This is a genomic window from Halorientalis pallida (assembly GCF_004118325.1).
In the GTDB taxonomy this organism is placed as follows: domain Archaea; phylum Halobacteriota; class Halobacteria; order Halobacteriales; family Haloarculaceae; genus Halorientalis; species Halorientalis pallida.
In genome coordinates, this window is record NZ_RDFA01000005.1 from 57,672 (window position 1) to 288,357 (window position 230,686).

General features: G+C 59.1%; 202 protein-coding genes and 9 pseudogenes (2 of these 211 only partly in view). 94 read left to right on the forward strand and 117 right to left on the reverse strand.

Translation table 11 applies throughout. The features are described from left to right. From EAF64_RS13890 to EAF64_RS13905, 5 genes are all read right to left on the reverse strand, one after another. Positions 1-36: the start of a hypothetical protein gene (locus EAF64_RS13890; RefSeq protein WP_129069596.1), read on the reverse strand. 312 nt of this gene lie to the left of the window's left edge; 36 of the gene's 348 nt are visible here — the first part of the coding sequence; the start codon lies at positions 34-36; its stop codon lies off the left edge, out of view. An 80-nt stretch (positions 37-116) separates the two neighbouring features. After that, complete coding sequence (locus EAF64_RS21755; RefSeq protein ID WP_394345754.1) at positions 117-494, reverse strand: hypothetical protein; 378 nt, start codon at positions 492-494, stop codon at positions 117-119. After that, a complete protein-coding gene (locus EAF64_RS13900; protein ID WP_129069597.1) occupies positions 448-810 on the reverse strand; it encodes a winged helix-turn-helix domain-containing protein in 363 nt (120 codons plus the stop codon). Before EAF64_RS13900 ends, EAF64_RS21755 begins: the two co-directional genes overlap by 47 nt. A gap of 38 nt (positions 811-848) precedes the next feature. Further along, positions 849-1,007 carry a hypothetical protein gene (locus tag EAF64_RS21055; protein ID WP_193767688.1) on the reverse strand — a complete coding sequence of 53 codons (159 nt, stop codon included), beginning with the start codon at positions 1,005-1,007 and terminating at the stop codon, positions 849-851. A gap of 248 nt (positions 1,008-1,255) precedes the next feature. Further along, positions 1,256-3,073: a transposase gene (locus EAF64_RS13905; protein WP_129069906.1), complete on the reverse strand. Its 1,818-nt coding sequence runs from the start codon at positions 3,071-3,073 to the stop codon at positions 1,256-1,258. Between the two features lie 432 nt (positions 3,074-3,505). On the opposite strand from EAF64_RS13905, the gene EAF64_RS13910 reads away from it, so the two are divergent. The 6 genes from EAF64_RS13910 to EAF64_RS13940 all read left to right on the forward strand — a co-directional run bounded on the left by EAF64_RS13910 (position 3,506) and on the right by EAF64_RS13940 (position 8,947). Then, positions 3,506-5,200: a sensor histidine kinase gene (locus EAF64_RS13910; protein ID WP_193767689.1), complete on the forward strand. Its 1,695-nt coding sequence runs from the start codon at positions 3,506-3,508 to the stop codon at positions 5,198-5,200. 425 nt (positions 5,201-5,625) lie between these two features. Continuing rightward, positions 5,626-6,270, forward strand: coding sequence for a helix-turn-helix domain-containing protein (locus EAF64_RS13920; protein ID WP_129069599.1), 645 nt, complete (start codon positions 5,626-5,628; stop codon positions 6,268-6,270). An 84-nt stretch (positions 6,271-6,354) separates the two neighbouring features. Further along, positions 6,355-6,708, forward strand: coding sequence for a DUF7344 domain-containing protein (locus EAF64_RS13925; protein WP_129069600.1), 354 nt, complete (start codon positions 6,355-6,357; stop codon positions 6,706-6,708). A 76-nt stretch (positions 6,709-6,784) separates the two neighbouring features. Continuing rightward, positions 6,785-8,134: a helix-turn-helix domain-containing protein gene (locus EAF64_RS13930; protein ID WP_129069601.1), complete on the forward strand. Its 1,350-nt coding sequence runs from the start codon at positions 6,785-6,787 to the stop codon at positions 8,132-8,134. Positions 8,135-8,181: 47 nt separating this feature from the next. Continuing rightward, positions 8,182-8,493: a HalOD1 output domain-containing protein gene (locus EAF64_RS13935; RefSeq protein ID WP_129069602.1), complete on the forward strand. Its 312-nt coding sequence runs from the start codon at positions 8,182-8,184 to the stop codon at positions 8,491-8,493. A 154-nt stretch (positions 8,494-8,647) separates the two neighbouring features. After that, positions 8,648-8,947 carry a DUF7344 domain-containing protein gene (locus EAF64_RS13940; protein WP_227738976.1) on the forward strand — a complete coding sequence of 100 codons (300 nt, stop codon included), beginning with the start codon at positions 8,648-8,650 and terminating at the stop codon, positions 8,945-8,947. A 511-nt stretch (positions 8,948-9,458) separates the two neighbouring features. Here the strand turns inward: EAF64_RS13940 and EAF64_RS13945 are convergent. From EAF64_RS13945 to EAF64_RS13985, 9 genes are all read right to left on the reverse strand, one after another. Beyond that, positions 9,459-9,713, reverse strand: coding sequence for a type II toxin-antitoxin system HicA family toxin (locus EAF64_RS13945; RefSeq protein WP_129069603.1), 255 nt, complete (start codon positions 9,711-9,713; stop codon positions 9,459-9,461). A 15-nt stretch (positions 9,714-9,728) separates the two neighbouring features. Next, positions 9,729-9,983: a type II toxin-antitoxin system HicB family antitoxin gene (locus EAF64_RS13950; protein WP_129069604.1), complete on the reverse strand. Its 255-nt coding sequence runs from the start codon at positions 9,981-9,983 to the stop codon at positions 9,729-9,731. 176 nt (positions 9,984-10,159) lie between these two features. Then, a complete protein-coding gene (locus EAF64_RS13955) occupies positions 10,160-10,639 on the reverse strand; it encodes a hypothetical protein (protein WP_129069605.1) in 480 nt (159 codons plus the stop codon). 63 nt (positions 10,640-10,702) lie between these two features. Beyond that, complete coding sequence (locus EAF64_RS13960; RefSeq protein ID WP_129069606.1) at positions 10,703-11,101, reverse strand: hypothetical protein; 399 nt, start codon at positions 11,099-11,101, stop codon at positions 10,703-10,705. 137 nt (positions 11,102-11,238) lie between these two features. Further along, positions 11,239-11,475, reverse strand: a complete 237-nt coding sequence (locus EAF64_RS13965) for a HalOD1 output domain-containing protein (RefSeq protein ID WP_129069607.1) — start codon at positions 11,473-11,475, stop codon at positions 11,239-11,241. 298 nt (positions 11,476-11,773) lie between these two features. Beyond that, positions 11,774-12,622, reverse strand: coding sequence for a hypothetical protein (locus tag EAF64_RS13970; RefSeq protein WP_129069608.1), 849 nt, complete (start codon positions 12,620-12,622; stop codon positions 11,774-11,776). Between the two features lie 412 nt (positions 12,623-13,034). After that, entirely contained in the window at positions 13,035-14,051 is a 1,017-nt protein-coding gene (locus tag EAF64_RS13975; protein ID WP_129069609.1) for a hypothetical protein, read from the reverse strand. Between the two features lie 1,542 nt (positions 14,052-15,593). Beyond that, positions 15,594-16,136 (reverse strand): hypothetical protein, encoded by a 543-nt coding sequence (locus tag EAF64_RS13980; RefSeq protein ID WP_129069610.1) that lies wholly within the window; start codon positions 16,134-16,136, stop codon positions 15,594-15,596. Positions 16,137-16,746: 610 nt separating this feature from the next. After that, on the reverse strand, positions 16,747-19,509 hold the full coding sequence (locus tag EAF64_RS13985; RefSeq protein WP_129069611.1) for an ATP-binding protein: 2,763 nt from the start codon (positions 19,507-19,509) through the stop codon (positions 16,747-16,749). A gap of 12 nt (positions 19,510-19,521) precedes the next feature. Here EAF64_RS13985 and EAF64_RS13990 point away from each other — a divergent pair, with 12 nt between their 5' ends. Then, a complete protein-coding gene (locus tag EAF64_RS13990) occupies positions 19,522-20,307 on the forward strand; it encodes a hypothetical protein (protein ID WP_129069612.1) in 786 nt (261 codons plus the stop codon). 349 nt (positions 20,308-20,656) lie between these two features. On the opposite strand, the gene EAF64_RS13995 is transcribed toward EAF64_RS13990, so the two are convergent. The 13 genes from EAF64_RS13995 to EAF64_RS14055 all read right to left on the reverse strand — a co-directional run bounded on the left by EAF64_RS13995 (position 20,657) and on the right by EAF64_RS14055 (position 37,813). Beyond that, the gene (locus EAF64_RS13995; protein ID WP_129069613.1) at positions 20,657-21,817 is read right to left on the reverse strand and encodes a Fic family protein; all 1,161 of its coding nucleotides are present in this window, start codon (positions 21,815-21,817) and stop codon (positions 20,657-20,659) included. Between the two features lie 147 nt (positions 21,818-21,964). Further along, entirely contained in the window at positions 21,965-24,205 is a 2,241-nt protein-coding gene (locus EAF64_RS14000; RefSeq protein ID WP_129069614.1) for a hypothetical protein, read from the reverse strand. 68 nt (positions 24,206-24,273) lie between these two features. Next, positions 24,274-24,501 carry a hypothetical protein gene (locus tag EAF64_RS14005; RefSeq protein ID WP_129069615.1) on the reverse strand — a complete coding sequence of 76 codons (228 nt, stop codon included), beginning with the start codon at positions 24,499-24,501 and terminating at the stop codon, positions 24,274-24,276. A gap of 106 nt (positions 24,502-24,607) precedes the next feature. Beyond that, the gene (locus EAF64_RS14010) at positions 24,608-24,976 is read right to left on the reverse strand and encodes a hypothetical protein (protein ID WP_129069616.1); all 369 of its coding nucleotides are present in this window, start codon (positions 24,974-24,976) and stop codon (positions 24,608-24,610) included. Between the two features lie 77 nt (positions 24,977-25,053). After that, positions 25,054-26,553, reverse strand: a complete 1,500-nt coding sequence (locus tag EAF64_RS14015) for a phage NrS-1 polymerase family protein (RefSeq protein WP_129069617.1) — start codon at positions 26,551-26,553, stop codon at positions 25,054-25,056. A gap of 247 nt (positions 26,554-26,800) precedes the next feature. Next, complete coding sequence (locus tag EAF64_RS14020; RefSeq protein WP_193767691.1) at positions 26,801-28,102, reverse strand: ATP-binding protein; 1,302 nt, start codon at positions 28,100-28,102, stop codon at positions 26,801-26,803. Positions 28,103-28,397: 295 nt separating this feature from the next. Beyond that, on the reverse strand, positions 28,398-30,311 hold the full coding sequence (locus EAF64_RS14025) for a hypothetical protein (RefSeq protein ID WP_129069619.1): 1,914 nt from the start codon (positions 30,309-30,311) through the stop codon (positions 28,398-28,400). Further along, positions 30,304-33,000 carry a VirB4 family type IV secretion system protein gene (locus EAF64_RS14030; protein ID WP_129069620.1) on the reverse strand — a complete coding sequence of 899 codons (2,697 nt, stop codon included), beginning with the start codon at positions 32,998-33,000 and terminating at the stop codon, positions 30,304-30,306. The genes EAF64_RS14025 and EAF64_RS14030 overlap by 8 nt, the downstream gene beginning before the upstream one ends. Positions 33,001-33,005: 5 nt before the next feature. Then, complete coding sequence (locus tag EAF64_RS14035; RefSeq protein ID WP_129069621.1) at positions 33,006-34,127, reverse strand: hypothetical protein; 1,122 nt, start codon at positions 34,125-34,127, stop codon at positions 33,006-33,008. A 230-nt stretch (positions 34,128-34,357) separates the two neighbouring features. After that, positions 34,358-34,894, reverse strand: coding sequence for a hypothetical protein (locus EAF64_RS14040; RefSeq protein ID WP_129069622.1), 537 nt, complete (start codon positions 34,892-34,894; stop codon positions 34,358-34,360). A 194-nt stretch (positions 34,895-35,088) separates the two neighbouring features. Beyond that, positions 35,089-35,499 (reverse strand): hypothetical protein, encoded by a 411-nt coding sequence (locus tag EAF64_RS14045; protein WP_129069623.1) that lies wholly within the window; start codon positions 35,497-35,499, stop codon positions 35,089-35,091. A gap of 116 nt (positions 35,500-35,615) precedes the next feature. After that, positions 35,616-36,908 carry a tyrosine-type recombinase/integrase gene (locus EAF64_RS14050; protein ID WP_129069624.1) on the reverse strand — a complete coding sequence of 431 codons (1,293 nt, stop codon included), beginning with the start codon at positions 36,906-36,908 and terminating at the stop codon, positions 35,616-35,618. Between the two features lie 314 nt (positions 36,909-37,222). Continuing rightward, positions 37,223-37,813 (reverse strand): hypothetical protein, encoded by a 591-nt coding sequence (locus EAF64_RS14055; RefSeq protein ID WP_129069625.1) that lies wholly within the window; start codon positions 37,811-37,813, stop codon positions 37,223-37,225. A 549-nt stretch (positions 37,814-38,362) separates the two neighbouring features. On the opposite strand from EAF64_RS14055, the gene EAF64_RS14060 reads away from it, so the two are divergent. Further along, a complete protein-coding gene (locus EAF64_RS14060; protein ID WP_129069626.1) occupies positions 38,363-39,355 on the forward strand; it encodes a ParA family protein in 993 nt (330 codons plus the stop codon). Then, positions 39,352-39,807, forward strand: coding sequence for an acyl-CoA dehydrogenase (locus EAF64_RS14065; protein ID WP_129069627.1), 456 nt, complete (start codon positions 39,352-39,354; stop codon positions 39,805-39,807). The genes EAF64_RS14060 and EAF64_RS14065 overlap by 4 nt, the downstream gene beginning before the upstream one ends. Positions 39,808-40,235: 428 nt before the next feature. On the opposite strand, the gene EAF64_RS14070 is transcribed toward EAF64_RS14065, so the two are convergent. Together EAF64_RS14070 and EAF64_RS14075 are read right to left on the reverse strand one after the other, a co-directional pair. Further along, entirely contained in the window at positions 40,236-43,148 is a 2,913-nt protein-coding gene (locus EAF64_RS14070; protein WP_129069628.1) for a UvrD-helicase domain-containing protein, read from the reverse strand. Continuing rightward, positions 43,145-45,724, reverse strand: a complete 2,580-nt coding sequence (locus tag EAF64_RS14075; protein WP_129069629.1) for a PD-(D/E)XK nuclease family protein — start codon at positions 45,722-45,724, stop codon at positions 43,145-43,147. Before EAF64_RS14075 ends, EAF64_RS14070 begins: the two co-directional genes overlap by 4 nt. A gap of 356 nt (positions 45,725-46,080) precedes the next feature. Between EAF64_RS14075 and EAF64_RS14080 the strand changes: the two genes are divergently transcribed. The 3 genes from EAF64_RS14080 to EAF64_RS14090 all read left to right on the forward strand — a co-directional run bounded on the left by EAF64_RS14080 (position 46,081) and on the right by EAF64_RS14090 (position 51,900). Beyond that, complete coding sequence (locus EAF64_RS14080) at positions 46,081-47,328, forward strand: AAA family ATPase (RefSeq protein WP_129069630.1); 1,248 nt, start codon at positions 46,081-46,083, stop codon at positions 47,326-47,328. Next, positions 47,325-49,100 (forward strand): McrC family protein, encoded by a 1,776-nt coding sequence (locus tag EAF64_RS14085; RefSeq protein WP_129069631.1) that lies wholly within the window; start codon positions 47,325-47,327, stop codon positions 49,098-49,100. Before EAF64_RS14080 ends, EAF64_RS14085 begins: the two co-directional genes overlap by 4 nt. Positions 49,101-49,257: 157 nt before the next feature. Next, positions 49,258-51,900, forward strand: a complete 2,643-nt coding sequence (locus EAF64_RS14090; RefSeq protein ID WP_129069632.1) for a DUF1156 domain-containing protein — start codon at positions 49,258-49,260, stop codon at positions 51,898-51,900. A gap of 75 nt (positions 51,901-51,975) precedes the next feature. Here EAF64_RS14090 and EAF64_RS14095 read toward each other — a convergent pair whose 3' ends face one another. The 4 genes from EAF64_RS14095 to EAF64_RS14110 all read right to left on the reverse strand — a co-directional run bounded on the left by EAF64_RS14095 (position 51,976) and on the right by EAF64_RS14110 (position 57,085). Then, a complete protein-coding gene (locus EAF64_RS14095; protein ID WP_129069633.1) occupies positions 51,976-52,362 on the reverse strand; it encodes a hypothetical protein in 387 nt (128 codons plus the stop codon). 2 nt (positions 52,363-52,364) lie between these two features. Continuing rightward, a complete protein-coding gene (locus tag EAF64_RS14100) occupies positions 52,365-55,625 on the reverse strand; it encodes a DUF499 domain-containing protein (protein ID WP_129069634.1) in 3,261 nt (1,086 codons plus the stop codon). 92 nt (positions 55,626-55,717) lie between these two features. Beyond that, positions 55,718-56,407, reverse strand: coding sequence for a hypothetical protein (locus EAF64_RS14105; RefSeq protein ID WP_129069635.1), 690 nt, complete (start codon positions 56,405-56,407; stop codon positions 55,718-55,720). A 12-nt stretch (positions 56,408-56,419) separates the two neighbouring features. Continuing rightward, complete coding sequence (locus EAF64_RS14110) at positions 56,420-57,085, reverse strand: helix-turn-helix domain-containing protein (protein WP_129069908.1); 666 nt, start codon at positions 57,083-57,085, stop codon at positions 56,420-56,422. Between the two features lie 202 nt (positions 57,086-57,287). Between EAF64_RS14110 and EAF64_RS14115 the strand changes: the two genes are divergently transcribed. Both EAF64_RS14115 and EAF64_RS14120 read left to right on the forward strand, forming a co-directional pair. Further along, positions 57,288-58,217, forward strand: a complete 930-nt coding sequence (locus tag EAF64_RS14115; RefSeq protein WP_129069636.1) for a hypothetical protein — start codon at positions 57,288-57,290, stop codon at positions 58,215-58,217. Continuing rightward, a complete protein-coding gene (locus EAF64_RS14120) occupies positions 58,218-58,880 on the forward strand; it encodes a hypothetical protein (RefSeq protein ID WP_129069637.1) in 663 nt (220 codons plus the stop codon). It begins immediately after the preceding gene. Positions 58,881-58,947: 67 nt separating this feature from the next. Here the strand turns inward: EAF64_RS14120 and EAF64_RS14125 are convergent, their stop codons facing one another. Next, the gene (locus EAF64_RS14125) at positions 58,948-60,261 is read right to left on the reverse strand and encodes a hypothetical protein (RefSeq protein WP_129069638.1); all 1,314 of its coding nucleotides are present in this window, start codon (positions 60,259-60,261) and stop codon (positions 58,948-58,950) included. A gap of 84 nt (positions 60,262-60,345) precedes the next feature. On the opposite strand from EAF64_RS14125, the gene EAF64_RS14130 reads away from it, so the two are divergent. Both EAF64_RS14130 and EAF64_RS14135 read left to right on the forward strand, forming a co-directional pair. Continuing rightward, on the forward strand, positions 60,346-62,970 hold the full coding sequence (locus tag EAF64_RS14130) for a DUF1156 domain-containing protein (protein WP_129069639.1): 2,625 nt from the start codon (positions 60,346-60,348) through the stop codon (positions 62,968-62,970). Positions 62,971-62,987: 17 nt separating this feature from the next. Beyond that, a complete protein-coding gene (locus tag EAF64_RS14135; protein ID WP_129069640.1) occupies positions 62,988-64,685 on the forward strand; it encodes an ATP-dependent nuclease in 1,698 nt (565 codons plus the stop codon). 3 nt (positions 64,686-64,688) lie between these two features. Here EAF64_RS14135 and EAF64_RS14140 read toward each other — a convergent pair whose 3' ends face one another. Genes EAF64_RS14140 through EAF64_RS14150 form a run of 4 tightly spaced genes read right to left on the reverse strand, consistent with a single transcriptional unit; the run spans position 64,689 to position 66,291 of the window. Further along, entirely contained in the window at positions 64,689-65,351 is a 663-nt protein-coding gene (locus tag EAF64_RS14140; protein ID WP_129069641.1) for a hypothetical protein, read from the reverse strand. Between the two features lie 4 nt (positions 65,352-65,355). Beyond that, positions 65,356-65,727 (reverse strand): hypothetical protein, encoded by a 372-nt coding sequence (locus EAF64_RS14145; RefSeq protein WP_129069642.1) that lies wholly within the window; start codon positions 65,725-65,727, stop codon positions 65,356-65,358. A 7-nt stretch (positions 65,728-65,734) separates the two neighbouring features. After that, on the reverse strand, positions 65,735-65,848 hold the full coding sequence (locus EAF64_RS21435; protein ID WP_227738978.1) for a zf-TFIIB domain-containing protein: 114 nt from the start codon (positions 65,846-65,848) through the stop codon (positions 65,735-65,737). A 17-nt stretch (positions 65,849-65,865) separates the two neighbouring features. Further along, positions 65,866-66,291, reverse strand: a complete 426-nt coding sequence (locus EAF64_RS14150) for a hypothetical protein (RefSeq protein WP_129069643.1) — start codon at positions 66,289-66,291, stop codon at positions 65,866-65,868. A gap of 134 nt (positions 66,292-66,425) precedes the next feature. On the opposite strand from EAF64_RS14150, the gene EAF64_RS14155 reads away from it, so the two are divergent. Both EAF64_RS14155 and EAF64_RS14160 read left to right on the forward strand, forming a co-directional pair. After that, the gene (locus tag EAF64_RS14155; protein WP_129069644.1) at positions 66,426-68,183 is read left to right on the forward strand and encodes a DEAD/DEAH box helicase; all 1,758 of its coding nucleotides are present in this window, start codon (positions 66,426-66,428) and stop codon (positions 68,181-68,183) included. Beyond that, positions 68,176-69,336: a hypothetical protein gene (locus EAF64_RS14160; protein WP_129069645.1), complete on the forward strand. Its 1,161-nt coding sequence runs from the start codon at positions 68,176-68,178 to the stop codon at positions 69,334-69,336. The genes EAF64_RS14155 and EAF64_RS14160 overlap by 8 nt, the downstream gene beginning before the upstream one ends. Before the next feature lie 4 nt (positions 69,337-69,340). Here EAF64_RS14160 and EAF64_RS14165 read toward each other — a convergent pair whose 3' ends face one another. Both EAF64_RS14165 and EAF64_RS14170 read right to left on the reverse strand, forming a co-directional pair. Next, the gene (locus EAF64_RS14165) at positions 69,341-70,045 is read right to left on the reverse strand and encodes a hypothetical protein (protein ID WP_129069646.1); all 705 of its coding nucleotides are present in this window, start codon (positions 70,043-70,045) and stop codon (positions 69,341-69,343) included. A gap of 179 nt (positions 70,046-70,224) precedes the next feature. Next, entirely contained in the window at positions 70,225-71,097 is an 873-nt protein-coding gene (locus EAF64_RS14170) for a rhomboid family intramembrane serine protease (RefSeq protein WP_129069647.1), read from the reverse strand. Between the two features lie 250 nt (positions 71,098-71,347). On the opposite strand from EAF64_RS14170, the gene EAF64_RS14175 reads away from it, so the two are divergent. Continuing rightward, positions 71,348-71,962, forward strand: coding sequence for a hypothetical protein (locus EAF64_RS14175; protein WP_129069648.1), 615 nt, complete (start codon positions 71,348-71,350; stop codon positions 71,960-71,962). Between the two features lie 912 nt (positions 71,963-72,874). Continuing rightward, a complete protein-coding gene (locus EAF64_RS14185; protein WP_129069650.1) occupies positions 72,875-73,363 on the forward strand; it encodes a winged helix-turn-helix domain-containing protein in 489 nt (162 codons plus the stop codon). Between the two features lie 183 nt (positions 73,364-73,546). Here the strand turns inward: EAF64_RS14185 and EAF64_RS14190 are convergent, their stop codons facing one another. Then, the gene (locus tag EAF64_RS14190; RefSeq protein ID WP_193767692.1) at positions 73,547-74,938 is read right to left on the reverse strand and encodes a methyl-accepting chemotaxis protein; all 1,392 of its coding nucleotides are present in this window, start codon (positions 74,936-74,938) and stop codon (positions 73,547-73,549) included. Positions 74,939-75,179: 241 nt separating this feature from the next. Between EAF64_RS14190 and EAF64_RS14195 the strand changes: the two genes are divergently transcribed. The 3 genes from EAF64_RS14195 to EAF64_RS14205 all read left to right on the forward strand — a co-directional run bounded on the left by EAF64_RS14195 (position 75,180) and on the right by EAF64_RS14205 (position 77,609). After that, complete coding sequence (locus EAF64_RS14195) at positions 75,180-75,659, forward strand: hypothetical protein (RefSeq protein WP_129069652.1); 480 nt, start codon at positions 75,180-75,182, stop codon at positions 75,657-75,659. Between the two features lie 465 nt (positions 75,660-76,124). Continuing rightward, positions 76,125-77,303, forward strand: a complete 1,179-nt coding sequence (locus EAF64_RS14200) for an FIST signal transduction protein (protein ID WP_129069653.1) — start codon at positions 76,125-76,127, stop codon at positions 77,301-77,303. A 78-nt stretch (positions 77,304-77,381) separates the two neighbouring features. Then, positions 77,382-77,609, forward strand: a complete 228-nt coding sequence (locus tag EAF64_RS14205) for a hypothetical protein (RefSeq protein ID WP_129069654.1) — start codon at positions 77,382-77,384, stop codon at positions 77,607-77,609. A gap of 237 nt (positions 77,610-77,846) precedes the next feature. On the opposite strand, the gene EAF64_RS14210 is transcribed toward EAF64_RS14205, so the two are convergent. After that, positions 77,847-78,419 carry a hypothetical protein gene (locus EAF64_RS14210; RefSeq protein ID WP_227738979.1) on the reverse strand — a complete coding sequence of 191 codons (573 nt, stop codon included), beginning with the start codon at positions 78,417-78,419 and terminating at the stop codon, positions 77,847-77,849. Positions 78,420-78,676: 257 nt separating this feature from the next. On the opposite strand from EAF64_RS14210, the gene EAF64_RS14215 reads away from it, so the two are divergent. From EAF64_RS14215 to EAF64_RS14225, 4 genes are all read left to right on the forward strand, one after another. Continuing rightward, positions 78,677-82,348 (forward strand): transglutaminase TgpA family protein, encoded by a 3,672-nt coding sequence (locus EAF64_RS14215; RefSeq protein WP_227739013.1) that lies wholly within the window; start codon positions 78,677-78,679, stop codon positions 82,346-82,348. Positions 82,349-82,553: 205 nt separating this feature from the next. Beyond that, complete coding sequence (locus tag EAF64_RS21805) at positions 82,554-83,240, forward strand: DUF7269 family protein (protein WP_449272289.1); 687 nt, start codon at positions 82,554-82,556, stop codon at positions 83,238-83,240. After that, the gene (locus tag EAF64_RS14220; protein ID WP_129069656.1) at positions 83,237-84,583 is read left to right on the forward strand and encodes a DUF58 domain-containing protein; all 1,347 of its coding nucleotides are present in this window, start codon (positions 83,237-83,239) and stop codon (positions 84,581-84,583) included. The genes EAF64_RS21805 and EAF64_RS14220 overlap by 4 nt, the downstream gene beginning before the upstream one ends. Next, positions 84,580-86,643 (forward strand): DUF7519 family protein, encoded by a 2,064-nt coding sequence (locus EAF64_RS14225; protein ID WP_129069657.1) that lies wholly within the window; start codon positions 84,580-84,582, stop codon positions 86,641-86,643. Before EAF64_RS14220 ends, EAF64_RS14225 begins: the two co-directional genes overlap by 4 nt. Here the strand turns inward: EAF64_RS14225 and EAF64_RS14230 are convergent. From EAF64_RS14230 to EAF64_RS14240, 3 genes are all read right to left on the reverse strand, one after another. Next, positions 86,627-87,604 (reverse strand): AAA family ATPase, encoded by a 978-nt coding sequence (locus tag EAF64_RS14230; RefSeq protein WP_129069658.1) that lies wholly within the window; start codon positions 87,602-87,604, stop codon positions 86,627-86,629. The genes EAF64_RS14225 and EAF64_RS14230 overlap by 17 nt on opposite strands. Before the next feature lie 126 nt (positions 87,605-87,730). Beyond that, positions 87,731-88,660: a hypothetical protein gene (locus EAF64_RS21440; RefSeq protein WP_227738980.1), complete on the reverse strand. Its 930-nt coding sequence runs from the start codon at positions 88,658-88,660 to the stop codon at positions 87,731-87,733. Between the two features lie 3 nt (positions 88,661-88,663). Further along, positions 88,664-88,897 (reverse strand): hypothetical protein, encoded by a 234-nt coding sequence (locus EAF64_RS14240; RefSeq protein WP_129069659.1) that lies wholly within the window; start codon positions 88,895-88,897, stop codon positions 88,664-88,666. Between the two features lie 503 nt (positions 88,898-89,400). On the opposite strand from EAF64_RS14240, the gene EAF64_RS14245 reads away from it, so the two are divergent. After that, on the forward strand, positions 89,401-90,120 hold the full coding sequence (locus EAF64_RS14245) for an SOUL family heme-binding protein (protein WP_129069660.1): 720 nt from the start codon (positions 89,401-89,403) through the stop codon (positions 90,118-90,120). A 478-nt stretch (positions 90,121-90,598) separates the two neighbouring features. Beyond that, the gene (locus EAF64_RS14250) at positions 90,599-91,618 is read left to right on the forward strand and encodes a DUF4367 domain-containing protein (RefSeq protein ID WP_193767694.1); all 1,020 of its coding nucleotides are present in this window, start codon (positions 90,599-90,601) and stop codon (positions 91,616-91,618) included. A 945-nt stretch (positions 91,619-92,563) separates the two neighbouring features. On the opposite strand, the gene EAF64_RS14255 is transcribed toward EAF64_RS14250, so the two are convergent. Further along, on the reverse strand, positions 92,564-93,415 hold the full coding sequence (locus tag EAF64_RS14255; RefSeq protein ID WP_129069662.1) for a hypothetical protein: 852 nt from the start codon (positions 93,413-93,415) through the stop codon (positions 92,564-92,566). 486 nt (positions 93,416-93,901) lie between these two features. On the opposite strand from EAF64_RS14255, the gene EAF64_RS14260 reads away from it, so the two are divergent. After that, positions 93,902-94,600, forward strand: coding sequence for a TIGR00266 family protein (locus EAF64_RS14260; protein WP_129069663.1), 699 nt, complete (start codon positions 93,902-93,904; stop codon positions 94,598-94,600). A gap of 862 nt (positions 94,601-95,462) precedes the next feature. Here EAF64_RS14260 and EAF64_RS14265 read toward each other — a convergent pair. Next, positions 95,463-95,600: pseudogene (locus tag EAF64_RS14265) on the reverse strand (site-specific integrase); the annotation flags it as partial. A gap of 270 nt (positions 95,601-95,870) precedes the next feature. After that, a complete protein-coding gene (locus EAF64_RS14270) occupies positions 95,871-96,539 on the reverse strand; it encodes an HAD family hydrolase (protein ID WP_129069664.1) in 669 nt (222 codons plus the stop codon). Positions 96,540-96,671: 132 nt separating this feature from the next. On the opposite strand from EAF64_RS14270, the gene EAF64_RS14275 reads away from it, so the two are divergent. The 5 genes from EAF64_RS14275 to EAF64_RS14295 all read left to right on the forward strand — a co-directional run bounded on the left by EAF64_RS14275 (position 96,672) and on the right by EAF64_RS14295 (position 106,252). Further along, entirely contained in the window at positions 96,672-97,529 is an 858-nt protein-coding gene (locus EAF64_RS14275) for an endonuclease/exonuclease/phosphatase family protein (protein WP_129069665.1), read from the forward strand. A 128-nt stretch (positions 97,530-97,657) separates the two neighbouring features. After that, positions 97,658-99,079: an MFS transporter gene (locus EAF64_RS14280; protein WP_129069666.1), complete on the forward strand. Its 1,422-nt coding sequence runs from the start codon at positions 97,658-97,660 to the stop codon at positions 99,077-99,079. 222 nt (positions 99,080-99,301) lie between these two features. Next, the gene (locus tag EAF64_RS14285; RefSeq protein ID WP_129069667.1) at positions 99,302-100,210 is read left to right on the forward strand and encodes a CHAD domain-containing protein; all 909 of its coding nucleotides are present in this window, start codon (positions 99,302-99,304) and stop codon (positions 100,208-100,210) included. 630 nt (positions 100,211-100,840) lie between these two features. Beyond that, complete coding sequence (locus EAF64_RS14290; protein WP_193767695.1) at positions 100,841-104,713, forward strand: PAS domain S-box protein; 3,873 nt, start codon at positions 100,841-100,843, stop codon at positions 104,711-104,713. Positions 104,714-104,977: 264 nt separating this feature from the next. Further along, positions 104,978-106,252 carry an RNA-guided endonuclease InsQ/TnpB family protein gene (locus EAF64_RS14295; protein WP_129069669.1) on the forward strand — a complete coding sequence of 425 codons (1,275 nt, stop codon included), beginning with the start codon at positions 104,978-104,980 and terminating at the stop codon, positions 106,250-106,252. 225 nt (positions 106,253-106,477) lie between these two features. Here the strand turns inward: EAF64_RS14295 and EAF64_RS14300 are convergent, their stop codons facing one another. From EAF64_RS14300 to EAF64_RS14315, 4 genes are all read right to left on the reverse strand, one after another. Continuing rightward, entirely contained in the window at positions 106,478-106,984 is a 507-nt protein-coding gene (locus EAF64_RS14300) for a twitching motility protein PilT (protein ID WP_129069670.1), read from the reverse strand. Then, positions 106,981-107,349, reverse strand: coding sequence for a UPF0175 family protein (locus EAF64_RS14305; RefSeq protein WP_129069671.1), 369 nt, complete (start codon positions 107,347-107,349; stop codon positions 106,981-106,983). The genes EAF64_RS14300 and EAF64_RS14305 overlap by 4 nt, the downstream gene beginning before the upstream one ends. Before the next feature lie 79 nt (positions 107,350-107,428). Next, on the reverse strand, positions 107,429-107,674 hold the full coding sequence (locus EAF64_RS14310; RefSeq protein WP_129069672.1) for a hypothetical protein: 246 nt from the start codon (positions 107,672-107,674) through the stop codon (positions 107,429-107,431). 109 nt (positions 107,675-107,783) lie between these two features. Then, a complete protein-coding gene (locus EAF64_RS14315) occupies positions 107,784-108,620 on the reverse strand; it encodes a phosphoadenosine phosphosulfate reductase domain-containing protein (protein WP_129069673.1) in 837 nt (278 codons plus the stop codon). Between the two features lie 1,102 nt (positions 108,621-109,722). Here EAF64_RS14315 and EAF64_RS14320 point away from each other — a divergent pair. Then, a complete protein-coding gene (locus tag EAF64_RS14320) occupies positions 109,723-110,961 on the forward strand; it encodes a Cdc6/Cdc18 family protein (protein ID WP_129069674.1) in 1,239 nt (412 codons plus the stop codon). A gap of 53 nt (positions 110,962-111,014) precedes the next feature. Here the strand turns inward: EAF64_RS14320 and EAF64_RS14325 are convergent, their stop codons facing one another. From EAF64_RS14325 to EAF64_RS14355, 7 genes are all read right to left on the reverse strand, one after another. Beyond that, positions 111,015-111,662, reverse strand: a complete 648-nt coding sequence (locus EAF64_RS14325) for a DUF7474 family protein (protein WP_449272290.1) — start codon at positions 111,660-111,662, stop codon at positions 111,015-111,017. A 69-nt stretch (positions 111,663-111,731) separates the two neighbouring features. After that, a complete protein-coding gene (locus EAF64_RS14330; protein WP_129069676.1) occupies positions 111,732-112,061 on the reverse strand; it encodes a helix-turn-helix transcriptional regulator in 330 nt (109 codons plus the stop codon). Between the two features lie 100 nt (positions 112,062-112,161). Continuing rightward, a complete protein-coding gene (locus EAF64_RS14335) occupies positions 112,162-112,674 on the reverse strand; it encodes a hypothetical protein (RefSeq protein WP_129069677.1) in 513 nt (170 codons plus the stop codon). Then, positions 112,641-113,276, reverse strand: a complete 636-nt coding sequence (locus EAF64_RS14340) for a hypothetical protein (protein WP_129069678.1) — start codon at positions 113,274-113,276, stop codon at positions 112,641-112,643. Before EAF64_RS14340 ends, EAF64_RS14335 begins: the two co-directional genes overlap by 34 nt. Before the next feature lie 134 nt (positions 113,277-113,410). Then, on the reverse strand, positions 113,411-113,737 hold the full coding sequence (locus tag EAF64_RS14345; protein ID WP_129069679.1) for an FUN14 domain-containing protein: 327 nt from the start codon (positions 113,735-113,737) through the stop codon (positions 113,411-113,413). A gap of 8 nt (positions 113,738-113,745) precedes the next feature. Continuing rightward, positions 113,746-114,024: a hypothetical protein gene (locus EAF64_RS14350; RefSeq protein ID WP_129069680.1), complete on the reverse strand. Its 279-nt coding sequence runs from the start codon at positions 114,022-114,024 to the stop codon at positions 113,746-113,748. Between the two features lie 72 nt (positions 114,025-114,096). Then, positions 114,097-114,477 carry a hypothetical protein gene (locus EAF64_RS14355; RefSeq protein WP_129069681.1) on the reverse strand — a complete coding sequence of 127 codons (381 nt, stop codon included), beginning with the start codon at positions 114,475-114,477 and terminating at the stop codon, positions 114,097-114,099. A 104-nt stretch (positions 114,478-114,581) separates the two neighbouring features. Between EAF64_RS14355 and EAF64_RS14360 the strand changes: the two genes are divergently transcribed. Next, positions 114,582-116,204 carry a methyl-accepting chemotaxis protein gene (locus EAF64_RS14360; RefSeq protein ID WP_129069682.1) on the forward strand — a complete coding sequence of 541 codons (1,623 nt, stop codon included), beginning with the start codon at positions 114,582-114,584 and terminating at the stop codon, positions 116,202-116,204. 10 nt (positions 116,205-116,214) lie between these two features. Here the strand turns inward: EAF64_RS14360 and EAF64_RS14365 are convergent, their stop codons facing one another. From EAF64_RS14365 to EAF64_RS14385, 5 genes are all read right to left on the reverse strand, one after another. Then, positions 116,215-117,447: a tyrosine-type recombinase/integrase gene (locus EAF64_RS14365; RefSeq protein WP_129069683.1), complete on the reverse strand. Its 1,233-nt coding sequence runs from the start codon at positions 117,445-117,447 to the stop codon at positions 116,215-116,217. 447 nt (positions 117,448-117,894) lie between these two features. Beyond that, on the reverse strand, positions 117,895-119,571 hold the full coding sequence (locus EAF64_RS14370; protein ID WP_129069684.1) for a transposase: 1,677 nt from the start codon (positions 119,569-119,571) through the stop codon (positions 117,895-117,897). 61 nt (positions 119,572-119,632) lie between these two features. Continuing rightward, complete coding sequence (locus tag EAF64_RS14375) at positions 119,633-120,946, reverse strand: hypothetical protein (RefSeq protein WP_129069685.1); 1,314 nt, start codon at positions 120,944-120,946, stop codon at positions 119,633-119,635. 356 nt (positions 120,947-121,302) lie between these two features. Beyond that, a complete protein-coding gene (locus tag EAF64_RS14380; protein ID WP_129069686.1) occupies positions 121,303-122,904 on the reverse strand; it encodes a transposase in 1,602 nt (533 codons plus the stop codon). Positions 122,905-123,228: 324 nt separating this feature from the next. Next, on the reverse strand, positions 123,229-124,245 hold the full coding sequence (locus EAF64_RS14385; protein ID WP_129069687.1) for a phosphate uptake regulator PhoU: 1,017 nt from the start codon (positions 124,243-124,245) through the stop codon (positions 123,229-123,231). 176 nt (positions 124,246-124,421) lie between these two features. On the opposite strand from EAF64_RS14385, the gene EAF64_RS14390 reads away from it, so the two are divergent. Then, positions 124,422-125,321, forward strand: coding sequence for a PhoU family transcriptional regulator (locus EAF64_RS14390; protein WP_129069688.1), 900 nt, complete (start codon positions 124,422-124,424; stop codon positions 125,319-125,321). A 155-nt stretch (positions 125,322-125,476) separates the two neighbouring features. On the opposite strand, the gene EAF64_RS14395 is transcribed toward EAF64_RS14390, so the two are convergent. From EAF64_RS14395 to EAF64_RS14420, 6 genes are all read right to left on the reverse strand, one after another. Beyond that, positions 125,477-126,331: an oxidoreductase gene (locus EAF64_RS14395; protein ID WP_227738981.1), complete on the reverse strand. Its 855-nt coding sequence runs from the start codon at positions 126,329-126,331 to the stop codon at positions 125,477-125,479. 23 nt (positions 126,332-126,354) lie between these two features. Then, complete coding sequence (locus tag EAF64_RS14400) at positions 126,355-127,032, reverse strand: helix-turn-helix domain-containing protein (RefSeq protein ID WP_129069690.1); 678 nt, start codon at positions 127,030-127,032, stop codon at positions 126,355-126,357. Positions 127,033-127,326: 294 nt separating this feature from the next. Then, the gene (locus EAF64_RS14405; protein ID WP_129069691.1) at positions 127,327-127,986 is read right to left on the reverse strand and encodes a DapH/DapD/GlmU-related protein; all 660 of its coding nucleotides are present in this window, start codon (positions 127,984-127,986) and stop codon (positions 127,327-127,329) included. A gap of 3 nt (positions 127,987-127,989) precedes the next feature. After that, positions 127,990-128,988, reverse strand: a complete 999-nt coding sequence (gene phnE / locus EAF64_RS14410) for a phosphonate ABC transporter, permease protein PhnE (RefSeq protein ID WP_129069692.1) — start codon at positions 128,986-128,988, stop codon at positions 127,990-127,992. After that, the gene (locus EAF64_RS14415; protein WP_129069693.1) at positions 128,985-129,770 is read right to left on the reverse strand and encodes a phosphonate ABC transporter ATP-binding protein; all 786 of its coding nucleotides are present in this window, start codon (positions 129,768-129,770) and stop codon (positions 128,985-128,987) included. Before EAF64_RS14415 ends, phnE begins: the two co-directional genes overlap by 4 nt. A gap of 26 nt (positions 129,771-129,796) precedes the next feature. After that, positions 129,797-130,816 carry a PhnD/SsuA/transferrin family substrate-binding protein gene (locus tag EAF64_RS14420; protein ID WP_129069694.1) on the reverse strand — a complete coding sequence of 340 codons (1,020 nt, stop codon included), beginning with the start codon at positions 130,814-130,816 and terminating at the stop codon, positions 129,797-129,799. 224 nt (positions 130,817-131,040) lie between these two features. Between EAF64_RS14420 and phnG the strand changes: the two genes are divergently transcribed. The 9 genes from phnG to EAF64_RS14465 are packed head-to-tail and all read left to right on the forward strand — an operon-like array spanning position 131,041 to position 138,316. Further along, positions 131,041-131,484 carry a phosphonate C-P lyase system protein PhnG gene (gene phnG / locus EAF64_RS14425; protein ID WP_129069695.1) on the forward strand — a complete coding sequence of 148 codons (444 nt, stop codon included), beginning with the start codon at positions 131,041-131,043 and terminating at the stop codon, positions 131,482-131,484. Further along, positions 131,481-132,041, forward strand: coding sequence for a phosphonate C-P lyase system protein PhnH (phnH, locus tag EAF64_RS14430; RefSeq protein ID WP_129069696.1), 561 nt, complete (start codon positions 131,481-131,483; stop codon positions 132,039-132,041). Before phnG ends, phnH begins: the two co-directional genes overlap by 4 nt. Beyond that, entirely contained in the window at positions 132,042-133,157 is a 1,116-nt protein-coding gene (locus EAF64_RS14435) for a carbon-phosphorus lyase complex subunit PhnI (protein ID WP_129069697.1), read from the forward strand. It abuts the gene before it with no gap. Beyond that, positions 133,150-134,166 carry an alpha-D-ribose 1-methylphosphonate 5-phosphate C-P-lyase PhnJ gene (locus EAF64_RS14440; RefSeq protein ID WP_129069698.1) on the forward strand — a complete coding sequence of 339 codons (1,017 nt, stop codon included), beginning with the start codon at positions 133,150-133,152 and terminating at the stop codon, positions 134,164-134,166. Before EAF64_RS14435 ends, EAF64_RS14440 begins: the two co-directional genes overlap by 8 nt. Beyond that, positions 134,163-134,984, forward strand: a complete 822-nt coding sequence (locus EAF64_RS14445; RefSeq protein WP_129069699.1) for an ATP-binding cassette domain-containing protein — start codon at positions 134,163-134,165, stop codon at positions 134,982-134,984. The genes EAF64_RS14440 and EAF64_RS14445 overlap by 4 nt, the downstream gene beginning before the upstream one ends. Continuing rightward, positions 134,981-135,712, forward strand: a complete 732-nt coding sequence (locus tag EAF64_RS14450) for a phosphonate C-P lyase system protein PhnL (protein ID WP_129069700.1) — start codon at positions 134,981-134,983, stop codon at positions 135,710-135,712. The genes EAF64_RS14445 and EAF64_RS14450 overlap by 4 nt, the downstream gene beginning before the upstream one ends. Next, a complete protein-coding gene (locus EAF64_RS14455) occupies positions 135,709-136,875 on the forward strand; it encodes an alpha-D-ribose 1-methylphosphonate 5-triphosphate diphosphatase (protein WP_129069701.1) in 1,167 nt (388 codons plus the stop codon). The genes EAF64_RS14450 and EAF64_RS14455 overlap by 4 nt, the downstream gene beginning before the upstream one ends. Next, positions 136,872-137,663, forward strand: coding sequence for a sugar phosphate isomerase/epimerase family protein (locus tag EAF64_RS14460; RefSeq protein ID WP_129069702.1), 792 nt, complete (start codon positions 136,872-136,874; stop codon positions 137,661-137,663). The genes EAF64_RS14455 and EAF64_RS14460 overlap by 4 nt, the downstream gene beginning before the upstream one ends. Beyond that, entirely contained in the window at positions 137,660-138,316 is a 657-nt protein-coding gene (locus tag EAF64_RS14465; protein ID WP_129069703.1) for an HAD family hydrolase, read from the forward strand. Before EAF64_RS14460 ends, EAF64_RS14465 begins: the two co-directional genes overlap by 4 nt. Here the strand turns inward: EAF64_RS14465 and EAF64_RS14470 are convergent. The 3 genes from EAF64_RS14470 to EAF64_RS14480 are packed head-to-tail and all read right to left on the reverse strand — an operon-like array spanning position 138,313 to position 140,791. Beyond that, the gene (locus EAF64_RS14470; RefSeq protein WP_227738982.1) at positions 138,313-139,563 is read right to left on the reverse strand and encodes an MFS transporter; all 1,251 of its coding nucleotides are present in this window, start codon (positions 139,561-139,563) and stop codon (positions 138,313-138,315) included. The genes EAF64_RS14465 and EAF64_RS14470 overlap by 4 nt on opposite strands. A gap of 18 nt (positions 139,564-139,581) precedes the next feature. Further along, positions 139,582-140,418, reverse strand: coding sequence for an arsenite methyltransferase (gene arsM / locus EAF64_RS14475; RefSeq protein ID WP_129069704.1), 837 nt, complete (start codon positions 140,416-140,418; stop codon positions 139,582-139,584). Next, a complete protein-coding gene (locus tag EAF64_RS14480; protein ID WP_129069705.1) occupies positions 140,411-140,791 on the reverse strand; it encodes an ArsR/SmtB family transcription factor in 381 nt (126 codons plus the stop codon). The genes arsM and EAF64_RS14480 overlap by 8 nt, the downstream gene beginning before the upstream one ends. Before the next feature lie 142 nt (positions 140,792-140,933). Between EAF64_RS14480 and EAF64_RS14485 the strand changes: the two genes are divergently transcribed. Then, a complete protein-coding gene (locus EAF64_RS14485) occupies positions 140,934-141,602 on the forward strand; it encodes an HAD family hydrolase (protein WP_193767697.1) in 669 nt (222 codons plus the stop codon). Between the two features lie 208 nt (positions 141,603-141,810). Here the strand turns inward: EAF64_RS14485 and hcsS are convergent, their stop codons facing one another. From hcsS to arsD, 4 genes are read right to left on the reverse strand one after another with little or no spacing between them, the layout of a single operon-like run. Then, entirely contained in the window at positions 141,811-142,014 is a 204-nt protein-coding gene (gene hcsS, locus EAF64_RS14490; RefSeq protein ID WP_129069707.1) for a halo-CC-star protein HcsS, read from the reverse strand. Then, complete coding sequence (locus EAF64_RS14495; protein WP_129069708.1) at positions 142,011-142,379, reverse strand: YlbF family regulator; 369 nt, start codon at positions 142,377-142,379, stop codon at positions 142,011-142,013. The genes hcsS and EAF64_RS14495 overlap by 4 nt, the downstream gene beginning before the upstream one ends. After that, positions 142,376-144,292 carry an arsenical pump-driving ATPase gene (gene arsA, locus EAF64_RS14500; protein WP_129069709.1) on the reverse strand — a complete coding sequence of 639 codons (1,917 nt, stop codon included), beginning with the start codon at positions 144,290-144,292 and terminating at the stop codon, positions 142,376-142,378. Before arsA ends, EAF64_RS14495 begins: the two co-directional genes overlap by 4 nt. A gap of 5 nt (positions 144,293-144,297) precedes the next feature. After that, positions 144,298-144,624, reverse strand: a complete 327-nt coding sequence (gene arsD / locus EAF64_RS14505) for an arsenite efflux transporter metallochaperone ArsD (RefSeq protein ID WP_129069710.1) — start codon at positions 144,622-144,624, stop codon at positions 144,298-144,300. Positions 144,625-144,890: 266 nt separating this feature from the next. Here arsD and EAF64_RS14510 point away from each other — a divergent pair, with 266 nt between their 5' ends. Both EAF64_RS14510 and EAF64_RS14515 read left to right on the forward strand, forming a co-directional pair. Next, on the forward strand, positions 144,891-145,286 hold the full coding sequence (locus tag EAF64_RS14510; RefSeq protein WP_129069711.1) for an ArsR/SmtB family transcription factor: 396 nt from the start codon (positions 144,891-144,893) through the stop codon (positions 145,284-145,286). 88 nt (positions 145,287-145,374) lie between these two features. Next, complete coding sequence (locus EAF64_RS14515; RefSeq protein WP_129069712.1) at positions 145,375-145,809, forward strand: low molecular weight phosphatase family protein; 435 nt, start codon at positions 145,375-145,377, stop codon at positions 145,807-145,809. Positions 145,810-146,126: 317 nt separating this feature from the next. Here the strand turns inward: EAF64_RS14515 and EAF64_RS14520 are convergent. Next, positions 146,127-147,802 (reverse strand): annotated as a pseudogene (locus tag EAF64_RS14520) (transposase). A 36-nt stretch (positions 147,803-147,838) separates the two neighbouring features. After that, complete coding sequence (locus tag EAF64_RS14525) at positions 147,839-148,471, reverse strand: hypothetical protein (protein ID WP_129069713.1); 633 nt, start codon at positions 148,469-148,471, stop codon at positions 147,839-147,841. 234 nt (positions 148,472-148,705) lie between these two features. Between EAF64_RS14525 and EAF64_RS14530 the strand changes: the two genes are divergently transcribed. Both EAF64_RS14530 and EAF64_RS14535 read left to right on the forward strand, forming a co-directional pair. Next, positions 148,706-149,329 (forward strand): transcriptional regulator, encoded by a 624-nt coding sequence (locus EAF64_RS14530; protein WP_227738983.1) that lies wholly within the window; start codon positions 148,706-148,708, stop codon positions 149,327-149,329. 11 nt (positions 149,330-149,340) lie between these two features. Beyond that, positions 149,341-149,898, forward strand: coding sequence for a hypothetical protein (locus EAF64_RS14535; protein WP_129069714.1), 558 nt, complete (start codon positions 149,341-149,343; stop codon positions 149,896-149,898). A gap of 411 nt (positions 149,899-150,309) precedes the next feature. Here EAF64_RS14535 and EAF64_RS14540 read toward each other — a convergent pair. Beyond that, a pseudogene (locus tag EAF64_RS14540) lies at positions 150,310-151,986 on the reverse strand (transposase). Between the two features lie 517 nt (positions 151,987-152,503). Between EAF64_RS14540 and EAF64_RS14545 the strand changes: the two are divergent. The 3 genes from EAF64_RS14545 (at position 152,504) to EAF64_RS21060 (ending at position 154,560) form a co-directional block, all read left to right on the forward strand. Continuing rightward, positions 152,504-152,875 carry a DsrE family protein gene (locus tag EAF64_RS14545; protein WP_129069715.1) on the forward strand — a complete coding sequence of 124 codons (372 nt, stop codon included), beginning with the start codon at positions 152,504-152,506 and terminating at the stop codon, positions 152,873-152,875. A gap of 391 nt (positions 152,876-153,266) precedes the next feature. Next, entirely contained in the window at positions 153,267-153,497 is a 231-nt protein-coding gene (locus EAF64_RS14550; RefSeq protein WP_129069716.1) for a hypothetical protein, read from the forward strand. A 901-nt stretch (positions 153,498-154,398) separates the two neighbouring features. Then, entirely contained in the window at positions 154,399-154,560 is a 162-nt protein-coding gene (locus EAF64_RS21060) for a hypothetical protein (RefSeq protein ID WP_193767698.1), read from the forward strand. A gap of 176 nt (positions 154,561-154,736) precedes the next feature. Here the strand turns inward: EAF64_RS21060 and EAF64_RS14560 are convergent, their stop codons facing one another. Continuing rightward, positions 154,737-154,994 (reverse strand): hypothetical protein, encoded by a 258-nt coding sequence (locus EAF64_RS14560; protein WP_227738985.1) that lies wholly within the window; start codon positions 154,992-154,994, stop codon positions 154,737-154,739. Positions 154,995-155,306: 312 nt separating this feature from the next. Between EAF64_RS14560 and EAF64_RS21760 the strand changes: the two are divergent. Then, positions 155,307-155,411 (forward strand): annotated as a pseudogene (locus tag EAF64_RS21760) (HD domain-containing protein); the annotation flags it as partial. 316 nt (positions 155,412-155,727) lie between these two features. Further along, entirely contained in the window at positions 155,728-156,003 is a 276-nt protein-coding gene (locus tag EAF64_RS14570) for a helix-turn-helix transcriptional regulator (protein ID WP_129069717.1), read from the forward strand. Positions 156,004-157,390: 1,387 nt separating this feature from the next. Here EAF64_RS14570 and EAF64_RS14575 read toward each other — a convergent pair. Both EAF64_RS14575 and EAF64_RS14580 read right to left on the reverse strand, forming a co-directional pair. Beyond that, a complete protein-coding gene (locus tag EAF64_RS14575; RefSeq protein ID WP_129069718.1) occupies positions 157,391-157,588 on the reverse strand; it encodes a helix-turn-helix transcriptional regulator in 198 nt (65 codons plus the stop codon). A gap of 5 nt (positions 157,589-157,593) precedes the next feature. Next, the gene (locus tag EAF64_RS14580; RefSeq protein ID WP_129069719.1) at positions 157,594-157,980 is read right to left on the reverse strand and encodes a hypothetical protein; all 387 of its coding nucleotides are present in this window, start codon (positions 157,978-157,980) and stop codon (positions 157,594-157,596) included. 573 nt (positions 157,981-158,553) lie between these two features. Between EAF64_RS14580 and EAF64_RS21065 the strand changes: the two genes are divergently transcribed. Then, positions 158,554-158,709: a DUF7837 family putative zinc-binding protein gene (locus EAF64_RS21065; RefSeq protein ID WP_193767699.1), complete on the forward strand. Its 156-nt coding sequence runs from the start codon at positions 158,554-158,556 to the stop codon at positions 158,707-158,709. A gap of 8 nt (positions 158,710-158,717) precedes the next feature. Here EAF64_RS21065 and EAF64_RS21070 read toward each other — a convergent pair whose 3' ends face one another. Then, on the reverse strand, positions 158,718-158,879 hold the full coding sequence (locus EAF64_RS21070) for a hypothetical protein (RefSeq protein ID WP_193767700.1): 162 nt from the start codon (positions 158,877-158,879) through the stop codon (positions 158,718-158,720). A 118-nt stretch (positions 158,880-158,997) separates the two neighbouring features. On the opposite strand from EAF64_RS21070, the gene EAF64_RS14585 reads away from it, so the two are divergent. Both EAF64_RS14585 and EAF64_RS14590 read left to right on the forward strand, forming a co-directional pair. Continuing rightward, positions 158,998-159,411, forward strand: coding sequence for a TRAM domain-containing protein (locus tag EAF64_RS14585; protein ID WP_129069720.1), 414 nt, complete (start codon positions 158,998-159,000; stop codon positions 159,409-159,411). A gap of 1,366 nt (positions 159,412-160,777) precedes the next feature. After that, entirely contained in the window at positions 160,778-161,665 is an 888-nt protein-coding gene (locus tag EAF64_RS14590; protein WP_193767701.1) for a CPBP family intramembrane glutamic endopeptidase, read from the forward strand. A gap of 204 nt (positions 161,666-161,869) precedes the next feature. On the opposite strand, the gene EAF64_RS14595 is transcribed toward EAF64_RS14590, so the two are convergent. The 3 genes from EAF64_RS14595 to EAF64_RS14605 all read right to left on the reverse strand — a co-directional run bounded on the left by EAF64_RS14595 (position 161,870) and on the right by EAF64_RS14605 (position 162,891). Continuing rightward, positions 161,870-162,187, reverse strand: a complete 318-nt coding sequence (locus tag EAF64_RS14595; RefSeq protein WP_129069722.1) for a DUF7521 family protein — start codon at positions 162,185-162,187, stop codon at positions 161,870-161,872. A 1-nt stretch (position 162,188) separates the two neighbouring features. After that, a complete protein-coding gene (locus tag EAF64_RS14600; protein WP_227738986.1) occupies positions 162,189-162,530 on the reverse strand; it encodes an ArsR/SmtB family transcription factor in 342 nt (113 codons plus the stop codon). Positions 162,531-162,627: 97 nt separating this feature from the next. Then, positions 162,628-162,891, reverse strand: a complete 264-nt coding sequence (locus tag EAF64_RS14605; protein ID WP_129069724.1) for a hypothetical protein — start codon at positions 162,889-162,891, stop codon at positions 162,628-162,630. 277 nt (positions 162,892-163,168) lie between these two features. Between EAF64_RS14605 and EAF64_RS14610 the strand changes: the two genes are divergently transcribed. Together EAF64_RS14610 and EAF64_RS14615 are read left to right on the forward strand one after the other, a co-directional pair. Then, on the forward strand, positions 163,169-163,924 hold the full coding sequence (locus EAF64_RS14610) for a DsbA family protein (protein WP_193767702.1): 756 nt from the start codon (positions 163,169-163,171) through the stop codon (positions 163,922-163,924). Continuing rightward, positions 163,921-164,427, forward strand: a complete 507-nt coding sequence (locus tag EAF64_RS14615) for a hypothetical protein (RefSeq protein WP_227738987.1) — start codon at positions 163,921-163,923, stop codon at positions 164,425-164,427. The genes EAF64_RS14610 and EAF64_RS14615 overlap by 4 nt, the downstream gene beginning before the upstream one ends. Before the next feature lie 49 nt (positions 164,428-164,476). Here EAF64_RS14615 and EAF64_RS14620 read toward each other — a convergent pair whose 3' ends face one another. After that, on the reverse strand, positions 164,477-164,761 hold the full coding sequence (locus tag EAF64_RS14620) for a hypothetical protein (RefSeq protein WP_227738988.1): 285 nt from the start codon (positions 164,759-164,761) through the stop codon (positions 164,477-164,479). Between the two features lie 4 nt (positions 164,762-164,765). Further along, the gene (locus EAF64_RS14625) at positions 164,766-165,209 is read right to left on the reverse strand and encodes a hypothetical protein (RefSeq protein WP_129069725.1); all 444 of its coding nucleotides are present in this window, start codon (positions 165,207-165,209) and stop codon (positions 164,766-164,768) included. Positions 165,210-165,317: 108 nt separating this feature from the next. Here EAF64_RS14625 and EAF64_RS14630 point away from each other — a divergent pair, with 108 nt between their 5' ends. Together EAF64_RS14630 and EAF64_RS14635 are read left to right on the forward strand one after the other, a co-directional pair. Continuing rightward, complete coding sequence (locus tag EAF64_RS14630; RefSeq protein WP_129069726.1) at positions 165,318-165,677, forward strand: ArsR/SmtB family transcription factor; 360 nt, start codon at positions 165,318-165,320, stop codon at positions 165,675-165,677. Next, a complete protein-coding gene (locus tag EAF64_RS14635; protein ID WP_129069727.1) occupies positions 165,674-165,949 on the forward strand; it encodes a DUF7521 family protein in 276 nt (91 codons plus the stop codon). Before EAF64_RS14630 ends, EAF64_RS14635 begins: the two co-directional genes overlap by 4 nt. On the opposite strand, the pseudogene EAF64_RS21640 reads toward EAF64_RS14635, so the two are convergent. The 5 genes and pseudogenes from EAF64_RS21640 to EAF64_RS14660 form a co-directional block, all read right to left on the reverse strand. Beyond that, a pseudogene (locus tag EAF64_RS21640) lies at positions 165,881-166,096 on the reverse strand (hypothetical protein); the annotation flags it as partial. The gene EAF64_RS14635 and the pseudogene EAF64_RS21640 overlap by 69 nt on opposite strands. A 52-nt stretch (positions 166,097-166,148) precedes the next feature. Next, positions 166,149-166,358: a hypothetical protein gene (locus EAF64_RS14645; RefSeq protein ID WP_129069729.1), complete on the reverse strand. Its 210-nt coding sequence runs from the start codon at positions 166,356-166,358 to the stop codon at positions 166,149-166,151. Beyond that, a pseudogene (locus EAF64_RS14650) lies at positions 166,355-167,630 on the reverse strand (FAD-dependent oxidoreductase); the annotation flags it as partial. The pseudogene EAF64_RS14650 and the gene EAF64_RS14645, both read right to left, overlap by 4 nt. A gap of 34 nt (positions 167,631-167,664) precedes the next feature. Further along, positions 167,665-169,725: a GAF domain-containing protein gene (locus tag EAF64_RS14655; RefSeq protein WP_193767703.1), complete on the reverse strand. Its 2,061-nt coding sequence runs from the start codon at positions 169,723-169,725 to the stop codon at positions 167,665-167,667. Positions 169,726-170,189: 464 nt separating this feature from the next. Next, positions 170,190-171,293, reverse strand: a complete 1,104-nt coding sequence (locus tag EAF64_RS14660) for an FIST signal transduction protein (protein ID WP_193767704.1) — start codon at positions 171,291-171,293, stop codon at positions 170,190-170,192. Positions 171,294-171,339: 46 nt separating this feature from the next. On the opposite strand from EAF64_RS14660, the pseudogene EAF64_RS14665 reads away from it, so the two are divergent. From EAF64_RS14665 to EAF64_RS14685, 5 genes and pseudogenes are all read left to right on the forward strand, one after another. Then, positions 171,340-171,801, forward strand: a pseudogene (locus EAF64_RS14665) (zinc ribbon domain-containing protein); the annotation flags it as partial. Positions 171,802-171,971: 170 nt separating this feature from the next. Then, positions 171,972-173,003 carry a histidine kinase N-terminal 7TM domain-containing protein gene (locus tag EAF64_RS14670; protein WP_129069732.1) on the forward strand — a complete coding sequence of 344 codons (1,032 nt, stop codon included), beginning with the start codon at positions 171,972-171,974 and terminating at the stop codon, positions 173,001-173,003. Then, complete coding sequence (locus EAF64_RS14675; protein ID WP_129069733.1) at positions 172,963-173,640, forward strand: sensor histidine kinase; 678 nt, start codon at positions 172,963-172,965, stop codon at positions 173,638-173,640. Before EAF64_RS14670 ends, EAF64_RS14675 begins: the two co-directional genes overlap by 41 nt. Before the next feature lie 196 nt (positions 173,641-173,836). Continuing rightward, positions 173,837-174,655, forward strand: coding sequence for a hypothetical protein (locus EAF64_RS14680; protein ID WP_129069734.1), 819 nt, complete (start codon positions 173,837-173,839; stop codon positions 174,653-174,655). Positions 174,656-174,792: 137 nt separating this feature from the next. Beyond that, positions 174,793-175,107, forward strand: coding sequence for a hypothetical protein (locus EAF64_RS14685; protein ID WP_129069735.1), 315 nt, complete (start codon positions 174,793-174,795; stop codon positions 175,105-175,107). A 199-nt stretch (positions 175,108-175,306) separates the two neighbouring features. On the opposite strand, the gene EAF64_RS14690 is transcribed toward EAF64_RS14685, so the two are convergent. Continuing rightward, positions 175,307-175,708: a hypothetical protein gene (locus EAF64_RS14690; protein WP_129069736.1), complete on the reverse strand. Its 402-nt coding sequence runs from the start codon at positions 175,706-175,708 to the stop codon at positions 175,307-175,309. A 167-nt stretch (positions 175,709-175,875) separates the two neighbouring features. Here EAF64_RS14690 and EAF64_RS14695 point away from each other — a divergent pair, with 167 nt between their 5' ends. Beyond that, on the forward strand, positions 175,876-176,286 hold the full coding sequence (locus EAF64_RS14695; RefSeq protein ID WP_129069737.1) for a hypothetical protein: 411 nt from the start codon (positions 175,876-175,878) through the stop codon (positions 176,284-176,286). A 165-nt stretch (positions 176,287-176,451) separates the two neighbouring features. Further along, positions 176,452-177,207, forward strand: a complete 756-nt coding sequence (locus EAF64_RS14700) for a hypothetical protein (protein WP_129069738.1) — start codon at positions 176,452-176,454, stop codon at positions 177,205-177,207. A gap of 360 nt (positions 177,208-177,567) precedes the next feature. On the opposite strand, the pseudogene EAF64_RS21765 reads toward EAF64_RS14700, so the two are convergent. Then, positions 177,568-177,919, reverse strand: a pseudogene (locus EAF64_RS21765) (type II toxin-antitoxin system PemK/MazF family toxin). Next, positions 177,916-178,287, reverse strand: a pseudogene (locus EAF64_RS14710) (MarR family transcriptional regulator). Before EAF64_RS14710 ends, EAF64_RS21765 begins: the two co-directional pseudogenes overlap by 4 nt. Positions 178,288-178,784: 497 nt before the next feature. On the opposite strand from EAF64_RS14710, the gene EAF64_RS14715 reads away from it, so the two are divergent. Further along, the gene (locus EAF64_RS14715) at positions 178,785-180,719 is read left to right on the forward strand and encodes a methyl-accepting chemotaxis protein (protein WP_129069739.1); all 1,935 of its coding nucleotides are present in this window, start codon (positions 178,785-178,787) and stop codon (positions 180,717-180,719) included. 93 nt (positions 180,720-180,812) lie between these two features. Here the strand turns inward: EAF64_RS14715 and EAF64_RS14720 are convergent, their stop codons facing one another. The 5 genes from EAF64_RS14720 to EAF64_RS14740 all read right to left on the reverse strand — a co-directional run bounded on the left by EAF64_RS14720 (position 180,813) and on the right by EAF64_RS14740 (position 186,169). After that, complete coding sequence (locus EAF64_RS14720; protein WP_129069740.1) at positions 180,813-181,226, reverse strand: TRAM domain-containing protein; 414 nt, start codon at positions 181,224-181,226, stop codon at positions 180,813-180,815. Between the two features lie 51 nt (positions 181,227-181,277). Continuing rightward, a complete protein-coding gene (locus tag EAF64_RS21450) occupies positions 181,278-181,430 on the reverse strand; it encodes a phage terminase large subunit family protein (protein ID WP_227738992.1) in 153 nt (50 codons plus the stop codon). Between the two features lie 932 nt (positions 181,431-182,362). Further along, positions 182,363-183,362 (reverse strand): IS630 family transposase gene (locus EAF64_RS14730; protein ID WP_129069742.1). Its coding sequence is split into 2 segments (ribosomal slippage): positions 182,363-182,870 and positions 182,869-183,362, totalling 1,002 coding nucleotides; the frame shifts between segments, so codons are not numbered across the junction. A gap of 606 nt (positions 183,363-183,968) precedes the next feature. After that, positions 183,969-184,682, reverse strand: coding sequence for a cyclase family protein (locus EAF64_RS14735; RefSeq protein WP_129069743.1), 714 nt, complete (start codon positions 184,680-184,682; stop codon positions 183,969-183,971). 380 nt (positions 184,683-185,062) lie between these two features. After that, on the reverse strand, positions 185,063-186,169 hold the full coding sequence (locus tag EAF64_RS14740; protein ID WP_129069744.1) for an oxidoreductase: 1,107 nt from the start codon (positions 186,167-186,169) through the stop codon (positions 185,063-185,065). A 254-nt stretch (positions 186,170-186,423) separates the two neighbouring features. Here EAF64_RS14740 and EAF64_RS14745 point away from each other — a divergent pair, with 254 nt between their 5' ends. From EAF64_RS14745 to EAF64_RS14755, 3 genes are all read left to right on the forward strand, one after another. Further along, positions 186,424-187,356: an AAA family ATPase gene (locus EAF64_RS14745; RefSeq protein WP_129069745.1), complete on the forward strand. Its 933-nt coding sequence runs from the start codon at positions 186,424-186,426 to the stop codon at positions 187,354-187,356. Then, positions 187,353-188,690, forward strand: a complete 1,338-nt coding sequence (locus tag EAF64_RS14750; protein ID WP_129069746.1) for a VWA domain-containing protein — start codon at positions 187,353-187,355, stop codon at positions 188,688-188,690. Before EAF64_RS14745 ends, EAF64_RS14750 begins: the two co-directional genes overlap by 4 nt. A gap of 61 nt (positions 188,691-188,751) precedes the next feature. Then, positions 188,752-189,897: an XdhC family protein gene (locus EAF64_RS14755; protein ID WP_129069747.1), complete on the forward strand. Its 1,146-nt coding sequence runs from the start codon at positions 188,752-188,754 to the stop codon at positions 189,895-189,897. Positions 189,898-190,009: 112 nt separating this feature from the next. Here the strand turns inward: EAF64_RS14755 and EAF64_RS14760 are convergent, their stop codons facing one another. The 3 genes from EAF64_RS14760 to EAF64_RS14770 are packed head-to-tail and all read right to left on the reverse strand — an operon-like array spanning position 190,010 to position 193,724. Then, positions 190,010-190,876: an FAD binding domain-containing protein gene (locus EAF64_RS14760; protein WP_129069748.1), complete on the reverse strand. Its 867-nt coding sequence runs from the start codon at positions 190,874-190,876 to the stop codon at positions 190,010-190,012. After that, on the reverse strand, positions 190,876-193,248 hold the full coding sequence (locus EAF64_RS14765) for a xanthine dehydrogenase family protein molybdopterin-binding subunit (RefSeq protein ID WP_129069749.1): 2,373 nt from the start codon (positions 193,246-193,248) through the stop codon (positions 190,876-190,878). Before EAF64_RS14765 ends, EAF64_RS14760 begins: the two co-directional genes overlap by 1 nt. After that, positions 193,245-193,724 (reverse strand): (2Fe-2S)-binding protein, encoded by a 480-nt coding sequence (locus EAF64_RS14770; RefSeq protein ID WP_129069750.1) that lies wholly within the window; start codon positions 193,722-193,724, stop codon positions 193,245-193,247. Before EAF64_RS14770 ends, EAF64_RS14765 begins: the two co-directional genes overlap by 4 nt. Positions 193,725-193,922: 198 nt before the next feature. Here EAF64_RS14770 and EAF64_RS14775 point away from each other — a divergent pair, with 198 nt between their 5' ends. Continuing rightward, complete coding sequence (locus tag EAF64_RS14775; RefSeq protein WP_129069751.1) at positions 193,923-194,594, forward strand: nucleotidyltransferase family protein; 672 nt, start codon at positions 193,923-193,925, stop codon at positions 194,592-194,594. A gap of 112 nt (positions 194,595-194,706) precedes the next feature. Next, entirely contained in the window at positions 194,707-195,687 is a 981-nt protein-coding gene (locus EAF64_RS14780) for a quinone oxidoreductase family protein (protein ID WP_129069752.1), read from the forward strand. A gap of 41 nt (positions 195,688-195,728) precedes the next feature. Here the strand turns inward: EAF64_RS14780 and EAF64_RS14785 are convergent, their stop codons facing one another. Then, entirely contained in the window at positions 195,729-196,175 is a 447-nt protein-coding gene (locus EAF64_RS14785; RefSeq protein ID WP_129069753.1) for a deaminase, read from the reverse strand. Between the two features lie 432 nt (positions 196,176-196,607). On the opposite strand from EAF64_RS14785, the gene EAF64_RS14790 reads away from it, so the two are divergent. The 5 genes from EAF64_RS14790 to EAF64_RS14810 all read left to right on the forward strand — a co-directional run bounded on the left by EAF64_RS14790 (position 196,608) and on the right by EAF64_RS14810 (position 203,160). Then, positions 196,608-197,264 carry a trimeric intracellular cation channel family protein gene (locus tag EAF64_RS14790; RefSeq protein WP_129069754.1) on the forward strand — a complete coding sequence of 219 codons (657 nt, stop codon included), beginning with the start codon at positions 196,608-196,610 and terminating at the stop codon, positions 197,262-197,264. Between the two features lie 895 nt (positions 197,265-198,159). Continuing rightward, positions 198,160-199,500: an MmgE/PrpD family protein gene (locus tag EAF64_RS14795; RefSeq protein WP_129069755.1), complete on the forward strand. Its 1,341-nt coding sequence runs from the start codon at positions 198,160-198,162 to the stop codon at positions 199,498-199,500. A gap of 135 nt (positions 199,501-199,635) precedes the next feature. After that, positions 199,636-200,835 (forward strand): acyl-CoA dehydrogenase family protein, encoded by a 1,200-nt coding sequence (locus tag EAF64_RS14800; RefSeq protein ID WP_129069756.1) that lies wholly within the window; start codon positions 199,636-199,638, stop codon positions 200,833-200,835. A 310-nt stretch (positions 200,836-201,145) separates the two neighbouring features. Further along, positions 201,146-201,721 (forward strand): MaoC family dehydratase, encoded by a 576-nt coding sequence (locus tag EAF64_RS14805; protein WP_129069757.1) that lies wholly within the window; start codon positions 201,146-201,148, stop codon positions 201,719-201,721. Further along, positions 201,718-203,160 carry an acetyl-CoA hydrolase/transferase C-terminal domain-containing protein gene (locus tag EAF64_RS14810; protein ID WP_227738993.1) on the forward strand — a complete coding sequence of 481 codons (1,443 nt, stop codon included), beginning with the start codon at positions 201,718-201,720 and terminating at the stop codon, positions 203,158-203,160. Before EAF64_RS14805 ends, EAF64_RS14810 begins: the two co-directional genes overlap by 4 nt. 318 nt (positions 203,161-203,478) lie before the next feature. On the opposite strand, the gene EAF64_RS14815 is transcribed toward EAF64_RS14810, so the two are convergent. The 3 genes from EAF64_RS14815 to EAF64_RS14825 form a co-directional block, all read right to left on the reverse strand. Beyond that, on the reverse strand, positions 203,479-204,111 hold the full coding sequence (locus EAF64_RS14815) for an isochorismatase family protein (RefSeq protein ID WP_129069758.1): 633 nt from the start codon (positions 204,109-204,111) through the stop codon (positions 203,479-203,481). Positions 204,112-204,123: 12 nt separating this feature from the next. Next, positions 204,124-205,506 carry a dihydroorotase gene (locus EAF64_RS14820; protein WP_129069759.1) on the reverse strand — a complete coding sequence of 461 codons (1,383 nt, stop codon included), beginning with the start codon at positions 205,504-205,506 and terminating at the stop codon, positions 204,124-204,126. A 67-nt stretch (positions 205,507-205,573) separates the two neighbouring features. Further along, positions 205,574-207,058: an amidase gene (locus EAF64_RS14825; protein WP_193767705.1), complete on the reverse strand. Its 1,485-nt coding sequence runs from the start codon at positions 207,056-207,058 to the stop codon at positions 205,574-205,576. A 406-nt stretch (positions 207,059-207,464) separates the two neighbouring features. Between EAF64_RS14825 and EAF64_RS14830 the strand changes: the two genes are divergently transcribed. Next, a complete protein-coding gene (locus EAF64_RS14830; RefSeq protein WP_129069761.1) occupies positions 207,465-209,318 on the forward strand; it encodes a methyl-accepting chemotaxis protein in 1,854 nt (617 codons plus the stop codon). Positions 209,319-209,324: 6 nt separating this feature from the next. After that, the gene (locus EAF64_RS14835) at positions 209,325-209,744 is read left to right on the forward strand and encodes a DUF3830 family protein (protein ID WP_129069762.1); all 420 of its coding nucleotides are present in this window, start codon (positions 209,325-209,327) and stop codon (positions 209,742-209,744) included. A 120-nt stretch (positions 209,745-209,864) separates the two neighbouring features. On the opposite strand, the gene EAF64_RS14840 is transcribed toward EAF64_RS14835, so the two are convergent. After that, positions 209,865-211,679: a hydantoinase B/oxoprolinase family protein gene (locus EAF64_RS14840; protein ID WP_129069763.1), complete on the reverse strand. Its 1,815-nt coding sequence runs from the start codon at positions 211,677-211,679 to the stop codon at positions 209,865-209,867. 5 nt (positions 211,680-211,684) lie between these two features. After that, on the reverse strand, positions 211,685-213,775 hold the full coding sequence (locus EAF64_RS14845; protein ID WP_129069764.1) for a hydantoinase/oxoprolinase family protein: 2,091 nt from the start codon (positions 213,773-213,775) through the stop codon (positions 211,685-211,687). 124 nt (positions 213,776-213,899) lie between these two features. Here EAF64_RS14845 and EAF64_RS14850 point away from each other — a divergent pair, with 124 nt between their 5' ends. Next, positions 213,900-214,655, forward strand: coding sequence for an aspartate/glutamate racemase family protein (locus EAF64_RS14850; protein WP_193767706.1), 756 nt, complete (start codon positions 213,900-213,902; stop codon positions 214,653-214,655). Between the two features lie 13 nt (positions 214,656-214,668). Here EAF64_RS14850 and EAF64_RS14855 read toward each other — a convergent pair whose 3' ends face one another. Next, positions 214,669-215,463 carry a hypothetical protein gene (locus EAF64_RS14855; RefSeq protein ID WP_129069765.1) on the reverse strand — a complete coding sequence of 265 codons (795 nt, stop codon included), beginning with the start codon at positions 215,461-215,463 and terminating at the stop codon, positions 214,669-214,671. Between the two features lie 90 nt (positions 215,464-215,553). Between EAF64_RS14855 and EAF64_RS14860 the strand changes: the two genes are divergently transcribed. Then, entirely contained in the window at positions 215,554-216,789 is a 1,236-nt protein-coding gene (locus EAF64_RS14860; protein WP_129069766.1) for a Zn-dependent hydrolase, read from the forward strand. A 95-nt stretch (positions 216,790-216,884) separates the two neighbouring features. Next, entirely contained in the window at positions 216,885-217,646 is a 762-nt protein-coding gene (locus EAF64_RS14865) for a LamB/YcsF family protein (protein ID WP_129069767.1), read from the forward strand. Between the two features lie 257 nt (positions 217,647-217,903). Here EAF64_RS14865 and EAF64_RS14870 read toward each other — a convergent pair whose 3' ends face one another. Next, positions 217,904-219,229, reverse strand: coding sequence for an aspartate aminotransferase family protein (locus EAF64_RS14870; RefSeq protein WP_129069768.1), 1,326 nt, complete (start codon positions 219,227-219,229; stop codon positions 217,904-217,906). Between the two features lie 135 nt (positions 219,230-219,364). Between EAF64_RS14870 and EAF64_RS14875 the strand changes: the two genes are divergently transcribed. The 4 genes from EAF64_RS14875 to EAF64_RS14890 all read left to right on the forward strand — a co-directional run bounded on the left by EAF64_RS14875 (position 219,365) and on the right by EAF64_RS14890 (position 223,162). Next, the gene (locus EAF64_RS14875) at positions 219,365-220,267 is read left to right on the forward strand and encodes a 5-oxoprolinase subunit B family protein (RefSeq protein WP_129069769.1); all 903 of its coding nucleotides are present in this window, start codon (positions 219,365-219,367) and stop codon (positions 220,265-220,267) included. Next, on the forward strand, positions 220,267-221,241 hold the full coding sequence (locus EAF64_RS14880) for a 5-oxoprolinase subunit C family protein (RefSeq protein WP_129069770.1): 975 nt from the start codon (positions 220,267-220,269) through the stop codon (positions 221,239-221,241). The genes EAF64_RS14875 and EAF64_RS14880 overlap by 1 nt, the downstream gene beginning before the upstream one ends. A 280-nt stretch (positions 221,242-221,521) precedes the next feature. Beyond that, entirely contained in the window at positions 221,522-221,770 is a 249-nt protein-coding gene (locus EAF64_RS14885; RefSeq protein ID WP_129069771.1) for an acetyl-CoA carboxylase, read from the forward strand. A gap of 48 nt (positions 221,771-221,818) precedes the next feature. Beyond that, complete coding sequence (locus EAF64_RS14890; RefSeq protein WP_129069772.1) at positions 221,819-223,162, forward strand: acetyl-CoA carboxylase biotin carboxylase subunit; 1,344 nt, start codon at positions 221,819-221,821, stop codon at positions 223,160-223,162. Positions 223,163-223,245: 83 nt separating this feature from the next. Here the strand turns inward: EAF64_RS14890 and EAF64_RS14895 are convergent, their stop codons facing one another. Further along, positions 223,246-224,001 (reverse strand): SDR family NAD(P)-dependent oxidoreductase, encoded by a 756-nt coding sequence (locus EAF64_RS14895; RefSeq protein WP_129069773.1) that lies wholly within the window; start codon positions 223,999-224,001, stop codon positions 223,246-223,248. A 55-nt stretch (positions 224,002-224,056) separates the two neighbouring features. Further along, positions 224,057-224,899 carry an ABC transporter permease gene (locus EAF64_RS14900; protein ID WP_129069774.1) on the reverse strand — a complete coding sequence of 281 codons (843 nt, stop codon included), beginning with the start codon at positions 224,897-224,899 and terminating at the stop codon, positions 224,057-224,059. 87 nt (positions 224,900-224,986) lie between these two features. On the opposite strand from EAF64_RS14900, the gene EAF64_RS14905 reads away from it, so the two are divergent. After that, on the forward strand, positions 224,987-226,735 hold the full coding sequence (locus tag EAF64_RS14905) for a TCP-1/cpn60 chaperonin family protein (RefSeq protein WP_129069775.1): 1,749 nt from the start codon (positions 224,987-224,989) through the stop codon (positions 226,733-226,735). Between the two features lie 7 nt (positions 226,736-226,742). Here EAF64_RS14905 and EAF64_RS14910 read toward each other — a convergent pair whose 3' ends face one another. Both EAF64_RS14910 and EAF64_RS14915 read right to left on the reverse strand, forming a co-directional pair. Beyond that, positions 226,743-227,630, reverse strand: a complete 888-nt coding sequence (locus EAF64_RS14910) for an ABC transporter permease (RefSeq protein ID WP_129069776.1) — start codon at positions 227,628-227,630, stop codon at positions 226,743-226,745. Between the two features lies 1 nt (position 227,631). Next, entirely contained in the window at positions 227,632-228,963 is a 1,332-nt protein-coding gene (locus EAF64_RS14915) for an extracellular solute-binding protein (RefSeq protein ID WP_227738994.1), read from the reverse strand. 248 nt (positions 228,964-229,211) lie between these two features. Here EAF64_RS14915 and EAF64_RS14920 point away from each other — a divergent pair, with 248 nt between their 5' ends. Together EAF64_RS14920 and EAF64_RS14925 are read left to right on the forward strand one after the other, a co-directional pair. Further along, positions 229,212-230,180: an asparaginase gene (locus EAF64_RS14920; RefSeq protein ID WP_129069778.1), complete on the forward strand. Its 969-nt coding sequence runs from the start codon at positions 229,212-229,214 to the stop codon at positions 230,178-230,180. Between the two features lie 50 nt (positions 230,181-230,230). After that, positions 230,231-230,686 carry the 5' portion of an SDR family NAD(P)-dependent oxidoreductase gene (locus EAF64_RS14925; protein ID WP_129069779.1) on the forward strand. The gene runs 312 nt beyond the window's last position, so only the first 456 of its 768 coding nucleotides appear in the window; the start codon lies at positions 230,231-230,233; its stop codon lies off the right edge, out of view.

The following is a 230,686-nucleotide window of genomic DNA, read 5'->3' on the forward strand; positions in this document are numbered from 1 at the left end:
AGGCAGTACGTCCGTCTGCTGGTTGTCGCTGAACATGGTTGGACTCCTCCACCTTGCTCGGGGGACACAAACGAACGCTTGCGTTTCGCTGGGATGCGACCATTCGTCGACGGTGATTACGGTTCGAGATAGGCCGTACACTCGGATATCATTCGATCAGTGAATGTCGTCGTAATTTCACCCTGCGGATTGACGACCGCTCGATCTTTGATCGTCGCCACTACCCACGGGGAACAATACGAAGTCTTCTGTGGGTTGCGGCCAGTAATCCAATCGTTGCCGACTTCGTAATTAGAGGACAGATCGCTCGTCGTCAACGCAGCACAGATGTATTCCTGGCCTGGATACGGGAGTGAGTCTGCAGCCAGCACGAGCCACAATCGTGGGTTCGATCCTTGTCTGAACGGGTCCGGTGCCCAGAAAACGTCCCCCTTCTGGAAGGCGCTACTACTCACGATCTTGTCGTGGATCGACCGCGTGGGCCTGCCACTCATCATAGTCGAACGACTCCTCTTCGTAACTAGCTGCGACGGCACCCGCGTGATCAGCTGCATCATCAAGGCTCTGGGTGTGATCGCTTATTCGCCAGTATTTGCCCCGGTGGTCAACCCGTCCCGACTTCCGCAGTCGGACGAGTGTCGGGCCGACAGAGCCCCGGGTCACATCTGTCTCTTCAGCGATCTCGCTCTGTGTGAATGCCTGATCAGGATTTGCTTCCAGAAACGAGAGAATCTTGTGCGGATTTGTCCCGGGGGTAGGCTCGTCGGCCTCCTCATCAATATTCTCGAAGCGATCTGTGCTGATGGGCATATGTATCAGTATGTATTGGATGTACTAAGCCGTTGTGTTCAGAGTTCGAGTTCCTCTTCAACTGTCACCCACGTTTCGCCGGTAAGCATACAGTCGGCACACTTGCTGTGGCGCTGGTACTCTTCAAGAGTGTCGAACAGGTCTCGACATCCGAAACATCGGATCTTGCTCGTCGACGCCGCCTTGCTTGCACTCATAGTTTCCTCGCCAGACTGGGGAAGGACAAACGTCGGAAGGCGATACCCTGCCAGCCAAACTGATGTTGCGAAGATAGTTCTATAATGCATAGGTTTCGAGCCTATATGCACTGAAAGAATTATCTGGGGCTCGATGAAACTGGGCTTCTGTGAAACCTCTCGGAATCCATTCACAAATCGGCGAAGAATTCTGTGTTCAGGATAGCGCAGCCGCTCACGATCGAGTAAGCCCAGAGGAAACGAGGGGGTTAGTCGGGTGGGTCGAGGCCGTAGTTCTTCTTGGCGAACGTCAAGAATGAGTTCGCCGAGATGGCTGGCCCGTCTCCGACTTCGCCCTCCAGTTCCAGCTGGACGAGGATGTCTACGAGCCGCCAGCAGTTGTATAGCACGCAGGCGAACGCGAAATTGAAGTACCGGAACCGATGGTCCGGAGACTGCGTCTCTGCGAGGAACGTCTTCAGCTTCTTGAACCCGTTCTCGATGCCCCAGCGACGCTTGTATCGAGACATCAGCCGTCCGATCTGGTGCTTCATCTCACGCTCATCGTCGGGATCGACGTCCACCCACGGGAGATTCGTCTCGAAGGGGACCGTCGGCGCTTCGACCCGCGCCGGTCCGTCGATCTTCTCCTCTTCGGCAACGTCGTCGAGGAGGTTGCTCAGGTGAGAGTCGCTGTTGCGGTCCTCCGATAGCGGAGTCGTATCACCGACATCTTCGAAGTCCTCGATGAGTTCCTGGCGAATCGTCATGTCCGTCCCATCGTCGTCGTCCTCGTCTTCGCGTTCCCACTCGCGCTTCGGGAGGTAGATCGCCTTCCTCGTCGGCCCGCCATCCAGACGTTCCTGCTCAACGACGTCGAAGTCCTTGTCTTCCCTGGCGAGCCTGGCGATCTGGTGTTCGTGGTCGCTGCTGGACCGGACGACACCGGGGTTGAGGTAGTAGATATCGTGCTTCTCGCAGGCGTCCTTCACGCCCCCGTTGGCGAACTCCCGGTCCATCATCACGAGGTCGAGGCCGGGCACGACGTCAGTCGCACCGTCGAGGAGGTCGTCCACAAGGTCCGCCCGCTTTCGGCCTCGGTCGACCGGAACGGCGTCGAGGATCAGGGGCACGTCGTGGCCGACAATCTTGATGACTGCCCACTGGAAGAACGGCCCGTCCTCGCCTTTGTAGCCGAGCAGCCATGGTTCCTTATTTTTCCCGTTGCTGTCGCAGGTGACCTCGCCGCCCCACGGGTTGCCTTTCGTGATGTCAATGGCCGCCATCTGCTTGCGGCCCATCTTGTCCTCCGATTTCGCCCGTGCAACCAGCGTCCGCGCGGTCTCCCGGAGCATCGTCCGGAGTCGTTCGATACCCAGCGTCCGCGTCTGTAATCGGTGGGAGTCGCCCGACGGCGTCCTCCGGCGGGTGGTGTCCTCGGCGAACGACTGCGCCCCGTCGTTCGGGTGCATGTCGGTCCGCATCCCGAGGTAGGCCTGCTGTTCCCAGAACGACCCCTCCGGGATCGAGGCATTGCCGGCGCGGTCCAAGTGGAAGCAGTCCTCAACGATAGGCTTCGCGCCCTTCCACACCTCACGCGCTTTCTCGCGTGCGAGGGTGTCCTTGCTCTTCGAAGTCGTGATCGTGTCGGTCGGTTGGTTCGGGAGGAACTCGGCTTCGGGTGCGGGGATGTCGTGGTATCGAGCGATGTCCACAACGACCTCGGCAGCATCCCGGACCGCGTCGTGGACGCCTTCGAGGCGGTATTCCCACGCTCGCCAGAGTGTAGACTGGTCGGGGATGTCCTCAAAGCCGAGCTGCGTGCAGAGGAACGGGTTCTCCTTGAGGTAGCGCCAGAGTGCGGTCGCGTTCTTCCATCCCTTGACGCAACGCAGGACATGGGCGCGGAAGACGGCTTCCCACGGTTTCGGGTCGCCCTGTTCGTGGTCATACGTGTCGTAAAAGCGGAGGTAGCACGCCGGTACTTCGGCGACGAGGTCTTCCAGAGAGACGTTGCGGTCGTATCGGACCTGTTGTTTGTGGGGGTGGGTCTTGAGTACGCCATCGACCATCTCGCGGAACGTCATATCGAACGACCGCGCTTCCACGAGGTCGCCGGTGTTCGTGCCGAAGAGCCCTTCTACTTCGTAGTCTTTCGGCGTCGATTCGTAGCCCGCGCTGTCGAGACGCCTCGGTGGCCCGAGGCGCTCCCACCGCGACCCGGTCGGGGCCTGTCCCGCGCGTGCTGTCACTATTCAGGAATTACGCGGCTTCGTATATAAACCTCCAGAAAAGCAAGGTCTACCGGACCGATCTATTCGGCGTCTGCGAGTTAGTCTTTTTATGACGAGATATGGGGATTAGCGGCCTTGTTGAAATCCCCAGCCACAGATGATTTCGATGACACTACTGAATAGACTTTCCTACACGGAGAGTCTGTGATGTCTTCATGTGTTTACCAACACACTCGGCATCTGGGCGACATACTTATTCTACTCCCCTTTTTTGTTTTTCCTACTGTGAGTATCGCCCCATTTGATCTGATGATATTCGGGATCCCAGCCCTCATAGCAGTGGGTGTTGCGTTGTCTGCGTGGCAATATCGATCAAATCCTGGGGGCACGCCGCTCATTATTCACGGGCTTGGGTCAGCCGTCTGGGTACTCAGCTATGGAGCGGGCACTCGACTCAACAGCCAACTGATTGCTCCGGGTATGCTGGGTCTTTCGTGGCTCGCTGCGGTTGCAGTGGCCTTCTCGGGTATGTATGTCGCCGTCGAGTACACCGAACGGGCGTGGCTCAAACACCCAGCGATACTGGGCAGCATTGGTGGCTACCTTTGTTTGGAGGCACTGATGATTGGCCTCAATCCCGCCGATCTATTCTATTCCCGTGCGCCGACAGTTGTTCAAAACGGGACGCCAGTGTATGAGTTCGGCGCCTGGTGGACAGTCCATCTTATTGTGGCGTTTGCCGCAGCTGCTGCTATGCTGGGGATGTTTCTTGAAGCATATTTGAGCCACAGTGGCAGGTATCGCCGACAGGCCCGTGCAATAGTCGCTGGTATCGCAATCAGCTACACTGCACTTATTATCGAAGTGGCCGGACTTGAACCGTATCCCGACCTGCTGTATAATACAACGATGGTTGGGGATACAATCCTGTCCGTAGCTTTTCTCTGGGCCCTGTTCTACGCTGATTTTTTGCACCTGACTCCCGTTGCACGCGAGACGTTACTGGAGGAGGTAGAGGACGCCACGGTTGTAACCGATAGACAGGGCCGCCTTAGTTATCTCAACCGAACTGCTCAGGATTTGTTTGGTATTGATCCAGAGTACGTAGGTATGCCAGCAGACGACGTTTTCATTCAGGGAACGAATAAGCGCTTGGATCAGTTCACCGATACGGACAATAGTAAGACGGAAATTGTGGTGACACCTGAGGACGAGAGACGATATTTTTCAGTATCGGCATCATCGCTCAACGGTGATAGAGGCCGCGCATTCGTGTTTCATGAAATCACGGCAGAAAGAAAGTTCAGACAGCGTATCGAAGAGCAGCGAGACAATCTTGAAACGCTCAATCAGGTCCTGCGACACGACATACGCAACGACCTCCAACTGGTCATAGCGTACGCTGATCTCCTTGATGATGAGTGTGAAACAGAAGACGAAAAACAGTATATAGATACGATCAATGAGAGCGCTGACCACGCGGTTGAACTCACTCAAACGGCGCGGGATTTATCAGAAGTTATGCTCACAGATGAATTTGAAGAACAGCGACTTAATTTCCAAACGATGCTTGCAGACGAAGTGGCCGAAGTACAAGCCTCATACCCCGGTGCGACTCTTGAGTTTGGAACAGAAATACCGTCAGTCACCCTCGCGGCAAGCGATATGATCTCCTCTGTCTTTCGGAACCTATTGAAGAACGCCATTCAGCACAATAACAAGGAGGTGGCTGAGGTGATTGTCTCGGCAACCGATCACGGGGATACACTAACAGTCACAATTGCTGATAATGGTCCTGGCGTCCCTGATGATCAAAAAGAAGCAGTCTTTGGGAAAGGAGAGCGTGGACTAGACAGTACTGGCACCGGCATAGGGTTACACCTTGTTGACACGCTCGTCAACGTTCATGATGGTGAGGTGTGGATTGAAGACAACGAACCTGAAGGAGCGATATTTACCGTTGAACTACCCACTGTGTAAGCAACCTCGGGCGCGGTGGTGACGCAAATCTCCGATTTGCGAAAGCCGAAAACAGGTTTTCGGAAGCCCGAGGCTTTTGTAGTTCCCCCAGCTCCAGGCGAGCACTCCCTGTTCCGCAAGGGAACGGAACAAGATGGGCGGCTTACGCGCCCTGACCCGGACAGACGCACCAACCTGACTTGCGGCTGGGTTTTGTGAGTCCGGTAATCCGACTTGTCACGGTCAAGTTTTGCTTTTCCGCGCCATGCGATGTTCACCGATGCATTCCGGTCAGCATGGTCTTGCACCACGTCACACTCGTTGTTCGTACAGCGGAATCGCCGCCCCTGCCGGCTCCCACGCTCACCACAGCGCGTATCTCGTAACGCTTCACCGGTAGAATCGCATAGGGAGTATTCATATCACATGACACCGATACTGTGGGTATGAGCATCGTTGCCGAGTTCACTATCGATGGTGTTGAGTTTCTCCTCGGTGAAGTACTAGCCCAGGACCCAGTCGCTCACATCGAGATGGAGCGCGTTATCCCGGCGTCTCGACGGATAATGCCGTACGTCTGGGTACATGGAGACGAGCTTGATCAGTTTGAGGCTTCGCTCCGCACCAGTAAGCACGTCTTAGACCTCACGCAGTTGGATCAAATAAACGGGAGTGCTCTGTACCGCATCGATTGGGAGGACAAGGCGGAAGATCTTATTGACAGAATTGCCGAAACCAACGCGACTATTCTTGAAGCCCGTGGAAAAGAGGAGTGGTTCTTTCGAATACGATTCGACTCCCATGATAAATTTGTTGGATTTAGTGAGTTTTGCCAACAGCATAATATCTCGATTAAATTGAACCAATTGACCACATTGACAGACAGAGAAGTCCTCCCAAGATTGGAATTGACGGACTCGCAACAAGAGACGCTTTTTCAAGCGGTCAGAGATGGATATTTCGAAGTTCCTCGTCGAACAACACTCGATGAGGTAGGGAACAAACTCGGCATTTCTCAACAGAGCGCCTCAGAAAACCTACGACGAGGGACCAACAAAGTTTTAAAAAATATGTTATTGAATCCGTCCTGAAGGCGTTCTGATAAAGCAGAGGTATTTATACAGACTTACATAACAGGCAAAGTGTTAGTAGAGACTGCATCGATTTTCTATCTAATGGTAACCGTTGACCGCGCGGAATGGGATGAGATCTATGCCGCACTGGCCCGTGACGAAAGGCGTGAATTGCTCCGTTACCTCAAAGACGTGCAAGTGGCGCAATTCGAGGAGGTGGCACAACACCTTCTCAAGCGGGAGAATGGCTCTGCTGAGGAGAAATTCGACGCGATGAGAATTAGACTTCACCACGTGCATCTCCCGAAGCTGGTGGAAACAGGAGTTCTCACGTGGGACTCACATCAGAATCTGGTTAGGCTGACCACACTGGGCTCACAGTTGCCAGATGAGCTGACAGATCCAAGTATGATACCGTCACCATCTGCAGGCGACAAAAAACAAGCATTAGACTGAAACTCCGGTCTAGCATGCCGACCTACGATAGTGCCATCGACGGAACCGTTATAGCGTGCCTTGTTCTAGGGCGTGTATGTCATCATCGGGTTCTTCGGGGGATGTCTATGCCGAAACGTTGGCCGTCTTCGACCGGCGCGACGACCCCTCTGAGCCACTCACAACTCCAGAGGTGGCAAACTCGCTCGACGCGGTTCGACGTACCGTCTACAAACGCCTAGAGAAGTTGGCGAGCAGTGGTGAGTTGAAAACCAAAAAGGTAGGTGCCAACGCCCGGGTCTGGTGGCGATCCCATCCAGATGAAGGATCGTCAGTAAGCACGACCAATGCCCACGCGACGCCGACGCTGAGCAACGCCGAGCGCACGGTCATCGAGAAAATCCTTGAAGCCAGTCCGATTAGCATCGTGGTGGTCGAGCCGTCCGGGGAGATTGCCTTCGCGAATCAACGGGCTGAAGAAACGCTTGAACTGGAGCGTGACGAGATCACCTCTCGAACTTACCACCAGCCGGAGTGGAAGATCTATCACGACGACGGCACGCCTGTCAGCGAGGACGAACACCCCGTGACACGCGTTCTGGAGACGAAAGAACCCGATTACGGCTTCGAACACTGGATCGACCTCCCGAGCGGAACCGAACGCTGGTTGTCGAGCAATTCGGCACCTGTATTGAGTGAGGACGGAGATGTTGAATATATTGTCGTGGGATTCGAGGATACAACCCAGCTGAAAGAGCGCGAGGACAAGCTGACGAGCGATAAACGCCGGGTGCTCGGACTCTCTTCCAAGCAGTTATTCAGGCCGCTGCTCGACGTCGCTGACGGTGACATGCGCATCGACGTTGACAAAGTCGTTCGACTCCAAGACGGGTCGGTCCTCAAGTACATCACCGGGAGGGGCATTTCGGCAAAGGAGTTGATAGACGTGTTCGATCAACTGTACGGTGTTAAAAACACAAGACTGCTTCAGTCGTGCGCCGGTGAGTGCCGGGTTGAGGTCCACGTCGAGGCGCCGACCATGTCGCTAGTCTTTGCAGAGTTGGGGGGACAGGTGAAATCCCTGTTCCAGACTAACGGTGCTGCAGGCCCGCTCCTCACGGCTGAAGTGCCAGGAGATGTGGAACCGAGGACGGCCGTACAGGCCGCCCAGAAGGTGTATCCGGATATCCGATTAGAGTCACAGGAACTCCAGTACTCGCCGCGACTCCTCTACGACATCGTCGAAGACGTGCTTACCGAACGGCAGTTCACGTCACTGCGGACGGCATATTATGCCGGGTATTTCGAGAAGCCTCGGAAGAGCACCGGTGACGAACTCGCCGAGAGGCTGGGGATCACCCGTCAAACCTTCAATCAACACCTCCGGTTGGCTGAGGAGACCGTCTTAGAGCAACTGTTCGATGCGTCGGGGAAGGCCGCACGCTGACCAGTCAGTCTGACTCCTTACGACTTTGGGGTACCTCCTTCGAAGTAATGAGTTCCAGTACCATACTGAGCACCATTGAATTCGATACGGAGAGCGAATACTTCCGAGCTACGTACGACAGTACGCGCGATTCGGCAAGTTTAGCGGTCGTTACTGTGGTTTCAACGGCTCTTGATCGAGATCCACTGAACCTGACACCACTCCAGTCTGTTATTGATACAGAATCACTTGACGAACTGGCTACGGAGACATTTACCGGCCACGGTACCGTTGATAGCATTTCATTCTGCTACGAAGGGGTCGAGGTCACAGTGTTCGGTGACGGCAGTATCGAGGCTGACCCCACCGAGAACGCATAGGCGGCACCAATGCTTCCGTATCGCATTGTATGTGCTGACTGTGGAACGTTTCGAATCGGCCGGAAACGGATGTCCGGTGCGGATGTTATCCCGTATCAGGAAACGTGCTCGGAGTGCGGGCCCGAGTACTTTAAGATTGGAGGGACAACTGGAGATGAGTGAGCAGGCCACTTTGGATCATGAGGACTTCCGGACTGTGCTGCGGAAGCAACAGCAACGAGTGGTGGCTGCCGTAGCAGCAGAGGAGGCGATAGATGCGACGCCGATTCTTCAGGATGGGGAAGCGCTCCCCTGCGAAGAGTACGTCACGCTTGTGTATGAACTCCACCACGTCCATCTGCCCGAGTTACAGGCTGCCGGAGTGATTGAGTTTGACCGACGCGAAGAGACAGTGAGGCGAGGGCCATTTTTTGATGAGGGTCAGTCGCTGTTCAAACACGGTCACGACCGGTGAAAGCTGCCAGACTATAACCCACCGCTACGATGGCCTGGTCTCTTTCGCACTACTGTGAGAAAGACAGAAATCAGAATAGGACGTGACTCTTGCTGACTCACCCTCTGTATCGGTCACGGTATCCTCAGACAGTCAGTAATCGCACACATCGGAACATACGAGAGCCCACACTAATCTGTCTAGTATCTTCGTTACGATTCGAGCTTGACACTTCACGTCGTCGAGCGCGTCGTGCTCCTCGCCGTTCATATAGACTTCTGCGGCACAGGGGAGCGACCGAAATGTCCGCACATCGCGTTCGTCGCAGAACGCTCAGGGTTCGTCATCCCGACAGCGTCGAACGCGACGTTGAGGTGCTCGCAGTCGAGCGACAACGAATAGATTCCTCTCGTCGTTCTGAAAAAAGTCGGTAATTCACTTGTGAGTAGGAAGGGGATCAACCAGTCAGGTAGGTGAGTCAACCCTACTGGACCTGTGCATTATGCCCTACCTTCGGAACACCACAGCCAAATCAGCAGTGCCGGTCGATCCAGGCGCAGAACGCCTCGAAGTTGTTTGCGCCTGCTTGGTCTGCGATCTGTCGGAGCGTGCCGATGTTCACCCGATCGTGAGCGGGCACGACCACCGTTCGTGGTTCTGTGTCGTGGTTGTCTGGTGGTTCCCACCGAAGGATAAGGTGGTCACCGTTGGTCCGAACGTGGGTAAAATTCCCCTCGTTGACCAGAACGCTGTAGATGTCTCTCCCGGAGAAGTCGCGTGTTACCATCGAACTCACCAAATCTTACTGCAGAACCGAGGGAAGGTCACCGCTCGATTCGTTCTCTTCCGGATCGACACCGAGGGCTCGAAGTTCGTCATCGGACGGTTCCTCGCCGGCGCCGTGGTAACCGGCAACGGCTTCGTCCAAGTTCTCGAGGGCTTTCTCACGGGTGCGACCCTGGCTGGCGACGCCAGTCGCGACGTCGACAGCCGTCCAGCCGTCCTGACCTTCGGGTCGGGTCAGCCTGATCTCTTCGCTATCGTCGCCGGAACTCATGTGAATAGACATTCGTTGGTCCTCCCTAAGTGTTTGTTGCAGGTCCCAGAAGGGGGACTCGCACCCCCTGGAGAGAACAAACGCTCCCCGAGAGTCGGTTCGCGGAAGCCGTTAACCAACACTGCGACCTAATACGGCCGAAAATGCGGTTCTGCGTGCCAAATGTTGGTTAAACGCTACTGATTTGGATCAACTGGGTCGATCAGCTGCAGGTCCGGATCTGCATCACCGATCCCACGGAGGGCGATCTGATCGTCGCCGAGGACTGCGCGAGCCTTCGCGAGGGTGTCGCGCGTTCCGGGAGACGTTTCGTTCCAGAACGCGAGGACTGCGTCTGCACGCCGGACGATCTTCGTGTTCCGCCGGGGGCCAGCAGCCTCGCCGTAGGTGTCCCAGTCCGGTTCGAGGACAGTCAGGGGAATGTTCCCGACGTCGGCCAGCGCTGCGGCGGCGGTGTCGACACCATCGGCGCCACCGGAGACGACTTCAGCGACTGGCCAGCCGGTGTCCAGAAGTGCTTGGCCGACGGCTTCGACACAGCGGACGGGTGCTTGCTCGAACGGGAACGACCGCGAACCGACGATGGCGACCGACAGGCCGTCTTGTTCGGTGATCTGGACGCCGTGCCACGACCGAGAAGGTGCTGTTGTAGACATACCTTGTTGCTCCGAGCGGGATTGAAACCCCTCACTCCCTCAGGGAATACAAACCCACGGCGGTCAGGACTCGATGGATTTGATCTCAACGAGTGGCTGCATCGACAGCGAGAGTGCTTCGACGACGGCGGTCTGGATCTCGTCGGTGAAGCACTTCAGCGGCGGATCAGTCCGAACGGTCCAGGTGGGTGTTTCGTACTCGACGGGCACGACGTCGAGCGTCAAGAGCTCCTGCGTCCCTTCGGAGACGACCACGGTGACGGTAGTGTCTTCACAGAAGGCCTCGTCGAGCGGCCAGCCGTACTTGGCTTCTGCCTCGATCGGCGGCGTCGCGTCCGGACCGGTATCGGTCAGGCACTCGTCGCGAACGGGAACATCGTCGAGGTCGTCGATATCCTGGGGCCAAGCCGGGTCGAACTGGTTGGCGGGCGATACGCGCGTTTTGTCGGGAGCTTCCGTCATCGAGAACTCCTCCAGCCAGCTGGGAGAGACAAACACACCTTATGACCACTATCAGGCTGTCAGAGAACAGTTCCCACGGTAATTGATTTCAAGAGCACGGAGGGCGAATCTCCTGCTCAGTGTAGGGGCTACACCGTTCAGGTGAAAGTACCCCGTTGTTCACCATCAACAATGATTGCGTTGTTCCCCATTACTTGAACGACGTGGTTTTGCGTCTCGAATTGAAGTCGCCACGAATCGCTGTCATGAGTGGCTAATTCACGTATCGCGTCTGTCGAAACGTAGCGTTCTAAGGCTATATCGAGGTGTTCGGGTTCCGTCCCCTCAACCTCAGCTATCGCTTCGATGATCTGCGTGGTAACAAACTCACCCATAGTATATCATTGTTATTTCAACGGAAACAATTTGGGCACTACGCACTCTCTACTGAGCGAATCGGGGGTGCGGAGAAAAGCTATGTGAACCGTTGTAAGACGCCCTCAAGTACTACACTTGGTAGTCGGGAAAGGTTCTTATGCGGGAACCTCCTCAGTTAGAACAGAATCAACTGGAGGCGCCTACGATGACATTTCAAGAACAACTCCGCTCGATAGAAGAGCGGTACGACGTAAGTGAGAGCGAACATGCCCGGGAGCTTGGGCGCATTGTCGCGGACCTTCAGGATTAGCGCGGTTATTCTGCCTCTTCTAAGAATGAGACGAACTCACCTTTCCCGATACCGTCGGTACTGACCAGTTCGTCGTGTCCGGCGCGTGTGACGGATTCAGTGAGGAAGTCCGTACAGAGTTCGGTGTGTGCATCCCCATAGTGCGCCAACGCTTCTGAACGAGTGACATCGAGGTCATACTCTGCAAGACTGATCTCGATGCCATTCTTCCGTACAACGGTGTCACATCCCCACTCAGAGAGTAACGAGAACGCCGTCGTATTCCGGCGAACCGTGAGAAGCCGCTTCGATTCGGAAATATACTCGTTGACCCACATCTTCCAGTCGTACGCTTCGGTCGCAAAGTCAGGAAATGAGAACCCGGTTTCGATGCTTTCCAGGTACCACTGTGCCATACTGATTGAAGTCCGGTGGTTCGCATTAGGTAGGGCGTGTTTCAGAATCAGCGTGGACATCAGTTGCCCTGCGACATCGACAGCAGTGCCGGTCCAGTCGACGCGAGCGATAGCATCGGGGATCCGGTCTAGTTCAATCTGCTTGTAGATCTCGAGCTTCGCTTCCTCTTCCAACTCTTTTTCCTCGACAATCTCTTCGAATATCTGGAGCAACCGTACTGTAATCGTCCGATCCTGCAGTGACATCTCATCGAGTACGTCTTCAAACTCCCCCTCAAAATCCTCGACAGTACCGCTCGCCCCACGATTTGTATACAGCACAAAGAATTCCTCCTCGAAATCGTACTGCTCGATAACCGCGTCTTTCCCTGATGTCGTTATCTCCTCCCTGTCTTGCGTGACATACGCGAGGGAATAGTGAGAATCATCGGGATGATGGTAATAGACACAGGCGGTCATTCCATCAGTGTAGGCAACAGACCGAATTAAAACACACTACATCCAGTGATGGACGAGAACGTTCGGACAGTACTACTGATACGCGAATTACCTATACGACCGACTAGGGCGAAGGATAGGTATAAGAACCATTGGATGACGTTCTGGACCGCTTGTGGAAGGAACGCTGAGACGTTCCCGGCATCTCCTCTTGTGCTGTTGGGGACCGCGCGCAGCGACGCGAGCACGGTGGACCGCTGCGAGGCGCGCGATGCGCCGAGCGCAGCGCCCCGTCGTCCCCGCGAGCGACGGCAGGAGCGAGCAGGGGCTCGACAGACGCCTGCGTCTGTCGGTGGCGCCGCGCGCTGTACGAGACGCCTGTTCTAGACCAGCCACCGGCCACGCGTGACGGCAAAAAAAGGGCGGCGGGTCGTCAGCCGTCGAACTGCTCGAGCGCTCGGTCGATGTCCACCGTTTCGACCCACGCGTGGGTGTCTGACTCGACATCCCAGGGAGCCTTCGAGGGATCGTCGCTTGCCTGCCCCGTCCGGTGCATCGGCCCATCACCGCGTTCCTCGATGGTGATGTCGGTGTGTTTCCCGGTAATGGCCAGGCAGGCTTGCCCGTTCCACTCGTTGACCATCACGCTTTCGAGGCGGACCTGATCACCCTCCCGGAGCGTCTCCATCCCGTTGGACTGGTGGGACTTCGACCAGTAGACGAACTTCCGCCGTTCGCCCTCGTTGTCTTGCAGGTATCCCGCCTGGTACTGCCCAACCGCCGGCGTCTCGAAGAGGTGATCAACCTCGGCTTCGACCGTCGTCTTCCAAGTGGTGAAGACATCGATTTCGTCGAACGTTTCTGCCACATCGGGCAGCCGCTGGAGCGATCGTTTGACCCCGAGTGCTCCGTCGAAGGCGTCAGCCCCATCGAGGACTCGTTGTGCAATGAGTTTCGCGAGGCCAGCCCGCCCCAGCTGGATGTCGTCGCCCATCTCGTCCGCCAGTGAGGACGCCACCTGATTGACCGCCGCGAGTTCGTCCTGTTGCAGCCACCCACGGGGATCGGCCTGCTCCTGGGGATCCACGTCGGGACGCTCATCGGCCGTCGTCTGCTGGTAGATCGTGTCAACCCCACACTGCGCGCGGGAGGATGCCGCCCGCTCGAGGCCGGCCGCATCTGCATTACGAGCGACCTCGCGATGGCGCTCCATTTCTGCTTCCCGGCTGACCCGCCGTTCCTGCTGGGCGAGCGTTTCACCGTGTCGGCGATCCGGACCAACCGCCGGATCACGCGTCCAGTCGTAGTCGTTCTGACGCTCGTAGTAGTTTCCACGCGAGTCGATGCCCTTGTTCGACCGGAAGTCAAGCTCGTCGCCAGCCTGCGTTTCGGCGACGTCTTCCAGGATGTGTTCCGGCCCACTGACCTTGTCGGCCAGTGAGATCGTCATGTCTTCCTCGCGCGGATCGCGTTTCTGCTCCGCCAGCCCGCCTTTTTCAGTCGTCGATACCTTTTTCTGCGAAGGATCGTTAGCAACCATTGTAGTTCACCTTGAGGCGCTCACCGCGCCTCGCCTTCCACGCCGGCGAGCCGCGGCTGTCGCCCCACGCCCCGTCCAGCGGCCGACTGCACGTCGCGACCGACCAACCGCCGGGCTGCCACTGCCCCCGGACGGGCCACTTTTCTTTATGCTCTGGTTCGCCAGAACCAAGGAGAAGCAGCGTCGCGCAGCGTCGGCGCTGACGCGGTCGATTGCCGACGCGAACGCAACGACGTCCGTGAGCGAGGGCAATCGTGAGCCGCCGTCAGCGGCGTAAGCAACGCGAGGCAGGTTCGACGCAGTTCGCACTTGGGTGTTCCGTCCGGGAGGGACCCGCGCTGTGCGCGGGAGGGACCCGGAGCGCCCAGCACGACGAACTCCCATGGGATGAAATCCACGCGCCGGGAGGAGCTCGCACGCGGTCGATTTCCGACGCGAGCCCTGCGAGCGAGCGAAATCGAGAAAGCCGCGTGCGAGCCCGCAGCAACGCGTTGGATGCAATCCCATGGGCGGAAGTCGCGCTCGGCAGCCCGGCGCGGGCGCTTGCGCCCGACGCCCGGCAGTCCCCCGCGCAGCCTCGCCATCGGCGAGCGGGGGACGCGTATCCGAGCACGCCACGCGAGCGCAGTGAACCGGGGCACTCAAGTGCGAACAGAGTACTCCTGGCGACGCGAGTCGCGCGGGCGGCCCGTACCGCGCGACCGAGCACCGGGAGGGGCCCGCGCCGACGTTCCGACGAGGCGCGGGAGGGACCCGGCGCGCACGTCCAAGCGCCTGAGCCAGCTGCTCCGTGCACGCGAGGAACGCGTGCGCGAGGGCTGACTCCTGTCCGAAGGCGCGCCGGATCGCGAGGTGACTGAGAGACCCACGCTATCGAACAGGGTCTCTCGAGTGCTTTGGTCTTCGACATGGACCAGATGGCCGCCGTGCTGGGCCTGGTGGACTGTGAGGGCGAGCCCGGGGTCGCGCTTGTATAGTCGTCTGCGCGGCCCCTCTCCGCAATCGCTCTGAAGTCCGCGCGCGCGACTGCCGCGCGTGCGGAAGGGTTGCGGAGATGCCGCGCAGCGACCGCGAGCCGGGCGAGGGCTCACGGAGTGTTCGACGACAGCGGCGTTCACATCGGGATTGGAGTCCTCCCAGTGGGACTCCTTCCAGTGCCGTCTCCGGTCGGGGCAGCAGCTGTCGGTCACCAGTCCTCACGAGGGAGGGAGAGACCAGCTGGGGAACTACCAACAGAACCGGACTACTGACAGACCATCCCCAGGATGTTCCCGTCACACCCTCGTCTGCTGTCCCCGATCGCGCGGAGCTCTGCAGAGCGAGCACGATGGACCGCATACGCTTACTAGTGAGCGTAGCGGTCGGCTCGAAAAAGAGGGCGAGCAGGGGACTCCTTCCAGAGCGGTCGCCCCCGTCCGGGCCTTCTTGGAGGACTACTCTCCTGGTGTCCGGTTACTCAAGCTCATCCGGATCCGGCAGATCGACGTCGACTCCCTCTCCTGGGTGTTCGAACTCGTCGGGGTCGATAGCATCCCAGTCGGTCTGTTCGGCTGGGGTCTGCTCTTGCTCCGTCGACGCTGTCCCTTCCTGCTGGTCGCCATCGAGTCGGTCTTCGATTCGATCCAGCTGGGCACTGATCTCGGTGACAGTCTGCATCCGTCGCTCGAGTGCGGTCAGCTGATCGGCGACGGTTGCCAGGTCGTTTTCGATTGTCTGGATTTCCTCCATGGAGGAGTCTGCGTTGAGAAGATGCGCAGCAGCCAAGCTAATCAGAATCCGGAGTGTCGTCGCTTTGTTCGTCGAGAAGGTGTCCCCCACGGCGTCGACAAATGTTTGTTCCGTTGGGGAGAGACGGGTTGCATAGGTTGTCCCCTCTCCAGTCTCGTCCCCAGCCGATGACGATGGGGACTCGTACTGTTCTAGTATGTCCTCGGCAGCGGCGATGATCGCTTCGACATTCCCATCGCCGTCGCTGGTGTATTGATCCATCGACATTCTTACCATCTCTTTCCATCTTCAAATAAATTTCTCTCCACCTACACGAACCGTCAGCTCAACCTCCCTTGTTCCCTCCTTCCCCCCCACGCTATGACGGGAACCTTGTTCTCTTTCAGCCGTCTGATATGCCAGATCGCTGGCTGCTCTCTGAACCCCCTGTTTCGTCTGGTTCCCCTCTAGTTCTACCGCCTATATCACTCTATACCATCGAACAGTCGAGGCAGTCCAGCAGAGAAGGAGGAATCTGCAGAGGGTCGCTAATCGATGTTACATCCGTAACCGGCAGTCCAAGCTATATTTACAGAACCGGGATATATGCCCGAATACGTAGAGCCGTATTGCGGTTTTTGCTGTAAACAGCATTTTCGAGCGAAAATAGAGGCTGTTTTCGAAATGAGGGTGATAGAGCGAAAACCACACTAACGGACGGGGGTAGAATTGTTTACAGTGGTGTAAACAGCCTCCCGTTCAGAAGGGTGTTGAAATCACCGTTGTCTTGCGGTTCTATCGTGTTTACGTCAGGGGTTTATATCATAATACTGTGGGAAATGTGGAGTCAGGCGGAGCGAAAAGAGAACAACCGCGGATTGAAATTGATTTGGCTAGGCTACTGGTCGGACGTTGGATCGGGATTGTTGAACCGGCTATTCCCGACCGTCCTATCAAGGATGATACCAAATCCAGTAACCGAATCTAATCCTGAACCGGTCACGGATTGCTCGGTGATGCCCTCGTAACTCTGGACATCCCGTGCCGGGCGGTCGTCGACATGACCTTCTTCTTCAAGAATATCCAAGAGATGGTGAGCCGCTTTTTGACTCTCGAGGACCCAGATTGCTTTTGCGTCGTTTGTCCCACAGAACTCCGCGAGTTTCTCGTAGTCATCAATGACATCGCCACGCCGAAGTGGCGTTTCCGGCCGATCCGGAATTGATGTTTCAACCTCCATCACACGGTGCTCCTTCTGAGGATGAGTCGCGATGAGATCGAAGGTACCAGCTGTGTCGTCGCCACCAATGTAGGTCTTCACGGAGAAGCCGCGATTCGAGTAGATTCGCTCAAGAAGTGAGACGATCACCTTGTGGCGAGGACTTTCACGCGGATCACCCTGTTCTGTCCCCCAGACGATCTCGTAGTCGTCGAACACCGCTAGGGCTTTGTTCGTCGGCCAGTAGTACGTGTAGCGGTTCGCCAGTTGCACCTCTCGCAGATACTCGTCGTCGACGAGGTCATCAGCGATCCCCCGTCGATCAAACTCACGGGTTGCCATCGGCTCTCCACGCTGGTAGAATGACAGATCATCGTTCCAGTAGTCGACCACATCCTGCAAGAATGTCAGCTCCTGGTTGGTTAATGCGTCTGGGGACCGCTCTTCTGGATTTTCTCCGTTACTATCGTTCTTATTAGCCGTCGACGATCCATTGTCGGTCACATCCGCAGACGACCCATTGCCGAGGTTGTTCAGCTGCGTGAGCCGATTCGCAGTCTGCTCGGGGGAGATACAGTACTTCTGCCGAGTCTTAGCCCGGGTTGCGTCAGCCATCGGGCGAATCGCCGAGTCCGTTTCAGCATGCCCCGGCGGCAGCGGCAACGGTTCCAGTGTCATGATCTCGGGCTGTTGCTCTTGGAAGCCAGTCGGTGGCAACTGACCGATGAACTGTCCCTCGGGAAGCCCCTGGATGTAGTCACGGATCTCATCTCTGTCCAGCCCACCGTGGAACAGACTGTCCGGCAGGTCATCGTCGGTCGAGACGTTGCCGATGATCTTGGTGTTGATGTTGTTCAGGACCTCCGTGTACACCGACCGGTTCTTGTGCGGATCGTCGCCGAGGACCTGGGCGGGATACTGCATGACCAGCCCCAGACTCAGATCGAACTCACGGCCTTCCGGGAGCAACTTGTTGTGGACGATGTTGCTCCGGGCCAACGGCGCGCTCTCTTCGATGAGACAGTTGACGACGTAGTCGTCCCGATTCGGTGTCTGGAGGCTCTTGATCGCAGTCCACAGATGGCTCAGGAACAGCACGTTGAACATCTGGGAGGCATCGTCACGAAGCTCCCCAGTGTCGATCACCACCACCTTGTTGCTGTGGAGAATCTCTCGCAGATCGAGAACGTTCTCGTCCTCGGCGTACCAACCGCGATTGTGGTCCCACTCGGGCTTGTAATCGAGCATCCGCCAGATGAAGTCCCGGTCGTTCAGCTTCGAGATCCGGTTCGTGACGGCGCCGGCTGTCTTCTTGAACTGGCGATCGTTCTTCTCGGTGTGGCGTTGCAGTGATGCCGCCACCGTAGGCGATGAGGTCTCTGGAACACTCTTGTGCATCTCGTACTCCAGAGCCATGTCGTAGAGATCCGAGATAGGGAACGCATCACCGCCCACACGGGTTTCCTCGAGGCGAGCCTGATCCGGGTCGGGATACTCGGCCCGCTCCTCCTCGAACAGCGTTCGGATGAACGCTTTCAGCACGTCGTTCCCGACCCACGCCTGCTCGACTTTCTCCTCACCGACGGCGAACCTGAGGACTTCGTAGAAGTGGTCGATCGTATCCTGGATTGCAGATTCACGGGAGCGGCCAGCCTGATAGATCAGCGGCCGGAGGTCGAAGAACGGTAGGCCCGGGACCTCCTGGTCATCTTCGGGGATCTTGATGTACTCGACGTCGTCGAGGTCGTCGAAGATGTACCGATGACTTCGCAGGTAGTTGTCGCACATATCTCCGCCCTTGGAATCGAGCAGGAACGTCGGACCAGAGAGCTCATCGTGGGCGGTCAGCAGATCGTTGATACCGGCGACGGTTTTCCCGCTCCCCGTGGAGCCGGCCCGGAGGTAGTGTCGGGTGAGCGTATCGGCGTCAAGATGGATCGCCTCACGCTGGGTGACTTCACTCCGCCATTCAGCCACGGATTCGAGCGCTTCCTGGCCTGTGGACTCGTTGGGACTGTCGACGACAGTGGCGGCTTTCCCGATACACATCCCCTTGTCGAAGGCCTGGAAGACCTCCTCGTCGGGCGTCGTCAGCGGGGAGTGAGCAGCCGGCCCACCGCCCGAAGCACCTCGGGAGGCTTTGGGGAGTGAGTCGATCGTCGGGACCGTCACGAAGTTCGCGAGTTCGTTCGCGTTCGCGACGAGCATGGGTTTGCTCTTCCAGAACGACTCAGTGGGTGTCGGCCGGGTCAACTCGTGGTTGAGCAGGCGCTGGTACTCACTATCGTGTTGCCCCAGGTACTCACCTTCAACTTGGTAGAATGACCCAGACAGCTGGCTGAAGGAAGACTCCGCATCCCGGATCACCTTCTCATCGCTCGAGGCACACCGGATCGAGACGTTGAAACTCGTCTGCGGGTCCTTGTTGTTGAGCTGGGCCATCCGCGTCGCTTTGTGCCGAGATTGGTCCTCTGGCCCCTGTTCAGCAGAGCCGACTTCTTCGGCAGGTGTATCGTTGCGGTGGCGGCTCCGCTGTTCGTGTTCAGAGACGCCGACCAGTCGGTCGAGGAAGGTCTGGACAAAAAAGCCGAATCCGGAGGTGACGCCCATCTTGAGGTTCCGCTTTTGGCTTTCAGCCTTTCGTGTCCAGTCGACACGGGGCTCGAACACCGCCTGGAACAACCACTCTTCCTCGGTCGTGATCGCCGTTTCGAGCAGATCCGACAGTGGGGACCGGTCGGTGCTGTCGTCGTCGAACTCGGACAGCAGCATCATCCAGTCGTGGCGTTTCTGCTCTTTGCCGACCCACCGGCACAGATGGGGCGTCTCTTCGAAGCACTCCGAGAGAGCAACGTCGTCCGTGTCGAAGCGGTAGTTCGATGGGTACTGGCTGGTCGTCTTACTGTGGAGTTGATCGAGGTCGTCCTCTTGATCGATCCCGAGATAGAATTGGAATCGCTGGTGGCCGGCGGGCTTGTGAATCAGGAACTCGAAAGAGTTGACCGGCTCGACGAAGTCGAGATGGTTTTCGAGGCCGAGCGGGAGTTCGCGACCGTCACCCATCGCGTGCAGTCCGCGGAGCTGGCTGGTGATGGTCTGCGGGGAGAGTTCACTCCGGACGGGTGTGATCTCGATATACTCACGGGCCTGGGTTTCTGCGGTGGCTTCAATCGCGTCACTCCCAGTCTGTGTGTCGACGCTTGGGTCCTGGGTCTGTGCGTCGTCGGAGCTGGTGTCTGAGGACTCACTGTCGTCTTCGTCCTCGGATTGGGACTCACCCGTCGGCTCGATTGGGGGTAACTCCGAACTGGACGGTGAGCGGTCCTGAAGCGGTGAGGAATTGAGCGAACTGCCAGGTCGAGAGAGACGAGAGGCTGCTAACTCGGTCCGATCCGTGTCATCGACCGGATCTGGACGCTGATCAGTGTTCTGAGAATCGCGAGACGGCTTACTGTCTGGAGAGTCGTCGCTATCGGACATCTGCAGCTATCAGTTGCAGCGCCAACAGGTTATTCTTTTTGACTGGTGGGTGGCGGGGTGAAATATACTCTTAAACGATAGGCTCAATGGACCCAATCGGGCGCAACTCTCACGGATTATATGGTTCAACAATTTCGAGGACAGCAGAAGCTTCGTATCGGCGGTTGCGCTGCTGACCAGTTGTTTCTCGTAGCACGTTATCATCCCAGAGGTGTCGAATTGCCTGATTGACTGCTGGTTGCGAGCGATCTAGTTCATCAACGGCCTGTGGTTCCGTGAAGTATGGGTGCTCAATGATGAAATCGATGAGTTCACGAATGACAACACCTTGGCTCTGATACTGCTCCCGATAGCTATCACGCAACGCTAACAGGTCGCGAGCGACCGTGTATGCCTCGCGACCCTGTTCGGCGATGGCCTGCAAGAAAAACGAGACCCACTCGGTCCACGCACCGTCACGACTGACGGCCAATAGCTTAGCGAGATAGGTGTCACGGTTCGCGTTAAAGTATGATGAAGGGTATAGATAAGGGCCGGGCAATAGATCCCATTTGTAGAGGGCCAACATCACAAGGAGGCGACCAAGTCGCCCATTCCCGTCCTGAAAGGGATGTATCGTCTCGAATTGATAGTGAATCAAGGCCAAGTCAACCAATGGCGCGTACGTCGGTCCTGAACGGATGTACTGGAGCAGGCTCCGGAGGGCATACGGAATACTCGCTGGCGGTGCCGGTACGAACCGAGCCTCGCTGAGTGGCGTCCCCGGCTCGTCAATGCCCACGAGGTCCTCACGAAACTCGCCCGGATTCTTTTTCTCACCACGGGCCCCTTGCAGCAAAATCTCGTGTAATTGGCAGAGCAAGTCCCTATCCAACGCGGCACCATCTTTGAGTGCTTCAATACCTATTGTGATCGCTTCAACATAATTTTGCGCTTCTGCGATATCAGCTCGCTCTATCTCGGTTTGACCAGGCTCCTCACCAGCCTCCCGTCGGTAGATATCAGAGAGCGTGAGCCGTGTCGTTGTCTCGATATTTGAGGAATCGACGGCCTCTCGGTGGATAAGGGGGCTCAAAATGACTTCCGGAGAGTCGAGCCATGTGTCTAAATCCGAAAGCTGGCCCACGGCGTACATTGCGTCCCCGTTCTCTTTCAGCAGGTCATGAGTCGCCTCAAGGTCCGGTGGGAGTGGATCTGGGCTGAAGGCGAATATCCCATCCACCATCTCCACCTCGCCAGGAGGGTTCTCAACAAAGTCTTCAGGGCGCATTGTTATGCAACACATGATTCTATGCACATATAGATAACGAATATGGCCTGGACCTATCTATAGCAGTTTTTGGGCCCAATAAGATAATCCTAAGTTGAATAGCTATCGTTCGATGCAATGGAGGGCAGCGAAGATAATTCGCATAGATCAAGCCTGTCCCGATTTCCGGTTCGGCTTGAACATGAGCTTGTACCACATCAGGAACAGCAGTAGTGCGGCCCACTCGACGACCAGCAAGACTTGATGGATCATCCCAGAGATCCACCGATACAGATCCCCCGACCGCTCCAACATGAAGATCCGGACGTAGTGGCTGGTGTAGGCCTTTTCGTAGAACGTACTGGCACCAGACATCGGGTCAGTGCCCTCGAACCCGACGGTTACGAGCGCCGTCGTCGCTTGCACAGTCGCCCATCCACTCGCGTTCGTCCTGACAGTACTCGATTTCGCCCCGTCGACGGCGAGTTCCACCCCACCAATCCCAGCCGACGTATCGGGATCGAACAGCCGGACGTGGACGGTTTTCCCGTCGTTTTGCATCTTGATCTTGGACTCCTGGTAGGTGATATGCTTGACCGTCGTCTGGATACTGTTCCCGAAGATATCCTCAGCGTTGGCCTGTAGGTTCTGCAATTGGGCATCCGTCATGTACGTCTTGCCAGCGTAGCGGGTATAGAGCGGCGTCTCCCCCTCCCGGTTCACAATCCCTGGTGGGAGCGAGCGATCTGAGATGTTCGTCGACGACGTGCGCTTGTCGATCTGGTATCGGAGCTGGCCACGTTTCGACCAGTTCCCCAGTGCCGCGTAGTCCCGGTACAGATGCGCTGCCTCTTTCTTTCCCACTGGATGATCGAAGGTCGTCGGAACTGTCTTCTTGCGATCTCCGACAAACTTCGTAATCGAGTCGTACAACGACACGGGGTAGAATCGCCAGGGACCATATATCGTCTCGGATTTCTTCGATCCACTCGGCGACATTCGAAGCCGGCCGAGTGGCTGTCCGGACAAATCCTGCGTCCCATTGATCGTGATGTAGAGTTCATTCGTCGGTTCTCGATCAATCGCATGGACAGTCACCGACAATTCATCGGGCTGTGCGACCGAGACCCCAGTGCTATCGGCAACAATCGATTTGGTGCCAATCGTCTCGCTATGGCTCTCTGAGACACAGTCCGGATGCTCTCCGTCTTTCCCCCAGCGCCGTTGGAGCGTCACCTCGACCCGGTGGGAGACCTGCAGCGTACCGCTCTGTGGATTGCCAAAGTTGAACGTCGCTCTCCTGCCCCGCCGTTCATCGCCACCCAGTGAGACACGCTTGGTTACCTTCGTGTCGACAATGGACAACTGCTCCCATTTGCGGACATCGTAATACTCGGTCCTCGTCGTAGTGTTGTTTGTTCCTGGGAGGCGAACACGTTCCGTGACTTTACATTCGTCCTCGAGTGTCGTTTCCCAATTTGATGGTTTGATCAGTCGGAAATCCGACGGCGCCAAAACCGTAACATCGTCTGGGCTGACGATGAATTGTCCGTCCAGAAATGCCCCTGGCGACGTTCGGGCGATGCCGGCCCATTGGTTTTTTTGGACGGTAACATTCCGCTCTGAGAAGTTACTGTGGATCTTGATCTTTCCACCGCCGTTGAACCAATTCCTCCCAATCGAACTGCCAGCTGGGCGTTTCGAGACCCAGGGCCTCGTGTCGAACTCGGAAACCGCCTTACTATTGCGACTTTCGTACGAGACTGTTTTCCCCTTGTTCACCTCGACCGCCCACGGGTTCACGATCCGCGGATCGTTGCCACCTGCAATCAGGGCATTCCGAGTGGGGAGCCACCCGTTCCGTGGCTCGGCTTTCCCCAGCGCGTAATAGCCGTTCACTACCTCATGACTCACACCGGCTGTCCTGACCGTCTTGTTCGTCATGTTCCTCGCCGAGACGATGGCCGTCTCGTCTGGCTTGACCCACTTATCTTCGTAGGGGATATGGATATCCGTCGAGAGCTGTTTCCGAAAGCCGTCTGTCCGGGGCGCAAGCGCGTTGATCTTCCCGCTCGGCAACCCCGTCGTTTCGAACGCGAACGGTGGGATTCCAGCAGAGACATTGTAGGTGTTGGCTCCATTCGGGCCGTAGTCGGTGAACGGGATCATCGTCTCATTCCGCGCTGGATCGCTGTCAGCCGACGCGAGGATTTTGAACGGCCCCGAAGAACTGGCCGAAGCAGCGGCGTTAGTTGTACTATTTGAGGAGTCCGTGTTGATCGCGGGCTGTGGGGACGTCGTCAGCGCTGTTGCCGGCACGGTCGCGACGAACGTCTGGAGGACGAGGCACGATACGACTGCAACGATGATGAGGGAACGAGCGACGGATCGACGGGCATCATGTGTCATTGGGAGAGTGTTCTCGGAAGCGGCTGGCTACGTGCGGACGGTCATTCTCTGTACTCCGGACTGTTGCATCAGGGGATCATGTAGTAGATTATCGACAGCAGGGTTCCTGGGGCCAGACCAATGATCGCCATGATCGACCCGGTGAACGCGAGCCACTTGCCCCACCCGCGTTTCTGACTGCCATGGTGGCTGGTGAAATACGCGATCACACCCAGAATCACACAGGTGAATCCGAACAGTTTGAAGATAGTTGCCAGCTGGGCGGGGAATCGGACGGCCTCTTCGATCGCCTTCACTCCGGACGCGAGTATCAAAGTGAGTGCCAAAGGGAGCATCGTACTGAAAGAGAGAGTGAAAGAGTCTGTTTTCGTGGAGAGAGAAATTGGATGGTGAGTTTGCCTCTCAGGGACCACCGACGTTGGTGATGAACTTCAGGACGGAGATGAAGATCCCGAACCCGAAGTAGAAGACGATCATGCCAGCACCACCGCCGAAGAGCCACATTCCGTACTGGGCGCGAGAGGAACTCTTCCGAGCACTCCACCAGAGAACGGCCCCCGCAACGATCGCGATAAATCCGACGTACTTCAGCACCATCATGGCGAGCGAATGGACGTTCGAGAGCATCGATGAGAGACCGTCCTTGCCCGCATCACAGTTGTTCGTGTTACTGGGGTCGCAGTTAGACTGTGCTGCAACTGGCTGAACGAAGATTGTACTCAGTAGTGCCACGGCTAGCACTACAAGCAGGGCTTTCTTACCGAATGACATCGGCAGATTAGACAACCATTCGAAGGGTCTTAATTATTGTCTTTTGCAAGCCGAATGCAACCGAACTCGGTAGTCTGTTACAACCCGAGGAAGCCAAACCGTCCGGAGTCGTCATCGTCATCAGCTGGTTGCTCGGACTCACTGAACGGTTGCTCGTGAGCAGTGTCCTCGACATCGAGGGCAGCCTCCAGCCGGTCGATCCGTTGCTGCAGGCGCGTAATCTCCTCTTCTTGCTGTTCGGCTTTCTTTTTCCAGTGTTTCATGAGCTGTTCGTTGCGATCAACCTCACCCTCGAGTTCCTGGATCCGGCCGGCGATCTGCTCGACCCATGGCGGGACACTCCCCTGGAAGTCGAGGATCTGGGTATACCAGTCCTCGAAGTACTGGGTTGTGGTCGTACGAGAAGCGCCAGTGTCGTTACGCCGGTGGGACTCCGATGTCGATTGGTCCGTGTCGGTGGAGTCCCGACCTGGGTTGTGATCGCGTGACTCTGCTTGCGACCCCCGGACCTCGGGATCGCGACGGTTGCTCTCAGTAGGTGGCGTTTGGTCTGGTTCTGTCTGGTTAGATTGTGTCGTCGACGAGGCCCGGTCTTCCGCAGGGCTGTCCTGGTGTCCACCTGCCGACCGAACGGGCGAACTGCCGTCGACAGACTGCGATTCCGACCGGTGGCTCTGTGACTGTGCGTTCTGCTCCTGTTCGTCGTCCAGATCGAGATTCGAGTGGTCGAAGGTATCGGTCACGTGGCCGAGGGCTTTGCTGATCGTCTTCTGGCCGTAGGTCTCGGTCCCACGGTCTGCATCCCATTTGTCACGCATCAATCCGGACTGGCGGAAGATCGTATCCATCCGGTGGGGATCTTTGTCTGTCCAGAACGCGAGCATCGAGCAAAATGCCATATCAGCCTCGGACTGACTCTCGTACCGGCCTTTCCAGTTCCCCTCCCAGAGTCGTTGGAACTTCTCACCGTTGGCTGCGTTCAGGGCATGCTGGACGAGAGCCGCGTTCGTCCCGGAAAGCCCTGGTACCGATGCTGATTCGTTGCTGGTGTCCGCTGTTGATGCCGGTTCACCGTTTTGTGCAGACGCTTTCCCGTTCCCACTGGGTCCCGTTGGGGTGTCACCGTTGGACGAGAAGACTGCGCCACCGGCCTTCGCCTTGGGGCCGTTCCCCTTACCGTTGGTACTGGCCTCGTCCTCGAGCCAGCTTGTGTCCATCGTGGTTTTCTCACCGATGTACTCGTCATAGACCGATTCGAGCGCTCGTTGACGCTCCTCGATGTCGCCGGCCCGATCTGGAAATGGAGCGCCGGAGACGGTGAAGTATCGGCCTGTCTCGTAGATCTCGATGTCGTCCTTTCGATTGCGGTCACCCGGTATGTCCGCTTTGATCAAGACGTGCGCCCCGGTCCCCGACGGGCTAACCTCGGTATAGCTGTCGAGTGTCTGGATCACGTCCGTCGCCCACGCGTCCGTCTCTCCTGATTCGGGTTCCCGGCAGTCATCGAGGTCAACGCCAACGTACGGATCCTCGTCTGTAAACACGAAGCCGATACCGTCGACGGCGTCACCCTGCATCGAGAACTGCAGAGCTTCTCGAAAACTAGTCCAGGTCGTGGGGTCGTCCGTCGATGCATGGCCCCCGGTTCCTGGTTCGACTGGGATTTTCGTCGCTTTGCCGTCCCGCGTTTTCGTCCGCCAGCAGATCCACTGATCGGTCTGGCGGAGTTCTGCGGGGACGTTCTCAGGGTTCCCCATCATACACTGTCAGAGGTGTTGAATAAACAGAGAGTCCCCGAGCACAAAGAGGTATGGGAACCGCGTCTCAGGTCTCGGTAATAACACTCAGATCGAAGTGCTCGCATTTGAGCGCGTCGGCATTCTCCTTGGCCGCACTCCGCCGTGCATCGGCCACTAACTGCTCGAGGTCTGCGCCAGACACAGCCTCAAGCTCCTCGACCATCTCCCGCAATTCTGAGTCACGAAGGGCAGTGGGGACGTCTTCCAGCTGGGTTCGGAGAATCTGGAAACGCGCCTCGGCATCGGGCAGTGGAATCTCGACGTGCTTGTCGATCCGGCCGGGCCGCAGGACTGCCTCGTCCATCTGCTCTTTCCGGTTGGTCGTGAGCACGACGAAGAACTGCTGGTCGTCCTGGGAGAGCTTGTTCAGGAACGTGTTGGTCGTCTTCGCATCCTCACGATTCGTGGAGAGGCCATCGTCGCGACTCCCCAAGAGCGACTCGGCCTCGTCGATGAACACGACGCCTTCGAGTTGCTGGGCTTCCTCGAACAGTCGGTTGACGAGGTCGGGGCCCTCGTTGATCCACTTGCTCGTCAGCTGGGACTGGCTCAGTTCGACGTAGGGCCGCTGGAGAGCGTTCGCGAGCGCCCGGGCGAACAGTGTTTTCCCCGTCCCTGGCGGACCGTGGAACAGGACGCCCTGATCGGGCGTGACACCAAAGCGGTCGTAGCCCGCGCTGTCGTTGACGTATGGGGAAACCACGTCCTCTCGAAGTTCTTCTTTGACGGACTCGTAACCGCCGACGTCGTCGAAGGTGGTTTCGGGTGGCTCCTGCCAATCGAATTCAAGGTTTTCAGGGATCATCTGGGTCTTCTGTTCGTGGGTAGCGGTCGATTCGTCCGGGTGCGGATTCTCAAATCCACCGTCGTGCATCTGTGGTGACTGCGTAGCCTGTGTGGACTCGGTAGTTCGGGTCGATGAGGATTCTGTTCGGTTCGAGGACGTTTCAACGCCGGATGAAGCCGGAACTCGCTCTTTGTCTTGGACGGTCTCAGCGGTCTGTGATCGCTGTAAGAACCCCGGCGGATAAGCAGCGATCAGCCACATCACTCCACCAGGGTAGTAACTCAGCTGGAGGATTTTTTCATGGGAAAGCTGACCGATCACCGGGAGACTATCGATACCAGCGTAGACGCCACCAATGAGTGTGATAAGAGCGAGCAACGACGTAAGCACACTCACGTGGAACGGGTTCCAAACTTCGCTCGCTTCGTTAAGATTGAAAGCCAAGATTGCAAAAAGGGCAGACAGTATCACCATAGTCTCGATAATCACACTGCCTTCCATCCAAATGCTCTCAGCCCCCGAGATCAGGAGTCCTGCCATCGGGTACGAAATTGCATAGACGCCGACAAATTTTGTGAGTTTTACCAATCTGTCCGAGAAGTCTTTAGCAGTGGAAGGAATACTGAGAGACAAACACTGGTCTAATCTCCAACTGTCTTTGCCTCCCTGGGCCCATATAAATGTCAGAACACAGAAACAGATTATGAACCAGACGAGTCCCAGGAGTTCGTCCAACGTGACCGGAATGGCAGAAATCATAGGGATAAAAGAAATTGATATCAAGATCGGTGAGTACTATTCCTATTTCAATTCCCTTTCGGGGAACAATTAAATATTAGGCTCCATCGCCCCCACCGGCGTCCCCTGCGCCAGTGCCGTTCGTCGTGCCTTGGACCCCACTGTTTTGAGGCGAACTGGTACCGGCTCCACCTTGCTGGGTTTGTTCACGGGTGTTCTTGGAGGTCGCCGCCTTCTTGACGTCATCCCGGGAAGCGGCCTGTTCATCGTCACTGTGCTTTTGCTTCGCCCGATCGTGGGCCATGACGGGTGCATAGCCACCCATTCCGTAGGCGCCTGCTCGGAGCGTGGCGGCTCCGGTTTTGGCGGTTGCCTTTCCGCCTTTCTTTCCGGCTTTCATGGACACCGCTGTCGCCGCTGCTGCCTTTTCAGCACTATGACTGCCCGTAGCTGCAATCTTGGAATTGGTCATCATCGTCTGATACCTATCGTCAAGATCGACGGTTTGCCATTCCCCACTACTGGTCATATACCGAACGTTCTTCGACTCAGGGATGTCGACCTCCCCATCGAATACTGGTTCGTCTCCAAGTATTCCACGCTCATGGGCCTCACTAAGATCCAAAGAGCCACTGTCGGCTTGATCTTCCAGCCACTCCGCGTTTTCCCTGTAGGACTGTGCAAGGTTACTCGGACGGCGGTTTTCGATACCCCTACGTGCTTTGCCGGCCTTATTTTTGATCGATTGAACTCTACTATTACCTGCTACTGCTGATTTCGCGCTTTCCTTCATGCCAGTGGCCTTCACTGCCGCGCCGTCGAAGTAACTCGGCGGCCGATCTTTCCCGGCACTCTGGACGTCACCATCCATCTGATCGCCGAGATTACCGTTGTCGATAGCTGCACGGGGTGTCCCGCCACTCGAGGAGCCGCCGTTACTCGATCCGGATTTCCGCCGTGATCCACTCCCGCCGTCGCCACCACCGCCAGAAGCGCTCACAGCGCCGGCAGCAGAGCCACCAGCGTCCGCACCGGCAACCGCACCCTTTCCAGCGGCTGCGCCGGCAGCCGCCCCACCGGCAGCCATGGCGGCTGTCGTCGCCATGCCGACAGCCTTCCCAATGCCCATCGGCTGGCCAGCCCAGCTGATCGCTTTGAACACGATCGCGACGAGGACGAACGGGACCAGAACGACTAGCACCAGCTGTGTCCAGTATCGCGTCGCACCACCACCAGCGCCAGCCTGGACAACGCCACCGGCCATGATGACCTTCATCGCCCGGAGCGCCACGGCAAGAAGCGGGCCTGCCAACAATGCGTATACTCCCATCCGGCCGACCTTGGCAGAGAATTTGTGGATATGGACGCCAAAGCCCCAGTCGGGGTACCACATGACGGCCCAAATCGGCGCGCCGAGGAACACGATATAGACGATGTACGTTCGCAAGGCGAGCGCGAAAATCGACAGCGGCGTCGCGATCATCATCAGGACCGCCGCCTGGAAGTAGGCCGCGATCAGCGCCATCGACCCGAACGTCGATTCGATGTTGAACTGGTTACTCCCCGGATTGAAATTCAGTTTAAACTGCTCCGGCGCGATCTGCATCGTCACTGCGTTCATCGCGTCAACGCCGAGACCGATCAGCGGTTTCGAGAGCGCGATGATCAATACGACCGAGGCGATCCGAAACCCCTGGCGCCAGAGGTGTGCTTTCTGTCGGTCTGCCCACGGCATGGACAGCAGGCCTACGACAATCATCAACGGGAACAGCGCCACGGCCAGTTTGAACGATGCTTGCCATGCGGCCACTGCCTTTGTGGAGGTGGCTGGGTTCACGATCTTCAGCAGCGGTGTGAGAGCAACCCCTGTCAGCTGGAAGAATCCCTCGAGGATCGATCTGATGAATCCCTGGAACGCCCCGAAGATCGCATCAGCGATATCGCCAGGCCCGGGAATCCCGACTAAGATGACGTAGTTGGCGGCGGTCACCAGCGGATTGGTCTCAATCATCGCTCTCGCCCCCTTGGGTCTGCGATTCCAGATTTGCAGGCATCACATCAGCCTCGTCAGGTGACTCCGGCTCTGGATCAATCCCGTCCAACAGTGCATCGTCGTCGACGGCCGACTGTGGCTGTACCGAGCCGGGATATCCGTTGTTCTCCATCCACCGCCGATCGCGTTCGCTGAGCATCCCCTCGTTCTGGAGGTACGTCCACGGGTCGCGGTCGTCGTCGAGGATGTGGTGTTCGAACTCGCCGGAGTAGACGTCCAGCCACCGACGCCCGTGCTGGGATGTACTCAGCAGACATTCCGAGTAGTCGGCGTCCTCGCCACGAGTAGCGCGCTGAATATCACGCACCTCGTCTTCGGAGAGCTCGAAGTAGTCGACGACCTCCGGGCCGACGTTCTCCTGATAGAACAGCTGCTTCACGTCGCAGTTGTCATAGATCTCCCTCGTGGCGTCGTTTTTCAGGAACTCCTCGGCGGTTTGGCTGATGAGCGTCAGGCCGGCGGCAAAGTGACGGCTATGCCGGATGAACAGGTTGATCAGATCCCGCGCACCGTCCCGGCGGAGCAGATAGTGCGCTTCCTCGAAGGTCACGTCAGTCTTCTTCTCCGACCGGCGAGCCTCGTCGTAGGCCCAGTTGAGCATCGCGTGCATGATGATCGGCATCTCGCCCGTGTCTGCGAACGAACTCATGTCGAACACGACGAGGTCGTCCTCAAGGTCGATGTTGCTCGGGCCGTTGAGGTTGCTGTTGATGTTCCACTGCTTGAGCGATTCGAGTTTCGGCTCCAGTTGCCGAGCGATGGTCTGATAGCGCTCCGGCGGCGTCTGGAGGTTCGTCACTGCATCCAGCACCTCGCTCTCGACATCGTCGGCGTCGGTGTCGACCGTCAGCCCATCATCGTCGTACGTGACACCGAGTCTGTCCGGGATAGTCTCACTGAGTTCTTCGTCGGAAAGGCCACCGTTTGCGATGATCCCAACGCCTTCGATCACGTCGTCGATGATCGGGCTCTCCCGGTCGAACGTCTCGGGATCCGGCGTGATGCCTTTCTTGAGGTAGGCGTAGTAGATTGCATTCGAGATGACCCCCTCGTCGCCAGATGTCATCCCGTCGGTGTCTTTCTCGTCCAGATACGTGCCGAACAGTCTGACGACGTTCCGGAGTTTCAGCTTGAACACACTCTCCTGTGTGGTTGCATCGTGAGCGGCCGCGTCGATATCGAGCGGGTTGATCCGGTAGTCGCCACCGAACTTGATCACCGTGCCACCCAGCTGTTCCACGAAGTCGACGAAGTCATCGCCGAGCGGGTCGAAGATGATCGTCTTGAGGTCGTCGTCGACGAGAACTCGCCGCCAGAGCGCCATCTTTGTCGCGTAAGTCTTCCCCGATCCGACCTTGCCGCTGATAGCTTTCGAATGGCCCGATAGCCCGTACCGATTGATGATCACTGGGCGGTTCGTGTTGTCGAAGCCCAGCAGGATCCCGTTCTCGTCGTCGACGGCCGGCTCGACGAAATTGAAACACTGCGTCAGTGCCTCCAGTTGGACTGTGTTGTGGTTCTCGATCTTTGGGCTGGCCAGCGGTGCGACCGACGCCTGGGCGGCGTCCTGTTCGGCCTGAATCGGGGTCAAATCAAGCCCTTGCTGGCGGGCGCGGCGCTGGATCCGCTTGCTCGCTTCCTGCATCTCTTCGAGGGTCTGCCCACGGATTTCCACAAAGACCGAGACGTCGAAGAGCTTGGTCGTCCCCTGAACGAGTTCTCCGAGGAGACGGTCGAGTTCCTCGGCCTCGTGCTCTTGTTCGTGCGTGTCCGTGCGGTTGCGACGTTTCTTCCGCTGGATCGCGCTTTTCATCTGAGTCAGCCGCTTCTGGAGCCGCGATTTCACGTCCTCCGTCTCCCGTGGGTTGATCTGCATCGACAGGCGCACGTCCTCTGACGCGAGTGTCAGCGGCAAGAGCCACCCCGATGAGAGGAACCGTGGGAGCGACGACGCGGTGAGGATCTGGTAGAAGTCTCCATCTCGGGAGTGCCAGTTCGCCTCCTCGTCGATGACCTCTGGCGCGAGAACTGACCGATCGATCCGGCCTTTCTCTTCGGCGGTAGTGAACGGCGTGGCCAGCGTCGTCTCGTCCGTCGACGCCAGTTGATAGGCGGCTTTCTCGATGGCGTCCTTGTCAGGCTCCTGGCCGACGGCCTCGAGATACTCGATGGCCTCCTGCATCTCCTCGCCGGAGAGGTCGTCGATAGGGATACGACCCTCCTCGTCGTCCAGATCCTCCTCACCGCCGGGAGTCGGGAGTCGGTCGGTGAGCGACGATGTCTCCTGATCTAGGTCGGGCTCTGCTGAGTTCTCATTCGGGCTCCGCCAAGGGAGAACGACCTCGACGAACAGCGGTGTTCGCCAGACCAGTGCAGCGACGATACACGCCGAGACGACCGCAGCGATCGCACCGGCGAACAGTCCAGCGCGATACGCAGGCCAGGAGGCGGTAATCATACGGGCGCCTGCATAGCGCTGGATGACGATGCCGCTGATGCCGACTACCATCCCGGCAACGCCAGCGCGGACTTTCGAGTGGCGGTACTGCCAGCTGGTCACGGCGACCATCAGCGCTGCGATGAGCGCATTGGCAGCGACACCGAGGGCAATCAGTTCCGGTCGTGAGAGGGAATATGGACCAATCATCGTGATCACTCGCTGGGCTGGTGGGTGTTGACCTGATTCGGTCGCTGCGCCCCGTCTTTCTCGACGTCCTCTGGCGGGGCGTGTTCAGTGAGCCAGCCATGATCTAGATTCTCCGGTGGCTCGTCACCCTTGTAGTAGTAATAGAGAATTTGCTTGATCTCGTTGGGGTCGTCTCGAATCTCCGGATCGACACCCGTTGGCGGGAGTGACGACGCCATGTTCTCTGCGCGCGAGCGGACCTCGCGAGCCAGCATATCGTGGTCAATTTCCTCTTCATCCCCGGCCGGTCGTAAGCGACTCAGGAACCCACCGTCATCTTCGTCGGTGTCCTCAGCCATCGATTTCTTGACGGTGACGACGATGAAGTGCTGGCGGTCGCGAATATCCGCCATGGAGACGACGTTGTCGATCCAGTGGCGATGCTGTGCCCGTCCATGACTCATCAGCGGGTGTTCGTCGGGGTCGCGCGTCCGGTTGGCTTCTTCAAGGCGGTGGGTGTACTCGGAAGCGTCGTACGGCGTCGGCAGCGTGAGAATCTGGAAGGTTGACTGGGTGCCCATCAAGATGTCACTCCACGCTTCCAGGACTGCTTCTTTCTGGTCGTTGTCGAGAATGAGCCATGGGCGGGGGCCGATCTCGATAATCATTGAGACACTGTCCTCGGTGACGATCACACCGTCGTCGCGGATGTACTCGAAGTCGAGATGGTCAGCAGTGTCGTCACTGCCGAGAAGGCGTTCGACCTGGGTTTCCTCCTCTGGCGTGTCGTCGCCTTCGGTGCGGGTTTTCTCCTCGTCGGTCGAGTGGAAGTAGCTTTCGTAGGTCACAGTATTCGCTTCAGGGTGGGTCGGTTGCCAGTGATACGTTGCATCGGTATAGCGGATTTTGCACATGCCGAGGAGCCATCGGTGCGGACGCTGGCAGGCAGGGGTTTTCACGAACACCAGGCCGCCGATGACGAACCCGGCGATGCCGAGCGGGCCATAGAACTGGACCGGGAGATTCAGCAGTAGGGTTGCGGTTGCTGGCGCAATCGGAATCGCGAAGGATTGGAATAGTCGCTTGACGCTGAAGCCGCGAAATTTGCTCGTGAGGAGACTATCTGCAACTGGAACGCGTTCAGGCATTGTCGCTGGTCATAGATTGAGTTGTGAACTGGTTTCGCGCGATCGGTAGACCTGCTCACGGCGTGGACAGCAGTCGTCGGGCGGCGAGTTGTGGCGCTGTCGCTCCGTTCGCAGTCGTGCGGTGTACGGAGTTGACTGCCGAATGTGGTATCTCCACTACAGGTTTCAGACCCACCCTACTTTTATTTTTCTCTCTGAATGGACGTGTATCCAACTGTTAGCTGTATGGATCACAGCAGCGAGGGAAAGACAGCAGGCAGAAAGGCGAGTATGATCCCGCTCATCGAGCCGAGGATGAGTCCCACACCGGTCTTGAGACTGGTACGCGCACTTTGGCTGACTCTGCCCGTCGACGGTGAGATACCGTAGAGTGCAGCACCCCAGGCGATGAGTGCTTGCCCAGCGATGGCGGCGACCTTCGAGAGAACATCCGCCGCCTGGTAGAGCGACTGATCGGCCCCTTGGCTAGCAACCTGCGTCCCGCGGATGCCAGGAGCGAACATCGCCTGTGATGTCGACGGGATCGGCCCCGAACCGGCGACGATGAAGCCAAGGACCGCGTAAACCGTCCCCAGCGCAAAGTACACGACAAGCGCGCCAGCACCGCCACAGAGTATTCCTAACCCTCGACGGCGCCGTCGGGTGTTTGTTCCTGTTCCCCAGTAGATCGCACCGGCAATGAGTGTGATAACGGCGAGGTATCGGCTCGAAACAAGGACAAGGGAAGCGAATCGGCTGATCGACTCGACCATGGCGCTGCCGACCATCGATATGGATAGTTCAAATGGGTGGGTTACAAGACTTCCGTCTACTACTCCAACAAATCTTGAAGCCAGGAGGCATATTCTGTTTCAACAGATGAAATTGGTCTAGCCTATTTTTTGGCCAGCCTAGACACCATACTGAAGGTTTTCTCGTAGCTTCATATATGATTTTCTAATTTGATTACAAGGAATCACTTTCAGCTATTCTTGCTGGGACTCACTGGGGAGATGTATTGACTTCGGACTGTATCCCCCTCGCGCCACTGCAAATAGTAGTAGTCGTTGCCGTTGATCGTTTTGGTGGTGATCGTCCCTTTCGTAGAGGCGATTCCAGCTTTGTCGATAGCTTCCTCCTTGACCTCTTCCCAGTCATCTTCGTCCCATTCGTCGGGTACGTCATCTGGCTCCTGCTCAGCTTGTTCGGATACCTCTTGATCAGCCTGTCGCTCTTTCCAACCGGCGAGGGAGAGTGCGTAATTCGACACGAGGCGAAGCCGGTCAGGATCCTGCCGTTCGATCGCATCGATTAGATAGGCTGGCAGTTCGTCGGGTGCTGCTGGCGGTGTGTCGAGATTGCCAGTGAGATCGTCGGAATTGTCGTCGGACATGGGTCGTGGATCGTGTCTTAACCAACGCTCGAATTCGTATTAGATGTGTTGGTTAGGTTTGACTCTCATCAGACTTCTCGACAGTAGCCTGGAGTTCGTTGATCTCTCTTGGTCAGTCAGTATGTGCTGAATACTGTCGCCAGCTGCTCACGCATCGAATCACGCCGTATTTCTCGCAGTGTATCGGCTTCGAGGTAGTTCTGTTTCAGCACGTCGACGGACGCTGATCCCTGCGCGGCGGCAACCTCGTCGAGCCACTCGTCGGCGTCGTTCATCACGGCTGTGTACGCATTATACCAGTAGCGCCGGCAGTACTTCGGTGTAATCGTGCTACCGTCGATTTCGACGTCTGCCCGCTTGGCCACCGTCTGGAATCGATTGTAGACCGTTGTCCCAGAGATGTGGCCGCTCTCGGACCGCGTCGAGGGGAACAGATAGCCGGACGTGTGGTCGGTCCATTCCTCGGTCACGGCCGCCAAGCGTTCCCGAACTACGTCGTCTCCATAGAGGAGTGCCACCGTCCCCGGCCCATTCTTTCGCTGCCCGAACTCAATGTACGGTCCCGGTGCATCAGCAGGATCGAGCGTGAACTGTCGGCGATGGAGTGCGGCCACCTCGCCCCTTCGAAGTCCCCATGCGCCAAGGGCGACTAGTAACAGCCGTTCCTCGAGGGTTTCGGTCGCACGTGCGAGCTCGCGCATCTGTTCATCTGACGGCGCCGTGGTTTCCTTGCTGTCGGCACTGGTCCAGCCATACCGGTTCGCGAACCCGTCAACCGGGTTGAACGCTGCCCGGCCGGTATTCACAAGATAATCGTACCATGACGAGATAGTTCGGTGGTACTTGTGGCGGGTCTGTGTCGTTTCAAGCCGGTCCTGTAGCTGGTCATAGACCGTTTCCACCATGTCGTTGGCGTCGCGACGTTGATTCTCGTCCTGGACCGCAGCCAGTAAATCGTCACCCCACTCGTCGACATAGATCTCGACGTAGGTTTTGAGCCGCGAGTACAGCGTCCGCACGGTGTTCTCGGATTCGATGGATTCACTCCGGTCGCGTTTCTCGGCGAGCCAGGCGTTCAGTCGCTCACGGGTCGCGTCGTTCTCAGTCGGCCACTCTGCCCTGTCGTCCGCCGCGTCAGGGTCAACGCCGACGTGTTCGGTGCAAAACCGGCGGAGCGTCGTGTCGTGATACTCGCGCAGGGCATACTCGAGATTCCGGTGGCCCTGGTCGACGAGCCATTGGCGAGTTGGGACGGTTGTTTCGGGGTCATACCCCTCAGCGGCCAACCGCGGCCAGATGACGGCTCGGTATCCGACCAGTAGTTCCTCGAAAGAGAGATTCGACCATTTCTCCCGGCCCTCACGGAGCCGCACAGCCAGTTCTTCGGGATCCCCCTCTGCTGGGTGCATCTTGCCTGTGGAGTGGGTTAGATCGTTAGAGTCTCCGGGGTTCGCGTCGGAATCTCGAGGGAAAACAGTGGCTGTCTCCGATTCTGAATCTGAGTCGTCCATATTCGGCCTATTGAGTCCAACGGTTTCTTATCTGGTAGTTCTTGCGGCTGTTGCGTCCGTGGTGAGACACGGCAAATGTCGAATATACACCCTGAATATTACCTGTGAGAATAAAGCATATGTCGCTATATTCTTTTAGCGCCGGCCGATACGGTTGGATGTTGTATTTCGGACGTGTTTGCCAGCGGCTGGGCATTCAGTAATACCGACACTCACAGGTCTTCGTTAGGATGGTCAACATCGACCTCGTCGGCAGGGCCGGCAACCCACTCGACGGGAATGAGTTTCGTGTCCCGGCCAGTTTTAATTTCGACCTTTCCATGGACTGGGTCCCTGTTCTGCTTTCTAATCGGCGGAACATCCTCGACGACTCCTTCTGTCGTGTGCCCGTAGACCGCGCTGTCAGGCCCATCGACGTAGTATGCAATCAGATCACCGGGGGCGACTGAGACATCTGATTCGGGGACGACCGTCTCCGTCGAGGGAGGGGCTCGCGTCACCTGCTCTTCGACAGGTGAGCTCTCGCTGTCCGCAGCTGTACCTCTTCGCGCGGGGTCGATCTTCTGGATCTCAAAGCCCTGGATCGCTGCGACATCATCGCGACCGTCGACCCAGTCGGTCAGCGTCTGCTCAATCCACTCGACGGTCAGGTCGCCCCGACTCTCAATGTCAAGTTCCCACCGCTCGTGTTGTTGCCGACCAGCGGGGTCCTGAAAAGTCGCGAACATATTGAACCGCGCTTCCGCATCTGCGGCGACCACCTCCACCGAGAGAGTGTCCCCATCTACCGTAATTTTCGCCATGAACTGAGGCATTAGCCCAATCGATAAAAAAACCGGCCCGTCCCCACAGACATGACTACTTAGTTTGTACGGCCGACACCCCCTGAGAGGGTATGCTTCGGCTCGCAACGTTTAGGATCCCCTGCACCGCTACAAATCCTGATCAAGCACAGTTATTTCACTCACTCAGTCTCACTGGACTACCGATCCGATACCGGACTGCGGACAACAATAGATGTAGGCGGGGAGAGATTTAGTGGTCCGTTACGACTCGCTGCCCCTCACTCCTGTAACAGATGCATGTCTGTAACGTCCATCTGTTACCACTACTTGTATCAATTTGGCGGCCTGGAATGGCATCCCCCGGATACATGAAACTCATAAAATCTGAATACCTGTAACAGATATCCGTAACAGACATCCATGACAGATACAAATTACAATCGTCTGTAACGTATGTCTTGTGCGCCCCTCGTCTTTCGATATCGTATCTGCCCCATACATCTGTAACAGTAGTCTGTAACGAGCGTCTGACATAGATTTATGTCACGTGCGACTGCATACGCATATATGATCACCCCAGTGGTCTACTCAGAATCCGGTGGGACGTACAAGACCACGATGACCGCTAACCTCGCGGTTGCGTTGAATCGGATGGGATTAGACGTCCTCGTGCTGGATCTCGACCCCCAAGAAGGGAATTTGACCACGCTCTTCGACGTGGGCGAGCACCGAAGCGATCCCGATGCCGACAATCTGGTCAAGCACATTCTCGAGCAACCGGACGGGGAGTTTGCCGACCTGATCGAGACGTCGGAGGAGGGTATCGACATCGTCCCAAGCCACGACATGCTGGGGGATTTCACCTCCAACCTGGAGCAGAAGATTTCCTACGAGACGTCGATGCAAAACATCAGTCGCGACGAGTACCCCCGATTTAAACTCCTGCACCGCCTCCTGTGGGAGGAAGAAGCCCTTCAGGAGGAGTACGACGCTGTCTTGATTGACCCCAACGCCCGGGCTGAAGACCTCCTTTACAACGCCATCTTCGCGCTCCGCACGCTGGTGGCACCAGTTAAACCGGCAGGGAAAGGGAATCTCAGCCTCGATGGGTTGGAAGAGTTAGTCGGCAACATGGAGCAGCAACTCGAGATCCAGATCGGACTCTCGTGTGTTGTGCCGTCTGGTGTCGGACAGACAAACGCCCACCGCCAGTACAAAAAACAGTTTGAGGATACAGATGCGTTCGCCACGCCAGTCGCGATTGCGGATCGCGAGAGCCTGATGGATGCGATGTGGGAAGCCAGAGGGTCGGCCTTCAAAGTTGTCGAAGAACGCTGGAAAACGTTCGAACAGGACGGTGAGATGGTGAGTGAGCCAGGTCAGCGGCGGATTCGTGATCGGGAAATCGACACGCTCACCAAACTCTATCAGCTGGCTCATTTCGTCGCGACTGAGACGTTCGATGCCGACGTGGATCCGGTGTTAGAGCTCGATATTGAGGGGCATGAGACACGGACGATCGACCTGCGGGAAACGGAGCAGACGGAGGTGAAAGCATGAGCAACTTCAAATCTGGTTCTGGAAACCTCGACTTTGGCAGTGATGACGAGGAAACCGCGGAGTCGGAATCAAACACGAGCGAGTCCGAAGGGACACCCGGATCTGAGGCAGAATCGGGATCCGAAGAACCCACGGCAGAGGTAGATAGTGCGCCTGACCGGAACACGGATAACGAAGGCACTGAGTCGCAGACAAGTTCGGACGACGCTCCAGAGTATCCGTATTTTGTGCGTCGGAACAACGTCGGCGACGAACGAGACACGAGACTCGAGATCCACGTTCGGGATAACGTGGTAGCCCAGGAGTCCGAATTCCGGAACAAGCTCGCCGAACACCTCGACGCAAATGATATCGCGAAAACGGACGCCAGAGAATTCGCGCTGCTAGCAGCGTTTGAAAATCCGCAGGTGGTAGCTGAACTGATGGAAGAGGAAGGATTCGGAGCGATCTAACAATAGTCTCAGTCGCTATCATACCGTACACCAACCCCTCAAAATATCTGTATAGCGGAATGCAGTTCATCACCAGCAACCCATTTCTAGCTGTCACCGATCAAGGCTATTTGGAGACCCCTGAAGGACCTAGAACAAGCCCGATCAAATCAATCTCGTCTGTACTACGGTTCACCACAAACGCCAGAACCAGCAAATCGTTACAGACACCCATTACAGACAGACGTAGCAGGAGGGTGTGAGAGGAAACTGGTACAGATACTTCTCTTGGAACATGGGCTAGAATGTATTCGCTCTGCCGACAGCACTGATAATCACCAATTCGTGAGGAGGAGAGTTGTGCCCCCGGACACGGATATGATGCTGTCTGTAACAGCTATCTGTTACAACCATCTGTAACAAGCAACACTGAGAGGAAAACTAACTGCTCAGGAAGGCATCTGAGAACGCACTACGGCCCGCAGGTCCGCTAGTGATAGTGGCTCGATTGGCTCCCGGTTTCCATTACTAGTGTAAAAAATCGCGGCGTTCACTCGACAGCCGTCAAACCACTCGGAGAGGACATGATAGTAGACACTCAGCTGTTTCCGATACTCTGGCTGTGCGTGGCGGGTACGATCCGTCTTGTAGTCGATGATCTCTACGGTATCGGCCGTTACGTGGACGAGATCGGCGATCCCCGAGATCGTCACCCGCTCACCGTCGACGTCGAGGGGCAAGACGACTGGCTCCTCGACGTGGAGCTCGCCACTGAGGCCGTCGAGCAGGTCGACAATCCGTCGCTCGTGCTCGTTCGAGGGAGAGACATCCTCACCGAGAGCGTACGCCTCTGCAAAGTCATGCACACGTGAGCCAAAATCGATCCCACGGGCCTCCCCGTCGGGGTCCGCGCTCACTTCGCGTGACTCTCCAGCATCATCGAACACTGAATCGTCCATCAACGAGTGTGGCGTGTGGCCGATCGGGCCGTCAGGTGTCCGGACGGCAAACGGCAGTTCAGCTTGGGCCGTGGCTTCCCGATCGACGGCCTCGACTACGGGATCGATTTGGTCGAGCGCAACCGGGAGTTCCTCAAGGAAGGTGTTAGGGTCATCGCCACCGACAAAGAACGCGTGGTTCTCAGCGCGTGTGATCGCCACGTAGAGGAGGCGCCGCTCTTCGTCGTACTCCCGTGGCAGACACTTCCGAAGCACGTCGTAGCGCCAGTTGTGATAGACGTGTGGATGGGCGTGGTCGTCGATCTCGGCGTAGAGTTTCCGCTGGCGAAGGCCGACGGGATCCTGATAGCTGATGGTGGGACTGTTTCCGGATGACGGTGGGAACCGGCCGTCATTCATGTTCGCTAGGATCACGATGGGGTACTCCAGGCCCTTCGCAGCGTGGATGGTCTGCACAGTGACGGAATCCTCGCCAGCGCTGGTATGGATCTCGTGGGTGGCACCCGCCTCGATTCCACGCTCGATGAACTGGATGAGCTCGCCGCGTGTGAGTGTTGTCGAATCGTGAATCGCCTGGATTGTATGGAGAATCACGTCAGCGTAGTCCCCATCGCAACCATAGCGGTCGAAGACACGACGGGCAATGGCACCGACGGCTGCCATCGAATCGAGGCCGTCCCGGAACGTTCGCATAGTCTCTGGATAGTCGCCCGTCTCGAGGATGTGGTCGACTTCGTCCAGCGTATAGCCTGCCTGTTCGAGGACGACCGCCCAGCCACGGTCAGCGTCCGAATCGAGAATCCGAAGCCAGGCCAGCAGGAGTTTCGCCGGGTCCGTTCGGAATAGTTCCACCCCGCCATCGTAGGCGATCGGGAAGTCATACACCGCAGCGATGTCCATGAGTTCCCGGCCGAAATCCCGCGTCCGTGTGAACACGGCGATATCCTCGTACCGTGGCGGACGTCGGCTCCCGTCGTCGCCGCGGACGGCGTAGTCATCGTTGCCGACGATGTCCTGGACGAGCGAAAGGACTGCCTCGTGGTCGTCCTCGTGCTGGTAGCCGGCCAGTGTCGTGTTATCGAACGGTGCGTTCGAATTCAGGTTGACAACATCGTCGAGGATGCTTGTATCAACCTCCTCCGAACTCGTCGCCGGCGTCACGAGCGCCTCCTCTGAAATGTCGATCAGTGTCTGAGTCGACCGGTAGTTCTCCTCCAGGGGAATCCGCTCGATCGCATCCATATCGAAGTCGACGCGGTCGGCGTCACTGTTGAGGTCAGCCGCGAAGCTAGCCAGTCGATCTCGGAACTCGATGATGTTGTCCACATCGGCGTACTGGAACGAGTAGATGCTCTGCTTCCAGTCACCGACCACACAGAGATTGTCGGTGCCCGCGAGCAAGAGCGCGAGTTTGAACTGGATCTCGCTGGTGTCCTGGAACTCATCGACCATCACATACTCGAAGCGGGCCTTTTCACGTAGCTGGGGATTCTCACAGAGACAGACGAAGGCAAACAACTGGAGGAACCCGAAGTTGAGGTAGTTTCGCTGGAGGGCGAACGCCAGATACTCGAAGTAAAGGTCGTGGACGAATGCCTTGAGATCGGTTCGGTCTTCCTCGAACACGTCACGGGCGACCGCATCGTCGAGTTGTTTCGTCCCGCGACTCCCCCGGAGGTCAGACTTCGAGGGAGCATCCGGCAGGTAGGTCTTGTTTCGGCCAAAGCGACTGAGGCCGTCACGGAGCTGCGATTGCTTACTGCCGCCGTTCCGGGGCTGGTTCACCGCGTCGAACCGCTCCTTGAACGCGGCGAAGTCCCCGTCGAGGATGGCCTCACCATCGCGATACCAGCCCTCAGCTGTGGGAAAGACACCTTTCGCGGCGAGTTCGCCGACTAGTTCCAACAGTTCTGTAGGTGTCGAGAGCGCCCGATAGAAGTCGGCATATTCGGGATGGTCGTCACGGAACTGATCGAAGAACTCTCTGAAGAGTTTGGTCTCGACCAGTTCGTCCTCGATGACCTGCGTCGAGCCAGTGATCCGCCCATCGAGGCCGAGATGGGACGGGGCGGCGTGGCCGTGTTCACGCAGGATATCGTGACAATGGGAATGGAAGGTCTGGATCGGCGCATCGGCCAACTGGCGCATACTGTAGTCGGCATGGTCGACAATGCGCTCTTTCATCTCGGTGGCCGCGCTTCGCGTGAACGTGACCAGAAGGACATCTTCGGGGTCGACAGCCGGTTGGTCGATGATGTTCGCATAGCGACGCGTGACGGCGAAGGTCTTCCCAGTCCCGGGGCCGGCATCGACGAGATAGATGCCCTCCGTGCTGTCGATGAGCTGGCGCTGGCGGTCATTCGGCGTCAGCTCTTCGGCTTCCTCACTGGGCTGCTGACTCATCGGTCCCCCTCCAGCAGCAGATCCCGATTATCGACGCGTCGGTAGTTTGGCTCGCCACCTGGACCATCGATTGGGAACCGTTCGTCGCCAGCGCATCGCTGGTTCAATTCTGTCAGGCGGTCCTCGACGAAGGCCTCGAAGGCATCCAGATCCTCGCGGAAGAAGGTTCGCTGGCGGATGCCGTTGAGCTTCCGGATCGCCTGATCACAGCCTTTCTCGTGGTCGATCCCTTCGGCAACGATAGCGCCGACGGCAGTCGAAAACTCCGTGGCAAAGGTCGAGGCCCGGAGCTCGTCTTTCTCTGTTGTCTCCGGGAAGGAGAGCTGGGCCATGATATCGCTGTAGGCTGAATAGTCCACATCCTCGAACGTGGCCGTACAATCGTTGTAGTGATCGACGAGTTCGTCGTAGGCCGCTCGCGAGCCGACGTATTCGTCGAAGGTGAACGGATAATACGAGAGGGTCGTCAGCGTGTCGTCGATCTCGGCGTCGCCGGTGATGATGTCGTCGAGCGTCTCCAGGAAATGGAAGAAAGTGAACTCAAGGGGCTCGTCGGGCTGGCGCGTCCGGTAGTGGCTCAGGTAGAGCGCTGCCTGGAAGTTCGGTGTGTCTCCCGGCGGGTCGATGGCGGCATTCTTGACGACCGAGTAGGCGGACTTTTGTCGGCCGCTCTTGTAATCGAGCAGTTGGTCGGGAGCCTGCACGAGGTCGATCTTGCCCTTGATGCCCAGCGCACTATTCTCGAACCAGCGTTCGGTGAGCGGTGAATCGACTGGCTCGTCGAAATACTCGGCGAAGAAATTCGTCCCCCACCCAGAGGCTGGCGTGAGAAAGTCATCGCTTGTCGGGCTGTGCTCGTCGAGATACTCGATGATCGTCTCGAGGCCGATGCGGTATTTACGGCGGGTGAGGGGTTCGTCGGTGCCAGCCATGAAAGGCTCCGCTTCGTCGAGCATCGCATCGACGAGGGTGGAGAGGTCTGTGTCTTCGATGATCGCTGGGTGGGTGACGTAGAACTCGGCAAAGTCGTGGAACAGGTTGCCCTCAACGAATCGTTCCTGGTCGGGCATATCGAGCAGGCGGCTGAAGAAGTAATCCCGTGGGCTATTGACGTAGGTGTTGAGACTCGACTGGCTGATCGTCTCAACGGATTCGGTCTCGACATCGTAGTCGGTTTTCTCGAAGCCGGGGCTCGTGGTGGTAGTTGGGCGTGTATGTGTGACTGCATCGAGATCGCTGAACCGGTCGAAGTCCTCGTCTAGGAGGTCCCCGAAGTACAGACAGGGCGTGACAGGCTGGCCACCGCTGATATCCTGGACAAGATAGTACTGCTCAGCGCCGCTCTGCAGGAGGAGCTGGAACTGGCGGAGGTAGCGGTCGAACTGGGCATCGGTGTCGACCCATGGGCGCTGTGGGGCCGAATGCGTCCAGTCCTGATCGAGGCCGAGATAGAACACGACCGGCCGGTCGACATAGCCCGAGGACTTGGCGTCGGCTAGTAGTACTCCCTCGTTCTCCCGGTCGACCGGGACCTCGTAGGTCTGCAGGTAGTAGGCCAGATCGTCGACGGCATCGCTCGTGACCGGGTGATCCGCGAGGCCGATGGCCTGTAACTCGTCGTCGAAGCGGGTGAGTTCGATCCCGGTCTGGTGTTCGTAGTCCGTGAGTGCCTCGGCGAACGTCTGGGTGTGGACACTGGCGGTGAATGACTTCATCCACGCGACGGTTGGGTGGTCGACTGCGGCGAGTCGTTTTTGCGTGTGGTCGATGGGGATGTCTTGGCCCATCTGGCTGAGGACAGGGCGAACGTCACCGACAGTCGTTGCCGAGCCACGGAACGCCGTCCGGAGCAACTGGACGAACGCACGGTGATGGGGATCGTCGATGAAGCCCTGGCCACCATAGAAGGGGATGTCAGCCGCCTCGAAGGCAGATTCGACAAGGGAAGAGTAGTGGCTCCCGCCATCGAGGACGACAGCGACATTATCAGCGTTCTCGGCGGTGATGGTATCCAGCAGCGCGTCGACGATCTCGGTCGGAGAGTCGAAGATGTGGAACTCCGGCGGGTCGAAGGCTTCGTCGGTGAAGAGGTCGATCCGGTCGTACTCGGCGGGGAGGATGCTTCGTTCGAGCGTGGTCAGTTGATCGTACCCGACGACGGCGACCTCATCGGCTTGGATCGTGTACTCGGTGAGTTGTTGGGAGGTCGTCTGGAGGGTCGACATGATCTCGACCACTTCCTGGGTAGCCTCGTCGACGTAGGCCTCGTAGTCGAGCAGGGCATCGATGGTGCCCTGATGCTCCCAGCACTGGAGGACGTTCCCGATGGCGTAGGCAATGGCCTGCCAGTTGTACTGGGTCTGGTCGACGACTTCGAGGAAGGCCAGGCGGTCTTCGGCCTGTTCTCGGCGGCCGGCAGCGAGACGGCGTGGGGGGATGGCGAAGGTGCCGAAGTGGGGGTGGTCGATGCGGCGGTTGATCGCACTCGCAAGCGGGGCGTCCGGGACGATGACGCGGTCGTAGGCTGCGACGTCAGCATAGAGTTGCTCGGGCGGCTTCGCACGCTGAATAGGCACGCTCTGATGCCCTGCTGGCACTCTGATAAAGATTGGTATCAAAACTACAAATGAGCGTTTCTATTCAGGCCACGGGGAGAATCAGCCGATCTCGATGTCCTCGTCTCCTCAATGTGCTATGCAAGACAGTTTCTTGCGGAGCAGTTTCTGAATAGAGGACACCCCCTTTCTGCGCTCCCGCAGAAAGCAATACCCTTTCGCTCTTATTTCGAGAAGCATTCTACTGGAGAGTGACACAAATTGAGCTACACTCTGATGTCTACTGATACAACTGCGTAGTATTATTGACATATCCTTAACCGGTAGAAAACTGAGGGCACGTTTTTGTTCTCGGAGTTTGAAAAGTCATTCAATAAATGAGCGCTTCATCCGACGATAGCTATTCACTTGAGAAAGCAAAGGATAATCTGGACGTTCTTCGGGCTGTAGAGGGCAAAGTTGTTGAAGCAATCGAGCAGGCAGCAAGCACAGACGTTTTGGAATATCTCATCCGCGAGCAGCAGCTCGACATTCATCATGAGGGTGATCAGGGTGTCGGTCAAATTCGCCGAGCGGTTCTCGAATCCTCGAAGGCCTCACAGAATCTGAAACGCGCCGTCATCACCCGTGGTGATGATACACCAGCGAGTATTCTGGTCCCGAACGCGGTAGAACGGAACGCCAAAACCGCGCTAAAAACCGGGAAGCCGGTTGTTCTCTATGGACCGACTGGTACAGGGAAGACTACGTTCGCTAAACAACTCGCACTCAACCACTGCGTCGGCTACTCGCTTCACACTGCAACACCGTCATGGACAGCAAAGGACATCATCGGAGGCATCGGGCCAAATCTCACCGGCTCTTCGGGCTATCAGTCGCTAAACTACGAGACAGAGCTCGGGGCTGTATCAGAAGGGGTTAAGCGGGCTCGCGATTTCGACATCCCCTACGCAGTCATCCTTGACGAAATCACCCGGGCAGATATCTCCCAGATCTTCGGGCCGCTGTACACAGCCATCGAAAATCGCAACCAGACTCTAATCGAGACTGACAACGGCGAGACCATCGAGCTGGATGAGGATGTGAGCATCATTTGCACGATGAACATGTCCGACCGGACGGTCAACGAGCTGGACAACGCCATCACCCGGCGGTTCGCGATGGTCGAACTCGACGAATACGAGGACGACGACCGACGGGCACTATTCGAGGGCTGGCTTGAGGACAACCTCGGAGACATCCCTCTTCTCGGTAACGACGATCTACTCGACCTTTTCGAGGCCGACTACGACGGTATCAACAACGGCTCCGAACAGGCTTCGCGTGGCCCGATTATGCGGTTCGGGCCGATGCATTACCGCGACGTGACGATCTTCCTGCGTGAGGCACTCCAAGACGAGGCCCTGTATATGGATGCGCCGGAGCAGGCGGTCGGGCAGGCGTTCCGCACCTTCATCGTACCGCGCCTGCTGAACTCGGCGGCCTTCCCGCAGATCGAGCAGATCGAGGAGCACTATCGGGCACTCGACAACGACTTCGAGATGTTCGACCTCGCGCCGGCAGCCGACCTCGCCAGCCGAGAACTTGAGGCCGAGCGTCGCCGGATGGGTTCCTACGAGCAATGAGCGTCTCCGATCCGGACGCATCGTACACCTACCAACCCGGGACGTTCAGCGTGCCCGAGCGCGGTGAAATCCGCATCGAGGGGTGTCCACCCTCGATCGACGACCAACTCCGTCGCGCCTCTTTCGAGCAGGAGAGCGACAACGTCTTTGTGAAGACCCAGGAGTCGCTCGACGACCGCGACAAGGAGTACCGGGTCGTCAAAGTCCGAGTCGATGGCCCGGTACTGCACGTGACGGCGCGGGACAACGTGGGCATCATCAGCCTCACGCCCCGGTCGAAGCTCCGCATCGAGCCGAAGATCGACTGGGATTACATCTTCGATATGCTGCTGGCGGTACACGGTCGCAAGCGGTCGGTCGAGTACCACGGCATCCCACTTGACGAGTTCCGCACCGAGGATGTCGATCTGGAGGACGTGTTCCTGATTCTGGCGATCAACTACCTCAACGGGTTGGAGACCATCCATCGCAACGGGTTCGTACGGCGACTGGAGACGCGACGTGCTGACCTCGAACAACCTCGGGGTGTCATCGATATAGAGCAGTCGCTGGTCAATCAGGCCGAGGGTCGCGCCCAGCAGCACTGTCTGCTAAAAGAGGTCAACTACGATAACGCGGCCAACTCGCTTCTCCACTACGCAGGCACGCACCTTCTTCGGCTCTTCCGACAGTACGAGGACGAGTACGACCATCAGGCGTACTATCACATCTTCTCGCAGGTGCATCAGGAGGTGCGTCACTTGGAGGAGCTGGACGTGACGAGCGGGCGTCGACGCATTCCCGAGTACCGACGCTTCTCCCTACACGACCTCCCCAAGCAGCGCCACTACTATCGGCAGGCCATCGAGGTTGCGAAGGCGGTAGTGGCTTCCTCGCTTGGAACGCCGGCGATGGAGGGCGACCGAGAGTTGGTCGTGGATTACGTGTTGAATATGGAGTCGCTGTTCGAGCAGTACTCGCAGGCCGCCATCGAGGATGAATTGGATGCCATCAAGACCTATGACCGGCTCGACCAAACCGCGAACGTCTCGGCCGTCCGGTCGCCGACGCTCCAGCCCTTCGAGAAGGAGGGGCAAGTGTTCCACCAGCCGGATCACGCCGTCGAGGAGGGTGACGAGACGCTGGCCGTCCTCGACTCGAAGTACTACGCCGAAGGTAAGGATCCGGTGAAGAGTGGCGGCTCGCGGTCGCGGCTGTTCAGTTACGCGTACCTGCTGAATACACCGCGGATGGGCTTTCTGACACCGCTCGGTGAGCCGCGGACGCGGACGGTCGCCCAGACCGGGGCGGAACTACAGGTGATCTCGCCCGACAGCGACCACTTCTCGCTCGATGGGTACCACGCCTGCGTCCGTGACTACCTGCACGAGGCGCTCGCTGACGTGTATCCCGCCCTCGACGTCTACCGTGCCGTTGAGGAGCACGCTCTCTGTCTCGATCAGCACGACGCGTCCGCACTGGATCGCCTGACCGACCCGGATGGGCCGTTCGACTTCAGCAACGTCCACGAGTTCTCGCTTCGTGTGGTCAACGCGGCCGCAGATACGCTATCGACGCAGTACCGTTCTCGCTCCGACCTCGAACAGGAGGGGAAGTGGACGAGACAGCAGATAGAGACATATTGTCAGCAACAGCCGACTGACATTACAACGTGTGTGCCAGTGTTTCGGCATCGTAATGGAACGGAAAGAATCGACCTCTACTTTATCACAAGAGATGATGGGAACAATCCTATCAAAGTCACATCTGAAATGGGTTTTCGACTTCTTTAAACAATAATGCCAACGATATTTAGAGAATTAGAGAGAATGCCAAAGTGTAGGGTCAGTGTGTTACTGAGTTCACCATTATAAGATTGACTACCCCCAGTCACAGAGTGGTTACGAGTGAGTTTATTTGTCTTCCCCATAACCTACAGAATGTCCAGACATGGCACAGGAACCACCCCGTCTCTCTGATGAAGAAAAAGAACTCCCTATAGAGAAGTCCTTTCCCTTAGAAGAGGTAAACGAGATTGCTGAAAAGGAAACAACTGGAGGTGCTCTCGAATACTACCGACCGGTCTATGCAATGCACAAGTGGTGGGCGCGGCGACCGGGTTCAGTATTTCGTTCCATTTGCCTTTACTCCCTTCTTGATGATCCTGATAAGGTAGAAGTACACGAACCGGGCGACGATCAGACTCTCGACTCTTTCACGTCCAACAACGGCGAGTTAGAACGGATGTTGAATAGTGTCGATTTGGATGATCCGGGAACACTCTGGCCGCTCTATAAGAAGGATGTCCGGGTTTCAGATAAGAAAGTTCTTGATCCCTTCGCTGGTGGGGGGACATCGCTTGGCGAAGCGTCACGCTTCGGAGCCGACGTAGACGGATATGACCTGAATCCGGTGGCTTGGTTCATCTCGAAGAAGGAGATGGAAGCCCACCAAACTGATCCGGCTGATCTTGAGGAAGCCTATCAGACTATCAAAGAGAATGTCGCTTCTGAAATACAGCAATATTACAAAACGACCTGTCCGAACGACAGTTCCCACAAAGCAGAGGTGATGTACTACCTTTGGGTGAAAGAGATAGACTGCGTCTCTTGTGGTGAAACGACCTCGCTATTCAAGGACTACAGGGTCGGGAAAGGACGATACGATAACAAGGGCGGATATAACGTCTACTGCCCGGAGTGCGATTCAATAACCTTCTCCGAAGATTGGCGGAGTGAAACGGAGTGTGGACATTGTGGGCATGAATATGTTCCACAACAGGGGAACGTCACCCGTGGCGGGAACTACACTTGTACGGAGTGTGGGCAGAAGTACGGGATAACTGACGCTATACAGGAACAAGATGGGTTCGACCTGCGAATGTACGCACTCGAATACTACTGCCCCACTTGTGACGAGAACGGCCTCGGAAAGAACGCGATCAAGGATTATAAGACCACATCTGAAGAAGATATTGAGCGGTTCCGTAAGGCCAAAGAAAGATTTGAAGAGTCGGATACACTACAACAATATATTCCTCATGAAGAGATACCTCATGGCCATATGACGGCGGTTAGGAACCCTATCTTCGATCACGGATATAAGGATTGGAAGGATATGTTTAATCCTCGTCAATTGTTCTGTATGGCTCGTCTTCTTCAGGAAATTGATAATATTGACGATCAAAATGTCAAAGAATATATTCTACTTGCATTCTCTCAATCGCTCAATTATAACAGCATGATGGGTGGCTATCATCATGGCCACAATAGTATCACGAATATCTTCAAGTCAAACTCGTTCGACCCCCCGCAAGAACCAGCAGAAAACAACCTATGGGGATTGAAACATGGGACTGGTTCCTTCACCCGTTCGTTTGAGAAAATGAAGCGTGGTGTAGAATACGCCCACGCACCAACCGACAGGTACATTGAAGATGGTGAGACGAAAGAAACAGCAGAGTTTGGCTACCCACTTGGGGCCAATGCTGACGTAAAATGCGGTGACGCAAGAGAGATTGACGCCAAGGATGAATACGATCTGGTTTTGACCGACCCGCCATACTACGATAATATAATATATTCCGAACTCTCGGACTACTTTTACGTCTGGCAGAAGCGGCTATTAGAAGACGAGTACGAAGCGTTCAAACCCGACCACACACCCCGAACAGAAATCGTCGCCAATCCCGAACAAGACAAAGGTGCTGAAGAGTTCGAGGAAGAACTGCGTGATGCGTTCACCGTCGCTAATGAAGCCCTCAAAAACGACGGTCGGTTGGTATTCACATACCACCACAGCGATTCCGAATCATGGGGTGAACTATTGGAAGCAGTTTGTGACGCCGGGTTCGTAGTGACTGCTACGTATCCTGTCACCGCTGACGTGGACAAGTTGACCAAGGGAGAGTCTGTTTCGTTTGACATAATCGTCGTTGCCAAACCTGCTGAAAGTCGCCAACCAGTCAGTTGGAACTCTCTGCGACGGAATATTGTTCGCACTGCCAAGCAGACCCATAATCGTCTCACAGAAAATAGAGAACTCTCTGAAGGTGACATAGGCGTGATTGAGATGGGGCAAGCATTCTATGAATACTCGAAACACCACGGCGAAGTGCAACGTAGTGGCGAGGTTATGTCCGCAAAAGAGGTTGTGGACGAAATTTACGGCATAATCCAACAGGGAAGTAGTATCGGGTCAGTGGATGTCTTCCTCGACCTGCTTGAGATGGATGATCCCACCTACAACGACCTCAATATGCTCACCCGAGGAACGAACGCAAGCTCGGATGAAATGAAGGATTCGCGCTTGTACCGACAAGAAGAGGGAGATTTCGTCCTTGGAACGTGGGAAGACGAGAAACGCCTCGCCTATGTCCAAGAGCGCGTCAACGGCGACAACGAGCTGACCCCGCTTGATAAGGCTCAATTCCTACGTCACCGCTACGAACATGGCAAATCCATTCAGAACTACCTCGAAAAGTGGACTGTCTCGGACGACCTACGCGAACTCTGCCAAGAGTTAGCCGACGCCAGCGGTGACGATGTTTATCGGCGCATTCTCGGCGGCGACCGTGCCATAGGAGACTACTGAGTCCACCGTATCAGTAGTTTCCCTGTAATACTGCGACAGACACTCATTCCGGCCACCCCTCCAAATGTTTAGAAGCTAAAATGGTGCCGTGAGCCAGCCACTACTCCGACGCTCGATCTGCGGCCCAAACACGCGGCTGAGCCGGTAGAGATCTCCGCCAGTCTGCAATTCATAGTCACGCTGGCGGCGCTGAAACGACCCCTCGACGGCGAACTGGATGGTCGGCAGTGGACTGCGATTTTCAAGGGTGTTTGCGCTGCGATCCATCAGCGTCGACAGCTCGCTCGCCGCATCGTCGTCGCCAAACAGGTCGTCGAGGCCGACGACGCACACCTCGTCGGGCACATCGTTCTCGCGGAGCATCTCCTCGAACTCCTCGACCGGCACTCGGTGATCGAAGAGATCGTACTCGTCCTCGACGACGACATTATACTCGCCGGGAAGTTTGCCGTGCTCGACCATCGTTACTCGAAGTTTATCTCGACAGAGATGTTTGATGCTTCATCGGGCATACGCTCGAAGAGGTCGCGCACCTTCGTGAAGTCCTCGCCGGACTCAAGGGTGAGCTTTGTCATCGTCTCCTCCACTCTTGCAGTCCCTTGAAGCGGCCCGGGAATCCCCATTCGATTGGTCAGCTGGAACCTGACCTCGCCGTAGGTGACTTCTCCGGAATCTTCCTCCTCTCGCCATTTCCGACGTAGCGCGGCTGCGTCGTCGCCGTTGAACACGAACCGCCAGCCACCGCTCGGTATGCGGAACTGGTAGCCCGGCGACCACCGTGTCGGATCGCCAGAGCCGTCAGATGCCATGACGTACTCGGGCTCCGCCTCACGTCCGAGGTTTCGAAGCAGGAACGTCTGGACAGCGTCTTCCGAGACCGACGCGTCGAACCGGTCAGCCACACTCCCAACCGTGAACTCGTCGCCTCCATCGAGTCCCTCGATGTAGTCGAGGATCTGCTCGGCGATGTCGTCCGAAACGACGGGGACAAGCGTAACGTCGGTCGGGTCGCGGTCGCCCAATCCGTCAGCGTACTCGCGGTTAATGTCGACAAGATAGTCATCGACGAGGAAGTCCGTCACAGCCTCGCGGAACGCCCGCTCGGTCTCGCCATCAGGGAGATAGACGGTTTCGTCGCGGCGAATGTCTTCGAGGATACGGTGGGTGTTCGCTCGACCGCTGTCCTCTAAGGCTTCGTCGATGCGCTCGCGAACTTCGGACGCACCGATACGTTCAGCCTCAGAGATATCGCGGATCGTCGCGTCTGACTGGGCCTTCGTGACGATCTCGGTGCCGCTGTAGATGACGTATTGGCCGTCCTGTGCGAGTCGGCCAGCAGCGGTCATCACGGTGTCGTGGCCGTCACCTTCCAGCCATATCTCGGTGTCTTCGAGAAGTTCAAGCTCGAAATTCCCGATGTCGACTGACTTGGTACCGCTCCCGAATCGCTGGCGGAGTTCCTGCTCGACATCATCGGCCATCCACCGCTGGACGTCGCGTTCGTGGAGGAGCGTCGTGTCGAGAGAACTCCCCTCAAGCGACTCCGAGAAGCCGTTCGAACCGTGGGTGATCACTGGCCTGTCTTCGAGGGCATCGACGACCGCGTCAACTACGTCGCCCGGACTACCCGGGATTGGGTAGGTGGGCTGTCGGAGGAACTGCTCGTGGACATCTTCGATGCTGGCCTCGCCTCGCCGGTCGAGGAGGTCATCAACGATCCCCCAGATGTGCTGTTGGAGGTCAATCCCCTCAGCGGCAACGCTGTCGGCGATGTCGCCAGCGTTGAGCGGCTCACCATCGGAGACGAACACGTCGAGATCCATCTCGGCGGCCAGATCGAACTCGTTCAGGAGGTCGTCGCCGTCGAGAATCTCGCCGTAGGCGAGTTCGACGCGATCGCGGAGTTCGCGCTGCTCGTCCTCACGCTGGCGCCTGACAGACGAGCGAATCTCGTCGTCGAGTGAATTGTCTTCGAGGACGCGCTCGGCACCCTCGATGTAGCGAGCCTTCTCGATGAAGCCCGTACCCGACTCGATCGCCTTGTCGCCGGCCGGCTGGACGAACACAAGCGTGTTGCGCCACTCGCGCCCGGGACTGTCGTCCGCGTTCTTGATGACGGTCTCGACCTCCTCTTGCGTCCAGTCGTCGACCTTGACGACGACCTTGACCTCCCGGTTGTCAGGCACCTGTTTGAGATCGCCGTCAGTGAACCCAACGGGGTACGCGTCGGAGCCAAAGACCTGTTCGACTGTGTCTGCGATCTGGCCAAGAGCGACCTTCTCGTCGACGTCCTCGGCCTTGTTCTGGATGAGCGCATTGGGGTTCTGCCGGTCGCGGATAGCGTACTTGCCGTTGAGCTTGTGGAGGTACCACGCAACGCCGTAGAGCTGTTCTAGGTTGAGGACAATATCCGAGACGAGATCGCCTGTCTGGTAGGTGCCCATCACGATTTCGGCCTTGCCAGCACCCTCGCCCTCGTCTGGCTTGAGACTGTAGAGGAGGATCGTGTTCAGGATGCGCCGGCCGTAGGGGATCGAATCGGGATCGACACGGTTGCGGATGTCGTCGATGCAGACGCCGGGACGATCGATATTGATCCGGGTCAGTTCGTCGTCGAACAGAACGGCGTCGATGTCGTCATGCGTGACGAGGTCGGTCTCCTCGATGAGTCGGGAGGCGTCCTCATCGTCTGGATCGGCCTCGGGATCCGCGGCAGTGGTGAGAACTTTCGAGAAGAGATAGATCATCCCCCGTGTGTTCTGGTTGCCCTCGTCGGCGTAGTAGCGGGTCTCGAGGGCGTTGAGGAGAACGGGGTGGAACGGGTACGTATCCCGCATCTTCTGTGCGAGGTCGCTCGGGATGTCGGAATCCGGGACGTGGTCGTTGTCGGCGTACGCGTCCACGTAGCCCGAGACAATCTCACCGACCGCACCCTCGTCGATGTCGTCGATGAGCCGGTGGCGGATGACCTCCTGCTTGCTCACCTTGCTACTCATATTGACCTCGGAGGCGTTTTCGCGGTCGAGGATGTTGTGAACCTCCGAGCCCTTGCGGAGGACGGACACGATGGCGAAGATGTCGCTATCGTCGAGGTCGGCGGTTTCGAGGAGAGCCTGCAGGAAGCCACGATTCCGCTTCTTTCGGTCGCCGCTGAGCGGCTCGAACCAGTCCTCGAGTTCGTCCATCAGGTAGGCGACCGTTCGCCCGTCGACCGCCTCCTGAATCGTCTCCATGTCGGGGTAGGGATCGAGGTCGCTGTCGGAAGGCTCGTAGTCGAGGATGTCGAAGAAGGGCTCCCAGAGGTAGTCCGGTTGGCGCTTCTGGAGAGAGACAGTGACAGCTTCCGACTTCTCGGCCTCGGGCAACGCATCGCTGAAACCGTCGACGTGGCGGTCGCCGAATCTGCCAGCGGCCTCGGGGTCGGCGAAGCAGTGGTACATCGCCACCATCTGGTGGGACTTCCCACTCCCGTACGGCCCGTAGAGGATGTGCGTGCCGTAGTTCGCATCACCACGGAGCGTGTCTCGGAGGTCGACGAGTCCTTCTCGTAGCCCCTGCGTCATCAGCGTCCGGTCGAAGAACGTGGACGCGTCGGCCTCGAATTCGTCGTCCTCGTCTACGTTGTAGAGCTTGACTTGGCCGTCGATTTCGCCCTCTTCTCGGAGTTCTTGGCTTATTGTGACCGTGTCCGCAATTGATTGTGAGAGAGATTCCGTACTGGCCATTTGATGTCATAGACACCGTATGTTATTCGCTTAAGTACTGTGGTCAGTAATCGTCGAATATTCAGTTGTTTCGCGAGACGGCGCCAGGAATCTTACCGAAGTTGGTCTCGCTGCTCGGACAAGAACAAGACAAGGTCGTCGACCGCATCCACTGGCAGCTCTTCCTGGCGGAAGACTCCCTTGAACGAGTCTTCGAAGCCGTCCTGCTGGAGTCGATCCAGCACCATCTCGATCTGACCATCGAGCTTCTTCGGGTCACCCCGATGGACGTGCCGTTCGATACGATCGAACTTCGCACGCGTGCTGATGACGACGAGGTCGCGGGTGTCGGCTTTCCGGCCGCTGTGGAGTTTCATCGCGAAGAGGAGGGCTGGCTCCGGGATTCGACCATCGAGGTCTTCGGCGACGTCAAGCGATTCGACGGTGCTGTGTTCGTGGAGATAGCGATACGACCACTCGGCGTCCGTCTGTCGGCAACCCATCGCGTCGACGAGTGCCTCGAACTTGACTTCGTTATCCCCGACCTGCTTCGTGTACTGGATCATCCGGCCTTCGTACTCGTTCGAGACGTCCTTCTCGAACTGCTTCTCGTACCCGAGGTCGCGAAGGAGCGAGTCGTACTCATCAAGTGCCGTGTCCGGAATCACGGTGTCGATGTCCGTCGTGAACCGCGTCTGGAACGCCGAAACTGCCCACCCACCGACGAGAACGTACGGCAGTTCGGCCTCCTGTACTGCGCGATGCGTGTCGACGAGTTCGGATTGACGCTCGGGGAGACTCATTCCATCGCCCCGTTAGTCCGCGCTCATCGCACTGTGGTGCGACGCGTCGATGTCTCTGTCGTACTCGTCGGCGATGATTTCCAAGGCGGGCTCGTATGCCGGGCGGTTCTCCATCATCTGGTCGACGGCGTCGTCCAACGGAATCACGGGGTTGCCGTCGACCCACTCGGCGTCGATGCCGTCGGTCTTCGGAAACAACACGTAGTGGACGTTCCCGTCGACATCGCTGGCGTCCGGTCGCTCGTTGATCGTCGTGTCGACGCCGAACTGCTGGAAGAACGCAATCCAGCGTTCGACATCACGGTCGTGGACTTCGATGAACACCGGGTAGTCGTCGTGACCCCGTGCGATCTGGTAGCCGCCGTGCGTCCAGACGTACGCAGCGTCGATTTCCGTGTACGCGAACTCCATTCCGGCGAAGTGCGGGATGACGTACGCGTCCTCCTGAGAGATGGTGTCGCGGCTGTACAACGCAGCTATCATTTCGGCGTACTGCTGGCGCATCTCGTGGTCGACGATCTGGATTCCACTATCGGTAGCGGCGATAATTTTGGTGTCTTCTAACCGCTCTATCCAGTCGTACACCCACGAGTACGAGACACCAATTTTGCTCGCAACGCGATTGATAGAATCGCCACGTTGAATTGCCAAGACGATCTTTGCAGCCGTGGCGTCCATTAATTCGGTCATTGTTGAAATTTCCTCCTAGTCTGCGCCGGCGGTTTAGCTTCTAGTTATCGCTAGAGAGATAGCGCTACATAGAACTTCCGCCTAGATCGGCTAGATATGGGAGATGCATAGAATCTCAGAAAAGTGGCACCCAGCGGACGCGGTAAGAGGGAAAAGTTAACAACGTATCAGTCGGACATTCAGAGAAGCAATGCCCCAAGAGGACTCGGAATTCGGCGAGCCAGAGTTCTTGGGGTGGCTCCTGCTGAAGCGATTGAAGGAGCAGAGCGACAACCAGATCTCCCGGTCGAAGTTCCTGAAGCTCTGTTGTATCACAGACCGGCATCTCGCCGAATCTCATGAGTACGAGGTCGGGCTCCCCCGGTACTGGTATATGTACGGGGAATTGGCGAACGAACACGAGTTCTCGGGACGGTTCTACAACGCGCCGCTGGCAATCGGCTGGGACGGGCAGCAGTACATTCCCAAAGAATTGCCAGTCGAAGCGTTCGAGGTTTCCGAAGCCGGTCTCGAAGTGATTCCCGATGCAGTCGACTGGACGGTACGCGAGTTCGGTCGAAAGAACGTCGAGGAGATCAAACAGCATCAGTACGAGGAGTACGCCGAGAACGAGTTCATCCGCCAGTACAGCGAACTCCGGTGGCTCCTGAGTACGATCGATCTGGGCAAGCAGGAGCGACTGCAGAACTACGGAAGCGGTGGGGAGTCGAACGAAGAGTACCTCAAACGGCAGCTCGACGAGATGATGGCGGCATATCCGGGAAACGAGGAGCGGTACGACGAGATGAAATCGCTCTACTTCCGGTGGGACGACACCGTCCGGCTCATGGTCGACCAGTCAACAGAGTACAGCCGTATCGCCGAGTTCCTCGACGACTTCATCCTGGTACTCAGCAAGGAAGTGCTTCGGTTCGTCTACAACCAGAACATCTCAGAGGAGCGGTTGCTGGACTGGGAAGAAGACGCCGCCGAAGAGCGGGAAGAGTTCACGGCGACCCTCAGAGACGTACGCTCCGAACTCCTCCAGGAGCGCTCCCGAAGCACGGAACTAGACCGCGTCTCCGATGCGTACTCCCAGACCATCGACGAGCAAATCGATCAGCTCCTCGGCCAGGAATAGATGTCGGACGCGTCGTTCCTCGACACGGGCGTCGTACTCGGGTTCTGTTTTCGTGACGACTCCCACCACCACCGTTGTCGACAGTACCTCGACGGACACGACTTCGAGCTGTTCGTCTCCGAGACCGTGGTCTCGGAGTGCCTGAATCGAGAACCGAGTCTCGCGGAGGAAATCGCAGACGGAATCTTCGACCACATCGGCCGGCTTCAAGATTCGAAGTTCGAGGGACAACTGGACCCGATGGACACGTCTCGAATCCGCCAAGACTTGATTTCGGGTCACAACGAAGCCGGGACGACGCTGCACGCGTTCTACAGTGACGAGGTGCCGAACTTCATCCAGTTCGACGAGTTGACAGAACGGCTCCGTGATCTTGCGCGGGACATCGAACAGATGGCGATCGAGAATCGCCAATCGTTCATGGAACGGGTAGAGGTCTGGGAGCGAGAGAACGAGTATGCCGACATCGACGACGGGCTTTCGGACATCCCGTGGGACGACCGCCGCATCTGTCTCGACGCACACGATGTCGCCGAGTCAACTGCGTACGTGACCGAGCTAGCGACAACAAACCCGACCGACCTGGTTGACAATGGGTATTGGACGCTGATTCTGGAACAAACATCGCTCGAAAATGTGGTGTCGCTCGCGAATCGGTCGTAAGTCTGGCTGGTTCGTTTGGTATTCCATTTGGAGAACATGTCCACCGTTCGGAAGTACGTAGATACTACTAATCCTCTTTAGCCATGTCCTCAAACCAGTCAATTAGTCGCAACTCACGGGTTCGGTCTTTGCGTAGGTTCTCAATCTGGTCCTCATCCACTTCGAACTGTTCTAGCGCGAATTTCATCTCCTCGTAACCCCAATCCCCTCGTTTATCCACATAGAGGCAAATGAGAGATTCGTGGAGACTCTTGACAAGATTCCGATCAGCGACGGTCAACCGCAAGCCTGCGCCTTCATGGACGTACGAATTCCGCTTGTTCTGTGCCCGGTTTCGTCTAATCCGGCCAAGTTCCGAGTCTTCCCATCCTAACATAGCCGCCGCCCTGTCAACTACCTCGGACATCTTTTCGCCTTCTTCAACGAGTGTGAGGATCTCGATTCCTCTCCAGAACTCGAAGAAAGACTCACGTTCCGAGGGTTCTGTCATTGCTGCTTGAAATGCTCGTAGGGAATTCAATAGTCCGCCATCCAGTGATTGTTCCTCTTCGAAGGTAGGCATCCCCTCGAATAGTGATTCAAACATATCTTCGTGCATACTAAATGGACTATCTGCCTCCCGCAGAGTGGCGTCTTCACTCCAATAATGCCTCACGAACTCGTCCTCTTTATGCAACACATAAATGAATGGTTCTCGCAGTTCGCCCCATCGGTCAGGCCACGGCCCCGGATCCTGCGAGAACCTCTGTATTCGATTGAACGTTGCAGAGTAGTTCATCATCCCCAAAAGAATCTCTAACTGCTCAACCACATGATCAACTGCGTACTTCTCACCTCTTGCCCTGTATGACGTAAACCAGTAGGTGAACCACGGATGATCCAGCTTGTTCGGACTCCTATCCACGAAGTTCATCAGCTTTCTCTGCCGATGGTAGTTGTCATGGTTTTCATCGTAGTCGGGAACAAACCGTTCTTCCCAGTCGCTACGCGGGAGGCGTTCGAAAACGACATCACCGACCTGTGGCGACTCCGGTAACAATTCAGACGAGCGACGGTCGAAATTGAGCGGGAATGCCACCACGTATTCGCTCAAATCCCAGCCATACAGTCGCTCCTTGAACTCTGGTAGCTTCTCTTCTACCTGATGGGCAGGGTTATCCGACCCCTTGACTTCCAACAAGAGGTTATTCAGCTCACTTTCCAGCACTTCATACGAAATCCGTAGCGAGTCGGGGTCAAGACTTAGGTTCTCAACGACAATCGGGGAGAGACGGTCGTGCTTTCTCGTCGCCTCTGATCCAGAGTATCTCCAGCCACCGTCGTCGTTCTGCTCTACTGCGTCTACGAGTACCTCGATACAGTATGCAATATCGTCATCCATAGTGGCTTCTTGTAACCGAGATAAATAGACCTCATCCGAGCGGAAAGCTATACAACCCTGCCGAGTACAGGATAGGTTATCCATATGTCTCAGGAGCTCGGTGATTCTACGGAAGACGAACGCACGACGCTACCTATCGAGAAGGGATTCCCAATAGAGAGAGTCACGGAACTTTCCGAGAAAGAAGCGCGTGCCCGCCGCCATTACCGGCCGATCTATACGATGCATAAATGGTGGGCCCGACGACTCGGATGCGTCTTTCGAACGATCTGTCTGTACGCACTTCTTGACGACCCGTCAAAAATATCGGTAAAAGAACAAGGTGGAAATGAGACTCTCTCAAATTATACTGATAGCCCGAGCGACGTTGACCGACTGTTGTCGTCTGTAGATATGGATGATCCAATGAGTCTCTGGGAACTCTATCCCAAGGATGTCACTGTCGAGGACAAGCGTATTCTCGATCCATTTATGGGAGGGGGAACATCTCTGGTTGAGGCATCTCGCTTCGGAGCTGAGGTCGTCGGGAACGACTTGAACCCCGTTGCATGGTTCGTTACGAAGAAGGAACTCGATGCGGGGGCGACTGATATTGAAGCTCTGGAATCTGCATTCGAGGAAGTTCGAGAAAAAGTCGCAGACGATATTCAAGACTACTACAAAACTCCCTGCCCCAACGTCGATGGTAACCACGATGCGGACGTGATGTACAATTTTTGGGTCAAAAAAGTTGACTGCACTTCGTGTTGTGATGAAGTACATCTCTTCAAAGATTACCGGGTGGGGAAAGGGAGATACGATGACGAAGGATACAACGTGGTCTGTCCAGATTGTGGGGATATTGTTCTTGTAGAGGACTGGAAGAGCGAGTCAGCCTGCGATGGATGTGGCCACGAGTTCATCCCGCAGGAGGGTACCGTAAGCGGATCCAGCTATGTTTGTCGCTCGTGTGGGCAAAAATACGGAATTACCGATGCGATACAAGAACAAGATGGGTTCCAGACGGAACTATTCGCAGTAGAGTATTATTGTTCCCACTGTGACGAAGCGGGGGGCGGAAGAAGTGAAACGAAGGGGTACAAGAAGCCAGATACTGAGGACTTCGAACTCGCAGAGAACGCTGAAAAGGCATGGAATGAACGCGGAGATGAGTACGTTCCGAACCACGAAATTCGCGAAGGACATATGACCTCAACGCGGAATCCTGTATTCGATCACGGATACCAGTACTGGGAAGATTTCTTCACCTCGCGGCAGTTGCTAAGTCACTCAAAATTGTTGGAAGCAATCGACAGTGTAGAGAACGACAACGCCAGAGAGTATCTATTAACCACCTTTACAAACGCCCTGAGTACGAATTCTGCAATAGTTCCATATCAGGCAGTTGCAAACAAGATTGATCATCTGTTCCGAAGTAATTCGTTTGATCCGCCTATGACCTTCGCAGAGAGCAATCTGTGGGGGACAAAATACGGCCGGGGAACTTTCACCTCACTTTGGGATATGCTTCTTGATGGCGTGGAGTACGCAAAAGCGCCCACAGAAAGATATGTCGAAGAGGGGGATACAAAAGAAACAACACCATTTGAAACCCCCATAGGTGAGAACTCAACTATTCATTGCGGAGACATTCGCGACCTCAAAACCGATGAGAAATTTGACGCTATCATCACTGACCCACCCTATTACGATAACATAATATATTCTGAAATATCCGACTACTATTACGTCTGGCAACGGCTCTTGCTCAAGGATGAGTACGAACAGTTTCGGCCAGATCACACTCCTCGGGCAGAAAGCATCGTTGCTAATCCTGCCGAAGACAAGGATGTAGATGATTTCGAAGAAGAACTCCGTGCTGCATTCGACATAATTCGAGATTCGCTCAAGGATGACGGTGTTCTGGCATTCACTTATCACCACAGTGACTCTGAATCGTGGGGTGAGTTACTCACAGCTCTTTGTGATGTCGGATTCGAGATTACAGCTACCTATCCAATTACAGCTGACGTGATTAGCCTTAGTGATGGTGAAAATGTAGAGTTTGACATTATTATCGTCGCCCGCCCCGCCCAAGATAGGCAGCCCATCTCGTGGAACAGCCTCCGCCGCAACATCTACAGAACTGCCCAGAAGACCCGCCAACGACTTGAAGAGAACCGTGATCTCTCCCGCGGCGATATTGGCGTCGTCGAAATGGGACGCTGTTTCCACGAATACTCGAAACATCACGGGAAGGTCGAACGCGCTGGCGAAACGATGACCGCCAAAGAGGTAGTCGACGAGATCTATGGCGTCATCCAGCACGGTAGTGACATCGGAGAAATCGATGTCTTCCTTGACCTGCTAGAGACACCAAACGCGTCTTACGACGACCTCAACAAACTTTCCAGAGGGACAGACGCTACGCCCGAACGCATGGAGGATATGCGCCTCTACCGGATGGACGACGGCTTCACACTCGGTACGTGGGACGATGAGAAACGCATCGCCTACATCCAGTCACGCGTCGACAGCGACGAGGAACTCACTGACCTTGACAAAGCACAGTTCCTCCGCTATCGGTGGGAACACGGCAAGTCCGTCTCCGAGTACCTCGGCAAGTGGGAGATCACCGACGACCTCCGCGAACTGTGCGAAGGGCTGGCCGACGCAACCGGCGACGACACCTACCGGAACATTCTGGAATCCCGTCTGAGTGACTACTGACTCCACTACTCTCTCCAATGCAGTTAACAGAATTTCACGCCGAGGCGTTCAAGCCGATAGAAGAGGATGGCTTCGAATCGATCGAAGAACTCTCAGTACTGATTGGAAAGAACGACGCAGGTAAGTCGTCGTTTCTGGAAGCGATTAGAATCTTCCTCGAGGAGAAGGGGAAGCCCGAACCTAGCCACTTCCACATGCGAGAAGCGGAAGAGATCGTCTTCTCTGGCCGTTTCGACGGAGTGCCAGATGAACTCTCAGAGCAGCTCACGGACTCCGTCGACACGTCGGACGGGACTCTGAAGATCGTCCGAAAGTACAGCGAGAACGGGGAGCGGGCACCATCCCGAACGACACTATTGGGAGAAGACGAGCAGGAAACGCTAGGTTCCGGGACAATCGTAGACGATGGCGAAGAACTCAACAAGGTACCTTCACGCGAGCGAATCTGGTCGTACCTCCCCGAACCCATCTACATCCCCGCGGAACGGAATATCTCCGAACAGACGAAGTTCAAGTCTGACACCTGGATCGACCGTCTGCTAAGTCCGCTCCTCAACGATAGCGAGTCGCTCAGCGCAAAGCGCGAATCACTCGAGGAGGAGCTTCAAGACGAGATGGGGGATCTCTCAGACCTCATTGAAGGCCGGCTGGTGAGCCGCATGGACTCGATTAGTGAAGTGGATGTCGACCCCGGAGCAATCGACTTAGGGAAGGCGTTCACCCCCTCGATTACTGTCAAAGATAATTCCACGGAAACGTCAGTTCCGGTCGGGGAACGGGGCTCAGGAGTGGGGAGCATGTTCGTCCTTTCACTTGTCGAGGCCTATCGAGAACGGCACGTCGACGAGGGATACTTGCTCCTCTTCGAAGAGCCCGGCGTTTGGCTCCATCCCGAAGCGAAACGAGAGATGCTGGGTTCGCTCAAACAGATTGCCCGGTCTGGGGGACAAATAATGCTCTCCACACACTCGCCCATCTTCATCGATCGTCGGGGTCGTGGCGACGTCCATCTCGTGCAACGAGAAGACGGGAGAACGTCGGTTCGGATGATCGACGAAGACTATCTCTCCGCAGTAGAAGAACTTGGGGCTCGAAACAGCGACATCCTCCAAAGCGACTTCGTCATCTACACTGAAGGCCCTAGTGACGCAAGCATTCTCAGAACCGTCGCACGGGAGTACGTAGAAGACTGGGAGCGCAAGAACATCACAATTCAGCACCTCGGCGGAACAGGCAACATCCGGAGCTGCAACCCAGAGGACTTGGAGGAAATCAACCACAACTTCTGCTTCTTGCTGGACAGCGACCGCCGGCACGAGGATGATTCGCCTTCAGATGCCGTACAACAGATTCGAGACGACTGTAGAGGACTTCGAGCGTTCGTACATATTCTGGAAAAGCGGGAGATAGAGAACTACTTTTCCTCGGCTGGAATCAACCAAACGCTCGGTCTCGAAGTGGGGCCAGACTTTATCGGAGGGTACGACGACATCCCCGAGAAGCTCCATTCAGAGATTGCAGAGACACATATTGGGGAGGAGGGGGCATCCGTAGAGGAACGACAGTGTGACGCGTGCGGTAGTATTGCTGCTCCTGACGCTGGCAGGCAATACGATAAGAAACGGGGCGCAGAAATCGTCGAAGCGATGTACGAAGAAGGCGAAGAAATCACAGAACTTCACGGATTCTTGGATCGCGTTACTGATCGATTGTAACAGTCACTCTCCGACTGCTTCTGTTAACGCTTTAGCGGCCTTTCCCTCGACTGATTCTCGTTTGAGTAACTCAACCATCTCCATCTCTTGTCGCGTACGGTGACTCGGGTATGACTCCCGTTCTTCGTGTCGGCTGGGGAGTTTCCGAACGACGTCGTGGAAGTTCACGTCCACGACTTCCAGGAGTTCAGAAGACTTCTCGGGTCTTGCTTCGATATTCCATCGCACTCCATCCGTAGTAATCCCGACCGTGGCTTCCCCCAAGTCGCTCTTCAGGTAGTCCTCCATCTGCTCTTTGCCGTATTCGAATTTGTTCGGAGTCTTCACCTCGCCGATGACGGCACAGTCCAGGCCACAGTCGAAGTTCTTGATCGCGAAGTCCGGACGCGTCTTGTCCCACTTCGGGTAGCCATACGGCTGTGCCCAGAATTCGTAGTCGAGGAGTTCCAGCGTCGGCCAGATGAGATACTGCTCGACGAACCGCTCTGGATGCTGTCCGAGCTTCTTTCCCTTCAGGTATTTCCCTTCTCTAGCGACGTTAGAGAGATGAACCGGGACGTCGCGGCGAGAGAACTCGTCGGCGAAGTTCTCGTAGACACGAAGGAGTTGCTCCGCAAGCCCGGAGTGATCGGTGATGCTGGTCGAGGTGGTCTTTTCAGAGGTCATCGGTTCAGAAGTCGTCCCTGTGCTTCTCGTGGAACTCTTCGATCGAACTGCAGTCGTGGTCGTCGCGACGCGTAATCCATCCGCCGAATCGGTATCGTCGCCAGCACTTCTCGCCATCGATGAAGACGGGATTATCGCCAACGTCGGGGTCGAGTCGTATCGCGTTCGTCTCGTCTTCTTTCTCGACGATGGAATCCCGGTCGAGATACTCGTTCCCATGCTTGGGCCGAGCAGCCTCCTCCGTCACCGCACGTTCGTCGCACGCGTCGCAGACGAGGTTCGCATAGTTCGATGCGAAGTCAGGGTCGTAGCCCTCGAACGGGTCGCCGCAGATGGCGCATACTTCCTGTGGTTCTCCCGGTGGATATTCGACCATACTCGAATCAGTAGATGCTGTAGCCGCAGTTCGGGCAGTCGTACCCCGTCGCTTGATCGTGCGTACTCATCTTCAGTTGCTTGCCGCACTCGGGACACCGAGTTTCGATGTTCTCGACCATGTAGCCTTGTAAGCACCTCAGAGGCCGAGCCGCTGTTTGACCCAGTTCTTCCACTCGAACTTGGTATCGTATATTTGGATCATCGTCAGCCGTTCCTCTTGTGGACTACCGTTCGGTGGATGATACTCCACGCGCGGCTTCCCTGCAGGATTGGAGTCGATCAGGTACTCCCCTCCTCGGCGTCCCTCGATCTCCAGAATCGGACGTCCACCACGACCGAACCCGATTGTCGTCACCTCGTAGGCAGCCTCGTAATCCATCGTCTCGCCAGCCCACTCGACCAGGTACCGTTCCGGTTCGCTCCGGTCGAGCTTCTCGATGGCATTTGAGACACCGTTGGACGTCGGCGCCGGCGACCCATACAACTCGAAGTCGTCCATCTCGACCGATCCATCGAGATCGTCCTCGTCAGCTCTGTCCTCAGGAGTGCTGTCCCCAGTCATGAAGTCAAACAACTGACCCACTGGTAATATAATTTGGCAGTAACGAGAACGAGTCTACTCGTTCAACCCGCTGCAATGGACGGGCTTCGGCCAGGGGAAACACAAAAACACCTCCGATGAAATGATGGAAGCAGATGTCGAGAGAAAATCTCGTGGAGGTCGAGTTCCGCCACGAGGACGAGGATACGTTACTGGCTGACGCTGGAGAGTCCTCTTACCTTGTTGAACATCTCCTTTCCGTCCAGGCGAATCGACTCCAAGCTGGCCAGCCAGACTCCGAACTCCGTTCGCTCTCGCACCTCGACGAGGAGAACGTCAAGCTTCTCGAACACCAGGTTGACGCCGCCCACCGCGCTCTCTTCGAGATGGACGGCAAGGCACTCCTCGCCGACGAGGTCGGCCTCGGCAAGACCATCGAGGTTGGAATGTTACTGAAGGAGATGCACTACCGCGGTACCGACGACGCGGTGTTAATCCTCACGCCGGCACAGCTCGCACAGCAGTGGCAGGCCGAGATGCTGGAGAAGTTCGGCCTCAACTTCACCTGTAACTACGACGATGACTTCGCCGGATTCGATGCCCACGACCACATCATCGCCAGCATCGACACCGCCAAGAGCGATCGTCACCGCTCGACCGTCCTCGGCCGCGACTGGGACGTCCTCGTGCTGGACGAGGCCCACTACGTGAAGAACGAGGATACCGACCGCTACGCTCTCCTTGAAAAGCTCTCCTATGACTACGCGTTCTTCCTCACGGCGACCCCCATCCAGAACAATGTCACCGACCTCTACAATATCATCTCGCTGCTCCGTCCGGGCCTATTCGGGACGCGCGAGGCGTTCCACAACTACTTCGTCAACTCCTCGCAGGAGACGCTGGTCAACCGCAACGAACTCCAGAACCGGCTCCGAGAGGTGATGATCCGCAACCGCCGCGAAGAGACGGACATCGACTTCACACCGCGCAACGTCACCACGCATACTTTCGATCCGTCGCCGGAGGAACGCGACCTCTACGAGGCAGTCACCGACTACGTTCGGACGGCGTACCGCGAGAGTCAGGGCCAGAAGCTCGTCCTGATGACTCTCCAGAAGGAAGTTGTCAGCAGCCCCGCCGCACTCAAACAGACCGTCGAGCGCCAGCCCGAAGGCGACGACGTAGAACCCGAACATGTCGCCCCGCTCAAGCAGATTCTGGAGCGGATCGACTCCATTGAGACGCCAACCAAGCTCGAACGCGTCCAGCGCATCACTCGCGAGGCTCGAGACCGCGTCGACAAAGGACGAGTGATCGTCTTCACGCAGTTCCGGGCGACCCAACAGGAGTTGCTGGAGACACTCGACGACAAGGGCTACACCACGCATCCGTTCCACGGTGGCCACTCCAGCGACGAGAAGGAGGAAATCGTCGAGCGGTTCGAGGAGGAGGGCGGTGTCCTCGTCTCGACGGATGCGATGAACGAGGGGCGCAACCTCCAGTTCTGCAACGTGATGGTCAACTACGACCTGCCGTGGAACCCGATGAAGGTGGAACAGCGCATCGGGCGCATCCACCGCATCGGACAGGATCGCGAGGTCTACGTGTTCAACACCGCGCTGAAAGATACCATCGAGGAATACGTGCTGGAACGGCTCTACCACAAGATCGACCTGTTCCAGCAGTCTGTCGGTGAACTGAGCGAGATCCTGACCCGGCTGGAGGAGACCGGCCGTAACTTCGAGGACGAGGTGTTCGAGCGGCTGGTCGAAGCGGACTCCGAGATCGAGCTGGAAAACGACTTCGACGCGATGGCCGTCGACCTACAGGAGCAGCGCGACCTCGCCGACAAGGTCGAGGACTTCAACAGCGGCGTCTTCGAGGGGTTCGACTTGGGGGCCAGCGATGACTGACGCCGCCCTCGCGGTCACAGAGCGGGCTGTCGAGCGGTTCGCTGAGAGCTATCTCACGTCTCTCGGAGCCGAGATTACGAAGGAGGGACGGCGGTGGACGGTCACCCTTCCCGAGGGCGCCCCCACTGATCTTGAACTGGATGGGGCGGTGCTGGAGATCACCGACGATCCGAACGATGTGGACGAGGAGGCCTTTGCCATCGCTCCAGAGAGTCCATTCGTAGAGCGGATGCTCGACGAAGCGGCCGACCGAACCCCCACTGGTTCACTGGCGCTAACTGGCGAGCGGGTAGATATTCAACTCCCGCCGTGGCTGACTGATGGCCCGGTCGACGTTGTGGATCAGACGTTCACGCCGTACTACGACCGGCGGGCGGTCTGTGCGCTCTTTCACGTTGGAATCGAGACCGTCAGCGAATATCAGCGGGAAGAGCTTCACGCCGTCGCGATCGATCTCAACGATCACGAGGAGCGTCCCCGACTCGCAGACACGTATCTTGAGTTGACCGACGACGAACAACCTGAACTCGACGAGGGGCGGGCCATCGACGAGCAGGAGCTGACGGACGCACTCGATGTTGCATATGCCACCCTCGAAAACGAGCTATCGTCGACGGTACGAGAGACTCGCGAGCGGGCGACACGTGCCGCCGAGGTCGAACTTGACGAGTATCGCCAGTTCGTACGCCAGCGACGTGACGAACTATCGGACGAGATCGATAGCCTGACGACGCGAATAGAGGACGTGACCGAAACGATCGATACTGCCTCCCAACAGGAGGAACGCGTCGAGGCGCTCCGGAAGCGGAAGGAACTCCGAGCAGAACGGGATGATCTCCGTTCCGAATTAGACGACTTGACGACCAAGATTGAAGCTGGATTCCCCGACAAGCGCCAAGAGATACGGGAGCGCCACGCCCTCACTGTCCGTCTGCGACCGGTGGCTGCGACAGCAGTTTCGTACGAACGTGGCGATCTCGATCTCACGCTAGGAGCTGACGAGACTACAATCTCGAAATCGTACGGATACGCCCTCGGTGTCGGCGTCGTAGAAGAAGTCGCCTGCGACAGGTGTGGACAACAACTGACGGCCGAGAACCCACTGGATATAGATGGGAAGCAAACGGTGGGAGCAGCCTGTTGTGACGATTGATCGGTTAGTCACCCACCCGATAGAGGAGAACATCTGAAGGGTGAGCGAGAACGCTCCCCACCAGAGCATCGGTGGTTGACCCGGCGGTCGAAACGCCGAACGCACAGACGGAAGCCGGATCTTGATACCCAACGTCGATCAGGGTCTCCCGTAGCTCGGGTGCCAACTCTGCCTTCCCCACATCGACTGTTGGCACTCCCGCATCGCGGAACGCCTCGAAAGCCGCCGATGTCCTCGACAACACGAGTTCGCCGGAGTGCAGGAAAGAAAACTCTTCGTCAAGGATTGCCAGTAACCGCTCTTGCCGATCAGGATCGTCAACGACGTTTGCCCATTCGAGGTCAGTCGACCCTGTCTCACTGGAGTAGGTCTCAACGTCATTCTCATCGAGAAGGTCGACAACATCGTCTGGGAATGCCGCTTCGGCCTGTCCCCGGTAGAAGTCCCATATGTCCGTCTTCTGTACGGTTGACTGTTCCTCGCTCGATAGGAGTTCGTGAAAGGTTTCGGGCACGTACAAGTCTCCAAGACGAGGTTCCGTAGGTGTTCGACCGAGTGTAGCCTGCGTCTGTGATGCAAAGACTGTGGAGTCGGTCAACCGTTCGAGGGAGCGGTTGGCAACAAGGAGTGACGGGTCGAGCAGTACGTCGATCGGTGGTTGGAATTTGCGGTCGAGTTCGGTTCTGAGTTGATCGTTGCCAGCGCTCATTGTCACTTTATGCAGTACAACCCCTGATAAATCATGGTAGCACTACGTTGTAGATGGATACAACAGACTGCCAACTTTGGGTCTACGTGCGAACCAAACCACACAGGTTTGTCTATCAGCACTGGCGTCAGCCGACTTTACAATTTAGTCGGAAAGATGACGTTAATGAACGCCTCCAACTAAGAATTACTAGTAGACCCATCACGCATTAGAAACCAGCCGACAAGCGCGAATCCGATACCGTACAGGAATCCGACGCCGTGAGCAACGATGTTGATCGTCGAGTCATCAGTCACCACCTGCGCTGGGAACATAACAAGCATGAACAGCACTAACATCATCACCACGAGTGCGACAAATCCAGCGTGCATTCCCCAATCAATCCACGCCTCACGAGAGGGTGGCCACTCTGTGACCCGGGCCAAATCCCAGCCAATCAGGAAACCACCGAGGATTGCAAGTCCGAGCATTTTGAAGCTCTGTCCCCCGCTGTAGATGAGGCCGACGGTAGCCTCCAAGATGATGAAGGCACCAAAGCCGAGTCGCCAGGCACTCTGGAGGGAGTACCAGCGTGCGACCAGTCCGAAGAGTGCGGCGAAGGCGACACCGATGACACCGGATGCCACGCCCGAAAAGCCTCGCTCTGTAGGTGCCGCTTCCGGGGCGACGATACTGACCACGACGAAACTCGTGGCCAAGACCATCACTGGGAGCACGACGAGCAGTGGTCCCAAAAGCAAGTGGAACAACCGGCGCTGCCCGGCCATCCGATAGAGCCCCGACGCGAGCGAGCCGGCGATGAGGAATGTAGTAACGTTCCCGAAAAGATGCTGTGCATCATGGTGGACATACGCGGCCGTCAGAAAGCCCCAAAGATTGACTGCTTGATGGTCGAATGCCAGCAAAGCGTGAATTGACGGTCGCAACAGATAGTGAATCGCAACGACGAGGGTTGCGACGGACCCGAGCAGCAGGCTATCGATGATCGCCGCGCGTGATGGAAGCCACGCTCGGACCGGTACACCAGCAATCTCAGTGGACATTGGTTTCATCAAGCCTCCCTGGTCTATTCGGAATAACACTCGAGGGTCGATACACCAGCAGCGACCAGCGTGTCCTATCAGGACTTCCTGGTCCGTCGGGATGACCGAACATGGTCAGCAGAATAAAGCGCAGGGACAACTATATAAATGCGAGACGTTTCAATTGATTTATGGCTTGCAGATATGTCTGCAGAACCTGCAGCAGTGATGAGTGGTTCTGCAGAGGTGTCTGCAGGGGCCGTCTTGGCGGTGAAACCGGATGACTGACCGACTGCTTCGACTCCGAGAGGAGTACGACCAGACGAATCAGGAAACGAAGCGTGCAATAGGGAAATACATTCACGACCGACCAGGGCGCTGGATTCCGAAACAGCAACTCGTCACGGAGTTCGACCTTGACGAAAGCGTCGTTGGACGTCACCTCGATGATTTCCACGAAGATAGCTTCGTCCAGAGTCGACACGACGAACAGGGGCGGCGGACGGTTAGGTGGGACGGCCCCGGTGCTGGCGGGCTCGAATACCGACTTCGACAGTTGCTTCCTGAGCGGGTATGGCGCGCTGGTCAGGAGGTTCGCCCGCTGTTCACACTCGATGTCCTCGGCGGTGCGTACCCGATCACGCTGTTCGCAGGCCTGCTGTGGGTGAGCGGCATCGTGACCGGGCTCTTCTTCCTCTTCGTGTTGTACTCGCCGTGGGACTCTATACTGGGGGTCACCGTGACCGATGCGTTGGTGCTGACCGGTACTGTGACAGTGTTCGCGTCGCTGTTGTTCGTGTTCATCCCACTTGCGTATATTCTGGACCGAGTACTCACTCGTGGCCTAAACTGGGTTACTGGACACGTCCGCGATGACCAACGCGACAAAAAGTAGCGGTTAACTCGTTGCCTCGAAGGAGCTCCCGCAGAGGTTTATTATCGAGTGCCGACAGCGGGGGGTCGATGGCCGGCCGCGGGCATACTAGTAGTCGTTCGATTTGGAACGCCTACATGGCATCCATTACCCCTCGCTTGTAGTCAGGGACAACACAGTGATTATTTGAGGTCGTGATTATCGCGCTAATCTCGACTTTCAGGGGAGGAGTGCCGCAGGACGGAACTGAGTTGGACCCGACTCAGCAGATCGCATGGCACTCCAGATAAATCGTTGGCATAGCGGGTCTTAACGACCCGTCAGATGTCTGTCTGACCTCTATCTGTCCGATCTCATTGAGTAGTGCTTCACACACCGTGTTTCTAGTGAAAACACGCACGCAGTCTGTCGTTTTTTCAGCGGAAACGTAGGGGTTAGCGGTAGGAGGAACGGCGTAGGTCAGGTCCGCTCGACCTCGCTGTGAGAAATTGGAAGACACTGGAAGGTCACCTCCTGTAGCTGTGGGCAGTCACACTCGACTTGGATGATGAGTTTATCTCGGTGGGAGGTGTCAAGCAGGGCAGTCAGATCGTCGGTGTAGATAGCACCGTCAGTTTTGAGTGAGAGTGTGACCTGCTCGCCGCAGCGTCCGCAGACACGTCCTAGCTCGATTGGCACACCCATACAGATGTGGTGAAGTGGACGGATCTAGAGTGTATTCCAACCGGGGTGAAACTGAAACTGGTGAGTTGAGGCTATCTGATATCAGATACGTGTCTGACTGTGTATTCCGCAGCGATCATAATGCGGCCGACCCGGAAGGTTTCACCTGCACATAAGATGTCTTTTTGCCCAAATCTATATTTTATCCACGCTAAGAAATGGAGGCACTACAGATCGATGAAATCTGAGCCACTCGAGGAGTACAACGATATGAACGAGGCAGCAGTGGCCGAGTGGAAGAGCGAGACGACAACGCGAGAACGAATCAAGGCCATCATCACGCGAACGACCGAGCCCACGCCAGCCTCCGAAATCGCCGAGAAAGCACGTGCGAGTAAGCCGGTGGTCCGTGACGAACTCAACGAGCTCACGGAACTCGGACTCGTCGAGAAAATCGACGGCGGTCAGGGTGCATTGTACAAGCGCAACGACCAGATGTATATCTACCAGCAGGTGCTGAAGCTTCACGACGAATACTCCGAGGACGAATTGATTGGGACATTGCAGGAATTGAAGCAGACGGTCCAGGACATCAGGACGAAATATAACGTCGAATCACCTGCAGAACTCGCACAGGAACTCGACCCAGACGATCAGGACGGCTGGGACGACCATACAACGTGGCAAACCGCCCAGAAGAATCTCTACCTCGCGAAAGCGGCGATCAGCTTCTATGACGCGCAAAAAGTGGTTGCCTGAGAATATCGTATCTAACTGATCATTCGAAGTCGGCAAGTGACGTTTGCTCCAACTTCTCCTGAACGTCATCTACAATGTCTATGTCCCCGTTCACGTCGGTCTGGAACTCACCGATCTAGCAATAGTCATCCGAGCACCTGAACGTCGCCTGTCGTGGTCGATAGCCATGAGAAGGTCGCAGAGCTAGTCGTCGTCAGCCGCCGAAACGGACACCGCGGGACTCTCGTCAGTACGTCCTGCACGAGCTTGGAATTCGTCGAGTTCCCCACGAAGAGTGAGAACGCGCCGACTGAAATCCGCTATCTCACTGGCCATCTCGTCCAGCATTGACTCCTGCTGTGATGCGGTCGTCGCGAGTTCGTCGGTATTGGACGCTGTTTCAGAGACCGACTCCGAAAGTTCGTCCACGATCGCGACGACTTCTTGTGTCGATTCGGCCTGCTCGTCAGTAGCCTGGTCGACCTCTTGAATTGCCGTATTCACTTCGGCGACATCACCGACGATATTCTCCAATTGTGTGATCGTCCGTCCGACTGTCTCACTCCCATCCGACACCTGCTGCTGGACTCCCGTGATTTCCTCCCGAGTCGTCTCCATCTCGGCCTGGATCTCCTCGATGAGGCTCTCCACCTCCGATGTCGCCTCACTTGTCTCCTCCGCCAGTTGCTTCACCTCACTGGCGACGACGGCGAAACCCTCACCCGCATCGCCGGCTCGTGCCGCCTCGATGGACGCGTTCAGCGCCAAGATATTGGTCTCTTCCGCGATCCCGTCGATCAACTCGACGATCTCGGCCACTTCGTCTGTGATTTGGCTCAGACTCTCGACTGCTGAGACAGCCTGCCGAGTCTGGTGGTTGATCTTGTCCAGAGCGCTCTGTGCGGCCGACGAATTGTCCTGTGCTTCGCGCCCGATCTCAGTGACAGTCTCAGTCTGGTCGGCGATCTGGGTGACTGAAGACGATAGCTCTTCGACGGTCGCAGACACCGTCGACAACTCCTGAGCGGCGTCACTCAGTTGTTCTTGCTGAGTCGCGCTCCGGTCGGCGATCGTATCAGCAGTGGCCGACACCAGTGCAGACTGGTCGGCCACCTCGTCACCAGACGCCTCGACGTTCTCGCTTTTGTCGTCGACCGTTCGTGCGACCGACTGGGTCTGAGCGATCAGTCCTTCGAGCGTCTCCAGCGTCTCGTTCAGTTGTTCCCCGACCTCGGCCATCGAATCGCTCAGACTCTCCGGATCGACACGTTCGGTCAGGTTGCCGTTCGCGACTGCCGACAGTGTCTCGGTGTACTCCGATGCCTTCAGTTCGAGATGCGAAGCAAGTGCGTCGGCTTCGTTGCGCTTCTGTTCGGCCTCGTCGCGAGCGGCTTCGGCCCCTTCCTTCGCTTCTTCTGCCTCCTCACGAGCCTGTTGGGCATCGCTCAGAGCAGTCTCGATCGAGCCAGCGGTGCGGTCGAGCGCATCGAATATCTGACCGATCTCGTCCAGCCGAGCCGTGTTGACTCTGTCTTCGTAGTCCCCCTCGTCGATCCGGTTCACCTGAGCATTGATCTGCTTGAGTGCCCTGTACATCTCCGCATATCCGAGGAGGCCTGTCGTCGCTACGACGGCCGCGATAAATATAGCCGCGAGTAGCACGCTGTCGAACAGCACGACAGCGAGAGCAGGGCCGAGCGTGACCGACAGAATCGGTCCGAGGATGAACAGTCGCAATCCTAGCCCACGACGCAGTACCACCGGAAGGTACGGTTCGATTTCCATTGGCAGCCGCCCGATCGCTGACAGGATTCGACCAGTCGCACTCATCTATGTCATGAAATACGTCGGGCCACTCGTTGATAACCTCTCGAAGCAACTCACGAGTCAATATTCGGGCGGGGCTCAAGTAGGGGCGACACACAGTAGAGGTCCTACGCCAGCAAACCTGCCCGATGGTCTAAACTACGAAGAACGCGTCGGCATCGGCATCTGGAAGTTCGACTCCCTCGCAGAGGCGCTCGAATCGGGCGCCCTCGCCGAAGGCGAAGCCCACTTCCGAGAACACGCAGGAGAACCCGAGATGGACGCGTGCGTCGTCCAGATCGGTGATGCAGAAACTGGCGGGTCGGAAGCACTCGAACACGTCGCTGAAGAGTCGACCGAACTCGGGGAGGCCACCGGCATCAGCAGGATCGCGTACGTCACCGACGGACTCGCCCGGATGGCAATTGCCCAGAAAAACGATGCAGCGGATCACACTGCAAACGGATTCACCGACCTCGAAGACGGTCTCGAGTGGGCCATAGAAGCCTGATTCCGAGGGGCTTCGCTTCTGCCGAACTGAGTGGGGACGGACCGGCGCCAGGCCCACGAGCGAGTTCTTCCGCGTACTGGAACTGCGCGGCAAAACGAGACGACCACGAGCGGATTTGGCCGACGGATGTTCTTCGAGGGAGCGCGAAATATCCCTACGAGACAACCAACTCGTCTCTGTGCGAAATAGCCCTGAAGTACCTCGGGGTCAAGCCCCGAGGCACTCTACGCGTCGGCGCTGTAGACCTGCACGGTTTTGATATCGCACAGGAGATCCATGAGAGCCCAGACATCTTCTCGGGGCTGGACAGCGTGGACTCGAACGCCTGGGATTCGCCGCCGAACTACGAGGCCGACACGAGCGCGCACGAGGGCCTCGTGTCCGATCCCTGTCCTGTGGCGTTTTCGTCTCTGAGAACTGGGCAGATGGATTGATGAAGTCACGGGCCCTTCTCCTGTATGCTTGATGACAGAGTTTGCATCAGTCGCAAGCGGGGCGGCAGACACGAGCGAGGCTGTCACCGAGTGTCTGGATACCGTCGAACAGGAACTCGGCACCACCAATGTCGATTTCGTGTATGTCGGCATCTCGTCAGAACACGAGTATCAGACTGTTGTCGACCAGATCCGGACGGCTACCGAACAGGCTACCCTCATCGGGGCCTCCTCGGCTGGCGAGTTTACCGAAGGTGGCTCGCTCTCCGGCGGGGTCAGCGTCGCAGCGGTCACCTCGGATTCGATGGCCTTCTCCGCTGGCCTGGGCACCGGCTATTCCGACGATGTCGCCGCCAGTGTTAGCCAGGCGGCCGCAGCGGTCGATACCGACGTCGTCGACGACTACCCGTACGCGGCCGGGCTCAACCTCCACGATGGCCTGGCGGGGCACGGCGACGAGGTCACAATCCGAGCGTATCAAGAACTGGGTGTCCCACTCACGGGTGCGTCCGCTGGCGACGACCGCCGCGTCGAAGAAACAGCCGTATTCGTCAACGATGAAGTTTCGACCGACGGTGTCGCGCTGGCAGTGCTCGGCGCCGACCAGCCGTTCGGACAGGCGGTCGGAAACGGCCACCAGCAACACTCGCAGGGAATGACGGTGACCACCAGCGAGGGCGCCGTCGTCACCGAACTAGACGGTGAGCCCGCCTTCGAGCGGTGGGCCGAGGCCATCAGAGAGACAGTTGGCACCGAGTACGATTTCAGCCTGAGTGACGTCGAACCCGACGACCCGGAATGGGTCGAACTACTAACTCGTTACGAGTTCGGTATCAAGACCGGCGACGAAGAGTTCAAGATTCGGTGGCCGGGCCTGACACCGGATAGAGAGGGGCCGCTGCACTTCGCGACAGAGATCCCGGAAGGTACGGAACTGTTCGTGATGGACGCGGAACCAGCTGATGAGAGGGACGCACAAGAGCAGGTGACGGACGACCTCGGGACTGGGTACAGTGGCGTGCTCTCGTTCGCGTGTATCTGCCAAGCCAATATCCTCGACGATGAATTCGACGCTGCAATCCAGTCGGTCGGCGAGCACGTCGACTCACCGATGGCTGGAATGGAGGTATACGGTGAGGTCAGCATCAGCGAAGACGATATGCGCGGCTATCACAACGCCTCTCTCTCACTACTGGGTATCCCAGAATAGGCCCCACCAGTACGAGTGCGACACCAGAACCCCACACGATTCGCCGTTCTTCAAACAAGTCCACAGACCCCAAAACGCATGACGTACGAGCGCTCAGAACTGATTCTCGCGTTCGCGGATAGCATCGGACAAGCAAAGGCCGAGGACGCCGTCGACCGGGCAGCCCACGCGGTCGGCGTTGGGTCCAGGGAGTCGTTCAGTGAGGACGAAGCGGGTGAACTACTTGACTACCTGGCCGAGGACGACGAAGCTGACACTCTAACGTCGGTATCGGCTAACACAGTCAAGACGCAGCTGCTCCACTAGCGGGACCATCCCGATAGGTTCTCTGTGGCGCCTCGAAATCGTCTCATCCCAGCGACAGCCCTTCCTGCGAACGCAACCACGGCGGCCAGGGCTCTCTACAGGCGGGCCAGGCCGAGAGCCGTGAAGCCATCCGGAACTCACCGATTTTCGGACGACGACAGCAGGTATCGGGGGCCGCGCACGGCCCGACTGCGAGCCACGACATCGCTCGAAGGCATCAGACGAACTCACTGAAAGTCACGAGGTCGACCGAGACAGCTTCGCCGTCCTTCGAATCGCTCGACCCCAAGGCGGGTCGCCACCTTCCCCTTCGAGACGGTGGAGTAACTGCGTGACGTAGGCACCATCCTCCCAACCACGGTGTGGGCTGATCGTCTTGAGCAGTGTTTTCGTCTCCACCTCGTTCAGATGGCCGTTCCGGGCGTAGTCGCAGATGAGCCGCGGTGTCGGGACGATCCGCGGCCCCTGAAGCACGGCGTGAATGAGCGGGAAGTTCGTCCCGCCGAACTCGTCGGTGAGGGAGCCGTCGACATCGACTGCGTTCGCGAGAACGATCACGTCGGTTTCCCCATCGTTGAGGCCGAACGTCGGCCGAGAGTCCGGGGTGTCGGCACGCCCGTAGGGATCCTCGACTGTGTAGTAGGTACGGGCCGCGAGGACGTTACCCGCAGCCCCGCCGTGTATGTCCCGACACTGCGTGATGTCGCGACGTTCCCCAACGACTTCCGGAGAGACCAACACGTCACACGAGCTAGCAAAAACCGGAACGGGCGGGCAGCTGGGACAAACCAGGTTCGACCGGGGAGACATCTGAACCGACTCACCACCATTCCAACTCACCACTCAAGTCGAATGATTTACCATTCCGAAATACAACAGATCACACAATGTCGCGGGACCTCTCGGGGGCGGGGTTATCAGCGCTCTGTATTGGAACTATTGTCCTGGCGTCGTCACTTTTTGGGGTTCCGCTTACCGACGGAGGTGTCAACAGTGGGCTCGGTGACAGTGGGACGCCCGAGTCACAGAGTGGCGGTGGTACAGGTGGTGTTGGAACTGCAGATGGAATGCGAACACCCGGGTCGGGGTCAGGCGGCAGTGGCGGTGGCCAATCTGGACCCGGAGAGCCAACGCGGAACTCACCCGGTTCCGGTGCAGGCTCAGGATCTGGGCCAGGGCCGGGTTCAGAACCGGGACCGGGGAGTGGCGGTAATCCATGTCCCTATGCTGTCCAAACCCCCGGTCAAGACCAGCAACAGGACACGCCGGTGCAGCCCACGCCCGTCCGGGACCGGGATATAGGAGCGCCGACGACAGAACCTCCTGAATCGGACCGGTGTCGAAACGCACCCAACCCCAACAGCAGGACACCCTCGCCCTCGGAGAGTGAAAATAACGGTACAGCCGGAACCTCGACTGGGAGCGGGAGTGCTGGCAGGAGTGAGCCCTCCAATTCAACGCAAGGCTCCGGGGGGGCAGGTAGTAATCCATCCGACCACGGGCAGAGCGGGCAATCTGACGGCGGTGGCACACGAAGCTCGGAATCTGCATCGGGCGGGAGTGGACAGCAGTCCGGACAATCCACCTCTCGATCTCAGCAATCGGTCATCGGCCCGTCACGAGGGAACCGTACTTCGCTCGGAGGGCCAGTGTCTCGTTCTAATCCACAGATCCAGTTTGTCGTGGACGCCGACACTGCCGCATACTGGCGGACGATGGCATATGACCAGTACACTGGAACCGGGTGGCAGCGAACGGTTGACGATCGGCCGTCGGTACCGGAGCCATCCATGGCCGGAGACCGCTTCATCCACGAGATCACCGCCAAACAACCACTGCCCGCGCAGACACTGCCAACTGCGTGGCGGCCACAGCGATTGATCGACGGTGAGGAGTACGGCCGGGTCACAGACGATGGGCGGCTCGTTTCGACTCAAACAGTGGGTGCCAATGAGAGCTATACAGTCTCCAGTCAGCTCCCACCGTCCTCTGCAGCAACGCTTCAGCAGGCAGACGGAACCGCGCCACCTGCGCTGGCCCAACACTACACCGAACTGCCGAGCAACGTGCCCGACAGAGTCGGTCTGTTGACAGGCAGTCTCACGAGCGATGCTGACACCCGTTACGAGACGGCTGCCCAGATCGAGCGCTGGCTCGAAGCGAACAAAAATTACTCGCTGAATGCCCGCGATGCGCCGTCGAATTTCGTCGATACGTTCCTTTTCGACATGGACCGTGGATACTGTCAGTACTTCGCCGCAGCGATGGTCGTAATGTTGCGAACGCAGGACGTCCCCGCACGCTACGTCACCGGCTACTCACCGGGACAGAAAACCGACGACGGGACAGTCGTCGTCCGCAAGATGAATGCGCATGCGTGGGTCGAGGTGTACGTCCCTGGTGAGGGATGGGTCCAGTTCGATCCCACACCCCCGAGTCCTCGAACAAACTTGGAGGGACAGGCGCTCAACGGCGCTCGCGCACAGGGGGTGGCAGGTGTCGATACGCCAGCGTCCCAGGGCGAATCATATGCACCTCCCAGCCAGGGGAGTCCCGCAAAGTCCGGCAGTCCGGGTTCACAATCCGGCAGCGGCGGTCCGGGACAGACGGATAAGCAGGGCAGCGGAGGCGGGCAACAAAGACAACAGAGTGAGGGCAGTGGCCAGCAGGGTCAGAGCGGGAGTCGTGGACAACGGAGACAAACCGGGAGTGGACAGCAAAACCAGCAGGGCGGGCAGAGCCAGCAAGGACAGAGTGGGAGTTCCGGCGGAGAAGACAGCGGGTCAGAAGGCCAAGAGGGAACGCAAGGGTCGTCGAGCGAGGAGGGCAGCGACCAATCTCAGCAACGAGAGGAATCAGAAGATACTGACTCCACGGAGGACACCTCGACACCGGCATACAACATCTCGGTGGATGGCGAGGCAATTTCTGGCCGGAATATTACGGTGACCGTGACCCGCAGTGGCTCACCCCAGAACGGTGTCACAGTCTTGTTCAACAACGAGTCTGTCGGGGAGACAGATACCAACGGCCAGCTCAGTGCACGGGTCCCGTTCCAGGAGGAGCTCCTGATCGAGGTTCAACCACCGGCGGACGACTCTTCGTCGGTCAGGAGTCCGGCTCAGCGAGGGGCGGCAGGCTTTGCAGGGTCGAGCACACTCTCGATTGGGTTCGCCAGCGGTACAGCGGTCATACCCGATGGCCCCTTCGTCTCCAAACGCCCGCAGCAAAGCGACGATGGATCGAATCGGACTGTTCGGCTCGACGTCGATACTGGTCTGAGAGTCGTCGCACCCGAGACACCCACACCGGGACAGTCGGTGCCTGTCCGAACGATGATCGAGCAGTTCCCGGTTACTGAGGCTGCAGTGTCTGTAAACGGCCAGTTCGTGGGTCTGACCAACGAGAGTGGATATGTAATCGTCGACATCCCGTATGCGGAGCAGCTGAACATAACCGCAGAACGTGGCGAAGCCCGGGCAACAACAACGGTCACGCCCGAGGTACTCGCCATTTCTGTGACTGGCGAGCGAACCCCAGGGAAATCACTCCGAGTCAAGCCAACAGTCGGGAACGCGACGGTCCCGAACGCGACTGTCCGACTCGACGGCAAACGGGTCGGGGAGACGAATGCGAGTGGGAATGCAACCTTCACGGTCCCCTTCCGCCCAGACATCGTCGTGGGTGTGAGCCGTGGCGAGCTGGCAGTAAACCGAACGATCGATCTCCCTGACGAGCTGACGGTCACGACCAGCGGGTTAGCAGTGCCTGGCCTGTCCGTCACGACTACAGTCACGATCAACGGTGAGCCAGTCCCCAATGCGACTGTCCGTGGCAATGGGGGTGTGCTCGGAACGACTGCCAGCAGCGGTGTCCTCGATGTCTCATTGCCGTTTCAGAACTCCTACAAACTGACCGTTAGCCGGGGCGAGCTTCGGGGCTCGACGACCGTGTCGTGGATTCTTCTTCTGCCCGTCTTGGGTGTCCTGGGACTACTGGCGCTCGCTGGCGTCACTCTCAGCGATCGATATCTCGATGTAGGGCCGTCGCCGATTGGTCTCATGGCCCGGGTTCACCAGGTTACAGCGAGTGCACTCCAGCGACTCGTATCATCGGTGGTCGGTGCAATCGCGTACGTCGTGGGCCTTCTCGAACGCCTGGAGGCATACTGCAGGCGTCTCCTTTCGGATACGCTGGCGACACTCCGCGCAACTCCTGGTCGTATTGCGTCGTGGTTTGACCGACAGCACCACCGGATCCAAGCCTGGTTCCAAACGCAATGGGCATCGCTTCGATCAGCCCTGACCCGCTACTACGTCTCTGTTCGGGAGACAGACCCACGTGCGTTGGTAGGCATACTAGCCGCAGCGATCTGGAGGCGGGTCAAGTCAGTGCAGCGTGTTGCAACCAGCAGAGATACAGAGGCAACACAGGGGACAGCTGTCACGACTTCCGAGGATGATGGGCGGATCGATATTCAGCAGGCATGGCGCGAGTTGACCGCCCGGGTGCAAGTCTCGAATCCGCAGGCAACGACACCTGTCCAGTACGGAGAACGGGCGATCGACCGAGGGTTCCCGGCCGACGCCGTCGAGACACTCACCGAACTGTACCGAAAAGCCGAGTACAGTTACTGGGATCCAACGACGGCTGACGAACGACAGGCTCGCGATGCGCTGCAACGGATCCGCCGTGAACTCGACCACGACCGAAGTCAGGGAGGCACGGCCGATGACTAGGGATTCCCGGCTCGGAAGCGCTGTGCTTGCGGGCTACCTGGTGGTCCGTCAGATCCGCTGGCGGCTCCTCCAGCAGGTCAAAACACGGTCCGATACTGGCGACAGCAGCGAGATACGAGGAACCCCTCGCTTCACGGGCCTCCGTCTCACCGGATGGCGGTCATCGCGAGACGATTGCGCTACAGGCAGTACAGATCCACGACTGATGACTGATGGTGGGACGGCAAGCCGCTGGAGTGTCAGCGGTGTGACTCGGCTATTGCTAGCGGGAATCGGTCTGGTACTGGTCTGTCTCACCATGGTCGTCCTCTTCCGACCGGCCTTGTTACCGCTCGATCGGGTCCCAGTCTCGCGGCTGAGTGACTCGATTCGGAACAATTTGTTGCAGGCACTCGGCGTCACAGCCCTCGCTGGTGGGATCCTGATTTATCTGGGCCGTCACGTCCTGGGAATTGGTCGTTCATCGACATCGGATCGAGATAGAAATCCGCTCCCTTACCCGCCGGAGTCAATTCAGACATCTCCTGCAGAACAGGTTGGAACGGCGTTCGACGAGCACCTCGCAGCCATCGAGTCGACGAGTCGAGATAATGGCATCGACCGCATCGAAAGAAACCTGCGTGAGCGAGCGATCGAACTGCAAACCGTATACGAGGGATGCGATGAACAGACCGCCTCGGAACGCGTCGACACTGGCCAGTGGACTGACGATCCACGGGCTGCGGTCTTTCTGGGCGGGCCGTCCGTCGCCGGACCGGGGTGGCGAACGGAACTATGGGATTGGCTTCGGCCGATGCCACGGGAGGAGCGGCGAATCCGCCACACTGTCGATGCACTCGGGGCGTATGCAACTGCGCATACCCAAACTACGACCTCGGAGGGCGGTGAATGAGCGAGACCCGATCAACGAATCGACTGACGGCACTCGTCGTCGTCGCGATTCTCATCAGTGCGATCGGCGTCTTTACCGGAAATCGAGCGGTCCTCGTTGCTGCGATCGCACCGGTCAGCTACCTCTTATATGGCCAACTCACCGCACTCCCCGAACTCGATCTTGCGGTGAGTCGAACACTCGACGAGTCAAACCCAGCCCCTGGTTCGGAAGTTACCGTTACACTCACTGTGACGAACGAAGGCTCGAGCACGGTCCCCAAACTCCAGGTCGTCGACGGAGTACCAGCAGAACTCGGTGTCGCGAGTGGGTCTCCGCGACGGGCGACTGCTTTGCGACCAGGGGAATCGACCACGGTTACCTATAGCGTTATCGCAAAGCGTGGTATCCACGCGTTCGGAGACACGTATCTGAATGGCCAAGGCTTCAGCAGTACCGACCAGCGTGAGCAGGGCCAGTCAGCGACCGGCAACACAGAGCTAACCTGCGATGCGGCCGTTCACGAACCGCTCGAACGAGAACTAACGCACAAGCACACCGGACAGGTCCCAACGGACGATGGCGGGACTGGGACAGAGTTCTATGCCATCAGGGAACACCAGCACAGCGATCCCGTCAACCGAATCGATTGGAACCGCTATGCCAGAGAAGGTGAGTTGACCACCGTCGAATTCCGTGAACGGAAAGGTGCACCCGTCGTCGTCCTCGTCGATCTCCGCTCGGACGTCGACGTTGCACGACGGCAAATCGATCCCCCCGCAACTGAACTGAGTGTATATGCGGCCCGTCGCTTACTCGACCCATTGTTCACGTATGGGACGGAAGCCGGTGTCGCGTTTTACACTGGTTCGCGGATTGAGTTGCTACCGCCCGCTCGCGGCCCCGATCACAAAGCGCGAACGACGCTTGCGTTCCGTGAGGCGGTCGCTGGCGATTGGTCGAACAACACGACTACGCTAACCCGTCGATCAAGCTCTACTTCGATGGCAGGCAGTTCGACAACTCGAAGTCAACGCACTGTCGCGGATGGAGACGGGGGCGTCCAGCGTTCCCTGGAATCACTCGATGGGCGTCTCAAAGGCCGCACAAATATAATCCTCGTCTCGCCGTTTATCGATTCGTTCCCCGGAGACGTAGCGACCTACCTCCAGTCGTTCGGACATGCGGTGACCGTACTGAGCCCAGATGTGACGACACGAGAGACAGCCGGTGGACAGCTCGAGTCCATCGACCGGGACGTCCGGATCACGAAGCTTCGCCGAACAGGGGTTGGTGTGATTTCTTGGGACCCTGATCAACCCCTCGCTGCGGCCATCACCCGAACACTGGAGGGGCAACTATGACCGAGCCCTCCAGTGACGAACAACACGATCCAGACCGCCCCGTTCTGGAACTGAGTGACATCGAGACAATCGAAGAACGAAGAGCGAATGCCATCGCTCGCGAGGGCTACCGGACGGTGTGGGAGGTCTATCAGGCAAGCGAAACGGAGCTGTCGAACGACGTTGACGAACTGAATATCGCCCAAGTGGGCTATCTGAAATCCGGGATCGGCGACCTCGACCCTGAGAGTTATCTCTATCGTCCTCACTTTGCCCCCGACGAGGACCGGCCAAACCCGGTGCCCTTGTTCGATCCTGTGACGGAGGGGTGGAAGGGGCTGTCGGAGTCGCACCACCCAGATCCAGCGGATTCCGCACCGACCGAGCACGCCCCGACAGAGACCGAAGGCGTTGAACCCGATACGTCCAAAGCTAATACTGAAGTGACGGCCGAGGACGAGACAGCCGAGTCGTCCGACTCTGCAGCACGTCTCAATTGGGAAACAGACAGCAGTGCGACTGTGCTAGATTCAGACCCGCTGGTCCGACTGCCCACGCGTCTGAGCTCAATGGCGGCGATTCTCGTGGCAGTGGTCGTTAGTGCCCTGATCGCGGTTCCAGTTGGGTTGGCGGGTGCGTTTGCTGCCGGCCTCGGGTCGGCTGCACTCTTCACACTGACGTTCTTGGCACTCACGAGTGAGAAACCTCAGTACGTCGTTGCCGGTAGTCTCCTGCTCGTCGTGAGTTCGATCGCGTTCCTCGGGTCGATCGGTCTAGCTGTACGACTCAGTTCCGGCACCCTTCCAACCCTCGCGAGCGTGGCTCTTATCTTGGGTCTCAGCACCGTGACGCTCGATCTCACTGTCGGCCTCCGGTCGGCTGTCCGAAAGCGCGTGAAATCGTCCCTCTTAACGATCAGCCTGGCGCTCCCGCTGGCTGGCATCGTAACCCTCTCACTGGACAGCCCGCTCGTCTACGAGCTACTGACAGCTGGTGTCGCTGCCGTCGAGCGGTTCCTCCAGAGTTCGTCGACAGGAGTCGCTCCGTTTGGAGTCTTGCTCGGGGAACTCGCATTCGTGATCGTGGGGTTCGGACTGCTTCGAGCCCGTGTTCCTGCAGCTGTCGTCCCGCCCGTATTCCAGATTCTGTTTACCGACGGGCGGTCCCGTTTCGTCGAGGCTATCGGGAGCCGACTCTGGTATGTCCTGATATTTGGCTTGTATCCGCTTGCCGTGTTGATATCCAGTGTAGGGCTCACTGTCGAAACACCCACCGGGGTGACAGGGTATGGACCAACCGTCGCCACACTCTCCGAAGCTGTGTTCCAGATGGCTTGGGGTATCGGCCGCACAGTGCTATATCACTGGCTGCTGCTGGGGATCCTCAGCGTTCTCTGTTTGGTTCCCATCCTCGCTGCCATCCGGAAGTACATACTGTTGGACTCGAATCGGCGACCTGTATTTGTCAGTATTCTGGGCTACGTCAGTGTGCTCTTCGTGATCAGTGTGGGCGCACCGGTCGTCGTGTCACAGCTCGAAACGACGCTCGCACAACTGGCGGAGCAACAGGCCTTCGCACGAACAGTGTACGGTCTCTATCGTCTCCTTGGGCCGGTAACCTTGCTCCTCGCCGGTTCCTACCTCGGGGTTGTTGTGATCGCACTCCTCCTGTACGCGGTCTATCTGCTGGAGTTGTTCAACGTCGTCCCCAACGACACCAGTGGGCTGGCCCTTGGCTGTGGGTTCGTCTTGCTCGCGGCCATCGCTCTAGGTTTGATCGACGCTGCAGCCTCACCTCTGATCATGTTCGTCGCGATAGCTGGGGTGTTTTATATCTGGGATCTTGGGCAGTACGCTGCGGCGCTTGGCTCCCGCCTTGGTCGTCACACCGAAACGAAGGAAGTAGAACTCGTCCACTCCGTCGGTGGATTCGTTGCTGCTGGGCTGGCCGCTGGTTTGGCCTACGGAGGGTATCGAGTTACAACCGGCGTGCAGTTCTCGGGTAGCACACCGCAGCTCCTGCTCGGGCTGGTGTTCTCGATCGGTGGAATGATCACGCTCCTGTTTAGTTTGCGGGACTAGCTCCCCCACTGCTTTCGGCACCGGGGACCGATACTCGTTGCAGAACGTTGTCGACGATGTCCCGTTTCGAGACGTCGTTCACCTTCGCCTCGGTCTCGAGAACGAGCCGGTGCGCCAAGACCGGTTGAGCAAGCTGCTGGACATCCTCTGGTGTGACGTAATCCCGACCCAGCATAACGGCTCGCGCCCGGCTCGCCTCGTAGAGTCGCTGGAGACCACGCGGCGAGACGCCGATATTCGTTCGGTTGTCGTCTCGCGTCGCCTGCGTCAGCTGAATCATGTATCGTTTGAGATCCTCGGTGACTGTGATCTGCTCTGGGACTTGCTGGAGGGCCTGGACCTCGTCGGGCGTCAACTGCGTGTCCGCGGTTGGAATCTTCATATTCCGTTTTTCCCGTCGATTCAGGAGCTCGAGTTCACCCTCAGGTCCAGGATAGCCCATCTCGGTCTTGATGATGAATCGGTCGAGTTGAGCTTCAGGTAACGGGAACGTCCCCTCCTGCTCGACCGGGTTCTGTGTCGCGATGACGAAGAACGGTTCCGGGAGGTCGAATCGATCTCCGTCGACCGTCACCTGCCCTTCACCCATGGCTTCGAGTAACGCCGCTTGGGTCTTTGGCGGTGCGCGATTGATTTCGTCCGCGAGTACCATGTTCGCGAACACTGGGCCCTCGTTGAATTCGAAGGTATTCTCCTGTTCGTCGAAAATGTGCGTTCCCGTCACATCAGTTGGTAAGAGATCTGGAGTGAACTGAATCCGTGAAAAACTGAGCCCCAGGGTCTCCGCGAGTGTTCGTGCTGTGAGGGTCTTCCCGGTTCCAGGGACGTCCTCGATGAGGACATGCCCCCGGGAAAGTACACCCGTCAGAACTGTGGAGAGGAAGTCATTTTCTGCAATGACTGCATCACTCACCCGATCGAGGGTCGCCTGACATCTCTCCCCCGCCGTTGTTGGTTCCATGACACGAGTATCGTACTGCAATCAAATAGTAATTGCTACAGATCGGCTTCTCACGCTGCACGTGAGTGGTGAACGGGACGAGAAAACAGAGTGCCACGGAGGCACGGTGAGGGTTCGAGACCTGGCTCAGGTAGCCGAGACAGTCTGTCCGGAGTCAGAGACACGGAGAGTCGTGCTGGCACGCTCGGCCTCCGCAGGAACGAAAACCTCGGTTTCGACGGCTTTCGTGGCGCCCGGAGTGAGCAGACCCACGGCACAGGTTCGACTGGCGATAACTGAGTCATCCTTGTCCAACAACTCGACGACGGCCTCTATCTCGGCTTCCTCACCCTCGTTCGTGATGACGAGTTCGACGCGCCCAGCACGTTCTTCGAGTTCCTCGACGGGGGTCTTCGTATCAGTCTCGTCGTAGAATGTGACACGGTCTATCGTCAGGTGCGTGTGCTGTGGGCTGATGTACTGAAAGAGCCGTTCGGACATCTCTTCGTAGATTCGGTCGCCCGCAGTGCCCGCCTCGAAGGTGGCGCCGATCGGATTGAGATCGGCACACAGGTCGCTGGCGATAGTGGCGCGGTTTTCGGTGTTGGTTTGCAGACGGCGGTAGTCTTCGATGAACGGGCCGAACGCTGCCGGGAGCGCGCCGTCGTACATATCGGTGTAGACCTCGAGCTCGGCGTCGAAGTCGATCACTGGTGGCAGGGGTGCGGACGGCTGTTTGCTGGGGACCCAGGGCTTGCCAGTGGTCCGGCGGTCGCTTGACTCGGCAGTGGCCACAGGAGACTGTTCGAAGTAGCCGAGGCGGTCGAGCAGTGCCGCGAAGACAGCGCTCAACACAGTGACGATGAGCACACCAGCGGTAAGCAGGTGGGAAATCGGGTCCGGGAGTGTGAACTGGAACAGCGCGATGAAGACACAGGTCACGATCCCGACGACGAGGAGGAACGACCCGAGGTTAGGGTCCCGCCCCGTCAGGAACTCGATCCCGGCGAGGAACGTCGAATCGGTCTCCCTCTCTGTCGTGGCATTCGAGTGGTCGACGAGACGATCCTGAGTCATCGGTCAGTCACCCACCGTGATGTCGGTCTGGTTCGTCCGTGCAGCACGTCCGAGCACTTGGACGAGGTGAGCAATCCAGATGCCGGCAGTGAACCCGAAGAGGGTCCCGACGACCGTGATGCGGATCGATTCGTCCAACGGTGCAAACGCCGTGAGGATACAGAGTACCCCGAACGTGAACATGAGGCCGTACTGGATGCGAGTCTGTCGATTTATTCTTCGGAGCTGCTCTAGCATATTACTCACTCTACGCGACGAAAGAAGATAGTAATAGTTGTTGACATTACGTGCTGGATGGACACCACAAACGTGTCTCCTGCCGGAATTTGGTCACTCGACGAGTGACCCACGAACAGTGATCCCGTGGAGATCTCGTTGGCACCGATGGGTGAAAGTCCCACCCTGTGAAGCAAACGACGGGAGAACGTACCGAAGTGGCTCATGCACGAACGGCTCGGTCGCTTTGGGGTCGAAGCGACAGTCTCTCGCACCGACTCGCCGCGGGTCGTGGTGCTGGGCGTGTCGTCGTCCCAGCAGCCGACCTGGTAGAGGGTGACGGTGTCCGTCCCAAACCCGTGGACGTCGGCGTCGAGTCCACGATCCACGGGCGTATCGGGAGAGCCCGATCGCGTTGTGGTGTGGTTAGCGTGGCATTCCGTGTGAGCCACAGTTTCGAACGGGAGATGGTTTTTGCAGCGGCGCGGTGAAATTGGGGTACGGCCTGGGAAACGAAAGCGAAGGTGGGAGCTAGTCTCGCTGGCATCGGGTTGGCCGCCGCGACGATCTGGACGGCCGCGGACCTGGTCAAAAACCGTGTGACAGAACGTGTCCCGTACAGGACGGTCGAGCGGATCGACGGCGTCGAACTCCGACGCTATCCGGAGACGGTTCGGGTCAGAACCGCCGCCACAGACCAGCACGAAGCGTTCTTCCGTCTCTTCGAGTACATCGATAGCCCGAACCACGGCGGCATGTCCCTCTCGACGACCGCACCCGTCGAAACCGATACAGATGCTGAGGATCCTGGAGACCCGGAAGATGCCGGCGCGAGTGAGACGAACGAGTCGATCTCGATGACTACACCCGTCGAGACCACCCAGGAGGGAGGCGTGACGATGTCGTCTTTCCCCGCAGAGTGTACGCCGGAGACAGCACCGAAGCCGACGAACGACGCGGTGGACCTCGTCGACGATCCACCGCGGACGCTCGCAGCCCTCGGCTTCTCGTGGTGGACGCCGAGCGTCCGAGTCACGCTGAAAGAACAGACCACCCGGGAGACGCTGGCAGCAGACAACATCGAAACCACTGGCGAGACCCGTCTCCATCGCTACGACTCGCCATTTAGGTCGCCCTGGCTCCGCACGAACGAAGGCGTGGTCGAGGTGGACTCAGTGAGCGGTCGGCGGGCACTCGGATACGGCGAAAAAGCCCCCGCCCGGTCGGCACGCGCTACGCAGTAGCCCCAGGATGCCAACTTCGAAGGCAACGATCGTGTCGGCCGTGGGCATCACTTCCCCAGTGACTCGGAAGGGCCGCCAGCCACGTCCGCAGTATCACGGACACCTGTTTAACCAACACAGCCGACCCTTCGAGGCCTCTCGTTCGTCAATGACGGTCTCTGCGATGTCGCGTCTCAAGTCCCGAAACGCCGCTTGCCGGTCTTCAGGACTTGCAGTCGTCGAACTCGGCGGGCTCACGCGAGAGCGTGACCGATCCGCTGCCCGCCGCCTCGGCGACGAGCTGCTTCCCGTCGCGCAGCACGACCGCTATTTAAATTTTTGGGTGCGGTTCCGGGTTTGAAATCCAGTTTCCCGTCTTATTGGGGAAGGGGCGAAAGATCGGAGTGCAATGTCCGCTGACGACTTTCGGCCCTCCAGATTGGTCGCGACGTTCGGAGCCCTCCTCCTGGTCTCCAGTGCCGTGACCGGTGCTGCCGCAGTGGCAGCGCCGATAGGCAGTACACCGACCGACGACGGACCGTCCGACGTGTCCGGCGAGGAGATCGTCGACACGTTCGAACAGCGAGTCGAGTCGATAGACACGCTGGTAGCCACGCAGACGACGAAGATCACGATGGACGGGAACGACACCTCGACGACCAAGACGAAACTCTGGGCCGACTTCGAGACTGATCGGCTCCGACGCGAAGTCGTCGAGTCCAGTGCTGGTTCTGAGACGATCACCGTCCGGAACGAAACCGGGACGATCACGTACACGCCCGACGAAAATCGGTACAATACGTACGACATGACCTCGAACGTCTCGACGATGGTCACGCGCATGGTCGGGTCCGCCGAGTTCGAGTACGAGGCCACTGCGACTGTCGACGGCGACGAGGTCTATCGACTCCGTGTGATTCCGAACACCACCACCGAACGAAACGCTGACGTGACGGCGACGGTATGGGTCGACACCGAGACGTACTTCCCGACGACGGTGACCGTCGACACCGACACCGAGCGTGTCAACTACACCATGACGATGCAGTTCTCGAACGTCAGCCTGAACGAGGACCTGTCGGACTCGCGATTCACCATCGACATCCCGGCAAACGCAAGCGAACCCGAGCCGCGTCATCACGAACGACACACGTTCGACTCACTCTCGGATGTCCGCTCGGAAGCCGAAATGTCTGTGCCCTCACCCGAGGTTCCCGACGAATACGAGTTCGAGTCGGCCTACCTCTCCGAGGGCGACGACTACTCGGTGGTGCGCCTTCGCTACACGAACGGCTCAGACGGCGACGTGAGCCTCTCGAAGCGAGACGAAACCGGCTACAACTACAGCGACAACGACGTGTTCGAGGCCGTCGACATCGGTACCCAGACTGGCTGGTACAACGAGTTCGACGGCTCCTCGATCCTGGTCTGGAAGTCCAGTAACCACACCTACACCGTCTATGGCGACCTCTCGAAATCGGAGACGATCGAGATAGCCGAGCCAATCGAGGGCGAATAAAGCGCGTGTTTCAGACCCTGCAATACTGCGACCCGGTCGATACGCCTACGTCTCCTCCCCCGACGTACCCGCCCCGGGTCAGAGGCGGGATACCCAGTATCTGACCACGGCTCAGAGCCGTCCCCGCTGGCCACCGACCACTTCCACACTCCCCACCTTTTTCGGTCGTTGTCTCGGAACGGTCCAGTTTCGGCTCGGGAGACCTCGTCGGTCTTCGACCGTCTCGAAGTCGGATATGCCGAATCCCTTTCGCTCTCCGACGGTGACAGCCGTCGGTCTGTGTGGATACCGGTTCCAGCACTGTTTCAGGCCCCGAAACACGTCGGCGGGAGTCTTTACGACACGGGAAGTAGTGCACGACGCTGACAGCTGCTGACGGTTGGTCCCTGGTACACGCTCCGATCGCCGACCGACAGTCCGCTGTCAGCTGGTCCCCCATGGAACGCACTGATACCGACCCTCGTGACATCGCCGATCGGATCCGGGCACAGCGGACCCGGCAGCACAACGGTTGCGACGACCCAGAGGGATAGGCTACCCGACCCTCCCCACCTACAGGACCCTCCACGATTTTTTCGACTCCCTACCACTACGTCGAGGACACTGGTCCAGTCGCTGACAGACAGAACTGGAATCGGACTAGTCTCACGCCCCGTGGCACGACGAAGTGGCAGAAGACCCTCTCAGAGACACTCACGAGATCGTTCACGGGCTCGACGAGTGACATTTCGTGTTGTCGACTTCCGACGAGACACTCGACGGCAGCCTCGTGGTCGGTATCGGGCGCGACCGAGACGCGATAGACGGCACGCGTGATACGCAGATCGACACGCGCGGACGACTCCGCTGCTTTCGGCTACTCTCCGTCGAATTGTCTGCTCGGTAGCTGTGCCTACCGAGCGGGAACACACTCAGGTTCGGTGGCCCGATAGCGAGGGCTGTGCGTCACTCGGGGCCCTGCCAGCGCGTAACCTCGCCTGTCGCACCGTCGACGCTCGCGAAGATCCGTACTTCCTCGCCGGCGGGGTCGGCGGCGACTTCGAGCGTGGTCCCGGCCGCGATCGTTTCGTCGTCAGCGAAGTTGCCGACCCGGTCGGTGAACAGTCCCGGCGCTTCCTGTGGCTGTGCAACGAGCGTATCCGCGTCGGTGTCCGACGTCACTTCGATGGTGAGGGTTCCGAGGTCACCCCCCTCGGGCGGTTCGTAGCTGAACGACAGCACCTCGGGTGGGACAGCCTGTCTCGCTTCCGCGGCCGTGAGCTCGTCGGTCGGAACCTGAACCGTGGCCACGGGGCCACTCGTACCGTCGTCGGTGACGGCGAACACTGTCACTTCGTCTCCGTCGGTGTCGACCTGAACGGGGACACCGAGGTAGCCCTCGACCGTCCCGTCCTGCGGGGCAACCTCGTTGTAGCCGCCCGATTCCGCCTCTGCCCGGACGGCCGCCGCGTCCGTCTCCCCGACCACTGCGGCCCACAACTCCCCGAACGAACTGCCCAGTGGCGGTTCGTATCGAAAGGCCAGCGACTCCGGGGGAAGCAACTCTCTGGCTTCGGCGCGCGAGAGGCTCTGTTCGCCTCCGCCTCCCCCATCGTCGGTGGGTTCTGGAGTCGTCGGTGTATCGATCGGTTCCGTGGGTTCCCTGTCGTCGGTTTCGTCCACGGTACCGTCGCCGGAGCCACTGTCGTCGAGACATCCGGCCAGCGCTGCCGTGGCAACGGCACCGAGCATGAACTTCCGACGACTTCGACGAGCGATCCGTCTGCCGTAGTCACTGTCCGTGGGTGGAGATGGCATCTGTGTGAACGTCCGTGCATACACGTTCGGACCGACAGTGAATAGATACGTGTGCCTCGTTTCTGGACGAGCAAGGATCCCCTAATCTTTATCTGTACACCCGACGCGACCCGGCTTCTGTCGTATCGTCGGTGAACGTTGGGATCCGGCGATTCGAGAAGCTCAGTTTGGCCGGTTCACCTGTACGAGATGTGTGCGATGGATTCAGCGAGGATGCTGGAACCGATCACCGATTGAGGGGTCAACGCGACCGAAAGAACGAGACGGTGTATGGCCGGACGGTTCTCACCAGCTGTTGCCCGGTCGTGGGTCAGAATCGTCGTCGAGTGCTGGCAGTGTGGGACCAGTGTCCTCCGACACTGTCGAGTGTCACGGTTACGACGCGGGTGAGCCCCGCCGTTACGAAACTCCATAGGAGTCGCTATGGCGACACTTCTAACAGAGTGGGTGAACAAGAGCTACTCGGATACTCAGTCCTGACCCACTATGGAAACCGAGATCACCCACCGCCCTTCGTACGCTCACCTCGTCGTGTCGCTCGAGGTCGAGGAAACGATCCTCGCCGAACCCGGCGCGATGGTTAGCCACACGCCGTCGGTCAGCATCGAAACGTCGTCGTCGCGAGACGGACTGTTGAGTTCTGCCAAATCGATGCTAGGCGGCGAGTCGCTGTTTACCAACGAGTTCACTGCCGAGCGCGAACCCGGGACCATCACGCTCGCTCCGCCCAAGCCCGGAGACATCCGGGAGTACACTCTCGACGACGGAACGCTCTACGCCGTCGATGGTGCGTTCCTGGCAGCGGAACCACCGATAGACATCGATTCGGAGTTCGGCGGTCTGAAGTCGATGTTGGCCGGCGCGAGCATTACGCCACTCGCATTGACGGGATCGGGGCGCGTCTTCCTCGAGGCCTTCGGCGGCATCGAGACGGTGTCGCTCGATCACGGGGAGTCGTATATCATCGACAACGAGAACGTCGTAGCCTGGGAGGGCAGTGTCGACTTCGACGCCAGGCGCGTTGGCGACCTCAAGTCGACCCTGCTCAGCGGCGAGGGGCTCGTGATGGAGTTCACCGGACCCGGCAACGTCTGGTATCAGACCCGCGGCCTGGACTCGTTCGTCGATACGATCGCCAGTGCGCTCCCGACCAGCGACGACAACGACGCCACAATCGAGTTCTGACACGTCGATGGCACTCCCGTAGTAGCGCCGAGTCGATGTCGAGTGATTCGGTTACTCGCCCAGTATATCGGCTTGTCGAACGGACATTCAGTTAGGTCGATGACTCGGTAGCGGGAGGGTCTATCTCGATTGGGGCCTCTGCCACTTCGTGACCCCGTCGGCCGCGCCGCCGACACTCGCGAAAACGCGCACGCCGCCACCACCGCAGTCGTGGCATGCCAACGACAGTCGGGCAACTCAGGGCAACTGCGACTGTCTGAGAGGGGTGTTAGCTGTCCTGGGGCGAACGCCCTACTAGCTCCGTGCAAGAGTGGGTTTCGCACTGTTTCAGAGACAGAAACCGGTCTGGACAACTGATGACCTTCTGTGGGAATACTAGAATATGCCGACAGACAGATCCAGTTCTGGACGGAAAGATCAAGTCAAGCAACTCGCTTTCTGGACCGCTGTCGCAATCGCTGGAGGATTCACTGTACTATTCGTTCTTCCACGATTCGTCTGACTGAACCTCCCCTCACCTAACCGCTCCGTGGCGTCCGAAACTGACAGTCTTCGTCTTTTTCGCAAACGTTGTTCGAGTTGGTTAATACGTTGCTGCTGTTCGAGGCACGTCGAGCGTAGTGCGGCGTGCATCGGCTCGGATGGATTTGTCGTACCGCCGCCGTCGGCGTGCCTCTGGGCTTGGGTCCAGAGCTCGTCGTACGTCGATCGACGTCGAAGCATCCGGCGGAGGCTTTCCCAGTTTTCCTGTAACGCCGTCAGCTGGCTACGGAACGGTGGTATTGACCGACCCACACCACCGAGGCCGGAGGGTACATACGGCTGATGGGGTCGTTTCCGGTTTTCCGGACCGGTTCTCACGTTACCGGTCCACTTCGTCAAGCGCCTCGGTCGCGACGTCGCCGAGTTCACCGGCTTCGATGTGTGAATACCGTTCCCGGACCATCTCTTCTGAGTTATCGAGGTATCGGGCTGCGACGGTGTACCCGAAGGCTCGCACATGCTTCCCGAACCGCTGGTCGCGACTCCAAGGGCCGACGACGACGACCGCCGCGACGTCCCGACGCACACACAGACGCTGGCATTTCCCGGCGTCGAGACCTGGACCGGCCTGGTACGTGACGACCATCCGCAGAGCGAACCGTCAGGTCCCTCTCTCCGACGAATTGGCGACTCCACCGGAAGGAGGGTAACAACTGGAGCGGGACCGACGCGTACGGCGGTGAGGGACCGGCGCCAGTACGTGGGTGTCCCCAGCGTGTGGCGGCTGTCACTCTGCGGTAATGGCACGGAGTTTGGCCTGTAGCGTGGCGGGATCAGTGACGACGGTGTCGGCCGCTGTGAGGTCGGCCTCGGCGTTGCCGTCCCCGCGCAGTGCGATGCAGTACATGCCGGCAGCCGTCGCGGCGGTGACCCCGTGCGGGGAGTCTTCGACAGCGATAGCCCGGCCAGGAGTGACGCCCAGTTGATCGGCGGCGTGTTCGTAGATCCCGGGGTCCGGTTTCGAGGGGCCGCCGATATCGTCGGCACCGACGACCACCTCGAAAGCGTCCTGGAGTTCGAACCGGTCGAGCACAATTTCGACCCAGGCACGCTTGGAGGCGGAGACGAGTCCGAGCGCGAGGCCGTCGGCCGCGAGAGTCTTAAGCAGGTCCTGATACCCTGGCATGAGCGTCGCCCGCTCACGATACACCTCTTCGACCCGTTCCTCGTAGAGGGTTGCGAACGTCTCGCGGTCGACGGCGAGCGAAACGCCGTCGAGCGAGCGGAGTCGGTCGTACGCGTCATCGACGCCAAGTGCACGGATGGCGTCCGGTGGTGGGGTCCCCGTCGCGACCGCACTCGGGAGAACGTGATTTCGTTCGATCTCGTACCAGGCGGCGGCCGTCTCAACAGTGACCCCGTCCATGTCGAAACAGACCGCGTCGAAGGCTGCCATCGCCTGCTCGTACGGCCCCCTTACTTGAAGCTCCGCTGATTCCGGACAGTCACGAGGTCTCCGGATGGACCATCTCGTCCAGAAGCTGCCGCCATCGGTGTTATTAATCCCACGGCACGACAGTCGGAACACATGCAGGACGGTGGCCACTGGGCCGACGAGATCCGATTCCTGAGCTACAACGTGTACTACGCAGGCATCGAGAGCACGCCCGAGTGGTCGTGGGACAGTCGGCGCGAGTCTGTCGCGAGCACGCTCCGGTTCCACCGACCGGACGTGATCGCACTGCAGGAGGTCTGGGGGGACCAGCTCCCCGACCTCCGAGGGCGAGTCGACGGCTACGAGTGGTACGGCGAGCGCGCTGCCGGCGGTGAACATACGCCGGTGGGCTATCGCCGTGACCGATTCGAGCGTGAAGGCGCGGGTGTGTTCGCGCTCTCGGAGACGCCCGAGGAGTTGGGCTCGGTCGACTGGGGTGCCACGTACCCACGTTTCGCCACGCACGTCCGGTTGACTGACAGGGTTACCGGGACGACGCTGCTCGTCGTCAGCACTCACCTCGATCACCAGTCCGAACACGCACGCGTGGAGGCTGCCCGACTACTCGTCGACTGGCTGACCGGCACCGACGACACCGTCGAGGACGGTTCGACGGCTCCGATAGAAGCGATCGACGCAGTCGCGCTGGCCGGTGATTTCAACTGCACACCAGGTTCGGACCCGTACGACTATCTCACGTCGGCGACGCCGCTGGCTGACGCGCGGACGGTCGCTGCCAGCCCGCATCACGGGCCAAGCGTCACCTACGCCGGGACAGCACCCGACGACCCCGACCAGGTGTCAAAGCGCATCGACCACGTGTTCGTGACTCCCACTGTAGACGTGGTCCGGACCGGCGTCTGTGCCTATACCGACGCTGACGGGCAGTACCCCTCCGACCACCTCCCCGTCGTCGCCGACCTCAACCCCGGTACGGGCGACGAATCGTGACCCGACTGTAGCTCTCTATATCGCTCGCCACATCAACACTCTAAAACATATATTTTTTCCGATGATTAATGTCGGCACAGTCGCTTGAACGGTGTAATGCGGGACACACGCGCTGCGGGCACAGGGTCATGCAAGAGACTGGCGGGCAACTGGGTGAGGTGGTCGTGAGCGGGGGACGACTCGCCAAGCTCGGGACGCGACTCGGGCTGGACAGCCGGGAGCGTCTCAGCTGGGCACTGTACGACTGGGCCAACTCCGCGTTCGCGACGACCATCATGGCAGCCGTGTTGCCGGTGTACTATGCCTCCGTCGCTGGCGCGGGGTTGTCAGGCAACACCGCCTCGGTCTACTGGGGGTACACGACCGCGGCTGGACTGTTGGTGATCGCACTCGTCGCCCCGGTTCTCGGTTCGGTCGCCGACTACGTCGGGGCAAAAAAGCGGTTCCTGGCCGGGTTTCTCACGCTCGGCGTCGTGTTCACTGCAGCCCTGTTTTTCACCCGGGAGGGTGACTGGTTGTTGACGTCGTCACTGTTCGTCGTCGCCAACGTCGGCTTCGCGGGTGCGAACATCTTCTACGATTCGCTCCTGCCCCACGTCACCGATGAAGAGGGAACTGATCGGTTGTCGGCCGCCGGCTACGCGCTGGGATATCTCGGTGGTGGCGTCCTGCTCGTACTCAACCTCGCTTGGATTCTCAGCCCGTCCACGTTCGGCATCAGCAACAATGCGAGTGCATCGCGATGGGCGATGCTGTCGGTCGCGGTCTGGTGGACCGTGTTCTCGATTCCGATCTTCCGGTATGTCGACGAGCCCGCGCCCCGAAACCGGACTGCCGAGGAGCTCGAATCCAACCCCTCGCCGATCCGTGCGGGGTTCGGGCAACTCCGGCGGACGTTCTCGGAGGTGCGCCAGTACCGCCAGCTGTTCGTATTCCTGCTGGCGTTCTGGCTCTACGCCGACGGCATCGGGACGATCATCAAGATGGCAACCGTGTACGGCGCGACCATCGGCATCGGGCAGCAGGACCTCATCGGCGCGCTCGTCCTGGTGCAGTTCCTCGGCATTCCCTTCGCTTTCGCGTTCGGGTCGCTCGGTGACCGCATCGGTGCCAAGCGGGGCATCTTCATCGGCCTGGTCGTCTACGCGGGCGTCTCCGTCGGCGGATACTTCATCTCCGAAGCCTGGCACTTCTGGGTGCTCGCGGCCGTCGTCGCGACTGTCCAGGGTGGCACCCAGGCGCTGAGTCGCTCGCTGTACAGCACCCTCGTCCCGGCGTCGAAGTCCTCGGAGTTCTTCAGTTTCTTCAGCATCAGCTCGAAGTTCGCGGGTATCTTCGGCCCGCTTCTGTTCTCAGTCATCGGGAGCGTGACCGGGTCGAGTCGCCTGGGTATCGTTTCCCTGCTCGTGTTCTTCGTCGGCGGAATGGTCATCCTGTGGTTTGTAGACGTCGAGGAGGGTCGGCAGGCCGCACGAGACGCACAGGCCGCCGTCGACGGCGACGGAGCCGTCTCGCGTACGGCCGCCGCCGACGGTGGATCAGGAACCTGATAGAGAGGGCCACAGGCTGTCCTTGTTGCTCGGTACGGGGCCATCTCCCATCAGACCCGTGGGGTATGCGATACCGTGTGTCGACTGGCCGTCGCGGACTCAGCTCACCTGATGCCAAGCATAGATTCCAGCCACGAACAATAGCTACACGCATATCTTCACAAATGGATAGGTATACCGGCAGAAAAGAACTATAGCTGGCGCGAGTTTAAGCGATTCCTCATGGAATACACGCTCCAGCCAGACGAGAGTGTCTCGGCGGGGATCAAGCGGATCGTCGCCGGCAAAGTAGAGCGCGGTATCGACCACATCGATGATGAGATGGGGGACCACGAGTCGGTTCACGAGGTGCGAAAGCGGTGCAAGGAGGTGCGGGCCGCGTGTCGACTCGTCCGCCCGGTCCTGCCAACCTACAGCGAAGAGAACGCTCACTATCGCGACGCGGCGAGGCGTATCTCTGATATCCGTGACGCGCACGCGGCTATCGAGACCTTCGACGACCACGTCCGGCCAGCGGTCGAGGATGCCGACGCGCTCGATGCGGATACCCTCGATGGTATGCGAGAGACACTGGTCGCGCGTCGTGACGAACTCGCGGCCGAACAAGACCTCGACGCGCGGCTGGCCACCGTCAGGGACGACCTCGTCGAGGGTCGCCAGCGTGTCGACGACCTGCCGATCGCGACGAACGGCTACGACGCGGTCGCCGGCGGACTCCAGAAATCGTACAAGCGGGCGCGAAACCGGATGGTGGAGGCCTACGAAGATCCGGGGTTCGGGCGGTTCCACGAGTGGCGCAAACGAATCAAGTACCACCGGTACCACTCGCGGTTGCTTAGACGGGTCTGGGTCGGCCCAATGAAAACACGCCGAGGCGAGCTCAAGGAACTCTCGGACGTCATCGGTGACGAGAACGACCTCGCCGAATTCGGTATCATGATGCACGACGAGGACCTGTTCGCACCAGCCACTCGGGAGACTCTCGATCGGATCATCAGGGGCCGGCGCTCGGAGCTCCATCGTCGCGGTCGCCCCTTAGGCGAGCGATTGTTCGCCGAACAACCGGACCAGCTCGTCGATCGACTCGGTGTCTACTGGACGGCGACCCACGAGTACGCCCCTGACCCTTGAGCACTGCCGCTGTCCGGTCATGCCGATCCCGTCGATCATGTCGTCCGCGCAGCGGGATACGGACCCAGGGATGTCGGTGTGAATACCACGGTTCTTCGAGGGTTGTTTCACAGACCGCCGATTCGAACACTCACAAAACCGAAAACAGCTGGCTCACGGTCCCGCAAACTGTGGATGTTACCTGCTAGGATTCATGACAGTTTATTATTATTTCAAACCTCATGTAATCGGCGCTACCAACGCGTTTCTTTTTAGGTCTTGATGACGTTCTGGCTGGTCCAGCGTTCGTCCAGTGTACGGAGGCGAGTCGCTGTCGTCGTGTTTTCAGTGCAACCGGCACAGCGCGTGTCTCCTACCACCGACATTAGGTTAGTATGACAGAATCGCCTGGTACAGCGGTGTGCAACAATTCACTATCGTTCTGAGTCTCCTGCGACGGACCAACTGCTACGGACGATGGTGTCGGTGTTGCCCCATTGTCACTTGTTGTCGAGTGGGGAGGGAAAGACAAAATCGTCAATCCTGTAGCTGACATGGTAAAAAACCCCACTGGGGACATTGCTCCATTTAATCCGGACTGACACACTCTTCGAACATTTATCCGAACGTCACGCGAACATGAATTCGACGATGGACGACGTCCCTTACGAATCAATCGTTGAACAGAGCAACGACGGTATCCTCGTTGCTCAAAACGGCGAAATCGTCTACGCGAACGAGCGATTGCAGGAACTGACAGGATACGCCGAGGCAACACTCGTGGGCGCACCGAAGACAATGCTGGTCACAGACGACGATGCAGCATTGGTTGAGCAGTACCACGGTGCCCGGACGAACGACGAAGACGCTCCGGCTCAGTACGAGGTCACCTTCGAAACTAGGTCCGGTGACCGGATTCCGGTTGGGCTCTCCGTGAATAAGATATCTCGTGGCGGGGAACCAGCAATCGTCGCATTCTGTCGTGAGATCACCAATCAAAAGGAACGAGAAGCGACTCTGGACGACCTCAGACGGGAGTACGAATCAGTCTTTGATCACGTACAGGACCCACTCTTTTTGCTCGATGTCGACGAAAACGGTACTGTTCGCTTCCAGCGGTTCAACGACCGCGAGGAAGCATTTACCGGCAGATCCACTGAGGAAGTCCGCGGGAAGACGCCGACCGAGGTATTCGGCGACGAAACCGGGTTGGAACTGGCGGCCAACTACAGGGAGTGCATCGAACGCCAGGAGACACTTGTCTACGAGGAGGAACTCGACCTCACCGACGAGACGACTATCTGGCAGATCAAGTTGACGCCGATCGTCGTTGACGGGACAGTCGAGCGCATCGTCGGGTCCGGACGTGAGATTACCGAACTCAAAAACCGAGAACGAGAACTCGAACAGGCCAAAACACGGCTCCAAGCGTTGCTCGACGAGGCTCCGGACGCCATTGCTATTCACGACGCGGACGGAGATATTCTGGATATCAACGATCAAAACGTCGAGAATCTCGGATACACCCGCGACGAACTGCTCGAAATGAACGTCACGGACTTCGAGGTCGAACTCGACCAGGAAACGGCACAGGAGACGTGGGCAGGAATGGACATCGGAGAGACACTCAAAGTTGAAAGAACACACCAGCGCAGGGACGGTTCGACATTTCCGACCGAGCTCTGGGTGTCGAAAATCGAAGTCCTGGGCGAGCCACAATATCTCGCGCTCGGGCGAGACGTTACAGAGCGCAAGGAACGGGAAAGAGAGCTCTCCCGGTTCCGGGCCTTTGTCGAGAACACCTCTGACGTGATTACAACGATCAGTGGTGATGGGACAGTCGAATATGTAAGCCCAGCGTCCAGTCGCGTCTCGGGGCATGAACCCGAGGAGCTGATCGGAGCGAAGGTACTCGAACACGTGCATCCAGCTGATCGAGAGGCGATATCCGAGCAGTTGGCAGAGTTGACGGCTACGCCAGACTCCCGTGCGACGGCCGAGTACCGGTTTCGGCACGACGACGGGTCGTGGATGTGGGTTGAATCGACGGGAGTTAACCGACTTGGGGATCCCAAAATCGAAGGGCTCGTTCTAGTCAGTCGAGACATCACCGAGCGCAAACAGTACGAGGAGCGCCTCGACCGGCTGCACGACGCGACGCGTGCTCTCGTGCAGGCCGACACACATGCGTCCATCGCGGAGATCGCAGTCGAGACTGCCCGTGACACCCTCGACCTGCCGATCACCGGGCTCTGGCTGCACGACGAGACCGAGAACATCCTCAGGCCGACGGCTGTAACTGATGCGGGGCGCGACCTCCTGGGCGAGCCGCCGGTCTTCGACCCCGGTACCAATCTCTCCTGGGAGGCATTCCAGGCACAGGAGGTCAAAATGTTCGACGATGTCGCGTCACAGCCGGGGCGGCACAATCCCGAGACGCCGCTCCGGAGTGAGATTATCTTGCCGCTGGGCGAACACGGTGTTATGAATATCGGAGCGACCGAGCGTGCGACATTCGACGAGACGGATCGCTCACTAGCGCACATACTGGCGGCAAATGTGGAGGCGGCACTGACACGCGCGGACCAGCGACAGGAGCTAGCGCGGCAAACCGAGCGGTTAGATCTGGCACTGGAGGGTGGCCAAATGGGTGTCTGGGACTGGAACGTCCAGACGGACGAGGTTACGTTCGACGAGCGCTGGGCAGAGATGCTGGGCCATTCGCTAAACGAGATCGAACCCCATCTGAATGCGTGGGAAAAGCGCGCTCATCCCGAGGACTTACCTGACGCAGAAGCCGCGCTCGAAGCGCACTTTGCAGGTGAAACAGATTACTACAAATGCGACCATCGAATGCAGACAAAGTCCGGTGACTGGATCTGGGTGAGAGACACCGGGGAGGTCGTCGAGCGTGGCGACGATGGTGACCCCGTTCGTGCCGTCGGTACCCACCTTGACATCACCGAGCGCAAGCGGCGAGAGCAAGAACTCAAAGAGAGCAAAGGACAGATTGCAGAACAGAATAACGCCCTAGAATCGTTCACCGACATAGTAACTGATGCCGAGCGAACAGTCGACCAGCAGATAACTGACCTGCTCGATCTGGGAGCGTCGTATCTCGATCTCGATATCGGAATCCTCTCGGAGATCGACGGCGTCGAGTACATGGTCCGGAACGTCGTCGACCCCGCTGAAGCTATCGAACCCGGGGATACGTTCGATCTCACAGACACGTACTGTTCGCTGGTCTATGATGCGGACGGGCCAGTCTCGTTTCACAGTGCAGTTGATGCTGGTGTCAAAGACCATCCAGCGTACCGGGAGCAGGGAATCGAGTCCTACATCGGGGTTCCCGTTTTCGTCGATGACCACCGGTATGGAACCCTGAATTTCTCGCGTCCCGAGTCTCGTAAAGCACCAATCACGGACGCTGAAGAGTCGTTCGTGCGGATTATGGCGCAGTGGGTCGGGACAGAGCTTACACGCCAACAACGCCAGGAGGAACTCGAGCGGACCAGCCAGTTCCTGCAGGACTCACAGGAAGTCGCAAAGGTTGGTGGATGGGAGGTTAGCCTGCAGTCCGAGCGGGTGCGATGGTCCGACGAATTGTATCGCATTCACGGACTGCCGCTGGATGCGAACCCGACACCAGAAGAAGCGATCGAGTTCTATCATCCGGACGATAGAGGGACTATCAGGGAAGCCTTCGACCGTCTCACTACTGAGGGCGAACCGTACGATTTAGAATTGCGGCTCGTCACGGCAGACAATGAGGTTTGCTGGGTCCGGACGCGCGGAGAGCCACGCTACGAGGATGACGAAATCGTCGCTGTTCACGGGACGTTCCAGGACATTACCGAGCGCAAGGAACGAGAGCAGGAGCTCCAGCGACAGAATGGCCGACTCAACGAGTTTGCAGGCGTTATCTCTCACGACCTCCGAAATCCACTCAACGTCGCTCAGGCGCGGGCGACGATTCTGCAACAGCGGGCCGACGACGAGTTGCAGGAACACCTCACTCCGCTCGTGAGGTCGCTGGACAGAATGGAGAGTATTATCGAAGACACCCTGACGCTCGCTCGACAGGGCGAAACTGTTGGTGAGATGAATTCGATACCGGTCGTTGATCTGATCGGGAAATGCTGGGCAGGGGTAGAAGCAGGTGAAGCGACACTCGAAATCGAGGACGAGTTCACGCTACGTGGAGACCACGACCGGCTCCGACACGTGTTCGAGAACCTGTTCCGCAATGCAGTGGAACACGCTGGTGAAGACGTAACCGTTCGAGTGGGACGCTGTGGTGAGAACTGTCTCTATGTCGAAGATGATGGGCCTGGAATTCCACCGGGTGACCGCGACGCAGTGTTTGAACCGGGTCACACGTCTGCAGCTGGCGGAACGGGCTTCGGTCTCACGATTGTCAAGCGCATCGCAGAGGCCCACGGCTGGGAGGTAGCGATTACCGACGGACGAGATGGCGGTGCTCGATTCGAGTTCGATACTCCTGGACTGCCCGTTGAGTGAGTGGTATTGGCCGACTGATTCGTCAGTTCTGATCCGAACACGGGGTCGCTGTGCTGTATCCGCTCTGCATGGATTCTGCGTAGGCCGTTCTGACTGGATTGCTCGTGCTGATTATCGAAGACTCAAGGCTAAAACCCCGCCCTTTAGAGCGGGGATACAGCCGACAACTCTGACACAATCCACTGTCGATAGCAAGGCCGGATATTCCACGCCAACCGAGACTATTAACAAAACAGCGTTCATAACCAGTTATGAAGCCAAAAAATGGGACGAACCATCCGAACCTTCGAGGCCACGATTACGAACCAGCAACAGGTCCGTGACGACCTCGACCAACTCGGATGGGCCGCCTCAAAACTCTGGAACGTCGGTCGCTACTACGCACAAGAGCAGTGGGACGAAACGGGCGAGATCCCCGATGACGGGGAACTCAAAGCCGAACTCAAAGGCCACGAACGCTACACGGACTTACACTCTCAGTCCAGTCAGCGCGTTCTCGAAGAACTCGCTGAAGCGTTCAACGGCTGGTTCGGCAAGCGTCGGAACGGTGATAGCCGTGCCCGACCGCCCGGCTACCGCAAACACGGTGACTCCCACCCGCGTTCAACCGTGTCGTTCAAAACGGCTGGCTTCAAGCACGACGCACAGTTCATCCGTGTCCGCCTCTCGAAAGGCCGCAATCTCAAAGAACACCGGTCGGACTTCATCCTCTGTGAGTACCAGACTAGCCCGGATGTTGACCTGACCGAGTGGGATATTCAACAGGTTCGCGCCGTCTACAAGCGCGATGAGTGGCGACTACAATTCGTCTGTCGCACCACTATCGACCCGGAACCGCCGGGTGACGAGGTGGCTGGTGTTGACCTCGGGATTTGCAACGTCGCCGCTGTCTCCTTCGGCGGGGAATCAGTGTTGTATCCGGGTGGCGCACTCAAAGAAGACGAATACTACTTCACGAAGCAGAAAGCTAAGTGCGACGATTCTTGCTCCCGTGAAGCCACTCGACTTGACCGGAAGCGAACGGGCCGCCGGACGCACTTCTTACACGCACTCTCGAAAGCAATCGTGGAGGAGTGTGTCGAACGAGGTGTCGGGACGCTTGTCGTGGGCGACCTCGGCGGTATCCGAGAAGACGACGAAAACGGAGCGTCTCGGAATCGGGGTGACCACGGGAATCTCGACTTGCACGGGTGGGCGTTCGACCGCTTCACGACGCTACTCGACTACAAGGCAGAAGTCGAAGGTATAGACGTGGAATTGGTGTCCGAACGCGATACGTCGAAATCCTGTTCGGCGTGCGGCCACACAGATAAAAATCAGCGGGTTGAACGTGGCCTGTACGTGTGTGAGAAGTGCGAGACGGTTGCGAACGCGGACGTGAATGGTGCGGAGAACATTCGGCAAAAGGTACTCCCGAGTCTCGCCACGGATGGCGGTGATAGGGATAACGGCTGGTTGGCACAGCCAGCGGTTCGCCTGTTCGACCGTAGTGAGGGTGGTTTCGCCCCACGAGAACAGGTTGCTAACCGCGAACCGTAATATCCCACCGCGGTCGGGAATCCTCGCCCTTCAGGGCGGGGAGGATGTCAAAATCTCTGCACTCCGTAAAGAATAATGCAAACTGGCAGAACCGACAGTAGGTGGTTGGCACATACACTGAACGCGGAATCCTTTCTGAGAAGGTCAAAGCAACTGCTGGAAATGGTCCGATCACACGTCGAATTCCAATCGTGCTCGGATGACAGATTCACTGAACCTGAAAGGTCACCGATAGTCCGTAATGTTTCGATAGGGAACGTAGTATCCGATTTCATCAATCCACGTTGAGAGCCATTCATTCGCGGTTTCCTCGCTAATCCGCCTAGCATCAATGGCGGCCAAGAGGACGCCGACCGAACCGGCAACGGTCACGCCCTGTTCTTTCGCGAATGCTCTTGCGTCGCCGTCGTCCGTCAGTAACCGACCATCGTGTGCGTCAGCAAGCGCAAACGCCTGTGCTTCTCCGGGATCAAGATGGTCGCTGACAACCGCTTCTCTATTTGCAACAGTGTCCGAGACCGTCGCGACCGGCATCTCATCATCTAGTATGTCCAGCGCTGACTGGAGGTAGGGATGATCGTCGACACCATTGTGGAGTTCTTCACGAACGACCGGTACCGTACAGATTCCAGAGAGTCTAGCCACCACCCACAACTGGTCGATGTAGGCGAAGTTCGAGAGAACAGTTGTATTGAGAACGCTTGGGTCCGCTGGAATATCGGTAGTCGTCATTGCGAGTCCGATGTCTCGTTATCAGCAGGCTCATCATCGAATTCGAGTTCCGTCGCCGCCTCCGCTTCGTAGGCTGCATCCTCCTTGTCCGCGAGCCCGAGCCGGAGTTCAACGCCGTGCTCACGGAGAAAATCCCGCATCGTCCAGCGGTCGACATCAGCGAGTCTCGCAGCATCACCGAGCGTGATTCGCTCGCGTTCATAGAGAGCGACCGCAGCTGCTATCCGCTCGTTTTCGTGGTCCTCGAAGTACTCACGTACGAACTCTCGCAACGCATCGCTCTTTCCCCCGAACACACCAGCCTCGACAGCACCCTCGATGAGTAAGTCGAGATCGTCTGGATAGGAGCCGGTGATTCGTGCCATCGTTCTATCCCAAACTACGTCTTCATACTATTTATGAACTGCGCCAGACGGCCATATGCATTGAGACGACCGGTCTCAACTACAGATCTCCCAGATGGAATGCCCCACAGTGCTCGCACAGTTCGACGCTGGCGACATCGACGGCGCCTGCATCCCAGTCGTGGCCTTTTCCAACGGAGCAAAACTCCGTCTCTTTCGGGTCGCCTTCGGTGATCCACGCACCGCGGAACTGAGACTCAAGCATATCGAGTTGGCGGTAGTCGCGACGAGTGCCTCTGGCGGTCATCGGACACTCCTCGCGATGTCCGACCGGATCGTCGATCATCGAGTGGCAGTGCGTGCAGAATTGCGGTGGGGAACAGCCCTCGTTTTGGTCCTGCTTCAGATTCGCTTCCGCGTCGGTGAGGCTCGTGCCTTCCAGATCGTAGGACTGCTCACACGACTGCTCGCAGTTGGCACAAAGGTTGGATTCCAGTCTGCTCGTCGTCGAGCGGGGCTTCGTAGCCCGCGGTACCGGCATTCCCGTGTCCCCACAGGGCGTACTCTTTTGTGAATCGGCCACGACGAGCGGCCTCGACGGTGTGGGATTCGAGCCACTCGAAGTAGCGGAAGACCTCGGGGAAGAACAGCTTGATCTCTCGAAGTTCCTCGCGAGAGCGGGCAAAGGCGCCACAGAGGCAGTCGACAGAGACGTGGAGTTTTTCGTTGACCGGATTCGTCGGAATCTCGTGTTCGTCCTGGTACTCGGCGACCTCGGCGTCGGTGAACGAGACGATCGGAGACACCCAGATTCCAAGGTCGTCTTCCTGGATTCCCTTCCCGTCGATGTTCTCCATCCGCCGCTGGCTTTCGTGCTCGCGAACGCCTGAGATCAGGAGAGGTTCGCCGTCGACGACGTCCGACAGGAACCGCTGGAGGGGCTTCTGTTTGAGGTTCCGGAACATCTGGTTGTGAACAGCTGGACCCGGCATTCCGAAATTGTAGACCAGGTTGTGGTACTCTTCCTTTTCGAGGCGGTATTGGCTCCCCACGATGTGACAGGTCAGTCTCATCTTGTCCGCCCACTCTCGAACCCACTGCCGACTCTGGGGAATGCCGATCCCCGTGTCCAAGTAGACGATCCCGTCGACGTCGATCTGTTCGGAGGCACGGGCGATATGGGCTGCTGTCGTCGAATCTGAACCGCCGGAAACGAGCGCGAACACCCGCTCGAATGATCGATCCGTCGCGGCACCGAAAACGGACTGAGGCGAATGGTACTGAGATTGCATTTCTGCTCCGTCCGCACTCCCCCAACTGAATACAGGATATTGTATACCACTCTACCACCTCAACCAGAACGACATGAGCTACCCACCCCTTTGCGGATTACGCTGAGATGCTGACTGAGACTCGGTAGTAGTGGACCTGTTTGCAGGAACACACACACCCAGTTTGGAGTTATAGCTGCTCCGAACGAGTGTGACCAGTACCGCCGTAAGCACGGTGTGAGCGTCTGACTACTGGACATCTTTCTCCTTCTTCTTTCTTCTTCTTTCTTCTTCTTTCTAGAAAGACTAGACTAGAAGGAACACACCCAGTTTGGAGTTAACAACCCTGCAGTTTGGCTGTTTTGAGACCCTTCCCTCCCTTTCAGAACTCTATAACTCCAAACTGGGTGTCTGTCTGGGTGTCGTATCCCCCTCGTTCCTGATGTATTCTACTCCACGATCTCCCTTGGGGACTACCTGATCCATCTTTTCGGTACCCCTGTTGAACGCCAATCTCGTTATAACTCCAAACCGGGTGTCTGTGCCGATTTTCTCACTCCATAAGTACAACCTCGGTGTGCTGCCCACTCGTTTCTCCAGCTGATCGAGCCTTCATCAGTTGCTGTGCGGATGGGAAGTCGGTGCAGTCTTTCCGGTGACCCCTCCCGTGTCCGTAATCGAAGTAGAAACGTCCTCTACTACTGCTACTCTTTCACGAGCGAAGGGAAATGCAGCAGACTGGTTGACTTGTTCTCTGATCGTTGCTCTTGATGACCGATTTTCCTTTGACGACTCTGTAGTATAACTCCAAACTCGGTGTCTGGTACGTGAAGAACAAGTCGGATTATAACTCCAAACTGGGTGTTGCTTCAGTAAACGATCGAGCCTTTCTATAACTCCAAACAGGGTGTCTCTTGGTTAGCGGACACGTCTATCTATAACTCCAAACTGGGTGTCCCCGATTTCCAGCCGTTAGGGTGGTTTAACTCCAAATTACGTGTCTCCGGGCAGGGTTGGAGTTATCGCTAGCTACGGGATTTCCCGGGAATCACAGCATTTGCCGCATGTTATAACTCCAAACTCGGTGTGTACTTTTACGTGTCTGGCGTTTGGAGGGGGGAGTATGACTTCCGACTCGGGCGAGGATTATGACCCCGAGACCCTCTTCGATACATCTCGGAACAATCGCCAGCAGATATACAACAATCGGGAGCTGGTGGATACGAATCACGTGCCCGCAGCTGACAAGATCGTCGGTAGGAAGGAGGAAATTCAGCGCCTAGCCAACGTAGTTAGTCCACTTATCGATGGGCAGCCCACGAATTCCGTCCTCATATACGGAAAGACCGGGACCGGGAAATCGCTCGTCGCTAAACATATCATGCAGCGGTTGGAGGTTGAGGCTGAACAGCGGCCGACTGATATCGGGACTGCTTATGTCAACTGTGGCTCTGCTAACGGTACCACACGCGCGGTGCGGAATATCGGTGCATCGCTGGCCCCGGAGATGAGTTCGGTGTCGTTCCCGACCCGTGGTCTTTCGACTGACGAATACTTCGAGCGGATTTGGGAGGTCGTCAACACCCACTACGACAGCGTCATCATCACCGTTGACGAGGTCGATATGCTACGCGACGATAGCCCCTTGATGGTGCTTTCTCGAGCCGGCGAGACAGGTGTCGTTGACGTGCCTATCTCAATCATCGGTATCTCGAACAAGATCAACTACCGGGATCAGATGGACGAACGGACAAAGAGTTCCTTCGGTCACCGAGAGTTTGTGTTCGACCCCTATGATGCCGCCCAGCTACGGGAGATTCTTGAACACCGCCGAGAGGCCTTCCAGGAAAATGTTCTCGGAGATGCAGTAATTCCGCGAATTGCCGCGTTGGCAGCGAAAGAACACGGAGATGCCCGAAAAGGCGTGAATCTCCTGTTCTATCTCGGGGAACATGCTGTCGAAGAGGGATACGACGAGATCACGGAGGCTATGATCGACGATGTCCGCGAACTCGCAGATGCCGAACGTCTCAACAGCCTCATCAGTGGGCTTCCGAGTCACGCTCGATTGATCATTGTCGCTCTGGCGGCGCTGACCAAAGGCGATGAGGGCACTGACCAGTGGTTCCGCACCTCAGATATATTCGACACGTACGAAATCTATTGTGAGCGTGAAGGGGCAGACCCGCTCTCGGGCGAACGACGTCGACAGATCCTCGACGAACTATCCTTCCTCGAAATCACTGAGGCGAAGACTAATCACGGTGGCAAGAACGTCGGCACCTACAAGGAACACCGTCTTATGTACGATCCCGACGTCGTCGAACACGTGTACGATGCTACCGACCCGGCGATGTTGTGACGGCCACTCGCCGTAGTACATCATGCCCTCCAGCGTTGGTGCCTTCGCGATGCTTAGTTGGACCTTGCCGTCCGCTTCGTGCCACTCTCGGGTCTCGAATTAGTTCCGGTATGTCGATCGATCACTCGCTTGGCCTCCTTCGCTTTGTTCTTCCAGCCGTAGCCGTCACCGTTACCGGGGCCTTCGTACACGTGCTTTTTCTTCGCGAGGACCTCTCTAGGCGAATCCTCTTCGAATCCGCCTCGCTCCCACGCTCCTGTTTCGTGCAACCAGTCTATGACGCGCTCTTTCGTTTCGTGCCACGAGAGGCCGCGGGCTTCGTACCAGGCGACGAGCGCGAAGATCGCGTTGTCGTGGGCTCCTGGAACGGAGCCGTGCTTGAAGATCGTCGCGAGGGGATCGTACTGAGGATCGACCGGGTCGTGAGCCTCGTCTAGCGGGACCAGCTCGAAGACGCCGTCGCCATCCATCTCGACGAGTCCTGCAGAAAGCAACTCGGCGAAGGCGTCGTCATGGAGGTCGGACCACTCACCGTCGGCTGTGTCTCGGAGTTCGTCGCCCGGCGCTGGGCTGACCATCAGTCGGGAGATAATATCGATGTAGGCCTTCTCGACGTCGGCTCGCGATGCTCTCCCGTGTGAACACTGCGGCTCGTGTCCGTTTGGTTCGCCGCAATCTGGGCAGGGATATCGATCGTACATAGACAGAATCGGCTATTTAGGTCGCACGCTCACAACTCAAAACGATAGCTGTGAACGGATCTGGACGATCTAGAGTGTCGTTGAGACGGTCTCGTCCACGTAGTCGCGGTAGGCTCGCAGGAGTCCTTTCCCTTCTTCGCTGAGAGTGTACGTGTTCGTTCGTTTGTCCAGTGCTTCTTTTTCGAGAAGTCCGAGGTCGACGAGATCGTCGAGATTGGGGTAGAGGCGGCCGTGGTTGACCTCTTCGCCGAGGCGCTCTTGCAGTTGGCGCTTGATGCCGAGGCCGTACGGTTCTTCGTCGCTGTCCTCTAGCCGAGTGATGGCGAGTAGGGCCTCTTTCTGGAACGCGGTCAAGTCTGTTGCCGATACGTCTGCGGATTTCGTGTCGTGCTTACTCATAGGTGGGGTGGGGTTTGTGTGCCGGAGCTACTCCTGTCCGGCTGGGGAATTCGCACAGCCACAATCCGTAGCTGGTTGACCTGTTTCAGTCTTCTGAAGTTCAAATCTCGGTGGATTCGAGGTCTGTCACCGAGTCATCGCGAACGAACTCGTTCTGGATTCCGCCCTTGAACCGCAGGTGGTGAACGCGGACGCAGGCCTGATCCTTCTTCGGTCCGGTTACTGTTGACCGCCAGTCGAACTCGTAGCCGACCACGATTCGACCGTACTTGTCCACTGTCCCGATTTCTTCATCTTCGTCTGGGCCGTCCCAGCTGCAGTGGTACTGTCCGTCTCCAACTGGGGCATCGACGACACCGCCGCCGTACACTGGCACGTCGGTTGGGTTCCGGTGGCACTGGCCGAGCGTCGCGAGCGCGTCGGCGTTGATCGCGATGCTTTCAATTGTCTCTCCGTCGGCGGTGAAACTCTCGACTGCGAACCGGTGCTGGCTGGTTCCCGATCGTGGCGGGGAGACGTGGTCGCTGATCGTGATGTCGAAGTCCTGCTCGAGGATGCTCGCGAAGCGTTCGATCCCGGTTAGGATGGTGGGCTTGCCTTCTTCGACGACCATCTCACCGGCTGGAGTTTCGACCGGCTGTGCGGCGTGCTGGCCGTCCAGATCGGGCTTGTGGATTGGATTGGATGTTCTCGAATGAGGACTGTTCCGGCTGGCCCCAGTAGTACGGCAGGAGCGTCGTCACAGACGATGAGGTTGTAGTTCTCCACCGAGTACCGCCCTTTGCCGGCGAGCGCTCGGAGTGCGATCTCGATGGCTTTGGGGCCGATCCCGTAGCCGTATCGGGTCAGCGTTCCACTGGCCCGGTGGAGCCACCGGTTGAACTCTTCGCGAAAGTTCGCATACGCGGATGGGAGCTCCCAGACCGCTTCGCCATGCTCGTCGATGTAGGACTCGACGTCGCCGTCACTTACCCATCGAGCGTGGGCGAGATACCGCCGTTCGTTGTGGAACAACTGGCTGGATTTGTCTTTGCGTTGGAATCGACGGAGTGTGAGTCCGTAGTCGGTACCCTGGCCGTCCTTCAGCTGGTAGAACCCGTCGGTGACGAGCCGGTCGGCCATCACGGGCTGTCGGTAGGAGGCGGCGATTCCGCTCTGTCCCGATCCCGGACCGTCCGCATCCCAGTATTCGGTGAGTCGTTTGTTCTGCGACATTGGTCAATTGGACCGCAGTGCCCCAATTCTGCCTCGTAGCAATTTGCCACGAGCCAATTGGTACGAAGCAACCCGGGTTAGCACAACGCGCTAACATAATCTGACACCCCTCGTTGAAATTGTAACCCGACAGTTCAGCCTTTCTTGAGACCGAGATACAGCCCGCCTGCGAACCCAGTCCCGACGGGGAGTGTCCCAAGGAGACCAAGGAGCGGCGACGATCCGGACAACGAGGCTCCGTCGACGACCAGGCCAAGCGTTCCACTGCCGAGTGTCGACGCAAATGCTGACCAGTCCACGGTGATGATCCCGATCTGTTCGAGGTACGCAAGAAATCCGAGTTCGAGACCGGCGAGAACGGCGACGACCTTGGCGAGTTTCTTCACCGCATATCCGATGACGCCCCCAATCGCACCAGCACCGAGAAACCCCGTCGCGACGGCTTCTGTTCCGGTGACCATCGTTAGCGCTATGCGCTAACCTGGTCCGGGGCCTGCTCGACGGCTTTGTTCAGCTCGTAGCGGAGGACAGCCTCGGCAGCCAGTGTCAGATCGTCCCCGCCGACGGTTCCGTCCTCGATTTTGTGTTCGAGGCGACGGAGGGCACGCGCTTTCGCAGCGTAGAGGGAGTCTGTTCCGTTGTCGGACATCTGTTGATCGCGAACAGCGGTGTCGACGACGGCTTCTCTGACGTACTCGCGACGGGTGGCGAGCAACGATCGGACCGCATCGTGGATGTTGCTGTGCATCGCACTCTCCTCGCTGTTTCTCAACACCATGTAGGCTAAAAATTGGGGCCGGAAGATCGCAATTAGTCAGGGTCAGGCTTCCTTCACCCACGCAAGTCCTTCTTCGAGGTCTGTGAATCCTTTCGCAGTATGGTTTGCCGCATCATTTTTTTGAGCAATGGCCATTCTCGCAAGCCCTTCTGTAACGTAGGCGGTCCTATCGATGTCCGTTTCATTCGCCAGCGCGGTCCACTCTTCAGCAACGTGTCCGAGTGTGTCCGACCCGCCAGTTTCTGCGTCACCGATCTGAATGATACAGGCATTCATGTCGGGCTGGCCAGCGTGCTCTCGGAAGTGTTCTTCGCCCTCTTCGAGTGCCCCGGATTCGAGGGTTTCTGCCAGCGAGTCAATCTTCCAGATGCCGATACCGTCGCGTTCCTCGTAGTCCAAGCCGGTGGGGAGATCTGCTGCCATCCGAGTTCAATTGCGACACGTCCGGACTTTACTCTGCTTCTGATATCGATTCGTGAATTGCTTCGAGAACTTTTCAACCTACAGTCCTGTATGCCAGGTAGTAGATGAGCGTCACTGGGCGAATCCTATCAGCGATCGGGCGGCTTCCCATGGGAATCGAACCGTACCTCCCGGCAGTACTTCGGCGTGGCTTGGGTTTGCGATTATTCATCCTCGGCCCTATCCTGTCGGTCACGCTTGGCCCTGCTATGGCTGTCGTTTTGTTCGATAGCGTCTTGCTCGCGGCCATATTCATTGCGGCCGTCGTAGCGACAACAGGCTTTCTTGGCTACGCGGAGATGTACCGGGCGCTCCAGCAAATCAACGCTCGAGTGAATCAGATCGACGATGGAAACTACGAGATGCGAATCAATACGGGTCGGGTTGATGAGATTGGCGAGATATTCGATACACTTGACCGGACCGCCGGATCGATTGAAAACGCGCTCAGTGACGCCCAGCAGGCCCGTAAGGGCGCGGAGGAAGCGAAGGAGGAGGCCGAGGCCGCTCGCGACGAGGCCGAGAAGAACCGGAATGAAGCCGATGCACTTGCCTCGCATCTCGAACTGAAGGCCACTGAGTATAATGAGACGCTGTTGGCAGTCGCGGAAGGTGACCTCACGGCACGTGTTGATCCGGAAAGTCTGAGCGATGCCATGTCTGAAGTGGGGGAACAGCTGAACGAAACGTTGGAGACACTTGAAGGATTGATCGCTCAGACGCAGTCAGTCGCCCAGACGGTCGACGACAAAAGTGAGATCGTCGAAGCATCCGGCAGCGAGGTAGCTGACCAGTCTGCACTGGTTTCGGCCACTGCCGATACGATCGCTGACCGGAGTGCGACTCAACAGGAACAGCTGAGCGACGCGGCCCAGGAACTATCAACAGTGTCCGCGACCGTTGAGGAACTCTCGTCGTCAGTCACCCAGATCGCCAACCAGACTGAGACTGTTACTGAAATCGGCCGTGAAGCACAGCGCAATTCGTCAGATGCACAGAGTGCCTTGGACGAGATCAATCACCAGACTCAACAGGCTGTATCGGCGGTCGAGAGCCTGGAACAGATCACGGACGAAGTGGCCGACATTGTGGAGCTGATCGACGGGATCGCCGAAGAGACGAACATCCTCGCGCTGAACGCGTCTATCGAAGCGGCACGAGCGGGCAATGCAGGCGAGGGGTTCAGCGTCGTCGCAAGCGAGGTGAAACAACTGGCGGAGGAAACCCGCGCGGCAACGGCAGACGTGGAAGGCCTGATCGACGACATCCAAACCGAGGTTGAAACGACTCGACAGGAAATCACGGGCGTCCAACAACGGGTGTCCGAAGGGAGCGAGACAGTCGGCAAGACGATAACGCAACTGGAGAACATCGTTGGCGATGTTGTCGAGGTGAATACAGCCATTCAAGAGGTCGATCAGGCCGCCGATGAGCAGGCTGAATCGACACAGGAAGTTGTCGCGATCGTGGACGAACTCTCGGAGTCGGTCTCGGAAACGGCGTCTAACACTGACGAACTGGCGGCGACTGCATCACAACAGGAGTCGATGCTGGACGAGATGACCACTGAAACACACCAATTCAGCGAGCAAATTGGGACGCTCCGGGAAGACCTCGGAAAGTTCCAAGCCGACACCGCCGCCGAAAATGTTGAGCCCGCTTCGCCGGCCGCTGCGACCGACGACTAGTACTGTCAAATCAAATTCCATCTACGTCATTGAGGGCTTCCGTCGCGACGTCACCGAGCTCGCCGGCTTCGATGTGCGAGTAGCGTTCTCGAACCATCTCTTCTGAGTTATCCAGATAGCGGGCTGCGACGGTGTAGCCGAACGAGCGGACCAGGACTTCACCCATACCTCGGCGTCCCCCGTGGGGTGCGAGATACTCGTGTCGTGGATGGTCGACGTCGACGCCAGCGCCGTCGGTGAGTCGCCGGAGTATCGATCGTGCCCCATCGGTCGTGATCGACTCCGGCCGAATATTCTCTTCAAGTGCGAGCAAGAGGTCGCGGACGAAGTCGTCGCGACGATCCTCGACACCTGCTGGCTTGTGGCCACGGTCTGTGAGTTCTTCCTGGACGAGTTTTCCGAGCGACCGTTGATCGAACGTCGGAAAGACTGGCCACCGGTCGGTCGGTGGTTTCAGAACCTTGCGGTACTGTTGAAGCGGGTGGATGACTGGATCTGGTAGGCTGGCGGCGTCCCACCGCTGTTTCTTCCGGTAGACGTCCATGCTCCCGTCTTCAAGATTGAGGTCTTCCCACCGGACCCCGCGTCGACGCGGGTCGTCTGGGTCCCGCAGTAGCTCCCCGACTCGGACGGCTGTGTAGGCGATGAGGTAGACGAGCGCTCGGTCACGTGTCGCTTTCAGTGCCCTGTAGCGCGCTCGCTGCTTGTCTACCGCCGCTGTGTCCACGGACGGTGTTTTCTCGTAGGACTCGATAGCCTCACGCGCTTGCTGATCGACGTGGCGGGTGAGTTCGTGGCGTTGTTCGGGTGTCCAGGCCTGCTGGTCGCCGGGCTTCCGACCGTCGTCTTCGGGGAGTGGGGCGGTTGCACTCGCTCGCTGGGCGTAGTGTGCCTCCAGATACCCTTCGTTGACGCACCAGCCACACCACGCCGAGAGATACGCATAGTAGGTCCGGACGGTATTCTGCTTGAGTCCCCGGTCTCCGGCGAGGTGCCGTGCGTACTCGCGGAACGCACCTTCGTCGAGATCCTCGAACGCGGGCTCGTCGTGACCTTCGTCAGGGGTGATCCCAGTCCAGTCGTCGTCGCCGCGGTTGCCGGTGGCCCATTCTACGAATCGCTGCAGCTCCCGCTCCGCGTTGCGTCGGTAGTTGCCGCCGTCTCCCCCGCGCCCTTTGCCTTTGTCTTGGAGGTAGCGATCGAAGGAACTGGTGAGCGGGGTTGGATCGTCCTGCTCAGACATCGCGCAACTCACCTCTGCGCCCCCCGTGTTTTGCTCGATTTCTCGGGGGAGAGGGAATCTGCTGTGCGGATTGTCGCATTCGTGCTTACCGGAGGGCGGCGTGGTACTTCAAAGTGGTCGTGATTATTGGCGTAATCACGACCAGCTCGGATTTGGCCGCGAAAACCAAAAAACCGGCTTCAGGGGCTGCAATGGCTGGTTCGACGCAATTACTGAATCTTTAAACCACATACCGCTATACAAAATCTCGCAATTGGCATGTTGAGACTACAGTGGGTATAGCGGGCCTGTAATGCGTGGTATCACCCGAATCGATAAGCAGAATCTGCGTCAGATCGCTTTCTGAACGGCCATTCCTATTCCCCAGACAACCAATACAGGAGATTTCCGAGACTCCGGATAGTGTCGCCACTCAGGTGCCGGGCTCCCACGGAGAGAGTCCCGTTACTATCCGATTCCGGTTTCCTTCTTCACCAGCGTCAGCGTGTTGTCGGCTGTCACAATGGGCGAATGCTCGTACTCACCGGTCAACTGCACCTGCACGAGCAAATCAACTGCCCGCCAAATCGAGTACAACAGACAGGCGAACGCGAAATAGAAGAATCGCAATCCGAAATCCTTCGAGGTTGTCGCGCCCATGAATCGTTTGATCGACTTATAGCCGCTCTCGATCTCCCACCGATACCCGTACTCAGTGAGATGCCCGGTTCCCGTATTCGTCATGAACACAGAGTACTGCCGGTGATCGGTGTGTTCGGAGTTCTCTTTCCGTCGGTAGATCAGCGTCGTCGAGTGCCACTCGTTGTCGCCCAAGTGCAGTTTTCGATCAGTTTCGTAGCGGTCCTTTCCTCGCTTGAGAAGTCGTTTCGCCTGCGCTTTTTCGCTGGTCTGCATCCGCTTGGGCACGACGTAGGAGAGGCCGCGCTGGCTGAGCATCTCCAGGATGTGCTGGCTGTCGAACTCCCGATCCATCAGCACGTTATCGACGTGAACAGCCGCCTCTGCCGAGTCCAAGAGGTCCGCGACGATCTCCTTGCGCGTGTCCCCTTTGCGTACTGGCCGTGCGTCTAGCACGATCGGAACAGCATTTCCAACCAGTTGGACCGTCGCCCACTGGTAGGCGTATTCATCGGTTTTCTCCTTTGTCCCGATAATCTCGTCTTCGTGGCCGGCTCGATCGCCGGTGAATGGGTCGGACTCGGTGATGTCGATGGCAACGATACCAGCTCGGAAGAACTCCTCCGTCTCTGCGACTCGATCTAAGAGGCGACTCACGGCGTGGCGGTACATCTCCCGAATCTGCTTGATCGAGAGATCGCGTACATGCTCGCGATGGGCGTGGCCGAGCGGTGTCCGCTCCCGATTAGATTCGTGAATGAAACTCCGAGCACCCTCATTGACAGCGAGGTTCCCTCGAAGCCCGAGATAGGTCTGGAGATCCCAGTAGGCGTTCTCGTGGATCTCACAGCCCTCGCCTCGATCCAATGAGAACGCTGGGAACACAACGTCGCTGACACGATCAGTGACGGTCTTGGCCTGCTCTAATACGGTCTGATCATCGGGGTCCGATTCTTCATTCTCGTCATGATGTCTGCGACTCTGTCGTTCTGGTTCGCGCGGGACCGTGACACCTGCGTTCTGTGCTTTGATGAGGATCGTTCGCGCTGCTGTCTCAACGGTATCTTGGAGATCAGCAGTGAACCGATGGTGCCAGCTCCGCCACAGTGTCGACTGGTCTGGAACTGCCTTCAGGTCGAGTTGCTCGCAGAGGTAGGAATGCTGAGAAAGGTATTCGACAAGGGCAGTCTCGTTGTCCCAACCATAGAGCTCCTTCAGCAGAAACAGCCGAAATAACGTCTCCATCTCGTAGCTCGTCGACCCTGCATACCGGTCGTGGGCATCGAACTGGACGTATGTGAGGGGCACTGCGTGGACGAATGGTTCGACGGCTTCGTGATCGTCATGCTGGAACCATGTTTCCGCAACGAGCCGAACATCCGACTCCAGCGCTGGGAGGGATGAGCGATCGAACAGTCCGCTCGACTCGTACATGGGCCAGTCAGCGTAGGATCGCTGGGCGATCTGCCGGAAGACAGTGCGGCGAGACTCACGTGTTGGGGCCACGGGAAGAGAGTGGCCACGAGAGGGTCAAGAGTCCGTCCGATAGATCAGTAGCGTCGGAAAGTCAGTCTACCGCTGTCGTCTCTGTGTTGTTATTAGAGTCCATCTCTGGTGTGGAGAGGTTGGACTCACGCGTAATTTCGACTTCGCCGTCCAGAACGTATTCGATTCGATCGTCGTAGACGTGTATTTCTGCGCCCTCAAGTTCCGGGACTGCGCCATCGTGTTCAACATAATCCGACACGTAACGCCCACCCTCAGTGCGTGCCTGATCCTCGATGTACGATGCGAGGCACATCGCATCCAGGTACTTCATGCCTTTTTGGCTACTCGGGTCTCTGATGAAATCCTCGAATTTACCGTCTAAGTGACTCTCTATAGTCACATTTCCAGTTCCTTCGTCATTATCTATCTCCTCTCTTCTAGTAAGTCCGATTGTTATTGTTGGTGCATCTGGTTCCGGTGTCTCGAAGGCGATCCTTTGATCATCTCGGTTGGGGTAGCCGTGTGTTTCGTCTACCGGCCAGATGAGGTCGTCTTCTCCGGGGTCGGTTTCGACGCCCCATGCTTCCTGCTGGTTTAGGTTGGTGTCGTCGTATGTTGGGTCTGTGATGGCGAATCCAAGCCCGTGTGTACTATCCATTGTTTTGTCGTCGAAGGTGACTGTTGTCCTGTTGGCAGCGTGGTATTCGGTCGCTGCAAGCATCGCTGCTTTGATCCAGTCATTGGTCGAGCTGATTCCATCATCTGCTACTTGCATCACCAACCCCCAGATATTCTGCCATTTAGAATCGGTGAATCTCTCATCCAGATCACCTTCTCCTGTGTACTCTTCTGGGGTGAACGGAATCTCAAATTGTTCCAGATATTCTTGATCTACTGCATCGCGGTTATCGGCAATCCGCTGGTATATATTCTCCATCAACCAGTCTTTGTCGGTTAAGTTATGGGGGAAGTCTTTGAGTAGTTCTCGTTGCCAGCCAGTGTAGTTGTTCTCGGCAATTTCCTGAATTTTGTTGAAGTGCTCTTTCTCACGGAGTTCTTGTGTGGTGAGGAACTCTTCCTCGCCGTTTTCCTGGACGACTCTGGTCTCGAGTGTGATGTGACCCTGGTCGAAGAATCCGTCGGGGCCGATGCTGCCGTCTCGCGTTTTGAAGCTAAGGGTGCCCGTCCGTGGTAAGGTGAATGTTTCTGGTTCGGTGTCCTCAGTTGTTTGGTCTCCGTCTTGCGTGTTGGGCTGATCGCTCTCCGTCGTTTGCTGGGGTTCTGGGTCAGTATTAGCTTCTGTCGGACGCTCTTGGGATGTCGTGCTGCATCCTGTAATGCCGGCGACAACGCTGGTGAGTACGGCCGTGAGAACCCCCCGACGTGTTCTCATGTTGGATATTACTCATCGACAGATCGGATATATCTACTGGGTTAGCTATCGATCAGTTGCAGAGAGAGAGCGAAGTTGTTGGTGGTGATCGCCACTGAACAGAAAGTCCCTCTCAAGTCGTATGCATTGAGCCGACCGCCCTCAACTACTGTTGCGCCGTTGGAAGTTCCACAGTTTCGGAGGATGGACAAAAACTGAGCCAAATACCGTTATTTCATGCCAATCAGAGCCGAGGAAATGGCTGTACAAGCGTATTTCGGGAATGTAGTTCAGATAAATTTTAAAATTTAATCAGGTTTCACCCTCGAACGAGAGTGTTGCCACTCAGGAAGTGCGGACCTGGCGGACGTTTCCATCTAATCAGGCGGTATGAGGTCTCCACAGACCAATTCGACACATTCCCCAGCCGTCAGAATCGGTGCATAGCCCATTTCGCCCTCGACGCTCGCTTTCAGCAGGAAGTCGGTGAGTCGCCAGATATTGTACAGCAACACTGCGAACACGAAGTAGAACAGCCTGACGCGATAGTCTTTCGAGGATGTCTTCGCGAGAAAGTCGTGCTTGATCGATTTATACTCGTTCTCAATCTGCCAGCGGCGGCTATACCGGCGGCAGAACGTCTCGGCTTCATCTGGACCAACTCTGAGATTCGTCGCAAAGACAGCTGTGCCGTCACTCTTCGACGATGGCACGTACAGGAACCGCATCGGGTGCGACCCCAATTCAACGTCCACGACCGCCGATTCAACGGCCACCTCGTGATTATCATCGGCCATCGACTCAATAGCTCCCCGTTCCGTGCTGGTAATCCGCTTCGGGATCAGGTAGTTCACGCCCAGATTCGAGAGCGTCTGGTACACCCGCATCGAGTCGAACTCCCTGTCACACAGCACAGTCTCAATCGGGACGTGCTCTTTCGCTCGGCTCACTAATCGCCTGACTGTCCGATGGACCTGATTCGACGGATTGTCGTCCCACGCAGAACTCTCGCGGACTGGCTCGACAGCCAGTATGAGTGGTATATTCTGACCGACGATCGATAACGTCGCAAACTTGAACGCCCGATCGTCGGGGGTCAGCCCGCTGACCATCGGCATTTCTTCCACATCGCCGTAGTACGGGACGGTCGTGATGTCGATTGCCGTAGTCACTGGTCGTCGGAATGACGCTTCTGACGCGATTGCCGAGAGCAGGCGGTCGCAGGCCTGATCAAACGCCTCGATCAGCTCTGCTGGCGCGAACTGTTTCAGCGTTCGCAGGTGGGTATCGCCGTGCGGGCCGTACTCCTTGCCCCGGCGTACCTGAAACCGCGCCGCGCCCTGAGCAGTGCCACAGCCGACCATCCCCATGAACGTCTGTAACTCGAAAAACCGCGTGTCCTCGTACGTGGCGTTCGCAGCTCGTCCCGAGTCGAATCCACCGAAGCCATGCTCTCTGGCAAGTCGTGTCGTTCGATGAATTGCTCTGTCAGAGAATCCGGTGCCGGACTCTGTCGGTTCCTCGGTAGTGGCTGGAATGCGATCTTTCTCTGGCGTGAGAACCTCTTCTTTCGGCCGAGCGCCTGGGACTGACAAGTCTCCATCGTGAATCTCTTTCACGACGTAGTGTGCGGCCGTAGTGATGAACTCCCGCACGCCGTCGTCAAAGCGGTGCCGCCAGGCGCGTGAGAGCACTGACTCACCCGGAATCCGTTTCAGACCGAACACGTCCGCCAGTTCTGGGTACTGGCCAAGCGTGCGGTAGCTCTTACCCGTAATCTCTCGGTAGAGAAACAGGCGAACCATGCCCTGGAACGAATAGGGGGCTGGATGCCAGCCGGGATACCGATCATCGAGCGTCTCGAATGGTCCATCGATCGACTGAATTGCCGCACAGAGCGATGTCCCCTCTCGAAGGTCGTTCCGCAACGCAATCCCGACAATATAAGCTTGCATAATCCACCGATCGCGACACTCCATTAGGTCCTCGATAGTGATGCCAAAGCAAACCGTTGTTCAGTCGTGCTGGAACAGACTCTCGCTCAACTTTGCGCAGAGCACGACTCGGAGATTCATGTGTTGAGCGTCGTGGGTCTACAGGCTGCAGGAGGTGTATTTGACGCGGGCGGGTTCGAACAGGATTTCGTCGAATGCCTCGAAGCGAGAGGGCAGGGATCAGTCGAAAGGGTGGCAAACGAGATCGAGCAAGCGTCCGCCTGTGTCGCGGTACAAACTGCTGTCGAACGAAAGCGTTAGAAGGTGCTGCTGTCTCGGGAACTGACTCAACAGATAGCGGTCAGCCATTCAGGACCGATCGATTTGCTTCCGAAGCGCCTGTTGAATGCCAATTTCCGCGACATTCGCGCCGTAGGTCGATATCCGCTTGATGCTGTCCAGCAGGAGTCCGGTCGTGTAGGCGGCCTGGGGTTCGCCGTGGTCGTACAGTTCGCGGTCGACGGCCTCAACCTCGTCAAACAGCGAGTCACGCCTGGCCAGCACGTCGTGGGCCATCTCGATGTCGGCGTCCGTTAGAACAACGTCTGCGGCGTCGTCGAGGATTCCGCGAGCGGTCCCGCCAAACTGTTCGAGTGACGCGACGAGTGGGTCGGGAATCGTGGGCTCTTCGCGGCAGACGAACGTTGCTAGCTTCTCTGCGTGGTCTGCAACGCGTTCGAACTGTCGGCAGGCGTAATAGTACTCGAACAGGTCGTCGCGTGAATGGTTCAGTTTCTCGACCTCGTGGAGGTCTGATAGCGACCGACGGAAGTGACGAGTCACCATTGCGAACAGTTTATCGGCTTCGCTGTCGCGCCTGACGACATCACGAGCGAGTTCCTGATCCCGTTTCGAGATTGCCGTGAGCGCGTCGTCGAGCATCGAGAGTGCAACCAGTCGCAGCCGAAGTGCAGTCTTCCGAACGTCGACGTTCTCGGCGTCGACGAGGTTCTTGACCTGAATCCGCGTCTCAGTTGCTTCGAGTAACTCGAAGCCCGAGAGGCCGCTGATGGCTTTCTCGACAGCGCGCCGTTGATCGTCGCTGAACTCGTTCCGATTCCGCAGCGTTATCGAGTCGAAGCCGATCACGTAGAGGGCGGTGATCTGTTGTTTCAGTGCGTGTGTGTCGGTTGTGGAGACATCAACGACAGCCGTTCGCTCGGATCGGTTTCCCTCGTCGACGACGTTGACCAGCAGCGACGCGTCGCCGTTCGGGTGCAGGGCCACGAGCGAATCCGAGTCGATTCCGTGTTCCTTGGCCCACTGTTTCGGTAGTGAAATCGTGTAGGTGGTGCCTCCAGAGAGTTGGACCTTACGTGTCTCCATTTATCCCAGTATGACTGAGGGTCGAATATTATGGCTTATATGAGAGTTACTGAACACTCCGGAACGACCCAAGAGGAACAGAGCAATATTGTGGCCTACGGGATGACAATACGGATGCAGAGCCGTCTGGACTCTCGGGTCCGTACGTCTATTTTGGTGTCTTTGGAAGCGCCGGTATGTCCCGAATGCTGCGGCATAATCTGCAGGACTCCGCTCGGCACGGCCGCGAGGCGACCATCGCACAGGTTATCGAAACGATCGATCGTATCGCCCCCGAAACCAAGGCAGAACTCGCTGCCGAAGTCGGTATCTCCGAGCAGTACCTCTCGGAGCTCCTGCAGGAGCTGAAACGTGACAGTGTCGTCAAGAAAGGGTACGTCGTCGACGAGACAGCACTGTACGAGAGCGTCGAGAGCGTCTCACAGCTTGCAGACAGCCCTGACCAGGAGGCGAACGAGCTTCGGTCGCGGCGACGACAGAACCTCCTCGACCTGCTGGAGCGGCTCGACGACGTGAGCCGCGCACAGTACGAGAGTGCCCGGCTCGCGTTCGAGGACGGGAGTCCGGAAGACAAGGCAACACAACTCGAACCGCTGACGAACGAGCGTCACGCCGCCATCTTCGACGAACTCAAGTCGTACATGCTGGCGACGGAGTGGCCGGGAAACCGGATGGCATCGGATCTGGCCACGATGGCGACGAATCTGGAGATCGTCGGTGATCGGGCCTGCTTCATCGCCGACATCGTCGACGGACGAGAGACGAGCGCGACAGGAATCGTCGCCGAGCGTGTCATCGACATCTTCGAGGCGGGCGAGCGGATCAACGACCAGATGCACCAGATCATCTTCGAGGCAGATGCCGAACGCTACGACGACCTCCGGACCGAAGAAGCACAGGTACATCGTGATATCGACGAACTCTTCGAGCTCGTGACGGCCTACGATCCCGATATCTATGGCTACCTCGTCAGCGTCACGCGTGCGCTCGAACGCGCTATCTTCTACTGGGTCCACACCGCCGAACTGGCTGTCAGACTCCACACCGCCCAGAACCCCGAACATATCGCGATTTGATGGAGTAGACTGCCGGACAACCGTATGTGAAGGCTGCTCACTGTGCCTGTGGACTGATCAACTAGGACATCTACCAATTCTGGTATCTTTTCCGAGAGCCGTGCAAGATGTAACGCGCGTATCGGTCATACAGCGCTCACGGTGTCCCCTTTCCCTCAAACCATGTAATCGACGACACGGTCGTAGACGCGGTCACCGCCAAATCTACGGAGGGCGATCATGGGTTTGGCGTATCTTCCTGCAACATATCGGTTCTTGGGATCGTCGGCACGGACGGCGTTGCTGATTGCAGTGGCTATTACCTCGGGATCTGACCCGTCCGAGCTGTTCTCACGGGACGCGTCAGCAACGTCCTGGGCCATCTCCGCGTAGGGACCGTCTCCGCTGCGTTCGAGTAACCCGTCTACCATGATATCTCCCCATTCGGTGTTGATCGCACCCGGTTCGACGACGACTACGTCGATGCCATGCGGTGCGAGTTCGTAACGCAGACAGTCGCTCCAGCCCTCAAGCGCGTGTTTCGTGGCGTGATACCACGCGCCCATTGGCGTCCAGACCTTGCCGCCCATGCTGCTGATGTTGACGATCGTGCCGCTGTGCTGTTCGCGCATGACGGGGATAACGAGCTGGGTGAGGCGGGCGAGCCCAAACATGTTGACGTCGAACTGGTAGCGAGCCTCGTCGATCGACGTCTCTTCGACGCTGCCGAAGAGACCGAACCCAGCGGCGTTGACGAGTACGTCGATCCGCCCGAACTCGTCTTTGACCGTCTCGACGAGCGAGACGAGGTCGTCGTCGTTGGTCACATCCGCTGGAACGACGAGGGCATCTCCGCCATTCGATTCGATACGGTCTGCGAGTGCGTCGAGTTTTTTGGCGCGACGGGCACTGAGAACGACAATCAGTCCGTCTTCGGCGAGGGCTTCGGCCGTTGCTTTCCCGATTCCAGACGATGCACCAGTGATGATGGCAACGCGGTTCGTAGTGTGCGTCATCACCGTAACAGACACCCAGCAGCGTGGAGAGAGTAATGCTAAGCAGTAAGTGTGTTTAAATATTGCTCCGGTCCGAGCGTCTGACTGATGAGTTGCCGTTCGGCGCGTCGGAGGAGGTCTGAGGCCGCTGGGGCAGTGATCTCCAGTTCGGCCGCAAGTTCCTCGGTCGACATTTCCCGCGGAGAGTCGTAATACCCTCCGTCAAGTGCGATCGAGAGTGCCCGGTACTGCTTGTCAGTGAGTCCGAACTGGTCGCGCTCGCCGGGATTCTCCGGGTCCGACGCGATGTTCAACAACTCGAACGGAATCCCGTGGACCTCACATCTGTCTCGAAGCGTGCTGAACGCCTCGTAGTCCGAGAACACCTTCAGTTCCCGCAGGCCCTCGCCGGTCACTGCGGTCTCCATCAGCGTCCCTTCGACTTCCGCCGGGTCGTGAGAGTCGAACAGCTCGGACGCCCCCTCGATAGTCACCTGGTAGACCCACCCGTCTGTTGTCTTTCCGATCGGTTCGACGTTGGTAATCTCGGATTGTGCGTCCAGTTCTCGCTCGAAGACGTCTTTCGACTCATCGTCGACACTGACGGTAACGAGATGCCGACCGTCTTCGAGTCGAACCGCGTTGGCGACCGAGATCTCACGACTCGGAAGCGCTCGCGCGAGGCCAACCAGGGGCAACGTGGAGTCGGCGAGTAGAATTTCTGCGACAATTGCCATACCGGATGAATGGTGCCGAACGACATAATCGACAGTGGTTCGAGATTCATACCCGTGGTCGATCCAGATGGTGATCCCATCTCGCAATGACGGGTAACGACGGTCTCTCGACTATCCGTGGTCAAACTGGCTCACAAGGATGTTCGTATTCGGATTGCTGACTAAACCCTCTAAGTCTTGCACGGGAACTCTGACATCTTCCCGATGAGTAGCACACCTCACCGGTCACTGTATCTTCTCTACTGACCGGTTCAAAAATTCGTGGGAGGGCTTCAATGACACGCTGAGACAGTCTCAGTCCCCAGCGGGCGCGTTTGCCGGCGCGTATGCGTCGAGGAACGCGTCGAGGTCGCGGAACGCCGCCAGTCGCTCGCCGAGTGTCTCGTGGTCCCAGTGCCACCATTCGGTTGCTTCGAGGCGTGCGGCAACCTCGGGCGAGAACCGCCGCTTGACTGGTTCTGCGGGAACACCCGCCACGACGGTGTAGGGCTCGACATCGTGGGTGACGACGGCACCGGCCGCGACGACCGCACCGTTGCCGACCGACACACCCGGCAGGACGGTCGCGTTGTGGCCGATCCACACGTCGTGGCCCACCTCGACTGGCTGGTCGGCGCGCCACTCGAACACCGACTCGTCGTCCTCCTCGGCCAGCCCGTACATTACGGGCCGGTAGGTGAAGTGATGCGCCGTCGGTCGATGAATCGGATGATTGGTCGGCCCAAGCCGGGCGTGTGAGGCGATGTTCCCAAACTTGCCCACGTCGGCATAATCGAGCTGGACGCGTTCCATCAGGTAGCTGTAATCACCCAGCGTTGACTCGTTGATACGACAGCCCTCGCGGACCTCCGTCCAGCTGCCGAGTTCGCTCTCGGAGATAGTGACTGGCTCGTGGAACGTCGGCTCCGGGCTGAGGTCACACGTTCGGTCCGGGCCGTGTGATTCGTAGTACATGGGTTATCGCTTCCCCATGCTTGACTGGACGATCTTCTTCGGTGCGGTGACGAACGCTTCGAGGATGCCGGTCTGTTCGACGTCGTCGTCCTCACGGAGGTACGAACGCAGCCGTTGACTCAGCAGTTCGACCGACCCGGCGAGCAGGACCACGAGGATGATACAGGCCATCATCTCCGTGTAGTGGAACGTCCGGCGCTGGATGTTGAGTTCCAGACCCAGTCCACCCGCACCGATGATACCGAGGCTGATGGCGACGCGAACGTTGTGTTCGAGGTCGAAGGCAATCCAGGCGATGAACTGCCGGAAGACCTGACTCAGCATCCCGAAGGAGACGATCTGTGGCTTGTTCGCACCGGTACTGCGAATCCCTTCGATTGGCCCGTCGGCGATCTCTTCGAGTTCGTCGGTGAACAGACGGCCGAGGTAGCCCGTCGTGTCGATCATGATCGCCAGCGTCGCGGTGAAGGGGCCGACGCCACCGAGCGGGATGAGGATCAACACCCAGACGAGCGCCGGTATCGCGCGGATGATGCTCATCGTCATCCGGAAGCCGAAATTGAACGGGTACGGAACGACGCGCTCGCTGGCCATCACACCGAAAAAGAGCGCGGCGGGCAACCCCAGAGCCGTCCCGGCAATGGCGATGGCGACGGTCACCTGGGAGGCGGCGAACAGTTCTGCTTCGACCATGAACTCCCAGTACTGCATCACGTCGATGAAAGGGAGAAAGCCGAAGTACGTCGTTGGCGGGAAGTACTCGGTGAGCGCCTCGGCGAACTCGGGGAGCTGGACGTACAGTTCGGTGAGCGAAAACCCGACCGTGTCGAGACTCCAGCTGAAAAGCAGCGCGAAGCCGACGATGCCGAGGCCCGTCCAGAGCCGGCGGAGCGTCTTGCGGCGCTTCAGGTCACGGAGCTTGTTGTCGACCGGCGACTCCCGTTGCTCGTCGAACCCGAAGTACGCACGGAGTCCATCAGGTTGTGAGGAATCTGAACTCACACCGACGCCTCCGGTTCGGTTTCGGTCGGCGTCGTCGAACTCGTCTCCTCGGTTGCGAGTCCAACTGTCTCGACGTTGCCGTACAGGTCGTCGACGAGGCCTGGCGTGAGTCCGTCGGGGCCGACATCGAACTCAACGGTCCCGTCACGGAGGCCGATGAATCGGTCGCCGAAGTGAGCAGCGATGTTCACCTGATGGAGGCTCACCAGCGCCGTCACGTCGTGGGCTCTGGCCGCTTTCTTCAGGTAGCTCATCACGGTCTCGGCGCTGGAGGGGTCGAGACTCGCGACCGGTTCGTCAGCCAGCAGGCAGGTTGGGTCCTGGACGAGTGCGCGGGCGATGCCGACGCGCTGTTGTTGCCCACCGCTCATCTGGGAGACGCGCTGGTGTGCCTCGTCCAGCAGTCCGACGGTCTCCAGCGCTTCGAGCGCTCGCTGTTTGTCCTCGCGGGGCTGCCACTGGAACAGGCTCCGGAGCATCGAGGTGCGATTGAGTGAGCCGGTCAGCGAGTTCATGTACGCCGAGACGCCCTCGACGAGGTTGTGCTGCTGGAATATCATCCCGACCTCCGGCTGAGACTCGCCGATTGGCTCGCCGTTGAGCAGTATCTCGCCGCTGGTCGGTTCGGTCAACCCGTTGATACAGCGAAGCAGCGTCGACTTCCCCGCGCCAGACTCGCCCAGCAACACGACGAACTCGTCTTCGAGCTCGAAACTCACGTCCTCGAGTGCGGTGACCGACCCGTACTCTTTGGTCAGGTTCTGGATCGTTAGTGTACTCATGATGGAATGAACTGTTGTCGGGGCCGCTATCCGAGTTCGATACCGAGGTCGTTGAGCCGCTTGATGACTGGCTGGTAGTTGTCCATCGACGTGTCCTTCAGCGTCGAGAACGGCAGGATGTCCTCGTCGTAGTCGTCCGGGAAGTACTGTTTCATCAGTTTCTCGTCGGACTCGACCAGCGTCTTTTTGATCTTGCCCTTCATGTCCGAATCCCAGGTTTTCCGGCCGTAGACCGGCTGTTTCGGGATCGGGAACGACCACCAGAACGCTCGGAGGCGGCCGTCGGCCTTGCCGCGGGTTCCGGTGAAGGAGTCCTTGTTCATGACTCGCTCGGGGAGTTCGGCGTCCGAGGCGAGGTGGGCCATCCCGTTCCCACTCCAGGTACAGGCAGCGTCGGCGTCGTCGTTGAGCACCTTCGCCACGGCGTCTTCGTGGTTCGACCAGGTCCCATCGAAGTCGACGGGGTCGCCGTCAGGGGCCTCGCCGATGTCCAGGCCAGCCTGCTTCAGCGTGTACAGCGCGAAGATGGAGCCACTCGTCGAGAGTCGGTCGGCAAAGGCGACCGATTTCCCGCTCAGGTCGGTTCGTTCGTCGATAGACGAGTTCGGTTTGGTGACCATCATCGAGAAGTAGAAGGCCGTGCCGCCGGTCTTGGCCGTCCCGAACAGGTTCATCAGGTCCGGTTGCGAGATGAGTGTCACGTCGTCCATCCCGATCTCGGCCTGTTTACTCTTCAGCGCGGGTCGGATGGCCGAGTAGTCCTGCGGGACCTTCATCTCGAGGTCGAGGCCGTCGATCTCGCCTTCGAGCATGTTGTGGACCGGCTTGTACTGCGGGCGGACGTCCGACGGTGTATCGGGCGTTAGCAACATCGTGACCTTCTCTCCCGTGCCGCTGGCACTCCCACCGAGACAGCCCGCCGTCAGCGCGAGTGCGCTGGCGCTACTCCCCGCGATGAACCGCCGCCGACTCACGCACCCGGCGATTCGTCCATTGTTCGTCCCTGAAACACCCGCCGCATCAGTGACCGTATCGTCTGAGGTCATCACCTGAGCGAAGAAATTGGGGTCGATTAACAGTTGGCCGGGTAGAGTCTGGACCCGCTGCGCACCCACAATAGACGAACGCGCCGCTCGATACCGAGACAAACTCTATATATCAGTTCAGTCGTCTCGAACCGATCACCTACATCGGCCTGTACCAGTCGATCGGACTGTAGAGTACCCAACGAAGGCTTATCCAGTGTGTACCAGTGGACTCAGCCGAGTACATGACAGACCCATACGACCGGTCGGATCGCTTCGAGTTACTCGCGGCCTGCGACGCGGAGACGCTCGTCGCCCACGCCGACGCCGTCGTCGAGGGCGGCACGGAGGTTCGGGTGCTCCAGGCACCGACGCCGCAACTCGTCATGCAGCAGGTCGTCGAACCAGTCGCCCGCCAGCCGTTCAACCTCGGTGAGGTGCTCGTCACCGCAGCCGAAGTGGAACTCGACGGCGAGAAGGGATTCGCCATGCGTCCGGGGAAAGCCGAGAAACCAGCGCTCTCGGGGGCAGTCGTCGACGCCGCCGTCGAGGGCGACCACCCGCTCGCCGAGGAGATGGTCGGGTCGCTGTCGTCCGCGGCAGCCGAGCGCGACCGTGAACAGCGCGAACGCTGGGGCGAGACACGCCAGACCACCGTCGAGTTCGAGGAAATGGAGGACCACACGTGAGAGCCGTCGGCATGGACCCGGTTCACGACACACGCGCGTGTTTCCGGGCGCTCGTCGACGCGATGAGCCAACCCGGCACTGTCGCGACCTCGCCGACGGAACCGGCCGACCACGCGGTTCTGGCCACGCTGGTCGACCACGAGGTGACGTGTTCCACCCCTGACGAAACGATCCGAACTGCACTCGAAAACGAGGGCCGACTCGCAGAGGCCGACCCAGCGCAGGCGAGTATCGTCCACGCGCCCGACCCCGCCACCTGCCCCGTCGGCGATCTCACGACGGGGTCGCTCAAGGAGCCAAGCGACGGCGCGACCGTCGTCTACCGCGTCGAGGACCTGACACAAGAGCCCGAGACGGGGCAGACGGAGACGACGCTCGTCTTGTCCGGGCCGGGCGTTCCGGGACAGCGACGACTCGGAATCGACGGGTTCGCGCCAGCAGACGCGCAGGCGTTGGCGGGCGCACAGTCGTCCTATCCGCAGGGTGTCGATGCCGTGCTGACGACCGAGCAGGCAATCGCAGCGATTCCCCGGTCGGTCGAACTGGAGGTGGCGTAGATGGGATACGTCGCCGTCGAGGCCGGGGAGGACGTCATCCAGCGCGCCGAGGAACTGTTCGAGAAACAGCGCGTCGACGGGGAGAGCGACCAGCTGTCGGTCGAGCAGGTTGACGACCAGTTCTCGCGGCTCACCGCCCAGGCGATGAGCGAGGGTGGCCTGTACGCGCCGCGACTGGCCGCAATTGCAGTCAAGCAGGCTCAGGGCGACACCGCAGAAGCCGCGTTCCTGTTGCGAGCATACCGGTCCACGCTGGAGCGATGGGGGTCGAGTCGACCCGTCGAGACAGCGGAGTTGTTCACGACCCGGCGCGTCTCACCCGCCTACAAGGACGTGCCGGGCGGGCAGGTGCTCGGCGCGACGAAAGACTACACGCAGCGACTGCTCGATTTCGAGTTGACCGACGACGACGGGACCGACCCGACCGAGGAGTGGGACGCAGAGCCAGAAGACCCGCCACAGCTCCGGAACGTGATGGAGGTACTCCGCGACCAGGGGCTCGTCCACAATCCTGAAACGGGGTCGGACGAGGACCAGCCGGGGACGCCGTTCGACGCGACGCGGGAACCAATCACGTACCCGGCGCCGCGGGCGGCCGTCCTCCAGGAACTCGCTCGGGGTGAAACCGGGGCGGTGACCGCGCTCGGCTACAGCGAACTCCGCGGCTACGGCCAGGTCCACCCGACGCTGGGCGAAGTCCGTACCGGCGACCTCCCGGTGCGAATCGAGCATCCCTACACCGGCGACGAGGTGGAGGTGACGAGGGCGTCGGTGACCGAGACCGAGTGCGTCGTCCCGATCTACGAGAAGGCCGACGACCCGCAGTTCTCCTTCGGGTACGGCCTGGTGTTCGGCCGCAACGAGCGCAAGGCCATCGGGATGAGCATCCTCGATGCAGCGATCCAGCTGGACGGCGACGCGCCAGCTCAGGATGCCGAGTTCGTCCTCGATATCGTGGACGGCATCGATTCGTTCGGGTTCATCGAACATCTCAAACTCCCCCACTACGTGACGTTCCAGAGCATTCTCGACCGCATCCGGTCGATCCGGGAGCGAACTGCCGCCGCGTCGAGCGGTGATGATGCGCCAGTCCAGGAGGTGAGCGCCGATGACTGACGGGCGCAGCGTCGTGCCCGACGCCGAGTCGGTCGACGACCTGCTCGACGGCGTCGCCGACGATGGCCTCGCCGGGTACAACTACGCGTACCTGGACGAACACACCAAACGCGAGGTGCGACGGGCGACGCTGAAAGCCATCGCACTGCCCGGGCATCAGGTCCCGTTCGCCTCCCGGGAGATGCCGCTGGCCCGCGGCTGGGGAACCGGTGGCATCCAGACCTCGCTGTCGCTGCTCGGTCCCGAGGACGCGTTCAAGGTCATCGACCAGGGAAGCGACGAGAGCGTCAACGCGGCGAACATCCGGCGGCTGGCGAGTCGCACCGCGGACGTGGAGACGACGACCGACGCGACCGACGCCTCGGTCATCCAGACCCGTCATCGTATCCCCGAGGAAGTTCTGGACGACGACCAGATTCTCGTCCTGCAGGTGCCGATTACCGACCCGCTCCGGCGGGTCGACGGCAGCGACGACGCGAACCGGCGGCGACACGCTCACAAGAACTACTCGAAGATGTGGGTCGCCCTCTACGAGAACGTCGTCGAGTACGGCGAAATCAAACTCTCCTCGCGGTATCCGGTGCTGGTCGACGACCGCTATCTGATGGACCCATCGCCCATCCCGCGCTGGGACGTGCCGAAACTCGACGACGCGGACAACCTCTGCCTGTTCGCGGCCGGTCGGGAAGCACGCATCTACGCGGTCCCGCCACACACCGAGGTCGAACCGCTGGCGTTCAAGGACCGCCAGTTCCAAGTCGAGCGGTTCCCCGACCAAGCCTGCGCGAATTGCGGCAGCGAGGACACGTTCCTCACGGAGGTCGAAACCGACGATGGCGACCGCCGCTACGCTTGCAACGATACATCCTTCTGTGAGAAGCGAAGGGCGAACCCGGACTTGTCGAAAGCCCACCACCGTGACGGGAACGACCACGCCTGGGGACCGGCGACCGACCCCAGCGTGCCAGATGGACCGACCGAGAACTCCGAAGGAGGTGAGCGCGAATGACGGTCCTCGACGTTGCGAACCTCACCAAAATCTATGGCGACGCCTGTGGCGAGTGTGTTGACAACACCGGACCGTCGGTCGGCGACAACCAGTGCCCGGTCTGTGGGAGTGTCGTAGCCTGTGCTGACGTCGATTTCCAGTTGCACGACGGCGAAGTGCTGGGCATCGTCGGCGAGTCCGGCAGCGGCAAGTCGAGCCTCGCGGAGATGCTGGCGCTCGATCTGGACGCCACAGCTGGCGACGCCCGGTACCATGCCTACGACGGCAACATGCTGTCGGCGGACTATCAGGCCCGACACGAACTCCAGAACCAGCACGTCGGGATGGTCCACCAGCACGTGCAGGACGGACTCGAACTCTCCTTCTCCGGCGGTGGCAACGTCGCTGAGAAGTTGCTGGCGGCGGGCTGGCGACACTACGGCGACATCCGTGACCGCGTCGAATCTCTCTTCCGCGAGACGGAGGTGCCGGTCTCGCGGATGGACGACGCGACCGAGACCTACAGCGGTGGGATGCAACGGCGTATCCAGATCGCGAAGGCCATCGCCAACGACCCCGGCCTGGTTGTTCTCGACGAGCCAACGACGGGACTGGACGTGAGCGTCCAGGCGCGCGTCCTCGACATGTTCCGGGGGCTCCAGCGCGAACAGGACGTGGCGACCATCGTCGTGTCCCACGACCTCGACGTGATTCGGCTCCTCGCCGACCGGACGCTGGTGATGCGACACGGCCGGGTCATCGAGACCGGGCTGACCGACCGCATCATGGAGGACCCACACCACGAGTACACGCAGACACTCATCAATTCAGTTATATGATTCTCGACATCGACACCGTCTCGAAGACATTCGAGATGCACATCATCGACGGCAAGACCGTGCCCGGGCTGGCAGACGTGAGTTTCACGGTCGACGACGGGGAGTTCGTCGCCGTCGTCGGCGAATCCGGCAGCGGCAAATCCTCGCTGTTGAAGTGCATCTATCGCACCTACGAACCGTCGGCCGGCGCGATTCGCTTCCAGACCGAGGGAGGCGAGGTCGACCTGGCGAACTGTTCGGACCGCGAGGTGCTCGCGGTGCGGGGCAGCGAGTTGGGGTACGCTTCGCAGTTCCTCAACGAGATTCCGCGCGTGCCCGCGGTCGACGTGGTGGCTCGGCCCATGTGGGAACAGGGGATGGACCGCGAGGCCGCCCGTGAGCGAGCGCGAGAGCTGTTGACTGCGCTGGACCTGCCCGCAGAACTGTTCGACGCGTATCCGGCGACGTTCAGCGGTGGCGAGCGCCAGCGCGTCAACTTCGCGCGGGCGATCGCGCCCCAGCCACGACTGCTCTTGCTCGACGAACCGACGAGCGCGCTCGACCCGGAGACGCGAGCCAGCGCACTCGAACTGCTCGACGACTACCTGCCAGCATCGACCACGGTGGTCGGTGTGTTCCACAACTACGACGTGGTCCAGCAGGTCGCCGACCGCGTGGTCGTCCTCGACGACGCGCGGCTCCAGCAGGTCGTCGATATCGCGGACTACGACCCGGAGGTACTCGCATGACCATGCCGAACCAGCAGATAGCACAGTCGTACTGCCTGACGAACGCCCGCGTGGTCACACCCGACAGCGTGCTAGAGGGGGGTGTCCGCATCGAGGGGGACCGCATCGCTGCAATCGGTTCGGAGGTCACTCCCGAGCGCGGTGACGACGTGGTCGACGCCGACGGGCAGTACCTGTTGCCTGGCCTCATCGACCTCCACGGCGATGACATCGAGGGTCACCTCCAGCCACGGAACGGGGCGCGGATGGACACCGCGCTGGCGCTGGGTGCTGCGGACCGCTCGAACGTCGCCGCCGGCATCACGACGAAGTACCACGCTATCGCCTTCGAGAACGACCCGGACGAGGGTCGGACGACTGAACTCGCCGCGGAGTTGACCGAGGCCATCGAGAGCGCCGACTCGTGGATGGCCGACCACCGCATCCACGTCCGGTGTGAGGTCACCCAGGACGAGGCCGTCGAAGCGGCAATCCGCGACATGCAGCGCGACGCCGTCGACCTCGTCTCGGTCATGTCCCACGTGCCAGGGAAGGGCCAGTTCGCCGATGTCGAGGCGTTCAAGGCGTACTACGAGACCTCGGACCGTCACACGGTCGAGGAGGCAGAGCGGTTCATCGAGGAGCGAACGAGCATGTCGAACGACGAGATCCGCGACCGTGTGGACCGGGTCATCGAGCAGGCACACGAAGACGGCGTCGTCACGGCCTCACACGACGACGAGGACCCCCAGGAGGTCGAACGCCTCCACGACAGCGGGGTCGACATCGCCGAGTACCCCATCACACTCGACACGGCCAAGCGCGCCAACGAACTCGGCATGACGACCGTGATGGGCGCACCAAACCTCGTCCGTGGCGAGAGCCAGTGGGGCAACCTGACGTCGATGGCGACCATCGAGGCGGGCGTCCTCGACGTGCTCTGTGTGGATTACCATCCAATGTCACTGTTGGCCGCACCCTTCGTCGAGACCGGCGAACCGCTTCCCGACCGCGTGGCCCGGGTGACGAAGAACCCGGCCGACGCCGTCGGCCTGTCAGATCGGGGTCGTATCGAAGAGGGCGCACGAGCCGATATCGTGCTCGTCGACACCGCGGAGACGCCGACGGTCACCCGTGCGTTTGTCGACGGCCAAGCGGTCTATCTGGCCGAGGGTGACCGATGAGTCTCGGCGCGGCGATGGACGTGCGATTCGGGGCGACCGTCGAGGAGTTCGTCCAGTACCTCGTCGACCTGGGCCTCGACCACGTCGAACTCACGACCGAGTACCTGCAGGGCCACCCGGACGCACCGTCCCCCGAGCGGGTCGGTGAGATCGCAACGGAGTACGGTGTCAGCGTCACGTACCACGCACCCTTCCGAGACTGGAACCTCGGGAGTTTCAACGACGACTCGGCACAGGCTGCCGTCGATCAGGTCACACGAGCGCTCGATGCTGCGTCGACGGCCGGTGCCGGTGCCGTGGTCGTCCACGGCGGCTCGGTCCCGCGACGCTACCCCGACTGGGTCCGGGAGACAGGTCGGCAGAACGCCATTGAGTCGCTTCGAGCGTGTGCCGAACACGCCGCGGATGTGGGCGTCCCGCTCTGTCTGGAGAACCAGCCGTTCGACGACCGGGACGAACGCCACACCGTCGGGCCGGACGCGCTCGCGGAGACACTCGACGCCATCGACGTCGGCCCAGACGCACTGGGAATTACGCTCGACGTGGGCCACGCGTCGGTCAACGGGACCGACTGGCGCGAGTACGTCGAGCGGTTCGGCGACCGTATCACCGTCTGTCACCTCCACGACAACAATGGCGAGAGCGACGCCCACAACCCGCTCACTGAGTACGAGCCAGTCGTCGACGCCGTCGACGCGCCCTACAACGTCTTCGAGACGAAGACCGTGGACGACGTGGCGGTGTGTCTGGGTGCCGACAGCGACCGCGTGCCCACTGCCCAGCCATGACGTACGACGCAGTCGTCTTCGACAAGGACGGCGTCATTGTCGAGCCGACGGACCGCGCCGTCATCCGGGAGGCAATCGAAGATACTTTCGCGGCCTTTGGCGTCCCGTCGCCCCCGTTGGCACTCGTCGAGCGGTTCCTCGACCAGGGGACGGCACGGGACGTCCTCGAAGATCGGTACGATATCGACCCCAAGGCGTTCTGGAACCGCCGGGAGCACACCGCCTCACGGGCCCAGGTCGACGCCGTCCGACGCGGCGAGAAGACGCCCTACGACGACCTCTCGGCGCTGTCGGCGTTGTCGTCACGACTCGGCCTGGTGAGTAACAACCAGCGGATGACCGTCGAGTTCGTCCTCGATCACTTCGACATCGACTACTTCGAGACGGCGTACGGTCGAGAGCCGACGCTGACCGGAGCCGCTCGCAAGAAGCCCAGCCCTCACTATCTTGAACGCGCGCTGGAAGACCTCGAGGCCGACACCGCGCTGTACGTCGGCGACTCGAACGTCGACATCGAAGCCGCACACCGGGCCGGTATCGACTCGGCGTTCATCCGCCGACCACACCGTGAGGACTACGACCTGGAGCGGGAGCCGACCTACGAGCTGTCGACGCTGACCGACCTGACCGACCTGGTCGAGTTGGCGGGCTAGTCGGCACCAGCAGTCGATTTTGCGGACAGTGAGCCGTCAGCGGTGGTCGTCCAGAACAGATAGACACCGCCGACGCCGAGCAGTGCACCGACGCCGAGCGTTGGCATGGCGAGCGCGTAGCCACCGATGTCCAGCGCCGCGCCGAACAGCACGGGGGAGACCATACCGGGGAGCATTCCGAGGAACGCCTGGAGCGAGAGCGCCGTCCCGAGTTGCTCGTCGTCGACGGCGACCGTGATCGCAGTCGACGTCGGTGCACTGTCCATCGTGAGCACGATCCCGTAACCGATGACGACCGCAGCGAGCACCGACAGCGACTGCCAGGCGAGACTCCCGAGCAGGAACGTTCCCGCGCCGCTGAGCGCCAGTCCGACGGCGATTACTCGGAGGCGGCCGACACTGTCGCTCAACCAGCCGCCCGCGATGTTACCGACGCCACCGGCAGCCGTAACCAACCCCGCCAGGAGTCCCGCCGTGGCGACCGGTGTCGCCGCCGCGCCGACGGCAGCCGTCGACACGAGAAACGCCGGGAGCCAGTTTCGAATGCCGAACAGCTCCCAGTTGTGCGCGCTGTACACACTGACACCGGCGAGAAACGAGCGGTCTCTCAATAGCGAGAGGTCGAACCCGCTCCCGCCAAATTCCCGGTCTGGGTTGTCACGACCGAGCAGGAACATGAGTGGCCCCGCACAGAGTGCGAGCCCGCTCGTCAGGAGGATACCGGACCGCCAGCCGAAGCCAGCGGCGACCGACGAGGTGAGCACGAAGGAGAGTCCGCTGCTCAGCGAGAAGGCACCGACGTACACGCCCATGGCCGTCCCGCGACCGCTCGGCCCGAACCACTCGCTGACGAAGCGCATCCCTGGCACGTAGACGGCCGCCATCCCGAGGCCGCTGACGAACCGAAGGATAGAACCCCCGAGAAAGCCGTTGGCAACGGCACCGAACGCGATTCCGCCGAGTGCCGCCACCGTCGCACCGGCCGCGATGACCGATCGTGCAGCGTACCGGTCAGCGAGCACCCCGAACGGGATGACGCCGAGAAGATACCCAGCCTGAAACGCCCCGTAGACGACGCCAGCGTGGACGCCGCTCAGTCCCCATCGCTCGACGACTGTCGGCAGGACTGCCGAATAGTTGAACCAGAGCAGCCCCGACAGCAACAGGGTCGTGCTCGCGACCGCCAGCATCTGGGTGTTCGTTCGTCCGCTCCATCCGTCGCTCGACCGGTCGGCGGTTGACGACATTGGTGAGGTCGGTCAGGGTCATTCCGTTGTCGGTCTCCGCGCCTCGATGGTCGCGGCGACGACGTACTCGCTCAGGTCTCGCTGATCGTCCCACTCGCTGATGAACGCGGCGCTGTCGTCTTTCGGCGCAATCTCAATGTCGACGAATCCAGCGTCGGCGAGCAGCTGCTCGATGGTCTCGACGGTCGAGGCACCGGCGATGCAGGCCGTGAGCGAGTCGGGGTCTCGCCGGACCGAATCGGGAAGCGAGGCAGTCAGCACCACGTCCGAGACCGCGAGTCGGCCGCCGGGGACCAGCGCGCGGAACGCCTCCGCGAAGACCTGGCCTTTGGCCGGCGAGAGGTTGATGACGCAGTTAGAGATGACAACATCGACACACTCGTCGGCGACGGGCAGGTGTTCGATCTCGCCGAGGCGGAACTCAACGTTCGGCGCGTCGTTTTTCGCGACGTTGTCGCGCGCCTTCTCGACCATCTCGGGCGTCATGTCGACGCCGATGACCCGACCCTCGGCACCGACCTCCTCGGCGGCGAGGAAACAGTCGAAGCCGGCACCGGAGCCCAGGTCGAGTACAGTCTCGCCCGCTTCGAGGTCGGCGATGGCCTTCGGGTTCCCACAGCCGAGTCCGAGGTCAGCGCCGTCCGCGACCGACTCGGTGTCGTCACTGCTGTAGCCGAGTTGCTCGCTGTCCGTGCCGATCGAGTCGTCACAGCAGCCGTCGTCGCTCTCGTCGGTCCCATCACAGCAGCCACTCCGACTGTCGTCGGTGGCAATATCGGCGTAACGCTCGCGCACGAGCCGGCGCTGTGCATCGTCGTCACGGGTCGCCGCTCCCTCGTCTGGTGCCTCACTCATCGTTGGTCCGAATGGTGTCGAGCGTCTCCAGCAACTGTTCGGCATCGGCAGTCAGTTCGTAGTACCGCCAGGAGCCGTCTTTCCGCCGCGACACCAGCCCCGCCGAGTACAGCCGCGAGAGTGCCTGACTGACGGCACTCTGGCTGAGGCCGACCGCGGCTTCGAGGTCACAGACACAGACGTCACCCTCGGCCGCACCGATGCGACGAACCAGTTCGTAGCGAGTGTCGTTGCCCAGCGCCGAGAGCAACTGCACGTCGGCCACCAGTAGCTTCTCGTCAACCGCCGGCAACGCTTCACAGCACCCAGCGCCTGACGCCGATCCGGTCTGTTCGCTCGACTGTGCCCCGTCTTCCGCAGTCTCTCCAGACATATTAATAATTGCTAATATCAGTAGCTGCTAATATAGCTCTTGCGGGTGACTCACCGACACTGACGACGGACACCGTCACTCGGCCCAGCCACAACGTGCGAAACCAGCGGAGCTTCAAATCAGGGACCCCTGTGGGCAGATGATGGCAACCTTCGACGCAGTCTGTTTCGACATGGACGGAGTCACCGTCGAGACGGCCGCTGCCTGGTACGAGATCGAACGGAACCACGTTCTCCCGAGTGCAATCGCGACGGGCAACCCGCCACCGGACGCCATCCGCGCACTCGGCGTCGATGACGCGTACGACCGGCTCCGCTCACTCGACGGCATCACGCTCGCCGTCGACCGTGAGACCTTCAGGGCCCTCTACGAGGAACGGGTCGACGAGGTGTACCGTGAGCGAGCGACGCTCATGCCGGGGTATCTTGACCTCCTCGAGACGCTCGCTTTCGACGGCCTCGCGCTCGGACTCGTCTCCGCCTCCCAGCGTGCCTGGGTCGAAATCGTGCTCGACCGGTTCGACCTCCACGACGCCTACGACAGGGTCGTCGGTGCCGACGATATCGAGGGCCCCTCGAAACCAGACCCAGGTATCTACGAGCACGCCGCCGAACGACTGGGCGTCGCACCCAAACAAACTGTCGCTGTCGAGGACTCACCCCACGGAATCGCCGCTGCGACGGCTGCCGGAATGTACTGCATCGCACTTCGAGGCGACGGCAACGCCGAGGCTGATCTTTCAGCGGCCGACACCGTCGTCACCGAGCCAGTTGCACTCCGGTCCGAACTCCGCGCCCTCACAACAAAATAACGGACGTGACCGACGAGCAAGCCGAGTCCATCGTAGCGGTTCACACGCTCGTTGCGAGAGCCGACGCAATTGCGTCCGTTCACTTCGTCTGGGCGTCCACCGATGTTCTGATTGCGACGGTCCTCCGCGGGGTGACCCCCATGGCCTACAGCTCGCGCCGATTTCTCGCCGCGGATCCGTTCAGGTAGTGACAACCACTCATAATTCGCTAACAACAATCACTGCCCGCGTCACAGACAGTGCCGTAGTCGACTCCTAGCTCCGCGTCAATCGTGTCGTTGCACCGTTCGAGGAGTGCCGTGAACGTCTCGGGACCCGACTGCTCCTCAGTAGCAGCGAGCGCTTTCCCTAGACGGTCCGCCTGAGTGAGGCTGTCCGGTCTGTCGTCCGATGTCGCGTCTGTGTCGGTCAACAGCACCCACCTCCGTTTGGCTGCGCAAATTGCTGTTCGAGATGGTCACTGACAATCTCGTCAGTTTCCCGGAGCAATTCGTTTAGCTCCTCTCTGGCAGTCCGGAACTCCGCGATGGTCTCGTTGTCAGCCATCTGGTCCTGCAGGTCACCGAGTTCCGCCATGAGGTCCTGGTCGAACTCGTTTTCCTGAAACTCAGTCTGTGTGCGCTCGAACTGTGTCATGAGCGCCGACGCGTCGTCGTCCGCCTGGAGTTGCTCACGTGCAGCGTCGAACCGCTGGTACTCGGGTGAGGCTTTGACTGCCTCGATGAACCGCGTGAGTTCCTCCTCAACAGCTGCCTGTGGCGACTGTTTCTCGCTCATGATGGGTCCGCCTCCAGCCGTTCAGCGTGACCAATCTCGTCAGGGAGCCCGGCGATGTCCCGTCCGAAGTCCGCGAGTTCGTCCGGGCCAGTCGGCTCGTCCCGCCGAAGCGGGGCAAGCATCGCTGGTACGTCGAAGCGGTCGTCGATCTGGTCGAGATAGGTCCCCTGCTGGCTCCGTCGCTGCTCGAAGAAGGCGTTGTCACCGTACTCGTCGGGAAGCAGGTAGTTCACCGCGACGAGTGAGGTTTCGATGTCGACCTGGTCCCGGAGGTCTTTCGCAGCGCGATGGGCTTCGACCATCGGCGTGTACTCCGGATACATGACGAACACGAACGAACTCTGGGCGGGGTCGCGCATCGTCTCGATAACGCGGTCGTACTTGTCGCCGGAGCCGTCCGCTGCGTCCTTGGTCAGCGACCCGAGGTCCATGAACCCCTTCCAGTCGGACGGGAGTTCGAGTAGTCGCAGTGTGTGCCCAGTCGGTGCCGTGTCGAAAACGACGACATCGTACTCGTCGCTGTCTAGGTAGCCGACGAACTTCTCGAGGGCCGCCATCTCCTCGGCACACGGGGAGTCGAGTTCCTCTTTGACCTGCGCTTTGGCGGTCTCGGCGTCCACGTCGGCGTCGTCCGCGAACGATTCCTCGACCTGATCGAGCATCTGCTGTTTGTACTCCTCGAGTGCCCTATCCTGATCGATGCGTGCAGCATGGAGTCCACTGGACCCAACTGGTGTCGGGTCGTGGCCGACAGTCGTCCCAAAGACGTCCTGGAGATGGGAGGCAGGGTCAGTCGTCACGATCAGCGTGTCGTAGCCCTCATCGGCGAGGACCGTCGCAGTCGTCGCTGCCATCGTACTCTTCCCGACTCCGCCTTTGCCGGTGAAGAAGAGATAGCGAGTCTCGTCTTGTGGGCGGAGCTGTTCCATGACCGCGTCGCGGTCCACGGTGCGATCCAACGACGCCGACTCGCTCGCGCTCGCGGTCGATTCGATATCGACCGTCGGGTCTGCCTCCTCGTAGAGGACTGCCGCGACATCGGCGAGCAGGTCAGTACCGGTAATCTCGCCGGGCTGGAGCGGATAGGTGATAACTGGCTTATCCTCGAAGGACGCTTCGACGCGGTCGATAACCGCCTGTTCGTCGGCCCACTTGTCCTCGAAGAACGGGTCCTCACAGACTTCCTCGGGGAGATAGCCGTTGACGACCATGAGATCGGTCGAGATGCCGAGATCTGCCAGGTCTGCCGAACTTCGCTCAACCTCGTTGATAGCGGCATCCTCGGGCCGGCCGACGAATACAAACGAGGTCCGGTCCTCGTCGCCAAGCGTGTCGATGGCGGCCTCGTAGCGCTCTTTGGCGTCCTGCATCGACGCAGCAGGACCGATACAGGTCGCGCCGCCGTCTTCGAGTTCCTCGTTCCAGCCACTCGGGAGTTCCATCAGCCGGATGGTGTGTCCGGTCGGCGCCGTATCGAAGACGACCACGTCGTGCTCCGGCTCGTCCATGAACTCGACGAACTTGTCGAAAGCCGCGATTTCTTCGACACAGGGGCTGTCGAGTTGTTCCTCGACGGTCTCTAACTGCTCGTCGTCGAGCAGTTCCCGCATCGGGTCGAGCGTCCGGTCGCGGTACTCCTGAGCTGCTTCGTCGGGGTCGATTTCGATCGCCGACAGGTTCGCAACGTCGTCGAGCGACGTGATGGAGTGACCGATCGACTGGCCGAAAATATCGGACAGGTTCGGCGCGGGATCGGTCGTGACGAGCAGTGTGTCGTGTCCCTCCTCGGCGAGCCATGCGGCAGTTGCACAACTGACCGTGCTCTTGCCGACGCCGCCCTTGCCGCTGAAGAAGACGAATTCGGTTTCCTCGCTGTCCGGAGCGACGATATCCTTCGGGTGGGGCTGTTCCATCGGGATTACGCCTCCCGCTCCTGTCGCGTGTCGATAGCGTCTGTCAGTGCATCGTACGACAGATACTCGCCTTCGGCGATGATGTCGCCGTCGGCGACCGTGATCGGGAGGACGTCTGGCCCATCCGATTCGACTTTCTCGTGGACGGCCTCGTGCTCGAGGAACCGCTGGATGTCAGCCGACATATTCGCTCGCTCGACCGTGACGTCGCTGTGTTCGTCGCCGAGTCTCTCGACCGTGTTCGTAAACCGAACCAGTTCCTTGTCGGGATCCGGTCCGCATACACCAGTGCTACAACACATCGCTTCCTCGAAGATCGTTATTTTAGTCATCGTTGAATCGTTTAGAGTTGCGTCAACCACTGTGATGCCGCTTCTCGGCTGAAAGGCCCGCTATTTCGGCCAGTGGTAGATTGCGGCTGCGCGGAGTCAACGAGTCAACGATTTAGATTCTACTAAAATAAGTCTATTGGAGAAAGACAGCGCTGGTCCAGTGCAGTTGCGCGAGCACGATATGGCGGGCGCTATATCGGGCCTTAGCGTAACTGTGCTATGCTCAACGCCAAACCATTATTTTGACTGCTGTTCAATTGAGGAGTATGGCAACCAACGAGCGCCTTCGTCGGTATCTGTCCGATGAGATGGGGAGCTGTCGCGATGATGATCTCGAACAGCGCGTAAACGAGCTCGAAACGCTCGATGAAGATGTCTCTGCAACGCTTGCGTCCGATATCGAACTGTTATCCGCACTGTCGAACGATACCCGATACAAAATCGTCCGACTTCTTCATGCAGCCGATTCCGATCTCTGTGTCTGTGAGTTCGCGCCCCTGCTCGACGTGAGTGATAGTGCGATCAGCCACGCACTCTCGAAACTCACGGACGCTGGTTTGATCAAGCGCCACAAAGACGGGAAGTGGCGGAAATACGAAACGACGAAGCGAGCGACTGCGCTGCTGGTCGCAATCGATGGGTCACGGTCTGTCGAGCAATAGTCCGTTTCGGACCGCTATATTGGGAGCTATTGAGACACACATAGTTCACACACGAGCGATAAAACCAGTGTCGTTAGATAATACATCTATGGTAGATGATTCGACGATGAAGTTCGGCTTCGTCTGTGTCCAGAACGCTGGCCGTAGTCAAATGTCGACGGCGTTCGCCGAGCGCGAGCGCGACCGTCGTGATCTCGAAAATAGTGTTGAGATCATTACTGGTGGGACGCATCCAGCCGACTCCGTCCACGAGGAGGTCGTGACGGTCATGAGTGAACTCGATATCGATCTCTCGGACCGGAAGCCGCGGGAAGTCTCGACGGCAGAACTCGAATCGTGCGACGTTGTCGCGACCATGGGTTGTTCGACGCTCGAACTTGATGCCGAGGATGTCGACATTCGTGACTGGGCACTGGACGATCCCGACGGCGAGGATCTCGACCAGGTCCGTACAATCCGGGATGACATTGAACAGCGAGTGACGGACTTGTTCGACGAACTCGAAACTCGGCTCGTGAAGTGAATGGATTCTGGAGAGTATGACGCGTTACAGCTGGTTTTGAGAGGTTTAAACTTCTTAGTAGACTTTTGATTACAATCTATACCTGTCGAAGAAAGACACGCATCAAAAACCACCCTCCGAGATTGTGGGAAGTTGAGACTACAGTGGGTTTAGCGGGGCTGTAATGCGTGGTTTCGGCTGGTTCAGTGATCGGGAACTGGCTCAGATTGCTCTCCAAACGGCTATTCCTATTGGAAATCCAACTACATACGCGAATTTCGGCGGCTTCCGACAGCGTTGCCACTCAGACGCCGCGCTAACACGGGTAAAACCTCTCTCTATCCGATTCCGGTTTCCTTCTTCAACAGCGTCAGCGTGTTGTCGGCCGTCACAATTGGCGAGTGTTCGTATTCACCAGTCAATTCGACCTGCACAAGCAGGTCCACCGCTCGCCAGATCGAGTACAGCAGACACGCGAACGCGAAGTAAAAGAACCGGAGACCGAAGTCTTTCGACGTCGTTGCGGCCATGAACCTCTTGATCGATTTGTAGCCACTTTCGATCTCCCAGCGATAGCCGTACTCGGTAAGGAACCCACTACTGCGATTCGTCATAAACACCGAGTACTGCCGGTGATCCTCGTGCTCGGAGTCCTCTTTCCGACGGTAGATCAGCGTTGTCTCGTGCCATTCGTTCTTCCCGAGATGGAGCTTCCGGTCGGTTTCGTGTTGGTCCTGACCCCGTGGAGCAACCGCTTGGCCTGGGCTTTCTCGCTGGTCTGCATCCGTTTCGGGACGACGTACGAGAGCCCACGCTGACTGATCATCTCCAGAACGTGCTGACTATCGAACTCCCGATCCATCAGCACGTTATCAACGAGAACCAGCTCCTCGGCAGAATCCAAGAGGTCTTTGACGATTTCTAAGCGGGACTCACCCTTCCGAACTGGCCGCGCGTCAAGGACGATCGGGACGGCGTTGCCGACTAATTGGACTGTCGCCCACTGGTAGGCGTACTCGTCAGTTTTCTCCTTCGTGCCGATGATTTCGTCTTCGTGGCCCGTTCTATCGCCGGTGAAGGGGTCAGCTTCGGTGATATCGATTGCGACGATCCCGGCTCGGAAGAACTCCTCTGTCTCCGCGACTTCGCTCAGGAGCCTGTTGACGGCCTGTCGGTACATCTCGCGGATCTCCGCGATGGAGAGGTCACGAATGTGTTCTCGATGGGAATGACCTAACGGCGTTCGCTCACGAGTCGACTCGTAGGTGAAGCTACGAGCGCCCTCGTTAGCAGCCAGCCGCTCGCGAAGTCCGAGATACGTCTGTAAGTCCCAGTAGGCGTTCTCGTGAATCTCACAGCTGTCGCCACGATTCAGTGAGAACGCCGGGAAGACGACGTGACTGACGTGGTCCGTAACCGTTGCCGCTTCGTCAAGGACAGCTTGCTCGTCCAGATCTGATTCGTCCTCTTCGTCACCGTGAGATGGGAGGTGCCGTTCTGGTTCGCGCGGAACGGCGACATCTGCGTTCTGGGCTTTAACAAGTATGGTCCGCGCAGCTGTCTCGACTGTACCACGAAGCTCGGCAGTGAACCGTTCGTGCCAACTGCGCCATAGCGTTGATTGGTCCGGTACTGTTTCCAGACCCAATTGCTCGCAGAGTTCTGGACGACACTCGATATACTCAACGAGTGCTGTCTCATGCTCCCACCCGTGACACTCCATCAAGACAAACATGCGAAAGAGCGTATCCATTTCGTAGCGAGTCGACTCTGCGTAGCGGTCGTGCGCGTCGAATTCGAAATACGCTAGCGGGAGTACACAGACGAAGTTCTCGACCGATTCGTGACAGTCATGTCTGAACCAGGTCTGCGAAACTGTTCGGATGTCGGACTCCACCCCGGCAAGTGAGCTTCGCTCGTACAACGGCGTCGTATCGTATACTGGCCAGTCAGCGTGTGGTCGGTTTGCGATGCGCCGGAAGACACTCCGGCGAGACTCACAAGTTGCAGCCACTACAAAATACTAATTGGGATATTAGCAAGAAATTTGTCAAACGTGCTCGATTTGGATAGTAAACCCCCATGAGGTATTCTGGGTTGATTGAGCTGTACTTGTCGATATATCTATCAACGTTTTAAATTGGTACGTGCCTGTGAGAAGACAACTCTCACTTTCGCCGTAAGCGAAAAGATTTAGCAGGCGAGTACTTCGTGAATTAGATGGAATCTCAGATTCCTGATAAGTGGCTGCTTGGCCGACTCCGCCAGTGATTCGCCAGCAACCGGGTTCTGCGTTTCCATAGCCGGAATTTTCTGGGACGAGGACGTATTTTCCGGATTCGCTGAATGTATTTTCGAAATGCGCGTTTCTGATATCCCCCACTATCACAGGATCTTCCATAGTGTTGGGGAGAGTTGTTCTTAATTGAGGAGGATGATTTTCTGTAGCTAGAGGGTTAATAGCCTCCACATTTGGTTTGATTGGGAGATCTGTAGGAACTGTAATAGAAGTGATCGAGACATTCACACGACTACCGCCAGAAGTTGGATTATTATCTTTTTCCATACTTGTTGAGGTAGTAGTGGTTTCGGACTCCGATGGTGTCGTTTCTGACGCTAATTGAGTCGTACACCCGGCTGTGGCACTCATTCCGGCGAGTCCGAGGAATCGCCGCCGATTCATACGCGAAACATCCACCAACAGGACAAAACGCTTCGGGAAGGTCAAACAACGGTATGCCTAACTCTACTAATAGTTAATTCGCACATCTACTTAATGGTCGTTGTGAGCGTGGGTGGCGTGTAATTAAGGTGCGTATCAAAACCATCCTCCGCAATTGTGCCCGGTTGTGAACACTACTGCGGCCCGTATCCGTGGCAAACGTTTATGGTTTCCAGTTTCGTAACTCTATACAAGATGAGCTACGATACAGAGCACGTGCGAAACGCGGGGGACACTCCGGGAACAATCACTGGTATCCCGACGTTCGCTGAATTACTTGAAAACCCGTCCCTCGCGGACCTCTATACATCGATTAGACAGGCAGGGACTGCAACAGGTCCCGAACTCGTCGAAACAATGACGGTCTCCAAAAAGACGGTGTACGGCTACCTCCATAAACTGGAGCAAGCAGGCCTGATCAGCAAAGTTGGTGACGAGACCGGAACTGCCGTATACACCGCTCAGGAGTTCGAACTAACGTTGACGGTTCGTGAGACGGAAGTCTCGATCACTCCCAAGATCATCGAGGTAATCGCCCAGAAGAACGAGTACCCAGCGATCGAACGAGTCCTCGAAGACCACGGAATCGTCACGTTCGCGCTCGCATACGATCTCGTGAACGCACACAGTGAGGGCGATGTCACAATCCGGCAAATCGCGAGCCTCACAGATTTGTCTCCTGGAACTACGTATGACCTCGTCGAAGCGCTCTATTCAATCCTCAATCTCGGTGATGACGGTTCGACCCCGACGACGTACACACCGGATGAGTTCGATGCGGACGAGGACGATCTCCTCGGGGAATACGTCGATAAGTGAACCGAGCGAGGATGTATACGGCGAACATTGCAGACACGGTGATGTTTCGGAACTTGGGGAAGCAACCCAGTTCACACCTACAATCGCTCAAGAGTGCCGTAGAGGAGGCTGGAACGGAAATTTGGGTGCCAGCAGCGGTCTACCACGAGTTGGCGGATGCCGGGAGTGCCGACTCACCGACGAACCCGTACCTCGATACGGCTATCGAAGAAGGATGGCTTCGGGTAGCCCCACCGCTCCCAGGTGATCGTACAGAGGGATTCGATAATAGCGCTGGACCGGTAGAGAAAGCACGGTTCGTTGCAGATAGGTTTCTCAACCAGCAGAGCAAGTATCCAGAGACGAACAACTGGCAGGATGCGGCGTTGGTCGCGTTGGCAGTTCGATTATTCGATGCGAATGCTCGAATCCGTGTGATCACCCACACAGCGGACGAAAATCTGGCAAAGGCGTGCGCTCGTATTCCTCCCGAATTCGGATACTACGACATCAAGTCCCGATACTACAACCCACCCCAAACCGCGAAGGTTGAGTTTCCAACCGTAGGCCAGCTCACGTGGAATGAGTAGCGAACATTTCGGCAGTTGGACCAGATCAGCACGCCCATTCGCGATTTTAATCTCACCGTCAGCGCGATGTACTGGTCGCTGTGGAATGAGTCGCCCTCCCGGCTTATCTGTGGTTAGGAGTAAAATCGACAAAATGTGAAGGAGTACCTCGTCCATCGCCACAAAGCGGTCCGGGAACCGTATGCATTGAGACGATCAGTCTCACCTACTGTCGCAATTGGAAGTTGAGACTACAGCAGGTATAGCGGGCCTGTAATGCGTGGAATCGGCCGAATCGAAAAGGAGAATCTGCTTCAGATCGCTTTCTGAACGACCGTTCCTGTTTTGCAGGCAACTATTCCAGCGGATTTCCGAGACTCTGGATAGTGTCGCCACTCAGACGCTGCGCTCTCACGGAGAGAGGCCCCCTCGCTATCCGATTCCCGTTTCCTTCTTTACCAGCGTCAGCGTGTTATCAGCCGTCACGATCGGCGAGTGTTCGTACTCGCCGGTCAACTGTACCTGCACAAGCAAATCAACTGCCCGCCAGATCGAGTACAGAAGACACGCAAACGCGAAGTAGAAGAACCGCAGGCCGAAATGCTTCGAGGTCGTCGCACCCATGAACCGCTTGATCGATTTGTAGCCGCTCTCAATCTCCCACCGATAGCCGTACTCGGGAAGGAGCCCACTCTTTCGATTCGTCATGAACACCGAATACTGCTGATGATCGGTGTGCTCGGAGTTCTCTTTCCGTCGGTAGATGAGCGTCGTCGAGTGCCACTCGTTGTCACCGAGATGCAGTTTTCGATCAGTCTCGTACCGGTCCTTTCCCCGCTTGAGAAGACGCTTGGCCTGGGCTTTCTCGCTGGTCCGCATCCGTTTGGGCACCACGTAGGACAGACCGCGTTGACTCAGCATCTCCAGGATGTGCTGGCTGTCGAACTCACGATCCATCAGTACGTTATCGACATGAACAGCTGCCTCTGCCGAGTCCAAGAGGTCCTCGACGATCTCCTTGCGCGTATCGCCTTTCCGGACTGGGCGCGCATCAAGGACTATTGGAACAGCGTTCCCAACCAGCTGGACCGTCGCCCACTGGTAGGCGTACTCGTCCGTTTTCTCCTTCGTCCCGATAATCTCGTCTTCGTGACCCGCACGGTCGCCAGTGAACGGGTCAGATTCGGTAATATCGATCGCGACGATGCCGGCTCGGAAGAACTCCTCTGTCTCTGCGACACGGTGCAAGAGTCGGCAGACTGCCTGTCGATACATCTCCCGAATCTGCTCAATGGAGAGATCACGGACGTGCTCGCGATGGGCGTGGCCGAGCGGAGTCAGCTCCCGATTGGACTCGTGAATGAAACTCCGAGCGCCCTCATTGGCGGCTAAATTCTCACGGAGTCCGAGGTACGTTTGGAGATCCCAGTAGGCGTTTTCGTGGATCTCACACCGCTCGCCCCGGTCCAATGAGAACGCTGGGAATACAACGTCGCTGACGCGATTAGTGACGGTCTCGGCCTGCTCTAATACGGTCTAGTCGGATGAGTCCGATTCTGTATCCTCAGTATCGTATCTGCGGCTCTGTCGGTCTGGCTCACGCGGAACAGAAACACCCGCGTTTTGGGCTTTGATGAGTATGGTTCGCGCTGCTGTCTCGACGGTGTCTTGAAGTTCAGCCGTGAACCGATGGTGCCAGCTGCGCCACAGCGTGGATTGGTTCGGCATCGAGTTCAGCCCGATCTGTTCGCAGAAATCGGGGTGCTGGGTGAGGTATTCGACGAGGGCAGTCTCGTGATCCCAGCCATGGCATTCTTTCAGCAGGAACAGGCGAAACAGCGTTGCCATCTCGTAGCTCGTCGAGCCTGCATATCGGCCGTGGGCATCGAATTGGACGTATGCCAGCGGCACTGCGCGGACGAATTGATCAACACCATTGTGATCGTCATGCTGGAACCAGGGTTCCGCAACGAGGCGAACATCCGATTCCAGCGCGGGGAGTGACGTGCGTTCGAACAGCGGGCTCGACTCGTACGTGGGCCACTCAGCATAGGATAGCTGGGCGATCTGCCGGAAGACAGTGCGGCGAGACTCACGTGTTGGGGCCACAAAGGGACGGTGCCAACGACACGCTCAAGTATTCGTCTAACTGCTCAGTGCAGGGCAAGCACATACCAAGCCAAGCGACCACTTCTCAGAAGTTTGGTAGAAAGGCCGTGCAAGATATAGAGGTTCTATGCAGCATACCTTTGCCGACTGTTCAACCTCTGTCAGAAATACGGTGACCGACCGAGAGACTGTGTTCTCTTTACGTTGGTCGGGGCCTCATCAATTCCCGGGCTGGACATGGTTATTAGCTGGCTACAGTGAATCAGTATTCACAGTCTTGATAATATAGTACAAGTTATCGCAGACAATGTGGCTCAAATCGTTTACCATCTCCATTCGTGGTCTGGGTCACAGGCCGCCAATTCGTAGTGTTTGAATTATCTTTTATAAATCCTCTCTCCAATAAAGAGTCATATATGGTTATTTTAACAGCACAAATCCCAGAATGTCAAACCATCATAATGACCTCAACACGGAATCGAAATTTATTATATAGTGCAGTTCAAACAATTCTAATATGGAAACAACCGACTTTGTCACGACGTTGTTTCACGAACGCAATGATCCGGATAAGGTAACGGTGGCCTTCACTATGGCCCTCAAAGCAGTGAAAAAGGGGCATTCAGCCACTGTGATTCTAATGGCTGACGGGGTGCATCTTGGGAAGCCAGGCCATGCCGATGGGTTGAATATCGGAGAGCCGTTTCGTCCGGTTCCAGATCTGATGGAAGACTATCTCGAGGCCGGCGGTAGAGTCGCCGTCTGCGGAGCATGTATGGAACACAATGGCTTGAGTGAGGCTGACATTGATGAGAGATTTACTATCGTTGATGCGGATGAGACAATCGAACTAACCATGGATGCCCAGGGCGGTCTACAGATCACGTAAATAGAAGTAGTATCCATTTTGTGTATACTCAGTTCGTATCGATTCAAGAGCCGGACATCGGATGGATTTGTCTAAGATGTGCGCATCCCATCTTGCACCGGCACTCCCGTTTTATATATTTCCTGCCAGTAATCGCGTGACCGACTCAGAGGCTGAAGTCAACAGTCAGCCATCGCTGATTCCGTGCCAATCCAGATGCAGCAGCCCGTCAGTAGAACTGCGAATGCAGTACGCCGCACATCAAAGCCAGGACCGCCTGACTCGGCCAAGACAATAGATACTGGTGGAGGAATACTCTCGAAATTCCAGGAAATAAAACGTTGCGACGAAAACAGGCTTTTGAAGACGATAATATATCTTTACATTCCCACAACCCACATTGGTTAATGCAATGGTAGTAGAAACAGCAGAGCTACAATCGGAACTCGAAGCAAAGGGAGAACTGATGCTCGCAGTCTCAGAATTCGACGAACCACTGGAGATGCATCTCCATGATACGGAGATTGAAGAGGGTGTCATCACGATCGAATTGACCGATGGTGTCCTCACGTTCGATGTCGATGAAGTGGTGGCCTTCTGGCACCACACACACTCGCTCGCAGATTTCGGATTGGAGGACTGATCTCGGCGGTCGGTGAGTTACAGTCCGGCAGATTCAGTGTAAAGCCAAATAATCAGCACACTACGCATCCAGATGTGGTGTGCCGGTCTATTGACGACTGGCAAATGAGGAACCGACCTGAGCGTGCTGACTCCATCCCCTCCGTTCAGCAACTCCCGTCTGACAGATACTGCGCAACCCACGTTCTGGACTGCCTCAGCGCTTGCCCGCACTGTCAGAATCCAACAACGCCATCTCTTAACCAACACAACCACCATGACCTGCCGTGTGTTGGTTAACAGGGTGAGCCGACGGCAGACGCGCCGGCTCTTCGAGACGCTCGGTGACGCCTGGAACAACGGAGTGAACGTGTGATGAGCGACGTAGATCTCGACGTCGTCGAGACGCAGTTGGCCCAAGCGTATACGCGAGCATTGCAGCCCGCTGCCCGCGAGCATATTCACGCGGCGCTGGTGGAGCTAGATGACGAGGTCCCGACGGGGCTGGCTGAGTGTCCCAGCTGTGGGCGGGTTGGATTGCCTGAGCGGGTGCGGAAGCACGACTGGCAGCCTCGGTTAGCGATCTCGTGTGCAGAGTGGCTGCGCATGATGTACCAAGCCATTCTTACATCGGGCTTGGTCCCCCTACGAGAGATATGGTTGAATCAGGGCCAACCAGTCAAGCAGGGTTTGAAATAGCACTGAATGAACTGATCGTGCAAGCCTATCAGAACGGTCTCTCCCTCGATAATGGAGGGTTTGTTCTTCGACAAACCTCTGAAGACATACCCGATATGGAAGTCATGTTTTATCGCCTAACAGGCGACGCCTCTGAGAACTAGAAACTCTGTATTGACCAGAGCCCGTCAGACAATCCCGGGGAGATAGGAAGCCATATATTCGAGGATCCATGCCCGCCGATAATGAGCGAGCGCCCTCCCCTCAAAGAACAGGCAGCGACCCATCTCGAACAAGCTCTCAGCGCGGACGATCCCGGCACGAAGAACTTCCATATCCGGAGTGCGCTGCAGTTTGAGGAGTGCATCGAGGCGATTGAACAGGCTGACCACGCCCACGCAGACTGACGCTGCGTGACTGGGCCAGCGCTGTGAGAGGGTCGCCAGTCGGAGACACAGCTCAGCGGCCCGTGGTGCCGGCGGCCGGCTCGTATGCGCTACGCAGTGCTCCCGTCCCGAACTCGTCGATCACCCCACCAGTCCAGCCGATCCGTGGCTCAGTAGTACTCGCAGCGTGTGTACGCCTAGTTGGCCGACGTACTGTCTGTGGCCTGCTCGATAATCTGGAAAATTGGGAAGTCTTCGCGGTAATCAAAGGAGGCAAAGACAGCCTGGTGGCGCTCAGACGGGAACAGCAGCACAATAAGGTCATCGAAAAACAGCGATTGTGCGGTATATTGTGCTTGGTCCACTATCTGCCGAAACTGACTGCCTGAAATCTGATTCGCCATGATGAGTCGGTACGCTTCCTCAAGATCGGTCTCCGAGTAGTGATCGGCCACGTCATCGCGCACGTATCTGATTGTAAATTCAACCTGTCCTAAGTCAGCGACAATGCGGGGGTGACACCCTCAACATCCAGAATAGATTCGGCGACCGGTGACATACAGTAGCAAATGTGATGTGACATTAAAAACTGCATGAAACTTAATTGCTGTTTACTGAGCGGCGACTCGACAGCGCTAGGGCTTAACCAACACGCGCCCTGACCCCCGCCACTCGTTGGTTAAGCTACCCCACCCCAAGCGCGAACGCTTTACCCCGACACCAGACTCCATAACGACTAAGTCGCCGGCAGCGGCCGGCTAGCAGTGCTGCCCGCCGCCCGTGCCGCGCTGGCCCGTGAGCGAGCGCGCCCGTACTACGACGACGCCTTGCCCGCACACGATCTCTTCCATGCCAACCGCGTCCGTGCCGTGGGCCGCCAGCGAAGCCACGCGCCTGCTCGACGCCGAGGATGTCCCGGCCGAGTAAGTCAGTGCGATCGAGCACTACCTGCGCGCTCACGAGCGGGTCCTCCCGCGCCGGCCAGCGCGATCACAGGCCCATCCACACCCGCACATCCCCGCGCTTTTGCCCGTAGCGCACAGACGTACGTCCGGGAGCGGCGGAATCAGTGTCACACGCTCCGTGGCTCCCAGCCCCTGTGCCACGCAGCCCCCACAACCCAGCAGTTGCTGCGGCTGTAACTCTCACCGTACATTCAAGACAGCGCGCTGGCTACTTCGGGCTGATATGTACGATCTAACTAGGTTTCAGCGCGATCTCCTGTACACGATCGCCGGCATGGACAAGCCCCACGGCCTCGCGCTCAAGGACGAGTTGGATACCTACTACGAGTCAGCGATCCACCACGGCCGCCTCTACCCGAATCTCGATACGCTCGTCGACAAAGGCCTCGTTGAAAAAGGTTCGAAGGATCGCCGCACCAACGTCTATACGATCACCAAGCGCGGCCGCCGCGAGATCGAGGCCCGGCGCGAGTGGGAAGCAGAGTATCTCGAGAATTAACGGTACTCAAGCGGGCACCGCCACAGGCGACCAGGCGTCAGTAGAGCGGTTGGGTGATGAGTGCTCGCTGTACTGGGACGGCGATCGCCAGCGGTGTATCCTCGCGCTCGAGGAACCCTCACCGTTTGCCTGACCGACGAGGACATCATACAACGGGTCGCATCCCTCTTCTTCGTCCCTCGATCTGATCAGTACAGCTGGACACAGACCACGTGGCTATTGTGGGTGGCATATCGTGTCGCTTTTGCTTTATCCTCTGGATCATAGGATATATGCCCTCCAAAAGACAGTTGCAAAGAACCGCCGTAGCTGTTGGATTGCTTGTGCTTATCGCTTTCTCGGGCTGCGCAGGCCTAACTGATACCGGCTCATCGACACCTTCCGCAACACAAACGCCGGCTGCGCCATCAACAACGTCGCCTTCGACAGCTGAACCCTCTTCCTCGACACCTTCTGCAACACAAACGCCAACTGCGTCACCGACGACGCCAAACACAACTCTGCTCAACCAGCTCCCGCCAGGGCTTACCGATACTGGCCTCAGTAACGTGACGCAGATGATTCGCGCTCACCAAACGACTGCAATCAAAACGCCGGGTGTTGTGACTCATAGGACACATACGAATGCCAGCACTATTTCTATCGCTGCCTCGGTCCGAGTGGCAGCCGAGAGGAATCTTACTCGGGTACAGTACGTGGCACAAGGACAGCGGATAATTAGAAACGGGACCCAGAACACTACAACTGCTATTACTGCTAATGAGACCTCTGTCAGGCAGTACACCGTTACTGATGGGAATGTGACGCTTGATAACAGACGGAACCGAACTGAGCTGTTCAACCGGGGACTCCGTGGCCTCTCAACGGCAAGAGGTCCGCTTCAAGGGGCGCTCAATCGAGGGAATTTTACTGTTACCAATGTCAGTAAAGTAGATAACACCACATCGGTGGTGCTTCGCGCCGATCAATACGCGGGCGGACAGCGCTATAACGCTCAAAACATCGTGGCGTACAACGCAACCGTCCGAATCACTGCCAGCGGCCTGATTCGCTCCGCCACCGAGCGCATTGTCGCTGAGCGGGATGAAAATAAAAGGCGGTACAACTTCACCTATAAGTTCAAACCACAGCCGGTCGATCTTCCGCAAACACCACAGGTGCCTGCAACCGTTCGGCCCGAGTCGGGCAATGGTTCTAGTAGATAACACTGTGAGCGTTCACGAAAAGCTGTCACAGAGTTCGGAGTCGCTCAGTACAGAGTATTTATCTTGGACTTACGCTAACCACTGTTTGGTATAGACTGCCGACGTGTGTTGCGAACCGGAGTGAGCTTGAGACACAATCGGACAGTCGGGAAAACTGTGGCCTAGTCTGGCTCCGAATTCGCTCACTCCGTGTCAGGATGGAAGATATCCTCAATAGTACACTCGAAAAAGTCTGCAAGCGCGAACGCCAATTCTAAGCTCGGATCATACCGACCCCGCTCGATGGCGTTGATGGTCTGTCGACTCACCTCAACGGCGTCGGCGAGGTCCTCCTGCGTCACGTCCGCCTTTGCCCGCCACACTTTAATATCGTTTTCCACGATTCTCACACCGACTGTTGTCTATACCAGCCGTACAGTCCGAAGCGGGCGGCAACCATCCCTAAAATCAGGAGGACGAGTCCCTCCTTAGCCGTTACTGGGATACTACTTGTCTCAGTAGCGACCAAGAGTATCATCGCAAGAGCGAGGGAGACTCTGAACGCAAGCTCTCCCGAACGGTGTGCGACCCACTCAACCCGCTCGTCCATTCTGACTTCGTCCGCTTGATCCCACTGCCGTTGGTACCAGACATACCCTGCGCCAAAGAGGGCTAACCCTCCAGCAACCACTCCAACTTCGATCAGCAATCCGTCTACGGTTGCCAACACAATGCTCGTCATAGCGACACTGAGAACAGCAACGCCGATCGGAATGGTGCGCTTGATTTTCATCCGTACATAGACGTAAAGTCACCTTTCCATTTAGTCGTTTTGACTTTACATACTGTGGCCCGACCTACAATAGATGTGTTCACAAGTTGACTTTGACATTGGATCGGTCCGTTCACTACGCGTACCTGCTTACCAGTCGTTCCGGGCAGGGTCGTGCCTGAAAGAAGGCTGGTCAGTAACCGATACTCAATATGTATTGGGATAACGACCTCTCCTCTATAGGGTTCAAGATATCCCAGTATATCGGTATTTGATAGCAGCTATTGGGGGATTTCGTATCGGCAGAATTCACACGCTCCACAGTCGGGACATTCGGCAGTATCCGGCGATACGCTAGTTCCACAATGCCGACATTCAACCACAATCTCCGACCCACCACAGGGTAACAGTTGCGTGAGGACTGCCCGGACACCCATCGTCCCTCTGCTTCGGGTGACTGGTTCTTAGATGTGGTGAATAAGTCAGTTCACCAGAAACACGGTGTCCCTACAGGGCCCGTCTGCCGAACGCTTACATTTGCGGACGCTCCACTATCACCTGGAAGGAACCAGTCACACGCTCCTTCCACCCTGTATGAACACCGACGAATCATCACTCGGTCGCTGTCCGGACTGCGGCGAGGAGATTCCCGAGACGTGGCTCCTTGTCGAATACGAGAAGGATGACGGCAGCGAGGGCATCTGGGCCGAGTGTCCGGTGTGTGGCGATGTCGTCGCACCGGAGCAGTAACTACAGCGTCAGTCGGCTTGGGCGTGGTCAGCTTGGTCTGTCGCCTCGATGCACTCCTCGAACTGAAGCGCACTCCGGATGTGGAAGTTCTTCTTGTCAGGATCGCCCGCATCGAGGGCTTCCCTGAGCTGATCTGTTGCCTGTTCTTTGAGGGGAGGGCACTCGTTCATCGTTGGCTGATACGGTTCCTCGGATTTGTGGCTTCCCATCTCCCCAAAATCGTCTGACGGATTGCTGGGGGGTAGAGTCAGTTGCTTTCCGCCAGACAAGCGGTGTAGGTTACGATTGATGGATATTCCTGACCAACTTCGCTGTCTATTCTCTGCGTCTGTCGAGAACCGCAATGACCCGGCTGTTATCGAAATTCCAGAGCAAGAAGTTCAGAGTGGTGAGGTCCAACCCGGCAAAACATATTGTGTGGCTGTGCTGGCCGCACGGACAGTCGACGAGACCACCGATACCGACGCTACCTCCCAGTCCACGAATACCTCACAGACACCACCCGTTGAAAAAGGGGAGCAACGGACTATTGAAATCGAAGATCTCGGCAACCAGGGTGACGGCATCACTCGAGTTGAGCGTGGGTTCGTCATCATTGTCCCTGAGAGCAAACAAGACGAACGCGTTACCATCGACATCACTGATGTCCAACGGAATGTTGCCTTCGCAGAGGTTGTCGAACGTCTCGACTACTACGAATAAGATCCCAGAGCTGGTGGCATCCCCTGTTTCTCGAACAGGGCATGAATACGGTTGGTGACTGAGGACTCTGCCAACAATCCTGTTCATGAAACCTTATTCAGTCTCAGCAATTGTTCGCTCTGAGACATCGCCATTACCAGTGTCGGTGGAAATGGGGCCAGACAATTCCTCGGTAGCACAGCTCGGACAGTAGAAATTGCGATTTCCAGATATCGTCCACACTGGAATACCAGCGACAACGTATTCTTGCCGATATCGGCGGATAATCCCCTTTCTCAGACTGGATCCGCAACGGACACACGACTCATGACGATTCTCGGATGGCGAAAGGACTCTACTGTCGACAGTCTTGGCCTGGCCGAACCGGGAGAGGTTATGGCGTCGGTCAAGTCGGCGGCGAAAGCGTGGGTTGACAAAGATACCTGATGTGATGAACAGAAATCCCAATCCAAGGAGTAACAGTGGAACGATCATCTCACTTGTCCCGGCGTGTTGAATGACTCCACCGGTGCCACTCAAGAATGCCACGGCTCCAAGTCCGATCAAGAGCCATCCGGCAATTCCGTACATCAAATCAGAGACCGTATCTGCGATCTCGACGCTGGAGGGCTTGGCTGACATTTTTGCAATGCTTATTTTGTGTGTAGTCTCCTAAAGATAACGTCTGTTACTGACCAACCCGATCGCAGCGTGTCTGAACGAATCCATCTGCGTGATACGTGCGCTCTACCGTATCACCGTGCTATGCAGGGTGCGGATCAATCATTCGCAAACAATATTAGCACCAGGAATTGCAGAAATCGTTGAAACATGCTTCGAATATTAACGAAAATTCACCATTACCGACTCCCAATTCTCGGAGTGTGCGGGGCAACACTGACGATCGTGCTTTCTAGCCCAGGCAGTACTCTGAGCACCGTTGGCCCACTCAGTTTAGATATGTTCTGGGTTTCTCTGGTTGTGTCTGGAACGTTGATACTGTCTGTACTCGTTCTCGGTGAGTACAACCCAGAAGAATACGGGTTAGAGTCCAAGAAACGAAGCAAGTAGCACTTCTCTACTGACCGATTTGATTAACTGTAATCAGAGGGTGATGAGTGCAAGACACGCGCAGTCTATCAATCATGAGCGGTTCTGACAACAGTTCATGAAGATAGTCCGCCAGTACGAGACTCAAACAATGGATCCACGGGACCGACAGTAGTCAGCAGGGGCCTTCACACGCCACAAGCGTCAGCAGCCTGTTTTACGGCCCGAATCGACCCGTTTGAACATTCAGGGGTCGAAGACCTCTAATGACTGGTATAGCTTCAGCCGCTGAAGCCAGCCACGTGCCGGTTTTTTAATGCCACTCTTATACTCGCGTATGGCAACGACAACTGCCATGCCCGTCGGTCCCGACGTACCGCTCGACGACAGCCAGGCCCTCCACCAGTCAGTCGCGTTTTTCGCGCTGACGCTCGGCGTCTCCTGGGCGCTTTGGCTCCCGCTGGCGTTTCAGGACACACTCGGTCTCGTGATTCCTGATGAACTCGGCATTCTCCCGATAGTAATCGGCGGCTTCGGCCCAGCTATCGCGGCTGTCATCATGACGTGGCGCGGTGAGGGCACCGTGCGTGCCCTCCTGAAGAGCGTCTTCGACTGGCGACAGCATCCCAAGTGGTATCTCGTCTCGCTCTTTCTCACGCCCGCGATGATCCCGGTCGGGTCGGCACTGTATGCGGCCAGCGGCGGCGTGCTGGACCTTTCGGTACTCGTCCAGCGACTCCCAATGTATCCGGTCCAGTTCGTCTTCGTCCTGTTTCTCGGCGGCGGACAGGAGGAACTCGGCTGGCGTGGATTCGCTCTCCCGCGGTTGCAGGCGGCCTACGGTGGGACCGTGGCGAGCCTGGTCATCGGCGTCATCTGGGCTGTCTGGCACCTGCCGGTCTTTGCCATCCCGGCCTCTTCGCAGTACGGCCAGGGGTTTTTGCCCTACGCCGTCGGCGTTCTCGGGTTCAGCGTCCTGCTGACGTGGCTGTTCAACGGCACCGGCGGCAGTGTCCTGCTCGCGATGTTGTTCCACGCCAGCCTCAACGCCTCCAGTACATTGTACCCGATCCCCGTCGACATCCTCCGGTCGAGCGGCTTCCCCGACATCGTGATGCTTGGTATGGCCCTCGCAACGTGGGTTGTCGCGCTCGTTGTCCTCTCCCGCGACGGACGCTCGCTCGACCCCCGCCGGGATGCCGAGACCACTACAACTCCACCGTAGCGGGAGTTTCCAGACAGTTACGCCTGTTTCAGAACGGTATTGTGCAGGATTCGCGCAACCAGATTCCGACGGCGAGCGTGCCCTGACTCACTGATCGCTATCGACCGTTCACACTTCGGCAACTGGTGACGGGCCGGTCTGAACGCGCTCCCGATCAGTGTTCGTTGGCCCGACTGTGAGTGCCCCGAAGAGCAGTCGACAGTGTCAGTCCCGCCGTGGCACCCACAATCCGTAGAGGATCAGTCCGAGGCCCGCGAGCTCGAAGAACTGGTTGACGCTGTTGACGACTGGACTGGGCACGCCCAGCAACAGTAACAGGACAACCGCCACAGCGCCCGGAACGAACAGCACCAGAACGAACCCAACCGCGATGAACAGCATCGGACGACTCTGATTTTGTCTGTATGCCGTGTAGGCGATGTAGCTAATCGCCAGCCCAAAGAGAATGATGATCGCCTCGCTGGCTTGGCGAACGACTCGTAGTGTTTCGAGATCGAGCGACTGGAGCGTTATATCGAACATATCAGGTTCCCTCTACGAACTGAGTGAAGCGATCAGCCATCCGTTTACGACGCGAGACAGTGATCTCGAAGCCGTCCTCGCTGAGGTCGAGTTCGATGCCTTCGAGTTCTGTCCGATAGAGCTTGTAATTCTTCCCATCGGTGACTGGATGGATGTCTTCAGTAACGAGGTCGTACTCGCGGAGTCGTTCGAGTCGCCGGTAGACCGTCGGTTCCGAAACCCCAGCGCAGTCGCTGAGCTCTGCCGCCGAGCGGGGCTCCTTTTTTACCTCGACGAGAATCGTGCGCGCACACTCGTCACCGAGCAAGTCTGCGAGCGCTTCGGGATCTCGCACGTCGGACACGCTATCTGGTTCATCTCCTGTCGTGTCAATATGTGTTGTGCCGTCCCAGTGTCTCTGGCTGGCTTCAGCCAGTGACGGTACGAGGAACTGTCTTTTATCAAATCAGTTCAAGACCGACTCCGACAAGTGTGAGGACAGCGCCTGTAACGACGAGGCCAAACGAAACTCGTCCCACAGAAAACTCCTCGGGGTCCGCCGTAGCGAGTTCGTACACGATTGCGACGACCAATCCAACGCCACCAACCCCTGCCAGCCCCAGAGGAAGACTCATTCCGTCGGCCAGTATGCTCCAGACTGCACTCAGCCCCCATACTGCCCCCACAACCCCAAGCGAGAGGTGGTACAAATAGAACTGGTTCATACGCAGGCGGTGGTGCAGAAGTATTCACAGACCCTCTACTACCATATCTCGATTTGTAATGTCGCTCGACTGCTTTTCAGGAATCGAGGATAAATCTTCGCTGATCAACCAACCACTGATGAACTCTCCCCAACTGAAATCCGTCGAGTTCGACCTTGAAACGTATTCTGCACCACCGCGACCGTCGTTGATACAATGGGTAGTTTTGTGATCGACCGATTTGCAGACTCAGCAAATCGCCGGTCAGCCTATTACTGTCACGTGTCGACAACAAGCTATGGAACGCCCGGATTCTCAGACAACACGCCGTGCCGTGCTGGCTAGTCTCGGGACAGTGACCGCCACTGGTGGTGTCGTCTACGCTGGCGCACAACTTGATAGCGGAGCGACCGAGACGGTCCGCACCTCGCCGACGGACGGGCCACGGTTTCACAGCAGTTCCGAATCGACCGGCTTCGGAATCGATCTCGACGGGCATCCGGTCATGGGAAGCATGGACGCGCCACTCGACATGTACTACTGGAGCGACTACCAGTGTCCGTTCTGTCGTCGGTTCGAGGAGAACACGTTTCCTACACTCATCGACGATCACGTCAGGTCGGGCACTGTCCGGGTCATCTTCATCGAGTTTCCGTATCTCGGAGAGGGGTCGATAACTGCCGCGGTGATGGACCGGTGTATCTGGCGGCAGGTCCGCAGCGACGAGCCGCGCCGGTACTGGCAGTGGCACTCGACGGTGTATGGCCGACAGGGAGAGAAGGGGTCGGGCTGGGCGAGCAAATCGAATCTCCTCGAAATCACGCGGGAGGTCGATGGCGTCGATGCAGATACTGTCGACACCTGCATGCAAGAGAATCGGTCAGAAATCGAGTCGTCGATCGCCACCGACGTCGAGCGGGCGCGGCGACTCGGCCTCCGGGGTTCGCCGGCGTTTATTATCTACAACCGCAACGCGGACAAGGCGGGGAAACTTGTCGGCGCACAGCCTGCTGCCCGGTTTGACGAGGCCATTACGACCGTCGAGAACGCATGAGCGACTCCCGAGTCCAGGCACATGTGGTCCGCTTGCTTGAGGGGCTTGGCTACCCGCTCACCTCGGTCCGACGAACGCTTGTAACTGTTTACGTCGCGGCTGTGATCTACTGCCTGCTCGTTTTGAGCACGTTTCCGACCTACTCGGCGCAGTTGCTGGGAGCCGATATCGCGTACTTCGACGAGGCCATACTTGCGCTGACGGCGAACACATACCAGACTGCCGGTGCGGTCGGCCTCGGACTGGTCTGCGGCTACGCCATCATGACTGGTATCGCGGTGACTGCTGCGGTCGGGCGCGTGCGGGTGGCCGGCAGCCAGAATGCGCGTAGGCTCTCGGCTGTCCTGCCAGGTCTACTCGCCTCTGGCTGTGCGAGCTGTGGGGCGGGTCTCCTCGGGCTGGTTGGACTCGCCGGCGCGCTCGCGACACTCCCGTTCGACGGGAACTTGCTGCGGCTCGCCGGCCTGCTGCTGGCTGGCTGGCTATCTCGCCCGCCTCGGTGACCCGCGACAGTGTGCGGTCCCATCGTCGGCCGACCGCGAGTAACAGCTGTCACTCCTCACAGGGACAGTCGGTGCCGAGTCGGTACCGGACGACGACGCCGATAAGCCCGACTGTCAGTGCCGAGACGAGTACTCGAACGACGCCACCACCTGCGGCTGCTGTCGCTCCGCCGCTTGCCGTAGCGACCGCTGCGCCAGTCACAGCTGGGGCTGCGACCAGACAGCAGAGACTCACGGCACCACCGAGACCGAGCAGCGACCACCAGGCGGTCGTCGTCTCGTTGCTGTCCCCGTCCGAAGTCGTGTTCGTAGCGTTCATAGCTCCCTCTTGCATACACTTAGTCGAGAGTCGACCCCATCGCCTCGCTGTCAACGCACTGCTCGCAGGTGCGCCGAGAGCGGACGTACAGCAGGCCGCCAAAGAGGACGACACTGACAGCACCCAGGAGTGGGCGAAGGGGGTCGAAGTACGTCATCAGAGCAGAGTTGCTGAACAGCGCGAGCAAGAACGCGTTACACACCGGACAGCCGAAGGCCAAGAACCCAATGACTGCGCTCGTACCCACAGCTGTGTCATCGTCGCTCTCACCGGGCGCTCGCTGGAACGTGTAGAGGCCGAGAAAACCCGCAGTTAGCAGGAGAAACAGGTAGTCGAGTTCCGTCCGCGGAACCATCCGGACATACAGCGGGTTCGGTATCAGCCCTGTCACGACGCCGAACAGCGCGAACGACCCGACGCTGGCGCTAACAGCTTTGACGAGGCGTGTCCTAGAGTCCTGCATGTATTCCGCTCTTTGTCGCTGCGGTAGTAAACCCAACCGTCTTTTTGCACATTCAGAAAAACGCCTCGAACCGTCGCTTCTTTGATGATCACGGCGAGACGGTCTCCTATGGCCAGAGGTGGCGACGCGACTCCCGGAACGATCTTTCAGTTGCTCGCTGACGAGTACTCGCGACGGATTCTGCTGGCGGCCGACCGGGAGCCACAGACGGCAAAAGACCTCAGTCGGCTCTGTGATGCCTCGCTGGCGACGGTCTGCCGGCGTCTCTCGACGCTGCAGGAACACGACCTCGTCGACGAGCGCTCGACCGTCGACGCCGATGGCTCACACCGTCGAGAGTTCGAGACGACGCTCGAAGAACTCCACGTCGAACTATCGGACGGAGAACTCGACCTCTCGGTGGACACGTGCGACGAACTCGCTGACAACTTCACGTCACTCTGGACTGACATCCGGGACAGCTCATGATCGGGCCGCCCATCCTGCTCGCAAAACTGGTTACGCTGGTGCTTAGCCTCGTCGTCGCCTCACTGGCGTACCACGGATACCGGCGAAGTAACCGCGAGCCCATGCGGTACGTCTCTGCTGGATTCTTGTTCATCGGCGTCGGCGCAATCTGTGAAAGCCTCGTGTACCAGGTGTTCGGTACGTCGCTCCTCTCAGCGGCACTGCTACAGGCGACACTCGTCTCGGGCGGCCTCCCGCTCATCATAGCGTCGTTCACGTTCGAAACCAACTGACACGGGACGCTGTTCGTCAGTCGAGAAGCCGTATGATTCCAACACCCCACAGACCACACCGAGAGCACGGTAGGCTTCGTCCGTCTCCTTGCCGCCCGTTATGAGGACTTTGCCCGATCCGGACAGGAGCAAGACCACGTCCGGTCTGTCGAGGCGGTAGGGATGGCATCTGTACCACTGGGTGGTGAATCTCGGGGTGTCATATTACAGCTTCGCCCTGGTCAGTCAGCCGACAGGTGCCGAAGCCCTGCCTGTCGAGGAAACCGCGCTTCTGGAGTGCACCCGTCGTGTCGAGCACCGTCGACAGATCAGTGTTGAGTGAGATCGCCAGCTCCGCCGGAGAGCTGGGGTCATCAGCCAACTCCGACAGCAGCGCACGCTCGAAGGGTGTCAGGGCTGGTTCGCTCATCCTGCCACCTTCCCGTGGAGTACTTTGGTGGCCGTGAGAACCGGGTCCCAGACGGGACTGAAAGACGGGGCGTACGCCAGATCGAGATACGAGAGCTGGTGAACGGTCATCTCGGCGTGGAGCGCGGCTGCGACTGTGTCGATGCGTTTGGCGACGCCCTCGCGCCCGACCATGCTCGCACCGAGAACGCGTTCGCTCTCGCGATCAGCCACGAGCGTGATCTGGATTTCCTCACCGCCCGGGTAGTAGTGGGCTCGTGACTGTGCTGTGATGGTCACAGAGACTGGGTCGAATCCTGCCTCGGCGGCTGACTCCTCGTCGATGACGCCTGTGCGTGCGACTTCGAGGTCGAACGCCTTCACAGCGGCCGTTCCCGCGATCTCACCAATGGGAGTCGGGTCGCCCGCCAACGTTGCCCCGATGGCACGCCCGGCCCGGTTGGCCGTGAGCGCGAGCGGCACGTGGTCGGGTTCACCGGTCACGGTGTGGGTCGCCTCTGCGCAGTCGCGCGCAGTGTAGACTTGGTCGTCGTTCGTTTGCCCGTACCTATCGTTCGCAATGGCACCCGTTGTTCCGAGTTCGATGCCGGCCGCCTCGGCCAGTTCTGTGTTCGGTGCAACACCGACACCGACGAGCGCCAGGTCGACTGGCACCGTATGGTCACCGGTACCGATACGCTCGACGCTTCCTGCACCGTCGATACCCTCGACAGCGGTGTCGAGATGCAGGTCGATGCCCTGCTTGCGGAGGTGGTCTTCGACGGTGGCAGCAGCCTCGGCCCCGAACGGCTGGAGAGTATGGGGCACCATCTCGAACAGATGGACATCCAGCCCGTGTTCGGCGAAGGCTTCGGCCGTCTCGATGCCGACGTAACCGCCGCCGATGATCCCGACCGACTCCGCTGAGTGCGTCGTGGCGTACCCGCTCGCAACCTCCCCGTAGCCCATCGCCGGCAGGTCCGCCACAGGCGCGTCCGCGCCGAGATACTCCCAGATTGCGGCCCCTGCATCCATACTGTGGAGTATGAATACACCGTCGAGACTCATCCCGTCGAGCGGTGGTTCGACAGCGCGCGCCCGTCGAGACCAGCAACTCCTCGTATGCCTGTTCGAACTCACCGTCCGGACCGCTGATAGTCACGGTCTGGCTGTCCCTGTCGATACTCGTCACCTCGTGGTTCGTCCGGAGGTCGATCCCGCGCTCCTCGATGAACGCCTCGGCCGTCACCGAAACCAGGTTCTCCAGAGTTTCGACCTCGTCTTTGATGTAGTGGTAGACTTTTGCCTCGATACTGCTGTCACACCGATCACTCACTCCCCGATAGAGAGTCGTGATTCGTCGGATCAGACGGGAATGTGATCGTCGCCGTCGTGCCGTCCGAAAGCACGAATTCGAGCAGTGCGTCCGAGTACTCGATCACCCGATCGACGATCCAGAGACCCGCCCCGCTACCGTGTTTCAGTGCGGATTCGTCGTGTTTGTCGATGACCTCGAGTTCGTGTGTGTCGATCCCGGGACCGTTGTCCGTGACTTCGACCGTCGGGCCGGGCGGTCGCTGTTCAACGCTGATCTCGACGCGGGGGTTCTCGCTGTGATTGTGCTCGAACCCGTTTCGGAGGAGATGACGGATCGCGGCCGCGAGTTCGGGGTGTGCTGTCACCTCCGGTGTGTCCTCGACGCGTACGACCAGCGTTCCTTCCGGAAACTCATCCTCAACAGCGGACGCGGCTGTCCGGACTTCGGAGCCGAGCGAGAGACGCCTCGTCCGGCTTCTGTTACGGACGACCTGTCGCATTTCGCGGGCGTGTTCAGCCGTCTTTTCGAGATCCTCGCAGCTCTCGATGATGCGCCTCGCGTATGTTTCGGCCTGTCCGTCAGCCTCTCTGGAGATCGTGTCCGCATATCCCCTGATGGGTGTGAGTTGGTTCCGGACGTTGTGCCGGAGAATTCTCGCGATGACCTGATCAAGGAGTCTGACGTCCTGCCGATTGTCGATCACTCTGGCGAGCACTTCGAGGTTCGCCGCGAGCACTTCGAGGATCTCCGCATCGAGCTTAGTGAAGACGTCTTCGCGTGTCGATGCCGCTGTCAGAACTCCGAACTCGCCGAGCGGGACCGTGATCTCTCCCTCGATCGGCGTCTCGGCGTTGTACCGGTCCGCGTGCTGAGAAGCGTCCGAGATGATCCTCGTCGACTGCGTCTCGAAAGCTTGCCACGCGATGCTTTCACCATCTTGGAACGTCGGCTGATCACTGAACAGATCATCGGCCTCGTCGGTCTGATCGAGGGGTTCCAGGGCCTGCTGCGCTGGATTGTGTCTCCAGAGTCCCGCGAGCGGAAGATCGAGTTCGTTCGGGATCTTTTCGAGGACAGTTGAGGCCATCTCCTCGTGTGTGTCGGCGTTAAGTGCCTCTTTGACGGTCTCCTGGACAGCTCGCAACCCGTTGTCGTTCACTGTCTGGGTTAGCGCAATCTCGACCAACTGGCTCAGCAGTCGCAGAAAGTACACGTCCTCGTCCTCGACAGCTTTGTGCCCGGATGCCGACGTGTAGAGGACACCGTGGGTTCCGATGGGTAGGACCACAGCACCGCCTGCAGGCGCTCCCCCGCCTGGGAGCGTCCCGTTGAACGCTCCCGGATCCTCGATCCGGACCGTCCGACCGTCCCTGTAGGCTTCCCAGACGCGCGTGTCTCTCTCTGTGAACGGGGATGGCCCCCCGTTGCGTCCGTCGCACGCATGGTCGCCTGTCGCAACCGGGTCGAGGGTTTCGGTGTCGCGGTTGTACAGATAGACACCGACACGCGGGTAGTCGAGGATCGACCCGACCGCCTCGACAGTCCGCTGACAGACGCTCCGGCGCGACTCCTCGGAAAGAAGCTCCTGTGCTGCGACGTACAGTTCTTCGAGGGTCTGTTCGCGGGCTTTCTGATCTGTAATGTCGATGTACACACCGAAGTACTCGATCACGCCCGTGTCGACCACCGGGACGCCGTTGAAGAGGAAGTGTTCCGTTCCCGAATCGCTCTCGTGTTCGAGTTCACATGTATACACCTCTCCTCTGTCGAGCGTCTCCACTACTTGATCCTCGTCTGCCGACCCCACACCGGGCACGACGAGTGACTCGCGACGCTGTTCCTGGATGGTCTGGTCACCGTTTCCGAACGTCTCGTCGAACGCCTCGTTGGTGTCGATGAGACGCACGGCGTCACCAACAGTGGCGTGGACGATGGGTTCGGGGATCGCTTCGAACACCGCTTCGAAGCGATCGCGCTGCTCTCTGAGCCTGATCTCGGTGAGGTTCGACCGGCAGGCCTGTGCAAGCTTCTCGTTCAGCGGAGTGAGAGCCGACACTGTCTCGGTGTCCAAAGAGCCGTCGCGATTCCCGAGCAAGAGCACACCGAACCCGGGCAACCCCATGAGGTAGTAGTGGCTCGTGCGGTCGACAGTTCCGGAGACGGGAAGTGAGTCCACGAGTGCGCCTGACTCGCCGCTTCCGCGGGGACTGTTCGGTGCGCGCGGAAACCGCGTCTCTGCGGTCCGACCGAGGGAGACGGATACCGACGACGCCGTCCCGGTCCGCAGGGTGCTTGTGAGCCGGTCACGGGCGGCCCGGAAGAGTTCGGTTCGCTCTGGACTGGCTGGGATAGCACTCGTCACCGACAGCTCCACCCGGTCGTCGGCGGTGACAGCCCTGTATATCGCGCCGACCGAACAGTTCAGCTTCCGCATGTACGCCGCCAGCGCTCTGTCGGTCGTCTGCTCGAGCGTCGACCTCGACTCGATCGCGAGTGAGATCTCGTACAGCGTCTGGACGCGCTGCTGTCTCGATGTCATATATCCGCGATTGCACCGATGACAGCGGTCTTGTTGTAATAATCCAGATGGCCGTTGCCGTCGTTCGCAATCTCACCGATCGTCAGCGCTCCAGCCATCTGTGTCCCGTCGGTTTTGACACTCGTCAGCTCTTGCTGGTATTCCTCCTGGAGATAGAGCTCCCGGGAGATACAGTCGAAAAAGAACAGCACCTCGGTATTCCGTTGTGTGCTCTGTGCCTCGTCCGCGGCACTCTGTGCGGCTTGGATCAGTGTCGGTGCGTCCCCTTCGAGGATGTGGACGAACTCCCCTTCGGGAACATCTCCGAAACACCTGAGCCCGTTTTCTTCGACGATCTCGAACGGATCCCGAACAACCGGCTCACCGTTCATCCGGGAGACACCGAACGGGTACGCTTTCGCGGTTTCGAAAAATTCCTCCCGGATCAGGTCTCCTGATGTCTGCTGTTCGACGACGTCTCTGTACACCGAGAACGCGGGCTTGCCGTCCAGCCCATACACTACCGGGCCGTCCGTGTCGGTCACTCTGAATGGTCCGGCGATCTCCTCCCACCCGTGTCTCACACCCAGATTCAGTGGCGAACTGATAGCAGCCACGACAGCGCTGTCCTGCACGATTCCTTCGTCAGTAAACAGACAGGGTTGCTGGTCCGCAGCGAGTGACCCGGCTCCGCCTCCGAGGTAATTGAGTTCGACGCCGTAGGTCCGAAATAGCGACTGGATGAACCGTTCGATCTCAGTGGCGTACGCATCGACGAACACGAAGACAGTCTCGTAGCCGTCGACGGGGAGGTCCGGATCAAGTTGGCTCGAGTAGTCCGCTTTCGCGTCACTCAGTCCGGGAACGGTCTTCACTTGCGGCTCTACGGTCAGTCCACAGACGACAGCCCCCTGTTCTTTTTTGTTCTGGTGGATCAGTTCCGGGAACACACCGCCGATCACGGGGATGTCGAGACGCTCTAGGAACGACTCGAGCTGTCCGTCGTACCCGTCATCCGCCGGGGTAGCGAAAATAAGCAATCCCTCTACGTGGTCCGCCGACGCAACCTCTTCGGCCGCGGATTCAATCCGGTCAGTCGTCTCGACGTAGCACAGTTCCATCGGTCGAAACATTAGTTACCGTGATATCATAACTTTATCGAACGAGGAGTCGATGGACTACGGTGAGTACATGAACCGCCGTCTTCACGGCTGGAGATTCGCCAAACTCCATACGCAGATACGGTACAACGCCGTCGAGAAAGGGATTCCCGTCGCAACGGTGAATCCGCGCAACACCTCGAAAGAGTACCATGTGTGCGGTGAAATCGGGTATCGCCCGAAACAGGCGACGTTTAAATACACGGAGATGACTGTTGGATGGGCGGGTACCAAGCGGACGTAGACGGAGCGGTGAACATTGCGGACCGCTATCTCAGCGGAGAGAATCGTTCCAGAGAACACGAGAACGACGATGACTCGGCTGAAGGATGGGGCGCGTTTGGCCGGGCCACAAGACAGCCACGCCGTTAACGAATCGCGCAGCGATTCGTTCGCACACCAGAAATTTTCGATTTCTGGGGACGATGCTGAAACCCAGCAAGAGACGTGTGGAACGTATGCGTCTTGAAACCAACAGGCCGCTACACTCGGCCTGAAATCCCGTGGCGGAATTCCTCGGCGTTCACGCGGAGGAGGAGATCAAAGCTGTCGACACGCTTTACCGACGATTGAGCCAGCGTAATCTTTTTTTCGCGATCGTAATGAAGAGGTAGGTTCCGACGACGTCGTCGCCCTCCAATGGCTGACCGTCGCTACCCGATTATCATATCCTTTACAACGACGCTTCCCATCGGTACCCAGCGACCGCACACTCTGATCATGCTCGTTGACATCATCAGCGCTGTAGGTGTTTTAATCGCCGCGGGAGTATTGGCAACCAGTGCAACGGCCGCCCGACGGCACGAGAGGCCGGGGACTCTGTGGTTTACGGGGTACTCCGCGTTGTTCGGTGTCGGTTTCGGACTACTCAGCGTCGGCGTCCTCGTCGGGTCGATCCCGGTGACTGACTTCACCGGTGCGGTTGGACGGTGGTTGGCGCTCGTCTGGATACTCCCCGTCGGTCTGTGGGCGATGTTCGCTCTCCGGTACACCGGGCGGTTCGTCTCGCTCACGCTCAAAACAAGTGTGTTGCTCGCTTTCCCGCTTCTCATATTCGTCGCTCAGTTCTTATTCTCTGGGGTTTCGAGCGTGCCGACACATCCCGTCGGGCTACTCGGAATCACGGTCAGGTGCTACGCGCTGACGCTGGTCGTCACCGGAATGGTGTTGGTAGTCCGGGCGACGCGCCGATACGACCACACTACGGCGTGGCAAGGTGTCGCCCTCGCCGGAGGACCGGCGCTGATGTGGTTGTCGTGGAGCAGTATCCCGTACATCGCGCAACTCAGCCGGACAGCTGGTGGAACGGCCTACGTACTGGGAGGGCTCGGCGCGGTGTGTGGGTTCGGACTCGCAGTGTTCCGACTCGACGCGTTCGACATGGCTCCGACTGTCGGCGTCGTCGGCGAACGCGATATCGTCGACGAGACAGACGACTTGGTGCTGATCGCCGACGAGGAGGACCGAGTCGTGCGGACGAACGAGCGGATTCGCAGTGCCTCTAGCAGGGTGGACCCATCAGCTGGTACCGTTACCGTCGAAGACGTGCTTGGGAACGACGTGGACGGGCTTCGAGCGGCCGAAATGGTCACCAGGTGTCTCGGCGAAGTACGACGCGCAGGTCTCGACAGTGACCGACCGGAGCGACCGGCACCTGGGAACCGTAGTTAGTCTCCGGGAGGTGACCGAGCGCGAACTCCGTAAGGAACGCCTCGCGGTTCTCAACAGGGTTCTGCGACACAATCTGCGCAACCAACTCGACGTCTTCAACGCGCACCTCGATGCCATCGACGACGACCACGCCGATACAGCCATCGAGACGTCGGATCGTATCGCACGCATGAGCGACCACGCACGGACTATCGACCAACTCCTCTCGGAGATGCGCGAACACGTCCCGGTCGACGTCGCCAAACTGCTTCGTGACGCCGTTTCGGCGCACGACCCGCCGGTTGCCGTCGATGCGCCCGAATCGTTGGTGGTACAGACTGACCGCGCCGCGCTCGAAGCGGCGATAGAGAGCGCTGTCGACAATGCGGTCACGCACGCTACCGACGTGACCGTCAGTCTGCAGTTGACTCCGGACAGATGTGAATTGCAGGTGCTCGACGACAGTCCCGGGATCCCCGAGTTGGAGCTGTCTGCGCTTGAGGCAGGGTCAGAGACGCCGCTCCAACACGGGACCGGACTCGGACTGTGGCAACTCACATGGGCGACCCGCAACTCCGGCGGCGAGGTATCGTTCGACACGTCTGACGGCACCACAGTCACGATATCCGTCCCCGGTGCTCCGTCGGTCCGCGAGTGATCGCTGTTGAGACGGTTGCAGCGACGGTGATCAAAACACGAGTATCTGAGCAGGCCGGCTACCACCGGGGCTCGAAGTATGAAGGAACGATGCGGAAGCTGAATCTGTGCTGAAAGTATTATGTTGTGCCGAAGATTCTTACGTGTAAATGAGACTGTGCTGGTAGGTCGTTCTCGCGACGCTCTGTGTCGAGGTTGTGGCAATAGCGACGGTTCCGGTGTACGGTGTACTCTCACTGGTGGGCGTTGCCGTCGTCTACTGGATCGACCTCGCTTTCGTGATCGCCCGAACGGGGGTACGACAGCTTGTCGGGGGCGAGACGACGGTCCTCGATCCGCCCAAGGCCCTCCCGTCGTTCAGGTTACTGAAGTACAAACGTGGCACGCTGAATCTCTCTGCACATCTGCCGCCTGTGTACCTGCGGAGCCTTCCGACGGTACTGTTTAGTCTGTTGACACTCACCCCATCGGCTCTCACCACGGCAGTCGTGCTCTTGATGAGTGTCCCCGAGCGGTTCTGGACCGACCCGATGACGCCGCTCGTGCTCGCGGGAGCGGCAGTGGTGGCAGCGACGAAGTCGTCGATGATCTACGCGGACCACGTCGACCGAAACGGCGTCGAAAACGCTCGCGGGACCGGGTCTCTCGTCAGAAAGAGACAGCTCGCAGCGCTCGTGTACGCGCCACTGCTGTACATCGTGGCCGATTTTACCACCAGCGTACCAGCCGGACCGGAGGGAGTGAACACGATTGTCTTTGCGGTCTCTGTGCTGATACCGCTCCGTACCGGCTATGGGATTCGCGCGTCTCGTCCGTTGGCAGGCCGAGATGACTCACTTGGTCACGTTGGGTCGCTACTTGCCGACGGCCAGCCCTCGTCGATGCCCACTCTGCCTCCAACACCGGACGGGCAGCCGCGCGAGACGACCGAGCCAATGGTACGGTCGGTTGCCGACTCCTCAATGCGCTCACGACTGGCGGCGTCGTCGACGGCCGGTTCAGCGACCCCGGACTGAGCCCTCGGGTGATGGGATTCCTGTTCGTGTTCGTTCCGGGGACACCCGCCGCCGCTAACGGGTCGCGGACATTCCAAGCGGTCGTCGTCTGAGTGGTCATCCCGGCTATCGTGTTCTGTCTGCTGAGCACCGATCACATGGAGCTTGCGTTCGGCGAGACTGAGTATCGGTTCTACCACTTAGCCGCCGTCGCGTACGACTGGCGTCTTGAAGAGCCACAGTGGTCGGTTCCGTACGACAATATCGAGACGCCCTCAGTGGAACGAGGGCTGTTCGACAGCCCGCTCTGCCTGGACAGTGGAACCGTGGCGATTACCCTGATGGGCGGCACAGTACCGATGCCGGACGAGAAGGGACGGCCCTCGATTCCGTTTGTGACCGACCCCGAAACCATCAGCGAACGGATCAGTACCAACCGTAGGGGCGCACAGCGTCATGTTCGTTTCCATTAAATTCGGCCAACTTATTGACAGCAAACCTCGGTGAATATATATACTCAATGTTCGATCTTGAGACGTATTCTGCACCACCGCGTCATACGCACCAAATGATTCCCTCTGATACGCGTTGTTCGGCACGACGAGAAACTTGAAGATCACAAACAATCCGGAGATAGCGAGTGAAATATGAAATCATAGTGGTGACGTTCTGTTAGCGAATGTGAGCGTACAGCATTGCGCTTCCGAATTGGATACTGACTACCGTCACGAACGCCGCGACGCTTGCAACCGTATTTCCAAGATTCGGGAGTGTGACTTCGTAGATACTGATAAAGAGTCCTACTGTGAGTACTCCAAACACAAGCGTCCACGTGACAGCGTACATCGGACTGTACGCAACAGGCCAGTAGTCGTCGTATGCAAACGCCATATCCAGCAGACTCAACGGTAGCAAGAATCTCGCACCGAAGTCGGTCGAGAGCGCGAGTGGAATACTGTCGAGCGATACCAGCGCAAACGCTGCCAGCGCCACACCGATGGCCGTTACTGTCACGGGCAGATTGTCTGTCAGGTCAGCATGCAGTCGCTCACGGAGGGATGTTGATTCGGCCACAGTACACCCATAGGAGAGATTGCATAAAAAGCGCATAGTACAGTTTCAAAGACAGAAAGTCCATTTTGTGGGTACAAAGCCCATTTTGTCGCTCCAAAACACCCCTGTCCGTGCACAAAAATCTCTATGATGATTTATGAGCAGAACCACTTGATTGACGTGTAGATATGAATTCACAACGAGGCCGTATCATCCGAGAAGAACTGCTTCGAAGTATCGTGTGGATCGGTCTCGGACTCGTCGGGTGGCCAATCGTGATTTCAGAGGTAGCCTGGCTAGAGCCGACCGTACTGACGGTCCTCGGACTTCCCGTCCTTACGTGGGCGCTCTTGACCGCAGGCATGATCGGAGTCCGTACTGTGACGTCCACGGAGTTGCAGGTTCAGACACCGACTGGTCTCTCGATGAGTTTAGCGCTCGGGATCATGCTTGGTGGCGTCGGCGCAGTGTCCCTCGTTGCAGCAGGTGGCTACTCTGCCCTGTGGACAACGGTCGCGTATGTCGTCGTGACGATAGCTGCGGTCGGCTGGTACTGGTACCTGCGACTGCCGAAGTCGCCCTCCGAAACGACTGCATAGTCCGCAACTGATTTTACCTTCCGGCAGGCTTGCCCGTCAGAGTCAGGTATCGCTACTGAAGCGACGTCTGCTGAAAACCAATGCGTCTGCCAATCTCGCCCCGTACACCGTCCACTCGCGTAGCTATCCGAAACTGATAATCGTCCATCACTACTCACCTGACACATGTCACTTCCGTCGTGGATCTCCCGAGAGTTGGAGAACGACCGGAAGGTGAATACGAAACTGACCGACAAGCACGTCGTCGAGACGATGCACGAGGCTGATCGGCCACTCTTCTCGGTTCAGCAGATTCGAGACCGAGTCAAACCAGATGTCTCGAAAGTCACCGTCCGTAACCGGTTGCGTGATCTAGAAGAGCGTGGTATCGTCGCGACAGAAACGTATTCGGACTCACTGACGCTGTATTATATCGACCATCCTGAGTCAGACTGGCCGATCTCTCCAGAGGGAAAACAAGCATTGAACGGACAGTCAGCCAGCACAGAGAATCCACTCCGTGAATTCCTACAGCACCCACAAGTCCACGAGATACTCCGTGAAGAACTCCTGCGGAGTATCGGGTGGGCCGGACTCAGTTTGTTCGGGTGGGCAATACTCGTTAGTTCATCCAGTCAATTGCCAGCCGCCGTCTGGACAGTACTCGGACTTCCGATTCTAACATTGGCGTCTCTCACAGTTGGAATGATCGGAATTCGACTGACAACCGGCAACGATCTACAGATTCAGTCTACGGAGGGACTGCACATCATTTCGGTTGGTGGTGCTGTGTTCGGTGGGTTCTGGGCCATGTTTTTGATTTTTTTGCTGGACTGGCCCCCTCTGTTGACCAGTGGACTATATTTATTCGTCACAGCCGCGTATTTTGTATATTATACCAAGGTAGTACTTCCGGGGTTTGACCCACCCGTTGAGAATTGACCGATATGCAGATACACTGAGAAGTCACACAATCCGCGTTTCCTGGATGAACTCTGGACTTTCGGACCATATGCACTGAGAGTCCCAGTCTCAACTACTCCTATGCCCTAGAAGATGAGACTACAGCGGGTATAGCGGCTTTCTGATGCGTGGTATCGATCGAATCGTTGAGCAGAATCTGCGTCAGATCGCTTTCTGAACGGCCGCTCTTGTTCCGCAGGCAACTATTTCATTGGATTTCCGAGACTCTGGATAGTGTCGCCACTCAGATATCCCAATATGGCGGGGAGGGTTCCGTTACTATCCGATTCCCGTTTTCTTCTTTACCAGCGTCAGCGTGTTATCAGCCGTCACGGTCGGTTACTGTAACTCTCCGACGAGGGCGGCGACCGCGGCGTCGACGAGCTCGCTTTCCACCCGTCCCTGCCAGAAGTCGATATCCTCATTGTCGATCGATTGGACGCCCCATGAGACGATTCGACTCTCGTCGGGCGTTCCACCACGCAGCCAACTCTCTTCGGGGATTCCGATCAGCCCGTTAATCCAGGATTTCGTCGTCAACGTCAGCGCGATATACTGTTCGCCGTGGAACAGTCGCTCTTCGTGATTCGAGAGAATGAGTCATGATCGGGCATCATCTTCTTTTGAACGGGTCGTCACCGTAGACCACGTCGCCCCGCTCAAAAATCGGGGTTGCGTTCTCGTCAGTCACTGCTCGTTCTCCACGCTCGGATGAGGCTCGTCGGGGGCGTGATCACGCCACGACTCCTTGTCTTCGTCACCGAGTTGCTCGTTGAACAGAGCGGTCGCCCGTTAGTAGCCGCTATTCCCGTCGAGTCGCTCGATGTCGTCAGTTACGGCCCAGTACGTTGCCTTGTGTTCGACCAAGTCACGGTCCTTCAGACGCGAGAGCGCAGTGCTGACTGCGCCCTCGCCGATGTCGATCTGGGATGCGATTTCCTGCGTCTTGAATGCACGATCGTCATGGGCAGCGAGAAACCCGAGTACCTGATCCGGGGCCGATAGGTCTTCGAGTTCGTCCTCGCTCGTGTTCTCGAAGGTGTCTCGGTCGATGGACATCTTAGACGAAGGTACGCCACCCACTGTCAAAAGTGTTAGAACTGACAGCATTGAAAATTTCGAAGGAGATGATACTACGCTGTTCAGCGAGTAGAAATCACTCCCAACGAAGAAATCTGAGGATCATATGCATTGAGAATGCCAGTCTCAACTACTGTCCGCGATCGGCGATGTGAATTCCACCCTCACTCGGCGTGCCCGTTGGTCCGCTCTCCCACTCTTCTTTATTCATCAGGATAAGCTGGCAGATCGGCAAGCGCCTCAGAGGCGCAGTTGAACGGGCTTGGGAGTTCACCAACGAAGGCTCACACGAATCCCGCTGTTCCAGGTTCGATCGTTGGGATACGCTAACTTCGTGACTGGGGGAAATAATAACAAATTGTTTATTTTTCCGTAAATTGTGAACAAAATACACTTGAAATGGAAAGATCACTGTCGATTTTAAGCTTCGATACGTAGACGGCCCTTAATACATCACCGGACAGATTCGGATGTATATGTCGACAGGTGTGAGCCAAGAACCCGGGCAGTCGCAGGCTGAGACTGATGAAATTGCAGGTGGATTACTGAGCCATATCCCAGACGGCAGCACGATTCCGACCGACGAGTGGACACGTCGGCACAAGGGCTTCGTTATCGCGGTGCTGTCGCACATCCCGGTGTTGTTTGGTCTGGGAGTGATCGAAGGGTCTGAACCGGTTACTGGGATGACTCTCCCGACGATCCCGGTTGGGATAGTGGCAATTGAAGTAGGAATTATTGCAGCGTTCGCGTTCGCGTCGTTGGTGCCACAATTGAATCGCCGGCTCCGGACAGTGCTCGCGGTCACCGGGTTGGCGTTCTGCTCGGGGACGCTCGTCCACGTCACCGGCGGGTACATCGAGGCCCACTTCCACTTCTTCGTCGTTATCGGCATCGCAGCGATCTACGAGGACTGGCTTCCGTTCGGTGTCGGAATCGCCTACGTCGTCATCACGCACATCGGGTTCGGACTGGTCGACCCGACCCGGGTCTACAACCACACTGCCGCACAGCTGAACCCGTGGGTCTGGGGATTCATCCACGGTGGCTTCGTATCGCTACTGGCAGGCGCTTTGACCATCCACCTTAGTTCAATCGAGAAATCTCGCACGAAGGCCACTATCGAACTCGAGCGGGCCCAACAGCGAGCGAACGAAATTAACGATCTCGAAGGAAAACAGGCCGAGATTCAGGAACAAAAAGACGAGGCAGAACAGCTGAAAGAGGAAGCTGAGGCTCAACAGAAGGAGGTCGAAGCGCTGAATAGCCATCTTGAGCTGAAGGCTATAAACTATCAAGAGGCGATGGAGCAGGCTGCCGGCGGTGATCTGACGGTCCGGGTCGACACTGACAGTGAGAGCGAGGCGATGGCCGACATTGGAACGGCGTTCAACGAGATGCTTGACGAAATCGAAGCAACTGTCAGTGAGATCCAGACATCGACCGACGACGTCGACGAGCAACTCGACACGGCGAACGCCGGGACCGAACAGGTCGTCGACACAAGCCGGCAGGTGAGCGACTCGGTCCAGGAAATCGCCGCTGGCACCGACGAACAGCGAGAGATGCTCGATGAGGTGGCCAGCGAGATGTCTGACCTCTCGGCGACCGTCGAAGAGGTCGCCGCGTCCGCACAAGAAGTGGCCGGGACATCCGCTGAGACGGCAGATATCGTAACCGATGGGCGTGAACTCGCGACCGACATGCATGACGACGCCCAGCAGGTCCAGACTGCTATCGACGAGACCGTCGAGCGGGTGACTACACTCGACGAGCAGATGGAAGAAATCGCTAATATCACGGACCTCATCACCGATGTCGCCGAACAGACGAACATTCTCGCGTTGAACGCGAGCATCGAAGCCGCGCGAGCCGGGGAGAACGGCAACTCTGAAAGCGGCGATGGGTTCAGTGTGGTGGCTGATGAGGTGAAGCAACTCGCGGAGGAAACCCGCGATTCGGCTGCAGACATCCAGGACCGTATCGAGCAGACTCAACAGCAGACCGGCACTGTCGTACGCCAGGTCAAACAGGCCAACCAGCTGGTCGAGAAGGAAATCGAAGCGGTCGAGGACGTTGTCAGCGCCTTCGAACAGGTCGAGCAGAACGCCCAACAGACCGACGACGGCATTCAGGAGATCAGCGAGACGACCGACAGCCAGGCATCAAGCGCCGAGGAAGTCGTCGCGATGGTCGATGAGGTATCGGAAATCAGCGAGCAATCCGCAGAAGAGTCTGAAAGCGTCTCAGCCGCGGTCGAAGAGCAGACGGCGTCGATGAACGAAATCGGTACCAGCATCGGTAGCGTCGCCGCGACAGCAAACGAACTCCGGGCACTGGTTGACGGGTTTTCGTGTGACCGAGTGGTCACCAGCACCACGGGAGCCACCACGCCCGTCACTGACGACTAGGTAATCCCTCGACATCTGGCGTCTCCCCCACCACATGTCCTGTATATCGAGTCAGGAGGTGTTTTAAATTGCCAATTTCCGGCTCTGTGCGACTTAGTCGTAGTAGCTGATACGTTCAACAACGTCTGCAAAGGCGACGTCCTCACGGACACCGGTAATCTCGATGGTGACTCGTTCTCCCTGCTCGGTCTCGGAGACGATGACAACGAAGCCACGTTCGACACGGGTGATCCCGTCGCCTCGATCGCCGATGCTTTCGATCTCGACGGTCCGATGTTCACCTTCTGTGACCGGTGGTTCCTGTGGCTCTGAATCGAACTGTGACGTTGTGTCGGTGTCGACGGGTTCTGTGGTAGATCTGGATGAAAGCACAGCTACACGGTATGTTCCGCCTTGACTGATGTTGCCACGTTGAATTCCTTCCGTTGGAACTTCGAGGACATACGATCCGTCCCGCTCTTCGAGCGTGGCCGAGAACAGACAGCGAAGTTGGTCAAGAATATCCATCAGTAGTGTCTTCCATGAGATTCGCAACCGAGAACTGTCGGATCCCAACTGCTATTCTGGCGCCACAACGTCCTCACACGACGGGCATTCGGCCCATATTCCATCGGTGCCGTCGTCTTTTGTGTATTCAACGAGAAGCCACGCCTCTGGAATACGCTCGCCGCAGTCCGGGCAACGACCAAGAGACGATTCGTCGGTGTTCATGCAAAGGGACTGGAAGAGGCGCGTGACGGTGTTCCTTTCATCCGTTCTTGAGCCGTCCTCAAAATAAAAGGTTTAGGCGTTTTCTACGTTCAGAAATCCGCTTTCAGGTCGGTTGAAGTGTCCATTGAGATCAACTCACCATCACCCGTACCGCGGGGAGACGGGAGTTCATCCGATCCTCACGCAACTCCTCCCTGGTGGTGGCTCCGAAGTCGTAGTTGAGTGCCGCCACTGCGGGACAACTGTGTCGTCGAAGGCTGAGGAGTGTCCGGACTGTGGGGGCAGTGAAATTTGTCGATACGAAATCCCAGAGTAATCTCGTGGTTTCCTACGAGGATTGCTAACCTGATCAGTAGAGAGGAACGATGTATTGTTTCAACCGCTTACATACCAATTTTCTGTTAAGAGCCGTGCGCTGAATACAGCGCGCAAGTCGGCCAGTCCACTGCGATAGAACCCACCTGTAAGAACCGACCACATCTCAGCAAATGCGCTAATAGTACAGGATATTAACCGACCATTCACTATCCCGAAAGAAACTCCTTGGTTGGTTTGATACATCGTTACGAATATGGTAAGCCTTGAACCTGCTCGGTACGCGTTTAGACGCACGACAGACGCTTTCCTATCGAAATCATTTCGATACGCTTTCCGATGAGAATTACTGCTGCTCTATGCAATAAGCTACATTGGATGGCGAATATTCGGTTTCTCCCGTTCGTTTGAACTTAGGATTGCAGGAGGCTTTGAGACGTTTGAAGCGGTATCTTCACTCCCGTTCACCATCCTTGGAGTTGCTCTCTTTCTCGGCGGTTTCGTGGGTATCTTTCACAATATCCTCGTAGACTTGCTTCCACAGAGGGAGTAGACCAGCTACTTGAATAAAATCCGGTGTGAGAGCTTAATTATCCCAAGACATGCTATAGTAGTTCTTAGAAATAATTACTCACTTTTAGAACAGAGAGTTGGTCGAGAGCTGTATCAATCGCTGTCGTCAACTTGTCAAGCAAGTCAAAGAAGCGGTTGCTAAGAGACGCTTGAAGCTGTCTCCAGCATTCTTCGACCGGGTTCAGTTCCGGCGAATACGCCGGCAACGTCACGAAGGCGAGGTCGTCACGGGCCGCCAGGTCCGTGACGGCCGACGCCTGAAAATACGGCGCTCCGTCGAGAACGAAGATCAAGTCTTCTTCAAACTCTTTACATAGTGCTAAAATGAAATGTTTGGCGTGTTTGGCGGTGACGTACTCTTCGAATCGGGAGAAGAAGCGATCACCGTCCTCGGTGATCGCGCCCAGCAGACACGTCCAGTTGCGTTGGCCAGAGTGTTTGACGGATGGCCGCGTGCCGCGCGGAAACCACGCGGCACGCGGCTCAACTTGCACGGATTTTTTGGTTTGGTCGATACAGACTACCGTGGCGTCCATCTCCCGCCGCTTTTTTGAGTTCTTCGTGGAAGGTTTCTTGCTCGTTTTCGTTGGCTTCGGCGGCTTTTCGGCGCGGTTTTTGATAACTCAATCCCGCTTCTTTCAGCGACCGCCGGCAACTCGGGATTGAGTACTCAACGCCGTAGGTTTCTTCGAGATATTCCTGAGCGAGCGCCGGCGTCCACGCCGGCGCATTAAGCACGACTGCTTCAGGTGGTTCGTGAACAGTTGCTTCGAAGTCTTTTTGCCGTGATTCTGAAAGTTTTCGTTTTCTTTCAGTTCGTTTATCATCAGGTACAGCCTGCTCAAGCGACTCGTCAGTGTCGAGTCGCTTGAGCCAGCTATAGATTGTGCGCCGCTGCACGTCGTACCACTCGGCTAGCTCGGTCTGCGTAACACCGTTCTTGTACGCAATAGCTGCTAAGAGTCGCTGTGTCGGCTTCTTCTCATCCACGTTGTCAAGAGCATCTTGCAGCTCTTCGACAGAGATCTCGTTGAGATGATCCATTATCTCCTGCAACGCTTTACGGGAAAAATTCTAACAGTTACTATAGCTGGTGAGTGCTGTCTCGCGCTCCCAGCCGTAGAGTTCCTTCAACAAGAATACGCGAAAGAGCGTATCGATCGCGTAGCAGGCTGCCCCGCTGTAGCGGCCGTGCGCGGTGAAGCTAAAACACGCCACCGGAAGTGAGCAAACAAAATTCTCAACTGACTCGTGGCGGTCCTGCCCGAACCACGCTTGCGGGACGATTCGAATATCTGATTCGAGACCAGCAACCGAGCCGTTGTCCGACAAAGGTGGCCCAGCAGAGCGGTCTGAGCACCCGCAATAGATGTAGTCCACCCGTGTGGAGATTGCGTAGCCAGTCGGAGGATTGTATCTAGAAACTTAATCGACAGAGGATCTATTCTAGTATGTGTCTGTTGGTTAATATTCGACGCACCTCGAAGACATTCGGGTTGTCGCGAGCTACCGCCGAGAATAGTGGAGATTGCCCAACTCACACCGGGAGCAAATCAGATACCTATCGGAATGCAAATTGATAGATGTGTATTCTACATTGAGAACTTGATCGACGAGGCGTCCACTGTGATTGGGGTCGCCGTTCTCTTCTCAGTCGTCGAGCATCGCAACGGCACGCATCGGACCACCAGTTCCGTCCCGAATCTTCAGCGGGAATCCATAGAAGGTGAAACTCTCACCGACTACTTCGTCGATATTCTTGAGATTCTCCATGTGTGGTACCCCTTCTTCCCGTCCGACCTGATGTGTCGGGAACGTTAGATCGTTCGAGTTGTCCGGCCCGGGAGCATCAACACCGAAATTCTTCACGCCCTGATCGACCATCCACTCGGCTGCCTCCCGGGAAAAACCGATGTAGTCGTCGACGTACGCCTTCGTGGGGTGGGTGTCCTGGTAGTGGCCGGTGTTCACGAGGAGGATATCGCCGTCCTCGATCTCCACACCTGCCTCGTCACACGCCGTCTCCATGTCCGCAGGTGTAATGACCTCGTCACTCGCCCCGTCGTACTTCGAAATCTCGATTGCCTTACCCGGTCCGAAAAAGTAACTAAGCGACATTTCGTCGATGGACTCCCCGCCTGGTCCGAGGTGGGCGAACGCGTCGACGTGCGTCGGCCCGTGGTCGTTCATCAAGAGCGACTTCGTCGAATAAGTCCAAGGCGGGTCGTCAGTCCCCAGGGAGTCACCGAGAATCGCTGCCCCTTCTTCGTAGGTGTGGTGTGTCCATATCGACGTGGACTGGTGGAGCTCGTGGACTGGCTGTTTGTGGTATATCTCTTGACTCAAGTCAACTATTTCGGGCATACACTAGGGGATTATCGAGCAAATGTATTAATACTTGGCATGATATGAATACTAACGTTAAATTGGCTGTTTCTGTCCGAAGGCGGAATCTTCGATGTCGTCGTCGGGTACAGTAATTCGATCGTGTCAGTATCGCCAGCAGCGTACAGTCAGTAATACCCGTCATCGGGTTGGATTACGGTTCCGTTGACCGCAATGTGAACTCGCAGGCGTCGTCCCGGAGTTGTGGACTAGCTCCGTGAACCCAGCCGTGAGCGAGTGATCGAACACTCTGAGCTCCGAATATTTCGAGGAAGAAAACAGTATTCGAGAATGATAATCAAGACAGACACAGCTGAATACTGAGCTTCATCGGCGGTCGTGGCGTCGTTTCGGGGTCCTCAATCGTCGCTGGGGACCTCAGCGTCGCTAAGCGAGGCGTCGGGCTCGAAGCAGATGCTCGGGTCCAAATCATCGAGTGGCTCGCCCGCTCGGACCCGACTGGGCCAGTCGTGATTGGCGAGTGCCCCGGTCCCGAGCGTGATCAGATCGGAGCCATCTGACAGTGCTGCCCGCGCGTTCTCTGGGTCTCCGAGACTCCCGTTGGCAATTACGGCGACATCGTCGCCCACATGCTCGATCGCCAGTTCCGCGAGTGTGCGTTCGGTGTCTGGTACCTCCGCAGTAGTCGCATTGCCGCCGGTGACGTGGACGTAGTCAGCTCCTGCGTTCGAGAGCGCGCTGAACAGCGCGGTAGCGGTCGTCTCACCGTCCGGCCATACCCGCTCCTCGTCGCTGACGGCCGCCTGTGAGGCGCGCACGCCGACGATGAACTCGTCGGGCGTCGCCTCGTCGATGGCAGCCGTTACCTCGGCTGGGAATCGCGCGCGGTTCGCTGGCGAGCCGCCGTACTCGTCAGAACGATTGTTAACCAGCGGGTCGACGAACTCGTGGAGTAGATAGCCGTTGGCCCCGTGAACCTCGATGCCATCGAAGCCCGCTTCAACCGCGCGTTTGGCGGAAGCAACGAATCCCTCCTTTACTTCTACGAGACCGTCAGCATCGAGTGCGTCGGCCTCTGGGAATTCACCGGACCCGCCGTACATCTCGGCCATCTCACCCGGCGGGCGGTAGGCTGAGGGCGCGACCGGATCGTAGCCGTAGCGGTTACCCTGCGCTTGTGCGCCAGCGTGCATGAGTTGCGCGAAGATGGGGCTCCCCTCTTCGTGGACGGCGTCGACCACGCGTTCCCAGGCCGCTGCCTGCTCGTCAGTAGCGAGGCCGGGTTGGTTGAAGTAGCCTTGGCTGTGGGTTGCGTCCGGGTGGATGCCCTCGGTGAGGAGAAACGAAAAGCCGCCGCGGGCAAAGGAGGCGTAGTAGCGTGCCATCCGGTCAGTCGCGTGGCCCTCGTCGGTCGCGCTCGTGCGTGTCATCGGGGCGAGACCGACGCGATTGTCGAGGGTGTGACCGTTCAGTTCGAATGTATGGAAAAGTGAATCGTCAGTCATCGTGTAACCACCTCGTACTGGGAGATATAAAGAGACAGCGGATTGCGTATTCCATCGTGCAACACGTGTGATATCATACTCCTCGACGTGAACCATCGCGACACCGAAGATCATCTCTCGTGCCACCCTGCTCGGGGTAACACTCAAGACTTATGCTCGACATAAGTTGACAAGCACGTGTAGACAGGAATGATGCACACACAAACGGGCAATCACACATTCTCAGTCGGCCACTGTATCCACAGGCCCATGCGATGACCGAAGAAACGTTCCCGACGTTCGAGGAGGACGAGCTTCGCGCCCTGTTCGACAGTCAGGACTACGTCGTTGACGACGAGGTGGTCATTCCGGTGCTACTCACGCTCCGGCTCGGGAAGCCGCTTCTCGTCGAGGGTCCACCCGGGAGTGGGAAGACGGAGCTCGGCAAGGTGCTGGCCGACGGTCTCGATACCGAGCTGATTCGTCTTCAGTGCTACGAGGGGCTCGCAGCCGAAAACACCCTGTACGAGTGGAACTACACGAAGCAGTTGCTCTCTGTTCAGAGCGACGAGCGTGGCGTCGCCGACGGTGCCAGCGACGACGCTGGCTCAGTGTTCGAGGAATCGTTCTTGCTGGAGCGCCCACTGCTGTCGGCGCTGTCTAACGAGCACGAAAAGCCCCCAGTGTTGCTCATCGACGAGATCGACCGCGCCGACCAAGAGTTCGAGGCATTGCTGTTGGAGGTACTCTCAGATTTTCAAGTGTCGATTCCCGAGCTCGGAACGATCGAGGCGTCGGTCCCACCGATTGTCATTATCACCTCGAACCGGACCCGTGGGCTGAGCGACGCCCTGAAGCGCCGGTGTCTGTACCTCCACATGGAGCCTCCATCCTTCGAGCGCGAATGCGAGATCATCCAGCGGAAAGTCCCGACGCTCCCTTCGGCGACGGTCGCCCAGCTTTGTGGTGTTGTCCAACGCCTGCGCGCGGAACCGCTCGTGAAACAACCCGGTGTCGCCGAGACGCTGGACTGGTCACAGGCCCTCGACGCACTGGATGCCGCCGACGACCTCTCCCCGGCGCTGCTCGAGCAGACGCTGTCCTGCCTCCTGAAAGACGCCGAGGATGTCGGCCGCATCGACGACGAGATGCTCACGACGCTACTGGAAGCTGGCTCGAAAGCACGGGCAGAGGCCACGGACCGATGACTGAACAGCGGTCGGTCGACCTGTCGGCCGAAACCATCCACGCCGCCCTCTCCGACTCCGTCCGCGAACACATCATAACCGCGGTGGTGACCCTCGAATCGGACCTCCGGGCGAAGGGCGTAACAGTTCCACCGAACGCGGGTATCACCGCGACACGCGCACTCTCGACAATCGGCGTCGCAGAACGGACCCGCGTCCACCACGCGTTGCGGTCGACGTTCATCTCACGTGCGGCCGACCTGCCGGTGTTCGAGGCTGTGTTCCCAGCGTTTTGGGCGCGGCTCACGATGTCCGGCGACGAGACGGCTGAATCCGAGTCAACCAGCAACATGCCCGATCGGGCTTTAGAGGCTGACCCCAGCCACTCCGAGGCGACGGACGGACCCGACGAGGTCGATGCCCTCGCGGGAACCACTTCCCGGTCACGGCCGTCGGGGCTCTCGGATGGGGCGGCCGACAACGACGGATCGACTGCGACAGCGACATACACGCCAACGGGCACGTCCGAGCGGCTGGTGGCCGACAGCGAAGCTATCGATGAGGGTTCGTTCAGAGGGCCAGTCGCACGGCTCGGCCGCGTACTCGGCCAGCTCGACGGACGGCGGTCGGTCCCCGACAGCACTGGCGCTAGCGTGGACGTCCGGCGTGCGCTTCGCCGGAGCGCGGGGACTGGTGGAGCCATGCTGGAGCCCCCCCGAATCGACTCTGACCGGACGGCTATGGACACCGTCGTGCTGATCGACGTGAGCCGGTCGGTGCTGGACACGCTCGATCGGTCGGCACTGCTCGAGATGTGCCGGCAGATGCACGCCAGCTGGCGATCGGTGCGGACGTTCTTTTTCGATACGGAGATAGCGGAGGTGTCAGCCCATCTCGCGGAGCCTTCCCCCGAACGGGCAGTTGACGCGCTGGCGAGTGCCGAGACCGTCTGGGGCGGCGGCACGCAGATCGGCAGAGCGCTCGCGACACTGAGGCGCGCCCACCCCCACGCGGTCGACCGCGGGACGATCGTCCTCGTCGTTAGTGACGGCCTCGAAGTGGGCGAACTCGACCTCCTCGACCGCGAGATGGTCAACCTGTCGACAGCTGCAGCGGCGGTACTGTGGCTGAACCCACTTGCGACAGCCCCCGGTTACGAGCCGACCTGCCAGGGGATGGCCACCGCTCGCCCGTTTCTCGACGGGCTGTTCGCCTTCGGGGGGCCTGCCGACCTCGACGAGGTCGGCAGACAAGTGTCCCAGCGTGGACTGACCGGAGCCATCGGTTACCAGTACGACGGCCGCGGACACAGTCGCGGGACGACGGAGACGGCTAGACAGAGTGATCAGGTATGAACGTCCGTATTGGACTACACAGACTGACCATGACAGTACACATCCTCGCACGGAGAATCGCATGACGGACAGCAACTGGAGTGTTCCAGAGACAGCGGTGGTTGATACTATCCGGGAGACGGTTGTGGCCGACGAACCAGCGGTCTTAGCGACCATCGTCGGCGTTGAGGGGAGTGCCTACCGTCAACCGGGCGCGAAGATGGTTGTCGGCGCTGACGGCGACGGCGTCGGCAGCCTCACCGCTGGCTGTCTCGAAGACGAGGTGCGGACGCTCGCTGGCGAGGTACTCGACGCTGGGGAGCCCCGTATTGAGACATTCGACCTCACCGGCGACGACGACGTTTGGGGGCTGGGCGTCGGCTGCAACGGTGTCATCCGGATGCTGCTGGAACCTCTCGACGACTCCCTCCAGCCAGCGCTCGACGCCGCCGCTGCTGGTGAGAACTGCGCCGTTGCCACAGTGCTTGAGAGTGACCACCCGGCCTTCGCTCTTGGCGACCGCCTCTGTGGCAGGGAAGGCAGGTTCATAGATACTGAGGGGTGGCCAACGGCCCTGATCGAGCGTCTCTCCGAACCGGCCGCAACACTATCGGCGGCGGGCAAAGCAGACACTATCGACATCTCGCTCGAGGCGGGGTCAGTGCGGGTGTTTCTCGACGGTATCGCCGCCCCGCCGGAGCTGTTGGTGTTCGGTACTGGTCACGACGTTCGGCCGGTCGTCGAGCTCGCGACGCTCGCGGACTTTCAGGTAACTGTAGTCGGATTCCGGGGCGCGACGGCGACAGCGGAGCGGTTCCCGTCGGCCGACCGCGTTATCTCTACCTCACCGACGGCGGTGCGAGAGGAGATCGACATCGACGAGCGAACGTACACGGTCGTGATGACGCACAACTTCGTCGACGACCGCCTCACACTCGCCGAGCTCACCCAGTCGGCGACACCCTACATCGGACTGATGGGACCGACCGACCGGTTCTCCGAGATGCTCGACGCCTTTGAAGCAGAGGGGCAGACCTTCGACCGCGCGACCCTCGACCGAGTCTACACCCCCATCGGAATCGACCTGGGCGGTGGCGCACCGTACCAGATTGCGACGAGCATCGTCTCGGAGGTGCTCGCGGTCCATAACGACCGAACTCCACAGCACCTCTCCGATAAAGATGGGCCTATCCACGAGCGTCTCGACAGAGACACAGCCGGTGAGTGAACGAAAGTCGAGGATTCGTCGGACCAGCCAGCAGAACTGTCTCAGACAACGGACTCTCTCCGTCTCTCACAAATCACACCCCGAGCTCGAAAAAAGTCGACCGCTCGGGTGCTTATCCGGCCCGGTTGAGTGCCGCCGTCACCGCCTTCTCGGTGTACACCGAGAGCAGGTGCGCCCGGTACTCACCGGAGGACTGGGAGTCGCCACGTAGCTCACTGGGGTCGACCGCCTTCTCAACACGACCGGCCGCCTCCTCGACGATATCGCCGTCGACTGACTCCCCTTCGAGTGCGTCCTCAACCGCCGGTAGCCTGAACGGTGTGTCCGCTACCCCGGTCACGCCGATGCGGGCGTCGGTCACAGTGTCACTGTCGAGTCGGAGTCTCGCGGCGACCCCGACCATCGCATAGCCCGACAGTGGGTTGCGCCGTTTCGCGTACGCGCTGACCGCATCGTCTTGGACCGGGACGCCGAGCCCAGTGACGAACTCGTGATCACGGACAGCCGTCTCGTAGGCTCCGTGAAATACGTCATCGGCGTCGATGGTGCGCTGGCTGTCGGGTCCTTGTACCGATAGCTCGACGTCAAGCGCCAGGACGGCCGCCAACGGGTCCGACCGTGGGTCACCGTGGGCGATGTTCCCACCGATGGTCCCACCGTTACGGACCTGCAAATCGCCGACCTCTCCAGCCGCATCCGAGAGCGCCGAGCTGTGCTGTTTCAGCTGTTGTGACTCGGCTATATCGGCGTGGGTCGCAAGGGCGCCGATCGAGAGCGTGTCGCCGTCGCGATCAATAGTCGCAAGTCCGTCGAGATGGCTGATGTCGACCAGTGCTGGCGGCGACTCCTCGCCAGTCTTCATGCGGGGCAACAGTCCGTGTGCCCCCGCCATCAACTCGGCGCCATCGTGGGCCTCGAGCTGCTCTATTGCGTCGTCGACGCTGTCGGCACGGTAGTAGTCGAATTCCTTCGTGTGCATCAATCGTTACCTCCTGTGGCCCGCCACACTGTCTCTGGGGTTATTGGGATGTCCAGATGGTCGATGTCGAACGGCTGGAGCGCGTCCGAGACGGCCGCAACAATCGTCGGCGTCGCGGCGATGGTCGCCGACTCCCCGACCCCCTTCACTCCGAGCGGGTTGTGCGGGCTCGGCGTGACCGTGTTGTCCGTCTCGAAGTCGGGTAACTGTGTCGAGTGCGGGACGGCGTACTCGTCCATGCGCCTGGTTTCGAGATGGCCCTCCTCGTCGTATGATGCTCCCTCGAACAACGCAGCGCCGATACCCTGTGCGATGCCGCCGTGTACCTGGCCGTCGACGATGAGCGGGTTGATTATCTCCCCGCAGTCGTCAACAGCGACGTACTTCCGGATGTCGATGTCGCCCGTGTCTTGGTCAACCTCGACGACGGCGACGTGTGTGCCGAATGGGAAGGTGAAGTTCTCCGGGTCGTAGAAGTCCGTGACCTCCAGTCCGGGGTCCATCCCTTCAGGCAGGTCGTGGCCAAGGTATGCTTCGTGAGCGATGCCCTGGATGTGCATCGACCGATCGGGCGCGCCAGCGACGTGGAACTCTCCGTCGTCGAACTCGATATCATCGACGCTGGCCTCGAGCTGGTGTGCCGCGATGCGACGCGCCTTCTCACGCACCTCTCGCGCGCCGCGGGCGATGGAGCCGCCACCGACCGAAGCACTACGACTGCCGTAAGTCCCCATCCCCTGGGGGATGCGGTCCGTGTCACCCTCGACTACCTCGATGTCCTCGAGAGGAACGCCCAGCTCTTCGGCGGCGATCTGGGCGTACGTCGTCCGATGGCCTTGGCCCTGGTCGGCCGTCCCGGCTAGTACTGTCACTGTCCCGGTCGAGTCGAACCGGACGATAGAGCTCTCCCAGCCACCGGCCTGCGACCCGAGGTTCCCGGCCGCCTCCGAGGGTGAGAGGCCCGCTGACTCGACAAAGTTGGCGACACCGATGCCGATGTACCGCCCCTCCTCGCGGAGTTCCTCTTGCTCCTCGCGGAGCGCCTCGTAGTCGATATGGTCGAGAGCGGTGTCCATACCGCGCTCGTACTCGCCACTATCATACACGAGAGCAGCGGCCGACTCGTAGGGGAACTCCTCGGCTGGCACGAGGTTCCGTTTCTTGAACTCGACAGGGTCCATGTCGAGCTCCCGGGCGGCGACGTCCATCGCACGCTCGATTACGTAGATACCCTCCGCGCGGCCTGCGCCACGGTATGCGTCGACCGGCGTAGTGTTTGTGAACGCACCGACCACCCGGGCGTGGATGGCTGGTATCGTGTACTGCCCTGAGAGTACCGTTGCGTACAGGTACGACGGTGTTGCCGACCCGAACTGCGAGAGGTGTGCGCCGATGCCAGCGTGGGTTTCCACACGCAGCCCTCGCACTGTGCCGTCATCGTCCATCGCAACCTCGGCGGTGGTCTCGTGGTCGCGGCCGTGACAGTCGGTCTGGTAGCTCTCGGTCCTCGTCGCCTGCCACTTCACCGGCCGGTCGAGTTGCATAGACGACCAAGCCGTGACCGCCTCATCGGGATAGTGATATATTTTGCTCCCAAAGCCGCCGCCAACCTCGGGGGCGATGACCTGGAGACGGTTCTCCGGGATGCCCAGCGTCGCTGCCGACATCAGCATCCGGTGAAGATGGGGGTTCTGACTGGTCATCCAAATGCGGAGCTCCTCCGTCGTTGACTCGTAGTCCGCAACGGCGGCGCGCGTCTCCATTGCATTCGGGATAATCCGGGGCAGCCGGAGATCGACCGACGCTGTGTGGTCGGCCTCGGCGAAGGCATCGTCGACCGCCTCGGCGTCACCCAGCTCGAAGTCAAATGCGACATTATCCTCGGCCTCCGCGTGGACCGGCGGGACGTCGCGGTCGACCGCCTCGCTGGGCTCGGTGACGTGGTCCAGCTGCTCGTATTCGATCTCGATGCGTTCGAGAGCGTCCCGGGCCACTCGTGGTGACTCAGCGACGACCGCGGCAACACCGTCTCCCTCGTGGCGTACCTTGTCAGTGGCCAGCATCTTGTACTGTGGCTGAACGAGGTTGGGCAGGTCCCAGGCGGTCGGGATAGCGTTGGGAACGCCGCTGTCCTCGACGTCCTGCCCGGTGAACACAGCGACGACGTCTTCCATCGCCTCTGCCGAGCTCGTGTCGATGCCGACGATGCGTGCGTGGGCGTGGTCCGACCGTCGGACCGCAAGATGTGTCATCCCCGGCAGGGAAACGTCGTCAGTGAACTGTGCCTCTCCTTTCAACAGTGGCACGTCCTCCTGACGTTCGACGGCCGACCCGAAAACGTCCTCGGCCGTTGGATTCTCGCTGTCGCTCATTGGCTCTGACCCGCCAGCCCCGCCGTGTCCTCGATGGCGTCGACGATGTTGTGATAGCCGGTACAGCGACAGAGGTTCCCTTCGATGGCTTCTCGGATTTCGTCACGCGAGGGGTCCTCGGCGTCTTGTAAGAATGTATCGGCGGTCATCAGCATGCCGGGCGTACAGTAGCCACACTGCAGTCCGTGGTTTTCTTGAAACTGCGCCTGGAGGCTGTCCAAGTCGCCATCGTCGGCGAGCCCCTCGACCGTCTCGACCGACGCGCCGTCGGTCTGGACGGCGAACGTCGTACAGGACTTGATTGCGTCGCCGTCGACGCGGACGGTACAGGCACCACACCGGCCCGTGTCGCAACCGACGTTTGCACCGGTGTATCCGAGGTCCTCCCGAAGCGCATCGACAAGTAACGTTCGTGGCTCAACCGTGAGCTCGTGTTCTGTTCCGTTTACTGTGAGAGAGATATCGTGTCTTGACATCTATTGGGGCCTCTGGCCGCCATCCCGATGCGGCCCTTGTGCGTAGTTACACATACACACACTACGTACGATGGAGCCAATAAATTAAAAAGATTTGGCTACCGTTCGAGCGCTCCCACGGGGGGTTCGGAGATACAGCCCCCGGACCGACCTGACTCCGTCACAAGGGCTTTTCCGCCTACGTGTCTCTGTCAGTGTATGGCAGACGAGAATGCAGAGCTCCCAGTGGTGACGCCCGAACAGCTCGGAACCACCCCCGCTGATAGCCCAACACGCACAGCGGGCGTCCTGCTCGCGGCCGGCAGGAGTTCACGCTTCGGCAAGTCGAACAAGCTCCTGACGACGATCGACGGGACCCCCATCGTCAGCCGGGCCGCTGAGACCCTACGTGACTCTGCTGTCGAGCGAGTCGTCGTCGTTCTCGGCCACGAGGCCGCGGCCGTCCAGGACGCGCTTGGCGAACTCGCAGTCGAAACTGTAAACAACGACCGTTATAACGAGGGGCAGGCGACATCGGTCGCGACTGGCGTCCGTGCACTCAGGTCGGGACCAGACGTCGATGCGGCGGTGTTCGCCCTTGGTGATATGCCAGCAGTTGCCCCAGCCTCCGTTGACACGTTGCTCGCTGCCTTCGATAATGAGGTTGGAACCGCACTCGCTGCGGCGTACGAGGGTGTCCGGGGCAACCCGGTGCTGTTCGACCACTCTCACTTTGATACGCTTGCAGCCGTCGAGGGCGACACCGGCGGTCGGAATCTCCTGTTTGAAACTGATGCCGCCGCTCTCATCGAGACCGATGACCCGGGCGTCTGCGCGGACGTCGACGAGCCAGCCGATATTGACGAACTGCCGTCGATCGACGAAACCTGACAGCCGTCGTACGCTCAGTCGTGGGCAACCGAGCCTCTAGCTGCTCGTGAACAATTCGACTATCCGCTGGTAACATAACAACCAATACGTAGTGTCTTGAATTGACCTGCTAATGCGTGTTGCACGGTACCACGAGTTCGGGGCACCAGATGTCATCGAAGTAGAGGAGATCGAACCGCTCGAGCCTCGAAGCGACGAGGTGCGAGTATCTGTAGAGGCTGCGGGCGTCAACCCCTGTGATGCTCTTCGACGGCAGGGGCTCTGGGACGATGAACTCCCGTTGATCAGTGGCTCCGACTTCGCTGGAGTGGTAGAGGCTGTCGGTGACAGCGGTGGCGAATACGCGGTCGGCGACGAGGTCTTCGGGACTGTTCCCAGGTTGAACGTCTCGGGCTCTCGAGGGGACAGACAAGGGGTGTACGCCGAACGGGCTACGGTTCGCACCGACCGGCTCACCTCGCTACCGGAGAGCGTCCCGTTCGCCGAAGCTGCAGCTGCTGGCATCGTTTCTGGGACAGCGTGGAGGGCACTGCAGGAGTTGGGTGAGCTCCCACCAAGAGGAACAGCGCTGATTCACGGTGGTTCGGGGGGCGTCGGACACGTGGCTGTCCAACTTGCAGCAGCGATGGGCGCGAACGTCTTCGCGACCGCAAGTCCTGCAAACAGGGAGATTGTTCGTGAGTTCGGCGCCGACCGTGTATTCGACTACCGACGCGAAGACCTGGAATCGGCAATTGAACAGGCAGCGCCCGACGGCATCGATCTGCTACTGGACCACATGTTCGAGACACACTGTCAGCTGGATATCAACGTCGCAGCCAAAGACGGCGACGTACTGGTTATCGGGAACAACTACGACCAGCCCCAAATCACCGACCTGACGACAGCTATCGGCAAGGACGTCACCATCCAACCATTCGATACATTAAATCTCGACCCTATCGACGACACTCTCGCGCAGATCAGCCGCCTGATGGCCGCAGGTGATATTACTATCGAAATCGCGCGGAAATACACTCTCGCCGAAGCAGCCGAGGCACACCGAGCGGTAAGTGAGGATAGCTTCGTTGGAAAGTTGGTGATCGTTCCCTGATGTCAAGCGAAATCTGACCGAGGGGTTCCAACGCAGTAAGGTTACCAGTCGAATTCGCGGTGGACCGCCCGCCCCTTCTCCATCATGACCGGGCCGACCACCTCACCGACACGCTTGAGGACTTCGGCTGACCGGACCGCAGGCGATTCACCAGTGAACGACACTGGCTCCTCGCTGCTAACACTGGAGACGACATGGCTGAACCCGGCAGTGGTCGTCCCGCCGGCACACATCGGACAGGGCTCTGTGCTAGTGTACATCGCCGTAACCGCGCGCGCTCGGGCGGTCATCGCACGGCGGGCTCGAAACGCAAGGTGAAGTTCCGGATGACGACGGATGTCGTCCTCGGTGACCACCCGGTTCGAGTCGGTCATAACTACCGTATCGTTGCGCACAACCACCGCGCCGAACGGTCGGTCCCCGCGGTCTGCGGCCGCGCCACCCTGCCCGCTGTGACTTCCGGCTACTGCTGGGAGCTGCCCAACGATCCTCTACACAAGAGCGATGTCGAAGGGGCACTTCGCCCAGAGCCACAGAGCGGTTCGAGAACTGTAAGCATTGAGACAGCAAGTCTCAACTTCTGTGTATCGTTGACAACCACTCCGTACTCAGCGGCGTGCCGAACGACGCCACTGAGACCGACAACCAAGACGAACGTCCGCTTCTCCACCAGGACGTCAGGACCGGCAGTCACTCACGCTGCCCGCGAGGAAACAGGTTCAACGCCCGCCAAAACCGTAGTACAGGGGGCATCGTGGGAACTGAGACACAGACGGACCGGGGACTCGAAACGGTCCCGTCATCGCTCGTCCACGAGCGTTCGGCTGGCTAGCACAAACGCTACTAGTTGGCTCTGGAGCGGATGGACTCCAAGACGGTCTCGGAGGACTGAAAACAATAGTTCCCGTAGGAACGCACGAATGGGTCAGAATCTTTTTGAAGTCCTGTTCGGCAATCCATTCGCGGTGATGAACACGGTCGGGCTGATCGCGTTTGCCTTCGTCGGAGCATCGAAAGCGATCCGTGAAGAGTTCGACCTGCTAGGGATCACCATCGTCGGATTGGCGATGGCATTTGCCGGCGGCGCGACTCGCGACCTCTTGGTGACACGGGTTCCGCTAGCGCTGCAGTCCCCGATCGAAATCAGTCTTGGATTGCTCGGTGTCGGGCTAGCGATTGCGCTGAACATCGCCTTTCTGTCGCCGGAGACGCACCCGCTTACACTCGTTGCGGACGCTGTCGGGCTCGCCGCCTTCGCCACGACTGGCGCTATCATTGCGACTGAAACAGGCGTGTCCGTGTTCGGTGTCGTCGCGATCGCGACCATCAACGCCGTGGGAGGCGGTGCCTTCGCAGACATCCTTCTCGACCGCGCCCCGTTCATACTCTTCGAAGATTTCTACGCCAGCTGTGCAGTGCTCGGTGGCCTCGCATACTGCCTCGCAAGTGCCCTGGGGACCGCTGGAAGTACGGCTGCTGCGGTGTGTGCGGCCGTGACCGTTGTGACCCGGCTAGCTGCGGTTGTCTACGACTGGCATCTCCCGACGGTACAGAACCTGGGACACCCGGAAAACTGAGCCGATAGCGATCCGAGTGTATCCTCTCGTCTTCAGGCTGATATCGAGCGAGCAGTCGCTCGACCGCCCACAGCTCCGCGGCGAGGGTCGAAACCTTTCGCGAACCCCCACTCCGGACTGCCGCGCCGTAATCCGAGCAGTATGCAACGGACGACACAATGCCCGGAACGGACGCAGTGGTTCCTCTGTTGCTGTTCGACGGCTGTTTTCGACGAGTACAGTACCTCCTCCGGGGGAGTTCCTCTAGAGCGGATAAATAACATGGTTAACTCTGTTATACCTGTGCCAGCAACGATTTCCGTAGCTGACCGACTTGCATCACGCGGCCGGCCTCTGTCCCTGTTGAATGCGGTACAGTGGTAGGATCATAGCTTCCTCGGGAGTTATTCGTCGAGAGCAGCAATCAGAGCAAGCGCACGGAGTGTCGGATCACGAGTCCGAATACAACCGGCCGCTCGTACTCACCTCGTCGAATCAGGCCGGAGACGACTGCTGTCCGTTCGGACAACCGGAACTCACGGACTGACAGAACCGCAGTGGGGCTTTCCTTTCAGGATAGGTAGCACGGGGAGACGCACCCCCGGTGAGACGAGAACTCATACTCCCGGGCAGAGGTCCGTGAGTTGCCGACCGCTCCGACGGACGGAACGCTGTGGGTAGCGACTCGTTCGACAAGCACCGGGTCTGACAATTCCTGTCCGGCAGTAACACGACTACGAAACGGATCCTTCGAACAGTCTGTTCCGAAGAGTCGAACGGACCTGTCTCACAGTGTTGGAATACAGCACCCCGTCCGGCTCTCGTACTCCGTATTAGCTCGAAGCCAGCTGTATTCCGTCTTCCCGAACCACCGAGTTAGCAAACATTTATAACTACCGCCCCTGGAAGGGCGTTCATGACAACAGCGGTGAAGACACTCAGCGACTTCGTCGCCGCCACCACCTACAAAGACATTCCGGCCGACGCACGTGAGACCGTCCGTCGTGCCTTCCTCGACACTGTCGGCGTCACGCTCGCAGGTGCACGTGCCGACGCTGGTGCGACCACGCTCGAGGCCGACGGTATCGACGCCGCGGCTGCGGATGCTGCCAAGATACTCGGCGTCGACACTGAACGATCACCGACCGACCGCGCGTTCCACACTGGTACCGCAAGCCACGCGCTGGACTACGACGACCTCGCCTGGGCGATGGACGGCCATCCAAGCGCCACACTCGTCCCGCCGCTGCTCGTACTCGCCGCCGAGACCGACGCTAGCGGCGCGGATCTGATCACGGCGTACGCTGTCGGCTTCGAGGTCGAGTGTGCGCTCGCCGCTCCTATCAGTCCCGACCACTACGAGGCCGGCTGGCATGCTACAGCGACGTTCGGTGCATTCGGTGCCGCGGCCGCATCCGCTTTTCTCTTGGATCTGTCTCCGACGGCGACCCGGAACGCGCTGAACGTCGCTGCGTCCACACCGGCTGGTCTCAAGAGCAACTTCGGGTCGATGACCAAACCCCTCCATGCCGGACTGGCGGCTCGCTCCGGCGTCACTGCTGCCCGCCTGGCCGATAAGAACGTTACCGCCAACCCAGACGCGTTGAGCGGCGACCGCGGGTTTTGGGACCTCTACGGTCCGGACGACCGCGACGACTTTGCATTCGACCCCGACAGATGGGCTCTCGTCGAATCCGGCATCAATATCAAGTATTACCCCTGCTGTTACTTCACACATACCAGCATCGCCGGGACCCGGGCCCTCGTCGACGAGCACGATATCGAGCCATCAGAGATCGAACGGATTCACGTCACGGTTGCCCAGGGGGCTGCCGACGCGCTCCACCACAGCGACCCTGATACCGGTCTCGAAGCGAAGTTCTCCTTGGAGTACACGGTTGCGAGCGCGGCTGTCAGGGACCGCGTGGGACTTGCTGCCTTCGAGGCTGATGCCATCGGCGATACAGCCGTCCAACGTGTCCGAGAGCGCGTGGACTACGTCGTCGACGACGCCCTACACTACGACTCTCACGAAGCAGTCGTGCGGATCGAGACGGGCAAAGAAACCTACGAGCGTCAGAGAAAAAATCCCCCGGGCACGCACGGAGACCCCCTCTCTGAGGGAGAACTTCGTGAAAAGTTCGACGAGTGTGCGCATCGAGCCGTTTCCGAGACGACGGGTGAGGAACTCGCGACGATATTCGGGTCTCTCGACGCTTACGAAGACCTCGCTGGCGCGGTTCGGAACGCCAGCTAATCGCGATCGGCGTCCGAGTTCAGTATGGTCGCTCCGAATCGAAACACCGTTGCACTGGAGCGTCTACGGGCACTGGCCGGCTACGCCGATCCCTACAAGGTTTAAGCGCCTCGCCACTTGACGTTTGATTGTCCGATGGTAGATAGAGACACGGTCCAGCTGACAGACCAACAGAGATTGGTCAGGGATTCGCTCCGGGACATTTGTTCGGACTTCGACAAGTCCTACTGGCGTAAAAAAGACGTAGATGGCGAATACCCAGACGAGTTCGCCGACGAACTCGCCGACGGCGGGTGGTTTGGAGTGCTCCTTCCCGAAGAGTACGGCGGCGCCGGCATGGGGACGGAAGAAGTCGTCGTGATGATGGAGGAAATCGCGGCGTCGGGCGGCGGGTTCAGCGCTGCACAGGCCGTCCACGGTGCCATTTACAACTCTGTTCCACTCGTCAAATACGGGACCGAGGAGATGAAAGAGACGCTCCTCCCGAAGGTTGCCCGGGGCGAGGAGTCGATTCAGGCGTTCGGACTCACCGAACCGAACGCGGGATCGGACTCGACTTCCCTCGAGACGCGAGCGGAACACGATGGCGACGAGTACGTGATTAACGGTCAGAAAATCTGGATTTCTCGGGTCGACACGAGCGATTACGTCGTCCTCATGGCGCGCACCACGCCCAAGTCAGAAGTCGAAAAGCGTACCCGAGGGTTGACGATGTTTCTCGTCGATCTCGACGACGCGTTCGCCCAGGACGGTCTCGAAATCGAACAGATCGACAAGACGGCCAGTGGTGCCGTCCACTCCTACGAACTGTTCTTCGAGGATCTCCGCCTCCCAGCTTCGTCGGTCATCGGCGAAGTGGACGACGGGTTCTATCAGATGCTCGACGGGCTCAACGAGGAACGACTCGCCATCGCCGCGGAGTGCATTGGCCTCGGGGAAGCTGCCATCGAAGCCGGTGTCGACTACGCAAACGAGCGCGAGGTGTTCGGGCGTGCCGTTGGTTCGAACCAGGCGATTCAGCACCCGCTCGCGGAAGCACACGCTCGGGTACAGGCAGCGAAGGGAATGGTCTACAACGCCGCAAGTGAGACCGAGACGGCGGCTCAGAAGGATGTGGGTGCACAGGCGAACATGTCGAAATTCCTGGCCGCCGATGCAGCCTTCGAGGCAGCCGACGCCGCGGTCCAGACCCACGGTGGGTTCGGTATCGCCCGTGAGTACGACGTCGAGCGCTACTTCCGTGAGGCTCGCCTCACGAGGCTCGTTCCGATCACCCAACAACTCGCACTGAACTATATCGGTGAAAACGTCCTTGGACTTCCCCGCTCGTACTGATGGGGGAACACATTCATACGGACTGTCGTAACTGTGTACCGCGACGACTGCCCGACTGCTGGCGTAGTGGCCGACTCCGCGCAATAACCACCAACGTTAATATTTCACTCACTACAACACAGTACGTTCGAATGGCAGGCCACAACGCCGTCCGATCGAGCGAACTGCAGCGACTCGTCCGGCGATCAGTTCGAGACGGCTGTGACGACTCCCCTGACTGATCCAGACCCAACAGTAGCTCGTTTCGAGCCACGGCAGGGAGACGGCCCGCGAACTCCCGAGTTCGCATCGAACCATCACGGAGCAACTCATGACAGACGAGAATTCACACGATAAGACCGAGCGGAACCGACAGCTAGCGACCGGTTGGCAGGGCCGGTACTTCGAGGACTTCGAGATCGGTGACATCTACAAACATCCGTATGGCCGAACGGTCACCGAGACGGACAACGTCTGGTTCACCAACCTGACGATGAATCTCAATCCGATGCATTTCAACGAGGCGTACGCAGCCGAGACGGAGTTCGGCGAGCGGTTGGTCGACGGGACCTTCGTCATCGCGCTGGCGGTCGGGATGAGTGTCATCGACGTCTCGGCCAATGCCACGGCGAACCTCGGCTACGACGACATCCGGCATCACGCCCCGGTCTATCACGGTGACACGATCTTCGCCGAGAGTGAGGTGGTGGACAAGCGTGAATCGGACTCCCGGGACCACGTCGGCATCGTCACGACCGAACTTCGGGCGTACAACCAGCGCGACGAGAAGGTGCTCTCGCTCGAACGGACGCCGATGGTACTGAAACGCTCTTACGCCGACCCGTCCGCTGCACAGCCGACCGGCTGGCCGGAGGGAGTCGGTACGCAGCCGGGGGATTTGGAGTGAGCGAGCGCATCGTTGGCGATCTCCCGGTCGTCGACGCCGAGACAGCCACAGGCCACGTGGCGGATGAAGCGACAGTGTTGACGAGCGGCTTCGGGAGCGTCGGCTACCCGAAAGCGGTGCCGCTTGCGCTTGCCGACGCGGACCGCGACCTCGCGTTGACCGTCGTCTCGGGCGGTAGTACCGGTGCCGAGGTCGACGTCAATCTCGTCGAGGCGGGTGCTATCGCACGCCGGTATCCGTACCAGGCCCGGCCGCCGGCACGCGAAGCAGCCAACGACGGCAGCATCGCCTTCTCCGACAGACACATTTCGACGCTGGGCGACGCTGTGCAGTTCGGCGGGCTGGTGGACCCCGACGTCGCCCTCGTCGAGGCTGTCGCCGTCGGCGAGGACTGGCTGATACCCTCGATGTCGGTCGGGCAGACCCCCGCGTTCGTCGACAGCGTCGACAGCATCGTCGTCGAAGTCAACCACGCCCAGCCACGGGCGCTCGGACAGTTCCACGACATTTACCGGCCCGACATCCCGCCCAACCGGGAGCCGGTGCCGCTGTCTGCGCCCGACGAGCGTATCGGCGGCCCGCGCATCGAGTTCGATCCCGATGCACTCGATGCCGTCGTCGAGACCGACCGCCGAGGCGACCCCTACGACTTCCGTGACCCGACGGACGCCGACCGTGCTATCGCCGACAACCTCCAGCAGTTCCTGACCGCCGAGGTGGACGCGTCACCGTTGTTCGAGGACTCGGTGCGTCTACAGTTCGGCGTCGGGTCACTGGGAAACGCGCTCATGGGCGCGCTCGGTGAGGCCGACTTCGGCAACCGTGACCTGATATACTACGGCGAGGTCATCCAGGACGGGCTGCTTGACCTGCTGGACGATGGTCACCTGGACGCGGCGAGTGCGACCTCGCTCGCACTCTCGGCGGACGGCCAGGACCGGTTGTTCGCTGCTCCCGAACGGTACGCGGAAGACGTCGTCCTGCGGCCCGGGGACATCTCGAACCGACCGGCACTCATCGACCGGTTTGGGGTAGTCGCGGTCAACAGCGCTCTGGAAGTCGACGTCTACGGGCACGTGAACTCGACACACGTCGACGGCTCCCGGATGCTCAACGGCGTCGGTGGGAGCGGCGACTTCACACGCAACGGTGCGCTGTCTATCGTTGCACTCCCCTCGATGGCCGGCGACGAGATCTCCCGGGTGGTACCGATGGTACCCCACGTCGACCACACCGAACACGACGTCGACGTCATCGTCACCGAACACGGCGTCGCCGACCTGCGCGGGACGAGTCCCCGTGAGCGGTCGTCCCTGCTCGTCGAGAACTGCGCCGACCCTGCGGTCCGTGAAGAACTCGACGCGTACCTCGACAGCGTCGAACCGGTGGGTGGGCACGAACCCCACGACCTCGAGACGGCGTTCTCCTGGCGCGAGTGAGGCTGTGGGGAGTGTCGAAAGAACTGGCACAGGCATCGGTCGGGTGCTGGGAACGCTGTCTCGATAATTCGGACACGAGCGTTCGGCCGGCACCAATATCTATAACGACTCGCGTAGGAGCTCGTCGCCCTGAACGGCGGGACGTCGAACGCAAACGGAGAATACGAGCCTCCTACCGAGGATTCAGCCAGCGCGGGAGTCCACGCCGAAAGCCCACCCTTTAGAGTGGGTTAGCTTACCGAGTCGACACAGTCGAATCGGTACACCGTGACCAGCCGGAGTGTCTATGGCCTCCGGCTGGCTACGCTAATCCCGACGTTAGCTGCCGTCTGCGAGGTACTCGGCGGCCTCTTCGACGGGTCTGACGTCGCCGTATTTCGCGTTGATGTCGAAGAGGTTTGCCTCGTGTGGCTCCATTGCCCGATCACCGACGGCCGACTCCGGAACCACCGTGTAGTAGCCGTGCGAGCAGGCGTCGACGGCCGTAGCGCGGATACATCCACTGGTCGTACAACCGGTGACGACGACGGTATCGACGCCGAGGGCCGTTAGCATCGAGTCGAGTTCGGTCTCGTGGTAGGCGCTGGCCTGCCGTTTGTCGAGGACGTGATCACCCTCGTCGACGTGGAGCCGGGGATCGATGTCCACCCACTCGCTGTCGGCCTGCAGTGTCGAGAGGCTGGGAATCTTCTCGCCCCAGACCCCCAAATCACGAGCATCCTCGTGTTTGGTGACAATTCGCGTGAAGACGACCGGGATCTCCCCCTCGTGGGCGGCCTCGACCAGCGTGTTCGTGCGCTCGACGACTGCCGTGAGATCGCCGCCCAACGGGTTTTCGGGATCCGTGAACCCCGTCTGTAGGTCGACGACGAGCAGTGCTGGTCTGTCGCCGTAGCCGGTCTGGTTGTCCATCTCGGCCCGCTCGTAGATCGCCTGTTTGTCCTCAGCCATCGTCGACCCTCTTCAGTCCCAGTCCGGGCAGTCTCGTTCGAGGAACTCGCCGTGGCCCGGCTCCCCGACGACTTCACCGTCGTCCGCCACGAGTTCCCCGCGGACGTACGTCTTCGTCGGCCGGCCGGTCACCTCGCGGCCCTCGTATATCGTGTAATCGGCGACGCTCTCGTTGTCCTCGGCGGTGACGGTGAACGTCTCCTCGGGGTCGAAGACGACGATGTCGGCGTCGGTACCGGGGTCGAGCGTCCCCTTCTCCGGCATTCCAAAGGTCTCTGCGGGGTTGGTGGCGAGCAGTTCCACCACGAAAGAGGGGTCGTAACCGCGCCGGTTGACCGCCTCGTCGTAGAAGACTGGCAGACAGCTCTGAAGGCCGTTCGCACCGGGGTTGATTTCCCACCACGCACCGCCTTCCTTCTGGTCGAGCGTGTACGCGCAGTGGTCCGTCGAGACGACGCTCAGAACACCGTCCTCGAGGTGTTCGAACATCGCCTCTACGTCGTCTTCCGATCGAATCGGCGGCTGGATGACTGGACGGTTCCCCTGTTCGGCGTATACGGAATCGTCGAGTGTCGTGTAGTGCAGGCAGGTCTCCGCGCGGAGGAGTTCGCTGCCGTACTCCTCTTCGAAGTACTCGAGGATGTCGGCAGCCTTCCGGCAGGAGGTGTGGATGCCGTAGTACTGCATCCCGGCCTCGACGGCCATCCGCGCGGCGTCCTCAGCGGCCATCGCCTCCGCGTAGTCGGGCCGGGACCCTGGGAAGTGCGTCGCGTCGGTCTGTCCCTCGGCCTTACGCTGCTCGACCAGTGACTGACAGACCGAATCGTCCTCGGTGTGGAAGACACCGACGCCGTCGGCCGCACCGATCTCTTTCATCGCGCGATTCATGAAGCCGTTGCTCAGCCCGATCTCGTACGCGGTGAACATCTTGAACGTCGGGACTCCGGCCTCGATCGCTTCCGGGATCTCCTCGAAAACCGCGGGGTCCTCTCGGGTAATGGCACCGTGGAGTCCGAAGTCGACGAGCGCGTCACTGCCCTTCTCCTTCTTGCGTTCGATGCCCTCCATGAGGGTCCCTTCTTCCTCGAAGAGGCTCATGTCGCCGGTCCAGGCCTGCCAGGCGAAGTCGACGTACGTCGTCGTACCGCCGACCGCCGCTGCACTCGTCGCACTCCGGTAGGAGTCTTCCGAGAACTGGTCGTCGATGTGAACGTGGACGTCGACGGCTCCCGGCATAACCAGTTGGCCCGACGCGTCGACCGTCTCCTCGGCCTCGGGAAGCGAAGATTCCGCACCGACGGCGACAATTTCCCCGTCGTCGATGCCAACGCTCGCCTCGTACGTTCGCTCGCTGGTAACCACTGTCCCGCCAGTAATCGCCGTATCGATTGGCACGTATTACCTACTGTCGGATACCATCTTAAAGCTGGCCTCATAACGGCTGTCGCCGCGACCGTGCGGGTCAGTCGTCACGGTATCGCTCGAAGGCCGCCGCCGCGGCCAGGACCGTCGCATCCTCGCCAGCGGCACCGACAAACTGGAGACCGATCGGAGCCGTGTCAGGCCGGCCGGCTGGCACGCTGACGGCGGGCAGACCGGCGAGGTTCGCCGGACGTGTGTTGACCGCCAGCGGCGGAACCGCATCCTCGCCGCCACTGGAGTAGCTATCCGGATCCCAGGCCCCGCGTTCGATGGGTTCGGTCGCCATCGTCGGGCCGACGAGTACGTCACACTTCGTCAGGGCAGCGTCGAACTGGTCGGCTAGCGCCCGACAGCCGTTACGGGCGGAGACGTAGTGGCCGCCATCTGCCTCCGCGAGGAGGTACGCGCCCTCCACGGCCTTGCGCTGGACCACGCGTCCGAACGAGCAGTCGGGGTCGTGCAGACCGGCGACGGCGTCGCGGTGCCAGTGGGGATCGACCGCCTCGCGGCGAAACAGTGGCGTTGCCCGCGCGGCGAGGAACCGGGAGAACTCGACGTTGACGATGGCGTTCCACATCTCGACTGCACTGTCGACCAGCGGGACGGACACCTCCTGTACCGTCGCGCCAGCGTCGGCCATCCCGTCGATGCGGTCGCGGACAGTCCGTCTCACCGTGGACGACACGCAGTCGCCAAACAGTTCCTGGACGATGCCGACGCTGAGTTCGTCGAGCGCAGGCGGGTCTGCGACGGCGGCGGCGACGGACTCGTCACCGTCGGCAATCACGTCGAGGACGCGCGCGGCAGTGCCGACGTCGGGCGCGAGGGTGCCGACGTGGTCGAGCGTGTGGGCGAGTTCGACAACACCCTCCTGTGGTACCAGACCCCAGCTGGGTTTTACCCCAACGAGACCACAGAACGCCGCCGGGATACGGACGCTGCCGCCAGTGTCCGTGCCGAGCGCGGCGTCGACGTGCCCGCCGGCGACTGCTGCGGCACTGCCTGACGAGGAGCCGCCAGTGACCCGCCCGTCGGCAATGGGGTTCCGGGCCGGACCGAACGCGCTCGTCTCGCCGGTGGGGGCGTACGCCATCTCGTCCATGTTCGTCTTCCCGATCACAGTCGCGCCAGCGGCGAGCAGTCGATCGACGACGGCCGCGTCCCGTCCTGGCACGGCAGCCTCGAAGACCGCCGATCCGCAGGTCAGTGGAGCGCCAGCGACGGCGATGTTGTCCTTTACGCCGAGGATGAGATCGGCGACCGGACCCTCCCCGCCACCCAACTCGAAGCGGCTGATGAACGCGTTGTCCGGGTCGGCGGCACCGTCCGGGTCGCGGGTGACGCCTAACTCGCGGTCTGCTGCTGGTACCCACTCACCGTCACAATCTAGCAGAGCGGCGTATCCGTCGAGACCAGCGCTGATCGCGGCGCGTATCTCCTCGCAACGGTGAGGCGTCGTCTCGATGCCGACGCGGGCCGCTAGCGATGCGACTGTATCCGTAGTGGGGCGCTGTTCGTCGACCATACGTACCCTGGCGGGGGGTTTCATTGTAAATCCAACCCTCAACTGGAAGCGTTCAGAGCAGCACACTCGGTGACTGCTCGTCGTGGCCACGCCGAGGAGTCGAGGATGGGGGCGCAGTTCTCCCAGGCTGACCGGCCATCCTGGATTTAGACGAACGTGCCTATCGGCCGTCGATATCACGAATCCGGTGGCGTATTTTCATTTGCGATAATTTGAGGTAGGATTATTACGCTCCGGTAGGAACGACGGGGCAGGGAACTTCATAATAGCTATGAGCCACCCCAGTTCCGTACCCGACAAGGAGTCGGTCGACGTGAGTACTACGCGGCGGACGCGTGCCAAAACGGCCGTTGGATTCGAAGAAGGAACTGCGTCTCGTTTTTCGACAGACGCGACTGACGGGGCTGTGGAACTCCAAGTCAGGGTACCCGACATCGAGCGGGCCTACGGCGACCAGCCCAGCAACGAACTGACTGCTCCACAGGCACGCATCCTCTCTCAGACACTTTCGCGGCAGAAGGACGCCGACCGCGCGAACCGTGTGGCGTCGATTGCGCGTAAACACGCCGCTGCGGACGTGCCGGCGTCATCGTTCGTCGGGAGTTTCATGTCCTGTTTCGAGACGATCGTCGCCGACGCACTCGACGACGTGCACGCCGAGACCGACGACGCGGAGGCCGACATTCTGACGGGGTTGCGCTCGGCGATGGTCGACATGATGGTCGGTGTCGACGAGTTCGACGACGCCGAGGTCGCGCCACTCGAAGTGGACGAGTACGGCGAGGAACTCACCATGGAGGAGGTGTTCGAGTCGATTCCGCACCCCACCTATCTCATCGACGACGACAACACCATGCTCCAGTACAACATCGGTCAGAACCGACTGCTCGGGCTCCGCGACGACCACCGCGACTTTCTCGGGGGCGACTGTCGGGACACCCTGGCTGCGGCGACGTACTCCGACGGGAGCCGGCATTACACGCTCGCCGACAAAGTCGCCGAGAACCCCCGTGACGCCACTGCGGAGTGGGACGTCGACCGCGTCGACACGGACAACGAGTACACGGATCATATCGTCTACCAGGACTCGGCCGTGTCGACCAACACACAGGGCGAGGAGACGCACATCGAGTTCGTTGCCGTCCCCATCTTCGACCGTAACGACGAGCTGAAGGCGGTGTTCGAGCTCACACAGGATCGAACCGAGGAGGTCCACTACCAGCAGAGCGTGACCGAACTCGTCGCGGAAGTAAGCGACACGCTGGACGACATCGGGGACGGGGATCTTTCCGCACGCGTCGACTACGAGGACGAGTACGGCGTCGTCGAAGGGGAGCTACTCGACGTGAACCACGACATCAACGAGATGGCCGCGAGTTTCGAGCAACTGGTCAGACGCGTCGGCGAGAAAACCGACGAACTGGAGGCGTCGATCGACCGAGCGACCCAGAGCATGCGGAGCATCAACGACGAGACTGCGGAGCAGAGCAGTTCACTGGATTCGGTGGCCAACGAGATGGAGGACTTCTCGGCGACGATGGAGGAAGTCGCCGCCAGTTCCAGCCAGGTCGCCGACGCCGTCGACGTTGCCTACGAGGAGGCCGAACGCGGCGTCGTGTCGAGCGAGGACGCCCGTTCGGCGATGGACGAGGTGCGGGCGATGTCCGACGACCTCGTCGAGACGGTCGAGGACCTCGATAGGTACATGGACGAAATCGGGGAGGTGGCAGACGTCATCTCCGACGTGGCCGATCAGACCAACATCCTCGCGCTCAACGCCAACATCGAGGCTGCCCGCGCCGGCGACGCCGGCTCGGGGTTTGCCGTCGTCGCCGACGAGGTCAAACAGCTCGCCACCGAGACCCAGGAACACACCGAACAGATCGCCGACCGGATCGCGACTGTCCAGAGTCAGACGGCCGAGACCGTCGAGGAGGTCGAACAATCACACGCACGGATTCAAACTGCCGAGCGCGAACTCGACGATGCCGCCGCGGCGCTTCGAACGATCGCGGAGAAAGTCGAGGAGGGCACTGCCGGGATCAACGAGGTCGCCGAGGCCAACGACGAGCAGGCTGCGACTGTCCAAGAGGTGGCCGCGACCGTCGACGAGGTGCGAGAGGGTGCCCGCGAGATATCCACGACGACCGAAGAGGTCGTGGCGGAGGCCAACCGGCAAGAGCAGGCGGTTCTGGAACTGGCCGAGCGCGTCCACGCGCTCTCGACGAGCGATACACAGAAGACCCACGGCCCGGAATGAAGTGGTGTGAGTGAACTCGAACTCGCCATCGAGGATACAGTACTGACCGCAAAGCTGCTCCCCGATGCAGCACCCGAATCCGTCGCGGCTGTTCGGGAGTTTCTGCCCCTGGAGTCTGAACTGCTGCACGTCCGGTGGAGCGGCCACGCCACCTGGATCAACATCGACGAGATCGACCTCCCGGAGATTCCCCGCGAGAACCACACCGTCTACCCCTCCTGTGGGGACCTGCTACTGTATCCGGGCTACCGAAACGAACAGGAGATTCTCGTTCCCTGTGGTCCCACCTGTTTCAAGAGTCCCGCCGGCGAACTCGCCGGCAATCACTTCGCGACGCTCGATACGCCCCGCGAGACGCTAGCCGAACTCGAAGAGCGGACACTGCAGGACGGCGCACTCGACGTCACGGTCCGGATCGTCGATTGAGACTGACTGCTGTACGTCAGTTCCGCAGCGATCGCCCGCCTTCGGGCGGTCGTCGCGGGACACAGTGACAGCAATCCATCTGATCCCGATCCTCCGCAGTTTCCAGTGCGTTCCGGTGCATCAGCGACGCCGCTCCGCGGTCGCCTCCTCGTCGACTTCGAGATCGTCGGTCACGATGACGCCGTAGACGCGTTCGGCACGCTCGCGGCTGATCAGGTCGTCCAGTACGTCCTGACGGACGGCTTCGGGGTCGCGCTCTTCGGGGTCACCCCAGCCGCCGCCACAGGGACCGACTGTCCGGAGGTACTGCCCTTCGTCCATCTCCTTGTTCGACATCTTCGAGCGGGGCGTCGACTCGTCGATCTCGTCCTCGACGACGACTGCGCCCGGCGTGCCGTCCTCCCCGCCGTCGAAGCCCCACGGAGCGTACTTGCTACCTTCGCCCTCGATGGAGACACGACCCGGTGTCTGGAACTCCATCTCCCGAATCGCACCGATGCCGCCGCGCTGCCGGCCCGCTCCCTCGGCGTCCTCCCGCAGTTCGTAGCGATTGACCCGGAGCGGATAGTGACTCTCGATGTCCTCGATCGGGTTGTTCCGGGTGTTCGCGTAGAGCGTATCCGTCGCGTCGAGTCCGTCACTGGTCGGCCGTGCACCGTAGCTTCCGGACGTGATGTCCATGTAGACCCAGTACTCGTCATCGTCGGTGACCCCACTGTACGTGCAGATTTTCAGGTTCCCGATGCCCGCGGCTGTCTTCTCGGGGACGACGTCCGCCAGTGCTTTCAGAGTGAGGTCGGCCAGCCGGTTTCCCGGGCCGAACCGTGCGATGGTCGGCGCAGGGAACCGGGGATTGACGATACTCCCCTCCGGGGCGTGGACGTGTACCGGGCGAGTGATACCGTGGTTCTGCGGAACGAGCTCGAACTCCTCGGTATCGAGCAGTGTCGAGCGAATCACGAGCAACACCGCCGGCACGACCGTCCCCTCGAACGGCATGTTTATCGGCCGCCCGTCGACCTGCGCGGCACAACGGGACAGGTCGACGCGGATGTCCGACCCGTCGACTTCCAGGTCGACAGCCAACAGCAGGTCCCGCTCGCTCTCGTCGTCGGAGTCGAGGTAGCCGTCGATGTACCCCTCCGCGGAGTAGGTCCCGTCGGGCAGCTCCGAGATCTCCTCACGGAGCATCCGTTCGGAGTAGCTCATCGTCGCCTGTCCGGCGAGCTTGACGGTGTCGTGTCCGAACTCGTCAAACAGGTCCTGCAGGCGGTTGGCACCGGCCTGAGCCGCGGAAATCTGCGCCTCGATGTCGCCCATCACCATGTCCGGCACACGGATGTTGTCCTCGATGAGCTGCCAGGCGGTGTCGTTTCGCGTCCCGCTCTCGATTATCTTCAGCGCATCGAGTCTGACGGACTCGCTGTAGGCGTCGACGGTGTCGATGATACAGGTCCCTGGCTTGTCGGCACCCACGTCGAGGTGGTGGGCTGTCGTAACCGAGAAAGCGGTGAGGTCGTCGTCGTGGAACACCGGGACGACGACGGCGAAGTCGGGGGCGTGGCTCGCGCCGTAGTAGGGATCGTTGTGGAGTATCACGTCGCCTTCCGCGAAGGTCTCGCCGCGCTCCTCGAACAGTTCGATGACGCCACTGACGTAGGCCGGAATCGGCCCCATCTGGAGAGGCGTGCTGTCCGTCTCGGCTATCTGCCGTGCCCGTTCATCGAGCAGGGCACAGCCGAAGTCCTCCGACTCCCGGATGATCGAGGAGTAGGACATCCGGGTGAGCTTGTGCCCCATCTCATCGCAGACGTTCACTAAACTCCCGCCGATGACCCGCTGCTTGACCGGATCTATCGCCGATTCGGGGTCGTCAACGTCGGTGAGCGCACTGGTCTGGTCGCGGACGGTCGTGGTGGTGTGGCTATCGGTCATCTGTATCACTCCATATGGACGAGTTCGATGTCGCCGTACTCCCGGACTCGTCCCTCGAAGTCCGGGGGCACGATGATGGTCGAATCCTTCTCCCCGACGATTGCCGGACCATCGACGACGTGTCCGGTCCGGAGGTCGCGGCGGTCGTAGAACGGAGTCTGTCGGCTTTCGGTCTCCCCGTCGACGCGGAACTGGACTGTCTCCTCGGCGAGGGCGTGTCGCTCGACATCGTGGGCTTTCTCGGGTACGGCGACGAGCTCCGAGGACGGAAGCTCTCCGTAGCCGGTTACACGCTCGTTGACGATCTCGACAGCGTTGTCGGCGAAGCTGTGGCCAAACTCCGCTGCGTGGGCGCGGTCGAATCGCTCCCGTATCGTCGACAGAGAGTCCAGCGAGCCGTCTGCTCCGACGGGGATGTTCAGCTCGTACCCCTGTCCCTCGTACCGGCAGTCCGCAGTCATCTCGATGGTCATCGCCTCGGTGGCGTCGATGCCATCCGCGCGCAACCGCGTTCGGGCCTGCTCGACCAACTCCCCGTAGGCCGCCTGTATCTCATCGTGGTCGGCGTCGGCCACGAGCGTGAACTCCGTGCTGATGTAGTCGTACTGGAGGTCGGTCGTGGAGAGTCCAACCGCCGAGAGCACGCCCGGGTTGCTCGGAACGAGCGTCCGTTCGACGCCGAGTTCGCGCGCGACGTCCGCGGCGTGCATCGGCCCCGCGCCGCCGAAGGCGACCAGCGTGAACTTCCCGGGGTCGCGCCCCTTCTGGACCGTCTTCGACCGGATTGCGTTTGCCATGTTGTTGTTGACGATATCGAGTACCCCCAGCGCGGCTTCGACCGAGTCCATCTCCAGTGGATCGGCGAGTGACGCTTCGACCGCATCTGCGGCCCCCCCGGCGTCGAGGCGCATCTCGCCGCCGAGGAAGAACTCCTCACGGATGCGGCCGAGCGTGACGTGTGCGTCAGTCACCGTCGGTTCGGTACCGCCGCGGTCGTAACATACCGGTCCCGGCATCGCCCCGGCCGAGCGCGGGCCGACGCGGAACGCCCCGCCCTGGTCGACGTAGGCGATGGAGCCCCCGCCGGCCCCGATCGTCTCGATGTCGATCATCGGAATCATCACCGGATACCCCCCGATCTCGGTCTCCCTGACGTTGGCCTCCACGATCTCGTCGTCGGCGACAATCCCGATGTCGGCGCTCGTTCCTCCCACGTCGAGTGTGATGGTGTTGTTCGCCTCACGATCCGGCGTGTTCGCACCGCTCCGCCATTTGCCGCCCAGAATGCCGGCCGCCGGTCCGGAGAACAGTAGCGAAACCGGTTTTTCCGCGACGAGTTCCTCCGTCGCGATACCGCCGTTTGACTGCATGATGTGGAGTTCGGCGTCGACCCCGGCGTCGGCGAGTTTGCGCTTGAACCGACTCATGTAGTCGGTCACTGGCGGTCCAATGAAGGCGTTCATCGCGGTCGTCGTGAACCGCTCGAACTCGCGGAACTGCGGGTGGACCGAACTCGACGTCGTCACGTAGGCGTCCGGGTGGACCGCTTCGACGATCTCTCTGGCCCGCTGCTCGTGTTCGGCCTCGAGATACGAGAACAGAAAACAGATCGCGACCGCATCGACTCCGTCGGCTCTGAGTTCCGTCGCGGCCTCCTCGACCGCCGCTTCGTCTAGCGGCACCTCCACCTCGCCGTCCGGAGGGACAATACGCTCCGGAACCGTCTTCCGGTGGCGTCGTTCGACCAGCGGGTCGTCCTGCCACGGGATCTCCTGCTGTATCGAATAGTTCTGTGGACGCTGATGTCGCCCGATGTGGGTGATATCACGATAGTTCTCGGTGGTGAGCATCCCCGTCTCGACGCCGTCGGACTCGAGCACCGCGTTCGTCGCGATAGTCGTCCCGTGCAGAACGTAGTCTATCGCCCCGGGCGCGGTCCCGGTTGCCTCGCAGAGTTCGGTGATACCGGTCAACGCACCCGTCGAGGGGTCTTCGGGTGTCGTGCTCACCTTGTGTATCGTCTGCTCGTTCTCGACGTTGTCGACGAGGTAGAGATCGGTGAACGTTCCACCGATATCGATACCTAGGATCTTCATTGCCGATACCATCTCACGGCTCGATAATTACGGTTTTGGTAACGGGAACCAGTGACACACCGTCGGCTACTTCGACTCGTTAACAGTTAACAGCTTCCAGGAGAGACATCGAGACGAGTCACATATGACGATACGGATCAAGGCGATCAATCCGAACACGACGCTCGAGATGACCGAGAACATCGGCCACCAGGTGCGGCGATACACCAGCGACGACGTGGAGGTCGAGGCCGTCTCCCCGGAAAGAGGGCCGATCAGCATCGAATCGTACTACGACGACTTCCTCGCAGTCCCGGGTGTTCTCGAGGAGATCATAGACGACGAGGCGGAGTTCGACGCGTTCATCAACTCCTGCTGGGGTGACCCCGGCATCGACGCCTGCCGGGAGGTGACCGAGAAGCCGGTGGTCGGCATCGCCGAGGCCTCGATGTACGTCGCCAACATGCTCGGGGCGCAGTTCTCGGTCGCGACGATCCTTCCGCGCGCACGGGACTTCATCGAAGACCGCGTCAGGACGACCGGGCTGTGGGGTCAGTGTGCGTCCGTCCGGTGTACCGACCTCACCGTGGTCGAAACCGAGGAGACCCGGGACGCAGCAACCGAGGCACTGTACGACGCAGCCAAACGTGCGGTCGAAGAGGACGGTGCCGAGGCGATCTGTCTCGGGTGTGCCGGGATGGGTGGACTCGACGAACCGCTAGAAGAGCGCCTCCCCGTGCCAGTCATCGACAGCGTCGCCGCCGCCGGCGTCATCACTGAGGGGATGGTCCGTCTCGGCAAGGCGACGAGCAAGGTTATGACCTACAAACAGCCCGAGCCAAAGGAGCAGACGGGGTATCCCCAGAAGTTCCACTTCGACGCGGACGCCGGGGACGACTAGCACTCCGGCGGGGTCACGTGTCCAGTTTCGAGGCGGTCTCGACCCAGGGCGGCCGCTCTATCACCGTGTTGCCGATGCCACGGAACTGCCCGGTCTGCCGGACACGGACGCGGTCACCCTGGAACGTCGCCTCGTACGTGAGCCGCCAGTCGACGACGACTCCGTCCGGTCGGACACGGAACTGTCCGGAGACGTTCCCGACGGCAGTCAACTGCTCGGGGACCCCGAACGCCCGCGGGGGCTCCGTGCGTGTGCCCGACAGGACAACCGGATCGGCATCCGAGCTTCCGTCGAGGTTCGCGCCCGAGGCAACGAGAAGCCTCCCGAGCGTATCGCTGTACGCGAGGTCCGACACCGGGCCGGGGCTGTCGGTCCGCCAGATACCCTCACGCATCGGCCGGAGCCGGGTATTGAACCGAGTCGCGGTGTGGGTGCCATTGTGCCAGTACCCGACAGTCCCGAACTCTTGGAGAGCGGGGACACTCGTGTTGTACTGTACGTAGCCGCGGTACTCTCCGGGGCCGACCTCCCGGTAGGTGAGACTCCGACGGAGGCGGCTCCCGTCGGCCCGCTGGATGACCTGCTCGACACGCATCGTGTAGTTCGTCGTGCCGAGCGTACGACCGTGGGTATACGCGAGCACGTCCGGTCTCACGTTCCCGTCGGCGAGCCACTGCCGTTCGCCCGTCAGCCCATCGGACGAAACCGTCGTCAGCGGCTCCGGCGTCGATGAACCGAGCGGCGTCCACTGCCCGCAGCCAGCCAGCAAACAGACACAGGCGACGGCGACGACGGTCCGGCGGGACATATTCCCAGTAAGGTGTAATATCCCATATTTCTTTACCCGGTAGGAGCATGCTACCGAGTTTTTACTATCCCGCACGCCGTTTGGACTCGCATGGCAGTCTCACTCGACAGGGAACGATTCGTGACAGCGATGCAAACGCAGGCCGACATCGGCGGAACGGACGCCGGTGGTCTCCACCGCCTGGCGCTTTCCGACGAGGACAAGCAGGTTCGGGACTGGTTCCAAGAGCAGATGGATGCAGCGGGGCTGGAGACCCGTGTCGACGAGTTCGGCAACATGTTCGGACGACGTCCCGGGACGGATCCCGAAGCCGGGACGATACTGGTCGGGTCACACCTCGACTCCCAGCCATACGGCGGTATCTACGACGGTGCCCTCGGCGTAGTTGCCGCCCTGGAACTGGTCCGGACGCTGAACGACGAAGATATCGAGACGGCCCACCCCATCGAAGTGGTCAACTGGACCAACGAAGAGGGGTCGCGGTTCCAGCCCGCGATGCAGGGGTCGGGTGTCTGGGCGGGCGCTCACGACATCGAGACCGAGTGGGCAAAGACCGACGACGACGGCGTCAGCGTCAAATCCGAACTCGAACGGATCGGCTATCGGGGCGACGCGCCCGCCGAACCGACCCACGACTACGACGCGGCGCTGGAGCTACACGTCGAGCAAGGGCCGTATCTCGAAGAGAAGGGGAAAGATGTCGGTGTTGTGACCGGAATCGTCGGAATCTCTTGGGGAGAGGTCACCTTCTACGGCGAGTCGAACCACTCCGGTGCGACGCCGATGCACCGCCGTAGCGACGCCATGGTGGCGGCTGCCGATTTCATCACTCAGGTGCGGCGGATCGCCACGACCAGCGGCGACGATACGGTCGGTACCGCGGGTTACGTCGACGTCCAGCCCAACTCGATCAACATCATTCCCGAGGAAGTGACCGTCACGTGGGGCTTCCGGGACCCAGACGCGACGGTCATCGCCGACGCCAGGGATCGGACGCTCGAGGAGGCGGCAGCCGCAGCCGAGCGAGAGGGGATCGAATGGGAGTTCGAGGACCGGATGGACGTCGATCCGGTCCACTTCTCGGACCGGTGTGTTGACGCAGTACAGGGAGCCGCCGACAGTCAGGAATTGGACAGCATGCGTATTTTCAGTGGCGGCGTCCACGACATCCAGCACGCCACCGATCTCATGGATACGGGGATGGTCTTCGCCGTCAGTGAGGACGGGAAGAGCCATACCGAGTCGGAGTTCACCAGCTGGGAGGACTGCTACAGTGCGGCGAGTACGCTCGGGAACGCCGTCTTCGATCTGTCAACGGTGGAGTGAAACGGACTGCTGGTGCCGTGTACTACGACCGGCCCTCGTCAGACCGACCGGTTACCGTCGTAATATATAATTCGGTAGAATCGCAACCGTATGGCATGGTCGTGATCGACATCAACTGCGACATGGGTGAGAGTTTCGGCAACTACACGATGGGTAACGACGCGGCGGTGATGCCCTACATAACGTCGGCGAACATCGCTGGTGGTTTCCACGCCGGTGACCCGCATGTCATGGACGAGACGGTCGCACTCGCCGCCGAACACGGCGTCAATGTCGGCATCCATCCCGGGCTGCCGGACATCATGGGGTTCGGCCGGCGAACGATGGACGCGACACCCGCGGAGGTGCGTGACTACGTCGTCTACCAACTCGGCGCGCTCCGGGCGGTCGCCGAATGCCACGACGTTACCTTCCAACACGTCAAGCCCCACGGGGCGATGTACTCGATGCTCTCGGAGAGCCCCGACCACGCGCGGGCGGTCATGGAGGCGATCCTAGAAGTCGACGACGACCTCGTCTACCTCGCGACCGACAGCAACATTTACGAAGTGACCGAGGAGTACGACGACCTGCGCGCCATCTTCGAGGGGTACGTCGATCTCGAGTACAATGCCGACCGGAGTCTCATCATCGAACAGGAGAAAGACAGCCGCGACCCGGACCTCGTCGCCGAGCGGTTCGTCGACATCGCCACCGAAGGGCAGGTCGAGGCCGCGAACGGCGAGACGATAGACGTCCCCGCCGAGAGCATCTGCATCCACGGCGATGGCCCCAACCCGGTCGAACTCCTCGAGGCAATACAGGACGCAGCAGACGACCACGGGATCGAGACGGCACCGCTGTCGGAAATCGCCTGAGAGGGGTACTCGTACGAACTGAGACACGGGCCGATCGGGGACTCGGAACGGCGTCGTCATCGCCCGTCCACGAGCGTTCGGCTGGTTACGAGAACTCCCTGAGACGAGATGTCGTCACTGTACCCCGGTCGACCGCCCGCCTTCGGGCGGTCGATATGGAGATAGCGGACAGCAGTCCGCCCGCGACGGACGGCGGCAACGGCCGAACGATGGCGTGCGGTCGATCCAGCAGCGTTCTCCAGTGATCCGTACGAGACCTACGCACTAACCGCGTCGAACGCGTCGCGGAGCGCCTCGACGCTCTCTTCGAGTTGAGCCTGCGAGATGGTCAGTGGTGGCTGGAACCGCATCACGTTCTTGTGGAAGCCGCCGAGGCCCATGATGATCTGTTCCTCCCGGAGGTGGTCGTTGACCTTCTTCGCGAGTTTCGGCGCCGGCTCCGACGCGACGTCCATCGGTCCGGTGTCGCCGTCCGGATGCACGAGTTCGAGCCCACGCATCAATCCGAGGCCGCGGGCCTCACCGACGACGTCGTATTCGGACTCGAGCGCGTTCAGTTCCTCACCGAGCCACTCCCCCTGTTCGCGGGCGTTGTCGACGATACCCCCCTGGAGCGCGTCGATGGTCGCGCCGGCAGCAGCACATGCAACGGGGTTGCCGCCGAACGTCGAGAGGTGGTCCCCGGATTCGAAGGCGTCGGCAACCTCCTCGCGAGCGGTGAACGCACCCAGCGGGAGCCCGTTGGCGATACCTTTCGCCTGTGGCATAATGTCAGGGACCACACCGTAGTGATCGACGCCCCACATCTCACCGGTGCGGCCGTAGCCGGTCTGCACCTCGTCGACGATGAGCAGCGCATCCCGCTCGTGGGCGGCCGACTGCACCTTCGAGAGCCAGCCCTCCGGCGGCGTAACCAGCCCGGCCTCGCCCATGACGGGTTCGACCACGACCGCTGCGAGGTCGTCGGCGGTGTGAGTGTCGATGACCCGTTCGATATCGTCCGCGCAGGCGGTCGAACACGGTCCGCCGTCACACATCTGACAACGGTACGCGTAGGGCGGGGCGGCGTGAGCGACGTCGTTGAGAGTCGGAGCCATCTCCGATTTGTAGCTTTTGTTGCCCGTCAGCGCGAGGCTGCCGAGCGTCCGGCCGTGAAAGCCCATCTCCAGCGCGACGATCTCTTTGCTCCCGGTGTACTTCCGGGCGAGTTTGACCGCCCCCTCGACGGCCTCGGTGCCCGAGTTACAGAAGAAGGACTTCTTGAGGTCGCCGGGGGTCACCTCGGCGAGTTTCTCCGCGAGGTCGGAGACGGGTTTGCTGGGGTGGAGGTAGGAGCAGCCGTGGATGTACTCGTCGAGTTGTTCGTGGGCGGCGTCGACCATCTCCTCGTGTCCGTGGCCCGCGTTCGTCACGGAGATACCCGAGAACACGTCGAGATATTCGTTGCCGTCGTAGTCCTCGACGTAACAGCCTTCGGCTCGTTTTATCGGTACGTCGAGTGACTTCCAGATCGGCATCATGTACTCGTCGTAGCTTGATTCGACGTCCTGGTTGCTGAGCGGGGGTCTGGTCTGTTCAGACATGTGGATTCATCCGGTCGGTGTGACCAACGTGTACAAACTGCAAGTGGCGCGAAATATAAAAAGCTAGTTTCTCACCCTGGGGGTCACAGCCACCGGTACTTATATGATCGTAATCACAGTATACTATGCGTGTCAATGGGCGAATCAAGAATAGAGCGGCAGTCGCTCCCGTCACCTCGATACGAGTACGGGGCCGACGATCACGTGTTCGTCGAGCTCGCGGAGTCGATGAGCTTCACCGCGAACTTCAAAGCACAGGCAATCACACAGGAGGTCAGGGGTCGGGACCTCCCCGGCATCGTCGAGGTCGCCCCGTCGAACGCATCGTACCTCATCCATTTCGACCCCGGTCAGATTCAGCCGGACGACCTCATCGAGGACCTCCGAGACATCGAGGACGAAATCGATCTCACCGAGTACACCTGGGAAGCACGTGTCATCGACATCCCGGTGTTGTACGACGACCCGTGGACACACGAGACGCTGATGAAGTTCCGGGACCGCCATCAGGACCCAGACGCAACCGACCTGGAGTACTCCGCCCGCATCAACGGCTTCGACGGCCCCGAGGAGTTCATCGAAGCCCACGCCGGTGCGCCGCATATGGTCACGATGGTCGGGTTCGTCCCCGGGCTACCGTGGACTTTCCAGATGGTCCCGCGCGACCAGCAGATCGAGGTCCCGAAGTACGTCCAGCCCCGCACCGAGACGCCGAGCCGCGCCGTCGGCTTCGGCGGTGCGTTCACCGCCATCTACCCCGTGCAGGGAGCCGGTGGCTACCAGTTGTTCGGTCGAACGCCGGTCGAGGTACTCGACGTCGGGCAGGAACTCGACACCTTCGCCGACTCGATGGTCCTTCCCAACCCCGGCGACATCATCAACTTCCGGCGCATCGACCGCGACGAATACGACAGCATCCGCGAAGAAGTCGAGTCCGGTGAGTACGGGTACGACATTGGCACTGTCGACTTCGAGCCCGAGGAGTTCTTCGAGCGACCGGAGTCTTACACCCAGCAACTCACGGAGGTGCTCGACTGATGCTTCGAATCAAGGAAGGTGGTCTCTCGACGACGGTCCAAGACACCGGACGCTTCGGCAACTACCACATCGGTATGCCCCCGTCAGGTGCGGTCGACCAGTACGCTCATCGTATCGCCAACTTCCTGGTCGGCAACGAGGCCGACGCGGCCACCCTGGAGATGACGTACAGCGGGCCGACCCTGGAGTTCGAGGAGGATGCGCTGATCGCCGTCTGCGGGGCGGACATGTCACCGTCACTCGACGGCGAGGCAGTGTCCACCTGGACCGCGATCGGCGTGGATGCCGGTCAGAGCCTGGAGTTCCAGTTCGCCACCGAGGGCGCACGGGCCTACCTCGCCGTCGCCGGCGGTGTCGACGTCGAGCAAGTGATGGAGAGCCGGGCGACGTACACGCTCATCGGAATCGGCGGCTACGAGGGCCGGACACTCGAAGCAGGCGACGAACTCCCGGTCGGCGAGCCAGCGGCCGACGCCCAGGAGGGCGCGACTGTGGACGACGACGTGGTACCCGACTACGGTTCCGAGGACACGATCCGCGTCGTGATGGGGCTGTGTGACTACCGCCTGACCGACGAAGGCAGGGACGTCCTGCTCGGCACGCAGTGGAAGATAAGCGACGAGGCGGATCGAGTCGGTTACCGGCTCGACGCCGACGTCGACATTCAGGATCTCTTCGAGGAACGTGAACAGCCCTTCGGCGCGGGGACGGACCCGACGAACGTCGTCGACCTCGGGTACCCGATCGGGTCGATACAGATGGCGGGCCAGCCGATCGTCCTGATGCGCGACGCCGTCACCGGTGGCGGGTACGCCACGGTCGGTACCGTCGTCAGTCCGGACCGCGGCACCCTGGCACAGGGCCGTTCCCACGAGACGGTCACGTTCGAATCAGTCTCTGTCGACGAGGCCCTCACGATCAGGGAATCCTGGAACGACCAACTCGACGCGCTCCGCGAGGAACTTCTGGGCTGATACGGACTGCTGGACGTCGCTTCCACCACGGACGTACATCGGATCACGTCCGACAGTCCTCGCAGTCCGACAGGGGTGCACAACTCCCCTGTGCCGGTGGGCTACAGCCGTGCCACGCACTGGGATATCGACCCTACACGTCTCGATTCCGTCCGGGTAATCCCGATCTTTCGCTTCCCGGAAGTCGAACGGACGGCCGGCACCGAGGGACACCTGACTCCCCGTGGTCAGAAGGGGCAAAATATATACTCGTTCACGCTGTGGACTTTCACACTACAGAATGGCTGACAATGTTATCATCGAAGCGCCGATGCCGGGTGTATTCTATCGGCGTCCAGATCCAGAGGAACCGGTCTTTGCCGAAGAGGGCGACGACGTCGACGCGGGCGACAAGGTCGCACTCATCGGCGTCATGAAGAGCTTCCACGACGTCACTGTCGATACTGACGGCGTCGTCACCGAATTTCTCGTCGACAACGAGAGCGAAGTGGAGGCGGGCGACGCACTCCTGACCGTTGCCCCGTCCTAACGGTCGACTATCAGTAATTGTTTAGTAGGTTTCTGCCCTCCCTCCGATGTGTTCGAGAAAGTCCTCATCGCCAACAGAGGCGAAATCGCGATCAGAATCATCCAAGCCTGCCGGGAACTCGGCGTCACCCCCGTCGCGATCTACAGTGATACCGACGAGAACGCGAAACACGTCAGGCTGGCCGACGAGGCATACAACGTCGGCGGCTCCGTCGCCCGTAAGAGCTACCTCGACGGAGAGACCATCATCGACACCGCTGAGAGAGCCGATGCAGGGGCCATCCACCCTGGATACGGCTTTCTCGCGGAGAACGCCGACTTCGCGCGAGCGGTCGAGGAAAGCGAGTGTACGTGGGTCGGGCCGCCCAGCGACATCATGGAACAGTTCGGCGAGAAGACCCAAGCCAGAAACCTGATGGCGGAAACTGGAGTCCCGATCGTCCCCGGAACGACGGATTCCATCGAGAGTGCCGACGCGGTGCGCGAGTTCGGTGACGAGCACGGCTTCCCGGTCGCGATCAAAGCCGCCGGGGGCGGCGGCGGCCGTGGGATGCGGGTGGTCGAACGCGACGACGACATAGATAGCGAATTCGAGGAGGCACGCCAGGAGGCCGAGGCGTACTTTAGTAATCCCGACGTCTACGTCGAGCGCTTCCTCGACGACCCGAAACACATCGAAGTCCAGGTGCTTGCTGACGAACACGGGAACGTGCGCCATCTCGGCGAACGAGACTGCAGCACTCAGCGGCGACAGCAGAAGCTCATCGAAGAGACTCCGTCGCCGGCGCTCGACGACGAGCAGCGGGCAGCGCTCTGCGAGACAGCGCGACAGGGTGTCGCGGAGGCCGGTTACGTGAACGCCGGGACCGTCGAGTTCCTCTACCAGGACGGCGAGTACTACTTCATCGAGGTCAACGCCCGCATCCAGGTCGAACATACGGTCTCCGAGGCTGTGACTGGCATCGATATCGTGAAATGGCAACTCCGCATCGCGGCGGGCGAGGAACTCGACTTCGACCAGTCGGCGGTCGAACCCCGTGACGCGGCCATCGAATTCCGCATCAACGCCGAGGACCCGTCGGAAGGGTTCGAACCGATGCCGGGCACCATCGAGAGCTACCGCCCGCCACGCGGAATCGGTATCCGCGTCGACGACGGGGTCGACGAGGGCGACGACATTGCCCCCTTCTACGACTCGATGTTCGGGAAGTTCGTCGTCACTGGTCAGACACGCGAAGAGGCGATAGAACGGAGCAAGCGCGCTCTCGACGAGACGACTATCGAGGGTGTTCCAACGACGATTCCGTTCCACCAGCAGGTGCTCGGCGACGAGCAGTTCCGTCGGGCAGAACACTCGACGACGTACGTCGAGGAACAGCTCGATCTCGAATGAGGCAGACGGACTAGTCTACTCGTGTCCCGGCAGACAGCCCGCAGTCAGGCGGTCGTCGCGGTACACACGTACGACATTCCGTCTCAGTGCATCGCGTCGCCGCCATCCGGACTCAGCACCTGTCCGGTGTAGTAGGAGCCGTCCTCGCCGGCCAGGAAGACGGCAGTCGGCACCACGTCTTCGACGGTCCCGAGCCGGTCCATCGGGAGTTCCGCTTCTTTGGCCTCGCGCCACTCCTCGCTGATATCGTCAAGCAGGTCGGTCTCGACCGGGCCGGGCGCGATCGCGTTGACCCGTACCTCGGGCGACACCTCCCGGGCGAGTGCCCGCGTAAAGGAGATGACACCGCCTTTCGCCGCCGAGTAGTGCACCAGTTCCTCGCCACCCTTGATCCCCAGCTGCGAGGCGACGTTGACGACGGACCCCTCGCCCGACTCGAGCATGCCGGGGAGGGCAAAGCGGGTCGCGAGGAACACCCCACGGAGGTCGACTGCCATCGTCTCGTCCCACATCTCGACTGGCATGTCGGCCAATTCGGACTGGGTCAGGATGCCAGCGTTGTTGACGAGGACGTCGACGGTTCCCCACTCGGCCTCGAAAGTCTCGATCATCGACTGGACGCTGTCGGCGTCCGAGACGTCCCCTTCCAGGGTCATCGCGGTACCGCCGTTGCTCTCTATCGTGTCGACGACGTCGGCAGCCACCTCGCGCTCGCCGTCGCCCGGCGGGTGGTTCACCGCGACGCGGGCGCCCGCCTCGGCGAGACCCTCTGCGATTCCACGACCGATACCACGGCTCGCACCGGTGACTAGTGCGTTTGCTTCGCCCAGCTGTGTCATACACCACCGTCTCAGCGGGCAAATAAAAATGCTTTCCCAGCGATGTCGCCGCCGGTCAGCGCGAACTGTAGAAGATGATACCGCCAGCGACGGTCAGCAGAACCGTCGAGAAAACGGTAGTCACGGCACCCAGAGCGAACAGCTCTGGAGTGGCCCTCGTCCCGGTTGCGACCGCGAAGATCTGAATCGGGAGCGTGTTGTCCTGGCCGACCAGCAACAGTCCCCGGGTCGCCTCGTTGTACGAGAGGGTAAACGCGAACACGGCTGCCCCGAGGACGGTCGGTGCGATCTGTGGCAAGACTATCTCGCGGAACCGGACCCACCGGGACGCACCCATAACTCGGGCGGCCTGTTCGTTCTCCGCGAGGTTTCTGGGGAACCCGGCCAGCAGGATGATGACCGCGAACGGTACCGTCCAGACGACGTGGACCGGTGTCGCTAACCAGAGCCCGGACTCGAACCCGGCCAGATCTGACAGGGTCAGCGATGCACCCACACCGTAGGTGATACCGGGCGTGATGATCCCGAGGATGAGCAGGTACAGCAGTCCTCGCTGCCCCCAGAAGTCGTAGCGATAGGCCAGCGCAGCCGCCGTCGACAGCACTGTCGCGATGACGGTGACGACCAGTGCGAGTTGCAGCGACCGCACCGTCGCGTCGATTATCGTCTGGTTCTCGAAGAGGATAGTGTACCACTCCGTGGTGAACCCGACGAACGGGAACGTCAGCCCACCACTGTTGAACGAGAACGCGATGAGTGAGAGGATCGGTGCGTAAATGTACAGTATCATGAACGAGACGAAGACGACGAGAAGCCGCCTGACGTTCAGCGCCTCCGAGAGGCGAGCCAGCAAGGAGTCGTTGCTGGTGCTAGACCGTGTCGTGGTTTCGGCTGCCATTATACCCACACTGAACGTTCAATGACTTAAAACCGACGGAGCGGGCGAGCGTTGGTGTTATATCACTCGGTTGCCTCGCTTCGGAGTATGAACGAAAACGCGAGTGACGACGGGACTGTAGGCCAACCAGCCCCTGGGCTGGAAGACGCGGAGTTTCCGGCGGCGAACATGAACGCTGCCCGGGCGATTGCAGGTGCACTCGCCTCGACGCTCGGGCCGACACCGCGTGACAAACTCGTCGTCACGGCGTTAGAGGCGCGACAGGAACCCGACCCCAGCGATCCGCCTCGGGACGTCTACCTGGTCGCGACCGACGGGGCGGCCATTCTCGACGAACTGCCGCTGGAACACCCTATCGGTCCGCTTCTGCGACGCATGATCGGTCCGGAACGGCCCGGCGACACCGACGTCGAGGGACAGGACATCCCCGACGGTGTGACGACGAGCGTCGTTCTCCTGGCGTCCCTCCTCGACGAGGCGAGCGAACTCATCGAGATGGGGGTCCACCCCGCGGACGTCAAGCACGGGTACCGGGCCGCGCTCGACGTGGCCACCGAGACGCTGGCTGACCTCGCGACACCGCTCTCGCTCGAAGATCGGGAGCGCGCCGAAGCGGTCGCCCGCTCTGCGATGAACGGGAACGATATCGGGGGCCTCCTCGATACGTGGGCGCCACTGGCCGTGGACGCGGTCGAACAGGTCGGGCACCCGAACGCGAAGACGTTCGCCATCCGAACCAAGCGGACGGGGAGTCTGAGCGACTCCCGACTCATCGACGGCACCGTCCTCGACCGGAGCGGCCGCGCGGACGACCGCATGCCGGAGAGCGCCACGGACGCATCGGTACTGGTTCTGGGCGGGCACGGGACCGGCGGCCTCACCGATCCATCGCTGGAGCGGGACTTCTCGACCGCCGACGACGGCGACGTCGACCCGTCCGGGCTGGCGACGGCGTTCGACGGCCGCCGCGAGGAGGTCATCACCGACATCGTCACCTCGGGAGCCGACGTCGTGCTCGCGCGACAGGGGATGGAGACGGAGTACAGAGCCGCCCTGGCCGAACACGACATCCTGGGCATCCGTGGTGTGAACCGGCTCAAACTCGCACAGGCCGCGCTCGCGACCGGTGCGACCATCGTCAACGACATCACCGACATCAGGCCGGAACACCTCGGCCACGCCGGTCGGGTCTCGGTCCAGGCACACGACCCGCGTCCGAACCGACGTCGGACGCGGAAGATGACCGTCATCGAAGGCTGCGCCGACCCCGGTTCGGTGACGGCGCTGCTCGCCGGCACCTTCGACCAGGGCGGCGAGCAACTCACTCGACAGTTGCGAAAGGCCGCAGCCGCTGTGGCTGGGGCAGCCGGCCACGAGACGCCCCACGGCGGCTATCTACCCGGTGGCGGGGCCGTCGACGCCGTGGTCGCCCGACGTGTCCGTGAGGCGGCGACGGAACAGGGGACGAAGGCACAGTTGGCCGTCGAGCGGTTCGCCGACGCAGTGGAGATGATTCCGTTCACTATCGCGAAAAACGCCGGCGACGACCCCGTCGGTGTCGTCGCGGATATCCGCGCCGAGCAGTCGACCGGCGAGTTGGCCTACGGATACACGGCCCCTGACCGGACCGTCACGAACGTCGTCGACGCCGGCGTGCTCGATACACACCACATCCGCCGACGGACGTACACGAAGGCTACGGAAGTCGCGAACTTGATTCTCGGTATCGACGACGCGGTCAAGGCGAACTTCGAGTTCGAGCGACCCGACCCCGACGAGAAGATTTACGACCAGCGTGCCCGGGACGTCGAGAGCGCGCGGGAAAACGACGAATAAGGGGTCGTCAGCCCTGTGCGATTTTCGTGATGTCGACGGTCCGCAGCAGGGCGTAGACGAATATAAAGATCAGCAACAGCAGCATGATCGACATCGCGGCCGCGTCGGGGTAACGAAGGCCACGGTTGACCGACGAGTAGATTAGCGTCGTGATAGTGCCCTGACCGCCGCTCAGGAAGTTCGGAACGGAGAAGTTCCCGATAGTCAGGACGAACGTGAACATACAGCCGATGGCTACGCCGGGCAGACTCAGCGGCAGCGTGACGTGGCGGAACGTCTCGACAGGGTTACCCCGGAGGGTCTCCGAGGCGTCCAGCAGGTCCTCGTCGATCTGTGACAGCGAGATGTAGATCGGCGAGGCCATGAACACCACGTAGTTTTGCAGGTAGCCGATGGCCATTGCCAGCGGTGAGTACAGGAGTACTTCCAGCGGCTGATCGATGACCCCGATCCAGAGTAGCACCTTGTTGATCACGCCGGTCTGTCCGAGAATCGGGAGCCAGCCCAGCGTCCGGACGACGCCGGACGTCCAGAACGGGATGACCAGGAACAACAACAGCAGGATGCCCGCTTTTTCACTGAGGGAAAACCGCAGGAAGTAGGCGATCGGATAGCCGAACAGGAGCGTTATGACCGTCACGACCAGCCCGATTCCGACCGTCAGAACTGTTGCCGAGATGATGGTATCGGACAGTACCGTCTCTGTGTACGGGTCGAGCGTAAACTCCCACACGACCGAGAAGGACTCGTAGCTGAGGAAGCTGTAGACGAAGACCACAGACAGAGGTACTAGCAGGAACACTAGGAACCAGAGGACTGTCGGCCCCGTGAGTGCGTGGATCTCACTGAGGGAGATGTCCCGGTCGCCGGGCAACAGTTTCTCGACGGTGCTCATTCTATGCGCTCGTGAATTCCCGCCAGCGGTCGGTCATGTAGCTCGCGTTGTCGGGCCAGATCTGGAAGAACCCGACCTTGTCGATGCGGTCTTCGATGGTGCCACTGTCGCGAACTCCTCCTTCATCGGACGGCTCGCCTTCTTCGTCGGCCCAATCGTAGCTCTGCGGATCGAACAGTGCCGGCTCGTCGACGGGGTCGTAGGTCGCCTGGCCTTCGTACGCCCAGTCGTAGTACTCCGGCCCCATGCCCTCGCCGGTATCGTCGGAGCCGTTTCGCACGAGGTCCGTGTTCGGGTAATGAGGGACGGAGTAGCCGTACCCCTGGATGAAGCGGGGGAAGTTCGCTCCGTAGTGGATGTCGATGAGCTTGGCAATCTCGGCGTAGTTGCTTCGGCTGCCTCCTGCACCGGCCTTCGTCGGGGAGATGCCGCCGTACCAGTAGCGGTACCCCTGTAGGCCCTTTTGACCGGTGCTCATCGTCGAGTACGTGATTGGCGTCCCCGACCGACGGGTGTCGAGTGCGGCCGGCTGCCAGAGGTCCCCGATAACTGCCTCCTCGCTGGCCATCAGGTTGACCGACTGGCCGTAGGCCGTCCACGTCGATCGGAATTGGCCGCTCGTCTTCTGGTCGATGAGGAAGTCGATAGCGGCGTCGAGCTGTTCCTCGGTTGGATTGTTGAGGTCACCGACTTTCCCATCGACCATCCCCTGGTCGACGAGGTGCATCAGCGCTTCCGGGATCGTGATCGACGCCGTTGCACCCAGCGCGACCCTTCCTTCGTACTGGTCGTCGAACACGTCGCTCCAGAGGTTCGCCTCGTCGACGTACTCGGGGTTGTACCCGACCGCGTCGAAGTTGTAGACGTGTGGCGGGAACTTGAGCTCCGTCTGTTCCTCGTCCTGCCAGAGAATCTCGTTGATCGTCTCCGTCTGTGTACCGAGGTGTTCGAGGCGGTCAGCAGGGCTGCTGAAGAGATCCGAGATGGTGTCGGACTCCCAGCTGACGTCGTCCGTCGGAACGGGGATGTGCACCGAATTGTCGTTGACGAGTGCACCGGCACCCGAAGTCTCGGCGGAGAACGCGTCGAAACTGCTCGCTTCGCCGCCGAGGACGCGCTGTTGTACTGTCGGGACCGCAGCGGTCGTCGTCTCGATGTCGATCCCAGTTACTTCCTTGTACAGCTCTGCCTGCCCATCACGGGCTGCCCATGCCGGACCAATCCAGGTGAGCGGTCGGCTTCCCTCGTCCATCGAGTCGCTGCGAGCCTCCTCCAGGTTTTGATCGTCGCTACCGCCACTACAGCCGGCTAGCGCCGTGCTAGCGCCAGCCACGGCAGCGTACTTGACAAGCTTCCGTCGCGAAAACTCTGATTTTGTCATATGTCTACAAACCTGGTTGGAATCATTGTGTATTAAGCTTTGGGAGGCTGTCGGCTTTTCTCTACATCCGTCGAATTTGCCCATCCTCCGTCACATTGAGACGCAGCGATGTCGTTCTCGGTTCTGCCACCCGTTCGCGTCAGTTAGATGCGACGTCGTCGCACAAAAACTTCATTAGCGGCCTCGGTAAGGAGGTAAGCATGAGGCCCAACGTGGCAGTCATTAGTACCGGTGGCACTATTGCCAGTACAGGTGGTGGAGAGGCCGCGACCCCAGAGAAGGGCGGTTCCGAACTCGTCGACGCCGTGCCCGAAATCACCGAACACGCGAGAGTCTCCGTACGCGAACTCGCACAGGTTGCGAGTTTCAACATGGACCTCGAGACGATCGCGGACATCGGGGACGCCACTGCCGAAGCGATCGCGGACGGGGCCGAAGGCGTCGTCGTCACGCACGGCACCGACACGATGGAAGAGTCCGCGTACGCGCTGGATCTGACTCGGGAGTTCGACGCTCCCGTCGTCTTTACGGGGGCACAACGGAGGCCGGACGAACTCAGTTCGGACGGACCATCGAACATGCTCACCGCGATCCGTGCGGCGAGTCACCAGCGGTTCCGGGATGCCGGTGGCATCTACGTCGCGTTCGACATGGAGCTACACTCGCCGCGGGACGTCACGAAGTCTCACACGAGCGCGCTCGGCGCGTTCGAGTCTCCCGACAAGGGGCCGATCGCCTCGGTCACCCGCGACGGATTACGTGTTCACCGGCCGCCGGGGAGCTACAGCGACACTCTGCAGTCGACGCGAACCGACGCGGACGTCATGATGATCAAGTCCGCCGCTTCCGTCGATGCGCGGCAGCTTGAGTTCGCCGTCAACCAGGGCGTCGACGGTATCGTTATCGAGGGGACGGGACTGGGCAACATCACCTCGGCGCTGGGCCGAGCCGTCGATTCGGTCGTCGAAGAGGGCATCCCGGTCGTCGTCACGTCGCGATGTCAGGGCGGGGCAACAGCCCCGGTCTACGGGACCCCCGGCGGCGGCAGGACGCTCATCGACAACGGTGCCGTCCAGGCCAACGACCTCTCAGCCCAGAAAGCGCGGTTGAAACTCGCCTTCGCGCTGGCCGAGGCCGAGGACCCGGGCAGTATCGGCGAGTACTTCTGAGACTGGGGTTGCCAAATACTTTTTACAGTGGGGTGGTCCTGTCTACTCGTATGCAACGTCTAGAAAACTGCACTGCAGTCGTGACCGGTGCGAGCTCCGGTATCGGGAACTCGATCGCTGCACGGTTCGGCCGCGAGGGCGCGAACGTCGTGGTCGCGGACGTGCGCAGGGAACCGAAACTCGATGACAAACGCTCGGTCTTCGACAAGCTCGAGGAGTGTGGCGCGGACAGCCTGTTCGTCGAGACGGACGTCACCGACGAAACGGCCGTCGAAGCGGCAGTCGATGCCGCAGTCGACGAGTTCGGCGGGCTCGACATCCTGGTAAACAACGCCGGCATCTACTACCAGTACGAGGCCCACGAAACACCGACCGAGGACTACGACGCCATCACAGACGTGAATCTGCGTGGCACCTTCCTTTGCAGCAAGGCGGCCATCCCGGAACTCAAAAACAGCGACAACGCGAAGATCATCAACCTCTCGTCGATCTTCGGGCTGGTCGGC

What these genes read in the sequence shown, in the direction of transcription:
- EAF64_RS14065 (WP_129069627.1), top strand. Translation starts at nt 39,352, where the DNA reads ATGAGCAACTTCAAATCTGGTTCTGGAAACCTCGACTTTGGCAGTGAT.
- EAF64_RS14615 (WP_227738987.1), top strand. Translation starts at nt 163,921, where the DNA reads ATGAGCGACTCCCGAGTCCAGGCACATGTGGTCCGCTTGCTTGAGGGG.
- EAF64_RS14610 (WP_193767702.1), top strand. Translation starts at nt 163,169, where the DNA reads ATGGAACGCCCGGATTCTCAGACAACACGCCGTGCCGTGCTGGCTAGT.
- EAF64_RS14365 (WP_129069683.1), bottom strand. Translation starts at nt 117,447, where the DNA reads ATGTCTGAGCAGGACGATCCAACCCCGCTCACCAGTTCCTTCGATCGC.
- EAF64_RS14385 (WP_129069687.1), bottom strand. Translation starts at nt 124,245, where the DNA reads ATGGAGACACGTAAGGTCCAACTCTCTGGAGGCACCACCTACACGATT.
- EAF64_RS14920 (WP_129069778.1), top strand. Translation starts at nt 229,212, where the DNA reads ATGAGGCCCAACGTGGCAGTCATTAGTACCGGTGGCACTATTGCCAGT.
- EAF64_RS14805 (WP_129069757.1), top strand. Translation starts at nt 201,146, where the DNA reads ATGACAGACGAGAATTCACACGATAAGACCGAGCGGAACCGACAGCTA.
- EAF64_RS14315 (WP_129069673.1), bottom strand. Translation starts at nt 108,620, where the DNA reads ATGCAATCTCAGTACCATTCGCCTCAGTCCGTTTTCGGTGCCGCGACG.
- EAF64_RS14050 (WP_129069624.1), bottom strand. Translation starts at nt 36,908, where the DNA reads ATGCACCCAGCAGAGGGGGATCCCGAAGAACTGGCTGTGCGGCTCCGT.
- EAF64_RS13905 (WP_129069906.1), bottom strand. Translation starts at nt 3,073, where the DNA reads ATGACGTTCCGCGAGATGGTCGATGGCGTACTCAAGACCCACCCCCAC.
- EAF64_RS14525 (WP_129069713.1), bottom strand. Translation starts at nt 148,471, where the DNA reads ATGAATCGGCGGCGATTCCTCGGACTCGCCGGAATGAGTGCCACAGCC.
- EAF64_RS14120 (WP_129069637.1), top strand. Translation starts at nt 58,218, where the DNA reads ATGTCGGACGCGTCGTTCCTCGACACGGGCGTCGTACTCGGGTTCTGT.
- EAF64_RS13970 (WP_129069608.1), bottom strand. Translation starts at nt 12,622, where the DNA reads ATGACCGCCTGTGTCTATTACCATCATCCCGATGATTCTCACTATTCC.
- EAF64_RS13980 (WP_129069610.1), bottom strand. Translation starts at nt 16,136, where the DNA reads ATGTCGATGGATCAATACACCAGCGACGGCGATGGGAATGTCGAAGCG.
- EAF64_RS21065 (WP_193767699.1), top strand. Translation starts at nt 158,554, where the DNA reads ATGAACACCGACGAATCATCACTCGGTCGCTGTCCGGACTGCGGCGAG.
- EAF64_RS14745 (WP_129069745.1), top strand. Translation starts at nt 186,424, where the DNA reads ATGACCGAAGAAACGTTCCCGACGTTCGAGGAGGACGAGCTTCGCGCC.
- EAF64_RS14290 (WP_193767695.1), top strand. Translation starts at nt 100,841, where the DNA reads ATGGACGACGTCCCTTACGAATCAATCGTTGAACAGAGCAACGACGGT.
- EAF64_RS14355 (WP_129069681.1), bottom strand. Translation starts at nt 114,477, where the DNA reads ATGGCAGCAGATCTCCCCACCGGCTTGGACTACGAGGAACGCGACGGT.
- EAF64_RS14630 (WP_129069726.1), top strand. Translation starts at nt 165,318, where the DNA reads ATGGCCAGAGGTGGCGACGCGACTCCCGGAACGATCTTTCAGTTGCTC.
- EAF64_RS13950 (WP_129069604.1), bottom strand. Translation starts at nt 9,983, where the DNA reads ATGAGTTCCGGCGACGATAGCGAAGAGATCAGGCTGACCCGACCCGAA.
- EAF64_RS14440 (WP_129069698.1), top strand. Translation starts at nt 133,150, where the DNA reads ATGACTGACGGGCGCAGCGTCGTGCCCGACGCCGAGTCGGTCGACGAC.
- EAF64_RS14735 (WP_129069743.1), bottom strand. Translation starts at nt 184,682, where the DNA reads ATGCCCGAAATAGTTGACTTGAGTCAAGAGATATACCACAAACAGCCA.
- EAF64_RS14055 (WP_129069625.1), bottom strand. Translation starts at nt 37,813, where the DNA reads ATGGCGAAAATTACGGTAGATGGGGACACTCTCTCGGTGGAGGTGGTC.
- EAF64_RS14760 (WP_129069748.1), bottom strand. Translation starts at nt 190,876, where the DNA reads ATGCACACGAAGGAATTCGACTACTACCGTGCCGACAGCGTCGACGAC.
- EAF64_RS14085 (WP_129069631.1), top strand. Translation starts at nt 47,325, where the DNA reads ATGAGCGTCTCCGATCCGGACGCATCGTACACCTACCAACCCGGGACG.
- EAF64_RS14305 (WP_129069671.1), bottom strand. Translation starts at nt 107,349, where the DNA reads ATGGCACGAATCACCGGCTCCTATCCAGACGATCTCGACTTACTCATC.
- EAF64_RS14215 (WP_227739013.1), top strand. Translation starts at nt 78,677, where the DNA reads ATGCGAACACCCGGGTCGGGGTCAGGCGGCAGTGGCGGTGGCCAATCT.
- EAF64_RS13995 (WP_129069613.1), bottom strand. Translation starts at nt 21,817, where the DNA reads ATGCGCCCTGAAGACTTTGTTGAGAACCCTCCTGGCGAGGTGGAGATG.
- EAF64_RS14030 (WP_129069620.1), bottom strand. Translation starts at nt 33,000, where the DNA reads ATGATTGGTCCATATTCCCTCTCACGACCGGAACTGATTGCCCTCGGT.
- EAF64_RS14010 (WP_129069616.1), bottom strand. Translation starts at nt 24,976, where the DNA reads ATGTCATTCGGTAAGAAAGCCCTGCTTGTAGTGCTAGCCGTGGCACTA.
- EAF64_RS14310 (WP_129069672.1), bottom strand. Translation starts at nt 107,674, where the DNA reads ATGATCGACGATCCGGTCGGACATCGCGAGGAGTGTCCGATGACCGCC.
- EAF64_RS14135 (WP_129069640.1), top strand. Translation starts at nt 62,988, where the DNA reads ATGCAGTTAACAGAATTTCACGCCGAGGCGTTCAAGCCGATAGAAGAG.
- EAF64_RS14435 (WP_129069697.1), top strand. Translation starts at nt 132,042, where the DNA reads ATGGGATACGTCGCCGTCGAGGCCGGGGAGGACGTCATCCAGCGCGCC.
- EAF64_RS13965 (WP_129069607.1), bottom strand. Translation starts at nt 11,475, where the DNA reads ATGGGTGAGTTTGTTACCACGCAGATCATCGAAGCGATAGCTGAGGTT.
- EAF64_RS14770 (WP_129069750.1), bottom strand. Translation starts at nt 193,724, where the DNA reads ATGTCAAGACACGATATCTCTCTCACAGTAAACGGAACAGAACACGAG.
- EAF64_RS14230 (WP_129069658.1), bottom strand. Translation starts at nt 87,604, where the DNA reads ATGGAACCAACAACGGCGGGGGAGAGATGTCAGGCGACCCTCGATCGG.
- EAF64_RS14845 (WP_129069764.1), bottom strand. Translation starts at nt 213,775, where the DNA reads ATGAAGATCCTAGGTATCGATATCGGTGGAACGTTCACCGATCTCTAC.
- EAF64_RS14905 (WP_129069775.1), top strand. Translation starts at nt 224,987, where the DNA reads ATGAACGAAAACGCGAGTGACGACGGGACTGTAGGCCAACCAGCCCCT.
- EAF64_RS14865 (WP_129069767.1), top strand. Translation starts at nt 216,885, where the DNA reads ATGGTCGTGATCGACATCAACTGCGACATGGGTGAGAGTTTCGGCAAC.
- EAF64_RS14535 (WP_129069714.1), top strand. Translation starts at nt 149,341, where the DNA reads ATGTATACGGCGAACATTGCAGACACGGTGATGTTTCGGAACTTGGGG.
- EAF64_RS14040 (WP_129069622.1), bottom strand. Translation starts at nt 34,894, where the DNA reads ATGGTCGGCAGCGCCATGGTCGAGTCGATCAGCCGATTCGCTTCCCTT.
- EAF64_RS21440 (WP_227738980.1), bottom strand. Translation starts at nt 88,660, where the DNA reads ATGACTCAGGATCGTCTCGTCGACCACTCGAATGCCACGACAGAGAGG.
- EAF64_RS14775 (WP_129069751.1), top strand. Translation starts at nt 193,923, where the DNA reads ATGGCAGACGAGAATGCAGAGCTCCCAGTGGTGACGCCCGAACAGCTC.
- EAF64_RS14900 (WP_129069774.1), bottom strand. Translation starts at nt 224,899, where the DNA reads ATGGCAGCCGAAACCACGACACGGTCTAGCACCAGCAACGACTCCTTG.
- EAF64_RS14495 (WP_129069708.1), bottom strand. Translation starts at nt 142,379, where the DNA reads ATGAGCGAGAAACAGTCGCCACAGGCAGCTGTTGAGGAGGAACTCACG.
- EAF64_RS14280 (WP_129069666.1), top strand. Translation starts at nt 97,658, where the DNA reads ATGCAAGAGACTGGCGGGCAACTGGGTGAGGTGGTCGTGAGCGGGGGA.
- EAF64_RS14035 (WP_129069621.1), bottom strand. Translation starts at nt 34,127, where the DNA reads ATGCCTGAACGCGTTCCAGTTGCAGATAGTCTCCTCACGAGCAAATTT.
- EAF64_RS14145 (WP_129069642.1), bottom strand. Translation starts at nt 65,727, where the DNA reads ATGGTCGAATATCCACCGGGAGAACCACAGGAAGTATGCGCCATCTGC.
- EAF64_RS14645 (WP_129069729.1), bottom strand. Translation starts at nt 166,358, where the DNA reads ATGAGCGAACCAGCCCTGACACCCTTCGAGCGTGCGCTGCTGTCGGAG.
- EAF64_RS13920 (WP_129069599.1), top strand. Translation starts at nt 5,626, where the DNA reads ATGAGCATCGTTGCCGAGTTCACTATCGATGGTGTTGAGTTTCTCCTC.
- EAF64_RS14605 (WP_129069724.1), bottom strand. Translation starts at nt 162,891, where the DNA reads ATGAACCAGTTCTATTTGTACCACCTCTCGCTTGGGGTTGTGGGGGCA.
- EAF64_RS14390 (WP_129069688.1), top strand. Translation starts at nt 124,422, where the DNA reads ATGTCCCGAATGCTGCGGCATAATCTGCAGGACTCCGCTCGGCACGGC.
- EAF64_RS14360 (WP_129069682.1), top strand. Translation starts at nt 114,582, where the DNA reads ATGAGCGTCACTGGGCGAATCCTATCAGCGATCGGGCGGCTTCCCATG.
- EAF64_RS14060 (WP_129069626.1), top strand. Translation starts at nt 38,363, where the DNA reads ATGATCACCCCAGTGGTCTACTCAGAATCCGGTGGGACGTACAAGACC.
- EAF64_RS13925 (WP_129069600.1), top strand. Translation starts at nt 6,355, where the DNA reads ATGGTAACCGTTGACCGCGCGGAATGGGATGAGATCTATGCCGCACTG.
- EAF64_RS14570 (WP_129069717.1), top strand. Translation starts at nt 155,728, where the DNA reads ATGTACGATCTAACTAGGTTTCAGCGCGATCTCCTGTACACGATCGCC.
- EAF64_RS14590 (WP_193767701.1), top strand. Translation starts at nt 160,778, where the DNA reads ATGGCAACGACAACTGCCATGCCCGTCGGTCCCGACGTACCGCTCGAC.
- EAF64_RS21450 (WP_227738992.1), bottom strand. Translation starts at nt 181,430, where the DNA reads ATGAACACCGACGAATCGTCTCTTGGTCGTTGCCCGGACTGCGGCGAG.
- EAF64_RS14025 (WP_129069619.1), bottom strand. Translation starts at nt 30,311, where the DNA reads ATGATTGAGACCAATCCGCTGGTGACCGCCGCCAACTACGTCATCTTA.
- EAF64_RS14185 (WP_129069650.1), top strand. Translation starts at nt 72,875, where the DNA reads ATGAACGAGGCAGCAGTGGCCGAGTGGAAGAGCGAGACGACAACGCGA.
- EAF64_RS14875 (WP_129069769.1), top strand. Translation starts at nt 219,365, where the DNA reads ATGGGCGAATCAAGAATAGAGCGGCAGTCGCTCCCGTCACCTCGATAC.
- EAF64_RS14545 (WP_129069715.1), top strand. Translation starts at nt 152,504, where the DNA reads ATGGAAACAACCGACTTTGTCACGACGTTGTTTCACGAACGCAATGAT.
- EAF64_RS14660 (WP_193767704.1), bottom strand. Translation starts at nt 171,293, where the DNA reads ATGGAACTGTGCTACGTCGAGACGACTGACCGGATTGAATCCGCGGCC.
- EAF64_RS13900 (WP_129069597.1), bottom strand. Translation starts at nt 810, where the DNA reads ATGCCCATCAGCACAGATCGCTTCGAGAATATTGATGAGGAGGCCGAC.
- EAF64_RS21805 (WP_449272289.1), top strand. Translation starts at nt 82,554, where the DNA reads ATGACTGATGGTGGGACGGCAAGCCGCTGGAGTGTCAGCGGTGTGACT.
- EAF64_RS14765 (WP_129069749.1), bottom strand. Translation starts at nt 193,248, where the DNA reads ATGAGCGACAGCGAGAATCCAACGGCCGAGGACGTTTTCGGGTCGGCC.
- EAF64_RS14340 (WP_129069678.1), bottom strand. Translation starts at nt 113,276, where the DNA reads ATGTCGCAGAACAAACGACTCACCGAATACTGGGATGCGGACGGTCCG.
- EAF64_RS14020 (WP_193767691.1), bottom strand. Translation starts at nt 28,102, where the DNA reads ATGGCAGGACTCCTGATCTCGGGGGCTGAGAGCATTTGGATGGAAGGC.
- EAF64_RS14840 (WP_129069763.1), bottom strand. Translation starts at nt 211,679, where the DNA reads ATGACCGATAGCCACACCACCACGACCGTCCGCGACCAGACCAGTGCG.
- EAF64_RS14160 (WP_129069645.1), top strand. Translation starts at nt 68,176, where the DNA reads ATGACTGACGCCGCCCTCGCGGTCACAGAGCGGGCTGTCGAGCGGTTC.
- EAF64_RS14850 (WP_193767706.1), top strand. Translation starts at nt 213,900, where the DNA reads ATGACGATACGGATCAAGGCGATCAATCCGAACACGACGCTCGAGATG.
- EAF64_RS14095 (WP_129069633.1), bottom strand. Translation starts at nt 52,362, where the DNA reads ATGGTCGAGCACGGCAAACTTCCCGGCGAGTATAATGTCGTCGTCGAG.
- EAF64_RS14855 (WP_129069765.1), bottom strand. Translation starts at nt 215,463, where the DNA reads ATGTCCCGCCGGACCGTCGTCGCCGTCGCCTGTGTCTGTTTGCTGGCT.
- EAF64_RS14175 (WP_129069648.1), top strand. Translation starts at nt 71,348, where the DNA reads ATGACTGACCGACTGCTTCGACTCCGAGAGGAGTACGACCAGACGAAT.
- EAF64_RS13940 (WP_227738976.1), top strand. Translation starts at nt 8,648, where the DNA reads ATGAGTGAGCAGGCCACTTTGGATCATGAGGACTTCCGGACTGTGCTG.
- EAF64_RS14225 (WP_129069657.1), top strand. Translation starts at nt 84,580, where the DNA reads ATGACCGAGCCCTCCAGTGACGAACAACACGATCCAGACCGCCCCGTT.
- EAF64_RS14870 (WP_129069768.1), bottom strand. Translation starts at nt 219,229, where the DNA reads ATGTCTGAACAGACCAGACCCCCGCTCAGCAACCAGGACGTCGAATCA.
- arsD (WP_129069710.1), bottom strand. Translation starts at nt 144,624, where the DNA reads ATGACTAAAATAACGATCTTCGAGGAAGCGATGTGTTGTAGCACTGGT.
- arsA (WP_129069709.1), bottom strand. Translation starts at nt 144,292, where the DNA reads ATGGAACAGCCCCACCCGAAGGATATCGTCGCTCCGGACAGCGAGGAA.
- EAF64_RS14800 (WP_129069756.1), top strand. Translation starts at nt 199,636, where the DNA reads ATGGTAGATAGAGACACGGTCCAGCTGACAGACCAACAGAGATTGGTC.
- EAF64_RS14345 (WP_129069679.1), bottom strand. Translation starts at nt 113,737, where the DNA reads ATGGTCACCGGAACAGAAGCCGTCGCGACGGGGTTTCTCGGTGCTGGT.
- EAF64_RS21755 (WP_394345754.1), bottom strand. Translation starts at nt 494, where the DNA reads ATGAGTGGCAGGCCCACGCGGTCGATCCACGACAAGATCGTGAGTAGT.
- EAF64_RS14910 (WP_129069776.1), bottom strand. Translation starts at nt 227,630, where the DNA reads ATGAGCACCGTCGAGAAACTGTTGCCCGGCGACCGGGACATCTCCCTC.
- EAF64_RS14375 (WP_129069685.1), bottom strand. Translation starts at nt 120,946, where the DNA reads ATGAGAACACGTCGGGGGGTTCTCACGGCCGTACTCACCAGCGTTGTC.
- EAF64_RS21070 (WP_193767700.1), bottom strand. Translation starts at nt 158,879, where the DNA reads ATGAACGAGTGCCCTCCCCTCAAAGAACAGGCAACAGATCAGCTCAGG.
- EAF64_RS14400 (WP_129069690.1), bottom strand. Translation starts at nt 127,032, where the DNA reads ATGGCAATTGTCGCAGAAATTCTACTCGCCGACTCCACGTTGCCCCTG.
- EAF64_RS14155 (WP_129069644.1), top strand. Translation starts at nt 66,426, where the DNA reads ATGTCGAGAGAAAATCTCGTGGAGGTCGAGTTCCGCCACGAGGACGAG.
- EAF64_RS14580 (WP_129069719.1), bottom strand. Translation starts at nt 157,980, where the DNA reads ATGAAAATCAAGCGCACCATTCCGATCGGCGTTGCTGTTCTCAGTGTC.
- EAF64_RS14210 (WP_227738979.1), bottom strand. Translation starts at nt 78,419, where the DNA reads ATGTCTCCCCGGTCGAACCTGGTTTGTCCCAGCTGCCCGCCCGTTCCG.
- EAF64_RS14130 (WP_129069639.1), top strand. Translation starts at nt 60,346, where the DNA reads ATGTCTCAGGAGCTCGGTGATTCTACGGAAGACGAACGCACGACGCTA.
- EAF64_RS14110 (WP_129069908.1), bottom strand. Translation starts at nt 57,085, where the DNA reads ATGGACGCCACGGCTGCAAAGATCGTCTTGGCAATTCAACGTGGCGAT.
- EAF64_RS13955 (WP_129069605.1), bottom strand. Translation starts at nt 10,639, where the DNA reads ATGTCTACAACAGCACCTTCTCGGTCGTGGCACGGCGTCCAGATCACC.
- EAF64_RS14885 (WP_129069771.1), top strand. Translation starts at nt 221,522, where the DNA reads ATGGCTGACAATGTTATCATCGAAGCGCCGATGCCGGGTGTATTCTAT.
- EAF64_RS14825 (WP_193767705.1), bottom strand. Translation starts at nt 207,058, where the DNA reads ATGGTCGACGAACAGCGCCCCACTACGGATACAGTCGCATCGCTAGCG.
- EAF64_RS14255 (WP_129069662.1), bottom strand. Translation starts at nt 93,415, where the DNA reads ATGCCATCTCCACCCACGGACAGTGACTACGGCAGACGGATCGCTCGT.
- EAF64_RS14550 (WP_129069716.1), top strand. Translation starts at nt 153,267, where the DNA reads ATGGTAGTAGAAACAGCAGAGCTACAATCGGAACTCGAAGCAAAGGGA.
- EAF64_RS14780 (WP_129069752.1), top strand. Translation starts at nt 194,707, where the DNA reads ATGCGTGTTGCACGGTACCACGAGTTCGGGGCACCAGATGTCATCGAA.
- EAF64_RS14405 (WP_129069691.1), bottom strand. Translation starts at nt 127,986, where the DNA reads ATGTACTACGAATCACACGGCCCGGACCGAACGTGTGACCTCAGCCCG.
- EAF64_RS14080 (WP_129069630.1), top strand. Translation starts at nt 46,081, where the DNA reads ATGAGCGCTTCATCCGACGATAGCTATTCACTTGAGAAAGCAAAGGAT.
- EAF64_RS14700 (WP_129069738.1), top strand. Translation starts at nt 176,452, where the DNA reads ATGTCACTTCCGTCGTGGATCTCCCGAGAGTTGGAGAACGACCGGAAG.
- EAF64_RS13930 (WP_129069601.1), top strand. Translation starts at nt 6,785, where the DNA reads ATGTCATCATCGGGTTCTTCGGGGGATGTCTATGCCGAAACGTTGGCC.
- EAF64_RS14455 (WP_129069701.1), top strand. Translation starts at nt 135,709, where the DNA reads ATGACCATGCCGAACCAGCAGATAGCACAGTCGTACTGCCTGACGAAC.
- EAF64_RS14750 (WP_129069746.1), top strand. Translation starts at nt 187,353, where the DNA reads ATGACTGAACAGCGGTCGGTCGACCTGTCGGCCGAAACCATCCACGCC.
- EAF64_RS14275 (WP_129069665.1), top strand. Translation starts at nt 96,672, where the DNA reads ATGCAGGACGGTGGCCACTGGGCCGACGAGATCCGATTCCTGAGCTAC.
- EAF64_RS13945 (WP_129069603.1), bottom strand. Translation starts at nt 9,713, where the DNA reads ATGGTAACACGCGACTTCTCCGGGAGAGACATCTACAGCGTTCTGGTC.
- EAF64_RS14115 (WP_129069636.1), top strand. Translation starts at nt 57,288, where the DNA reads ATGCCCCAAGAGGACTCGGAATTCGGCGAGCCAGAGTTCTTGGGGTGG.
- EAF64_RS14325 (WP_449272290.1), bottom strand. Translation starts at nt 111,662, where the DNA reads ATGTACGATCGATATCCCTGCCCAGATTGCGGCGAACCAAACGGACAC.
- EAF64_RS14755 (WP_129069747.1), top strand. Translation starts at nt 188,752, where the DNA reads ATGACGGACAGCAACTGGAGTGTTCCAGAGACAGCGGTGGTTGATACT.
- phnG (WP_129069695.1), top strand. Translation starts at nt 131,041, where the DNA reads ATGACAGACCCATACGACCGGTCGGATCGCTTCGAGTTACTCGCGGCC.
- EAF64_RS14330 (WP_129069676.1), bottom strand. Translation starts at nt 112,061, where the DNA reads ATGAGTAAGCACGACACGAAATCCGCAGACGTATCGGCAACAGACTTG.
- EAF64_RS14300 (WP_129069670.1), bottom strand. Translation starts at nt 106,984, where the DNA reads ATGACGACTACCGATATTCCAGCGGACCCAAGCGTTCTCAATACAACT.
- EAF64_RS14420 (WP_129069694.1), bottom strand. Translation starts at nt 130,816, where the DNA reads ATGACCTCAGACGATACGGTCACTGATGCGGCGGGTGTTTCAGGGACG.
- EAF64_RS13975 (WP_129069609.1), bottom strand. Translation starts at nt 14,051, where the DNA reads ATGACGATCTCACTGGCCGACAAGGTCAGTGGGCCGGAACACATCCTG.
- EAF64_RS14350 (WP_129069680.1), bottom strand. Translation starts at nt 114,024, where the DNA reads ATGCACAGCAACATCCACGATGCGGTCCGATCGTTGCTCGCCACCCGT.
- EAF64_RS14195 (WP_129069652.1), top strand. Translation starts at nt 75,180, where the DNA reads ATGAAATACGTCGGGCCACTCGTTGATAACCTCTCGAAGCAACTCACG.
- EAF64_RS14595 (WP_129069722.1), bottom strand. Translation starts at nt 162,187, where the DNA reads ATGTTCGATATAACGCTCCAGTCGCTCGATCTCGAAACACTACGAGTC.
- EAF64_RS14445 (WP_129069699.1), top strand. Translation starts at nt 134,163, where the DNA reads ATGACGGTCCTCGACGTTGCGAACCTCACCAAAATCTATGGCGACGCC.
- EAF64_RS21055 (WP_193767688.1), bottom strand. Translation starts at nt 1,007, where the DNA reads ATGAGTGCAAGCAAGGCGGCGTCGACGAGCAAGATCCGATGTTTCGGA.
- EAF64_RS14100 (WP_129069634.1), bottom strand. Translation starts at nt 55,625, where the DNA reads ATGGCCAGTACGGAATCTCTCTCACAATCAATTGCGGACACGGTCACA.
- EAF64_RS14895 (WP_129069773.1), bottom strand. Translation starts at nt 224,001, where the DNA reads ATGACACAGCTGGGCGAAGCAAACGCACTAGTCACCGGTGCGAGCCGT.
- EAF64_RS14260 (WP_129069663.1), top strand. Translation starts at nt 93,902, where the DNA reads ATGGAAACCGAGATCACCCACCGCCCTTCGTACGCTCACCTCGTCGTG.
- EAF64_RS14125 (WP_129069638.1), bottom strand. Translation starts at nt 60,261, where the DNA reads ATGGATGACGATATTGCATACTGTATCGAGGTACTCGTAGACGCAGTA.
- EAF64_RS14625 (WP_129069725.1), bottom strand. Translation starts at nt 165,209, where the DNA reads ATGCAGGACTCTAGGACACGCCTCGTCAAAGCTGTTAGCGCCAGCGTC.
- EAF64_RS14815 (WP_129069758.1), bottom strand. Translation starts at nt 204,111, where the DNA reads ATGGCTGAGGACAAACAGGCGATCTACGAGCGGGCCGAGATGGACAAC.
- EAF64_RS14285 (WP_129069667.1), top strand. Translation starts at nt 99,302, where the DNA reads ATGGAATACACGCTCCAGCCAGACGAGAGTGTCTCGGCGGGGATCAAG.
- EAF64_RS14470 (WP_227738982.1), bottom strand. Translation starts at nt 139,563, where the DNA reads ATGTCGTCAACCGCCGACCGGTCGAGCGACGGATGGAGCGGACGAACG.
- EAF64_RS14790 (WP_129069754.1), top strand. Translation starts at nt 196,608, where the DNA reads ATGGGTCAGAATCTTTTTGAAGTCCTGTTCGGCAATCCATTCGCGGTG.
- EAF64_RS14880 (WP_129069770.1), top strand. Translation starts at nt 220,267, where the DNA reads ATGCTTCGAATCAAGGAAGGTGGTCTCTCGACGACGGTCCAAGACACC.
- EAF64_RS14450 (WP_129069700.1), top strand. Translation starts at nt 134,981, where the DNA reads ATGATTCTCGACATCGACACCGTCTCGAAGACATTCGAGATGCACATC.
- EAF64_RS14170 (WP_129069647.1), bottom strand. Translation starts at nt 71,097, where the DNA reads ATGAAACCAATGTCCACTGAGATTGCTGGTGTACCGGTCCGAGCGTGG.
- EAF64_RS14380 (WP_129069686.1), bottom strand. Translation starts at nt 122,904, where the DNA reads ATGGAGTGTCGCGATCGGTGGATTATGCAAGCTTATATTGTCGGGATT.
- EAF64_RS14140 (WP_129069641.1), bottom strand. Translation starts at nt 65,351, where the DNA reads ATGACCTCTGAAAAGACCACCTCGACCAGCATCACCGATCACTCCGGG.
- EAF64_RS14585 (WP_129069720.1), top strand. Translation starts at nt 158,998, where the DNA reads ATGGATATTCCTGACCAACTTCGCTGTCTATTCTCTGCGTCTGTCGAG.
- EAF64_RS14480 (WP_129069705.1), bottom strand. Translation starts at nt 140,791, where the DNA reads ATGTCTGGAGAGACTGCGGAAGACGGGGCACAGTCGAGCGAACAGACC.
- EAF64_RS14685 (WP_129069735.1), top strand. Translation starts at nt 174,793, where the DNA reads ATGGAGCTTGCGTTCGGCGAGACTGAGTATCGGTTCTACCACTTAGCC.
- EAF64_RS14015 (WP_129069617.1), bottom strand. Translation starts at nt 26,553, where the DNA reads ATGCAGGGTGACGCCGTCGACGGTATCGGCTTCGTGTTTACAGACGAG.
- EAF64_RS14635 (WP_129069727.1), top strand. Translation starts at nt 165,674, where the DNA reads ATGATCGGGCCGCCCATCCTGCTCGCAAAACTGGTTACGCTGGTGCTT.
- EAF64_RS14740 (WP_129069744.1), bottom strand. Translation starts at nt 186,169, where the DNA reads ATGACTGACGATTCACTTTTCCATACATTCGAACTGAACGGTCACACC.
- EAF64_RS14105 (WP_129069635.1), bottom strand. Translation starts at nt 56,407, where the DNA reads ATGAGTCTCCCCGAGCGTCAATCCGAACTCGTCGACACGCATCGCGCA.
- EAF64_RS14240 (WP_129069659.1), bottom strand. Translation starts at nt 88,897, where the DNA reads ATGCTAGAGCAGCTCCGAAGAATAAATCGACAGACTCGCATCCAGTAC.
- EAF64_RS14295 (WP_129069669.1), top strand. Translation starts at nt 104,978, where the DNA reads ATGGGACGAACCATCCGAACCTTCGAGGCCACGATTACGAACCAGCAA.
- EAF64_RS14530 (WP_227738983.1), top strand. Translation starts at nt 148,706, where the DNA reads ATGAGCTACGATACAGAGCACGTGCGAAACGCGGGGGACACTCCGGGA.
- EAF64_RS14190 (WP_193767692.1), bottom strand. Translation starts at nt 74,938, where the DNA reads ATGTACAGGGCACTCAAGCAGATCAATGCTCAGGTGAACCGGATCGAC.
- EAF64_RS13985 (WP_129069611.1), bottom strand. Translation starts at nt 19,509, where the DNA reads ATGGCCCAGCTCAACAACAAGGACCCGCAGACGAGTTTCAACGTCTCG.
- arsM (WP_129069704.1), bottom strand. Translation starts at nt 140,418, where the DNA reads ATGAGTGAGGCACCAGACGAGGGAGCGGCGACCCGTGACGACGATGCA.
- EAF64_RS14200 (WP_129069653.1), top strand. Translation starts at nt 76,125, where the DNA reads ATGACAGAGTTTGCATCAGTCGCAAGCGGGGCGGCAGACACGAGCGAG.
- EAF64_RS13935 (WP_129069602.1), top strand. Translation starts at nt 8,182, where the DNA reads ATGAGTTCCAGTACCATACTGAGCACCATTGAATTCGATACGGAGAGC.
- EAF64_RS14090 (WP_129069632.1), top strand. Translation starts at nt 49,258, where the DNA reads ATGGCACAGGAACCACCCCGTCTCTCTGATGAAGAAAAAGAACTCCCT.
- EAF64_RS14515 (WP_129069712.1), top strand. Translation starts at nt 145,375, where the DNA reads ATGGTAGATGATTCGACGATGAAGTTCGGCTTCGTCTGTGTCCAGAAC.
- EAF64_RS21435 (WP_227738978.1), bottom strand. Translation starts at nt 65,848, where the DNA reads ATGGTCGAGAACATCGAAACTCGGTGTCCCGAGTGCGGCAAGCAACTG.
- EAF64_RS14415 (WP_129069693.1), bottom strand. Translation starts at nt 129,770, where the DNA reads ATGAGTACACTAACGATCCAGAACCTGACCAAAGAGTACGGGTCGGTC.
- EAF64_RS21060 (WP_193767698.1), top strand. Translation starts at nt 154,399, where the DNA reads ATGAGCGAGCGCCCTCCCCTCAAAGAACAGGCAGCGACCCATCTCGAA.
- EAF64_RS14695 (WP_129069737.1), top strand. Translation starts at nt 175,876, where the DNA reads ATGAATTCACAACGAGGCCGTATCATCCGAGAAGAACTGCTTCGAAGT.
- EAF64_RS14510 (WP_129069711.1), top strand. Translation starts at nt 144,891, where the DNA reads ATGGCAACCAACGAGCGCCTTCGTCGGTATCTGTCCGATGAGATGGGG.
- EAF64_RS14465 (WP_129069703.1), top strand. Translation starts at nt 137,660, where the DNA reads ATGACGTACGACGCAGTCGTCTTCGACAAGGACGGCGTCATTGTCGAG.
- EAF64_RS14205 (WP_129069654.1), top strand. Translation starts at nt 77,382, where the DNA reads ATGACGTACGAGCGCTCAGAACTGATTCTCGCGTTCGCGGATAGCATC.
- EAF64_RS14070 (WP_129069628.1), bottom strand. Translation starts at nt 43,148, where the DNA reads ATGAGTCAGCAGCCCAGTGAGGAAGCCGAAGAGCTGACGCCGAATGAC.
- EAF64_RS14720 (WP_129069740.1), bottom strand. Translation starts at nt 181,226, where the DNA reads ATGGATATTCTTGACCAACTTCGCTGTCTGTTCTCGGCCACGCTCGAA.
- EAF64_RS14335 (WP_129069677.1), bottom strand. Translation starts at nt 112,674, where the DNA reads ATGGTCGTCGAAGAAGGCAAGCCCACCATCCTAACCGGGATCGAACGC.
- EAF64_RS14460 (WP_129069702.1), top strand. Translation starts at nt 136,872, where the DNA reads ATGAGTCTCGGCGCGGCGATGGACGTGCGATTCGGGGCGACCGTCGAG.
- EAF64_RS14270 (WP_129069664.1), bottom strand. Translation starts at nt 96,539, where the DNA reads ATGGCAGCCTTCGACGCGGTCTGTTTCGACATGGACGGGGTCACTGTT.
- EAF64_RS14165 (WP_129069646.1), bottom strand. Translation starts at nt 70,045, where the DNA reads ATGAGCGCTGGCAACGATCAACTCAGAACCGAACTCGACCGCAAATTC.
- EAF64_RS14485 (WP_193767697.1), top strand. Translation starts at nt 140,934, where the DNA reads ATGGCAACCTTCGACGCAGTCTGTTTCGACATGGACGGAGTCACCGTC.
- EAF64_RS14045 (WP_129069623.1), bottom strand. Translation starts at nt 35,499, where the DNA reads ATGTCCGACGACAATTCCGACGATCTCACTGGCAATCTCGACACACCG.
- EAF64_RS14715 (WP_129069739.1), top strand. Translation starts at nt 178,785, where the DNA reads ATGTCGACAGGTGTGAGCCAAGAACCCGGGCAGTCGCAGGCTGAGACT.
- EAF64_RS13960 (WP_129069606.1), bottom strand. Translation starts at nt 11,101, where the DNA reads ATGACGGAAGCTCCCGACAAAACGCGCGTATCGCCCGCCAACCAGTTC.
- EAF64_RS14860 (WP_129069766.1), top strand. Translation starts at nt 215,554, where the DNA reads ATGGCAGTCTCACTCGACAGGGAACGATTCGTGACAGCGATGCAAACG.
- EAF64_RS14320 (WP_129069674.1), top strand. Translation starts at nt 109,723, where the DNA reads ATGACTTCCGACTCGGGCGAGGATTATGACCCCGAGACCCTCTTCGAT.
- EAF64_RS14670 (WP_129069732.1), top strand. Translation starts at nt 171,972, where the DNA reads ATGGCTGACCGTCGCTACCCGATTATCATATCCTTTACAACGACGCTT.
- EAF64_RS14795 (WP_129069755.1), top strand. Translation starts at nt 198,160, where the DNA reads ATGACAACAGCGGTGAAGACACTCAGCGACTTCGTCGCCGCCACCACC.
- EAF64_RS14220 (WP_129069656.1), top strand. Translation starts at nt 83,237, where the DNA reads ATGAGCGAGACCCGATCAACGAATCGACTGACGGCACTCGTCGTCGTC.
- EAF64_RS14150 (WP_129069643.1), bottom strand. Translation starts at nt 66,291, where the DNA reads ATGACTGGGGACAGCACTCCTGAGGACAGAGCTGACGAGGACGATCTC.
- EAF64_RS14000 (WP_129069614.1), bottom strand. Translation starts at nt 24,205, where the DNA reads ATGACACATGATGCCCGTCGATCCGTCGCTCGTTCCCTCATCATCGTT.
- EAF64_RS14620 (WP_227738988.1), bottom strand. Translation starts at nt 164,761, where the DNA reads ATGCAAGAGGGAGCTATGAACGCTACGAACACGACTTCGGACGGGGAC.